Origin of the sequence: Pseudomonas sp. P9_31 (assembly GCF_034008235.1) — a bacterium.
Classification (GTDB): Bacteria; Pseudomonadota; Gammaproteobacteria; order Pseudomonadales; family Pseudomonadaceae; genus Aquipseudomonas.
Map to the genome: position 1 here is coordinate 5,148,027 of NZ_CP125375.1, position 230,686 is coordinate 5,378,712.

The following is a 230,686-nucleotide window of genomic DNA, read 5'->3' on the forward strand; positions in this document are numbered from 1 at the left end:
TGGCTGAACAGGCCGGCGGCTTGTTCAAGGTTGTCCAATACGATCTGGGTCATGCGGTCATGCAAGGCGCCTGCGATCAGCTGCGCTTCGGCATCGCTGAACTGGCCGGCGACGTAGAACGCGATACCGCGCTCCAGGCGCTGGATCTTGGTCAGGCCGCAGTTGCGAGCGATGTCGCTGGCTTTACTGGACCACGGCGAGATGGTGCCGAAACGCGGCAACACCAGGAACAGACGACCGGTTGGCTCTTGTACTGGAACGCTTGGGCCGTACTTCAGAAGGCGCGCGAGCACCTGCTGTTCGTCGCCGGTCAGGACGCCGGTAACTTCGGCGAAGTGAGCGAATTCAGCATACAAGCCGCTGACAGCTGGAACCTTCTGGCTCAGTTGCTCAAGGAGTTTGCTGTGGCGAAAGGCAGAAAGGGCAGGAGCGCCGCGCAGGATCAACATCTTCGGGACAGCCTCGGGAAGGGGTGTGCTTTGAGGCCGTGCATTCTAGCCTAAACCGCCCGCGACATCACCCGAAACGGTACACGCGGCTGTACCCGAACGTCGGGCCGGGTATTCGGGCCTTGAGCAGGGGCGCGCCGAGGGTTATTTTTTCAGCCACAAAATGCTGTCCGGGCCCATTCCTGCGGGCTCCAAGCGGGTTTTAGACTCTCTAGCAGACAAGCCCTTCGCTGTCGAGATATGGCGCTCGTGGTCCTTTGCGTATACTGCGCAAATGTTTTCCCCAACGGCTTTGCGTCCGCGGTACGCCAAATGGCTGATCGCAACCGGACTCTTCCTGATGCTCAGTGGCTGTGTTGATAAACCCAACACGCTGGAGCGCGTAAAGGAGGATGGCGTGCTGCGGGTGGTTACCCGTAACAGTCCCGCCACCTACTTTCAGGATCGCAACGGTGAAACCGGCTTCGAATACGAGCTGGTGAAGCGCTTCGCCGACGATCTGGGGGTCGAACTCAAGATCGAAACCGCCGACAACCTCGACGACCTGTTCAATCAGGTGGGCAAGCCGAATGGCCCGGTGCTGGCGGCTGCCGGCCTGGTCAGCAGCGAGGAACGCAAAAAACAGGTGCGGTTTTCCCACTCCTATCTCGAGGTCACTCCGCAGATCATCTATCGCAACGGCCAATCGCGGCCGACAGACGAGAAGGATCTGGTGGGCAAGAAGATCATGGTGCTCAAGGGCAGCACCCACGCCGAGCAATTGGCGGAGCTGAAAAAGAAACTTCCCGGTATCGAATACGAAGAGTCCGACGCGGTTGAAGTCGTCGACCTGTTGCGGATGGTGGACGAAGGTCAGATCGATCTGACCCTGGTCGATTCAAATGAAGTCGCGATGAACCAGGTCTACTTCCCCAACATACAAGTGGCCTTCGACCTCGGTGATGCCAGCAACCAGAGCTGGGCGGTGGCCGCTGGCGACGACAACAGCTTGCTCAACGAGATCAATGCCTACCTCGACAAGGTGAAGAAAAACGGCACCTTGCAACGTCTCAAAGACCGCTATTACGGGCACGTCGACGTACTGGGCTACATGGGCGCCACCACCTTCGCCCAACACTTGCAGCAACGCTTGCCTAAATACGAACAGCATTTCAAGGCGTACGCCAAGAAAGAGAAAGTCGACTGGCGCCTGCTGGCGGCGATCGGTTATCAGGAGTCGCTGTGGCAAGCGGCCGTCACGTCGAAGACCGGCGTGCGCGGCCTGATGATGCTGACCCAGAACACGGCGCAGGCCATGGGCGTCTCCAACCGACTGGACCCTAAACAAAGCATCATGGGTGGCGCCAAGTACCTCGCCTACATGAAGGATCAGTTGGATGAGTCGATCCAGGAGCCAGATCGCACATGGTTTGCACTGGCGGCCTACAACGTCGGCAGCGGTCATCTGGATGACGCGCGCAAACTGGCGGCCAAGGAAGGACTGAACCCGGACAAGTGGCTGGACGTGAAGAAGATCCTGCCGCGTCTGTCCGAGAAAAAGTGGTTCAGCAAAACCCGTTATGGCTACGCCCGTGGCGGCGAGCCGGTGCATTTCGTGGCGAACATCCGTCGCTACTACGACATCCTGACGTGGGTCACGCAGCCGCAGCTTGAAGGCAATCAGGTCGCTGAAGGCAACCTGCACGTGCCGGGGGTCGACAAGACCAAGCCAAGCCAGGAAACCCCGCCGCTTTAAGTCTTTGCTGCCTTCAAAGACGCCATCGCGGGCAAGCCACGCTTCCACAGGTCCGCGTCGAATATTCAACTGTCGTTCAACTCGGACCTGTGGGAGCGTGGCTTGCCCGCGAAGGCAGCGCCGCCGATCTAGCCTTTCAACGCAGCCGCCAGAATCAGCGCCTTCATTTCCGATACAGCCGACTTGAACCCGACGAACAACGCATGGGCCACCAACGCATGGCCGATGTTCAGTTCGTTGATGCCTTTGATCGCCGCAACCGCTTCGACGTTGTGATAGTGCAGACCGTGGCCCGCGTTGACGATGAGGCCCTGGGCCAGACCGAATGCCACGCCATCCGCCACGCGCTTGAGTTCTTCGGCGACGTCGGTTGGCGTCTCGGCGTCCGCATAACGCCCGGTGTGCAATTCAATGGCCGGCGCCCCGACACGGCGGGATGCTTCGATCTGCCGCTCGTCAGCGTCGATGAACAGCGACACTTCACAGCCGATCTTCGCCAGGCGATCCACCGCCGCCTTGATCCGCGCCTCCTGCCCCGCCACATCCAGACCGCCTTCAGTGGTCAGCTCCTGACGGGTTTCCGGGACCAGGCAAATGTGTGCCGGGCGGATGCGCTCGGCGAACGCCATCATTTCTTCGGTGACGCCCATTTCGAAGTTCATGCGGGTTTGCAGCACGTCCTTGAGCAGCAGCACATCGCGCTCCTGGATGTGCCGACGGTCTTCGCGCAGGTGCACGGTGATACCGTCAGCGCCCGCCTCTTCCGCGTCCAGCGCTGCCTTGACCGGATCCGGGTAGCGAGTACCCCGGGCCTGACGCAGGGTGGCAACGTGGTCGATGTTCACGCCAAGAAGAATGCGATTGCTGGTGGTCACGGAAGCGCTCCTGAGTTTAAAGATTCGGTGCACAGCATACGGGGAGACTACGGCTTTCGAAACAACTCGCGACTGACTAGAGGACGACCACCCAGATGAACGGCCAATGCCTGACGCATCAAACGCTTGGCGGCGGACAGCGCACCGGGCGCGGACCAGTCGGCGTCAGCCATGGCCAACAGTTCGGCGCCATTGAACAGGCCCGGCTGCAACAGATAGACCCGCTCCAGGCCTGCATCCACTTGCAACCGATAGAGGCCGTCCGGTGCGATGGGGTCGCCGTGGATGTCGGCGTTCAGGGCAAAGCCATAACCGAGGTCGTCGAGCAAACGCCATTCGAAGGAGCGCAGCAACGGCTCCAGCGGACGGCCTTCGGCCAGAGCGAGCAAGGTTGCGGCGTAGTGATCGAAGACGGCGGGATGCGGGTCTTCGGCGGGCAGCAGGCGAATCAGCAATTCGTTGAGATAGAGCCCGCTGAACAGCGCCTCGCCGTTGAGCCAGGTGGAAACACCGGCGCTTTCCATGCGGCCGACATTTTTCAGTTCACCCCGCCCCCGAAACTCGACTTCCAGCGGCACGAACGGCCGCGCCAACGTCCCGGCCTTGCCCCGCGCACTGCGCAGCACCGCCCGCAGCCGACCTTGCGGCGTAAGGAAATCCACCAACGCACTGCTTTCGCGGTAGGCGCGGGAGTGGAGCACGTAGGCGGGTTGGCCGATGGGGGCTTGAGACATGGAAGTCAGGGTACTCAATGGTAGCGCGCAGTCTTACAAACAACCCAAAACAATGTGGGAGCGAGCCTGCTCGCGAAAGCGGTGTGACAGTCAACATCAATGCTGAATGTTACATCCTCTCGCGAGCAGGCTCGCTCCCACAGGGGTTCTTCAGTGTATCTGGAACCGGGTGTTACAGGTCGCCGTAACCCAGCGAACGCAGGGCGCGCTCGTCATCGGACCAGCCGCCTTTCACTTTGACCCAGAGGTTAAGCATGATCTTGGAGTCGAACAGCAGCTCCATGTCCTTGCGCGCCTCGGTGCCGATGCGCTTGATGCGCTCGCCCTTGTCACCAATGATGATTTTCTTCTGGCCGTCACGCTCGACAAGGATCAAGGCATGAATGTGCAGGGTTTTGCCTTGCTGCTTGAACTCTTCGATTTCCACGGTGATCTGGTATGGCAGCTCGGCGCCCAACTGGCGCATGATTTTCTCGCGCACCAGTTCTGCGGCGAGGAAGCGGCTGCTGCGGTCGGTGATCTGGTCTTCCGGGAAGAAGTGATCGTTTTCCGGCAGGTGCTCGGCGATCACTCGCTCCAGCGTGTCGAGGTTGTGCCCGTGCTGGGCCGAGATCGGCATGATTTGCGCGTTCGGCAACTGTTCCTGCAACCAGGTCAGGTGCGGCATCAGCTCGGATTTGTCTTCGATGCGGTCGGTCTTGTTCAGCGCCACGATCAGCGGGCCGGTCACATACTGGACGCGCTCGAGGACCATCTGGTCTTCGTCGGTCCACTTGGTGCGGTCAACCACGAAGATCACTACATCGACGTCTTTCAACGCCGCCGAAGCGGTCTTGTTCATGTAACGGTTCAGGGCCTTTTCGCCGCCCTTGTGCATGCCCGGTGTGTCGACGTAAATCGCTTGAACGGCGCCTTCGGTCTTGATGCCGAGCATGTTGTGACGGGTGGTCTGAGGCTTGCGCGAAGTGATCGCCAGCTTCTGACCCAGAATGTGGTTCAGCAGCGTGGACTTGCCCACGTTGGGACGGCCGACGATGGCAACATAGCCACAGCGAGTTGCGGTTGAATCAGTCATTGCCATTCTCCACACCCAGGGCAATCAGTGCTGCGGCGGCCGCTACCTGTTCGGCAATACGACGACTCACACCCTGACCTCGGCTTTTTTCATTCAGTAAGATGATTTCACATTCGACGAAGAACGTCCGGCAATGTGGTTCACCCTGGATATCCACCACTTCGTAACGCGGCAGCTCACAACCACGGGACTGCAGGAATTCCTGCAGGCGGGTTTTCGGATCTTTGTTGGTGTCGACCAGCGTCAGGCCTTCGAACTCTCCGGCCAGCCAGGCCAGCACGCGCTCGCGCGCCACGTCCATGCCGGCGTCCAGGTAGATCGCACCGATCAGCGCCTCGAGGGCATCAGCCAGAATCGACTCACGACGGAAACCACCGCTTTTCAATTCGCCGGAGCCCAGGCGCAGGTATTCGCCCAGGTCGAAACCACGGGCCAGTACGGCCAGGGTCTCACCTTTCACCAGGCGTGCGCGCAAACGCGACAACTGGCCTTCGCGGGCCAGCGGGAAGCGATCGAACAGCGCCTCGCCAGCGACGAAATTGAGGATGGCATCACCGAGGAATTCCAGGCGTTCGTTGTTGCGCCCGGCAAAGCTGCGGTGAGTCAGGGCCAGGACCATCAGTTCCTGATCCTTGAAGGTGTAGCCGAGCTGACGCTCTAGACGGCTTAAGGAGACGCTCACGGTTTACCCACGCTGAGTTCGTGGTTGGATTCCACCGCCTGGGCTTTGATGCGGCGCAGGCTTGGGACAATTAACGCTGTGTTCAAAAATAACGTCCTGAATATCGTTGTTTTCATGCTTCTGCCGCCGATTGTGCCGACTCCAGAAATGCATTCGGCGCTGTGTTCAACAGCGCCGTGTGTGATTACTTGATCAGGCCAACCCGCGAGAAATTCGGCAGATGACTGAGTTTGGGTTCCGGCCAGCTCATCCAGACTGCGAAGGCCTTGCCGACGATATTCTTGTCGGGAACCATGCCCAGCAGATCCTTGGGAATGCTCGGATCATCCCAGTAGCGACTGTCGTTCGAGTTATCGCGGTTGTCGCCCATCATGAAGTAGTGCCCGGCAGGCACGGTCCACGAATGATCCGGCGTTGCGCGATAGCGGCTCATTTCCTTGCGGATCAAGTGCTCGGCGACGCCGAGTTTTTCCTTGTAGAGCTCGGCGCTGCCCAACGTACCCGGCTCGGAGCCGACCAGTTGTTCGGCGATCGACTCACCGTTGACGAACAGGCGCTTGTCAGCGGTGTAGCGAATCTGGTCGCCCGGCAGGCCCACCACACGCTTGATGTAGTTGACGTTCGGGTCGCTCGGGTAGCGGAACACCATCACATCACCGCGCTGCGGATCACCGACTTCGATGACTTTCTTGTCGATCACCGGCAGGCGGATCCCGTAAGAAAACTTGTTCACCAGAATGAAGTCGCCGACGTCCAGGGTCGGTTTCATCGAGCCTGAAGGAATCTGGAACGGTTCCACCAGGAACGAACGCAGCACCAGCACGATGAACAACACCGGGAAGAACGACTTGCCGTATTCAACCAGCAGCGGCTCTTTGTTCAGTTTCTCGACCACCACCATGTCAGCCTGGCTGACGCTACCCTGATAAGAGTTGATGGCAGCCCGGCGCCGTGGCGCCAGGAACAGCAGATCGAGCAACGCCAACAGGCCGCAGACGAACACGGCGATGACCAGCAACAGCGGGAAATTTAGTGACATAGGACCTAACTATCCAACCTGAGCACTGCAAGGAAGGCTTCTTGTGGAATTTCCACGTTACCGACCTGCTTCATGCGTTTTTTACCGGCCTTTTGCTTTTCCAACAGCTTGCGCTTACGGCTAACGTCACCACCGTAGCATTTGGCCAATACGTTCTTTCTGAGTGCCTTGACGGTTGTCCGCGCCACAATCTGCCCGCCAATGGCGGCCTGGATTGCCACGTCGAACATCTGCCGCGGAATCAGCTCTTTCATTTTCTCGGTCAGCTGGCGACCTTTGTAATGCGCATTGTCACGGTGCACGATCAACGCCAGGGCGTCGACCTTATCGCCGTTGATCAGCACATCCAGTTTCACCAGATTAGCCGATTGGTAACGATCGAAATGGTAATCCAGCGAAGCATAGCCACGGCTGGTGGATTTCAGGCGGTCGAAGAAGTCGAGGACCACTTCGTTCATCGGCAGATCGTAGGTCACCTGGACCTGGGTGCCGAGGAACAGCATGTCATGCTGAATGCCACGTTTCTCGATGCACAGGGTAATGACGTTGCCCAAATGCTCTTGCGGCACAAGAATATTGGCCCGCACGATCGGTTCGCGCATGTCTTCGATCGAAGAAATATCCGGCAGCTTCGACGGGTTGTCGACGTAGATCGTTTCGCCAGTCTTGAGCAGCAGCTCGAAGATTACCGTCGGCGCCGTGGTGATCAGGTCCAGGTCGTACTCGCGCTCCAGGCGCTCCTGGATGATCTCCATATGCAGCATGCCGAGGAACCCGCAACGGAAGCCGAAGCCCAGGGCGTCGGAGCTTTCCGGGGTGTATTGCAAGGACGAGTCGTTCAGCGTGAGCTTTTGCAGGGCTTCACGGAAATCTTCGAAGTCGTCGGAGCTGACCGGGAACAGACCGGCGTAGACCTGCGGCTGGATGCGTTTGAAGCCTGGCAGCACGTCGACGTCCGGCGTGGAGCTCAAGGTCAGGGTGTCACCCACCGGCGCACCGTGAATGTCTTTGATACCGGCAATGATGAAGCCTACTTCGCCGGCCTTCAGGTCCACGGTGGCAGTGTGTTTCGGGTTGAAGACACCGACGCTGTCCACCAGGTGGATCTTGCCGGTGGACTTGACCAGAATCTTGTCGCCCTTCTTCACACGACCGTGGCGCACGCGGACCAGGGAAACAACACCCAGATAGTTGTCGAACCAGGAGTCGATGATCAACGCTTGCAGCGGGTCTTCGATGTTGCCCGTCGGCGCGGGAATGGTGTGAACCAGGCGCTCGAGCACTTCATCGACGCCCAGACCGGTCTTGGCACTGCACGTGACCGCGTCGGTGGCATCGATGCCGATGATTTTTTCGATTTCTTCTTTGACACGGTCCGGATCGGCCTGTGGCAGGTCGATCTTGTTCAGGACCGGCATGACTTCCAGGCCCTGCTCGATCGCCGTGTAGCAGTTGGCAACCGATTGAGCCTCGACGCCCTGACCGGCATCGACCACCAGCAACGCACCTTCACAGGCCGCCAGCGACCGGCTGACTTCATAGGTGAAGTCGACGTGGCCGGGGGTGTCAATGAAGTTCAGCTGGTAGTTGATGCCATCGCGGGCTTTGTAATACAGGGTGACGCTGTGGGCCTTGATGGTGATCCCGCGTTCACGTTCCAGGTCCATGGAGTCCAGCACCTGGGCTTCCATCTCGCGCTCGGCAAGGCCGCCACACATCTGGATGAAGCGATCGGCCAGCGTCGACTTGCCATGGTCAATGTGGGCGATGATGGAGAAATTGCGGATATGACTCAAATCACTCACGGATCAACACTCAAAAAGGCTGCAGGCATAGCCCGCCGAAAAATAGCCGGGAATTGTACCTGATCCACGGCGCAAGCGTCACGTTCGCAGGTCAGACGGCGCCTACAAAAACGCCCCGGTCTTGCGACAGGGGCGTTTTGAGTGACAAGCAAGACCGGGAAAACCCGCGATCAACCGGCCCGGCGCAACAACCAGACCCCGGCCAGGGCGCAGACACCGGCAGGCACCAGCACCGCAAACAGCGGCGAGAAACCGAATACCAGGCTCGAAGGCCCGAGCAAATCCTGGACAATGCGGAAGGTGAAGCCAACCAGCACGCCGGTGAAGACCCGCTGACCAAGGGTTACCGAACGCAGCGGACCGAAGATGAAGGAAATCGCCATCAACACCAATGCAGCGGTCACCAGCGGCTGCAACACCTTGACCCAAAACGCCAGCCAGTAACGACCGTTGCTTAGCCCCTGGTCAGCCAGGTAGTGGATATAACTCCACAGACCGCTGATCGACAACGACTCGGGCGCCATTACCACGGTACTCAGCAGCTGCGGGCTCAGGGCTACTTCCCAGCGCTCTACCGGGGCAGTCACCACTTCGGTGCTCTTGTCATGGAACAACGTGGTCGTGACATCCGTCAGTTGCCAGTGATCCGTGTCGAATTCCGCGCGTTTGGCGAAGCTCGAAGACAACATGTGGCGTTGATCGTCGAAGCGATAACGGGTCACGCCATACAGCAAACCATTAGGTTGCACAGAGTTGACGTGAATGAACTCGTCACCCTGGCGATGCCACAGACCGTGCTTGGCGCTTTGCGCATCGCCACTGCCCTGGGCCAGCGAGCGGTTGGCCTGAGCGGTGACTTCCGTGGCCGGCGCGACGTATTCGCCAATCACCAGCCCCACCGCCATCAAAAGCAGCATCGGCTTCATGACAGCCCAGACGATCCGCCCGAGCGACACGCCCGCGGCGCGCATGATGGTCAGCTCGCTGTGGCTGGCCAGGCTGCCGAGGCCGATCAGGCAACCGATCAGCGCCGCCATCGGCAACATGTCGTACAGACGGCGTGGAGCGGTCAACAGCACATAGCTCAGGACATCCATCAGCGTGTAGGTATCGCTGACCTCACTCATTTCATCGATGAAGGCAAACAGCGTGGCCAGACCGAGGATGATCCCCAGCACTGCCAGGATCGCGACGAACACGCTGCTACCGATGTAGCGATCGAGCTTATCCACGGGCCACCTCCAGCGCACTGCGGCGACTCGCCATTTTCAAGCGCAGCGGCTCCCAGTACAGCAAGCCCAGGCCGATGGCCAGGAAGATCGCATGCACCCACCACAAGCCCAATGCTGAAGGGATCTTGCCCTTCTCGAGGGCACCGCGAGCGGCAATCAGGATGGTCAGGTAAGCCATATAAAGAAGAATCGCCGGCAGCAGCTTGAGGAAACGGCCCTGACGCGGATTGACGCGCGACAGCGGCACCGCCATCAGGGTCACGATGAAGACCAGCAACGGCAGGGACAGACGCCATTGCAGTTCGGTACGCGAGCGGAGGTCATCACTGCCCAGCAAGGAGCTGGTGGGCATCGCATCGCGGTCGGTCACTTCGTCACTGACTTCCGGCTTGGGCAGCAATACACCGTACTCGTCGTATTTGATGGCGCGGTAGTCGGCCTGCCCCGGATTACCGTCGTAGCGGTAGCCGTTGTCGAGAATCAGATACCGATTGCCGTCGGGGCGAATTTCCTGACGGCCCTTCTCGGCCACCAGCACGGAAATCCCGCGATCCTTTTTGTCGGAACTTACATTTTTTTGCGAAATGAACACGCCGCCCAGATTGATGCGGTCATCCGACAGTTGTTCGGTGTAGGTCACTCGAGTGCCGTCGCGCAAGGCCTGGAAGCGGCCTGGTTCGAGGGTATCGAACTCAGTCATCGCGTCCTGCTTGTTCAGCAGCAGCTGGAACTGGTTGGCACCTTGTGGCGCCAGGCTCAGGCTCAGCCACGCCACCACCAGCGCAACCAGGGTGGCCGGAAAAAGGGTCATGGCGAACAGACGCTGCTGACTCATGCCAGTGGCAGACAACACGGTCATTTCACTTTCAAGATAAAGACGACCGTAGGCCAGCAAAATCCCGAGAAACAACCCCAAAGGCAGGATCAACTGCAGGAAACCCGGCAGACGGAAACCCATGATCAGGAACAACGACCCAGGATCCAGAAGGCCTGAGGCCGCCTGGGCGAGGTATTTGATAAAGCGTCCGCTCATGATGATGACCAGCAGCACGGCGCTGACGGCGCTCAAGGTCAACAGGACTTCGCGGGATAGATAACGGAAGACAATCAAACCAGACACTCCAGGGTTGTCAGGCTAAGCGGCCAAACAAACAAACATATCAGCCGGCCCGCAGGGCAGAGCCGCCGAAAAAGATGGCGCATTATCCTGTGATTGGGTGCGCCTGTCACTGCGCATGCTCAAGCAGGCGCCTGAACCACTGAAGTTCGCGCAACCGAGGGTTGTCAGGCGCAGGCAGCGAGGTTCAAACTGCGGCCTTTGTCGCGGGCAATGCACCGGCTTCTTTCTACTTATAAGCAAGCCTCTGCGCGTCGCGCACTTTGACCATTAATTCAGGGACCCGGACATGGAACTGGTTGTAAAAAGCGTTAGCCCGGAAACGTTGAAGACCGCCACACTGGTGGTCTCCGTCCGCGAAGACCGCAAGCTCGGCAGCGTTGCCAAACAACTCGACGAACTGAGCGGCGGCGCCATCAGTGCGGTGCTCAAGCGCGGCGACCTGGCCGGCAAAGTCGGCCAAAGCCTGTTGCTGCACAGCCTGCCCAACCTCAAGGCCGAACGCGTGCTGCTGGTGGGCGTGGGCAAGGATGAAGAACTGGGCGATCGCCCGTTCCGCAAAATCATCGCCGGCATCCTCAATACCCTGAAAGGCCTGGGTGGCAGCGATGCAGTGCTGGCTCTGGACGAAGTGGTGGTCAAGGGTCGTGACAGCTATGGCAAGACCCGCCTGCTGGCCGAAACCCTGGTGGACGGCGAGTACACCTTCGACCAGTTCAAGAGCCAGAAAGCCGACCCGCGCTCCCTGAAGAAGGTCACTCTAGTGACCATCAAGGCTGCACAGGCTGAAGTCGAACGCGCGGTGGCCCACGCCACCGCGATCGCCAACGGCATGGCCTTCACCCGTAATCTGGGCAACCTGCCGCCCAACATCTGCCACCCGACGTTCCTTGGCGAGCAAGCCAAGGGCCTGGGCAAAGAATTCAAGAGCCTGAAAGTCGAAGTCCTCGATGAGAAAAAGATCAAGGACCTGGGCATGGGCTCGTTCTACGCCGTCGGCCAGGGCAGCGCCCAGCCACCGCGCCTGATCGTCATGCAATACAACGGCGGCAAGAAATCCGAGAAGCCGTACGCGCTGGTCGGCAAAGGCATCACCTTCGACACCGGCGGCATCAGCCTCAAGCCGGGCGCCGGCATGGATGAAATGAAGTACGACATGGGCGGCGCCGCCAGCGTGTTCGGTACCCTGCGTGCCGTGCTTGAGCTGAAACTGCCGATCAACCTGGTGTGCATCCTGGCCTGTGCCGAGAACATGCCGAGCGGCAATGCTTCGCGCCCTGGCGATATCGTTACCACCATGAACGGCCAGACCGTGGAAATCCTCAACACCGACGCCGAAGGCCGCCTGGTGCTGTGCGATGCACTGACCTACTCCGAACGCTTCAAGCCACAAGCCGTGATCGACATCGCCACCCTGACCGGCGCCTGTGTCGTTGCACTGGGCGCCCACACGTCGGGCTTGCTGGGCAACAACGATGAGCTGATCGGCCAACTGCTGAGCGCCGGCCAATCCGCCGACGACCGCGCCTGGCAACTGCCGCTGTTCGATGAATATCAAGAACAGCTGGACAGCCCGTTCGCCGACATCGCCAACATTGGCGGCCCGAAAGCCGGCGCCATCACCGCCGCCTGCTTCCTGTCGCGCTTCACCAAGAACCTGAACTGGGCGCACCTGGACATCGCCGGCACAGCCTGGACCAGCGGCGGCAAGGACAAGGGCGCCACTGGCCGTCCGGTTCCCCTGCTGACCCAATACCTGCTGGACCGCGCCAAAGCCTGAAACCGATGACCTTGAGCAGCGTCACTTTCCGGTGACGCCACTCAGGGCTCAGGAACCGCAATGACCAAAGTCGACTTCTATATCCTGCCCAGCGCCGATCCTTCGGCGCGGCTGGATTTCGCCTGCAAGCTCACCGAAAAAGCCTGGCGCATGGGCCACCGCATTTACCTGCATTGCAGCGATGCCACCCAGCGTGACGATCTCGATGCGCGTTTGTGGGCGTTCAAGGGCGAAAGCTTCGTGCCCCACGGCCCCGCCGAAAGCGAGCCGGAAGGTTTGATTGTCCTGGGTCTTGGCGATGACTGCGGTCAACATCAGGATCTGCTGGTCAATCTCGACCTGAAAGTCCCGGTATTTGCCAAACAATTCGCCCGCGTGGCGGAAGTGGTGGTGGAAGATCCGGCGATTCGTGCGGCTGCGCGGGAGAGTTTCCGTTTCTACCGCGAACAGGGCTATCCTCTGCAAGATCACCGTTTACAGCGACTCTGAGCATTCCGATGGACACTCCAAAACCGCCGCAACAGTCCGCGCATCTGCTGGATGACCTCGAGTCGATCCGCCAATTGCTCGGCGATGACAACCTGCAACCGCCCTTGCTGACCGACACGGTCATTGAAGGTGATCAGGAACAGATTCCCATGCTGTTCGACACCCTCGGCAATACGCCGCAGGTCGAACCGCCGCCCCCTGCCCCTGCTGCCCAACCGGCTCCCGCCGCCAGCAAAGGCCCCGACGCGCTGCTGCACCTGGACAGCGAACTACGCGCCGCCGCGCAATTGATCATGCAAGACGTGATCGACGACTTCGCGCCGCACATTGAAACCGAAATCAAACGCCGGCTGGATGCGCGGCTGGAACGGTTGCTCAGCCAGTACGAATAAACTTGAGTCGAGCGGGCTTCTGTGGCGAGGGAGCTTGCTCCCGCTCGGCTGCGAAGCAGTCGCAAAGCCTGAGCATGGGGTGTACCTGACACACCCGACTTGCAGATATTGGGGCCGCTTCGCGCCCCAGCGGGAGCAAGCTCCCTCGCCACAGGTCCATTCCACACATTAATCTGCGCCCGGTCCACACCTGCTCGCCCTACGCCCCATGCCCCGCTATACTTCCCGGCTTTTCCTGAATAAATGCCAATAGGGTCCCGCCGCGCATGGATAAGACCTACCAGCCGCACGCCATTGAAACTTCCTGGTACAACACCTGGGAGTCCGAGAACTACTTCGCCCCACAAGGCGAGGGCGAGTCCTACACCATCATGATCCCGCCGCCGAACGTCACCGGCAGCCTGCACATGGGTCACGGCTTCAACAACGCGATCATGGACGCCCTGATCCGTTTCCGCCGCATGCAGGGTCGCAACACCCTGTGGCAGCCGGGCACCGACCACGCCGGTATCGCCACGCAAATGCTGGTGGAGCGCCAACTCGAAGCCCAGGGCCAGAATCGCCACGATCTGGGCCGCGAGAAATTCCTCGAGAAAGTCTGGGAATGGAAGGATCAGTCCGGCGGCAACATCAGCCGTCAGATCCGCCGCCTCGGTTCGTCCGTGGACTGGAGCCGTGAGCGCTTCACCATGGACGACGGTCTCTCGGAAGCGGTTAAAGAAGCGTTCGTGCGCCTGCACGAAGACGGCCTGATCTACCGCGGCAAGCGTCTGGTCAACTGGGACACCAAGCTGCACACGGCGATTTCCGACCTCGAAGTGGAAAACCATGACGAGAAAGGTTTCCTGTGGAACCTGAAGTACCCGCTGGCCGACGGCGCCAAAACCGCTGAAGGCAAGGATTACCTGATCGTCGCGACCACTCGCCCGGAAACCATGCTCGGCGACTCCGCCGTGGCGGTTAACCCGAACGATGAGCGCTACCAAGCCTTGATCGGCAAATTCGTCGAACTGCCGCTGGTTGGCCGTCGCATCCCGATCATCGCCGACGATTACTGCGACCCTGAATTCGGCACCGGCTGCGTGAAAATCACCCCGGCCCACGATTTCAACGACTACGAAGTCGGCAAACGCCACAACCTGCCACTGCTGAACATCTTCGACAAAAACGCCGACGTGCTGCCGGCAGCCCAGGTGTTCAACCTCGATGGCAGCGTCAACGAGCAGATCGACGGCACGCTGCCCGCCGAATTCGTCGGCCTCAACCGCTTCCAGGCCCGCAAGGAAATCGTGGCCGCGTTCGAAGCCGCCGGCCTTCTGGTCAGCGTCGACGATCACGCCCTGAAAGTACCGAAAGGCGACCGCTCCGGCACCATCATCGAGCCGTGGCTGACCGATCAGTGGTACGTCTCCACCAAGCCATTGGCCGAACCGGCCATCGCTGCGGTGGAAGACGGCCGCATCCAGTTCGTGCCCAAGCAGTACGAAAACATGTACTTCTCGTGGATGCGCGACATCCAGGATTGGTGCATCAGCCGTCAGTTGTGGTGGGGCCACCGGATTCCGGCCTGGTACGACGAGTCGGGCAAGGTCTATGTCGGTCGCGACGAAGCCGAAGTACGTGCCAAGCACAACTTGGGCGCCGACGTTGCGCTGCAACAGGACAACGACGTTCTGGATACCTGGTTCAGTTCGGGCCTGTGGACCTTCTCCACGCTCGGCTGGCCGGAGCAGACCGAATTCCTGAAGAAATTCCACTCCACCGACGTGCTGGTCACCGGTTTCGACATCATTTTCTTCTGGGTTGCCCGGATGATCATGCTCACCATGCACTTGGTGAAGAACGAAGACGGCACGCCGCAGGTTCCGTTCAAGACTGTTTATGTGCACGGTCTGGTACGTGATGGCCAGGGCCAGAAGATGTCCAAGTCCAAGGGCAACGTCCTGGACCCGCTGGACATCATCGACGGCATCGAGCTGGAAGCGCTGGTGCAGAAACGCACCTCTGGCATGATGCAGCCGAAACTGGCGAAGAAGATCGAGAAGCAGACCCGCGACGAGTTCGCCGAGGGCATCGCCAGCTACGGCACCGACGCCCTGCGCTTCACCTTCTGCTCGCTGGCATCGACCGGTCGCGACATCAAGTTCGACATGGGCCGCGTCGAAGGCTATCGCAACTTCTGCAACAAGATCTGGAACGCCGCGCGCTACGTGCTGGACAAAGGTGAAGACTGCAGCCAGAACGGCGAAGCCTACGAGCTGTCTCTGGCGGATCGCTGGATCATCTCGCAGTTGCAACGTACTGAAGCCGAAGTGACCCGTCAGCTCGATCAGTTCCGTTTCGACCTGGCCGCACAAGCCTTGTACGAGTTCATCTGGAACCAGTATTGCGACTGGTACCTGGAACTGTCCAAGCCTGTGCTGTGGGATGAGAACGCGCCGGTCGAACGTCAGCGCGGCACCCGTCGCACCCTGGTTCGCGTGCTGGAAGTCGCGCTGCGTCTGGCGCATCCATTCATGCCGTTCATTACCGAAGAGATCTGGCAGCGCGTCGCGCCGCTGGCCGGTATCGAAGGCAAGACGATCATGCTGCAAGCGTGGCCAGTGGCCGTTGAGGCACGCATCGATCAGGCCGCCGAAGACGACATCGAATGGCTCAAGGGCCTGATGCTCGGCACGCGCAACATCCGTGGCGAAATGAACATCGGCCCGGGCAAGCCGCTGAACCTGTTCCTGAAAAACGTCAGCGCCGAGGATCAGCGCCGCCTCACCGAGAACGAAGCCCTGCTGAAGAAGCTGGCGCGCCTCGAATCGATCACTGTGTTGGCTGCTGGCGAAGAAGCACCGCTGTCCGCCACCGCACTGGTCGGCGAGATGGAAGTGTTGGTGCCGATGGCCGGCCTGATCGACAAGGACGCCGAACTGGCCCGTCTGGACAAGGAAATCCTGCGTCTGCAGGGCGAAGTACAGCGCGTGGGCGGCAAGCTGTCCAACGCCGGTTTCGTTGATAAGGCCCCGGCCGAAGTCATCGAGAAGGAACGCGCCAAACTGGCCGAAGCTGAACAGGCTTTGGGCAAACTGGCGGAGCAGCATGCGCGGATTGCCAGCCTGTAACGGCACGTCGCAATGAAACAGGGAGGCCCATGTGGCCTCCCTTTTTCATGTCCGCCCCTTTCCCCCAAACACCGCTCCCACACTTGATCGGCGTTGCCCGCACTTTTGTCATCAATACCGAGCCGATGTGGGACAATACCCGCCACTTTTAGCCATACCCGAATCGATCACGCCCATGAACGCCCCCCGCACACCCAAACCTGCGCGTAAAAAGCCTGAATCCGCGACCCCGGCCAAAGCCATGGAGCCCCGCGAGAAGGCTAGCCTGCATCCGCGCAATCGCCACCAGGGTCGTTACGACTTCCCGGCGCTGATCAAGAGCACGCCGGAACTGGCGAAGTTCGTGATCATCAACCCGTACGGCAAGGAAAGCATCGACTTCGCCAGCCCGGATGCGGTTCGGGTGTTCAACCGGGCGCTGCTCAAGTCGTTCTACGGCATCGCCCATTGGGACATCCCGGCCGATTACCTATGCCCGCCGGTTCCGGGACGGGCCGACTACGTTCACTTCCTGGCCGACTTGCTGGCCAGCGTCAACGACGGCGAAATCCCTCGCGGCGCGCCGGTCAAGGTGCTCGATATCGGCATGGGCGCCAACTGCGTCTATCCGCTGATCGGCTACAGCGACTATCGCTGGCACTTCCTCGGCTCGGAAATCGACCCGACGGCGGTGGCCTCCGCCAAAGCCATCGTGCAGTCCAACGGATTGAACAAAGCCATCCAGCTACGCCAGCAAAGCAACCCCAAGCACATTCTGCTGGGCCTGCTCGAGCCCGGCGAACGCTTTGACCTGACCATGTGCAACCCGCCGTTCCACGCCTCGATGGACGAGGCAACCAAGGGCAGCGAGCGTAAATGGCGCGCGCTGGGTCGCGCCGACCCAAAACGCAAACTGCCGGTACTGAACTTTGGCGGTCAATCGGCCGAACTGTGGTGTGAAGGTGGCGAAGCACGGTTTGTAACGCAACTGATCGCCGAGAGCGCGCACTTTCAACACAAAGTGCTTTGGTTCAGCACCCTGGTCTCAAAAGCCTCAAACCTGCCGGCGATCCAGACGGCGCTGAAAAAGGCCGGCGTACTGGAAAGCCAGGTCGTGGAAATGTCCCAAGGGCAGAAGCAAAGCCGCTTCGTCGCCTGGACCTTCCAGACTAAATCCGAGCAACAGGTTTGGCGCGAACGTTGGGCGCGTAAAAGCTGATTAACTGCTGACAAGCCAAATGTCTGAGCGCCGCTCCCACAAGGATCAGTGGTGTTTGAAGAATTTATGGCACAAAAAAACCGTGCCCGGATTGCTCCGGAGCACGGTTTTTTTAACAAATCTTACTTGTTAACAGCGTCGGTCAGGCCTTTGGCCACAACCAGCTTGATAACATTCTTGGCCGGGATTTCGATGGCTGCGCCAGTCGAAGGGTTACGGCCAGTGCGGGCAGGACGCGAGGTCACTTTCAGCTTGCCGATACCTGGCAGAGTGATTTCGCCGCCGTTTTCCAGCTGATCGGCAACGATTTGGCCCAGTTGGTCCAGAGCGTTACGCGCGGTGGTTTTTGGCGCGTCGATAGCTTCAGCGATGTCGGCGATCAGTTGGTCTTTAGTAAGAGCCATGTAGTGTTCCTTCCCTATCAAATTCATATGGATTGCAGAGTGCAGTGTCAGCCATCGAGCCCGATCTTCTGGATCTGGCACCCTCGGGCATAACCACGAAGAGTCGGGGTTATAGATACCGAAATCAGGGTTTGGTTCGACCTGACAAATGCTGAATGCACGCTTAACGCAGTGACTTCGCGTAAGACCGGGCAAAACTAGCACAGAGACGGGGAAATATCCGCTTCTTGCTAGCCATTTGGTCAGCTTTATTGCTCTAAAACAGGAAAAAACTGCATAAGGACCGCCGCGCGCCCCGGATTTGCCCTTCACCCTCCCCGCAGGAGCTGCCGAAGGCTGCGATCTTTTGATCTTGTTTTTAAAATCAAAGTCAAAGGATCGCAGCCTTCGGCAGCTCCTACGGGGACACGCTACGGCGTGGTTACAGCGCCAAAACCAGAGATTGCGGTACACTGGGCGCTTTTTCGGGGGAGCACGCCCTCCTCTCTTCAACCAGCCGAGAAGCCCATGCCGATCCGTCATTGCATCGTCCACCTGATCGACAAAAAACCCGACGGCACACCCGCAGTTCTTCACGCACGCGACTCTGAACTGGCTGAATCCGCGGCCATCGAGAACATGCTCGCCGACCTGAACGAAAGCTATAACGCCAAACAGGGCAAAGCCTGGGGACTGTTCCATCCAGAGTCCGGCGCGTTTCCGTTCAGCGGCTGGCTGAAAGAGTACCTCGATGGCGGTAAGGATTTCACGGCCTTCAGCCGTGTTGCGGTAGAACATCTGCAAAAGCTGATGGAAGAATCCAACCTCTCGGTCGGTGGTCATGTGCTGTTCGCGCATTACCAGCAAGGCATGACCGATTACCTGGCCATCGCCCTGCTGCACCACAGCGAAGGCGTGGCCGTGACCGATCAACTGGACGTGACCCCGTCCCGGCACCTGGATCTGGGCCAACTGCACCTGGCAGCGCGGATCAACGTCTCCGAGTGGCAGAATAACAAGCAGTCCAAGCAATACATCTCGTTCATCAAAGGCAAGAACGGCAAGAAGGTTTCGGAGTACTTCCGCGACTTCATCGGCTGCCAGGAAGGCGTCGACGGCCCCGGCGAAACCCGCACCCTGCTCAAGGCCTTCAGTGACTTCGTCGAAAGCGAAGACCTGCCGGAAGAGTCTGCCCGCGAAAAGACCAAGACCCTGGTGGATTACGCCAGCAGTCAGGCCAAACTCGGCGAACCGATGGGCCTGGAAGAACTCTCGGAGCTGATCGACGAAGAACGCCCGAAGGCGTTCTACGATCACATCCGCAACAAGGATTACGGCCTGTCTCCCGAGATTCCGGCGGATAAGCGCACCCTGAACCAGTTCCGCCGCTTCACCGGCCGCGCCGAGGGCTTGTCCATCAGCTTCGAAGCGCACCTGCTCGGCTCGAAGATCGAATATGACGAAGAAGCCGGCACGCTGATCATCAAGGGCCTGCCGACCCAATTGACCGACCAGCTCAAGCGACGCAACTGATGCTCGGCGGCGTGTTGAAGAAATGCCTGCTGATCCTGCTGGTGGTCGTTGTTTACCAGAACTGGGGAAAGATCGAGCGGGTGCTTCACCCCTCCCAAGTGGTGTCCGAGCAGACCCAGGCCAAGGCCAACGTCGTGCTCTATGCCACCGATTGGTGCGGCTACTGCAAGCTGACCCGGCGCTTTCTCGACCAGAAGGGCATTCCGTACAAGGAATTCGATATCGAGAAGGATGCCGTGGCGCGCAAAGCTTATGAGGCGCTGGGGGGACGCGGGATTCCGTTGATCGATGTGAATGGAACGTTGATCCGCGGGTATGACCCGGACCAGGTTCTCGCTGCGTTGAAATAACCATCAGCTTCACACAATCCTTGTGGCGAGGGAGCTTGCTCCCGCTTGAGTGCGCAGCGCTCACAAGATAGTTGGGCCTGCTACGCAGCCCAGCGGGAGCAAGCTCCCTCGCCACAGGTCGAAACAAACCCAATCATCCACGATGTCAGGTTACTGCGCGTCGATGCGAAACCCGAACCGCGGAAAGTGCACATGCACGACGCCGGCCCGTTCGTCTTCACGACGCAGAATCAATTCTTCGCTGCCCGCAAACAGCAATTCACCCGCCACCGGATCAACCCCGTAATCGGTCGCTGCAATCACCACCTGCTGGCCGACCTCGAATCCGTTCGGCTCATCAAACTGCTCATCTGGTAACGCGGCCGGCGTGGCATTGCGGGCAATCTCTAGCGCTTGCTCGGCCGTCATCTCGCTGAACGCGCCATGACCAAAGCCCATCACACGGCCAAACCATGCCGAAACGGCCGGATAAGCCTCCACCAACGGTGACGTCACGTGCGTCGCCTTGAGGAACCACAGCGAGTGAGCCAAGGCGAAGTCGGCAATCGATGGCTCACCGAACAGGAAGTCCCCTTGTTCGCGCTGAAGCTGTTGCTCCAGACGCGCCATGATCGTTGGCCATTGATGCCGAGCCTGTTCGGCAGACGGCCGTATGGCGCTGCCACCGCTGAACAAGCCGGCGCGATCGGCCAGGAATGCCTTGATCGCTTCCGGCGATAATTTGCCGAAGCGCACCGCCACCGACTCTGGCTGGAATACCAGGCTGACCGCATGCTGGAACACCACCGAATCGGCCCACGCGGCGAAGGTCGCCGTGACCATTTCCTGGCCTTCCGGGAAAAACGCCGGTGAAGCCTTTTCCTGCTCCAGACGACGAGCGATCAACGCGGTGTCGCAATAGACATCAGCACCGATCTGCAAGACCGGCGTCTTGCGGTAGCCGCCGGTCAGGGCCGTCAGATCGGGTTTGGGCATCACCGGCGAGATCATCACAGAACGCCAGGACAGCCCCTTGAAGCCCAGCAGCAAGCGGGCTTTTTCAGCGAAAGGGGACGTCGGGTAATGATGCAGAATCAACTCGGACATGCTCGGCTCCGCCGCTCGGATAAGGAACCCGCAGCTTAGCGCGCAATCGGCAAGCAGCCTACCCATCTGCCTGATGGGCGCTTATCAGTCAGATTGATAAGCCCGCAGCCGCGCTCGCCACCAGACATTCCTTGGCGCTTTTCTTGAGTTTTTTGATCAAGCGTTCCTGGCGCAGTGCTTCGCTTTTATCGCGGCAGGCTTCGGTGTAGACCAATGCCACGGCCGGACTGGACAGGAAGAAGCGCGCGCCTTTGCCACTTTGGTGGGTGGCGAAACGGCGGACGGGATCGTCGCTGATCCCGCAATAGAGCGAACCGTTGGCCGCGCGAACGAGGTAGACGAACCAGGGTTTGCTGACGGGCACCGATGGTTCGGCGGCAATGACGGAAGATTCGCTCGAGGTGCTCACGTGACGATCAAGGCTTGAAAGGAAACAAGCCGCGATCTTATCAGCGACTGGCCTGGAATGCCTTCAACCCCTTCAAGGCCTGGGCCCGAACGGCGTTTCTCACCGCCGGGGTCCAGCCCAACAACAGCCCTTTGAAACCCAGCGCCTGACGGGACCAGCGCCACAGATCAAAACTGTCGTGGTGCTCACAGATTTTGCCGTCGCGAAACACGAAACGCGCCTGAATGTCGTTGACCACTATATTGCCGGTCTGGCTGAACAGGTACGTCGCCACCCAATGGGCACCGCCGGTGCGCTCATCGCTGCGCACGTTATCGAAGGTCAGGGAGAAATCCTTGGCCCGGGTGGTGAGCATGCGCCACATGTCGCCGGCATCGCGCCCGCGCAGTTCGCCGAACGCCGGATCACTGAACACCACGTCGTCGGTGTAGCAGGCGCTCATGGCTTCGGCATCCAGTCGCTGGAAAGCTTGGTAGAAGCGGGTGATCAAGGCGTTGTGGGCATCACTCATGGACAGGCTCCCTCTGGATGTGCAAATAGATGCGCAAAATGGCTACGAAAGATTGCCTGCACGATAGTCAACAAATGCGCGGAACACTATCGGCATTCGTGGCCCGAATACCGACAGTGCGCCAGTGTCAGACTTTCTCGCTTTGAACCTGAACGTATAGCGAACGCCCGGCACCGAGTCCGGCGATGATCGCGCCGAGGCCGATCACGCCGAAAATCCAGCCCAAGGCGCTCCAGCCGCCGGTCCAGTCATGCACCACACCGACCGCGAACGGGCCCATGGACGCCAGGGTGTATCCGAAGCCCTGGGCCATGCTCGACAGGTTGGCCGCGACATGAGCATCGCGCGAGCGCAGCACGATCAGGGTCAAGGCCAGGCTGAACGTAGCGCCCTGCCCCAACCCCAGCAGGATCGCCCAACCCCACAGGCCATCGATCGGTGCATAGAGGCAACCGAACAATCCGCCGAGCGTCATTGCCATCACGATCACGATCGCCAGTCGCTGATCCTTGCCACGGGTCGCCAGCCATGGCGCTGCCAGCGAGCTGATCAACTGGACAATCACCGAGCCCGAGAGCACCAGACCGGCCTGCGTCGGTGTCAGCCCCCGCCCGATCAGGATCGACGGTAGCCAACCGAACACGATGTAGGCCAAAGACGATTGCAGGCCCATGTACAAGGTCACTTGCCAGGCCAGCGGATCACGCAACAGGCCTCGGACTCGATAGGCAACGTGATGCGCGCCGTGTTTCTGACCGACTTGCGGCAGCCAGAAAATCGCCGCGACCAGCGCTGGAACCACCCAGAAGCCAAGACCCAGGGCCCAGCTTTTGTCGAAATGTTCGCTCAACGGCACGGTTGCGCCAGCCGCCATGGCCGCGCCCAGGCACAGCGCCATGGTGTAGACGCCGGTCATGGTCCCGGCCTGTTTCGGGAAGTCGCGTTTGACGATACCGGGCAACAATACGCCGATCACCCCGATGCTGGCGCCGGCCAGCACGCTACCGGCGAACAGGCCGACCTCGCCGAACGAACTGCGCAAAATGATCCCGCCGGCCAGCATCAGAAGAATCCCCAACACCACCCGTTCGGCACCAAAACGGCGCGCCAGCACCGGCGCCAACGGCGCGAACAGACCGAGGCAAAGCACTGGCAAGGTTGTCAGCAAACCGGCCTGGGCCGCCGATAACTCCAGCGTCTTCGAGACCTCGCTGAGCATCGGCGCCATGCTCGACAGCGCCGGTCGCAGGTTCAGCGCCACCAGAATCAGGCCCAGCAGCAACAGCCACGACCGCCGCAGGAACCGGTGACTTTGCTGAACCTCTTCGTCATCGGCCTCGGCGTCGATCAACAGCTCTTCGAGCTCCGCCGTACGCTTGAGCTCAGTGATGCGGTTGTGGCTGGCCTGCTGACTGGACATCGGGTTCTCGGTTTCAAGGTTCATTGATCAACTGCCTCGTCAGGGCTTTGGCCCGCTCCGGGTCGCGTTGTTCCACAGCATTGAGCAGTTCGATATGCAGGTCGAACACCGCTTGGCGGCGGGGAGTGACGTTCAGGGTCTGACGCAACTGCGCGCCCACGATGCTGGAGAAGTAGCGATACAGCTCGCTGAGGGTCGGGTTATGCGCCGCGTCCACCAGACGGCGGTGGAACACCAGATCGCAAGCAATGTAGGTGTCCAGATCGCCATGGTAGTGACTGCCGCTGACGCCTAGCGCTTCGCGCAATGCCACCAGGTCTTCATCGGTGCGACGTAACGCCGCGAGGCCGATGGCTTCGACTTCCAGAATGTGCCGGGTTTCCCGAGCCTGTTCCTGAGAGCAACGGGACAGCGCCTTCAGGGTGTCCAGCGGATCGACCACCGCTCGCAGATAACTGCCGTCGCCCTGACGAATCTCGATCAACCCGGAAAACGCCAACACACGCATGGCTTCACGCACGGTGTTGCGGCTGATGCCCAGCTCAGTCGCCAGTTCCGGCTCGGTGGGCAAACGCTGGCCGACCGTCCAGACACCTTGATTGATGCGCAGGCGTAGCTGGTCCAGGGCCTGATCGACCAAGGATCGTTTAATTAATGGAGAAATGTCTGACATGGAATTCGCCCTTTCATCCAATCATAGGATGAATTTTCTGACATGTTAGTCAGCTTCGTCCGAAAGGACAACCGCCTAGGGTTAGAAGGCAGGAAACGAAGCGGGATTTTCGATTGTTGAAATTACCCTTTAAGGGTAATTTTCATCTCAGAGTTGAAGTGTTTTATGGAAAAGAACACACCTCACTACGACTTGGCGGTGGTCAAGGCGGAGGTTGCCAGGATGGGGGTCCACGCTTTTACTAACAAAGCGTTGGAGACAGGCCGGAGCATGGGACTCACTTACCAGAGCATGCAAAAGGTCATTTATGCATTGGAGAGAAGGATGCTCTACAAATCCATGACCACTTATTTGGATCACCGAACCTGGCAGGACGTCTACCACACGCAACTTAATGATCAGGAGATTTACATTAAAGTGACCTATTGCCCTGGCGGTGGCGCCCCAGTGATCTCCTTTAAGGAGAAAAACCAATGAACATACGGCAATGCATGAGCTGTGGCGCCCACGACGGCATGCATCACTTCGTCGATCGCAGTCTCACCGTCAATTACAAACAAATGTCGCGACTGGTGCCTGATCTTGCTGGGTGGGAGTGCAAGGTGTGCGGTGAAATCATCTTCGATGACACCACAGACAGCGCCCAGCGATATGTCGATACAGGCGACAAGCTGCTGGAAGACTGCTTTCAAATCATGGGGTCCGAGATAAAACGTATCCGCCGCAAATTGCACCTCACACAGAAAGAAGCGGTGAAGCTACTCTCCGGTGGTGGGCACAATGCTTTTTCCCGCTATGAGCGCGGCGAGTTAGCCCCGCCTCAGCCGCTGTTTACGCTGATGCGCTTGCTTGACCGTCACCCACACCTGATGGCCGAGGTGCACGCGCTCAGCGAGGGCGCCGATTTAAAGCAGCTGTTGGCGACACGTTATCCAGAACAAGAAACCGTCCTGACGCAATAACCCAGACAAAAATAAACCCGGAACATAGTCCGGGTTTATTTCACTGCCTGGCGCCAATCAATGCAGAATCTGGCTCAAGAACAGCTTCGTACGCTCGTTCTGCGGGTTGTCGAAGAAGTCGTTCGGCGCGGCCTGTTCGACGATCTCACCCTTGTCCATGAAGATCACGCGGTTGGCCACGGTACGGGCGAAGCCCATTTCGTGGGTCACGCAGAGCATGGTCATGCCGTCTTCGGCCAGGCCGATCATGGTGTCCAGAACCTCTTTCACCATCTCCGGGTCGAGCGCCGAAGTCGGTTCGTCGAACAGCATGATTTTCGGTTTCATGCACAGGGCACGAGCAATGGCCACACGCTGTTGCTGACCACCCGACAGTTGCCCCGGGTATTTGTTCGCCTGCTCCGGAATGCGTACGCGTTCCAGGTAATGCATGGCGATTTCTTCGGCCTTGCGCTTGGGCATCTTGCGTACCCACATCGGCGCCAGGGTGCAGTTCTGCAGGATGGTCAGGTGCGGGAACAGGTTGAAGTGCTGGAACACCATGCCGACTTCACGGCGGATCGCTTCGATCTGCTTGAGGTCGTTGGTCAGCTCCACGCCATCGACCACGATGCGGCCCTGCTGGTGCTCTTCCAGACGGTTGAGGCAACGGATGGTGGTAGATTTGCCGGAACCCGACGGGCCGCACAAAACGATACGCTCGCCTTGCTTGACGTTCAGGTTGATGTCTTTCAACACGTGGAACTGGCCGTACCACTTGTTCACGCCCTGCATCTGAATAATGCCTTCGGGGCTCACTGTCTTTTTGATTGCTTCGCTCATCAGAGAACTTCCTAAATTAGGTACTGCTTTAGCGCTTGTGGCCAGTGTCCAGCTTGCGTTCCAAATGCATGGAATAGCGGGACATACCAAAACAGAAAATCCAGAACACCAGGGCCGCGAACACATAGCCTTCAGTGGCCATGCCCAGCCATTTCGGGTCGGCGGCGGCTTGCTTGACGCTGTTGAGCAGGTCGAACAGGCCGATGATGATCACCAGGCTCGTGTCCTTGAACAGCGCAATGAAGGTGTTGACGATGCCAGGGATCACCAGCTTCAGGGCTTGCGGCAGAATCACCAGGCCCATGCTGCGCCAGTAACCGAGGCCCATCGCCGCCGCCGCTTCGTACTGACCTTTGGGGATCGCTTGCAGACCGCCACGCACCACTTCAGCGATGTAGGCCGACTGGAACAGGATCACGCCGATCAGCGCCCGCAGCAGTTTGTCGAAGTTCATGCCTTCAGGCAGGAACAACGGCAACATCACCGAAGACATGAACAGCACCGTGATCAACGGCACGCCGCGCCAGAATTCGATGAAGGTCACGCAGACCACACGAATCGCCGGCATGTTCGAACGACGGCCCAAGGCCAGAACGATACCCAGCGGCAGTGCGCCGACGATACCGACGGTAGCAATTACCAGGGTCAGCATCAGGCCGCCCCACTGGCTGCTCGCCACGGTGCTCAGACCGAATAAGCCACCGTGCAGCAGAAAGTAGGCAATGATCGGATAGAGCACCAGAAAGCTCAGGCCGTAAACTGCCTTGCGTGGAACCCGTGCGATGAACAACGGTGCTACGCCAAGCACCGCCAGCCACACGGTCAGGTCCACGCGCCAGCGCAAGTCCGTCGGGTAGTAGCCATACATGAACTGACCGAAGCGCTGCTGGATGAACACCCAGCAGGCGCCCTCCTTGGTGCAATCGGCGCGGGTGGTACCGACCCAGTTGGCGTCGAGAATCGCCCAGCTCAAGATAGGGGGAACGATCAGGTAAATCAGATAGAACGCGAACAGCGTCAGCAGGGTGTTGATCCAGCTGGAGAACATGTGCGCCCGCATCCACGCCACGATACCGATGCTGCTGCTCGGTGGTGGCATGTCGGGTTTGAAAGTATGAGTGGTCATGCGCTCTTCCTTACCGCTCGATCAGCGCAATGCGCTTGTTGTACCAGTTCATCAGCAGGGAAATGCTGATACTGATCGCCAGGTACACGCTCATGGTGATGGCAATGACTTCGATCGCCTGCCCGGTCTGGTTCAGCACCGTACCGGCAAACAACGACACCATCTCCGGATAACCGATACCGGCCGCCAGCGAGGAGTTCTTCGCCAGGTTCAGGTATTGGCTGGTCAACGGCGGAATGATCACCCGCAGAGCTTGCGGGATGATCACCTTGCGCAGGGTCGGACCATTGCGCAAACCCAACGAGTGCGCCGCTTCGGTCTGGCCATGACTGACCGACTTGATGCCCGAACGCACGATCTCGGCGATGAACGCCGCGGTGTACACCGTCAGGGCCAGAGTCAATGCCAGCAGTTCCGGGATCAGCACCCAGCCACCCACGAAGTTGAAGCCTTGCAGCTTCGGCATTTCCCAGTGCACTGGCGCACCAAAGATCAATGCGCACAGCGCAGGGATCACCAGAAACAGCGCCAGCCCTGCCCAGAACTTGTGAAACGGTACGCCGGTCGCTTCGAAACGTTTGGTGGCCCAGCGGCTCATCAGCACGATCGCGACGATGGCCACGACGATGCTGACCACAAACGGCCAGAAACCGTCCGCCATCAATGCCGCCGGCATGTTAAGGCCACGGCTGCTGACGAAGAAGGTATCGCCGAAGTTATGGCTGTTGCGCGGTCCCGGCATGGTCAGGAACACCGCGAAGTACCAGAACAGGATTTGCAGCAGTGGCGGAATGTTACGGAAGACTTCCACGTAAACCGTCGCCAGCTTGCTGATGATCCAGTTCTTCGACAGCCGTGACACACCGACGATGAACCCGAGAATCGTCGCCAGGATCACGCCGATGAAGGTCACCAACAACGTGTTGAGCAAGCCGATGACAAACACCCGGGCATAGCTGTCCGATTCGGTGTAGTCGATCAGGTGTTGAGCGATGCCGAACCCGGCACTGCGCTCCAGAAAGCTGAAGCCGGAGGTAATGCCCCGGTGCTGAAGGTTGGTCTGGGTGTTATCGAACAGATACCAGCCCATCGAGACCACGGCGATAACCGTGATGATCTGAAACAGCCACGCACGCACTCGCGGATCGCTGAGACTGAGCCTCTGCTTTGGTGCGCCGATTGAATTTTGCATGAAGTGCCCCGGAAATAATGGAACAGAACATCACCCGGTGGTTGGCCCACCGGGTGATAGAACCATCAGCGCACTGGTGGTGCGTATTGAATGCCGCCGTTGGTCCACAGGGCGTTCAAGCCACGGTCGATTTCCAGCGCAGTACTCTTGCCGAGGTTTCTATCGAAGACTTCTCCGTAGTTACCGACTTGCTTGACGATTTTAACCACCCAGTCTTTCGGCAGTTTCAGATCCTTGCCGTATTCACCATCAGCGCCCAGCAGACGGGCGACGTCCGGGTTCTTGGTCGATTTGGCTTCAGCCTCGACGTTTTTCGAAGTGATACCGGCTTCTTCAGCGTTGAGCATGGCGTAGCCAGTCCAGCGCACGATGGCCAGCCACTCGTCGTCGCCGTTACGCACGACCGGGCCCAGAGGCTCTTTGGAAATGGTTTCCGGCAGAACGACATAATCTTTAGGCGAGGCCAGTTTGCTGCGCTGTGCATACAGCTGGGACTTGTCGGAAGTCAGCACGTCGCAACGACCGGATTCCAGCGACTTGGCGCTTTCATCGGAGGTGTCGAAGGTGATCGGGGTGTACTTCAGGCCATTGGCGCGGAAGTAGTCGGACACGTTCAGCTCGGTGGTGGTACCGGCTTGAATACAGATGGTCGCGCCATCCAGTTCCTTGGCACTTTTCACGCCCAGCTTGCTGTTGGCCAGGAAGCCTACGCCATCGTAATAGGTGATGAAGCCAGGAAACTTGAGGCCCATGCCCGCGTCACGGGAACTGGTCATGGTGGAGTTGCGCGACAGCATATCGATTTCGCCGGATTGCAGAGCGGTGAAACGCTCCTTGGCATTCAACTGGCTGAATTTGACCTTGGTCGCGTCACCGAATACTGCAGCAGCCACAGCGCGGCAGAAGTCAGCATCGATACCAACGATTTTGCCGGTAGAGTCCGGAACCGAGAAACCCGGCAGACCGTCGCTCACGCCACACTGAACGAAACCTTTCTTCTGCACTGCATCCAGGGTTGCACCCGCCTGAGCGAACCCACTGACACCGAGCACTGCGGCTGCAGTCACGATGGCCAGGGTGGATTTCAACATCTTCATTCAAACCTCCAGTTTTGCTCTTGTTGTGTCGGAGCTTGAGCCCTGTCGCACCCTTTTGAGGCGTTGTTGACCCGTGTTGGCTTTTTTTAGGGTCAACCGACGTAAGGACCGTCGCTATGAGTCTAGTAGGAGAAAATCCACATCATGGACAACTCACTTCTCACCAATCGGCCGAACGGGCTGTGGCCCTTTCACGTTCGCGAAGCCCGTAGCGGCCACTGGCGAACATCCATCACCGGATTCTTTGCTATCCCACGACCGGCAGTACACTGATAGTGTTACCGCCAAGCATGAGATTGGTGCACAGGTCTTCTCATAGCAAAGCCCGTACCAGACCTGTCGCTAAATCAATTCAGCGACAGGTCAACAGCAAAACTTTCAATCTTGCGACATATTCTTAACTGATCAACCCGTCACGCACTCAGATCTCGCACTTAAATGAGAGCGCACGCACACATATGGAGCACCCATGACCGAGCCCTTGATTCTTCAACCCGTGAACCCCGCAGACGCCTGCGTAATCTGGCTGCACGGGCTGGGCGCCGACCGCTACGATTTTTTGCCGGTAGCTGAAGCGCTACAGGAAAATCTGCTCACCACCCGCTTCGTCCTGCCCCAGGCACCGACTCGTGCGGTCACCATCAACGGTGGCTATGAGATGCCAAGCTGGTACGACATATTGGCCATGAGCCCGGCACGCGCGATCAGCCGCGAGCAGTTGGAGACGTCCGCGCAACGGGTCATTGACTTGATCGAAGAGCAGAAGAGCAGCGGAATAGACGCCTCGCGGATCTTTCTCGCCGGCTTTTCCCAAGGCGGCGCCGTGGTGTTGCATACGGCCTTTTTGAAATGGCAGGGACCATTGGGTGGCGTACTTGCCCTCTCGACTTATGCACCGACCTTCAGCGATGAACTCGAGCTTTGCGCCAGTCAGCAGCGCATTCCGGTGCTGTCATTGCACGGCCAGTACGATGAAGTGGTTTTGAACTCGATGGGACGGACCGCCTACGAGTATTTAAAGCAACGTGGTGTCACCGTGACATGGCAGGAATACCCAATGGGCCACGAAGTGTTACCCGAAGAAATTCGTGACATCGATGTCTGGCTCGCCGAACGCTTGCGTTAACGCTTTATGTGAAAAGCACACCCTTTGATCATCCCACTACGCCGCGCCCGATTCTTGCATTACACTGGCCGGCGTACATTCCTTAACCAATTGATGAGATGACCGTGCTCAAAGCACTCAAGAAAATGTTCGGTAAAAGCGAGGCTGAGCAGCTCGCGCCAGGCTCCAGCGCTCCTTCTCATACGCCCAGCCACCGCACCGACGGTAATCAGCCTGGCAGGACCGCAACCGTAGCGGCACCGAAGCACGAGCCGGTGACCACACCAACCGCCCCCTCTGCCCCGGCCATTTCCTCTGAACAGCCGCGCAGCGAAGCCCCGAAACCGGCAAAACCGCGTCGCGAACCGAAGCCAAAGGCACCGGTTATCCCGTGGAAACTCGAAGACTTCGTCGTCGAGCCCCAGGAAGGCAAAACCCGCTTCCACGATTTCAAGCTCGCCCCCGAACTGATGCACGCCATTCAGGACCTGGGCTTTCCGTATTGCACGCCGATCCAGGCACAGGTGCTTGGCTTCACCCTCGCGGGCAAAGACGCCATCGGTCGCGCCCAGACCGGCACTGGCAAAACCGCCGCCTTCCTGATTTCGATCATCACCCAGCTGCTGCAAACCCCGCCGCCCAAAGAGCGCTACATGGGTGAACCGCGGGCACTGATCATCGCCCCGACCCGGGAGCTGGTGGTGCAGATCGCCAAGGACGCAGCCGACCTGACCAAATACACCGGCCTCAACGTCATGACGTTTGTCGGCGGCATGGACTTCGACAAGCAACTCAAGCACCTCGAAGCCCGTCACTGCGACATCCTCGTGGCCACTCCGGGCCGCTTGCTCGACTTCAACCAGCGCGGCGACGTGCATCTGGACATGGTCGAAGTCATGGTGCTGGACGAAGCCGACCGGATGCTCGACATGGGTTTCATCCCGCAAGTGCGCCAGATCATTCGCCAGACCCCACCGAAGAACGAGCGTCAGACGCTGCTGTTCTCCGCGACCTTCACCGACGACGTGATGAACCTGGCCAAGCAATGGACCACCGACCCGTCGATCGTCGAGATCGAAGCGCAGAACGTGGCCAGCGAAAACGTCGAGCAACACATCTACGCGGTGGCCGGCGCCGACAAATACAAACTGCTCTATAACCTGGTCAACGATAACGGCTGGGAACGGGTGATGGTCTTTGCCAACCGCAAGGACGAAGTGCGGCGCATCGAAGAACGCCTGGTGCGCGATGGCGTCAATGCGGCGCAACTGTCTGGCGATGTGCCGCAGCACAAGCGCATCAAGACCCTGGAAGGTTTCCGCGAAGGCAAGATCCGCGTGCTGGTGGCCACCGATGTGGCCGGTCGCGGCATTCACATCGACGGCATCAGCCATGTGATCAACTTCACCCTGCCGGAAGTCCCGGACGACTACGTGCACCGCATCGGCCGTACCGGCCGTGCCGGCGCCGATGGTGTGTCCATCAGCTTTGCCGGTGAAGACGACTCCTACCAGCTACCGTCCATCGAGGCGTTGCTGGGTCGCAAGATCAGTTGTGAAACGCCACCGACGCATCTGTTGCGGGCGGTTGAGCGCAAGCGCCCGTAACCCGGGCCGCAGGACAAAAGGCGCAGCCGGAAACGGACTGCGCTTTTTTTTCGTCCGGTTTTTTCAACAGGAGCTTGCCCGAGACAACTAAAAGTCCATAATGGACAAATTAGTTTACATTCAGCGCCCGGAGCCGACCATGTCCAGCACGCCTTACGTGATCACCCAACCTCAGGCCCGCGAACTGCTGGCGCAAGTCGACGTGCCGCGGATCCTGCGCAAGCTGTTCCGTGACCTGGCCGCCGGGCAAGCCGTGCAACCGGCGCAGCAGCTAGTGGAATTCCCGAAAGGTGCCGGGGACTTCATCAACTACCTAGGGGTGCTGGCCGAAGACGGGGTGTATGGCGTCAAGACGTCGCCTTACATCGTGCGTGAACAAGGCCCATTGGTGACCGCCTGGACGCTGTTGATGTCGATGCAGACCGGCCAGCCGCTGCTGCTCTGCGATGCCGGTGAACTGACCACGGCACGCACCGCAGCGACAACGGCGGTGGCGGTCGATGCCCTCGCGCCGCTGAAGGCCCGGCGCCTGGCGATCATCGGCAGCGGCAAAGTGGCCCAGGCGCACCTGCACTACGTCAAGGACCTGCGGGACTGGCAAAGCATCAGCCTCTATTCACCGAGCCTGAGCGGCAAAAACGCCGAAACCCTGGCACAGCTCAAAAACCTCGATCCACGCTTGACCATCGCCGACAGTCGCGAAGCCGCGATTCAAGACGCCGACGTGATCATGCTCTGCACCTCGTCGGCAGGCCCGGTGATCGACCCGTCCATCTTGAGCAAACCGGCGCTGATCACCTCCATCAGCACCAACGCCCCGCGCGCCCATGAAGTGCCGCCGCAGAGCCTCAATGATATGCAGGTGTTCTGCGACTATCGTCAGACCACCCCGGGCTCGGCTGGCGAGATGTTGATCGCCGGCGAGCAGCATGGCTGGGACAAGCGCTTGATTATCGGCGACCTGCCCGACTTGCTCAGCGAAAAAGTACAGCGCCCCGAATATGATCGCTCGGTGTTCTTCCGCTCCATCGGCCTGGGTCTGGAAGACATTGCACTGGCCAATGCCCTTTACCGATTACAGCGCTAGCACCTCGATCCTGTGGGAGCGGGCTTGCCCGCGATGCAGACGCCGCGATCTGTCTGCTAAACCGCGGTGATGCCATCGCGGGCAAGCCCGGCTCCCACAGGGTCCCTCTATATCAATGGCATCGCGCCCCTTCAGGAGACGTTCATGAGCCAGGCAGACTTCATCATCATCGGCGGCGGGATTGCCGGCGCTTCCACCGGTTTCTGGCTGTCGCAGCACGGGCGGGTGATTGTGCTCGAACGCGAATCCCATCCGGCTTATCACTCCACCGGACGCTCGGCTGCGCTGTACACCGCCGCCTACGGCACCCCACAGGTTCGGGCATTGACCCAGGCCAGCCGGGATTTCTTCGATGCCCCGCCAGCCGGTTTCTGCGAGCACCCGCTGCTGACCCCGCGCGGCGAGATGACCGTCGACTTCACGGGCGATCCGGCCGAGCTGAACAATCAATACCTGAGCGCCAAAGCCACGGTGCCGGAAATGCAATTGCTCAGCGCCGACGAAGCCTGTGCGCGCCTGCCGATCCTGCGTCGGGAAAAAGTCCACGGCGCGATCTACGATCCGACCGCCAGTGACATCGATACCGATGCCCTGCATCAGGGCTATCTGCGCGGTATCCGGCGCAATAAAGGCGAGGTTCATGCCGACAGCGAAGTGCTGAGCCTGACCCGGGATGCCGAAGGGCTGTGGCAGGTTCAAACCAAGGGTCAGACCTTCAGCGCCCCGATCATCATCAACGCCGCCGGCGCCTGGGCCGACAAAGTTGGCGAACTGGCCGGCGCCCGACCTCTGGGCCTGCAACCCAAACGCCGGGCAGCCTTTATCTTCGCCGGCCCCGAGGGCCTGGATATTCATGACTGGCCAATGCTGGTCAGCCTTGACGAATCCTTCTATATGAAGCCCGACGCCGGCATGTTCCTCGGCTCACCGGCCAACGCCGACCCGGTAGAACCTCATGACGTGCAGCCGGAAGAGCTGGACATCGCCATGGGCATCTACCAGATCGAAGAAGCCACCACCCTGACTATCCGCCGCCCGACCCGTACCTGGGCCGGCCTGCGCAGTTTCGTGCACGACGGGGATTTGCTGTCCGGCTTCGATCAGCAGGTGCCGGGACTGTTCTGGGTCGCGGCGCAAGGCGGCTATGGCATCCAGACGTCTCCAGCCATGGGCCAGGCCAGTGCTGCACTGGTACGCGGTGAAGCCTTGCCCGAGCAGTTGACCCGTTTCGGTCTGGACGCCGAGATGCTCTCCCCCGCCCGCCTGGGTTGATCCTGATCCTGCCCCTCAGGTGACGTGCCCACACGATTGCGGCAAACTTCCAGCGCCCCTTTTTTACGGGGCGCTGACGCTGCCTGGAGCTCCACTGTATGAATGCACCTGAAAAAGACTCGGCCCTGGACAACGTCTCCATGGACAACTTCCGCGCGATTGCCGATGCAATCGCCACGCTGTTCTTCCCTCACGCCGAGGTGGTGCTGCATGACCTGCGCACGCAAAAGGTCGATTACATTGCCAACAACCTGTCCAAACGGGAAATCGGCGACGACTCGTCGCTGGAAGACATGCTCAGCGAAGATGTCACTGAACGAAACATCGGGCCGTACGAAAAGCTCAACTGGGACGGCCAGAAGATTCGCAGCCTCAGCAGCGTGCTGCGCGACAGCGAAGGTCATCCGCTGGCGGTGCTGTGCATCAACCTGAATATCTCGTTGTTCGAAAACGCGAAAGCGGCGCTGGATTTGTTCCTGTCGCCGACCAAGCTGATTCCGCAACCGGACTCACTGTTTCGCGATGACTGGCAAGAGCGTATCAACACCTTCCTGCACGCCTGGCTGCGCGAGCGTCAGTTGAGCCTGAATGTGCTGACCCGCGACCACAAACGTGAACTGGTGCTGGCCCTGCACGCCGAAGGCGCCTTCAAAGGCAAAAGCGCCTCCAACTATGTGGCCAATGTGCTGAACATGGGCCGGGCGACGGTGTACAAGCATTTGAAGGAATTGAAGGGCTGAGCGCTGGGATGCGTGTTGTCTGCCAGGGCCCCCTCGCGAGCAGGCCCGCTCCCACAATGGACCTGCATGCGCAAGACTAATGTGGGAGCGAGCCTGCTCGCGATGGCGATCGATCAATCGCCGTAGATGTCGGACTTGAAGTACTTCTCTGAAATCTTCTGGTACTCGCCACTGGCGCGAATGCCGTCGATGGCCGCGTTCAGTTCACTGACCAATTCGGTGTTGCCCTTGCGCACCGCAATCCCGGCGCCCTCGCCCACGTATTTCGGATCCTTGAGCTCCGGCCCGACAAACGCGTAGCCTTTGCCTCGCGGCATCAACAGGAAGTCATTCAGTGGAATGGTGTCGGCAAAAATGGCATCGAGGCGACCGGCCGCCAGATCCATGTAGATCTCTTCGTTGTTGCCGTAGCGCTTGACGTTGATGCCCTTCGGTTCGAAAACCTCGGTGGCATAACGGTCGGTGGTGGTTGCGCGCTGCACGCCGATCGTCTTGCCCTTGAGGCTGGCGTACTGGTCATCCACGATCGCGCCTTCCTTCATCACCAAACGCGATGATGTGAAGTAGTACTTGTGGGTGAAGTCCACCGACTTCTTGCGGTCTTCGTTGATCGTCATGGACGACAGCGCCATGTCGATTTTCTTCACTTTCAGGGAAGGAATCAGACCGTCGAATTCGCCTTCGACCCACACACACTTGACCTTCATCTGCGCGCACAAGGCATTGCCGATGTCGTAGTCGAAACCGACAATTTCGCCTTTATCGGTTTTGGACGCGAACGGCGGATAAGCCGCTTCAATACCGATGCGCAGGCTCTTCTCGGCGGCGAACAGGCTACTGCACGCCAACAGGCTCAGGGCCAGACCGGTAATGAGGGGGAATTTCTTCATGTTCGTTCTCTCGCGGGTTGTTGTTGGTTTGGCAAGACAGAAGAAAGAGCTGAAACGGGGAAACGCCTTTTTGTACTTATAATTCCATACTGGACTTTTATGTATTTCCCGTCAATCAAACGAACAGGGTTGGGCCTGGCCGATGGTCGGGTGGTGAGTCAGGGAGTTATCGGCTGAAGCGGAAGACCTCTTCGCGGGCAAGCCCGCGAAGACGGCCTAAAGAACAACAAAGCAACAACAGACTGCTTACTTGTTCCAGCGATCCGCCGCCGCATGATCGCTGTCGCGCCCTTCAACCCAGCGCGGGCCATCGCGGGTGTTTTCCTTCTTCCAGAACGGTGCGCGGGTTTTCAGGTAGTCCATGACAAAGGCGCAGGCATCGAACGCCGCCTTGCGGTGGGCGCTGGCGGCACCGACAAAGACGATCGGCTCGCCCGGCTCCAGAGCGCCAATACGGTGCAGCACTTCCAGCTTCAACAGCGGCCAGCGCTCCTCGGCCTCCGTGGCAATCTTGCCCAGGGCTTTTTCGGTCATGCCCGGGTAGTGCTCCAGAAACATCCCGGCGACGTCGAGGCCGTCATTGAAGTCGCGCACGTAGCCGACAAAACTCACCACCGCACCGACGCCCACATTGGCCGCGTGCATGGCGTTGACTTCCGCGCCGGGGTCGAACGCGGTGGACTGCACGCGAATCGCCATGGCTCAGCCTCCGGTCACGGTCGGGAAAAACGCCACTTCATCGCCATCGCTCACCGGTTCGTCGAGCTGGCAGAGCTCTTCGTTGCGGGCGCACATCAGGTTCTGCTCGCTCAGCACCTCGGCGCCGTCACGTTGGGCCAGCAGCACGCGCACATCATCGAGCGTGGCGAAATCACCTTCAACCGTCACCGAATCCACGCCGAGCGCCTCACGGTAACGGGCGAAAAACTTCACGGTAACGTTCATGGCTGATCCGCCTGGAAATGGCCGCTCTTGCCACCGAGTTTTTCCAGCAGCCGCACGCTCTCGATGGTCATGCCACGATCCACGGCCTTGCACATGTCATAGATAGTCAGCGCCGCCACGCTGGCGGCAGTCAGCGCTTCCATCTCGACGCCGGTCTGCCCGGACAACTTGCAGCGCGCCACGATGCGCACGGTGTCGTCGCCTTCGGCACTGAGTTCGACCTTGACGCCAGTGAGCATCAACGGGTGGCACAGGGGAATCAGATCGCTGGTTTTCTTCGCCGCCTGGATGCCGGCGATCCGCGCCACGGCGAACACGTCACCCTTGGGATGGCCGCCGCTGACGATCATCTGCAGGGTTTCGGGCAGCATGCGCACCAGCGCTTGGGCCGTCGCTTCACGGAACGTCACGGCTTTTTCGGTGACGTCGACCATATTGGCGCGACCTTGGGAATCGAGATGAGTCAGCACAGGGTTACTCCTGATCAGGAGCATCGATTGTAAACCTGCGGGTCAATTTTCCGCACGCTTGATTATCGGCTTACCACAATCCCCTGTGGGAGCGGGCTTGCTCGCGAAAGCGGTGGGTCAGGCACATTGATGTCGGAGGTGCCGCCGTCTTCGCGAGCAAGCCCGCTCCACATTTGACTGTGTGGCGGGCATAAAAAACCGGGCGACCTGTGAGGGCCGCCCGGTTTTGCTGAGGGTTACAGATGCGATTCGGCGTATTCGGCCAGAATCGAACGTGGCACCCCTTGCAGGGTGATGTGTACACCGTTGGGGAAGTCTTTGAAGCGTTCGGTCAGGTACGTCAGCCCGGAGCTGGTCGCGGACAGGTAAGGGGTGTCGATCTGCGCCAGGTTGCCCAGGCACACCACTTTGGAACCGGCGCCGGCACGGGTGATGATGGTTTTCATCTGGTGCGGCGTGAGGTTCTGGCATTCATCGATCAGGATCAGGCTCTGCTGGAAGCTGCGGCCTCGAATGTAGTTGAGGGATTTGAACTGCAACGGCACTTTGCTGAGGATGTAGTCGACGCTGCCATGGGTGTTTTCGTCATCCATGTGCAAGGCTTCGAGGTTGTCGGTGATGGCGCCAAGCCAAGGCTCCATTTTTTCCGCTTCGGTGCCGGGCAGGAAGCCGATTTCCTGGTCCAGGCCCTGCACGCTGCGGGTGGCGATGATGCGCCGGTAGCGTTTGCTGACCATGGTCTGTTCGATGGCCGCCGCCAGGGCCAGGATGGTTTTACCGGAACCGGCCGCGCCGGACAGGTTGACCAGATGAATATCCGGATCGAGCAAGGCGTACAGCGCCAGGCTTTGATAGATGTCACGCGGTTTCAGGCCCCAGGCTTCCTGGTGCAACAGAGGTTCCTGATGCAGGTCGAGAATCAGCAACTTGTCGACCTGGATTTCCTTGATCCAGCCGACAAAGCCCTGTTCGTCGATGATGAACTCATTGACGTGTACGGCGGGCAGGTTGTCGATCAGCTGTACCTGATGCCAGGTGCGGCCATGATCCTGCCGGGTTTCGACTTTGCTCACCCGGTCCCAGAAGGAGCCGGTCATGTTGTGGTAGCCATTGGGCAGCAGGGATACGTCGTCGACCAGTTGGTCGGTGCTGTAGTCCTCGGCCGCAATCCCGCAGGCCCGCGCCTTGAGGCGCATGTTGATGTCTTTGGTGACCAGCACCACGGGCAGTTTCGGATCGCGCGCGTGCAGGTCGATCAACTGGTTGATGATGATGTTGTCGTTCAGGTGCTCGGGCAGAATGATGTTCGGCTCGGCACGCTTGCTCATCAGAATTGACAGCAAGCCCTTCGGCCCGCTCTTGCCGCGCTGAATCGGCACGCCCTGTTCAACGTCCTCCGGTGAAGCATCACCCAGGGTCTTATCGATCAGCCGGATGGCCTGACGGCATTCGGCGGCCACGCTGTGATGCCCGCTCTTGAGCTTGTCCAGCTCTTCAAGCACGGTCATCGGGATGGCGACGTGGTGTTCTTCGAAATTAAGCAGGGCGTTTGGATCGTGAATCAATACGTTGGTATCGAGTACATAAAGGATTGGCTGGTTGGAAGAAGGGCTACGTCCGTGGTCATCCATACTCGGTCACCTTATGTGGGAGCCAGTCGACGCAATACCGTTACAGTGCTGCGCCTCGAAGTGGCCACCGAATTCACCTGCGGGGACTCAAGTGAACTGCACACAAGCTGGGTCTTGGAAGACGCCACCTGTGTTGCAGGTTTCGGCGGTCTGTCTTCGTAATACTCCAAAACCTGTGACAGAAAAAAGCACTTTGACGCTTTTTTGAAGTTTATTTTGCAGAATGACCAATAGCACTTGGCGGACTGCCACCACCCCGCTAAAGTCGGAAGTCCGCCTGCATCGAAATCTCTCTCAAAAACGCCCCCGGCTCAATGTTTACGGGCTTTCTCCGTTTCAGCGAAACGCGTCCTGACAATGCTCCCAACCGATCCCGCTTGGCGCCGTTTGTGTAATGAGCCAGGGCATCGCCGTTTTCAGCGCATCCTGCTTCACATTGAAGTTGATCACCCCGTGCCGCCACAGCAGCATCAGGGTCAACACCCGTTGTGCACTCTGGTTGCCCTTGAGCTTGCCGGCGCCGTCCTGGGCGTCGATGTCCCACAACGCCACTTGCAAACCCTGAGACGTGAAGAAGCCTTCAGCATCGGACCGACGCTGGCCATCGGGTGGACGAAACAGCGGTACGTAATTCTCCGGCAGCTTGCCCTTGACCAGCTCGACGCTGCGCCGAACCGAGTCCTGCCAGTCTTGCCAGTGGCTGTGAGAGCGGAACTCCCAACCCTGTACACCCACGCATTGCTGCGAATAAGTGCCTTGCAGGCTGGTCACCGAACGCTCGGCCAGACGGGCCTGAATGTCCTTGCCGAGGACGAAGAACGTAGCGCTCATGTTCGATTTGCGCAGGTACTCGGTGACCCAGGCCGTGTTATCGGGCGTGGCATTGGCGGCGCTGTCGAAGGTCAGCAGGAACAGGCGGTCATTCATGGCATCGCCATTGCGTTCATAGTCGCCAAAACGATCGACTTCGCTGCTGGTCTGCGGGAACAGCGCGGCCTTGCGCAACTGCTCGTCCAGGTACTGCGCATGGAACAACCGGCTCGGCTCGGCCCACTTGATGTAATAGCTGTCGTCGCTGACCTGAAACTTGGCCGCTTGCTCACGCAAGGTGTCCATGTCCTCGACCAGAAAACAGAAGGAGGCATCCTGATCGCAACTGCGCTGGGCGAAGTTGTAGTTGGTCAGCAAACGCTGCCACAGGTGCTGACGCAGCTGGTTGACCGACGCCAGATTGAGGGTGCGCAGGCCCAGACGTTGAGCCAGGCTCGCTTCGTCCAGCGATTCACTGGCCAGCAGGACGCGGGCGAACATGAGGATTTCGGCCCGCGAGGCGACGTCGAACAGCGTCGGGCTGCTGAGCTGCTCAGGCCAGGTGCTGCGATCCAGTGTCGCCACATCGCCCGGCGCCGCCATGGCACCAAAACTCAATAGCCACGCGGCGAATAGAAAAACGATACGCAATGGGATGCCTCCATAACAAAACCCGCGCGGCACTATATCCGATCCAACACCCTTCCCCGAAGTAACGACGATCCCCCAGGGTTTTACCGGTAGCCACCGATCATCACCTATGACCTTGATAGCTGGAGTCAACACAGACAACCCCCTAGAATCGCCCCCACGATTAAAGGAGACGACTTCATGCTGATGGTGATTTCCCCCGCCAAGACCCTCGACTACGAAACACCGCCGGCGACCCCGCGTTTCACTCAGCCACAATACCTCGACCATTCCCAGGAGCTGATCCTGCAACTGCGCGACCTGACGCCGGCGCAGATCAGCGAGCTGATGCATGTCTCCGACAAAATTGGCGGCCTCAATGCCGCGCGCTTCGGCAGCTGGACCCCGGCCTTCACCCCAGCCAACGCCAAGCAAGCCTTGCTGGCGTTCAAGGGCGACGTTTATACCGGCCTGAACGCACAAACCTTCAGCGATGCTGACTTCGACTACGCCCAGCAACACTTGCGCATGCTCTCCGGCCTGTACGGCCTGCTGCGCCCTCTGGACCTGATGCAGCCCTATCGGCTGGAGATGGGCACCAAACTGGCCAATGCCCGGGGCAAGGACCTGTATGCCTTCTGGGGCACGCGAATCAGCGAATGGTTGAACGAAGCGTTAGCCGATCAGGGCGACGATGTGCTGCTGAACCTGGCCTCCAATGAGTACTTCTCGGCGGTCAAACGCAGTGCCTTGAACGCGCGCATCATCAATACCGAATTCAAGGACCTGAAGAACGGCCAATACAAGATCATCAGTTTCTACGCGAAAAAAGCCCGCGGCATGATGAGTCGCTTCGTCATCGAAGAACGCATCAATGACCCGGCCGCCCTCAAGCAGTTCGACGTTCAGGGTTATCGCTACAGCAGCGAGCAGTCTAAACCGGACAATCTGGTGTTCCTGCGCGATCACGCGCCGGAGTAATGGAAACCTGCACCAGGTCGGCGCACGACATTGGTTACTTCGTCGTGCGCCGCTCCGTCGATACTCGAATAACTCCCGCCTTTTCGCCGTTTTATTGGCGCCAAAAATCAAGCACTCAAATTTCTAACTTTAGTTTCACTCGACATTGATCATTTTTTTCAGTAGTGGCACTGAAAATTTTTATCTGTAGTGGCAAAAAAGTACCCAAGACAACAATCACCCTATATATAAAGGGCGAAACGGCAAGTGCTATCAATATGAGAGCAGTGCCATCTTTTTCCATATTTCAAGAAATTTCAGAATTCGCGATGGGCGGACTGGAACTATGTCTAAATGCGCCGCTCATACCACCGGTAACGATTCTCTCGGCGCTTGTACGAGATAACTTACGCAGAGAAGAGATTTACATAGCGAAGTTGTCACACAAACTTCCGCTTACTAATCCCTAATTTGGGCAACACATGAAGGACAGGAGATAATGTATCAATACTATCCCCTACAAGGCCACGGCCACGCCCCTATAAACGTGCTCACCCGAGCACCCAACCGCTTGATTTACGGGCTTCTGGCCTGGCATTGAGCGCGCAAGGCCTTTGCACGAACGTCCTCTGATCAGAGGGTCGGCTGCATAACAGGGCACATCATAATAACAAGGCCTGGTTGCGCACATCTTGAGTGCACTTATTTAGACACTCGGAACTTAGTATGCCTGCACACAGCACTGTAGCGCCTGTAAGGCGCACTTGCGAGTGCACTATGACCGCTGAACACCATTAACTCCGGCCATGTAATGGCTTGTTGAACACAGTCTTGATTAACTGAGAGGTAATTGCGATGCGCATCAGCATATTTGGTTTGGGTTACGTCGGCGCAGTCTGTGCCGGTTGCCTGTCTGCACGGGGCCATGACGTCGTTGGCGTCGATGTCGCCAAAGACAAAATCGATATGATCAACGCTGGTAAATCGCCGATCGTTGAACCGGGTCTGGGCGAACTTCTGCAGCAGGGTATCGAGACGGGCAAATTGCGCGGCACGACCAACTTCGCCGAAGCGATTCGCGACACCGACCTGTCGATGATCTGCGTCGGTACGCCGAGCAAGAAGAACGGCGACCTGGAACTGAACTACATCGAAGCCGTGTGCCGCGAGATCGGTTTTGTCCTGCGTGATAAAACCACCCGCCACACCATTGTGGTTCGCAGCACCGTGTTGCCGGGCACCGTGGCAAACGTGGTAATCCCGATCCTCGAAGATTGCTCCGGCAAGAAGGCAGGCGTCGACTTCGGCGTTGCAGTGAACCCTGAGTTCCTGCGTGAAAGCACCGCGATCGCCGACTACGACCAGCCGCCAATGACCGTCATCGGCGAGTTCGACAAGGCTTCGGGCGACGTTCTGCAATCGCTGTACGAAGAACTCGACGCTCCGATCATCCGCAAGGACATCGCTGTCGCCGAGATGATCAAGTACACCTGCAACGTGTGGCACGCCACCAAAGTGACCTTCGCCAACGAGATCGGCAACATCGCCAAGGCCGTCGGTGTCGATGGTCGTGAAGTGATGGAAGTGGTCTGTCAGGACAAGACGCTGAACCTGTCCCAGTACTACATGCGCCCGGGCTTCGCATTCGGCGGCTCTTGCCTGCCAAAAGACGTGCGCGCCCTGACCTATCGCGCCGGTTCCCTGGACGTGGAAGCACCGCTGCTGAACTCGCTGATGCGCAGCAACGAATCCCAGGTGCAGAACGCGTTCGACATCGTCTCCAGCCACGACAAACGCAAAGTCGCCCTGCTGGGTCTGAGCTTCAAGGCCGGCACCGACGACCTGCGCGAAAGCCCACTGGTTGATCTGGCCGAAATGCTGATCGGCAAAGGCTACGACCTGAGCATCTACGACAGCAATGTCGAGTACGCCCGTGTCCACGGTGCGAACAAGGATTACATCGAGTCGAAGATCCCTCACGTCTCGTCCTTGCTCAACTCGGACTTCGACGACGTGATCAACAACTCCGACGTGATCATCCTCGGCAACCGTGACGAGAAATTCCGCGCCCTGGCGCAGCAAGCTCCACACGGCAAGCAAGTGATCGACCTGGTCGGCTTCATGTCCAAAGCCACCAGCGTGAGTGGCCGGACTGAAGGCATCTGCTGGTAACACGCCTGTAGGAGCTGTCGAGTGAAACGAGGCTGCGATCTTTCCTAGGGCACTTGAGTCCTGAGTGAACCCAAAGACAAAGATCAAAAGATCGCAGCCTGCGGCAGCTCCTACCGGGATTTCTGGCGTCATCCAGAGCGGGTGTCGCCAGTTTTCACAGGCCTGCCTTAACCCCATCGGGCCACCCCACAGGCTCGCCCGAGATCGAGACGGATGCAGATTATGCACAGGCTAAAGCACGGCCTACTTCAAGCCGCCGGTTGGCTGTTTTACCTAAGTTTACTGATGGGCATCGCCCTGGCGTTGCCTCCGTCCACGTTCGACTCCGAGTCGAAGGACTTCATCTTCCTGATCGGTATCGTCGGTATCTGGCGCTACTCGATGGGTGCCACGCACTTTCTGCGCGGCATGCTGTTTCTATACGTGGTCTACCCGCACCTGCGGCGCAAAGTGCGCAAGCTGGGTAAAGCGGCAGACCCGTCCCATGTATTTCTGATGGTCACCAGCTTCCGTATCGACGCGCTGACCACCGCGCAGGTCTACAGCTCGGTGATCCGCGAGGCCATCGACTGCGGCCTGCCGACCACCGTGGTGTGTTCCATCGTCGAAATGTCCGATGAGCTGCTGGTCAAGAGCCTCTGGAAGCGCATGAACCCACCCGCGAGCGTCAAGCTCGACTTCGTGCGCATTCCCGGCACCGGCAAGCGCGATGGCCTGGCCTACGGTTTCCGCGCCATCTCCCGCCACCTGCCGGACGACCGCGCCGTGGTTGCAGTGATCGATGGCGACACCGTGCTGGCCGAAGGCGTCGTGCTCAAGACCGTGCCGTGGTTCCAGCTGTTCGGCAATGTCGGCGGCCTGACCACCAACGAGTTCTGCGAAGTGCGCGGCGGCTACATCATGAGCGAATGGCACAAACTGCGATTCGCCCAGCGCCACATCAACATGTGCTCCATGGCCCTGTCCAAGCGCGTGCTGACCATGACCGGCCGGATGTCGGTGTTCCGCGCCTCCGTGGTGACCGACCCGGACTTCATCGCCGACGTGGAAAGTGACTCGCTGCAACACTGGCGCCTGGGCCGCTTCAAGTTCCTGACCGGTGACGACAAGTCGAGCTGGTTCAGCCTGATGCGCCTGGGCTACGACACGTTCTACGTGCCCGACGCCGCGATCCATACCGTGGAACACCCACCGGAAAAGAGCTTCATCAAGGCCAGTCGCAAACTGATGTTCCGCTGGTACGGCAACAACCTGCGGCAGAACTCCCGCGCCCTTGGCCTGGGGATGAAACGCCTCGGTCTGTTCACCTCGGTGGTGCTGTTCGACCAGCGCGTGTCGATGTGGACGTCCTTGCTGGGCCTGACCGTGGCGCTCATCGCCACCTTCAAGTACGGCACCGCGTTCATCCTGGTTTACCTGCTGTGGATCGGCATCACCCGTCTGATCCTGACCGTGCTGCTGTCCTGTTCCGGTCACCGGATCGGCCCGGCTTACCCGGCGATTCTCTATTACAACCAGATCGTCGGCGCGCTGGTGAAGATCTACGTGTTCTTCCGCCTCGACCAACAATCCTGGACCCGCCAGGACACCAAATTGACCCGTGATCTCGCCAGCTTTCAACGTTGGTTCAACACCTGGTCGTCTCGGACCATGACCTTCTCCGCCGGCAGCATTTTTGTCGCCGTGCTGCTGATGATGGTCTGACCGAACTCGCCTGAATTAACTAGGAAATCGCCCATATGAATACCGCCGTCAACAGCAACGTAGTGCACGAATCCGAAGCCCAGCGCCAACACGCCCGTGTGAAAATTCCGGCCAAGCTGCGTTTCTTCGGTCCTGATCGGACTCCGGTTGAAGCCCGGGTCATCGACCTTTCCGCTGGCGGCCTGGCGTTCAACGCCGGTCAGCTGCCGCTGAAGGTCGGCGATGTGCACAAGGCCCGCCTGCAATTCGTCATCGATAACCTCGGCCTGGCCATGGACGTGGAATTGCAAATCCGCTCCGTCGATCGCCAGACCGGTCGCACCGGTTGCCAGTTCCAGAACCTGGAACCCCGGGACATTTCCACCCTGCGCCACCTGATCACCTCGCACCTGGCCGGCGACATCGTCAGCGTCGGTGAAATGCTCGCGACCCTGCAGCGCGACAACTTCACCAAGGCGCGCAAGGTCAAGGACGGCGGCCACGGCATGACCCCGCTCGGCCGTCTGAAAGCGGTGACCTTCAGCGCCGGTATCTTCGTAGTCGGCCTGGTGGCGTTCGGTTTCATTTTCAAATCGGTGTACGGCATGTACTTCGTCAGCCACGCGCAGGCCGGCCTGGTCAGCGTGCAAGGCATGAACATCACCATGCCGCGCGACGGCACCGTGCAGAGCCTGATCAAGGCTGACGGCGTGGCCGCCAAAGGCGCACCGCTGGCGACCTTCAGCACCAGCATGCTCGACGTACTCAAGGGCCATCTGGACGAAGATCAACTGCAACCGTCCAAGGTCGAAGAACTGTTCGGCAAGCAAATGACCGGCACCCTGACGTCGCCGTGCGATTGCACCGTGGCTCAGCAACTGGTGGCTAACGGTCAATACGCCAGCAAAGGCGATGTGATCTTCCAGCTGGTGCCGCGCAACACCGAAGCCAACGTTGAGGCACGCTTCTCCTATCGCCAGTTCGGCGACGTGCGCCCAGGTACTTCGGTCAGCTTCCAGATCGCCGGTGAAGACCAGACCCGTACCGGCAAGATCGTCAGCAGCACCAGCCTGAAAAGCGCCGACCTGTCGTCCGACATCCGCGTGCAGATCAAACCTGACGAGCCACTGGACAGCGCCTTCGCCGGTCGCCCGGTGGAAGTGAACAGCACCCGTGGCCCGAACCTGAACTGGCTAATCAACAAAGCCATGGCCGCCGGTCTTTAAGTCGAGGACATGCCTGTGATGACTCCACATTTCCTCAGAACACCGCACACCCTGTGGGAGCGAGCCTGCTCGCGATGGGATCAGCGCGGTCTGTCTGATACACCGAGTTGCCTGCATCGCGAGCAGGCTCGCTCCCACACCGGGTATGCGTTGTGTGCATTGGCGCTAGCGGTGGGCCTTAGCGGTTGCGCCGGCCTGCCTGACCAGCGTCTGGCCAATGAAGCCCTCAAGCGCGGCGACACCGCGCTGGCGGCGCAGAATTACCAGCAACTGGCAGACCTGGGCTACAGCGAAGCCCAGGTTGGCCTGGCCGATCTGCAGGTCGACAGCCGCGACCCGGCACAAATCAAAAAGGCCGAGGCGACTTACCGCGCCGCAGCCAGTGTCTCGCCGCGGGCTCAGGCTCGCCTGGGTCGCCTGCTGGTGGCCAAACCCGGCGCCACCGAAGCCGAACACCACGAAGCCGAAGCACTGTTGAAGAAAGCCGCGACCAATGGTGAAGGCAATACCCTGATCCCGCTGGCAATGCTGTACCTGCAATACCCGCACAGTTTCCCGAACGTGAACGCACAGCAGCAGATCAGCCAATGGCGCACCGAAGGCAAGCCCGAAGCGGGTCTGGCCCAGGTGCTGCTCTATCGCACCCAGGGCACTTACGACCAGCACCTGGATGACGTGGAAAAAATCTGCAAGGCGGCGTTGAACACCACCGACATCTGCTACGTCGAACTGGCCACGGTCTATCAGAAAAAAGCCCAGCCAGAACAAACGGCCGAGCTGATCAAGCAGATGCAAGCCGCTCACAGCCGTGGCGCCGTCTCTGCGCAACGGGTGGACAGCGTGGCCCGCGTACTGGGCGATGCAAGTCTGGGCAAGACCGACGAAAAAACCGCTCAGTCGCTGCTCGAAGGCATCGCCCCTGGCTACCCGGCGTCCTGGGTCAGCCTGGCGCAACTGCTCTACGACTTCCCTGAACTGGGCGACGTCGACACCATGATGAAGTACCTCGACAACGGCCGCGCCGCCGACCAGCCGCGCGCCGAACTGTTGCTCGGCAAGCTCTACTACGAAGGCAAAATGGTGCCGGCCGACGCCAAGGTCGCCGAAGAGCACTTCCAGAAAGCCGTCGGCAAGGAAGTCGCCGCCGATTACTACCTCGGCCAGATTTACCGCCGTGGCTACCTGGGCAAGGTCTATCCGCAGAAAGCCCTGGATCACCTGCTGACCGCTGCGCGCAACGGCCAGAACAGCGCCGATTTCGCCATCGCCCAACTGTTCTCCCAAGGCAAGGGCACCCGGCCCGACCCGGTCAACGCTTACGTCTTCAGCCAATTGGCCAAGGCTCAAGACACTCCGCAAGCCACTGAGCTTGCGCAAACAATCGAAGCGCAACTGCCGCCTGACCGGCTGGCCGAGGCCCAACGCCTGCTCAAACAAGAGCAAGCCATTCGTAGCACCGTGAGTCCGGACACGCTGGAACTGCACGCCCTGCAAGAAGAAGACGGCGAGGAATCCCTATGAAGCTCAATCCATTCGTGCAGGCCGGTATTGGCCTGACATTCGCCCTGCTGTGGTCGTGCCCGACCCTGGCGGCCCTGACCGAAGACAAGAATTTCGGCCTCGAAGTCAAAGTTACCGGCCAGTCCGAAGACGACCGTGACCTGGGTACTGCCAGTGGCGGTGACGTAAACGGCGTCGGCCTCGACCTGCGTCCGTGGGTATACGGCGAGAGCGGTGCGTGGAGCGCCTACGCCATGGGCCAGGCCGTGACATCCACCGATATCATCGAAACGGACACCCTGCAACAGTCCGACAGCGACGGTACCCAGACCACCGACAACGGTGATCGCAAAACCAAGAAGAACTACCTGGCAATGCGCGAGTTCTGGGTCGGCTACAGCGGCCTCACGCCCTACCCTGGCGAGATCCTCAAGCTCGGTCGCCAACGCCTGCGCAACGACGACGGCCAATGGCGCGACACCAACATCGAAGCCCTGAACTGGACCTTCGACACCACCCTGTTGCGCGCCAACGTCGGCGTCGCCGAACGCTTCAGCGAATACCGCACCGACCTGAAAGAACTGGCGCCCAAGGACAAGGATCGCCTGCACGTTTTCGGCGACGTCGCCGCCCAATGGTCGCCGGGTAACTGGGTCGGCATTCGCGGTCATCACACCCACGATGACGGCAAGCTCGACTATCCGGAGCCGGGCGTTGCCGGCGATTCTCTGGACAAGAAACAAAACGGCGACATCAGCTGGCTCGGCCTTACCGCCGACAGCGATGCCTACAACTGGCGCAACACCAACACCGTCAACTACTGGGGCAGCATCACCGGCATGAGCGGCGACCGTGACACGGTCAACCCGTTGAACGCCGACGGCACCCGCCCGGCAGAAGCCAAGCGTGGCGAAGACCTGAACGGCTGGGCCACCGACGTGGGCGTGCGTCTGCGCCTCGATCCGCAGTGGCAAGTCGGCGCAGCCTATGCCCGCGCCAGTGCCGAGTACGAACAGACCGGCCTGGAAAGCAACCGTTCGAACTACACCGGTACGCGCTCGCGGGTTCACCGTTTCGGCGAAGCCTTCCGTGGCGAAATGAACAACATGCAGACCGCTACCCTGTTCGGCTCGTGGATGCTCAACGACGAATACGACGCCAGCCTGATCTACCACAAGTTCTGGCGCGTGGACGGCAACAAGCCGGTGGGCAGCAACGGCATCAACGCCGTCGAAAACAACACCGACGACGTGACCGGCGCGATCCTCTCCAGCACCTCCCTGCCGCTGGAAGATGGCAACAAGGACCTCGGCCAGGAAATGGACGTGGTCGTCACCAAGTACTTCAAGCAGGGCCTGCTGCCCGCCTCCTTGAGCCAATCAATCGATGAGCCTTCGGCCCTGGTGCGTGTGCGTGGCGGTGTGTTCAAGCCCGGCGACGCGTATGGCAAAGGCGTCGACTCGTACATGCACCGTGCGTTTGTCGACGTGATCTGGCGCTTCTGATGCAAACCGCGAAGGGAGTGCCCGACATGAACAGTGCCAAGAAAGGCTCGATCAGCCTGCTGGCCGGCGCGCTGCTGCTGGCCAGCACGGCGGCCTTCGCCACCGTTGAACCGGCCAAGTCTGTGCACCAGCCTGAACAGCAGAGCAAATCGACGACCATAGCCAAAGGGCTGCAACAGGCCAAGACCTACACCGTCAGCAGCGCGCCCACCGCGCCGCTGGACCTGGCCAAGCCGAAACTGCCGGACACTTCTGGCTACACCGCACAAGCTATTGCCGCGAAAATCGTGCGCACCAAGCCCGGCAAAATCAGTGTGCGCCGGATGATGCAGGAAGACGCCTTGAAGGACTTCATCGGCGGTGACAACAAGATGGCCGAGTGGGTGGTGCGCCAGCATGGCATCCCGCAGGCGATCTTCGTCGACGATGGCTACATGAACCTCAAGGACCTGGCGAAGAAGCTGCCCAAGCAGTACTTCAGCGAAACTTCGCCGGGCGTGTTCCTGGCGAAGTTGCCGATCGTAGTCGGTAAACACGGCATTCTGGAAATCGACAAACAGACCCAGGAACTGCGCCTGTCCCAGGAGGCCGGTTCGTTCCTGGTCAACGACGGTCAGTTGTTTGTGCGTGATACCAGAATCACTGGCTGGAGCGAGAAGGCAAACGGCCCGGCGGCCTTCAAGTCGCCCAAGGAATTCCGTCCATTCCTGCTGTCCTGGGGTGGCACCGAGACCTACATCGCCAACAGCAAGATCGCCAGTTTCGGTTACGCCAACAGTAAGTCCTACGGCGTGAGTATTTCCCAATACACGCCGAACATGGCCAAGGTGCTCAAGCGCCCTGAACCGACCGGCTGGATTGTCGGCTCCGAGTTCTCGGACATGTGGTACGGCTTCTACTGCTATGAAACCCGCGACTTCGTGGTCAAGGGCAACACCTACAAAGACAACATCGTCTACGGCATCGACCCCCATGACCGTTCCCACGGTCTGATCATCGCCGACAACACGGTGTTCGGGACCAAGAAGAAGCACGGGATCATTATTTCCCGTGAGGTCAACGACAGCTTCATCTTCAACAACCGCAGCTACGACAACAAGCTGTCGGGCCTGGTGATCGACCGTAACAGTGTGAACAACCTGATCGCCTACAACGAGATCTACAAGAACCACACCGACGGCATCACCCTCTACGAGAGTGCCGACAATCTGCTGTGGGGCAACAAGGTGATCAGCAACCGGCGCCACGGCATCCGTATTCGTAACAGCGTGAACATCCGCCTGTACGAAAACGTCTCGATGGCCAACGGCCTGACCGGTGTCTACGGGCACATCAAAGACCTGACCGACACCGACCGGGACATCAAGCTCGACCCGTTCGACGCCGAGGTGTCGCTGATCGTGGTCGGCGGTGAACTGGCCGCCAATGGCAGCGGACCGCTGTCGATCGACTCGCCGCTGAGCGTGGAGTTGTATCGCGTGTCGATGCTCGCGCCGACCAAATCCAGCGGCATCAGCTTCTCCGGGATTCTCGGCGAGCGCCAGGATGAAATTCTCGACCTGCTGGTGCGCCAGCAGAAAGCCGTGCTGATCGACCCTGTCGAACGCCAGACCGAAATGCGGGACTGAGGATAATTTTATGCACCCACACTTGATCAAATTACTCAGCCTGTCGGCCCTGACCGCGGGCATTCTCGCGGCCAGCACTGGCGTGCGTGCCGAAGACGCCAAAGCACCGAGCTTCAACGCCGAGCCGTGCTGCAGCCTGTGCCCGGCAGCCCACGACCCGAAGAATTACACCACCCGCTATCAGCAAAACTTCACCACGCTGGTGCAGGCGCAAGGCGACTGGCTATTCCGTACGCAAGAAGACTTGCGCACCGAGTTCGACACCACGCCCGCCGGCTACAAACGCATGAAACAACTGCACGATGCGTTCAAGAGCAAAGGCGTGGAGCTGGTCATCGTTTACCAGCCGACCCGTGGTCTGGTGAACCGCAACAAGCTGAACCCGGAAGAAAAAGCCAAATACGATTTTGACAAGGCACTGACCAACTACAAGAGCATGCTCGGGCGTTTCGCGCAGATGGGCTACGTGGTCCCGGACCTGTCGCCGCTGACCAACGAATCGCTGCCCGACACCCTGCCAGCCCACGATTTCTACTTCCGCGGCGACCAGCACTGGACGCCTTATGGCGCCCAGCGCACGGCTAAAATCGTCGCCGAGAAGGTCAAGCAATTGCCGGCCTTCGCCGACGTTCCCAAGCGTGAATTCGAGACCCATAAGTCGGGTCGCATGGGCAAGACCGGAACGTTACACAACATGGCGGGTCAACTCTGTGGCACCAGCTACGCGATCCAGTACATGGATCAGTTCACCACCGAGCCCAAGGGCGAAGCGGCGGATGGCGATCTGTTCAGTGATTCCGGCAATCCGGAAATCACCCTGGTCGGCACCAGTCACAGCGGCAAGAACTACAACTTCGCCGGTTTCCTCGAAGAGGCCATCGGCGCCGACATCCTCAACGTAGCGTTCCCCGGCGGCGGCCTGGAAGGTTCGATGCTGCAGTACCTGGGCAGCGAAGAGTTCCAGACCAAACCACCGAAGATTCTCATCTGGGAATTCTCGCCGCTTTATCGCCTCGACCAGGAAACCATCTACCGCCAGATGATGGCACTGCTGGACAACGGTTGCGAAGGCAAAGACGCACAGATGAGCGCCAGCGCCACGCTGAAGCCGGGCAAAAACGAATTGATGGTCAACAGCAAGAACCTGGACCTGCGCAACAGCAGCCACCAGGTCGATATCCGCTTCGCCGACACCTCGGTGAAAACCTTGCAAGCCACCCTCTGGTACATGAATGGGCGCCACGAGGACATCAAGATCGACAAACCGGAAACCTCCGACACCGACGGGCGTTTCGCCTTCGAGTTGCGCACGGACGAAGACTGGGCCTCGCAGAATCTGCTGGCCGTCGAAGTCCAGGGGCCTGAAAAAGCAGGTACCGCGCCGCAGAAAGTCGAAGCGAAAATCTGCAAACGCAACGTGTTCTCCGGCGCCGAGCAGCGTACCGCTCAAGCCGGGCAATGAGGCTACCTCTTATGAACTGCATGCAAACCCGAACGCTGAAAAAGTTACTCGCGCCCTCCCTGCTGGCTCTGGCGATGTTCGCCGGCGCCACCCAGGCCGCCGCACCACTGCGCCCGCCCCAGGGTTACTTCGCGCCCATTGAAAAAGTCAAAGCCGGCGACAAGAGCGAAGGCTGCGACGCGATGCCGACGCCCTACACTGGCGCCCTGCAATTTCGCAGCAAATACGAAGGCTCCGACAAGGCCCGTTCGACCCTGAACGAGGCATCGGAAAAAGCCTTCCGCGAGACCACCGCCGACATCACCAAGATCGAGCGCGGCACCAGCAAGCGGGTGATGCAGTTCATGCGTGACGGTCGCCCGGAACAGCTGGAGTGCACGCTCAACTGGCTGACGGCCTGGGCCAAGGCCGATGCGTTGATGTCCAAGGACTTCAACCACACCGGCAAGTCCATGCGCAAATGGGCCTTGGGCAGCATGGCTTCGTCCTACGTCCGCCTGAAATTCTCTGACTCGCATCCACTGGCCACCCACCAGGAAGAAGCGCAGGTGATTGAAGCCTGGTTCAGCAAAATGGCCGATCAGGTGGTCAGCGATTGGGACAACCTCCCGCTCGAACAAACCAACAACCACTCGTACTGGGCCGCCTGGTCGGTGATGGCCACGTCGGTCGCCACCAACCGCCGCGACCTGTTCGATTGGGCCGTCAAGGAATACAAGGTCGGCGCCAATCAGGTCGACGCCCAAGGCTTCCTGCCCAACGAACTCAAGCGTCAGCAACGCGCCCTCGCCTATCACAACTATGCCCTGCCGCCGCTGGCGATGATCGCCAGTTTCGCTCAGGTCAACGGTGTGGATTTGCGCCAGGAAAACAACGGGGCCTTGAAACGCCTGGGCGATCGTGTGCTCGCGGGGGTGAAAGACCCGGATGAATTCGAGAAGAAGAACGGCAAGGATCAGGACATGACCGACCTCAAGGTCGACTCGAAATTTGCCTGGCTCGAACCGTTCTGCTCGCTCTACACCTGCCCGCCGGATGTGCTGGAACTCAAGCACAAGATGCAACCGTTCAAGACCTTCCGCCTCGGCGGGGATTTGACCAAGGTCTACGACCCGGCCAATGACAAGGGCAAAGGTTCTTAAGACACACACAAAACCACTGTGGGAGCGAGCCTGCTCGCGATGACTGATTGCCAGTCGACATCGATGTTGAATGTCAGATCGCAATCGCGAGCAGGCTCGCTCCCACAAGGTCAGTGTCAGGCATGAGTTGAGTATCACGCCCTCTGATTTTTGATGGGGGGTTTGGGGGGGCTGTTGGCCCTTGACTGTTGGTTAAACATGGAGAGATCGGGATGGTATTTTCATCCAACGTGTTCCTGTTTCTGTTCTTGCCGATCTTTCTCGGCTTGTACTACTTGAGCGGGCAACGCTATCGCAACCTGCTGCTGCTGATCGCCAGCTACGTGTTCTACGCCTGGTGGCGTGTGGACTTCCTTGCGCTGTTCGCAGCCGTCACGCTGTGGAACTACTGGATCGGCCTGAAAGTCGGCGCCGCAGGCGTTCGGACCAAACCGGCCCAGCGCTGGCTGCTGCTCGGCGTTGCCGTGGATCTGTGCATCCTCGGCTACTTCAAGTACGCCAACTTCGGCGTGGACAGCATCAACGCGATGATGACCTCGGTCGGTCTGTCGCCGTTCATCCTGACCCACGTACTGTTGCCGATCGGGATCTCGTTCTACATCTTCGAGTCCATCAGCTACATCATCGACGTCTACCGTGGCGATACCCCGGCCACCCGCAACCTGATCGACTTTGCCGCCTTCGTGGCGATCTTCCCGCACTTGATCGCGGGCCCCGTGTTGCGTTTCCGCGACCTGGCCGACCAGTTCAACAACCGCACCCACACCCTCGACAAGTTCTCCGAAGGTGCCACGCGGTTCATGCAGGGCTTCATCAAGAAGGTCTTCATCGCCGACACCCTGGCGGTGGTGGCCGACCATTGCTTCGCCTTGCAGAACCCGACCACGGGCGACGCCTGGCTCGGCGCCCTGGCCTATACCGCGCAGCTGTACTTCGACTTCTCCGGCTACAGCGACATGGCGATTGGTCTGGGCTTGATGATGGGTTTCCGCTTCATGGAAAACTTCAAACAGCCCTACATCAGCCAGTCGATCACCGAGTTCTGGCGTCGCTGGCACATCAGCCTCTCCACTTGGCTGCGTGACTACCTCTACATCACCCTCGGCGGTAACCGTAAAGGCACGCTGATGACCTATCGCAACCTGTTCCTGACCATGCTGCTTGGCGGTCTGTGGCACGGCGCGAACATCACCTACATCGTCTGGGGCGCCTGGCACGGCATGTGGCTGGCGATCGAAAAAGCCCTCGGCCTGAATACCTCACCGCGCAGCATCAACCCGATCCGTTGGGCCCTGACCTTCCTGCTTGTCGTCATGGGCTGGGTGATCTTCCGCTCGGAAAACCTGCACGTCGCCGGTCGCATGTACGGCGCGATGTTCAGCTTCGGCGAATGGTCGCTGTCGGAACTCAACCAGGCCAGCCTCACCGGTCTGCAAGTCGCCACTCTGGTGGTGGCCTACATCACCCTGGCGTTCTTCGGCATCCGTGATTTCTACACCAACCGGCCACCGGTCAAAACCAGGCCTGCCGTCAACGTCGAGGCCGATGGCCCTGCCGCGACTACGCCTGGAATGATCAAAGCCGTACCGGGTGACAACCCGGCCAGCATCCACGAACCGGGTTACACCGTCGGCGTTGAAGCGACTGTGCAACCGGCCTACTGGGTCGCGGACTGGCCGCGTTATGTGATGCGCACGCTGGTGCTGCTGCTGTTCATCGCCTCGATTCTCAAACTCTCGGCGCAAAGCTTCTCGCCGTTCCTTTACTTCCAGTTCTGAGGGATCTGACCATGACCCGCTCATTACGCATCTTCTACATCGCCCTGTTCCTGGTGACCTTGCTGGTCCTGGGCGTGTGGTCGGTACGCAGCTTCTTCGGCTTCAGTACCAACGCCGATGCCACCGTGCTCAACGGGCGCTGGACCAAAGCCGTCGAGACGCACTACGACGACGAGTTCCCGATCAAGCGCCTGGGCACCAACCTTTGGGCCGCGCTGGACTTCAAACTGTTCAACGAAGGTCGTCCGGGCGTGGTGCTCGGTCGCGATCAGTGGCTCTACAGCGATGAAGAGTTTCACCCGATCGTCAACGAAGAGTTGAACCTGCAAGGCAACTACGCGCTGGTCGAAGGCGTGCGCCAGGAACTGAAAGAGAAAGGCGTGCAACTGGTGATGGCCATTGTCCCGGCCAAGACGCGTCTGTACCCGGAACACCTGGGTGAAGTGAAGCCGGCGAGTATCCACGCCAATTTGTACCAGGACTTCCACGCTCGTGTGGCAGCCGACAAGATCCTCGCCCCTGACCTGCTCGGCCCGCTGCAAAAGGCCAAGCAAGACGGTCAGCAAGTGTTCCTGCGTACCGACACCCACTGGACCCCGGAAGGCGCGCAAATCGCTGCCCAGACCCTGGCCAAAACCATTGCCGACAAAGCTCCGCTCAGCGGCGAACCGCAAAACTTCATCACCGAGCCTGCGGAGAAGGTGACGCACAAGGGTGACCTGAGGTTGTTCCTGCCGCTGGACCCGCTGTTCGAAAACCTGATGCCGGCGCCAGAACCTTTGCAAAAGCGCAACACCGTGGCGGCCCAGGACCAGCCCGCCGGTGATGACGCCCTGTTCGCCAACACTGAAGTGCCGGTGGCCCTGATCGGCACCAGCTACAGCGCCAACCCGAACTGGAACTTCGTCGGCGCGCTGAAAGAAGCGTTGCACAGCGACGTGGTCAGCTACGCCGAAGACGGCCACGGTCCGATTCTGCCGATGCTCAGCTACCTGAAAAGCGATGCCTTCAAGAACAGCCCGCCACAAGTGCTGATCTGGGAGTTTCCTGAACGATATCTGCCTGTGAACAACGAAATCGGTGACGCCGACCCGCAGTGGGTCGCAGAGCTTAAACAAGCCGGCGCACGCCAACAAAACGTAGCTGCAAACACTAAATCCGAGACGCCCGACCGGGCGCAAAACTGAAAGAGAGAGGTACTACCATGACTTTCACTACTACTCCTCGCCGTCTCGCCAAGACCTTCGCCCTCGTCGCCGGCATGAGCGTGCTGTCGATGCAGGCGTTCGCCGGTGGCGACGCCGCCCTCTACGGCCCGACCGCACCAAAAGGCTCGAGCTTCGTGCGGGTCTACAATGCCGGCAATGCTGAAGTCAGCGCCACCGTCGGTACCACCAACCTGAACGAAGTCGCGCCGCTGTCCAGCACCGACTTCAGCTTCATGCCGGGCGGCGATTACAGCGCCAAGGTCGGCAGCCAGACCCTGCCGGTGAAACTGGCCGGTGACCACTATTACACTCTGGTCAACAACGCCAGCGGCGCGCCGCAACTGATCGAAGAGCCGCCGTTCAAGAACAAGCAGAAATCCCTGGTACGCGTGCAGAACCTGAGCGACAAGGCCCTGACCCTGAAAACCGCCGACGGCAAGACCGAAGTGATCCCGACCGTGGCGGCCAAGAGCCGTGGCGAGCGTGAAATCAACCCGGTGAAAGTCAGCCTGGCACTGTACGACGGCGCCACCAAAGTCGGCGACGTGAAACCGGTTGCCCTGGAGCGTGGTGAAGCCGCGGTGCTGTACGTCACCGGCAACGGCAGCGGCCTGTCGCCAGTCTGGGTCAAACGCCCGGTGTCGACGCGCTAATAAATTTTCCTGACTGACGCATCCCCCCTGTGGGAGCGAGCCTGCTCGCGATTGCGGTCTGACATTCAGCATTGATGTCGACTGATACGCCGCCTTCGCGAGCAGGCTCGCTCCCACATTGAACCGAGGTGTCAGTCGGGACACGGAACAAGAACAAGAGTGAAACGACAGAACGTTCGTGGCTCTAACCAATCGATTTTAAAGGAGTAACAACATGATTCCGGTGATCTTGTCAGGTGGTAGCGGCTCACGTCTTTGGCCGCTTTCGCGCAAGCAATTCCCCAAGCAATTCCTCGCCCTGACCGGCGAACAAACGCTGTTCCAGCAAACCCTGGAACGCCTGGTGTTCGAAGGCATGGACACCCCGATCGTGGTCTGCAACAAGGACCATCGCTTCATCGTCAACGAGCAGCTGGGCGCCCGCAACCTGGACGTGCAGCGCGTGCTGATGGAACCCTTCGGCCGTAACACCGCACCAGCCGTGGCCCTGACCGCGATGATGCTGGTCAATGAAGGTCGCGACGAGCTGATGCTGGTGCTGCCGGCCGACCACGTGCTGGAAGACCAGAAAGCCCTGCAACGCGCCCTGGCCCTGGCCACCGTGGCGGCCGAGCGTGGCGAGATGGTGCTGTTCGGCGTGCCGGCGACCAAACCGGAAACCGGTTACGGCTACATCAAATCCACCAACGATGCCCTGCTGCCGGAAGGTGTCAGCCGTGTCTCGCACTTCGTCGAAAAACCCGACGTGAAACGCGCCACCGAATTCGTCCAGTCCGGTGGTTACTTCTGGAACAGCGGCATGTTCCTGTTCCGCGCCAGCCGTTTCCTCGAAGAGCTGAAAAAACACGATCCGGACATCTACGACACCTGCGTACTGACACTGGAACGTAGCGCGCAGGATGCCGACACCGTCGACATCGACCCCGCCACCTTCGCTTGCTGCCCGGACAATTCCATCGACTACTCGGTGATGGAAAAAACCCAGCGCGCCTGCGTGGTGCCGCTGACCGCAGGCTGGAGCGATGTCGGTTGCTGGTCGTCGCTGTGGGAAGTCAATGAAAAAGACGCCAACGGTAACGTCACCAAAGGCGACGTGGTCATCCAGGACAGCAAGAACTGCATGATCCACGGCAACGGCAAACTGGTGTCGGTGATCGGCCTGGAAAACATCGTGGTCGTCGAAACCAAGGACGCCATGATGATTGTCCACAAGGACAAGGTCCAAGGCGTGAAGCAGATGGTCAACACCCTCAACGAGCAGGGCCGCAGCGAAACCCAGACCCACTGCGAAGTCTATCGTCCGTGGGGCTCCTACGACTCGGTGGACATGGGCGGCCGCTTCCAGGTCAAGCGTATCTCGGTCAAGCCGGGCGCGTGCCTGTCGCTGCAGATGCACCACCACCGCGCCGAACACTGGATCGTGGTCAGCGGTACCGCCGAAGTGACCTGCGACGAAAACGTGTTCCTGCTGACTGAAAACCAGTCGACCTACATCCCGATCGCCTCGGTCCACCGTCTGCGCAACCCGGGCAAGATTCCACTCGAGATCATCGAAGTGCAATCGGGCAGCTACCTGGGTGAAGACGATATCGAGCGGTTCGAAGATATCTACGGTCGTTCCACCCCGATCGAACGCGGCGTATCGGTGAAAACCATCGCGCAGTGATTGACCGGTCAAACAAAAAGCCCCCGTCCAACCCGCTGCGTTCCCTATCCGCAGGGGGTTGGGCGGGGGCTTTTTACATCAGGGTCACCATGATTAAAAAGGTATCCATTGATTGCTCTTCGCGGGCCTGTAAGCGACGATGTGAGCGCTCGGAATCGGAGTAATGAAGGTCATTTCCACAGTCATGGGGGGAATCATTGCAACGAACTCGGACTGATCCAGTGTGTCGCCACTCATCAACACTCTGGTACCCAACCTTCCTTTGGGAATGAATTTGAAAGGTGACCCGAGCCCCAGCGTTTGATCATTGATGGCTCGCTCTTTCAAACCCGGAATTTCCATCCGGTACAGGAAAGCTCTTGTGTCACCGTACCCTCCTGAGTCTTCATCCATGCCGGTGGACACGTAACCCGCAACGGGGCTTCTAACGTGCTCCTGGGCCAGGGTGTTGATCCCTTTGGTCACGGCGGCCTGCCTGAACTCCTCTTTGATTTTTGACCCTCTGTTATCCCTGGGGAAAAAACCACCCGCGGTACGGATCTGGTCGGGGTCACGATTGTCCCCCCTCATGGCCACAACCCCCCCTCGTGGGCCAATCGACAATGAATGCGAGCCGACAACCATTGAATCGGTCGCGTATGAAGGGAGCGCCCCCGTAGACGGAGACGCCGTGGGCAACGCAATTGGCGCCGGTGGTCGTTGGGGAGCTTCCTTTTTCGCTGGCGCAGCTACATTCATCTGAACCGGGCTGGATCGCGTGGGCACGGGTGGGCGGGGAGACGCAGACGGAAGTGCTCCCGGCCTCAGCGGGATCGGGGGACGTGCAGGTGCCGGAGCCCCGGATGCATAGGCTCCATCAGAAAGTCCTGTCATGCTTGAAACCAAACTGCCCTTTGCCTTGTCGGGATTAAGCCCGTTTTCATCAACCAGGCCTACCGGGTTGTTTCGAACCATCCGATACAGGTTCAAACCATCAACCGTTCCTGCCGGATCCGGCTTCAACCACCGCTGCAACCACGGGATGTAATAGCGATATCCATAGTAATAAAGCCCCGTTGCATCCCGCTCCTTGCCCGAGTAACGAACGGTTTTGTAACTGACCTCGATCACATCATCCCCGGCCAGGCAGGCCGTCTCGCCGAACGGGTAAAAGGTTTCCCGGCTGATGATCCGTGCATCAGCGGCCAACTCCAGGCTGATCGAACCCAAATGATCGGTGAAGCCATATCGATACTGGTCGTTTGTTCCCGAAGGCGGAGTGCTCTCCCAGTGCAACACCCGCACGCTGTTGAGTCCGGCCTGGGCGGTGATCACCTGCAGCACCTCGCCGGTGCCGTTATCGGTGCGCCACTCCAGCCCCGGCAAGTAACGCACGTCAGCGACCACAGTCCGGGCGTTGGTCTGCAACGAGCGGATTTTACGTATGCGCTGGCCGCCGCCATCGTAGAGATACGACTCCCTGTCATTGCGCCCGGAAGCACGTTCCACCGGGCTGACCGATTGCAGCTGGTTGCGCAGATCCCACGTCAGAAAGCGCCTCTGGTCCAGCTCCAGCAAATTGCCCTTGGCGTCGAACGCGGCGGCGATTTCGTCTTCAGTCGGTGGCACGCCGTTGCGATATGGCAGGCAGCGGTTGCTGTAGCGGGCGGCTTTCAAATCGCGCCCGTGGTCTTGCGCGCCGACGTGGGTCAGTTTCAACAGATTGCCGCCTGCGTCATAGCGGTAGGTCTGGCGGTAGTTGCCGAGAGCCGCCGGGTCGGTGCGGCCGACCGACTCGGGCCCTTGATTGGGACCGCCCGCCTCCCAGCCAGAGGCCTCGATCAGCTGGTACAGGCTGTCGTAGCTGAAGCGATTGATCGGGTCGATACGCTGGTTGGCGAAGTAGCGGACGGGCAACGCCTGATCCTCGATGCTCAACACATTGCCCATCGGGTCATAGTCGTAGATCAGATGCTGCAACATTCGGGTGCCGGCATCCTGTACCCGACGTTCCATCAACAGACCATCTTCGGGACGGTAAACGAGGGTCGTTTGCACTGCGTTGCCCGTTGTTTCGTGCTCGACCTGCCCCTGCGCGCTGTACTGGATATCGCTGACCAGCATTTGCCAGGTGGTCAGTCCATGGAGTCGCAGACGAGTTTCACGCAACAGACCATCAAGGGTCAGACTGAAGACCTGACGATTGCCCTTGGCATCGGTCCGCTCCAACCCATCACCCAGTGGGCCGAACCGCCATGCGGATGTCGCGCCCAAACCGGGTTCGAGCAGCCGTTGGCGATCATTGATCAGTTCCGGCCAGTCGGGGGTGACCGGATCGAGAGTGAAGTGCCGAGTGTTTTCGACACATTGGCCGCTGATCGCAAACGCGTCGAACAGCACACTGCCCGCCGGGTCATCGTGGCGAATCAGTTGGCCATATTGGTTATGGTCCTGATTACCCTGGCCAGGACAACCATACTCAAAACGTTCGACACAGCGACGCGGCTGCGCAGCGCCCTGCTCGAACACTGCCACTGGCCTCAGTAAATCGTCATATTCAACCTCGCGACAGGTTTCGCGGCTGTCCCGGCCCAACAACACTTCGTCGGCCAAGCCATACAGGTTGATCTGCGTTCCGGCGTCGACGCTGTCCGTGCGTAGCGCGTTCCCGGACAGCGAGTACACCGTGGTCAGATTGGCCGGTGCCTGGGAATCGCCCACCTGCAGCGCCCACAATCGCGGATCCCACTGTTTCACCGCCCGCCCTGCGCCATCGTGAACAGTGCGGCTGATGCGGGCCTCGGTGGGCAGGTTGTCGACGGCCCGCCAATAATCAACCGAACGAATTGATAAACCGCGCGGATCGACGACCGTCAGCGTGGGTGTCTTGTGGTGCATTCCCATTGTTACCGCCCATCGAATAACTGCCCTGTTGGCCAATGTCTTCTAACGCTTCGAGCGCAGGGCTGGCTACTGTCAGAAATTACAGTGCAGGCCAGCGGTGCAATCCCTTGCTCGCCGAATGTCCATTCCCGCGCCCCTTCGGTAGGATGGTGGTCATGAGTTAAAGGAGCGTTCAAACATGTTCATCGGCGTCCTGCTGGTCATCACCTGGCTGATCCTGCTGCTGCGCTACCCGGCCAAGGCCGTGCCGGTTTCCATGGCCGCCGCTGTCGGATTGGGCCTGGTGGCGACGTGGGTGTTCTGGATGGACAACCGCGAGGTCAAGCAACTGGCACGTCTTGAGCTGCGCATCACCTACGCGCCCGAACACTGCCCGGCGGATCGGCCGTTGCAGCTGAAAATGAACAACGGCAACGACGTGCCGCTGACCGAGTTACGCTGGCGCATCGCGGCGTATGCGCCGGGCGATACGGTGAACCTGGCCGACAATCAATACGCCGCACCGCGTTATCGCGGCCCCGGCGAATTGCAGGCCGGCGGCACTTGGGAAGACTGCTTGCCGATGCCGCCCCTGCGCCCTGGTTACCGTCCGCAAACCCTGGAGTTTCGCGCCGAGCGTTTGCAGGGTAGTTTCTCCGACTGATTCCCCCTCTACTCTTGCACAAGGACCGCGCCATGCCCGTTGCGTTGATTACCGGTTGTTCCAGCGGCATTGGCCGCGCCCTCGCCGATGCCTTCAAACGTGCCGGTTACGAAGTCTGGGCCAGCGCCCGCAAGGCAGAAGACGTGGCGGCCCTGACCGCCGCCGGCTTCACGGCCGTACAACTGGACGTCAACGACGGCCCGGCACTTGAACAGCTGAGCGAGCGGATCAATCAGCAACACGGCGGCCTCGATGTGCTGATCAACAATGCCGGCTATGGCGCCATGGGGCCACTGCTCGACGGTGGTGTGCCGGCGATGCAACGCCAGTTCGAAACCAACGTGTTCGCGATTGTTGGCGTGACCCGCGCGCTGTTCCCGGTGTTGCGTCGGGCCAAAGGGATCGTGGTAAACATCGGCAGCGTTTCCGGGGTGTTGGTCACACCGTTTGCCGGCGCGTATTGCGCCTCGAAAGCCGCTGTCCATGCCTTGAGCGATGCATTGCGCATGGAACTGGCGCCGTTCGGCGTGCGGGTCATGGAAGTCCAGCCGGGAGCCATTGCGTCCAGCTTCGCGAAGAATGCCGGCCACGAAGCCGAGCAACTGATCACCGAACAATCTCCATGGTGGCCGCTGCGTGAAGGCATTCGTGCACGGGCCAAGGCGTCTCAGGACAAGCCGACGCCGGCCAGTGAATTTGCCACCGGTTTGCTCAAGGCTGTGCAGCAGAGCAAACCGCCGCGTCTGGTGCGTTTGGGTAACGGCAGCCGGGCGTTGCCGTTGATGGCGGGGTTATTGCCCAAGGGGTTGCTGGAGTCGGGGTTGATGAAGCGGTTTGGGTTGAAGGGGCAACTCTAAGACTGAGTCGACATCATCGCGGGCAAGTCGAATCGTCGCACCGCCACTCCCACAAGGCTCTACTGGGTAGCATAGATAGCATTCACACCAAAGATTACTGTGGGAGCGGGCTTGCCCGCGAAGACGTCAGGACAGACGCTGCAAAATTTCAGGAAACAACATGACCGACTACACCGAATACTTTGACGAAGTGATCCAGGCCCACGTAGCCATCGAGCAGTGGTTGGCCGAAGAACAAGACGTGTCTGCGCTTGAGCAGTTGCTGACGCGCTTTTCACCGCAGTTTTCCATGGTCTCGCCGTTGGGCCGGGTGCTGGATTTCGAGGCGTTGAACGCGTTGTTTATGATGGCGGGCGGGAAGAAGCTCGGATTCAGGATTGAGCTCAGCGAGTTGCGAGGTGTCACGCTGTATGACAGTGGCGCAGTAGTGAGTTACCGCGAGCAGCAGACCGATGCGACGGGGCTGCATTCTGATCGGCGATCCTCGGTGGTGTTTGAGAAACAGGCCGATGGCAAGGTGGTTTGGCAGCATTTGCATGAGACGTTTTGCAAGGAGTGAACCTGAATTGCGCCCATCGCGAGCAGGCTCGCTCCCACAGGGGATTTGCGTCGTTCACCGAATCAGCGTCCGAACTCGATCAATGTGGGAGCGAGCCTGCTCGCGATGGGCGCAACTCGGTCTAACGGTTAGTTAACAACCACGGTGCAAGTAATCCCCGCCGCCAACAGCACCCCCTCCGGCACTTCATCAATGTGAATCCTTACCGGCACTCGTTGCGCCAGACGCACCCAGTTAAAGGTCGGATTTACATCGGCGATCAGCTCGCGGCTTTCCGGGTTGTCGCGGTCGTAGATGCCACGGGAGATGCTTTCCACATGGCCCTTGAGCACTTCGCCGCTCATCAATTGCATGTCGGCTTTATCGCCCACGCGTACATGCGGCAGTTTGGTTTCTTCGAAGAAGCCATAAACCCAGAACGAGTTCATGTCGACCACGGCCATTTTCGCTTCGCCGATGCGTGCGTAGTCACCGCGATGGACGTTGAGGTTGGTCACGTAGCCGTCCACCGCTGCGCGTACTTCGGTGCGTTTGAGGTTCAGTTCGGCGGCGTCCAGTTGTGCCTGGGCATGTTGGTAATCAGCCAGGGCCGAGTCGGCGATGTTGCTGGCGTCATCACGGTTTTCCCTGGAGATCACCAGGTTGTCGAGGTCGGCGCGGCGACGAGCGTTGACCTTGCGCATCTCCCACGTCGCCTTGCGCGACGCTACCAGGCTCTGTGCCTGTTTCACCGCGATGCGGTAGTGCTCAGGGTCGATGCGCATCAGCAAGTCGCCCTTTTTCACCAACTGGTTGTCGCGCACCGGCACCTCCACCACCTCTCCGGTCACGTCGGCGGCGACGTTGATGATGTCGGCGCGCACCCGGCCGTCGCGGGTCCAGGGGGTGTTCATGTAATGCTCCCACAGGGTCCGGCCGGTCCACAGGGCGAGGGCCAGCACCAGCAGGGTCGCGAGCAGGCTGAAAAGCTTTTTCATCAGGGCCTTCTTCAGAAATAGAGAGTCAGTGATAGAGAGTCAACGGTAAACAGTCAGCGCCAGGGCGCCGAACAGACAGGTAAACAGGCTCAGGCGCAACAGCGCCGGGTGCCAGAAGAAACGGTACAGATCGAACCCGGACAAAAACCGGTCAAGGGCCCAGGCCAACGCCGCCGCAATGAAAAACATCAGGGTCATGCTCGGCATGTACACGCCGTGGAAGGCGATTTCACGAGGCATGTTCAAGTCCTTGGGGCTTGGCAGTGGTGTATGAGGCCAGAGGCGATTGCGGGTCGAGCAACGAGGTACGGATGAAATGCAGGTAGCTCTTCACCCGGCGCAAGGCAGAGGTATCGAAGTGTGGCGCGAAGGGTTCGTCGGTGGCCTGCACGCGGCCGATCGCGTGGTCGACCGCGACCAGCGCCCGCTCCAGATTGCTCTGGCCCGGTTGCAGAAACAGTCGCACCAGCGAACGCCCCATCACCCGGATGGACTGGCGCCACGGTTGGGATTCGGCATACGCCGGGTGCACCGGCAGAATCGCTTGTTCCTTACGCAGTTCGATAATCGCGTGGCCGACTTCCAGCACCACGAACATCCAGCGCAGCAAGTCCCGTTGCACCTGCGGCTGTCCCGCTGCCAGACCGTAAGCCTGATGCAAAAGGTCGCGGGTGCGACTTTCGAAACTCGACGCCAAACCCTTGAGTCTGCCGCTGATGGCATACACCACTTGCCCGCGCAAATCCTGCTCCAGGCGCCGCCACAACCAGCGGCTGTTGGGCGGCAGAATGATCGCGCCGGCCGCCGCGCACACCAGCATGCCCATGATCATGGCGATGTAGTCGTTGATGAAGGCGTAAGGGTTGTAGACCGTGAGGTTGTCCGGCACGGAACCTGTGCTGAAGAAGATCAGCAACCCCAGGCCAACCCCGGCGTATTGCGGCCGTGAAGTGAGGAACGACCCGAGCACGATCACTGGCGCGAGCATCACGCAGAGCAACGGAAAACCGTCGATCCAGGGGAAGATGAAAAACATCTCGACGAAACCGATCAGCGCCCCGAGCAACGTCCCGCAGGCCATCTGAAACGCCATGCGCTTGGGGTTCGGTGTCGCCGCCGAAAGGCCGACGGTGGCGGCGGCAATCAGGGTCATCGTCGCCCCGCTCGGCCATGCGGTGGCCACCCAATAACTGCCGAGCACCACCAGGATGAACGCTGCGCGAATGCCCGATGCCGCCGAGGCCAGCCAGTTGGTTTGCGGGGTGAAGGGCTCATCCCAACGTTCACGTTCGTGGCTGTGATCGGCCAGGGACGCGTGAGTCTGTGCATAACTGTGCAGGTCGTCGACGAAGCGATAGAGCAGTTCGTAGGCCGTGTGAAAATCCAGCTGATCGGCGTCGCTCGGATCACTCTCCTGAAAGGACGTCCGCAGGCTGCGCACGCGCGCCGGCAAGTGTTGCTTATAGGTCGCCAACGCGGTGGCCAGGCGTGCGGCGTCGGGGCTGGTCAAGGCGCGACCGCTGAAACCATCGAGCACTTCGGCCAAGTCCTGCAACCCCGGTTTGATCGCCGCGACCACGTGATCGGTGCCGCTGCCGCGCAGGCGTTCAAGCAACTGATGCAGGGCATTGAAGCGCGTGGTGACGCCCATGAATTCGCTGTTCAAGCGACTGAGCCGCCCGTTGCGCCGACGCATGTGCGGGTCTTCGAACACGGTGACGCTGCGCAGCCCTTCAAGGCCCACCGCCTCGGCAATGAACCGCACATTGCTCGCTTCAAACGCCTCGCGCTGACTGCGACCGCGCAAGCCATCGGTGACAAACAAGGCGAACACACCGAAGCGCTGATACAAGGCGTTGCGCATCGCGGCGCTGGCGGTTTGCGGCAGGATCGCGGCGCTGACCAGCGTCGAGCAGAGAATCCCCAGGGAGATTTCCAATACGCGCCAGACCGCCGCCATGAATGCGCCGTCCGGATGCGCCAGGGCAGGCAGTCCAACCATCGCCGCCGTATAACCGGCGAGCACAAATCCGTAGGCGCGGAAGTTGCGATAACGCGCCGCGCCAGCCGTGCAGAGGCCGACCCAGATCGCCAGCGAGCCGAGGAACAGTTCGGTGTTCTGCGCAAATAAGGCAATCAGCGCGACCATCACCGCCGACCCGGCCAACGTGCCGAGGAAGCGATAGAAACTCTTGGCGAACACCTGGCCGCTTTGCGGTTGCATGACGATGAACACGGTAATCATCGCGGTGCGCGGTTGCGGCAATTCCAGGCGCATGGCCAGCCACAGCGTGAGGAATGCGGCGAACAGCACTTTGAAAATGTAGACCCAGGTCACGCCGTCGCTACGCGCCCAGTCGAAGAAACCCCGGCGCCATTCAAGGGAATACAGCCAGCGCAAAGGTGCGGGCAAGGGAGTCATGAAATTCTGCTCATTGAGATTCGGTTAAGACGCAGAACCTGTGGGAGCGAGCCTGCTCGCGATGGCGATGTCACATTCAACATTGATGTCGACTGACACACCGCTATCGCGAGCAGGCTCGCTCCCACAGGTTTTGTGTTCAACGCAAAAGAACCGGGGTTTTCGGGGGCTGGGTTTTCTCGGCATTCGGTACGTCGTTGCCAGCGCCGAGGCCTCCGCCCAAAGCAGTCACCAACTCCGCATGAGCACTCAAGCGTGCGGCCTGAACCTGCTGCTGCACCTGTTGCTGCTTGAACAGCAACGTCTGCGCATTGAGCACGTTGAGGTAATCGGTGAGCCCACGCTGATACGCAATCATCGCGATGTCGTAGGTCTTCTGCGCCGTGGCCACCGACTCGGCGGCGAAGGCCTGTTGCTTGTCCATCGACTCGCGGCGGATCAACTGATCGGAGATGTTCTTCAACGCGTTGACCAGCGTCTGGTTGTACCTGGCCACGGCGATGTCGTAACCGGCCGAGGCCTCGCCCAGCTCTGAACGCAAGCGGCCGCCGTCGAAGATCGGCAATGAAATCGCAGGTCCCGCACTGTAGTTGAGCTTCTTGCCCGTGAGGAACTCCAGCGCCCCGCCGCCGGTGGCCATGTAGCCGAGGCTGCCGACCAGATCGACGTTGGGGTAGAAACCGGCGTGAGCGACATCTATGCCTCGCGCCTGGGCCGCCACTTGCCAGCGACTGGCAACCACGTCCGGGCGTTGACCGAGCAATTGCGCCGGCAGCGACGACGGCAACTTCAGCGCCGCGCCCAACAACAGCGTCGGCCGTTGCAACTGCGCGCCCTCCCCCGGGCCCTTACCGGCCAAGGCCGCGAGCTGGTTACGGCTGAGGGCGATTTCTTCGTCCAGCGCATCGAGTTGGCGATGGGTTTCCGGTAGCGGCGTTTCGGCCTGACTGACTTCGAAATGCGTGCCGATGCCACCGTCCAGACGTTTTTGCGCCAGATCGAGGATTTGCTGTTGCTGCTTCAAGGTCGCGGCGACGATGTCCCGTTGCGCGTAATGCAACGAGAGTTCGATATAGGCGCGCACGATGTTGTTCTGCAGTTCGAGCCGGGCCTGCCGCGCCTCGGCGGCGCTCATGTGGGCCATGTCCACCGCTTGCTCGGTGGCGTTGCTTTCGCGGCCCCACAGGTCGAGGGCATAGCTGAAGCCCAGTGCGGCGTTGTTGTCCCAGGTGGTGGTGTTGGCCAACTCGCCGGGGCCGTAGAACTGATCGGTGGGCCAGTTGTGGCGCTTGAGGGTGGATTGGCCATCGATCTGCAACGACTCGGCGGACTCGGCAACGCCAGCCATGGACCGGGCCTGACGCACTCGCGCGGCTGCCATGGCCATGCTCGGGCTGCCTTGCAGGGCGAGGTCGATCCAGCGGTTCAGTTGCGGGTCGCCGTAGGCTTGCCACCAGTGGGCGGTGGGCCAGTGAGCGTCCTGGGCGGCGTTCTGGATGGCTTCGTCGGTGGCCAATGAATTAGCCTCCAGTGCCTTGCCCTGTGGGGCAATGCCGCCGGTTCCGATGCAGCCGCTGATTGCCAGGGTTAAAGCCAAAACACTGAGCGTCTTGAGCGCTCTGTTGATGCGACGCGGCACTGCTGCGATTTCCTGAGATGAGGGAGATCCCCTGTAGGTGGGCGCAATTCTAGGGGTGGGCTCTGTTGGCGATAAGCCGGGAATCCTGTGAATCTTTGTTACCGTTAACGCGATAATCCCTTGGTCGCGTCTTTAGTCGCCTGTAAAAAAGCTGAAACTTCGTGTCACAATTTGCCATTCGCCAAGAGAGCACCCCATGGACACTTTGCAAAACATGCGCGCCTTCAGTTACGTGGCCGAGGCCGGCAGCTTCACCGCCGCCGCCGTGCAACTCGACACCACCACGGCCAACGTCTCGCGCGCGGTCTCCAACCTGGAGGCCCACCTGCAAACCCGTCTGCTCAACCGCACCACCCGCCGTATCGCTTTGACCGAAGCCGGCAAGCGCTACTTATTGCGCTGCGAGCAGATCCTGGCCTACGTCGAAGAAGCCGAAGCCGAAGCCAGCGACGCCCACGCGCGCCCGGCCGGGCAACTCAAGGTGCACACCATGACCGGCATCGGTCAGCACTTCGTGATCGACGCCATCGCCCGCTACCGCAAAACCCACCCGGACGTGACCTTCGACCTGACCATGGCCAACCGCGTGCCGGATTTGCTCGACGAGGGCTACGACGTGTCCATCGTGCTCGCCAGCGAACTGCCGGACTCGGGCTTCGTCTCCCAGCGCCTGGGTATCACCTACAGCATCGTTTGCGCATCGCCGGCCTATGTAAAAGCCAACGGCTGTGCGCAAAAGCCCAGCGATTTGCTCAACCACGCCTGCCTGCGCCTGGTGAGCCCGGTGATCCCGCTGGAGAAGTGGGCCTTCGACGGCCCCGAAGGCCAGGAAATGGTCACCATCAACAGCTCACCGTTTTTGGTGAACTCGGCTGATGCGATGAAGACGGCGATCACCAGTGGCATGGGGGTTGGGGTGTTGCCGGTGTACGCGGCGATCGAAGGGCTGCGCAACGGCACGCTGGTGCGGGTGATGCCGAAGTACCGCTCGCAGGAATTGAACCTGTACGCGATTTATCCGTCGCGGCAGTATCTGGATGCGAAGATCAAGACGTGGGTGGAGTACTTGCGCGGGTCGTTGCCGGAGATATTGGCGGCGCATCAGGCGGAATTGGCGGCGTATGAGTTGAGTGGGAGTTTGGGTGGGGCGCGGTTAGCGAATTGAGCTACAGACGGTCCTACAAATCGCCAATGTTCGGGGATGCTTCCCACGTGTTTTGACGGTTGGTGTGTGGGACGGGAGATGGGTAGGCTTTGGGGGTCGCTGACGCATCAGCGATCAGGTCTGGAAAACCTGGATCAATCTTTACCTCAGCACATGGCATACTGCGGCGCTTTTTTCTGCTCGCAATGTTATGGCGGCTGTGCGCGGGAGACCTTCGGGTCTGCCGGGTTGTGGTTGGGATTGACCGGTTTTTCCAGTCCGCGCACGGCTGCCACCTTTTGTCTGGAAAACAAAAAGTGGCAGCTCCATCAATCCCAGCATGGAGTAATGCACTTATGTTCAAGCCGACGCCAAATCCCCCTCACATACCCAGCCACTTGTTCCAGGTTGCCCCCGACGCCACCACCGAAACCTTATTGGTCTACGCCTGTGAATCCCTCGCCTCGGCCAGCGTCATGGCCAGTGACTTCGCCGGATTTCTCGAAGGCACTCATCGCAACACCATGCTGGGTATCCAGCAGGTCATCATGCTGGGCGAACTGGCGGTGAATCGAGTCCTGGACAACATCGACCCACAAGACTGAGCCGTACCTGTAGGAGCTGCCGAAGGCTGCTCCTACGCACAACAGCGAAAAAGAATGTTAGCGTGCTTGGCATTCTCCAAGCCCGACGAGCCGCCTCCAATGAAAAAAACCGTCCTCGCCTTCAGCCGCATCACCCCACCGATGATCGAACGTCTGCAACAAGACTTCGACGTGATCGTGCCGAACCCGAAAAACGGCGACATCAACGCCCAGTTCAACGAAGCCCTGCCCCACGCCCACGGCCTGATCGGCGTCGGTCGCAAACTCGGTCGTGCGCAACTGGAAGACGCCAGCAAACTGGAAGTGGTCTCCAGCGTCTCTGTCGGCTACGACAACTACGACCTCGCCTACTTCAACGAACGCGGGATCATGCTCACCAACACACCCGACGTACTCACCGAAAGCACTGCCGACCTGGCCTTCGCCTTGCTCATGAGCAGTGCCCGCCGTGTCGCCGAACTGGACGCCTGGACCAAGGCCGGCCAATGGCAGGCCACCGTCGGCGCACCGTTGTTCGGCAGCGATGTGCATGGCAAAACCTTAGGGATCGTCGGCATGGGCAACATCGGCGCGGCCATTGCCCGTCGCGGTCGGTTGGGCTTCAACATGCCAATCCTCTACAGCGGTAACAGCCGCAAGACCGAACTGGAACAGGAGCTCGGTGCGCAGTTCCGCAGCCTCGATCAACTGCTGGCCGAAGCCGATTTCGTTTGCCTGGTGGTGCCGCTCAGCGAAAAGACCAGGCACTTGATCAGCCACCGCGAATTGGCGCTGATGAAACCGAGCGCCATTCTGGTGAACATCGCACGCGGCCCGGTCGTGGACGAACCGGCGCTGATCGAAGCACTGCAAAACAACCGGATTCGCGGCGCCGGCCTGGACGTCTATGAGAAAGAACCGCTGGCCGAGTCGCCATTGTTCCAACTGAAAAACGCGGTGACATTGCCGCACATCGGCTCCGCGACTCACGAAACCCGCGAGGCCATGGCCAACCGCGCACTGACCAACTTGCGCAGCGCCTTGCTGGGTGAGCGGCCGCAGGATCTGGTGAACCCGCAAGTGTGGAAAGGCTGATCAAAACGGGCAGGCGTTTTAAACGTCTGCCCGACTGAAGATCGAGCGCCGAGGCAGCCCGCGCACGATCATTATTCAGCTCAAGCCAACTTGCCGTTCCCCTGCACCATCGGGGCCTTGGGTTTACGAAACACCAACACGTTACCCAACATCACCAACACCAACCCCACCAGTGCCGGCGCGGTCCATTGATAACCCTCGGCAAACGCCGACACATTCAGCGCCACCACCGGGAACAACACGGTGCAATACGCAGCCCGCTCCGGCCCCATGCGTCCGACCAGCGTCAGGTAGGCGGTGAAGCCGATCACCGAGCCCGGGATCACCAGATACAGCAACGAGCCGATGTAGCGGGCACTCCATTCCATGTCGAACGGGACACCTTTGACCAGGCACCACACCGACAACATCGCCGCGCCGTAAGCCATGCCCCAGGCGTTGGTGGTCAGGGGTTTGAGGCCTGCTTTCTGTTGCAGACTCGACAGCATGTTGCCCGCCGAGAAGCACAAGGTTCCGAGTAACGCCAAACCCAATCCGAGCAAGGTTTCCGGGCTCGCGGTATGGCCGGCCAGCTCTGGCCAGAACAGCAGGCCAAGTCCGAGCAAGCCCAACGCGCCGCCCATCAGCACGTTACGGGCAATTTTCTGACCGAAGAACACCCGCGCATTAAAGGCGTTCCACAGCGTGGCGGTGGAAAACACCACGGCGACCAGACCGCTGGGGATCCACTGGCTGGCCGTGAGGAAGCACATGAAATTGATGCAGAACAGGCACAGCCCCTGCGCCAGGCAAATCAGATGCCCGCGACGGTTCATCACTTGCAGGCGCCGGCTGAGCAACAGCATCACGAACAGCACCAGCGCGGCGAGGCCAAAGCGGTAGACGATCGATACTGGAATGGCCACAACGCCCAGTTGCCATTTCAAGGCGATCCAGGTGGTGCCCCAGATCAGCACGGTCAGCAGGTATAACGAGAGATTCATGACCAGACTCCTGAATAGGCCTTCAGTGTCCAACGTGACCCCCTTTTGCACTTGCATAAACTTGCGCTTTTGTCGGCCGCCGGGCTGGCAGGCCAACGTCTACGGAGTAGGATGCAAGGCGTTGGAGAGAACCGATCATGGCCGCACTGGAAACGCTGCAAGTCTTTCAAACCCTCAACCGCTCGCCCAATGCTCGCCTGGAGCACAGCGCCGAGCTCGGTGACGGTATGGCTGCAGCCTTGTGGAACAACCACCACGACGCCCAGGACTACGAAGCGCCGAGCCATCACACCTTGTCGTGCTACATCGCCGGCGGCACCGGCACCTTTCGCCGCGATCAGCCCGGCAACAAGGGCGGCCCGGACAAGCTGTGCATTCTGCCGGCCGACCATCAGTCCGGCTGGGTGATCAACGGCGACATTCGCCTGGCCCACCTGTATTTCAGCGCCGAACAATATGCCCTTGGTTGCGTCACGCTACTGGATCGCGAACCCCGGGAATTACAGTTGCACGAGCGCACGTTCCTCGAAGACCCGCAGCAGGCCCGGCGCTTTCGGCAGTTGATCGCCCTCAACTGGGACGAACCGGGCGAACGCCTGCTCACCAGCAGCCTGGCCCACGAGATGCTCAGCCATACGTTGCTCAGCCAGGTCGGCGTGCGTCAGGGCTTGCGCCTCAAGGGCGGATTGGCCGCGCACCAGCGGCGGCAGTTGGTGGAGTTCATCGACAGTCAGTTGGCCGAAGCGATCAGCCTCGGACAGTTGGCGGCGTTGTGTGCGCTGTCGGAATATCATTTTGCGCGGATGTTTCGTGTGAGCTTCGGGCTGCCGCCGCATCAGTATGTGTTGGCGCGGCGACTGAGTCGGGCGCGGGAGTTATTGCGCGGGACGTCGCGGCCATTGGGGGAGATTGCATTGGCCTGCGGGTTTGCCAGTGCGAGTCATTTCACCAACCGGTTTCGGCAGGCTTTGGGTGGAGCGCCGGGAGAATATCGGCAGGCGTTTTTGCGGTAGCGCGGCAGTCCTGAGGTTTTTCGGTGCCTGTACAGCCGCCTTCGCGAGCAAGCCCGCTCCCACAGGTTCCGTACCTGTTGACTGGCATTGGAACACGCCCAGGCATCACTAAATCCAGAAACAAGAACGGGCCTGCAATGCAGGCCCGTTTTTTTAGTGGGAAGGTAAAAGCAGCCTCAGGCCTCAGCCGTTGAGCGCAGCCTGTTCGTTCTCGAGAAATTCTTCTTCCAGCAGGACGTCAGCATGAGCGCCCCTCTCGAACGGCACGACAGCGGCACGTGGTTTGCCGCGTAATTTGCCAAACATATGCTCCAGCGCATGTTCAAGTTTTTCGGCCGCCCCGTCGATCGCCAGTTCCAGGGAGTCGGCTTTATGGGTAACGGAAATCGGCTGGTGGCCTTTTGGCCGCGCTTCCAGCTGGCAGCGTATGTCATGGGGGCCCGGCTTGTCGCCGTTCTCGTCCCGCAGATGGACCTCGACGCGGGTCAGGTCCTCTTCATAACGTTCGAGCGTGCTCTCAATGGTAGTACGTACCCACTCCTCCAGTCGTTTACTGCTTTGAATATGGTTATCGCTATTGACTTGGATTTGCATAGTTCATCCCTTATTTCAGCTAGCTCGCGAGAGGCCGGTCAGTTAGCCCTTGGGCGTCATCACCGTGACCTCTTGGTTACACAATCGGTGTGTACGCTGGATAATTCAACCCCTAAAAAAAGATAAATATTCATACGTAAAAAAAGCCGGACAACGGGCAAAAGCGCTGTTAATGTCGGGAGTTCGGTCGCCCCTGCTTGATGTCTTAGCTGCTCACATCTGCCGCTCCGCCAGCGGATGCAGACTACGAAATATCCCCGCCTCCTCCACCAGCCAGTCATGCACCGCGCGTACGCCCGGATGGCTCAGCGCGCCCGGTGCATAGAGCAGCACGTAACGCTTGTGATTCGGCACCGCCAAGCCAAACGGCACGATCAACGTCCCGCGTTCCAGTTCGTCATTGAGCAGCGTGCGCCGCGCAATCGCCACGCCCATCCCGGCAATTGCCGCTTCGATGGTCAGGTGATTGCGATTGAAGGTATGCCCGCGCCGCACGTCCGCGCCCTCGAAGCCGATGGCGTTGAGGTAAAACTCCCATTCCGCGTACTCGTAGCTGCCACGCCAGGCCGTGATGTCGTGCAGTAGCGGAAAATGCATCAGGTCTGCCGGGCCGTGCAGCGGCGGGCGCCCGCGCAACAGGCTCGGGGCACACACCGGAAAGATTTGTTCGTCCAACAAGGCTGTGGATAACAATCCGGGATAACTGCCGTCGTTCAGATCGATCGCCAGATCGAAGTCGCCTTCGTGCAACGAGACGCTGCTGTCCTCAGCCACCAAACGCAGTTGGATATCCGGAAAACGCTGCTGCAAACGTGGCAGGCGCGGAGTCAGCCATTTGCTCAGGAACGACGGGATCGAGCGCACCCGCAGAATCCCGCTGATCATTCCCGCATCCAATCGTCGCAATTCTGCGTCGATGCTGCCGTAGGCCTCGTTGACAGTGATGGCCAGTCGCTGGCCTTCAGCGCTCAATTCCACGCCACGGGCGCGCCGATGAAACAGGCGAAAACCCAGCCGCTCTTCCAGCTGCCGAATTTGCTGACTGACCGCCCCCGGCGTGATGTGCAGTTCTTCGGCGCAGCGGGTGAAGGACAAGTGCCGCGCGGCACAGGAAAACACGTGCAGCCAGACGTAAGTCTGGGCATGCAATTGACGACTCATCGTTTAGTCCTGCTAAAGGCTTTCTTAGGAAGTTTCGTTGGTCACGTAGGACCGAGGTAGGCAGTATCGCCGACATTGCGCTTGTCCTACAAAAATGGCAGCGATTTCTCTTCCATTGCTTGTATAGGCTTTAGCATGGCTATCAGTGTTTTCGATCTCTTCAAAGTCGGCATCGGTCCGTCCAGTTCCCACACCGTCGGCCCGATGCGCGCCGCCGCGACCTTCGCCCAAGCCCTGATCGATCAAGCTTTGCTGGACGACGTACGGCGGGTAGAAATCCGACTCTATGGTTCGCTTTCGGCCACCGGCGTCGGCCATGCCACCGACCGTGCCTGTGTCATGGGCCTGATGGGCGAATGGCCGGACAGCATCGATCCCACGTCCATCGACAGCCGAATCCAAACCTTGCGTGAGACCGGCGAACTGAGTCTGGCAGGTCAATCGATCATCCCCTTCAACTGGAAGAGCGATCTCCTGCTGCTCGACGAGAGCCTGCCCTACCACCCCAACGCCATGTCCCTGACAGCCTTCGGTGAAACCGGTGAGCTGTTCGAGCAGACGTATTACTCGGTGGGCGGCGGTTTCATCATCGAAGCGGCCGAAGCCGAGTCAGGCATGGCACCGGCCAGCGACGTGGTGCTGCCGTACGATTTCTCCAGTGCCGCCGAATTGCTCATGCTCTGCAAGCAGCACGGCCTGCGGGTTTCCGAGCTGATGATGGCCAATGAACGGGTCTGGCGCAGCGACGCCGAGATCCGCCAGGGGCTGCTGCACATCTGGTCGGTGATGCGCGAGTGCGTCGAGCAAGGGTTGCGTCACGAAGGCATCCTGCCGGGCGGGCTGAATGTTCCGCGCCGCGCCGCGAAATTGCACCGCAGCCTGTTGGAAATCGGCAAACCGAATGTCATCAGCTCCACCCTGTCGGCCATGGAGTGGGTCAACCTGTTCGCCCTTGCCGTGAACGAAGAAAACGCGGCGGGCGGGCGCATGGTCACCGCGCCTACAAACGGGGCGGCGGGGATCATTCCCGCCGTGCTGCACTACTACATGAAATTCAACCCGGACGCATCGGACGATGATGTCGTCGCGTTCTTTTTGGGCGCCGCCGCTGTAGGCATTCTCTGTAAGAAAAACGCTTCGATCTCCGGCGCCGAAGTCGGCTGCCAGGGTGAGGTCGGCTCGGCATGCGCCATGGCCGCCGCCGGTCTGGCGGATGTGCTCGGCGCCACCCCGGAGCAACTGGAAAACGCCGCCGAAATCGGCCTGGAACACAACCTCGGCCTGACCTGCGACCCAGTCGGCGGCCTGGTGCAGGTGCCGTGCATCGAGCGCAACGCGATTGCCGCCGTCAAGGCGATCAACGCCACGCAAATGGCCCTGCGCGGTGATGGCAAACACTTCATTTCCCTGGACCGGGTGATCCGCACCATGCGCGATACCGGCGCCGACATGCACGACAAATACAAAGAAACTTCACGGGGCGGCCTGGCGGTGAGCTGGGTGGAATGCTGAGGCGCATTTTCTGACCGTTTCGCGTGAGCCCGAGCAAAAACAATAACGAGGCGATACCGATGACCGAAATACATATACCTGCCGCCGATAATCCTGCTGTAGACCTGACACGTAATAGCGAAATAACCCACAAAGGCTGGAGCAAGCACGACACCACATGGATGCTCGGCCTCTATGGCACGGCGATTGGCGCCGGCACGCTGTTCCTGCCGATCAACGCCGGCGTGGGTGGTTTCTGGCCACTGCTGATTCTGGCTGTGCTGGCATTTCCGATGACATTCTTTGCCCACCGCGGCCTGACGCGTTTCGTGTTATCCGGTCGTTCCGGGGACATCACCGAAGTGGTGGAAGAACACTTCGGCATCGGCGCCGGCAAGCTGATCACGCTGCTGTATTTCTTCGCGATCTTCCCGATTCTGCTGGTGTACAGCGTGGCGCTGACCAACACCCTGAGCAGCCTGATGGAGCACCAGTTGCACATGACGCCGCCGCCTCGGGCGATTCTATCGCTGGGGCTGATTCTCGGCCTGATGGCCATCGTCCGTTGCGGTCAGGGCGTCATCGTCAAATGCATGAGCGTGCTGGTTTACCCGTTCGTCGCAGCGTTGTTGCTGCTCGGTATCAGCCTGATTCCAAACTGGAACGGCGCGTTCTTCGCCACCGCCAGTGAAGGCATGCCCATGCCGTTGTTCTTCCAGACGCTGTGGCTGGCGATCCCGGTAATGGTGTTCTCGTTCAACCATTCGCCGATCATCTCCGCCTTCGCCGTCGATCAGAAACAGCGTTACGGCGAGCAAGCCGAACGCAAAAGCAGCGGAATTCTGGCGATCGCGCACGCCATGATGGTCGTCACGGTGATGTTCTTCTGCTTCAGCTGCGTGCTGGCGTTGTCCCCGGCGGATCTGGCCGCTGCGAAGGCACAGAACATTTCGATCCTGTCGTACCTGGCCAACCATTTCCAGACACCCATCATCGCTTACGCCGCGCCGCTGATTGCGCTGGTGGCAATCACCAAATCCTTCCTCGGCCATTACATCGGCGCCAGCGAAGGCTTTCAGGGCCTGATCGTGAAAAGCCTGCGTGGCCGTGGTCGAGTCATGTCCGCCCGTTGGCTGAACCGCATCACTGCGCTGTTCATGATCCTCAGCTGCTGGGCCGTGGCGACTTTCAATCCGAGCATCCTGGGCATGATCGAAACCCTCGGCGGGCCGATCATCGCGTGCCTGTTGTTCCTGATGCCGATGTACGCCATCCGCCGCGTGCCGGCCTTGCGCCAGTACTCGGGCCAGGCCTCGAACGTGTTCGTGGTGTTGATCGGTTTGATTGCACTGTCTGCGATCATCTACTCATTCATGCCCTGAAACGGGCAGGCAAAAAGAAGGCGGGCCAGAGTGCCCGCCTTCTTTTTGCCGTGTTCACTACCCCATCGTTTTCCCGGCATGCCCCTTGCTTTGCCTCCTACGTTGCACGGATGGAAGTACATGAACATGGAAGGCCGGTGGTCTGGTGTCGCGAACTAATCCCGATCACAGCCGTCAACAACTGCACGTTCAATCAGGCGGTGACGCATTATGGACAACCCTTTTCAGATCATTACCGATGCCTTTGCACCGGAGTATCAAATCAACCTGAGCATTCAGGGTCTGGACGGCAGCATCATGCTGACCCTCTCCAAAAGTGGCCGCGTGGCGGCCAAACGGATGATCAGCGCCGAACAGCGTAACGATCCCAAGCGCCTCAAACGCCTGGTGCAAAGCATTCAATTCGGCATCGCCATCGAACAAGGCCACAGCGCCGTGGCCATCCTCGAAGCCATGACCGACGGCGACAATCGCAACCCGCCGCCGCCCTTGGTCAAATCCCGGCCCTGGCCCGCCATGAGGCTTTAAAGCTCGCCCTTCTCCACTTCAGGATGTTCACCGGAACCCGCACCGATCTTGCGCTGCGGGTGTTCGATCTTCACCGAAGGGAACTGCGACGAGGCGTAACGCACCACCAGAATCGAAAACGCCAGCAGCAGAATCCCGCCGCACAGGTAGATGATCCCCAGGTCCGGCGGATTGTGGTGCGAGACGTTGGAGATCAGCAGCCGCGTCAGCGCGGTGATCGCCACATAGATCAGGAAACGCACCGGCATGTGGTTGGTCTTGAAGTAAATCCCGACCATCGCCCCCAGTTCCAGGTAGATGAACAGCAGCAAGATGTCATCGATCTTGATGTTCCCCTTCTCCAGCATCCCGAGGAATTCCATGACCGCAGCCCAAGCGGTCACCGCACCGATGGCGAACAGCGCCAGGTAGTGGAAGGTCTCGACGAACAGGTTGCCCAGGGACTCGGCCAGTTGGTGCACGTTCTGCCGCAGGTTCTCGGCCCAGTTGATTTTCACGATGATTTTTCCTTAGCTCGGTTCGAGCGGATGATGCGGGTTGGACGTGACGGTTGTTCTGCATGCAGAAAAAAGGCCAGAGGCTGTGGGGTGAGATGGCGATGGGCTGCTACTGGACACTTCTGTGGTGTCTGGACGGACCCCATCGCGAGCAGGCTCGCTCCCACAATGGTTTTGTGAACGCCGCAGATCTCTTGTGGGAGCGAGCCTGCTCGCGATGGCTGCGCCACGGTTCACCTGACAAACGCCGATTACGGTCTACATTAAAAAGCCACTACCCAAAGCGCAGGGATTCGCTTATCCTTTTCGCTGTATATAGATACAGTAGTCGCAAAGACAACTAAATGTGAAGGCATGTGAGGTGGTGAATGGCCGTCGAAGTGGTATACCGCAGCAGCCGAGATCTGGAGCGCTTGTTCATGGATAAAGCCGAAGCTGACCGTCATGACAAAATGCTCGAACTGGCCGAATTGCTGGCTGAAGTGTTGCAAAAAGCCGTTCCGTCCCTGACCGAACAGCAAGTGGAAGAAGCCGGGATCTACATGGCGAAGAACCGTGATGTGTTCGCCAAGGCATTCAAGAGCCAGCCGGACGCGCTGTCCGAACTGCTGAATGTGCCGGCTGAAGTCGTTGAAAAGGCTGCACCCGTTGAAGTCGCTGCACCTGTTGAAGTGCCGCCCGCTGAGCCGACCAAGCCAGCCAAAGCCGCCAAGACGCCAAAGTAAGCAATGCCCGAATTGAATAGGCCCTGAGTCCAATGGCCCAGGGCCTTTTTCATGCCCGCAAAACGTCAGGCCTCGGGTTGTTCCAGCGCCGTCACCAGAGCCTTGAAGAACCGCGCAGCCTCGCCGCCAGTCACTACACGGTGATCGAAGGTCAGGGACAGCGGCAGGATCGGATGCACCACCACCGCGCCCTCGACCGCCACCGGTTCATCGCGGATCGCCCCGGCGGCGAGGATCGCCACTTGCGGCGGCACCACCACCGGGTTGGCATAGCGGCCGAACAAGGTGCCGAAATTCGACAGGGTCAGCGTCGCGCCCATCATCTCCTTGGGCGGGATCGAGCGCGCCTGCACATCGGCCCGCAGGCGCATCACGCCTTCTTTCAAGTCTGCCGACGTGCGATTGCCGACATCGCGCAACACCGGCACGAACAAACCGTCCGGCGTATCCACAGCGATGCCCAGATCGAGCCGTTGGTGTTGTTTGAGCGACAGGGTTTTGCCATCGAAGGCGCTGTTGAGTACCGGCTCCACCGCACAGGCCGCCGCCATGGCCTTGGCCAGACGAATCAGTGGTTCTCGCGCCAGCCCCCAGCGATGCAGATCGGCATCGCCGAAAATCGTCACCGGCACCACTTCGGCATGGGACCTGGCCATGTTCAGCGCCATGCTGCGTCGCACACCGCGCAGCTTCTCACCGCCGAAGCGCTCACGTTCCGTCTGGGCCGCATTTTCCACATCGCTGCGGGTGATCTGGCCGTCCTGGCCGGAGCCGACCAATGCGCTCAGTTCAACGCCAAGCTGCCGAGCCAGTTGACGCACTGCCGGCGTGGCACGGCTGGCCAGGTGTTCGCGGGTCGAAGGCGCGGCGCCGATAAAAAATGCATCCTCCTGATTCGTACCGCCGCCCTCAAGGCGTCCCACCACGGTGCCCGCATCCGCTTCACCTTCGTAACCGAGCAGCGGCTCTCCGACGTGCAGAATGTCGCCCTCGCCACCGAAGGTTTTCGCCACCACGCCGTCGTAGGGCGCGGGAATGTCCACCAGCGCCTTGGCGGTTTCCACCGACACCAGCAATTGGTCAGCCTTGACGGTATCGCCGACCTTGACGTGCCAGCGGACAATTTCCGCCTCCTGCAAGCCTTCGCCCAGATCCGGCAGTTTGAAATATTTCATCACAACCTCCTCGGCCTCTGGCGTCTCTTCAGGGGTGATGCAGCACGGTGTTGCAGGCGTGCAGAATGTCTTCGACGCTGGGCATGTACAGCGATTCCAGCCGATACAGCGGCGGTGGAATATCTGGCGCGGTGACTCGCAGGATCGGTGCCTGCAACTCCAGCAACACCCGTTCGTAGAGACTGGCGGCGATTTCCGCGCCGACCCCGCAGGAGCGCGGCGCCTCATGCACAATCACGCAGCGACCGGTCTTGCGCACCGAGGCCTCCATTGTGTCGAGGTCCAGCGGCTTGATACTGGCGACATCGATCACTTCCGCCGAAACGCCCTGTTCAGCCAACACCGTCGCGGCCTGCAGAGTTTCCATCACACTGGCGCCCCAACTGATCAAGGTAAGGTCGCTGCCTTCGCGCAGGGTGAAACAGCTGTCCAGCGGCAGGCGCTTGCCATCATCCAACAGCGGTTGCGGGTTCATTCGATAGAGTCGGGTCGGTTCGAGAAAGATCACCGGATCCGGGTCATCGATGGCCGCAAGCAACAAGCCATAGGCCCGGGCCGGCGAGGACGGGATCACCACCCGCAGCCCCGGAATGTGCGCGAACAGTGCTTCGGTGCTTTCACTGTGGTGCTCCGGCGCGCGAATCCCGGCGCCCATCGGCGAACGCAGCACCATCGGGCAGGTGATCCGCCCGCGCGTACGATTGCGCATGCGGCTGGCGTGGGACACCAGGTGTTCCATGGTGGCGTAGATGAACCCCATGAACTGGATTTCCACCACTGGTTTCAGGCCTTGGGCCGCCATGCCCACCGCCAGCCCGCCGAGCATGGTTTCGGCCAGCGGCGAGTCGATCACCCGCTTGAAACCAAAGCTGTCGCGCAGGCCCAGCGTGGCGCGAAATACCCCACCGTTCACCCCGACGTCTTCACCCAGGACGATGACGTTCTCGTCTTCACGCATGGCCCGATGCAACGCCAGATTCACTGCTTCCAGCAGCGTCACCTTACCGTTACTCATGGACCGAACCTCCCGTCCGGCGCGCCACTCGTTCGAGGAACTCTTCGCGCTGTTCGGCCAGTGCCTGCGGCCACTGCGCGTAAACATGATCGATCACCGATTCCGGCGCCTGCAAACCCGCCGCGTCAAAGTTATCCACAGCACTTTGCACCAGCGCCTGGCATTCGCCGATCAGCGCCTGTTCGCGGCCTTCGTCCCATACACCTTGCCCGGCCATGAACCGTTGCAGGCGTTTGATCGGTTCTTCGAGCCAGGCCTGCTTGACCTCGTCCGCCGAGCGGTAGCGCGTGGCATCATCGGCCGTGGTGTGATCGCCGAGGCGATAGCTCAGGCATTCGAGCAACATCGGGCCTTTACCATGACGCGCCCGTTCGAGGGCCGCTTGCACGCGGTCATAAACGGCGAGTATGTCGTTGCCGTCGACCTGCTCGCCGTGGAAGCCCGCGCCAATGGCTTTCTGCGCCAAAGTGGGGGCACCGCACTGAATTCGCCGCGGTACCGAAATCGCCCATTGGTTGTTGTTGACTATAAACACCACCGGCAACTGCCAGGCGCCTGCGACATTGAGGGCTTCCAGGAAGTCACCTTTGCTGGTGCCGCCATCGCCGCAGGTGGTGACAGCGACCCGATGCTCACCACGGATTTTAAACGCGCTGGCCACGCCGCAGGCATGCAGAGCCTGAGTAGCGATCGGTACGCAGATCGGGAAATCCTGAGCCACCGCCGGGTCGACAAAGTCGCTGCCACGCTCGTCGCCGCCCCAATACAGCAGGATTTCTTCCATACGCACGCCACGCATCAACTGCACGGCGGTGTCACGGTAATACGGGATCAGCACATCTTCGGCGTGCATCAGGCTGCCGACCGCCACGCCAATGGCTTCCTGGCCCAGGGTCGGCGCATAGGTGCCGATGCGTCCGGTGCGTTGCAGGGCGACAGCTTTCTGATCGAAAAGGCGGGTCAGGACCATCTGCCGATACAGGCGCGTCAGCAGATTGAAATCGTCGGCCCAGGTGGGAAGATCGCCAAGCAACTGGCCATCAGGGGATAAAAAACGGGTGTAAGGCAGCTCAACCTTGTGAAGCATCACAGGGCTCCTGGCACGCGGGGTCGGCGTGCAATGATCAGGCCCGACGCTTGTGGCGCAGGGCTTGGGGAGCAAGTGGGCCGGATAGGCGCTCACTCCCTTGTCGATTCAAACTTTTCACCCGTACAGCATCACCGGTACAGCACTTTCTCCGCCAACTCATCCGCCACCCGGGCCGGGGAACGTTTTTCTGCCTGGGCATGGGCGAAGACTTCGGTCAGTCGTGAACTGATTTTCGACAGGTGCGCGGTGATGGTTGTCAGCTCTTCCCCGCGGTGCTTGAGCGACACGTAGATCAGCCCGCCGGCATTGATCACGTAATCCGGCGCATACAAAATGCCCCGGCGTTCCAGCTGATCGGCGATTTCCAGATGGATCAACTGGTTGTTGGCCGAACCTGCGACCGCCGCGCAGCGCAATTGCGACACACTATTGCTGTTAAGCACACCACCCAGGCCGCAGGGCGCGAGTATGTCGCACGGTGTGCTGAGCAGCGCATCGTTGGCAATTGGATGAGCGCCCAACTGCTCCATGGCCAGTTGCACCTTGCCATGATCGATGTCGCTGACCAACAACTCGGCCCCAGCCGCGTGCAACTGTTCGGCCAAGGCATAACCGACATTGCCCAGGCCTTGAATGGCGATGCGCAGTCCTTCGAGATTGTCGCTGCCCAAGCGGGCCATCGCGGTGCTGCGGATGCCGGCGAACACGCCCATGGCCGCGTGGGGTGCAGGGTCGCCCGCGGCGGTGGTACTGGTGACGAATTGCGTCTGCTGGGCGATGCAATCCATGTCCGCCACTGAGGTGCCGGCGTCGATGGCGGTGATGTAGCGACCGTCGAGCTCGTTAATGCAGCGCCCGAACGCTTCGAATAGCGCGGCGCGACTCTCCACATGGGCCGGGCGAATAATCACCGCAACGCCACCGCCCTGGGCCAGGCCGGCCAAGGCCGCCTTGTAACTCATGCCTTGGGCGAGGCGCGCAGCATCCTCGATCGCGGATTCATCGCTGGGGTAGGCAAGGTAACGACAACCGCCCAAGGCAGGCCCCAGACGGCTGTTATGGATGGCAATCACCGCCTTCAATCCGGTGACCGGATCGACGCTCAGGTGCAGCGATTCAAGGCGAGTGCTTTGCATGAGAGCGAACATCGTAGGGCTCCCGAATCACTTCTTGTAGTCGCCAGTATAGGCTTGCGCACAAAAATTGCAGAAGCGCGCCGGAATAAGCGGCACCGCTTTCGAAGTTTTCGGACATAACCTGTTACCGCCTGTGTGCGGTACTGGACGAAAGCGTGGGACGGGGCTAAAACGAGGGCATTCCCCGGAGATTTTGATGACCCCGCGCCAACGCTTTTTCGACTGTCTGCAACGATCACCGCCCGCGCTGTTCGAGGCGGCGCTGTGGATTGCCGCCGAACACGATAATGAGCTCAATCCCGAGGCGGTACTGGCAGACTTCAAGGACCTGCAACAGCGAGTCAGCTACGGGTTGCCGATGCTGCCGGTAAATGAGTTGGCGCAACCGTTGTTGCGGCGGATGAATGACCTGGGGTTTGCCCAGGACGACTTCACGCCCTTGCGCCCGCAAGTGGCGTTACTCCATAAAGTGCTGGAACGCCGAAGAGGCCAGCCACTGGCACTGGGCCTGATCGCGCTGGAACTGGCCAGAAGGCTGGAGATTCCTATGGTCGGGGTCAACTTCCCCGGGCATTTCCTGCTGCGGGTGCAAGGCGCCGACCACCTGCTCGACCCGTGCGGTGGGCGCCGGCTGTACCCCAACGATTGTCGTGAACTGCTGCAACGCCAGTACGGCCCGAACATGAAGCTCAGCGCCGAGCATTTGCAGACCGCAGAACCTACGCAGATGCTGCAACGGCTGTCACGCAACCTGCGCCAGTTGCACCTCACGAACGATGACTACATCGACGCCCTGGTCGACGCCGAGCGCGTGCTGGAACTGGGCAACGCCAGTGCCTCCGACTACCTGGCCCGGGCCAGCCTCTATCAACGGCTGGACTGCCCGAATGCCGAGCGCTTTGACCTGGAACACGCGCTGCTGCTCTGCGACGACCCGATCCAGCGGATTCGCCTGACCGAACGGCTGGGGCATTTGCCACCCAATTCGGTGGTGCACTGATCCCTTGTGGGAGCGGGCTTGCTCGCGAAGGCGGTCTGTCTGCCACCATCAATGTCGGATGTTATGGCCTCTTCGCGAGCAAGCCCACATTGGGTCGGTGTGAAGCTTCAAGGGATGTCTGGCTGGTTCGCCGGATGCGCCTCGATGAACGCTGGATGCTGCGCCGCCAACGCCGCCACTCGACGAATTCGCGGGTAGGCTTGCAGTGAAATATTGAAGCGCTCGGCCGCATACAACTGCGGGATCAAATAGACGTCCGCCAGCCCCGGTTGATCGCCAAAGCAATAACCGCTGTCGCCGATCAATTGCTCCACCGTCGCCAAGCCCTGACTGATCCAGTGACCGATCCACTCAACCACCTGCGGCTCGTCGTGCCCCAACTGCCGCAGCTTATTGAGCACGCTGACGTTGTGCAGCGGGTGAACATCGCAACCGATCACCGCCGCCACGCCACGCTCATGGGCGCGGGCGGCGAGGTCTTTCGAGAGCAACGGCACCTGTGGATAACGTTCCTCCAGATACTCGATGATCGCCGGTGACTGGATCAGCAATTCGCCTTCGTCGGTGCGCAAGGCTGGCACCCGGCCTTGCGGGTTGATGCCCAGATACGCCGGTTGCCGATGTTCGCCACCTTGCGGCGCGATCAGGTTGATCGGTAGCGCCTGGTAATCCAACCCCTTCAGCGCCAGTGCAATGCGCACCCGGAAAGACGAGGTCGAACGGTAGTAGGTATAGAGTTCCATGACCCGATCCTCTTAGCGTGCCGGCAACACTTTGCCACGGCATTCGCCGAAACCGATGGAAGCAAAACCCTCGCGGCTGCAACGCGCCCGCAGGATGATTTCGTCGCCGTCCTCGAGGAATTTACGCACCTCGCCCGAGGCCAGTTCGATCGGCTTTTTACCGCCCTCGGTGATTTCCAGCAGGCTGCCGAACTGACCGTTTTCAGGGCCGGACAACGTGCCCGAGCCAAACAGATCACCGGCCTGCAACTGACAGCCGTTGACGCTGTGGTGCGCTACCATCTGCGCGACAGTCCAGTACATGTGTTGGGTATTGCTCAGGGTCAGACGATGGGCCGGCAAATTCTGCTCGCGCAGCCCTTCGGTGAGCAGCAGCACTTCCAATTCGATGTCGAAGGCACCGGCGGCCTGATCGCGTTTGTCGAACAGGTACGGCAACGGCTGTGGATCGCCTTCAGGGCGCGCAGGCTGTGCACGACGGAACGGCTCCAGCGCTTCGGCCGTCACCACCCACGGCGAAATGCTGGTGATGAAACTCTTGGACAGGAACGGCCCCAGTGGCTGGTATTCCCAAGCTTGGATATCCCGCGCCGACCAGTCGTTGAGCAGGCAGAAACCGGCGATGTGATCGGCGGCGTCACCGATGGTGATCGAGTCGCCCATGGCGTTGCCCTGACCGATCCAGATACCCAGTTCCAGTTCGTAGTCCAGACGTGCGCACGGGCCAAACGTCGGCTCGGTCTGGCCGGCCGGCAAGGTCTGACCTTTCGGACGCCGCACGTCGGTGCCGGACGGGCGGATGGTCGAGGCGCGGCCGTGGTAACCGATCGGCACGTACTTGTAGTTCGGCAGCAACGGGTTATCCGGGCGGAACAGTTTGCCGACATTCTGCGCGTGCTCGATGCCGACGTAGAAGTCGGTGTAGTCATTGATCTTTGCCGGCAGGTGCATCTGGCAATCCGCCGCCAGCGGCAGCAGTTTTGCGCCTTGGGCTTCGATCTTGCCGTGCAGGGTGCTGCCTTCCTTGAACAACTCGATCAAGCGTTCACGCAAGGCGACACGTGCCTCGCGCCCCAACTCGAAAAACGCATTCAACTGACCGCCACGGGTGGCTTCGACTGCTGTCCGCGCGGCACCGTCGTCGAACAGCCCGGCATCGAGTGCCGCTCCCAGATCAAAGATATGGTCGCCGATGGCCACGCCACTGCGCGGCGCGGCGCCCTTCACGCTGAACACGCCCAACGGCAGGTTTTGCAGCGGAAAATCCGCGTGGCCGTTGGCGGAGGCAACCCAGCTACGAGTGATGGAAGTCTGAGTCATGGGTTATCTCCGGGTCGGGTCGAAAGTGGCGGGCAGCGTGGCCCAGCAAGCGTCGTAATCGTTTTGCAGTTGCGGGCAATCCAGGGCGAATCGGCTCGGACGCAGCACCTGGCTGGTTTCGAACATGAAAGCCATGGTGTTGTCGATTTTAGCCGGCGCCAGTTCAGCGTTGATCGCCTTGGTGCAGGTCTCGCCGTCGGGGCCGTGAGCGCTCATGCAGCTGTGCAACGAGGCGCCGCCGGGCACGAAACCCTCGGCCTTGGCATCGTAGGCGCCCTGGATCAAGCCCATGTATTCATTCATCAGGTTGCGGTGGAACCACGGCGGACGGAACGTCTTCTCGGCCACCATCCAGCGTGGCGGGAAGATCACGAAGTCGAGGTTAGCCAAACCGTGCACGCTGGTCGGCGAGGTCAGGACGGTGAAAATCGATGGGTCCGGGTGATCGAAACTGACGGTGCCGATGGTGTTGAAACGGCGCAGGTCATATTTGTACGGCACGTTGTTGCCGTGCCAGGCGACCACGTTCAGCGGCGAATGATCGAGCTCGCAACCCCACAACTGGCCGAGGAATTTCTGCACCAGGGTGGTCGGTTGCTTGAGATTTTCGTAATGGGCCACCGGGATCAGGAAGTCCCGCGCATTGGCAAGACCGTTGCTGCCGATGGGGCCCAGATCCGGCAGGCGCAATGGCGCACCGTGGTTCTCGGCGATGTAACCGCGCGCTTGCGGGTCGAGCAGTTCGACGCGGAATTTCAGCCCGCGAGGCAGGACGGCGATTTCCAGTGGTTCCAGTTCCAGCACGCCCAGCTCGGTGGCGATGCGCAGGCGGCCCAGTTCCGGCACCAGCAGCAGTTCGCCGTCGGCGTTGAAGAACACCCGCTCCATGGAACGGTTGGCGCGGTAGTTATAAATGCTGATCCCGGCCGGTTTGTCCGCGCCTGAATTGGCGGCCATGCTCACCAGCCCGTCGATGAAATCGGTGGGCTCGGTCGGAATGTCCAAGGGGTTCCAGCGCAGGCGATTGGGGGTCACTTCACCCAACGGGCCGCCGGCCAGTTGCCGATCCAGTTTGACGAATGCCGGGTGATTGGCCGACGGCTGGATGCGGTACATCCAGGTCCGCCGCGCTTCACTGCGGGGCATGGTAAAGGCCGTGCCGGAGAACAGTTCGGTGTACAGGCCATACGGCGCTTTTTGTGGGGAGTTCTGGCCAACGGGCAGTGCGCCGGGCAACGCTTCGCTGCTGAATTCGTTGCCAAAGCCTGACTGATAAGCCAGCGCTGGCGCCGTTGAATCGAGGTTCATGGAGCCTCCTGAACGGGAAGTTATTTTTATCGTAATTCAATTACGCATAACGTAATTTGATTGGTATTGACCGTCAAGCTATAAAGACGCCCATTCGTCCCGGGATCACACCGCCTCCATGACCAGCGAAAGCAACGGTAAACAGAAAGTCCGCTCGGCCGAGGTCGGCACCGACATCCTCAAGGCGCTCGCCGAGCTGTCGCCCTCCACCTCGTTGTCGCGCCTGGCCGAACACGTGCAGATGCCGGCAAGCAAGGTTCACCGCTATTTACAGGCGCTGATCGCCAGCGGTTTTGCCGAGCAGAACCCCGCCACCAACCATTACGGTCTGGGCCGTGAAGCGTTGCGCGTAGGCCTTGCTGCGCTGAACAGTATGGACGTGCTGAAAGTCGCCGCCCTGCCCCTGGCCGAGTTGCGCGATGAACTGAACGAAACCTGTTTTCTGGCGGTGTGGGGCAATCAGGGTGCAACGGTGGTGCACATCGAACCGGCGGTGCGCGCGGTGACGGTGGTGACGCAATTGGGCTCGGTGTTACCGCTGCTCAGCTCCTCCACCGGTCTGGTATTTGGTGCGTTTCTGCCCAAACGCGAAACCATCGATTTACGCGAGCAGGAACTGCAAATCGGCACCGCTCATGCCTTGGCCGACGATCAGGCCTACGCGATGTTGTGCGAACAAATCCGCGAACGCGGCCTGCATCATGTGCATGGCTTATTGATGCCGGGAGTGGATGCATTATCGGCCCCGGTGTTTAACGCAGTCGGTCAAGTGGCGGCAGTGATGACCATTGTCGGCCCGACCTCATTGTTCCACGCCGACGAGAACGGCCCGGCGGCGCAACAATTGCTGGCGGCAACCCGAGCCGTGAGCTGGCGGATGGGTTATCAGAGCGAAGACGCCTGTCGTTAATGCGATTGACGTCGATACCACGTCTTACACGTTACTCCCACAATCCCAACAGCTTGGCTTTGGCTACCGCCTGGGTTCTGCGCTCGACGCCCAACTTTCCATGGATGCGTCGGGCATGGGTTTTCACTGTATGCAATGAAATGAACAATGTATCGGCAATCTGCTGATTGGAATTACCCAGGGCAATCAACTTCAGCACTTCCAGCTCACGCTGGCTGAGTGGATTGGACTGTTGCGGGGTTACATCACTTCCAGCGGGCGATCCCGACGCAGTCAATGCCTCGAGCAATGGTGCCTGACGCAGACGTAACTCGTGCAACACCTGATGCCCCTGAAAACGCGCGACCATGCGCAAGCCTTCGCGCAGTGCCTCAATGGCCTGCAGGGTGTCGCCACTCAGCCATAACACCTCCGCCATGACCAACTGCAGTTCGGTATCGAGCGCATGCATCCCGCGTTCCCGGGCATGCGCCAACAGAGACTGAAGGGAGGCCAGCGCCAGGGCATTGGCCGGTCCGCTCTGAACCTCGGCCAATATCAACAAGTACTCGATCCGCGGAATCAACTCCAGTGTCGCCGGTGGTGCTTGCCGCGCCCCAGGTCCACGATAGTGTTTGAGCACTCGGCCCAATGCCTCATGCGCCAATTCCGGGCGGCCTTGTTGCAACCAGAAATGGCTACTGACTTGCAGCAGAACGCTACGGTAGACGGTGTCGGGAATGTGCCGCTGTTGCATCAAACGCTCAGCGTCGCGCAACCGGACAAACGCCTGGGCGTAATCGCCCTTGTTTGCAGCCAGTTGCGCCTGACCGAGAAACCCATACAGCACCCGCTTGTCGTGGTTGCGCAAGCAATCGTCCAGGCCTGCCTGAAAGAACTCGGCAGCGCGCTCGTCTGCGCCCAGGCACAGGGCCAGCCGCCCACGACGCAACGCAATTCGTCCCAGCAAGGGTGCAGGTAGATCCGATCGCTGACGAAGCAACTCATCGATATTGCAGAGCAGACTTTCAGCACGCGTCGCCGCGCCCCGTTGTTCCAGCAATTGCGCATGATCGAGTTCCATCAGGCCCTCAAACACCAGCGAACCTTGCGCCCGCGCCAGGCACAACGCCTCGCGGTTATGGGCTTGCGCTACGTCGAGTTCGCCCCTTAGCAGGGCCTGTTGCGTCAGACCGGACAAACACATCAGCCGCGCCGTCCAGCATTCGGGATCGAGTGCGCTCAACGCGTCAAGAAAGTGCGCGCGCGAAGTCTCCATGCCCCCCTGCAAATGCAGTAACCAACCCTGCAGGGACTGCCAGCGTGCAATCAATTGACACTGAAGCACTGCCGAGGGTTGGGGCGTGAAATGCGCCAAACGAGCGATGCAGGCGCTCGCCTGTTCGAAACGTCCGGCGAACAACAGCGCGGCCGTAATCAATCCGACCAACTGCGGACTGCCCAGCGTCAGCTCCTCGCCTTGCTGCTCATGCAAACGCAACAGCAGCACCACCGTCTGCTCCTCGAACAACTGCTCGAAGCTGAAGTGCTGCAACAGGCTGACTGCCACTTCGTACTCCTCGGCGAGCAAGGCCTGTTCGAAGGCCAACTTCCAGTCCTGTTCGGCACAGAACCACTGGCAGGCACGCCGATGCCAGGAGCGTCCCGCCGGCCATTGCTCATCGCGCAACAACTGGGTGAAGGGGGTGAAAATCTGTAGCCAGTCGGTGGAATCGCGCCAGGGTTCGATAAAACAGCCCAGTGCCTGCAAGGTCCTCAGGTACTGCGCGCCCTCCCCGGCCCCAAACAGGTGGTCGCACAGCCGGGCATTGAAGCGCGGCAAATGGGCCAGCACGCGCCAGGCCTCGCTCAACTCAGGCGTCAGTGAGCTGAATAATTCGTGCTCCAGATAATCGAGCAAGGTCTTCGTCCGTCCCTGGGGGTTGTCCTGACGCGACCAATCGCATTTTTGCAGCAGCGCTATCCGCACGCCGGCACACCAGCCACCGGTGCGCTGCAAAATATTTCCGGCCACCTTGTCGGCCTGTACCGAAGGCAGGTGAAACAAAAACTGTGCAATCTCTCCCTGCGTGAGCGCCAGCGTCGCGCCTTCGCACTCATATAACTCGTCATCGAGCAGCAACCTTGGCCAGTTGCAGGGCGGCCGGCGGCGGGCCCCCAGCCACCAGGTCAGCATCGGACTGCTGATCGCCAGCATGCGATCCAGTAGCTGATCCAGTTCCGGGTTCGGGAGACGGCAGTAGTCATCGAGAAACAGCCAGGTCGGTGTCTGCAACCGCGCCAGACAACCAAGCAACTCGGCTTCGTCCGTCGAAGCCAACCCCAACGTCCCTGCCAGGCGATGACGAAAATCCGCCGCGCTCGACGCCACGCCAGACAACGGCAACCAATGCACCCGGCATTGGGTTGGCGCCTGCAACAGGCATTCGGCGAGCAGCGCAGTCTTGCCACTGCCGGCGGGCGCGCAGAGCAATTTCACCCGTGCCGTGGAGGCCAGTAACGGCTCGATCAAGCGAGCCCGTGACAGGTGATGGGAGGAAAGTCTGGGCAAGAATCCGGGGCGATCCAGACATGCAGTCATGGCGGTCATCGGGTGAGCCTTTTTATAGTTGTGAGATCACCCTAGCCCTCTCCAGCCAGCTTGTTGACGAGTATTCAGCGCGCTGATTGGCAGCTATAAAAAAGGCGACCGTATGGTCGCCTTTCGCTCAGCCAATGTATCAAAACCCTTACCGAACACCCTCGGCGCGCAGGGCCGACGGGGTGTAGTCGGCAGACTTGGCGTCGAAGCCGAATTCGAAACTGTGCTTCTCTTCGTTCTTCATTCCCAGGGCAATGTATCGGCCAGCAATGATGTCGTAGAGCGCCTCGAGGGTGTAGGCCGGAGTCTGGTGATCGTAGTAGTACTGGGCGTGACCTTCGGCCACTCGCCACAGTTGGCCACGACCGTCGTAGTGATCCACCAGCGCCACTTGCCAGCTGTCTTCGTCGAGGTACATGTGGCGTTTGGCGTAGATATGCCGCTCGCTCGGCTTGACCGTGCCGACCACTTCCCAGACCCGGTGCAACTCGTAGCGGGTCAGGTCCTGGTTGATGTGTCCGGCCTTTACCACGTCATCGTACTTGAGGCTCGGCGAGTCGAGTTTGTAGCTGTTGTAGGGGATGTACATTTCCTTTTTGCCGATCAGTTTCCAGTCGTAGCGATCCGGCGCGCCGGAAAACATGTCGAAGTTGTCCGACGTGCGCAAGCCGTCAGCGGCGGTGCCCGGCCCGTCGTAAGCCACTTGCGGCGCACGACGCACACGGCGTTGACCGGCATTGTAGATCCACGCCAGACGCGGCTCTTTCACCTGGTCGAGGGTTTCGTGCACCAGCAGTACGTTACCCGCCAGCCGCGCCGGAGCGGTCACCGACTGTTTGAAGAAGGTCAGTACGTTGGCGGCTTTGTCCGGGTCCAGTTCCTTCATCAGTTGCGGTACGGCGATCTCTTCCTCGAAGCGGATCGGCGTGTAGCTGCCGTTGGTTTGCGGGGTCACCTGGGTGATGATGCGTCGCAGGTTGCCGCCGTGGTAGCGCGTGATGTGGTTCCACAGCACCTCGACGCCATTCTTCGGAATCGGGAACGCGTAGTAGCGGTTGCCGGTGAAATTGGCCAGGCCGTTACCGTCGTTGATGCTGGTCACGTTCAGCGCACTGCGCTTGGCCGACTCGTAGATTTCCGGCGGTACGGCCACGGTACGGTGGGTCGGATAGACCGGGATCCTGTAGGTTTCCGGGTAGCGTTTGAACATCGCCACCTGACCGTCCGAGAGCTTGTCCTTGTACTTGTCGACGGTCGCGGCGGTGATGGTGAACAGCGGTTTTTCACTGGCGAACGGGTCGGCCAGAAAGCCTTTGCTGTCGACAGCGCCGGCGTTTTTCGGGATGCCGCCGGTCCATGCCGGGATCGAGCCATCGGCGTTGCCGGCCTTCTCGGCGCCCAGCGGCGTGAGTGTGGTGCCGAGCTTTTCGGCTTCTTGCGGCGAGACCGCCGCCATCACGTTGGCCGCCAGCAGGCTCAGGGCCAGGGCGCCGCATTGCAGAATCATCTTGCGCATTTAAATCATCCTTCTCAGCCAGATCAGAAGTTCACGCCGAAGCTCAAGGCCACGAAGTCGCGGTCAGTCAGGGTGTTGTAGTCCCCGCCGAAAAAGTCGGTGTAACTCAAGCTCGCGGTATAAGTGTTGCGGTAGTCGGCATCGACACCGACGCTGATGGCCTTGGCGCCTTCGTTGAACAGGCCGTTGGGGCCGTAGCCGCTGACGTCATGGGACCAGGACAAGTTGGGTTTGAGGTTGATCCCGCCGATCACGTTGGCGTAATCGAGGATCGCCCGGGCACGGTAGCCCCAGGAGGTCGAGGTGACGAAGCCGTCGGTATCGCCGCCAAAACCGTACTGGCCGTAGACCGAGTCACGGCCGTAACGCAGCTTGGTCTTCGACTCCAGACCACCGACCCGCACCACCGCCGCTTCACCGACCAGGGTCAGGCGTTCGGCGCCCAGCACTTGATCGAAGAAGTGCGTCAGGGTGCTTTGCACCTGAGTCACTTCCTTGCGGCGGTAACCGGTGTTGTTGGCACCTGCCGTGGTGGCGATAGGCGATGCGGCGCCGCCGGCGATCGGGTTAAGCAATGCCAGGGTCAGGTCGTTGGTGTTGACCTGCACCGGAGCGTTGGGCCGGTAGCTGATTTCGCCAGTCCACGCCGTACCGGTAGGCAGGGTGGTGGAGAAACTCGCACCGTACAGGCGAATGTCTTCCGGGTATTCGAGGTAGTACTGGCCGCGTCCGAGCATCACGCTTTGGGCCAGACCCGAACCGCTGCCCGGGGCCAGACGGTTGGCGGTGCTGACCATGCCCGGCAGGCTGGCCAGTGTCGACAGCCCGGCGGTGGTGGTGCCGACGGTCGGTGTGCGACTGTGGTAGTTCATGAAGTAGAGGCCATATTCGGTGTCGTCACCGAGCCAGCGCAAGGCCGTGCCCCATTGCCCCGAATCCCGCGCATCGCGGTCGCCGCCACGGGGAACGACCACGCCCTCGCGGGTCACCTGGATCGGTTGACCGAAGGCCGATGCCAAGGGCGCCAACGGGGCAATCGCCGGACTGCCGACGGTGTAGTTGTTGTTGCAACCATCCGCCACCACGTCGTTACCGAAGAAGGTGCCGCAGTTGTCGACGACGGTCTGGTCCCACTCCAGTTGGTAGAAACCTTCCACCGTGAGTTGATCGGTCAAGCCCTGGGAAGCGAACAGCATGTTGACCGGAATCAGACCTTCCTTGATCTCCGCGCCAGGACGCCGGAACGCGGAAACGTCGATCGGGTTGATGCTGTTGATCGAGTTGCCGATGAAAGTACTTTCACCCCAACTGACCACCTGCTTGCCAGCGCGCACGGTGCCCGGCAGATCGGCAATCGAATAGTTGTGATAGATAAACGCATCAAGGATCTGCGCGCCCGAAGACTTCGCGCCTTCCTTGCGACCGCTGTCGCTGATCTGCTTGAACTCGCGGTCTTCGTCCTTCAACTCGAAGTCGTACCAGTACTTGCCACGGACGAACACACCCGTGTCGCCGTACTTCAATTCGAGGTCGTGGATGCCCTTGAAGATCTTGGAGAAGGTTTCGCCTTTCTTGAAGTTCAGGCGTCCGTCATCACCGGTCGAAGACTGGCCGGTGCCGCCGTTGACGGTGCCCACCAGAGACTTGTCGGCATCGCGCATGCCCCAGCTCGCGCCGACGGACAACGAAGAATCGAACTGCCCCTCGATTTCGCCGATGTTGAATGAAACAGCCTGCGCCTGGGCACAGCAACCCAAGGCCACCGCAGCGGCCAGCGCCTGCGGTTTGAAGATGGCGCGCATTGTTGTTTTTGTCATGCGTCTTCCCCGGTGAGTGACAGAAGGCCCCACCCTACTGCCGCTGGCTGGGAGCGATAAGCGCACCAAGGAGGTATTCGTGGTGTACCTCTAAAGGATGAATGCCCGCATGGGATGGCGGTTTGCGCGGGGTATGGATGAGCTGGATGGGGGGTTATCAATACAGCGCATGGGACTGGGTGAAGCCGGGGGGTGTAGCTGCTGCCGAAGGCGGCTACAGGGGTCAACCTGAGACTGTTGCTCAGCCTGCAACAGTGCATGTCTGGAATCGCTATTTTTCCTTTGTACTCAAGGCCTTATTCTTGCCGGGCTTTCACGGCAAACGGCCGAAAGCACGAAGCGATGGAAATGATAGACACGCCCCATCGGCAACAGAATACAGATGATTTGAAGTGTATTTTTCGACTCATCGCCCCGTGTTCACTGACGTTGATCTATTGCTCCTTGATCCACGTCTTGCTTTGGCCGCTGCGTTTGCAGCGGCCTTTTTTATGGGCGAAAGATTTTAGGAGAGAGTCATCAAGGGGCAGATGGCAGGATGTCGCGCAATCAGATGGAATACTTCTGCAAGTTCTCCATCATTTCCTTCAACGCCTCAATATTGTCCTTCGGATGCGCCGCGCCTTCGAAATCACAAATCTGCTGCCAATGCGCCGCGACATCTTCCGGCGAAAACCCCACCCGTGGATCAAACCCGGCGCCCAGGCTGCGCTCCCAGCGCACCTTGCCCATCCAGCCGCCACCCACTTCGAACAACCCGGACGTTTCCTGACAATGCTCACTCGCCAGGTACACCACCAGCGGGCTGACCAGTTCCGGTTTGAGTTGTTCGAACATGTGCGGCGGGATCAGGCCTTCGGTCATGCGGGTGCCGCCCGTGGGGGCGATGGCGTTGACCAGGATGTTGTTCTTGCGGCCTTCGATAGCCAGTGTGCGGGTCAGGCCGTAGAGGCCGAGTTTGGCCATGCCGTAGTTGGACTGACCGAAGTTGCCGTAAATGCCCGAGGTCGACGCAGTGAAGATCACGCGGCCATAGTTTTGCTCGCGCATGTGTGGCCAGGCAGCGCGGGTGACTTTGTAGGCGCCTTCGACGTGAACGCGGTAAACAAGGTCCCAGTCGCTGTCGTCCATTTTGTGAAAGGTCTTGTCGCGCAGGATACCGGCGTTGTTCACCACGACATCGATACGACCGAACGTATCGAGGGCGTGCTGGACGATTTTGTCACCGTCGGTGACAGAGTCATGGTTAGCCTCGGCGGTGCCGCCCGCTTCGCGAATTTCCGCCACCACTCGATCGGCCGCCGACGCATTGGCGCCTTCACCTTGAGCCGAACCGCCGAGATCATTGACCAGCACTTTGGCGCCCTGTTTTGCGAACAGCAGCGCGTGCGCCCGCCCCAGACCGCCGCCCGCACCAGTGACGATCACCACTTTATCTTCGAAGCGCACAGACTCATTCATGGGGAATTCCAGCAAGCCAGGGAACAATGGAGCCGAGTGTCAGGCACGGAGCTGCCGGTCACAATAAATACGGGTAGAGCTGAATGGTGCGCAATAAGACAGCGGGATAGTCAGGAACACGCCACTTTGAGCGGCGGGGACACCAGCCGATCGCGAAACTCCAGATAGTGCTCGAGCACCTGCGCCGGCGCTTCGATCTGTGGGTAGTGGCCAATCTCGTGCAGCAGGACGGTGTCCGGAGCGGGAATCAGTTGCCGATAGCGCGCCACCATGTGCGCGCCGGAAACCGGATCGACCTCGCCATCGATGACGCGCAGCGGCACTTCGCCGCGCTGCATGGCACCAACCCAGCGCTCACGCTGGACACGCCGCTGCGGGATATAGCTGATCAACTTGTGCATGATCCGTTGCCCGTGATTGCTGTCGACCAGGCTCCAGAAATCATCCAGTTCACTTTCCGTGGGCCGGGTCTGCGGACCGAAGATTTGCTGGAAACTCTTTACCAGAGCATCACGGTTAAAGGCTCGCCCGATCATCCAGCCCAAGGGGCTGAGCAGGAGTTTCTGTATCAACACCGCGCGATGGGTTTCGGGAAACAGTCCGCCATTGAGGAACACGCAACTGGCGACGTGAATACGCGCTTCGTAGTGCCGGGCCAACAGTTCCTGGGCCACGCTGTCGCCATAATCGTGTGCCAATACATGAACGGGTTGCTCGACGCTCAGATGCGCCAGTAAGGCCTGTTGCAGATCGGCCTGTTCCAGCAGGCTGTAGTCATGATTCAGCGGTTTGGCCGAATCGCCGAAACCAAGCATGTCGCAGGCAATCACTCGATAGCGCTGCGCCAGCGGCTGCCACAGGTAATGCCAGTCCCAACTGGCGGTCGGGAAGCCATGGATCAGCAACAGCGGCTCGCCCTGCCCCGCTGTCCAATAGCGGATGGTCTGACCGCGAAATACGAAGGTCTGGCCGCGTTTGCGCCAGACACACAACGGGATCTCGGCGAGTGCCATTTAGAGTTTATAACCCGGGTCTTGTTTATCGAGTTTGCGCAGCAGCGCCGGCCAGGCCAGCGCGCCACCCATCCCTTGAGCACTTTTGGTGACGCCGGCGATCATCGCCTTGGCACCCGCCAGAATCTGCGGTTCGATGGCGATCAGTTCTGCGCCACCGTTCTGCGCCAGCACCTGAATCTCGCAGGCGCGCTGGAAGGTGAACATCATCAGGAACGTATCGGCGATAGTGCCGCCACAGGTCAGCAGACCGTGGTTGTGCAGCATCAGGAAATTGTTTTCTCCAAGGTCGGCTTGCATCCGCGCCTTCTCTTCATGGTTCAGTGCAACGCCTTCGTAGGCGTGATAAGCCAGGCTGGAGAGGACGAACAATGACTGCTGGCTGATCGGCAAGATGCCCTGCCTCTGCGCTGATACCGCCACCCCTGCCGCCGTATGAGTGTGCAGCACACACACGACGTCATGACGGACTTCATGCACGGCGCTGTGGATGGTGTAACCCGCCGGGTTGATCTCGTAAGGGCTGTCCATCAACTTGTGGCCGGCCTGATCGACCTTCACCAGGCTCGAGGCGGTGATTTCGTGGAACATCAGCCCGAACGGGTTGATCAGGAAATCCTCAGTGCCCGGCACCTTGGCCGAAATGTGCGTGAAGATCAGATCGTCCCAGCCGTGCAGGGCGACCAGACGATAACAGGCAGCCAGGTCGACGCGGGTCTGCCACTCGGCAGCACTGACCTGGCCTTTTACACTGTGTGGCGATTGGGCGGGGGCTACGCTCACGGCAAGACCTCTGATTTTTATTTTTCTGGGTTCTTATCGTTTTACCGACGTTACAGCAGTCTAGTCAGCCCCCGGACTTCGTGTAGTTGCATTGGCAGCCAGCTTGATGGCCGAACGAGTCAGTGCGCGGGTGAGTCTGGATCCATGTCAAGGCACCCGCCCAATAAAGGCGCGTAGGCCTTAATGCCCGTAAGTTAAGTTAAGCCGCGCAAACTTGTGGGAGCGAGCCTGCTCGCGATGACGGCGGCACCTTCAGCATCAATGTTGCCTGACCCGCCGCTATCGCGAGCAGGCTCGCTCCCACAAGTCAGCCCCGCAGAGCGCTGACGAGGTTCGCCAGCCAAGGTTCGGCGTCGGTTTCCGGGGTCACGGTTTCGCTGGCGTCCAGGCGCAGCATCGGCAGGATTTCGCGCACGCCCAATTCGCCGAACAACTCGCGCATTTGCTCGCCGCCGCCGCAGAACGTATCGCCATAACTCGAGTCGCCCAAACCGATCACCGCACCCGGCAAACCGCGCCAGCCGGCGGGCAATTGATCGCGGATCATTGAATACAGTGGTTGCAGGTTGTCCGGCAACTCGCCCATGCCAGTGGTCGAGGTCACCGCCAGAAATGCTTCGGGGCCAAACGCCAGAACATCAGCGAGTGTCGCGCGCGGGTTGTGCCAGGTTTCAAAACCGGCGACGTTCAAAATGCTTGCAGCGTGGCGGGCAACTTCTTCAGCCGTGCCGTACACCGAGCCGGAAAGGATGGCGACTTTCATCAATCTGATCCTGAAGCTGAGTAAAAGACCGGGAATATTAACAGCACGGCCCTCATTGATCTTTTAGAATGCAGCGTATCAATCCATACGCAAAGGACTCTGCGATGATCAATGCCTCACTACTGCAAATGGTGATCGAAGCCTCCAACGACGGCATCGTGATTGCTGAAAAGGAAGGCGAGCAGGACAACATCCTGATTTACGTCAACCCGGCATTCGAACGCCTGACGGGTTATACCAGCGAAGAAATCCTCTACCAGGATTGCCGTTTTTTGCAGGCAGGAGACCGGGATCAGTCCGCCCTCGCCTTGATTCGCCAAGCGTTGGATAATGACGGTTCCTGCCGGGAAATCCTCAGGAATTACCGCAAGGACGGCACACCGTTCTGGAACGAACTGTCGCTTTCCACGGTAAAAAACCCGCACGACGGACAGACCTATTTCGTCGGGGTGCAGAAAGACGTCACCGGGCAGGTCAAGACGCAGCGGCGAGTCGCGCAACTGGAGGCGCAATTGGCCGAGGTACAGGCTGAACTTTGCGCACTCAAACGACGAACGGCTCAAACCAATCTGCGAATTAACGGTCATTTACTACAATCACCGATGACTTTGTAACTATTCCTTTCGAGCAAATCATGCAGCGCGACGCACTCCTGACCCAGGATGAGCTGGATTTTATCCAGAACATGCAGCACAACCCGCAACTCAATGTGCGGGATGCGACTTCGAGCCTGCTCGTCAACGGCGGTTCGCAGATTCGTGACTTGCTCACACGCCTGGCCGCTCATGAGCAAGTCACCATCCAGGCCAATTTCGAAAATCAGCAAATGACCTTCCCGCTGCACCTGGTGGAAGATGAATTCCATGCGATGCATCTGCGCCTCGGTGTCCCCAGCATCTATGAAGACGGGCCGATGATTCGGCCATGGCGCCTGGCGCTCGAAGAGCCAGTGGCGCTGGAGAATGCCAAAGGACAACCCGGCACGATGTGGGTGCACGAAATATCGTTCAAAGGGGTTTTGCTTGAAGTCCGCAACAAGACCAAGGCGCCCAAGCACTTCGCGTTGTGGTTCAGCCCGTCAGGCTATGAGCGGATTGCGTTGCGCGGCACCTTCGAGCGTGAAACCGAGCAGGGTTTCTACGCTTACGGGTTGAGCCAGAGCGACAAGGATGAAACCGAACGTCTGCGTCAGTACATCCTTCAGCAGCATCGCCTGACTCATCCCGCACTGCATCTCTGAATCTCAGTTATCCAGATTCCCCGCCAGGAACTGTTTCAGACGCTGGCGCATCAACACTCCCTCGTTTCCCAGGCAACCGATCGACGATCCGGCCAGGCTCTCCTGCGCCAGGTCCGATGCATCCCCGGCCAGCAACACCTGACAATCCAGGCTCATGGCCAGACGGTTCAAACGTCGAGGCAGTTCGGCGGCAGGTGCGTGATTGGAAACCAGCACCAGTGCCTTGGGCTTGATCTTCTCGCAGACCAGGATCAACTCGTCGAAGGGCTGACCGATCGCCAACAGCTGAATAGCCGAATCGACGCTGCTCAGATACAGCGCCGTGACCAGTACATCAAGTTCACGACATTGATCGGCCAGGGTGCAGACAAGCACTCGTCGCGGTTCCATGACACGTACCAGCAGCAGGCGTTGCAACACTCGAGCACGCAGAAAACCATCCAGAAAAAGCCACTCGCTGGCCTGACCGAACGCTTCATGGCGTTGTAGCAGTTGCTTCCAGATCGGAATCAGAATGTCCTGAAACAGCACCGTCAGCGGGTACCTGGAAAAAATCTGACCGTAGACTTGCTCCAGTCGAACTTCGTCAAAAACGCTCACCGCCGCCTTGACCTGCTGCTGCCATTGGTCGCAGTCAGCCTGAGCGAGTTCGTTGGGAGAGGTCTGCACCAGCACCTTGAGCGGTTCGGTCTTGGCCAGTATCTTGCCGACCTTGCTGACTGCGACACCGCGTTCGATCCAGCCAACGATGCTGCGAACCCGCTCGATATCGGTCAACGAATACAAACGATGCCCACTTTCGGTGCGCGTGGGCTGTATCAGACCGTACCGTCGCTCCCATGCTCTTAGTGTGACCGGGTTGACTCCCGTCAGGCGCGCAACCTCACGAATCGGAAACAGCTCTTCTCGAATCAGGGAGGTACTGGTGGGAAAGCTAGGCGCAAGGTTGCTCAGCACAGGCATCTTTGAATCTACATCCATGTATAAATTTGGATATATTATAACTCTCCTGCCCCGACAGCATTCAACACGTTGTTGAAAGAAGCAGGCACTGATGTCCATGGCATAATCAGGAATAATCCTTGCTTGTCCCGAGATGCAGCCCACCACCCCGGCGCTGTGTCTGGCGAAGCTCTTATCCGGAGCGACGCGTTAGTAATATGGAGATACACAATGTCTACTTCACCCGTCACGCTGATGGTTGCGCGCCGCGTCGCCGATGGGCGTTATCAGGACCTGATGGCCTGGTTGCGCGAAGGCGAACAACTGGCCACCGACTTCCCCGGTTATCTCGGCTCTGGCGTGCTCGCTCCGCCGCCCGACGATGACGAATTCCAGATTATCTTCCGCTTCGCCAACGAGCAGACCATGCACGCCTGGGAGCATTCCGCGTCGCGTACCGCCTGGTTGGGGCGCGGCAGCGATCTGTTTGCCCATCCCTTGGAGCATCGGGTCAGTGGCATCGATGGCTGGTTTGGTGCGGTCGGCCAACGCCCACCACGCTGGAAACAGGCCGTGGCAATCTGGCTGGCATTCTTCCCGGTGTCCCTGTTGTTCAACTTCGTCCTGGGGCCCCTATTGGCTGAAACGGGTTTGCTGACCCGAGTATTCGTCAGCACCCTGTGCCTGACGCCACTGATGGTTTACTTCTTCATTCCGCTATCGACCCGTCTATTGGCTAACTGGCTGCACAGTACACCGGCACATCCGTTGCCCGCCGAACCCTCAACCGAGCATCGCTGATCCCTCTGTGGCAGCGGGCTTGCTCGCGAAGACGGCGGCACAGTCAACATAGATGTCGCCTGACACACCGCTTTCGCGAGCAAGCCCGCTCCCACAATAGGTGTACGCCTCCCGTCGCTGGTATAGTTTTGCTCTAACCGCGACGCGAGCCGTTCATGACCTCTTCCGCAGCCCCAATCCTCATCACCGGTGCCGGCCAGCGTGTCGGCCTGTACTGTGCGCAGCGTTTGCTCGAAGACGGCCATCCGGTAATCTTCAGCTACCGCAGCGAACGCCCCGGCGTAAAGACTCTGCGCGACTTGGGAGCGATTGCGGTGTTCGCGGACTTTTCCAGCGAGGCCGGAATCTTCGCGTTCATCGGCGAACTTAAGAACCACACCGACAGCTTGCGGGCGATTGTCCATAACGCCTCCGAATGGCTGGCCGAAACCCCAGGTGCCGAAGTCGAAGCCTTCACCCGCATGTTCAGCGTGCACATGCTGGCACCCTACCTGATCAACCTGCACTGTGCCGACCTGCTACGGCGTTCAAGCCCCGCCGACATCATCCACATCAGCGATGACGTGACCCGCAAGGGCAGCCGCAAACACATCGGCTACTGCGCCAGCAAAGCCGGGCTCGACAGCCTGACCCTGTCCTTTGCCGCCAAGTTCGCGCCGGGCATCAAGGTCAACGGTATCGCGCCAGCCCTGCTACTGTTCAATCCCGACGACGACGCGGCGTACCGCGCCAGGGTCCTGGCCAAATCCGCACTGGGCATCGAACCGGGCAGCGAAGTGATCTACCAGAGCCTGCGCTATTTGCTCGACAACCCTTATGTCACCGGCACGACCCTGACCGTCAACGGCGGACGGCACGTCAAATAAGCCGCCCCCGCGAGGATGTCCCATGACGTTATCCCTGCCCCGGAACACGCTGTCCCAGAGCTATCGCGAGATCCTCGTCGGCCTCGGTGAAAACCCCGACCGCGAAGGCCTGCTCGATACGCCGGTGCGCGCCGCGAAAGCCATGCAGTACCTGTGTCATGGTTACGAACAGAGTGTCGAAGAGATCGTCAACGGCGCGCTGTTCGCCTCCGACAACGATGAAATGATCATTGTCGACAACATCGAGTTGTACTCACTGTGTGAACATCACATGTTGCCCTTCATCGGCAAGGCGCATGTGGCATATATTCCAACGGGCAAAGTGCTGGGCCTGTCGAAGATTGCGCGGCTTGTGGATATGTTCGCCCGCCGCCTGCAAATCCAGGAAAACCTCACCCGACAAATCGCCGACGCCGTGCAGCAAGTGACCGACGCCGCCGGTGTCGCGGTGGTCATCGAAGCCCAGCACATGTGCATGATGATGCGCGGCGTCGAGAAACAGAATTCGACCATGAACACCTCGGTGATGCTCGGTGCCTTCCGCGAGTCGAGCAACACCCGTCAGGAGTTCCTGCAATTGATTGGACGGAGCAAGTAGCAATGCCACAACTTCAACCAGGAATGGCACGCATCCGGGTCAAAAACCTGTGTTTGCGAACTTTCATCGGGATCAACGAGGACGAAATCCTCAACAAGCAGGATGTGCTGATCAACCTGACCATCCTGTATGCCGCCCAGGAGGCAGTGCGTGACAACGATATCGATCACGCGTTGAATTACCGCACCATCACCAAGGCGATCATCGCCCACGTGGAGGGCAATCGCTTTGCCTTGCTCGAGCGCCTGACCCAGGAGTTACTGGACCTGATCATGGCCAATGAGTCGGTGCTGTACGCCGAAGTCGAAGTCGACAAGCCCCACGCCCTGCGCTTCGCCGAGTCGGTGTCAATTACCCTGGCCGCAAGCCGCTGACAGCGTCTGGCGCATCGCTCGCCAGGCTTTTATCATCCGCGCCACGATTTGATTGCACAGAGCCCATCATGAACGATCAACAACGCCTGGAACTCGAAGCCGCCGCCTTTCGCCGACTGGTTGCCCACCTGGACAGCCGCAAGGACGTGCAGAACATCGACCTGATGAACCTCTCGGGTTTCTGCCGCAACTGCCTGTCCAAGTGGTACAAGGCCGCCGCCGACGAACGCCAGATCGACGTCAGCCTCGACGAAGCCCGCGAAGTGGTTTACGGCATGCCGTACGCCGAGTGGAAAGCCCAATACCAGAAAGAGGCCAGCGCCGACCAACAAGCGGCGTTCCTCAAAGGAAAACCCAATGAGTGATCTGAACACCCTGCGCGCCAGCCTCAAGAGCGGCGAACATGCTTTCGCCGACACCCTGGCGTTCATTGCCGCCGGTTACGACTATCAGCCTCAGTCGTTCAATAACGGCGGCGTGGAAAACGCGGCAGGGCAGAACGAAGGTTCGTGCAAGACCTTGGGCCTGGCATTGCTGGAAGGTCTGAGCAATGAAGAAGCACTGTTGGCGTTCGGCGAGCATTACCGTTCGGTGGTGGCCACACCTGAAGGCAGCGACCACGGCAATATCCGCGCGCTGATTGCCCATGGGTTGGCGGGTGTGAAATTCGCGCAGCAGCCGCTGACTCGCCGCTGATTAGCGAAGATCAAAATCAAAAGATCGCAGCCTGCGGCAGCTCCTACAGAAGCCTGCGATCTTTTGATCTTTGATTTTTCAATCCCAACACCACATCCCGACTTTTAAGATTGACCCGGCAACTTTATTTCGTTTGCCGGATACCACTGCTCGCGGCTTAGATAAAAAGAAGCATCCCTTCTTCTGAGTCCGGTATCCATGAGCAGCGAAAACATCAGTCGGTCGATCAACATCGTTCATCCCGTCACGCTCAGCCACGGCAAAAATGCCGAGGTCTGGGACACCGACGGCAAACGCTACATCGATTTTGTCGGTGGGATCGGCGTGCTGAACCTCGGCCATTGCCATCCGCGCATCGTCGAGGCCATTCGCGAACAGGCCACCCGCCTGACCCACTACGCGTTCAACGCCGCCCCGCATGTGCCCTACATCGAACTGATGGATCGCCTCACTGCGTTTATTCCGGTGGACTATCCGGTCAGCGGCATGCTCACCAACAGCGGTGCGGAAGCGGCGGAAAACGCCCTGAAGATCGTCCGTGGCGCCACCGGTCGCACCGCAGTCATCGCCTTCGATGGTGCCTTCCACGGTCGCACGCTCGCCACTCTGAACCTCAACGGCAAAGTCGCGCCCTACAAACAGAAAGTCGGTGTGCTGCCGGGGCCGGTGTTTCATCTGCCATTCCCCAGCAAAGACAACGGCGTGACCTGTGCCGAGGCCCTGAAAGCCATGGACCGTCTGTTCAGCGTCGAAATCGACGTTGATGACGTGGCCTGTTTTATCCTCGAACCGGTGCAGGGCGAAGCGGGCTTCCTGGCGATGGACGTGGAGTTTGCCCAGGCGCTGCGACGTTTCTGTGATGACAAAGGCATCCTGCTGATCGCCGATGAAATCCAGTCCGGCTTCGGCCGTACCGGCCAGCGGTTTGCGTTCTCGCGATTGGGCATTGAGCCGGACCTGATCCTGCTGGGTAAAAGCATTGCCGGCGGCGTGCCGTTGGGTGCGGTTGTCGGGCGCAAGTCGCTGCTCGATAACTTGCCCAAGGGCGGATTGGGCGGCACCTATTCGGGTAACCCCATCGCCTGCGCCGCCGCGTTGGCGACACTGGACGAAATGAGTGATGCACACCTGCACGCCTGGGGCACGCAACAGGAAGAAGCGATTGTCAGCCGTCATGAATCCTGGCGAGCCCGCGAACTGTCACCGTATCTGGGTCGCTTGACCGGCGTCGGTGCAATGCGCGGCATCGAGCTGATCAATGCCGACGGCACACCTGCCTCGGCACAACTGACGCAGCTACTGGCACTGGCGCGAGATTCGGGCTTGCTGCTGATGCCCAGCGGCAAGTCGCGCCACATCATTCGTCTGCTGGCGCCACTGACCACCGAGGCCGCCGTGCTGGAGGAGGGGCTGGATATCCTCGAGGCGTGCCTGAAGAAATTGGCCTGAGCGTTGAAGTCGACGCACATCCTGTGGGAGCGAGCTTGCCCGCGATAGCGATTTATCATTCAACATTAATGTCGCCTGACCCACCGCCATCGCGGGCAAGCCCGCTCCCACAGGTTTACTGCACTTTTCTGAAGGCACAAAAAAACCGGCCGAAGCCGGTTTTTTGCTTTCTACAGAATCAGAATCAAGCGTTCTGCAGATCATCGAGGTAGCGCTCGGCATCCAGTGCCGCCATGCAACCGGCACCGGCCGAGGTAATGGCCTGACGGTAAACGTGGTCAGCCACGTCACCGGCGGCAAAGATACCTTCGACACTGGTGGCGGTGGCGTTGCCATCACGGCCACCCTTCACAACCAGGTAGCCGTCTTTCAACGTCAGCTGACCTTCGAACAACGAAGTGTTCGGGGTGTGGCCGATGGCGATGAACACGCCGTCGACTTTCAGCTCGTCGAAGCTGCCGTCGTTGTTCTTCAGGCGAGCACCGGTCACGCCCATGTTGTCGCCCAGCACTTCGTCCAGGGTCGCGTTCAGCTTCAGGATGATCTTGCCTTCGGCAACCCTGGCATTGAGCTTGTCGATCAGGATCTTCTCGGCACGGAAGGTTTCGCGACGGTGGATCAAGGTTACGGTGCTGGCGATGTTGGCCAGATACAGGGCTTCTTCCACAGCAGTGTTACCACCACCCACCACAGCCACTGGCTTGTTGCGATAGAAGAAACCGTCGCAGGTCGCGCAGGCCGAAACGCCTTTGCCCATGAACGTTTCTTCCGACGGCAGGCCCAGGTAACGGGCACTGGCGCCAGTGGCGATGATCAGAGCGTCGCAGGTGTAAGTCGCGCTGTCGCCAATCAAGGTATATGGCTTGGCGGCGAAGTCCACGGCATTGATGTGATCGAACACGATCTCGGTTTCAAAGCGCTCGGCGTGCTCTTTCATGCGTTCCATCAGCGCCGGGCCGGTCAGGCCATGGACGTCGCCCGGCCAGTTGTCGACTTCGGTGGTGGTGGTCAGTTGACCGCCCGCCTGCATGCCGGTGATCAGCAGTGGCTTGAGGTTGGCACGGGCGGCATAGACCGCGGCGCTGTAACCGGCAGGGCCGGAACCGAGAATAATCACTCGCGAATGACGAACTTCAGACATGACCTGCTCCTGTTGACCGGCCCGAAACACTGGGCGCGGAACGCCGGATTGCCGGCGGGAATAAAAAAGGACCGTTGAAAGCACTTGGGGAAGGCTTGAGCTCGACAGTCCTGTAAAAAGAATGGGTGCAGCGTATCGAGGGGGCGAAGATTAAGGAAATACGGTTTAACAATCCAGCTCATAGGCGGTCTCTATTCCGTTGCAGTGAATTTATAGACGCCTTTGTTACAGTTAATGTCGATGCCGCTACCGCGCTTTCGCCCGTCAGGCAAAGCCGGTAAGGTCGGCGCGTTTTCCTCTTGCTCGGAGCACGTTATGCCCGCCCCTGTTCTGTCTGGCCCGCAATATTTGCGCGAGGGCCTCAAGCTGGTCCTGAGCCCAAGCCTGCGCTTGTTCGTGTTGTTACCGCTGGCGATCAACCTGGTGCTGTTCGTCGGATTGATCTATCTGGCCGGCCATCAGTTCAGCCTGTGGGTCGATACGCTGATGCCGTCCCTGCCCGACTGGCTGAGTTTTCTCAGTTACATCCTCTGGCCACTGTTCGTCGTGCTGGTGGTGCTGATGGTGTTCTTCACCTTCACCATGCTCGCCAACGTCATCGCCGCGCCGTTCAATGGCTTCCTCGCGGAGAAAGTCGAAGTGGTGGTGCGCGGCACCGACGACTTCCCGACCTTCAGCTGGGGCGAACTGATCGCCATGATCCCCCGCACCCTGGCCCGGGAAATGCGCAAACTCGGCTACTTCCTGCCAAGAGCCATCGGGCTGTTCATCCTGTCGTTCATCCCGGTGGTCAACATCATCGCCGCGCCGCTGTGGCTGCTGTTCGGGGTATGGATGATGGCGATCCAGTACATCGACTACCCGGCGGATAACCATAAGCTGGGCTGGAACGAAATGCTCGCCTGGCTGCGGCAGAAGCGCTGGCAGAGCATGAGTTTCGGCGGGAGTGTTTATCTGGTGCTGCTGATTCCGGTGGTCAATATTCTGATGATGCCGGCGGCCGTGGCGGGGGCGACGCTATTCTGGGTGCGTGAGCGTGGCGCGGAAAATCTGGTACGGAGCGCTGAGTCCATCAACTGAAGGTAACTGAGCTATTGTACGTACACGCATACACTGGACGCTTCCGTTGTCCTACAGCATCAGCAGTCATTGAGGAAAACTATATCCATGACCAACTTAGTCGAAAAATGCTATTCATGCGGAAAGCTTGGAAAATATTCGGTGATGCTAGCGATAACGGGGGACAGGGTTTACTTACCGAATCAAATAGTGCGTGAATGTGAGCCACCTCACCCTGGTTATGGCCCTGAGAGTTTTTGCCCCACTTGCATGCGGGCAATTGAAGACTCACTACGTGCAACCATTCTTTATCTCAGGTCCGAGAACAATCATTAAATATTAGCGATGCATAGTTATACCTCCGATACTTTTGTCACGATCTACAGACTCAGAGCATAAGGAGTATTGCCAATCAAGCGACGACCGATCTCATCTTAGTTTATAAACCACAGAAGACATTATAAACCGACCCTGCTAACAAGCAGGGTCAAGTCGTTGACAAACTCATATCGCCTCGGCAACGGCTTCTGCCACGACCGCTTCAATTGCATCTTTTGCCAAACTATCATAATATTTTTTAGTAAGTTCCGACTGAAGAAAATCGTCATTCAATAGCTTTAAAAATAACCCTTGAGACTTCTTCGTACGCAAACTGAACCGTTCGCCATCAGCTGTGAATTTGAATCGCCCACGTAATGCGGGGTGCGTACTCGCAAAACTGATAACTTCTGCATTGGGTATCAAATTTAGAACCGGCGACGCGCTTGCCGCCCTTACCAACTTTCTCGAAAACGAAATATCATCCAGCCGATCAGAAAACACCTGCACATTTTCAACCAAGTCGGCTTGCCTGATATTTTCAATGCCTTGGGCAGCTATATTCTTGATAGCATCATGAAACCCAAAAAAACGTTCCAGCGCCTTCAAGTCAAGAATATAATACTGACCACCTATCTTAAAAAATTCAAACTTCGCATTAATCTTCAACACATCTTCATCGAGCTTTTTGAATCTATTGCTACCCCGAGCACGCATCAAATTGAAGCCTGTATCTTTACGCAACAACGCAACAGGGTATTGATACTTATACAATGCCATCTGGTGCTCTGCATTACCCAGCAAAATCAATATCCCCTCAAGATTATTAAGCCTATCCTCAGTAAAAGAAAACTCGTCAAAGTCATCAGCCGCAATGATACTTCTCAGGTGTTGTAGCTCATCAGGGACGTCAGGCAGGTCATAGTGATAAACCGTTTCCCTGCGATCGTCGGCGCTCGAAAGCTCAATCAGGGAAAGATCATCATTCAAAAGAATTTTGTTCGTTATAGCTTCAACAAACATATTAGTTAATTCAGCCTGCGGAACCTCATCAACATCTGCCTTTTTTATCTGCATGCCATTGCCGGATTCTAAAAGAAAATAGATTTCAGCCCCACACCCATCGGCGATAACCGCCGATATCTGCGCTTTCAATTCATCTATAATCATTACGCTTTCCTTACGAAAAAGACTTTATCATCCAGGCCTAAGCGACTTATTTGGTCCCCCATAGCCAAGCGTTCTTTTGAAATAACTACTATGCCCTCTATCAACCCCACGCGCGTCTGCAAATTTACTTTATACACCCTAAAACCAAGGACCGCCAAAGTCGGATTAGCGTAAAACTTATCAGTTTTAATGTATATTACACCAATAATAAACAGCAACACACCCAGAGCAAGCAAGTACCTTACACTGGTCAAATTAAAACAAATTAAAGGAATGATGTAGGTTGTTAGAAACGTAAGATGCTCATAATTCACATCTTCGATTTTAACCACTCTTGCCGCAATGCTTTTACTTCCCGTGATACGATAATCAAAACGAAAATAATACACCGTACCGAAAAGTAAAAACACAAACGCAATTACAGAAATGATATTTCGCTTAAGCAAAGATGAAAAGCCGATAAACCTGCAGTCGCCGCCATAACAAAATGGAATATCAACGGTAACAATTATAATAAGAAGAAATAAAAACCATAACGAAAGTATATACAATTCAAACTTCTCACCACTCTCATTTATCCGCATTGAGTCATGATCCCATCGCTCGAGCTAGCTTATGACTAAGCAGCTCTCTCCACCGTATTCGATTGCGTTTAGATATCTATAGACCACCACGAGGCAACCCGCCATGAATACATGGCAGATTGCACTGGTTTTAAAATTAGGTGACTTAGTGATTGAGCGATGGCAAAGATATTAGCTGTCTGTATAAGCAGCTATTCACCTTCCGCTTTGATGAATTGAGTAGAAAGGCTTGGGGCTCGCTCACGAAGGTAAGTCGCAGCGTCGTCTGCAATGTCCTTCGCTTTCTCAGGCCGCTCAGCAAGATTCATTGCCCATGATCGCCCTGGATGTAACACGTCCCAGCGTGGACGCATCCCAGCATGGCGCCCCTTTCCAGGGTTGTGGTTGCCGAAGCCATCAATTAGCGAATTCCACACTGGGGTAAATCTCGCGATAATTAGTGATTCACCCAACGGAATCCAAATGTCGTCCACGACCAAAAAACGGCAATGGAAATCATCGATATTCAGGTTCTCAGCCGCACGAATGCTGTCAGCATGTTCCTTCAACCGTTTTTGAAGAACCTTTCCCGGTGATGAACCTAAATCGCCGCCCATTCGGGCACCGGCAGGAACAGCCTTGCCTACATAAATCGGCAGCATGAACTGCCCACTTTGATTCAATGACGCTAAACGCGCATATGCAGGAAAGTCACCGGTGTAGTAAATCGCGTACACCCCAGCCCCATCAAACGCAGGTAATACGCTGAGTGGGTGAACCTCCTTGGACAGCAACGCTTCGGCAACGCTGGCACCTAGATTTTTCTTGTCCAACGGATTGAATGGAATGACTTTGCCCGTCATGCGACGTTTACCACCTTCTTGACGGTTTTCTGAATGCGGATGATTTCAGCAATTGCCAATTTTTCCGCGACACTCGAAGCCACGTGCTGCCCCAGTAATACCGGAACCGCATTACCAAGCTGTCGCATCGTTTCGGACCAACTTCCATGGAAGCGGAAACCGTCAGGGAAGGTTTGAATGCGAGCGCTTTCACGAACAGTGAAATAACGCACATCGCCATTTGCCTTGACTAGCATGTTTTCGCCGCCCGGTACGCCATGGTCACCAGCTTTCAGAGTTTTGGCTGGTAAATCCAACGGGCTGCCCGTGTGACCGGGGTATGAGCGAGCACCGCCCTGAAACGTATGGTTAGGCACTTTCAGTGCTGCCTTGGTTTCAGGATCAGGAAGATCGGCAATAGCATCACGAACCGTTCGCCATGGCGCTTTATCCATGGGAAACAGATCGTTCTTCAGCTTACGGACACGTGACAAAAGTTTGGTAGGAACTTCTGGCATTTTGAGACCATGCCGAGCCCAGTATTCACCGGTAACCCACTGTGAGTGCAGCAAGGCATCGTAACTGTGAGTTTCTTCCGGGAAGGACCATTCAACTCCGAGGTCATCCCTAAAACCAACGATGAAGACCCGCTCCCGTTTCTGTGGCACGCCATAATCAGCAGCGTTCACAAGGGTTGGTACCACGTTGTAGGTATGACCTTTACCTTTGCGCTTACCCGAGGTTCGCTCGGCTTGCAGACGCATCAAATGATCATGCCAGCCCTCGTCCTTTCGACGTGGTAATTCTGGGAACTCAAGTTGGAGCAAAATGTACTGGTAATAATTTGCGAAAGCAGCCCGTGTCAGCCCCTTTACGTTTTCTACGATGAACGCTTTTGGCTTCAATGTGCGGATGATTTCAACAGTCGCGGGGAACATGTCACGACTGTCATCGTACGCCCCATGTTTACCGCCAATGGAGAATGGTTGGCACGGAGGACCACCAGCGAGCAACTCAATGCCTTCTGGAACACTGCTCCAGTCGAAACCACGTACATCACCTTCGTGTAGTTTCCAGTGCTGCACCAGGGGGTAGCCACGCTTCTGGTTTTCGCGAACGGTATCGCAAGCCCACTTATCCCACTCGACGACAGCCAGATGTGAAAATCCAGCTATTTCACACCCCATAGCAAGGCCGCCCGCACCCGCGAATAGCTCAACGGATTTCATTGCGTGTTCCCCCGACCAAGAAAGCCATTCAGCATTTTCTCTAGTGAATTCAAATCTTTAAGCTCGCATTCCCAAATCACAAGAACTTCCCATCCCAGTGACTTTAGCTGATGCAGCGTGCGTGTATCGCGGTCTCTGTTGCCTTCCAATTTTGGAATCCAGAAGTCCAACCGAGACTTAGGTAATCTTGCGAGTGGACAGCCATCATGTCGGTGCCAAAAGCATCCGTGAACAAAAATGACTTTTTTCTTGCCCTTGAAGATGATGTCCGGACTACCTGGAAGGCCACGGTCGTGAAGCCGATAGCGGTATCCCATCGAAAAAAGTAACCGACGCACCACCATTTCCGGCTTGGTGCCCTTTGACCTCACCTTCGCCATACGAAGGCTTCGGTCAGAAGGGGTCAGCGTGTCCACGAATCTTACCAGTCACAGGGGATTCATTCATTACCAAATGCTCCGAACGGGAAGCTATGCAGCACGCGATCAGGCGATGAAATGACACCAACCGCATGTACCTGCGGGGCTTCATACAACACGCTAGAACCTCGATGAAGCTCACGTCTCCCACAGCAATCTCACGAAAGGTATGAACCATCGTAGACACCTCATACCTGCGCCCAGCGCAAGAAGCTACCTTCGCTAACGGAGCTACTGTTGAGTCATCCAAGTAGGGATCGAGCCCGGCTCAATCAGCAAATAGCTCAGCGCGAGGAAACCTACGAGAAGAAAAAACCATGACCTTCCCGAAAAAAACATAGTGATTCTGGTCAGAAAGATCCAGAAACCTCTCAGGGGACCATAGCCACGCTGGTTCATCAGCGCCAAGTAGTGAAGCAGCGCAATACCGGTACAAACTAGTACAAAAAGAATCAGAGTCATGCCTGCCATCTGGCAGATCACTAGGGACCGCTCATAATCCGACAGGCTCTTCATGTAAAAGTCGGTGAATTTGAGCTGAGAAGCTAGTTGAGTGAACTTCGGGTCAAAGGAAGCTTTTGCTAGGTTCAGCAGAACACCACAACCGGCAAGAATGGCCATGGGAGCAGCGATGTACACGCTCCAACTGCTGGATGTGAATTGACCTTTAGCCAGCGACATCAGGGCTGCTGCAAGGCTGAAAGACAGCACAGACGACAACAGTACCCAAAGGTAATGATGGATAAGCTCGAAATGGATGGCGTATTGCCAGACCAGGAAGATCACTCCTAGTGCTAATGCGATCAAAATGACCACAGCTCCGCCGCTGTCGCTATTGCCCCCGCCATTTTGCTGTTTCACGACCACATTGGTGGTTATGAAATTCTGTGTCGTCTGAAGCACCGTGACAGGCTGATTTACAGTCGGAGGATTTGTAACCCCGGCAAACAAAGCTCCAAAGACCACGCCCATCAATGGCCCCCAAATCCACGCCTGCATCGTTGCATCTTTGATCAATTCCACAATTTCTTGCATTAGCACCTCACTGAGCTTCACGGTCGATAGATACTGTTTATAAAAACAGTGATAGCTCAATAGGATCACTTATTCAATTCAAGCGCAATACATTTTGACGTCATCTAAATGACACCCTAAATCCTCTTGTATTCCTGCTAGCCCCATGCATCAAAAGAAACTGCAAAGTCATTATGATTCCGGCGGCCGTGGCTGGGGCAACGCTGTTCTGGGTGCGTGAGCATGGCGCGGAAAATCTGGTGGCAGAGCGCCGCTGATCGCGTCACAAATGCATCACTCAACCGTCACAATGACGACATGGCCTCAGCCGACACTGAGGTCATGACGACAGCTCTGCATATCACTCTGATCACCGAAACCTTCCCACCGGAAATCAACGGCGTGGCCAATACCCTGGGTCGCTTGTTCGATGGTTTGCGCGCACGCGGGCATCAGGTCGAGTTGGTGCGGCCACGTCAGGATTGCGACCCGCTCATAGGCAACAATGATGAGTTGCTGCTGTGTCGGGGCTGGCCGCTGCCGGGTTATCCCGGCCTGCAATGGGGTCAGTCGTCGATGCACAAGCTGCTGCGGCGCTGGAAGCGCCATCGCCCGGATGTGTTGTACATCGCCACCGAAGGACCGCTGGGGTTGTCCGCGTTGCGCGCCGCACGGCGTTTGGGGATTTCGGTGGTCAGTGGCTTTCATACCAACTTCCAGCAGTACTCCAGACAGTACGGCCTGGGACTGCTGACGCGCTTGCTGACCCACTACCTGCGCTGGTTTCACAATCGCTCGACCCTGACCCTGGTGCCCAGCGCCAGCCAGCGACTGGAGCTGGAGCGTCGCAGTTTCGAGCGCCTGGAATTGCTCTCTCGAGGCGTCGACAGCCAGTTGTTTCATCCGGCCAAACGGCTGAAACCGCTGCGCGAGCAATGGGGGCTGGCCGAGGATGATATTGCCTTCATCCACGTAGGACGCCTGGCCCAGGAGAAGAATCTTGGCCTGCTCAAGCGCAGTTTCGACACGTTGAAAACTACTTATCCACAGCGGAACATGAAATTGATTGTGGTCGGTGACGGTCCGCTACGAGCGACGCTGGAAAAGGAATTGCCCGAGGCGATTTTTTGCGGCTCACAACGCGGCGAAGATCTGGCCACTCACTATGCGTCGGGGGATGTGTTTCTGTTTCCGAGCCTGACCGAAACCTTTGGCAATGTAGTGCTTGAGGCATTGGCCTCGGGGCTGGGGGTAGTGGCGTACGATCAGGCGGCAGCAGCCCAGCATATTCGCCATGGCTACAACGGCGTACTGGCCATGCCCGGGGATGAAGAGGCGTTCTGCGATGCGGCGCGTTGGCTGCTGGAGGAGCGCGAAACCTTGCGTTGCGTGCGCCTTAATGCGCGCCAGCATGCGAGTCGTCAGGGGTGGGCGGCGATTATCGAGCAGTTCGAGGGGCAGTTGCGCGGGGCTTGCGTTGGGGAGCAGGTGGTTCCTAATGCTCAGACATTACCCTGAATCTTTGCTGACCTTGAGGCCATCATCGCGGGCGAGCCCGCTCCCACAGGATTTGTGTGTGACGCAGAACACTGTGGGAGCGGGCTTGCCCGCGATGGGGCCCTTCCAGACGCTACTTAAACCAACGTCATCAACGCTTCACGGCTAAACGGCAGGATGTCTTCCTCACGTCCGTCCCGCACTTTCTGCGCCCAGTCCGGGTCCACCAGCAACGCACGGCCCACTGCCACCAGGTCGAACTCATCGTTGTTCAAACGCTCCAGCAGTTTTTCCAGGCTGGCCGGTTGTGCGATCTTGTCGGTGTTGACCATGAACTGCAGGAATTCGCCGTCCAGGCCAACGCTGCCCACGGTGATGGTCGGTTTGCCGGTGAGCTTGCGGGTCCAGCCCGCCAGGTTCAGTTCGGAACCGTCGAACTCCGGCTCCCAGAAACGCCGCGTCGAGCAGTGGAAAATATCCACGCCGGCGTCGGACAACGGCTTGAGGAACTCGCCCAACGCCTCTGGCGTCTGCACCAGGCGGGCGGTGTAGTCCTGCTGCTTCCACTGGGAGAAACGGAAGATGATCGGGAAACCCTCGCCGACCGCTGCACGCACCGCCTCAATCAGTTCGATGGCGAAGCGCGAGCGGTTAGCCAGGCTGCCACCGTATTCGTCGGTACGCTGGTTGCTGCCTTCCCAAAAGAACTGATCCACCAGATAACCGTGAGCACCGTGGATTTCCACGCCGTCCATGCCGATGCTCTGGGCGTCTTTGGCCGCTTGGGCGAACGCGGCGATCACGTCCTGGATGTCCTGGCGGGTCATGCCGTGAACCACCACCTGACCGTCCTTCAATTTATCCGACGGGCCGTAACCCGGCACGCTGGCATCCGGCTCGGTGCCGATGCGCCGCACCCTGCCCACATGCCACAGTTGCGGAACGATCTTGCCGCCTTCGGCATGCACCGCGTCGACGACTTTTTTCCAGCCAGCCAACGCGGCTTCACCGTAGAAATGCGGCACATTCGGGTAGCCGTTGGACGCCTTGTGACCGACGGTGGTGCCTTCGGTGATGATCAGGCCAACCCCGGCGGCGGCACGGCGACGGTAGTATTCGATCACTTTGGAGTTGGGCACACCGCCCGGCGAAAACGAGCGGGTCATCGGCGCCATGACGACACGGGTCGGCAGTTCGAGAGCGCCGAGTTGAAAAGGTTTGAACAGGGCTTTGACGGGCACGGGACGCTCCACGGGACATAGGCTTTATGACGGCGATAATATGGAGAGCAACCAGCCTTGAACAGCACTATTGATTTAAGTGATTAAGGATTAGAAACGAAAAGATCACAGCCTTCGGCAGCTCCTACAGAGGAATGTGAACACCTGTAGGAGCTGCCGAAGGCTGCGATCTTTTGATCTTGATCTTCGCTTTTAACTCAGAGCTTTTTCAATCGCCTGAATCACAGCCGGATCATCCGGCGCCGTACGAGGCGAGAACCGCGCCAATACACGACCGTCCTTGCCCAGCAGGAATTTTTCGAAGTTCCAGGTGATGTCGCCCGGGAATTCCGCCCCCTCGCCCGCCAGCAGACGGTACAGCTGATGACGCTCATGACCGTTGACCTCCAGCTTGCTGGACAACGGAAAGGTCACGCCATAGTTGAGGCTGCAAAACTCCTGGATCTCTTTCTCTGTGCCCGGTTCCTGCCCGGCAAACTGGTTGCACGGCAGGCCCAGCACACTGAAACCCTTGTCCTTGTATTGCTGGTAGAGGTTTTCCAGCGCCGCGTATTGTGGGGTCAAGCCACATTTGGAGGCGACGTTGACCACCAGCACGACGTGCCCTTTGAAGGGCGCCAGAGGTAACTCCTGGCCATCCAAAGTTTTCAATGTAAGGTCGTGAAAAGCACTCATGACGGACTCCAAATTTCCCGTGTTCTTCTCGAAACAGCCACTTGGTCATGTCGCCAAGGACAGCCGCGGACTAAAAAGGCGCCCTCGGGCGCCTCTCCAGTTCTCGAAAGCTTAGCGCAGAAAATCAGTGGTGATGGCCACCTTCGCCATGGACGTGACCATGAGCGATTTCTTCCTGGCTGGCGTCACGGATGGCGACGATCTTGACCTGGAAATTCAGGCGCTGACCAGCCAACGGGTGGTTGCCGTCGACGGTGACATCATCGCCGTCCAGATCGCGAATGGTGACGATCTGCATCTGGCCGTCCGGAGCGGAAGCGTGGAACTGCATGCCCACTTCCAGCTCGTCAACGCCTTCGAACATGCTGCGGCTCAGGGTGCTGACCAGTTCGGCAGCGTATTCGCCGTAGGCATCTTCAGGTTCTACGGCGACAGTCAGTTCTTCACCGACGGCTTTGCCTTCCAGTGCCTTTTCCAGGCCCGGGATGATGTTACCTGCGCCTTGCAGGTAGACCAGCGGCGCGCCGCCGGCGGAGCTGTCGATGACCTCACCAGCGTCGTTGGTCAGGGTATAGTCGATGGAGACAGCCTTATTGGCGGCGATCAGCATGGGGCGAGACCTTTTGCATAAGAATGATGAATGTCCAAGTTTAGCGAAGCAATCGTCCGAAAGCGAACACAACCCGGACAGACGGATTGCGGCGAAAGGCTCGACGGTCACAGGCTTTCATCAGGACGAGGACGGGCACTGGGTGGCCGAGCTTTCCTGCGGCCATACCCAACACCTGCGGCACCAGCCACCGTGGCAATCCCGGGCCTGGGTGCTGGACCCTTTGCTGCGCAATGAAAAAATAGGCCAGCCCTTTGATTGCGGTTGGTGCGCACAGGGCTCGGTTAGCGATAACCTTGGCGACTGAATATCGGTAGAGCGCCAGCCATAGGCGTTCACCATTGCAGAGAATCCGCATGCAAACTTTTTTTATCGCGCCCACCGATTTTGGTGTGGGTCTGACCTCCATCAGCCTCGGGCTGGTGCGTACCCTCGAGCGGGCCGGCCTCAAAGTCGGCTTTTTCAAACCGATTGCCCAGCCACACCCGGGTGACACGGGCCCTGAACGCTCCACCGAACTGGTGGCCCGCACTCACGGTTTGAAACCGCCACAGCCGTTGGGCCTGGCCCACGTCGAGCGGATGCTCGGCGACGGTCAGCTGGATGAGCTGCTCGAAGAAATCATCACCCTCTATCAGCAAGCCGCCATCGGCAAGGATGTGCTGATCGTCGAAGGCATGGTCCCGACCCGCAGCGCCAGCTACGCCGCGCGGGTCAACCTGCATTTGGCCAAGAGCCTCGACGCCGAAGTGATTCTGGTCTCGGCGCCGGAAAACGAAGTGCTGACCGAACTCTCTGGTCGGGTGGAATTGCAGGCGCAATTGTTCGGCGGGCCGAAAGACCCGAAAGTCCTTGGCGTGATCCTCAACAAGGTCAAAACCGACGAGAGCATGGAGGCCTTCGCCTCGCGCCTGAAAGAACATTCGCCATTGCTGCGCAGTGGCGACTTCCGCCTGCTCGGCTGCATCCCCTTCCAACCGGAACTGAACGCACCGCGCACCCGCGACGTGGCCGATCTGATGGGCGCTCAGGTGCTCAACGCCGGCGACTACGAAACCCGGCGCATGACCAAAATCATCATTTGCGCCCGCACCGTGCGCAACACCGTGGAGCTGCTCAAGCCCGGCGTGCTGGTGGTGACCCCTGGCGATCGCGACGACATCATCCTCGCGGTCAGCCTCGCGGCAATGAACGGCGTACCCCTGGCCGGCCTGTTGCTGACCAGCGACACCCTGCCAGACCCGCGCATCATGGACCTGTGCCGTGGCGCCTTGCAGGCCGGTTTGCCGGTGTTGTCGGTCAGCACCGGTTCCTACGAAACCGCCAACCAGTTGAACGGTTTGAACAAGGAAATCCCGATCGACGACCGCGAACGTGCGGAGATCATCACCGATTTCGTCGCCAGCCACCTCGACGCCAACTGGCTGCACCAGCGCTGCGGCACGCCACGGGAAATGCGCCTGTCGCCAGCGGTGTTCCGCTATCAACTGATCCAGCGCGCCCAGTCCGCCAACAAGCGCATCGTGTTGCCTGAAGGCAGCGAGCCGTTGACCGTACAAGCTGCAGCGATCTGTCAGGCGCGGGGCATTGCCCGTTGTGTGTTGCTGGCCAAACCGGAAGACGTCGAAGCCGTGGCCCGCGCCCAAGGCATCGAGTTGCCGCCGGGGCTGGAAATCCTCGACCCGGACCTGATCCGCGAGCGTTACGTAGAGCCAATGGTCGCCCTGCGCAAAAGCAAAAGCCTCAATGCACCCATGGCCGAGCAGCAACTGGAAGACACCGTGGTGATCGGCACCATGATGCTGGCGCTGGATGAAGTCGACGGGCTGGTGTCCGGGGTCATTCACTCCACCGCCAACACCATCCGCCCGGCCCTGCAACTGATCAAGACCGCGCCGGGCTGCACCCTGGTGTCGTCGGTGTTCTTCATGCTGTTTCCGGAAGAAGTGCTGGTCTACGGCGACTGCGTGATGAACCCGCACCCGAGTGCCAGCGAACTGGCCGAGATCGCCCTGCAAAGCGCCGATTCGGCGGCAGCGTTCGGCATCACGCCACGGGTGGCGATGATCAGCTACTCCAGTGGTGAATCGGCCAGCGGCGAAGAAGTCGAAAAGGTTCGCGAGGCCACCTTGCTCGCCCACGAACAGCAACACTCGTTGTTGATCGACGGCCCGTTGCAGTACGACGCCGCCGCCAACGAAACCGTGGCACGGCAACTGGCGCCGAACAGTCAGGTGGCCGGTCGTGCCACGGTGTTCGTGTTCCCTGACCTGAACACCGGCAACACCACCCACAAAGCCGTGCAGCGCAGCGCCGACTGCGTCAGCCTCGGGCCGATGCTGCAAGGCCTGCGCAAACCGGTGAACGACCTGCCGCGTGGCGCGCAAGTCGACGACATCGTCTACACCATCGCGTTGACCGCGATTCAAGCGGCCAACCGACCTATGGATGTTTAAATGCTGGATTTCCTACCTGCACCCGTGCGCGGTGTGATCGCCTCGCTGCTGTTGGCGCTGAATACGATTGCCTGCTGCACCCCGCTGTTCGTGGTGGCGATCTTCAAACTGCTGCTGCCCTTCCCCGCCGCCCAGCGTCTCACCAACTGGCTGATGGGCCATATCCACGAAACCTGGATCAGCAACAACAAAGCCTGGATGGACTTGCTCGGGCACACGCGCTGGCAACTCAGCGGGCTGGAAGGTCTGGACTATCAGCACTCGTACCTGATCACTAGCAACCACCAGAGCTGGGTCGACATCATGGTGTTGCAGTACGTGCTCAACCGTCGCATCCGCCCGCTGAAGTTCTTTCTCAAACAGGAACTGATCTGGGTGCCGGTGATTGGCCTGGCGTGGTGGGCGCTCGGTTTTCCGTTCATGAAGCGTTACTCCAAGGCCTATCTGGAAAAGCACCCGGAGAAGAAAGGCAAAGACCTGGAAACCACCCGCAAGACCTGCGACAAGTTCCGCAATAACCCGGTGGGGATTTTCAACTTCGTCGAAGGCACGCGCTTCACCGAGGGCAAACACGTACAGCAGAGCTCACCGTTCCGCTACCTGCTCAAGCCGAAAGCGGGTGGTATCGCTTTCGTGCTGGATGCCATGGGCGACCAGCTGGAAGCCATCGTCAACGTGACCATCCACTACCCGGCGGGGCGTCCGGGTTACTGGGATTTGCTCTGCGGTAATGTGAAAGACGTGGTGGTGCACTTTCAGGAGCTGAAGATTCCACCGCAGTTCGTCGGCAAAAACTACGACCAGGATGGGGTGTATCGGCTCGAGTTTCAGGGTTGGATCAATCAGCTGTGGAATGACAAGGATGCGCTGCTCGGGCAGATGCACCGGGAGTACACCGCCAAGTAACAAGGTGTCAGTGCCGGCCCCATCGCGAGCAGGCTCGCTCCCACAGTTGATCTTCAGTGAACACAAAATTTGTATTTCATAGAGAACCAATGTGGGAGCGAGCCTGCTCGCGATGGCGTCCTCCCAGACACAAAAAAACCCGCAGACGATCACTCATCTGCGGGTTTTTTATTGGCAGCTAACGCTTAGATCGCGCCACGCTTGCGCAGCAGATCCAGCACTTGCTTGACGCTTTCTTCCAGCGACAGCGACTGGGTGTCGATCACCAGATCGGCATCCAGCGGCACGTCGTACGGGAAGGATTCGCCCGGGATGTTATCGCCACCCGCCGCGTACAGACCTTGCGGATCACGCTCGGCACAGACCGTCGGCGAGGCCTGGACGTAAACCGTCAGCAGACGCTCCTTGCCGATCAGGTCCCTGGCCTGCTCACGACCTTCGGCACTCGGGGCAACAAATGCCGCCAGTGTCAGCAGGCCGGCTTCGTTGAACTGACGCGCAACGTGCGCCGCACGACGCCAGTTTTCGGTCCGCCCGGCGCGATCATTTGGCAGACCTTTGTTCAGGTCGTGACGCAGGTTCTGGCCATCGAGCACAAACACCGCACGGCCCAGGTCGAACAGCTTGCGTTCAACCGCATACGCCAGGGTGCTTTTGCCAGCGCCGGACAGGCCGCTGAACAACACAGTGGCCGGTTGCTGACCGAAGCGCTGGGCGCGTTCTTCGGTGGCCACGTGCGCCAGTTTGCCGTGGTGGGTGCTGGTGCCATGGCTCAACGGCTGGGCGATGATCATGCCGGCCGCGACCGTGCCGTTGGTCAATCGATCGATGACGATGAACGAACCGGTGGTGCGGTTGCTGTCGTAACCGTCCAGCGCGATAGCCGCGTCGAGGCTGATCTTGACCCGACCGATTTCGTTCAGTTGCAGCGAGCTGGCTGGCCCTTCGGCCAAGGTGTTCACGTCCACGCGATTAACGATGCTGGTGATCGAACCCGGCACGTAAGTCGTGGCACGCTTGATGTCGTATTTCTTGCCCGGCAGCATCGGCTCTTCGGCCATCCACACCAGCATGGCGTCGAAGGCGTCAGTCACTTGCGGCTTGTTGTCGGCGTGCACCAGCAAGTCGCCGCGGGAGATGTCGATCTCGTCTTCCATGGTCAGCGTCACCGCTTGACCAGGGCCTGCATGCTCCAGCTCACCTTCGAAGGTGACAATGGATTTCACGCGGCTGCTTTTGCCCGACGGCAGCACAACGACTTCGTCGCCCTTGTGCACGATGCCGCTGGCCAGGGTGCCGGCGAAACCACGGAAGTTCAGGTTCGGACGGTTGACGTACTGCACCGGGAACCGCAGGTCGGTGTAGTTGCGGTCGCTGGCGATTTCGACGGTTTCGAGGATTTCCATCAGCGACTGGCCGGTGTACCACGGCGAGCGCTCGGACTTGTTCACCACGTTGTCGCCCTTGAGCGCGGACATCGGCACGAACGCCATGGTGCTCGGCTTGAACGCGATGCCTTCGGCGAACTTCAGGTAATCGGCCTTGATCGACTCGAACACGCTTTCGTCGAAGCCGTTGAGGTCCATCTTGTTGATGGCGACCACGATGTGCTTGATGCCCAGCAACGAGGCGATAAAGCTGTGGCGACGGGTCTGGGTCTGCACGCCGTAACGGGCGTCGACCAGGATGATCGCCAGGTCACAGGTGGACGCACCGGTGGCCATGTTGCGGGTGTACTGCTCATGGCCGGGGGTATCGGCGATGATGAATTTGCGCTTGGCGGTAGAGAAATAGCGGTAGGCGACATCGATGGTGATGCCCTGCTCACGCTCGGCCTGCAAGCCGTCGACCAGCAACGCCAGGTCGATGTCTTCGCCGGTGGTGCCGACTTTTTTCGAGTCGCGGGTAATGGCTTCCAGGTGATCTTCGTAGATCATTTTGGAGTCGTGCAGCAGGCGCCCGATCAGGGTGCTCTTGCCGTCGTCGACGTTGCCACAAGTCAGAAAGCGCAGCATTTCCTTGCGTTCGTGCTGGCCCAGGTAGGCGAGGATGTCCTCGCTGATCAAATCAGATGCGTGCGACATGACAACCCCTTAGAAATAACCCTGACGTTTCTTTTCTTCCATGGAACCGGCGCCATCGTGATCGATGACTCGGCCCTGGCGTTCGGAAGTTCGCGTCAGGAGCATTTCCTGAATGATGTCGGTCAGGCTGGTGGCCTCGGACTCGACAGCACCGGTCAACGGGTAGTCGCCCAGTGTACGGAAACGGACCTTTTTCTTGACGATGCGCGCCTTGTCTTCGTCGCTCAGATGATTGAGCAGGCGCTCGTCGTCGATCATGATCCAGGTGCCGTTCATCTCGATGACATCACGCTCGGCAGCGAAATACAGCGGCACGATCGGGATGCCTTCGAGGTAGATGTACTGCCAGATGTCCAGCTCGGTCCAGTTCGACAACGGGAATACGCGGATCGATTCGCCCTTGTTGACCTTGCCGTTGTAGACGTTCCACAGCTCCGGGCGCTGGTTTTTCGGGTCCCAGCGGTGTTTGCTGTCACGGAAGGAATACACGCGCTCTTTGGCCCGGGACTTCTCTTCGTCGCGACGGGCGCCACCGAATGCGGCATCGAAGCCATACTTGTCGAGGGCCTGTTTGAGGCCTTCGGTCTTCATGATGTCGGTGTGCTTGGCACTGCCGTGGGTGAGCGGGTTGATACCCTGCGCAACACCCTCGGGGTTGACGTGTACCAGCAGGTCCAGGCCGAGCTCTTCGACCATGCGGTCGCGGAACGCGTACATTTCCTTGAACTTCCACTGGGTGTCGACGTGCATCACCGGAAACGGAAGTTTGCCCGGGAAGAATGCCTTGCGCGCAAGATGCAGCATTACGGCAGAGTCTTTACCGACGGAGTACAGCATCACCGGGTTATCGAACTCGGCGGCGACCTCGCGGATGATGTGGATGCTTTCGGCCTCCAGCTGTTTCAGATGCGTCAGTTTGTCGACCATGGCTACTCACGAAAACGATCTTATGGACGGCCTTCGGGCCGTGTTCGAGCGGGGAATCCTAGCACAGCGCCCCCTTCTAATCAGGACGGCGGCTAGATCGAAAGAGTATATGAATATACCTGCCCGTTCGGGTGTATGAGCACCTGTGGGAGCGAGCCTGCTCGCGATAGCGGTGTGTCAGTGACATGAATGTCGAATGTGACGCAGCCATCGCGAGCAGGCTCGCTCCCACAGTTGAATTGCGGTGTTAAGTGAAAATCTGTACAGCATCAAATAGGGTTCGGGCAATCGATGAAGATGTGCTCGAGGGCGAAACGTCGCGCCAGGTAATCGCCCAACGCCTGCACACCGTAACGCTCGGTGGCATGGTGGCCGGCGGCGATGAAGCTGATGTCGTTTTCCCGGGCGCTGTGGAACGTCTGCTCGGAGGCTTCGCCGCTGAGGTACAGATCGACGCCAGCCAACACCGCCTGATCAATGTAACCCTGGCCGCCACCGGTGCACCAGCCGACCCGACGAATCATCTCGCTGCCTTCGATCAGCAACGGCTCGCGCCCCATGACTTCCTGCACGCGGCGGGCGAAATCGCGGGGGGTCATCGGTTCGCTCAACGAGCCGACAAGCCCGACGACTTTCAGATTATCCGGATCCAGCGGGCCTTCGACGGTGATGTCCAGCTGCCGGGCAAGCTGCACGTTGTTCCCGACTTCCGGGTGCAGGTCCAGCGGCAAGTGATAAGACAGCAGACTGATGTCGTGCTTGAGCAGGGTTTTCAACCGGCGCTGCTTCATGCCGGTGATGCACGGGTTCTCGCCTTTCCAGAAATAGCCGTGATGCACCAGCACCAGATCGGCCTGGGCCTCGACCGCGGCGTCCAGCAGCGCCTGGCTGGCGGTGACACCGCTGACGATGCGCATCACTTGCGGCCGGCCTTCAACCTGCAAGCCGTTGGGGCAGTAATCGGCGATCTTCGCACTTGCCAGGTAACGGTCGGCTTCTTCGACCAGGGTGCTCAGGGCGACGGCCATAAAAGACTCCTAAATATCCCGTTCAGAGGCACGCGCGGCCTCGTATAATGCGCCACATTATGGGCGGTCTCATACCGCCTGCAACCTCTCAGGACGTGCTTAATGCTCAAGGCGCTGCGTTTTTCCGGCTGGCCGCTGTTGGCCGGCGTGCTTGTCGCTCTACTGATTATTCAGCGTTACCCGCAGTGGGTCGGGCTACCGAGCCTCGACGTCAATCTGCAACAAGCCCCGCAAACCATCGGTCTGCAACAGGGCCCGGTGTCCTACGCCGACGCAGTGACCACGGCTGCGCCGTCGGTGGTCAACCTGTACACCACCAAAGTGGTCAACAAACCCAGCCATCCGCTGTTCGAAGATCCGCAGTTCCGCCGCTTCTTCGGCGACAACTCGCCCAAGCAGAAGCGCATGGAGTCGAGCCTCGGTTCGGGCGTGATCATGAGCCCGGAAGGTTACCTGCTGACCAACAACCACGTGACCAGCGGTGCCGACCAGATCGTGGTGGCACTCAAGGATGGCCGCGAAACCCTGGCCAGGGTCATCGGCAGCGACCCGGAAACCGACCTCGCGGTGTTGAAGATCGACCTGAAAAACCTGCCGTCGATCACCGTCGGTCGCTCCGACAACCTGCGCATCGGCGATGTGGCCCTGGCCATCGGCAACCCGTTCGGCGTCGGCCAGACCGTGACCATGGGCATCATCAGTGCCACCGGGCGCAATCAGTTGGGCCTGAACAACTACGAAGACTTCATCCAGACTGACGCCGCGATCAACCCCGGCAACTCCGGCGGGGCGCTGGTGGACGCCAATGGCAACCTGACCGGGATCAACACGGCGATCTTCTCCAAGTCCGGCGGTTCTCAGGGCATCGGCTTCGCGATCCCGGTCAAACTGGCGATGGAAGTGATGAAGTCGATCATCGAACACGGCCAGGTGATTCGTGGCTGGCTCGGCATCGAAGTGCAACCGTTGAGTCAGGAGCTGGCGGAGTCGTTTGGCCTGTCGGGACGCCCGGGGATTGTGGTCGCGGGGATTTTTCGTGATGGCCCGGCGCAGAAGGCTGGCCTGCAACTGGGCGACGTGATCCTCAGCATTGATGGCGAACCGGCTGGCGATGGTCGCAAGTCAATGAACCAGGTGGCGCGAATCAAGCCGACCGACAAGGTCACGATTCAAGTCATGCGCAACGGCAAAGAGCTCAAGCTGACGGCAGAAATCGGTCTGCGCCCGCCTCCCGCGCCAGTCAAGGAAAAAGAAGAAGAGTAAGCCGCAGGAGCTGCCGAAGGCTGCGATCTTTGACGCCCCAGGCTGCTCCACAACTCCAAAGCCGTTAACGGCAGACATTCTCATTAGGCATGTTATATTGTTTCAGTATTATTATTGGAACAACATAACATGTCGTCTCGAACAATGGCTTCCCTGGCCGGTTTGGTCCTCGGTCTGCTGGGGGATCCGGTCTTCGCCGAAGAACCCCAAACCGTTGAACTGGACGCCATCAGCGTCACCTCCGACTACGAGTCCTCCACCGGCCCGGTCAAGGGCTATCGTGCAACACGCTCTTCCAGCGCGACCAAAACCGACACCGCCCTTCGCGACATCCCGCAATCGATCAGCGTGATTCCCGTCAGCGTGCTCAAGGACCTGGGCAGCACCCATGTCGAGCGCGCGCTGGATTTTGCCGGCGGTGTGTCGAAGCAGAACAACTTCGGCGGCCTGACGCTCTACGAATACAGCGTACGCGGCTTCACCACCTCGGAGTTCTACAAGGACGGCTTCAGCGCCAACCGCGGCTATCCAAGTACGCCGGACGTGGCCAACATCGAACGCATCGAAGTGCTCAAAGGCCCGGCCGCCAGCCTCTATGGGCGCGGCGATCCGGGCGGTACGGTGAACATCGTCACCAAGAAACCCCAGCCCGAGGCATTCACCACGCTGCAAACCAGTGCTGGCAGTTGGGATCGTTATCGCACCGCCGTGGACGTCAACACACCGCTGGATGATGCCGGCAACGTTCTGTCCCGGGTGAACCTGGCTGTCGAGGACAACCACAGCTTTCGCGATCACGTCGACAGCCAGCGCGTGTTCGTTGCACCTTCGTTCAGCTGGCAGCTGAACCCGGACACCAGCCTGTTGGTCGAGAGCGAGTTCGTCCGCCACAGCTCAACATTCGATCGTGGCATCGTCGCGCCAGACAATAAGTGGAGCGGCGTCTCCCGCTCGACCTTCCTCGGCGAACCCAACGACGGCAACATCGACAACCACAACAACCTGCTGCAAGCCGCGCTCGAACATCAGCTCAACGACAGCTGGAAGCTGCGCCTGGCCAGCCATTACAAGGAAGGCAAGCTCTGGGGCTTCGCTTCCGAAAATCGTCCATTGAACGCCGACGGCCATACCCTCAACCGCCGCTACCGCGAGCGCGATACCAACTGGCATGACAGCATTACGCAACTCGAACTGCGCGGCCTGTTCGACATCGGCAGCTGGCAACACGAACTGCTGATCGGCAGCGAGTACGAGAATTTCCGCAAGAACGAACGGGTCACGACCATTGCCGGCGGCCCCTACGCCATCGATATCTATCAGCCGATCTACGGCCAGCCAAAACCCAATGGCGTGCGCTCGGGGAGCGACTTCTTCGAGCACGTCGAAAGTCAGGCGCTGAATCTTCAAGACCAGATCGTTTTCACCGACAAACTGCGCGGCATGCTCGGTGTGCGCTTTGAACATTTCGAACAAAGCATCGACGATCACAGCCGCAATGCGACCAGCCGCCAGCGTCACGATGCCCTGACCCAACGGGCCGGGCTGCTCTACCAACTGACGCCCGAAGTGGGGCTGTTCGCCAACGCTTCCACCTCGTTCAAACCGAACAATGGCCTGGATGCCGCCGGCAAATCCTTCGATCCGGAAGAAGGCGTCGGCTATGAAGTCGGGATCAAGAACGAGCTGTTCGACGATCGCTTGAGCAGCACCCTCGCCGTCTTCCATATCGACAAGGAAAACGTCCTGGCCCTCGACCCGGGCACCGACTCCAGCCGTGCCATGGGCAAGGCCCGCAGCCAGGGCGTCGACCTGCAAGTCGCCGGGCAAGTGACCGACGCCGTGCGAGTGATCGGTGCCTTCGCTTACATCGACGCCGAAGTCACCCAAGGTGACAAAGTCATTCCCACCGGCAGCCGGATTCTCGGCGTGGCTAAGCGCAGCGGCAGCTTGCTGGGGGTTTATGAATTTCAGGATGGTCATTTGCGCGGCTCGGACCTCGGCGCCGCGTTCACCTATGTCGGCGATCGCTCGGGGGAAGCCGGCAGCGAATTCGAATTGCCGGCCTACCACACCGTCGATCTGCTGGCCCATTACAAGGCCAGCGAAAACGTCACCGTGGGCCTGAACCTGAACAACCTTTTCGACGAGAAATACTTCGAGCGCTCCTACAGCAACTACTGGGTCAACCCCGGCGAGCCGCGCAATTTCACCGTCAGCCTGACACTCAACCTGTAAAAGGACGTCTCCATGCAACACCTCAAATCTTTGGCGCTGCCCGGCCTGCTGCTCGGCCTATTGTTTACCGGTCAGGTTTCGGCCCACGGCCTGTGGACCGAACAACGTCGCGGCAACATCGAAGTCATCTACGGCCACGGCGCCGAGGACAACGCCTTCAAGGCGCAAAAAATCAGCGGTGCCTGGGCCTATGACGTCAACGGCAAAATGATCCCGGTGAGCGTGCAGCGCCTGGCCGACCACGCCCGCCTGCAACCGTTGAAACCACCGGCAGTGATGGCCGTGGCGCTGAACAACGGCATGTGGTCGCAGACCGCCGACAAAAAGTGGATCAACGAAGGACGCAGCAAGGTGTCGGGGGCCATTGAGTCGACCCATACCTTCAAATACAGCCTGGCGATTTACCAGCCGGGGGCGAAACTGCCGAAACTCGATCAGATGAAATTGCTGATTCTGCCGGAGGTCGATCCGCTGACCGTTGGGCCGGGTAAGTCGTTGCCGGTTCGAGTGCTATTGGACGGTAAGCCGGCGGCGGGTGTAAAGCTGGTGGGCGACTATCGCAGCGCGCCCAATACCTTGAGCACAGAGACCGACGCAGAGGGTCGGGCGCAAGTATTGGTGCGTAATGAGGGGTTGAATGTGATTGCGGCGCAGATAGAAGTGCAGCTCAAGGACAATCCGGATGTGGCGACGCGCGGGCTCTTCAGCTCGTTGACGTTCCTGGGCGAACCGCATCACGAGTAACCCACAAAACCTTGTGGGAGCGAGCCTGCTCGCGATAGCGGTTTTGCATTCAACATCAATGCTGAATGTTATGGCCTCATCGCGAGCAGGCTCGCTCCAACAGGATCGGGGAAGCCTTACAGGTCGCCGAGGCCGTCGATCAGTGCCTGGTTCTGCTCCGGTGCGCCAATGGAGATCCGCAGGAACTGGGCAATCCGCTCCTGCTTGAAGTGCCGAACGATCACGCCCTGTTCACGCAACTTCGCCGCCAGCCCTGCCGCATCGTGCTTCGGGTGACGGGCGAAAATGAAGTTCGCCGCCGACGGCAACACCTCAAACCCCTTCGCTTCCAACTGCGCGACCACCTGCTCGCGACTCTCGATGACCAACCGGCAGGTCTTGTCGAAATACTCGCGATCTTCGAACGCCGCCGCAGCCCCGACAATCGCCAGGCGATCCAGCGGGTAGGAGTTGAAGCTGTTCTTGATCCGCTCCAGCGCCTCGATCAGGTCCGGGTGCCCCACCGCCAGGCCAACCCGCAGGCCCGCCAGCGAACGGGACTTGGACAGGGTCTGAGTCACCAACAGGTTCGGATAACGGTCCACCAGCGTGATCGCCGTTTCGCCACCGAAATCGATGTAAGCCTCATCCACCACGACCACTGAATCCGGGCTGGCCTTGAGGATTTGCTCGACAGCGTCCAGCGCCAGCAGGCAACCGGTCGGTGCGTTCGGGTTAGGGAAAATGATCCCGCCATTCGGCTTGGCGTAGTCCGCCGGGTTGATCTGGAACTGCTCGTCCAGCGGCACCGCGTCGAACGCAATGCCGTACAGCCCGCAGTAAACCGGATAGAAGCTGTAACTGATGTCCGGGAACAGCAGTGGTTTATCGTGTTGCAGCAAACCGTGAAAGATGTGCGCCAGGACTTCATCGGAACCGTTGCCGAGGAACACCTGATTGCTTTGCACGCCGTAGTATTTGGCAACGGCTTGTTTGAGCACGTCGCTGTTCGGGTCCGGGTACAGACGCAGGTTGTCGTTCAGCTCGGTTTGCATCGCCGCCAAGGCTTTAGGCGATGGGCCGTACGGGTTTTCGTTGGTGTTGAGTTTCACCAGTTTCGCCAGTTTCGGCTGCTCGCCCGGCACGTAAGGCACCAGATTCTTGACGAACGGGCTCCAGAATTTACTCATGTTCAGTTCCCCTGCCCTTGAAGAAAGTCTTCGTCAACGATGCGGTATTCGGCGCTACGCGCGTGAGCGGTCAACGACTCGCCACGGGCCAGCACGGAAGCAGTCTTGCCCAGTTCGGAGGCACCCTGCTCGGAGCAGAAGATGATCGACGAACGCTTCTGGAAGTCATACACACCCAGCGGCGAAGAGAAGCGCGCGGTGCCGGACGTCGGCAACACATGGTTCGGGCCTGCACAGTAGTCTCCCAGGGCTTCGGAGGTGTGACGGCCCATGAAGATCGCCCCGGCGTGGCGGATCTGCGGCAGCCAGGCCTGCGGGTCGGCGACCGACAACTCCAGGTGCTCCGGCGCGATGCGGTTGGCCACTTCGATGGCTTGTTCCATGTCACGAACCTTGATCAGCGCGCCACGGCCATTGATCGAAGTTTCGATGATCTCGGCGCGTTCCATGGTTGGCAGCAGTTTGGCGATGCTCGCCGCGACCTTGTCGAGGAACTCGGCGTCCGGGCTTACCAGAATCGCCTGGGCATCTTCGTCGTGCTCGGCCTGGGAGAACAGGTCCATGGCAATCCAGTCCGGGTCGGTCTGGCCGTCGCACACCACCAGAATCTCCGATGGACCGGCGATCATGTCGATACCGACCTGGCCGAACACATGGCGCTTGGCAGTGGCGACATAGATGTTGCCCGGGCCGACCACTTTGTCGACTTTCGGCACGCTTTCGGTGCCATAAGCCAGCGCCGCAACCGCTTGGGCGCCACCAATGGTGAACACCCGGTCGACGCCGGCGATACAGGCCGCGGCCAGCACCAGTTCGTTGACTTCACCGCGCGGGGTTGGCACGACCATGACCACTTCGGTCACACCGGCCACCTTGGCCGGAATCGCGTTCATCAGCACCGACGACGGGTAGGACGCCTTGCCGCCCGGTACGTACAGACCGGCGCGGTCCAGCGGTGTGACCTTCTGGCCCAGCACCGTGCCATCGGCTTCGGTGTAGCTCCAGGAATCCTGCTTCTGTTTTTCGTGGTAGCTGCGCACACGGGCCGCTGCCTTTTCCAACGCTTCACGCTGAGGCGCGGTGATGCGGGTCAATGCCAGTTCCAGGCGTTCACGAGGCAGGATCAAATCCGCCATGGATGCCACTTGCAGGCCATCGAACTTCTGGGTGAACTCGACCACCGCCGCGTCGCCACGCTCGCGTACAGCCTTGATGATGTCCAGCACCCGCTGATTGACCGAGTCGTCAGACACACTTTCCCAGCTCAGCAGATGATCCAGATGATGTGCGAAATCCGGATCAGCAGCATTGAGTCGGCGAATTGCAGTCGGTGCGGTCATAGCGAGAGCCTCATAGGATTGGCAAAAACTCAGGCGCCCTAACTTAGCAGTCGTTTCCGCTTGGGCACCTGAGAATTCTGGCTATGAGGCGGATAGACGGGCGCGACTCAAGGTCGCGCAGGTGAATCAGCCGCGGTGTCGAGACTCCACTGCCTTGCGCAGGGTGTCGATCAACGCCTGGATACGGGCGTGTTGCATTTTCATCGAAGCTTTGTTGACGATCAGCCGGGAGCTGATGTCGGCAATGAAATCCTGGGGTTCCAGGCCATTGGCACGCAGGGTGTTACCGGTGTCGACCACGTCGATGATCTTGTCCGCCAGACCGATTAGCGGCGCCAGCTCCATCGAGCCGTAGAGCTTGATGATGTCGACCTGACGGCCCTGCTCGGCGTAGTAACGCTTGGCGACGTTGACGAATTTGGTCGCCACCCGCAGACGGCCCTTGGGCTCGACATCGCCGACACGGCCGGCGGTCATCAGCTTGCAGAGGGCAATTCGCAGATCCAGAGGCTCGTACAGACCCTGGCCACCATATTCCATCAGCACATCTTTACCGGCGACGCCGAGGTCCGCGGCACCATGCTCGACATAAGTCGGCACATCGGTGGCGCGCACGATCAGCAAGCGCACATCGGCCTGGGTCGTGGGGATGATCAGCTTGCGGCTCTTGTCCGGATTCTCGGTCGGCACAATGCCCGCTTCAGCCAGAAGCGGCAGGGTGTCGTCAAGGATGCGGCCCTTGGACAGTGCGATAGTCAACATGGGAAACGTCAGTCCTTATCAAGGTACTCATGCCCGGTCGCAAACGGCGCCGGACACACATCGAGCCGGAAACCGGCTCGACTTCAACAAATCAACGGGCAGCGTCCTTGCGCCCATGCAGCAGAAACTAGCCCGGTACGCGGCGGATCTTGGCGCCGAGCATCTGCAGTTTCTCTTCGATGCACTCGTAACCACGGTCGATGTGGTAGATGCGGTCGATCAAGGTATCACCTTCGGCGATCAGCGCCGAAATCACCAGGCTGGCCGAAGCACGCAGGTCGGTGGCCATGACTGGCGCGCCCTTGAGCTTTTCGATGCCGGTAACGATAGCGGTGTTGCCTTCGACCTGGATGTGAGCACCCATACGGTGCAGTTCGTAAACGTGCATGAAGCGGTTTTCGAAGATCGTCTCGATCACCGCACCGGTGCCTTCGGCAATGGCGTTGAGAGAGATGAACTGTGCTTGCATGTCGGTCGGGAACGCCGGGTATGGAGCGGTCCGCACGTTAACGGCTTTCGGCCGCTTGCCGTGCATGTTCAGCTCGATCCAGTCTTCACCGCAGGTGATTTCAGCACCCGACTCGCGGAGTTTCTCCAGAACAGCTTCGAGGATGGTCGGATCGGTGTCCTTGACCTTCACACGCCCGCCGGTGACCGCTGCCGCCACCAGGTAGGTGCCGGTTTCGATACGGTCAGGCATCACTTTGTAAGTGGTGGTGTGCAGACGCTCGACGCCATCGATGGTGATGGTGTCGGTGCCGGCACCGGAAACCTTCGCGCCCATGGCGTTCAGGAAGTTCGCCAGGTCGACGACTTCAGGCTCGCGAGCAGCGTTTGCCAGCACGCTGCGGCCCTTGGCCAGAGCGGCGGCCATCATGATGTTCTCGGTACCGGTCACGCTGACGGTGTCGAAGAAGAAGTGCGCACCGCGCAGGCCGCCTTCAGGGGCCTTGGCCTTGATGTAGCCGCCTTCGACGTCGATGACCGCGCCCATGGCTTCAAGGCCACGGATGTGCAGGTCGACTGGACGCGAACCGATGGCGCAACCGCCAGGCAGTGCGACTTCGGCTTCACCGAAACGGGCAACCATCGGGCCCAGCACCAGGATCGAGGCACGCATGGTTTTCACCAGTTCGTACGGCGCGATCAGGGTCTTGATGGTGCGCGGGTCGATTTCGACGCTGAGTTTCTCGTCGATCACCGGCTCAATGCCCATGCGACCGAACAGCTCGATCATGGTGGTGATGTCGTGCAGGTGCGGCAAGTTGGCCACGGTCACCGGGCCATCGCACAGCAAGGTGGCAGCCAGGATCGGCAGGGCAGAGTTCTTTGCCCCGGAGATGCGGATCTCGCCATCAAGACGAGCGCCACCGGTAATAATCAATTTATCCATAAGAATCTCGACGCCCTTGGGCTCAGGTGCGCTCGGCCCAGGCCGCGCTGCTGAAAAATTTCATAGTGACCGCATGGATGCTGCCATCGGTGATCCATGGGTTCAAATGGGCATAGATCTGCTGCTGACGCTTGACCGGGCTTAACGCCGCCAGTTCATCGCTAATCACGTTCAGCTGGAAATTGCAGCCTTCGCCCTCAACTTCTACCAGCGTTCCGGGCAGCTTTCCTTCAAGGAAGCTCTTCACTTCTACGGCCTGCATGCTCAACCTCAATCGGCGCCCTGTGCGCGCGGGTCGGACATCATACAAAAAAGCCCCGCGCCTGCGAACCCCGCGAAGCAGGACTCTGACGGGGGGCTTCTTTATAGGATGCGGTTAGGGATGCGCCAACAGCTCGGTCAATTCGCTGACCTGAGCGATTTCGCGCATATCGTCGGGCATCGAACGAATGCTCAGAGCCTTGCCGGCCGCCTGAGCATCGCGCATGAAACACAGCAGCAGCGATAAGCCGACGCTGCTGGATTTCTCCACCGCGGAGCAATCGACCACCAGCGCAGCCGCGTTGCTGGACTTGATCAGCGCCTGACCCTGCTTGCGCAGGTTCGGACCCGTGCGGTAATCCAGCACGCCGCTGAGCAGCAGCTCGCCGGCTTCGCTCATGCGAATGGCCGACTCACTCATTGGGCTTGTTTCTCGGTGGATTTTTCGGTGGCTTCCTTGGCTTTGGCGACTTCCCCGGCCCAACCGTTGATGGTCTTGTCCAGGTCGTTGCCATTGCGCTGCATCGCGTCAGCGAACTGATCGCGGAACAGCTTGCCGATGTTGATGCCATTGATGATCACGTTGCGCAGCTTCCACTCGCCATTGATCTTTTCGAGTGTGTAAGACACAGGATAGATCGCGCCGCTGCTGCCTTTGACCGACATGCCAACGCTGGTACGGTCTCCCGACTCATCCTTGGCAGGCTCGACGACGATACCCTGGTTGTCGTATTCCAGCAGGGCATTGCCATAGAACTGAAACAGGCCTTTCTTGAAGTTTTCTTCAAACGTGTGCATTTGCTCAGGAGTGGCTTTGCGCGAATACTTGACCGTCATGATGCTCTTGGAAATGCCCTCGGCATCGACTACAGGGCCAACGATGGTGTTCAGCGCCGTATAAAAGTCTTGCGGATCCTGCTTGTACTTGGATTTGTTGGCGGAAAGATCCGCCAGCAGCCGGGTGGTGGTGTCCTGTACCAGATCGTGCGCGGAAGGCGCCGCCACGGCGTTAGCCATCAACGGCAAGGCCGCGAGTATTACCAACAGGCCACGTCGCAAGATAGAGATCATTCAAAAGCTCCTCATTTGGCGTCTTTGCTAACGGTATTGAGCAGAAATTTACCGATCAGGTCCTCGAGCACCAGCGACGACTGCGTGTCGTGGATGGTTCCACCATCCTTGAGCAGGGTTGCTTCCCCGCCCACGCTGATACCGATGTATTTCTCACCCAGCAGACCAGCGGTCAGGATAGATGCAGTGGAGTCAGTCGGCAGATTATCTACGCGCTTTTCCAGTTGCATGGTCACCCGACCGGTGAAGCTGTCGCGGTCCAGATCGATAGCCGTGACCTTGCCGATGGTCACACCGGCCATGGTCACTTTAGCTCTGACCGTCAAACCGGCGATATTGTCGAAATACGCATAAAGTTTATAAGTATCGGTGGTTGCGCTCGGGGACAGACCACTGACCCGCAACGCAAGCAACAGCAAAGCCAGGATGCCAGCCAGCAAGAAAAGGCCGACACCGATTTCCAGGGTGCGGTTTTGCATCAGAAATCTCCAAACATCAAGGCGGTCAGAATAAAGTCCAGGCCGAGTACCGCCAAAGAGGCGTACACCACGGTCTTGGTAGTGGCACGACTGATCCCCTCGGAAGTGGGCTCGCAGTCATAGCCTTGGAATACGGCGATCCAGGTCACGACGAAGGCAAAAACGATGCTTTTGATAATACCGTTGAGCACATCGTCGACAAACGTCACGCTGTTTTGCATGTTCGACCAGTAAGAGCCTTCATAGACCCCCAGCCAGTCGACGGCCACCCACGAACCGCCCCAGATACCCACCACGCTGAAAATCATTGCCAGCACTGGCAGGGAAATGAAGCCGGCCCACAGGCGCGGGGCAATGATGTACTTGAGCGGGTCGACCCCGATCATTTCCAGGCTGGACAACTGCTCGGTGGACTTCATGTTGCCGATTTCGGCGGTCAGCGCCGAACCCGCACGCCCGGCGAACAACAACGCAGTGACCACCGGCCCCAGTTCCCGCAGCAGCGTCAGCGCAACCATCTGCCCGACCGCCTGCTCCGAACCGTAGCTGGACAGAATGTTGAAGCCCTGCAGTGCCAGCACCATGCCGATGAACACCCCGGAGACCACAATGATCACCAGGGACATCACGCCCACCGAATGCAGTTGCTTGACCAGCAGGCCAAAACCGCCACCGATGCCGCCACGACCGAGCAAGGCATGAAACAGGAACAGCGCCGAACGCCCGAACACCGCCAGCACTTCGATGCCGGCATAACCGAACCGACGTACTCTTTCTATCAGTGAAATCTTGCGCATCAGCGCGTCCCCAGAAGATCTGCGCGGTAATCCGTCGCTGGAAAGTGGTATGCGACCGGGCCGTCGGGTTCGCCTGTCATGAATTGACGAATACGTGGCTCGTCGGAGCTCATCAATTCCTTGGGCGTGCCCTGCCCCAACACTTGTCCGTCGCCCACCACAATGAGGTAATCGGCGATGCTCGCGGTCTCGGCCAGATCGTGGGAGACCACGATGCTGGTGATGCCCAGCGCATCGTTGAGCAGGCGGATCAGGCGCACCAGCACGCCCATGGCGATCGGGTCCTGACCGACAAAGGGCTCGTCATACATGAGAATTTGCGGATCGAGGGCAATCGCCCGGGCCAGCGCGACGCGACGCTTCATACCACCGGATAATTCGTCGGGCATCAGGTCGATGGCACCACGCAAGCCCACGGCCTGCAATTTGAGCAGGACAATGTCGCGAATCATTTCTTCCGGCAGCGCGGTATGAACGCGCAACGGAAAGGCGACGTTCTCGAACACATCGAGATCGGTAAACAGTGCGCCACTCTGAAACAGCACGCCCATGTGCTTGCGCGCATCGAACAAATCGCTGCGCGACAACGTTGGCAGGTTCTGGCCGTTGACCCAGACTTCGCCGCTGGTGGGACGCAATTGTGCGCCCATCAGCCGCAACAGCGTGGTCTTGCCACACCCGGAAGGCCCCATGATGCCGGTGACCTTGCCGCGCGGGATGCGGATATCGACGTTATTGAAAATGCTGCGCGAACCGCGCTTGAAGGTCAGTCCCTTCAGCTCGACCGCGTAGGCGTTATCGGCACTCATCTAAACTCCTTGCGATGCAGCCTCTCACTCGGACGCCTGGCTTTCTGGCGAAAGCACATACCTCCCCGGGCAGGCCGAACTGGCGGCGAACTATATCACTGCAAAGGCCAAGCGCCCAAGGCCCAAGCCGGGCACGTTCAGCAACATGACGGCCTGAAATCATCTATTTAGAGGGATTCGGTAACAAGGAATGACAAACCGCGACGAACTTGCGTGAGGGTTTCGATCATTACCGCTATAATCGCCGCCTTTTCATCAGGCTATATGATTTCCGACATGAACCAATCCAGCGACCTGATTCAATCAGCACAACGTACCATCCGCCTCGAACTGGAAGCCGTACAAGGCTTGCTACCCCATATCGACGCAGATTTCGTACGCGCTTGCGAGATGATTCTGGCCAGCAAAGGCCGTGTGGTCGTGGTCGGCATGGGCAAATCGGGGCACATTGGCAACAAGATTGCCGCCACCCTGGCCAGTACCGGCACCACAGCCTTTTTCGTGCACCCGGCCGAGGCCAGCCACGGCGACATGGGCATGATTACCCGTGACGACATCATTCTGGCGCTGTCGAACTCCGGGTCTACCAACGAAATCGTCACCTTGCTGCCGCTGATCAAGCGCCTGGGCATTCAAATGATCAGCCTGACCGGTAACCCCGAGTCGCCGCTGGCCAAGGCAGCGGAAGTCAACCTCAATGTAAGCGTCGAACACGAAGCCTGCCCGTTGAATCTGGCACCCACCTCATCGACCACCGCTGCGCTGGTCATGGGTGACGCCCTCGCCGTTGCCTTGCTTGAAGCTCGCGGTTTTACCGCTGAAGATTTCGCTTTTTCCCACCCGGGTGGCGCCCTTGGCCGCCGCTTGTTACTGAAAGTGGAAAACGTCATGCATGCCGGCGCCGAGTTACCGCAAGTGGTGTGCGGTACGCTGCTCAAGGATGCCTTGATGGAAATGACCCGCAAGGGGCTGGGCATGACCGTCGTACTGAACACCGATGGAAAGCTCGCCGGGATCTTCACTGATGGCGATCTGCGCCGCACTCTGGACCGCACCATTGATATCCACAGTACGACCATTGACGAAGTGATGACTGCCCACGGCAAGACCGCCCGCGCCGAGATGCTCGCCGCCGAGGCGTTGAAAATCATGGAAGACCACAAGATCAACGCGCTGGTAGTGGTCGACAGCGAAGACCGCCCGGTCGGCGCCTTGAACATGCACGACTTGCTGCGTGCGGGAGTAATGTAATGAGCACGGACCTGCTGCAACGCGGCAAACAGATCAAACTGGCGGTATTCGACGTCGACGGCGTGCTGACCGACGGGCGCCTGTACTTCCTCGAAGACGGTAGCGAATTCAAGACCTTCAACACCCTCGACGGCCAGGGCATCAAGATGTTGATGGCCGCCGGCGTGCAGACCGCTATCATCAGCGGTCGCAAGACGCCGGTGGTCGAGCGGCGAGCGAAGAACCTCGGCATTCCACATCTGTTCCAGGGCCGGGAAGACAAACTGGTGGTGCTCGACGGGCTTCTTGCCCAGCTCAACCTAAGCTATGAACAAGTGGCCTACCTCGGCGACGACCTGCCAGACCTGCCGGTGATTCGCCGTGTTGGCCTGGGCATGGCGGTGGCCAACGCTGCCAGCTTCGTGCGCGAACATGCCCATGGCATCACCCAGGCCCGTGGTGGCGAAGGCGCCGCTCGTGAATTCTGCGAATTGATCCTGCGCGCCCAAGGCCATCTCGATGCGGCCAACGCCGCATACCTGTGAGCCCATCATGCTGAGCAAAAAGATTCGCAACATTCTGATATTCGGTTGCATCGCAGCGCTGTTCGCTGCGGTCGGCTACTGGAACATCAGCCCGGAACGCTTCCTCGACAAGCCGGTGGCGCCTGTCGATGAAGCGGCGATCGACTATTACGCGATCCACGCCCACAGCGTGCAGTACTTGCCGGACGGCAAATTGCAGTACGAAATGACGTCCGACAAGGTCGAACACCTGAAAGCGACCGAAGTGACGTTGCTGACCAATCCTGACCTGAACATGTTTCGCGGCACCGAGTTCCCCTGGCACGTCCAGAGCGAGCGCGGCGAAGTCAACCCGGACGGCACTCAGGTCGAGCTGATTGACTCGGTACGTATCACGCGCTTCGACGAAAAAAACCGCAAAACCCTGATTACCAGCACCCGTATGACCGTGTTCCCGCAGCAGCAATATGCGCAGACCGATCAACCCGTTAGAATCGACGGCGCCGGCGGTGTATCGACAGGCAACGGAATGAAAGCGTACTTGAAAGAGAGCAGGATACACCTGCTATCGAACGTAAGAGGACAGTATGAGGCTCGTTAAAACTCTCCCTATTTTGCTCAGTCTGGGCGCAGCACTGGGAAGCGTGAGCGCCTGGGCTCTGCCGAACGATCAAGAGCAGCCTATCCGCATTCAGGCCGACGACGCCCAACTGGACGACAAGAATGGCGTTGCCACCTATAAAGGTGACGTGATCATCACCCAGGGCTCGATGAAGGTCACCGGCAACACCGTGACCATCACCCGCACCCCGACCGGCGACATCGACGTGGTGACTTCGGTGGGCAACCTCGCCTACTTCGAGCAACTCCAGACCCAGGGCGACACCAAGCCTGTTCAGGGTTGGGGTGTGACTATCCAGTACCACGCTTCGCAGAACCGCGTCGTGCTGATCGATCGCGCGAAAGTCATCGATAAGGACAACAACACCACTCAGGGCGAGAAAATCGTCTACGACACGGTCAAGAAGCTTGCGAGCGCCGGCCGCGCCACCGGCAACAAGGTCACCGAGCAGCGTCCGCGCATCGATATGGTGATCCAGCCGAAGAAGAAAACCGACGAGCAGAAGGCCCAGTAATGGCAACTCTGAAAGCTCAGCATCTGGCCAAGAGCTACAAGAGCCGCCAGGTCGTGCGTGACGTCAGCCTGTCCATCGACAGTGGTCAGATTGTCGGCCTGCTTGGCCCCAACGGCGCCGGCAAGACGACTTGCTTCTACATGATCGTCGGCCTGGTACAGGCCGACCAGGGCCGCGTACTGATCGACGACCTGGACGTCAGCCACCAGCCTATGCATGGCCGTGCGAAGGCCGGTATCGGCTATCTTCCGCAAGAAGCGTCGATCTTCCGCAAGCTTTCGGTGGCCGACAACATCATGGCCATCCTCGAAACCCGCAAGGAACTCGACAAGGCCGGTCGCCGCAAAGAGCTGGAAAGCCTGCTGCAGGAATTCCACATCCACCACATCCGCGACAACCTCGGCATGAGCCTGTCCGGTGGTGAACGCCGCCGTGTGGAAATCGCCCGGGCATTGGCCACCAACCCGAAATTCATCCTCCTCGACGAACCCTTCGCCGGCGTGGACCCGATTTCGGTCGGCGACATCAAGCAGATCATCCATCACCTCAAGGCCAAAGGCATTGGCGTACTGATCACGGACCACAACGTCCGTGAAACCCTGGATATCTGCGAAACCGCCTACATCGTCAACGATGGTCAGCTGATCGCTGAAGGTGACTCCGCCACCATCCTGGCCAACCAACTGGTCAAGGAAGTGTATCTGGGCCACGAGTTCCGCCTGTAAGCACTGAGGTGTCTGGCTGATTGTCCGAGCGCTTGTCTCGATAAAAATCAATAGGTTTTTATTGTTACAGCGCTCTAGGCAAACGCTGCAGTTTCGGGCATATAATTTGCTTAAGTTTGGCGCTTCGGCGCCCTGTAGTGGATGGCGCATGTGCGCCGGCGAATAAGGTGTTAAGCCCCTGCCATGAAACCATCGCTAGTCTTGAGAATGGGCCAGCAGCTGACGATGACACCGCAGCTGCAACAGGCCATCCGCCTGCTCCAATTGTCGACCCTGGACCTGCAACAGGAAATCCAGGAGGCCCTGGAGTCCAATCCGATGCTCGAACGCCAGGAAGAAGGCGACGACTTCGATAACGCCGATCCCTTGGCCGACAAAGCCGAACAGCAACCCAACGCTGACATTCAGGAACCCTCCTATCAGGAAACCGCCCCGACGGTGGATAACCTCGAGGAAGGCGACTGGAACGAGCGCATTCCCAACGAACTGCCCGTCGACACGGCCTGGGAAGACGTCTACCAGACCAGCGCCAGCAGCCTGCCGAGCAACGATGACGACGAGTGGGATTTCACCACCCGCACATCGGCCGGTGAAAGCCTGCAAAGCCATTTGCTCTGGCAACTGAACCTGGCACCGATGTCCGACACCGATCGCCTCATCGCCGTAACCCTGATCGACTGCATCAACAATCAGGGCTACCTGGACGAAACCCTCGAGGAAATCCTCGAAGCCTTCGATCCGGAACTGGATATCGAACTGGACGAAATCGAAGCCGTCCTGCACCGCATCCAGCAATTCGAACCCGCCGGCATCGGCGCCCGCAACCTCGGCGAATGCCTGCTGCTGCAACTGCGCCAACTGCCCGCCAAGACCCCTTGGCTGGCCGAGGCCAAGCGCCTGGTCACCGATTACATCGACCTGCTCGGCAGCCGCGACTACAGCCAGCTGATGCGCCGCATGAAGCTTAAGGAAGATGAACTGCGCCAGGTGATCGAACTGGTCCAGAGCCTCAACCCGCGCCCGGGCTCGCAAATCGAGTCCACCGAAGCCGAATACGTCGTTCCCGACGTGATCGTGCGCAAGGACAACGAGCGCTGGCTGGTGGAGCTGAACCAGGAATCGGTACCACGCCTGCGGGTCAACGCCCAATACGCCGGTTTCGTGCGCCGCGCCGACACCAGCGCCGACAACACCTTCATGCGTAATCAGTTGCAGGAAGCTCGCTGGTTCATCAAGAGCCTGCAAAGCCGCAACGAAACCCTGATGAAAGTAGCCACCCAGATCGTCGAGCATCAACGCGGCTTTCTGGAGTACGGCGATGAAGCCATGAAGCCGTTGGTGCTGCATGACATCGCCGAAGCGGTGGGCATGCACGAATCGACGATTTCACGGGTGACCACGCAAAAATTCATGCATACCCCACGGGGCATCTATGAACTGAAATACTTTTTCTCCAGCCACGTCAGTACCTCCGAAGGCGGTGAATGCTCGTCCACAGCGATCCGCGCGATCATCAAAAAACTGGTTGCCGCGGAAAATCAGAAAAAGCCGTTGAGTGACAGCAAGATCGCTGGTTTACTGGAGGCACAAGGCATTCAGGTAGCCCGTCGCACCGTCGCCAAGTACCGCGAATCCCTGGGGATCGCGCCTTCCAGCGAACGGAAGCGGTTGATGTAGCCGCCGGGCTCGCCACAGCGTTCCAGTGGCAGGTATTTCTGCCTGCCGCTTTATGCACTGGCAACGAAGGAGAAGCTGTATGCAAGTCAACATCAGTGGACACCAACTGGAAGTGACCGAACCTCTGCGCACCTACATCGGCGAAAAACTCGACCGATTAGAGAGGCATTTCGACAAGATCACCAACGTGCAAATCACGCTGAACGTCGAAAAGCTGCTGCAAAAGATCGAAGCCACGCTGCATATCCCCGGCGGAGAAGTGGTCGCCAATGCCGAGCATACGGACATGTATGCCGCCATCGACCTGTTGACCGACAAGCTGGATCGCCAACTCAAAAAGCATAAGGAAAAGACCCAGAGCCTCCTCCAGGGCGCAACCGGTCGTTAACACCCCCAATCCATGATCCGACTTGAAAACATCCTGACCCCCGGCCGTTCCCAGGTGAACGTGCCGGGCGGCAGTAAAAAGAAAGCCCTCGAGCAAATTGCCAACCTGATCGCCCGGGAAGTGCCGGATCTGGAGATGCAAGATGTCTTCGAGGCTCTTGTTGCCCGTGAAAAACTCGGTTCCACCGGTTTTGGCAACGGCATCGCCATCCCCCACTGCCGCCTCAAGGGCTGCGAATCGCCCATCAGTGCCTTGATGCACCTGGATGCACCCATCGATTTCGACGCCATCGACGGCGCCCCGGTTGACCTGCTGTTCGTGCTGCTGGTCCCGGAAGCCGCCACCGATGCACACCTGGAATTGCTGCGCCAGATCGCCAGCATGCTTGACCGCAAGGAAGTGCGCGAAAAACTGCGCAGCGCCCCGAGCAACGAAGCCTTGTATCAGGTTGTCCTGGACGAGCAAAACGGTCACTAATCATGCGCTTGATCATTGTCAGCGGCCGCTCCGGCTCAGGTAAAAGCACCGCCCTCGATGTTCTCGAGGACAACGGCTATTACTGCATCGACAACCTGCCGGCCGGCCTGCTACCGGAACTGGCCGAGCGTGCGCTGATTCACACCGAACTGGCACAACCGCTGGTGGCCGTGTCCATCGATGCGCGTAACTTGCCAAGCCACCTGTCACGGTTTCCCGAACTGTTGGAAGAGGTCCGCAGCCGGCATATCCAGTGCGATGTGCTGTATCTGGACGCCGACGAAGAAACCCTGCTCAAACGCTTCTCGGAAACACGCCGTCGTCACCCGCTCAGCAGCGCCAATCGCTCGCTGGCGGAGGCGATAGAGGACGAAACCAATCTGCTGGGGCCTATCGCCGATCTGGCCGACCTCAAGGTCAACACCACCAATCTGAACCTGTATCAGCTGCGCGATACCATCAAGCTGCGCTTGCTGAATCAGCCGGAGCCCGGCACTGCATTCCTGGTGGAGTCTTTCGGGTTCAAGCGTGGCATGCCGGTGGACGCCGATCTGGTGTTCGACGTGCGCTGCCTGCCCAACCCTTACTGGAAGCCGGAGCTGCGCGCGCAGTCCGGGCTCGATCAACCGGTGGCCGAGTACCTGGCGGCACAGCCGGACGTCGAAGAGATGTTCCAGGACATTTCCTCGTACCTGCTCAAGTGGCTGCCCCGCTTTGCCGCCAGCAACCGCGCCTATGTCACCATTGCCATTGGTTGCACCGGCGGGCATCACCGCTCTGTCTACCTGACCGAACGTCTGGGTCAGGTCCTGCAACAATCCCTGAAGAACGTCCAGGTTCGCCACCGCGACCTCAGCTAAAGGATTCACATCGCGATGCCTGCTCTGGAAATTGAAATCATCAACAAGCTGGGACTGCATGCCCGCGCGTCTGCAAAATTCGTTGGGGTGGCCGGTCAGTTCCCGTGCCAGATCAGGGCCGGCCGCACTCCGGAGTCGATGGTCGACGGCAAAAGCATCATGGCCATGATGATGCTGGCCGCTGGCAAGGGCACTAAAATCCACCTGAGTACCGAAGGCGAACAGGAACAGGAAGCGCTGGATGCATTGGTGGCGCTGATCAACAACTTCTTTGACGAAGGCGAATGAACATCAAAAGATCGCAGCCTTCGGCAGCTCCTACATGGGATTGCGGACACCTGTAGGCGCTGCCGAAGGCTGCGATCTTTTTTCTCAAGCGAGCGCTGTATCCATCACCATCATCAAGCAAAACCCGATCAGCAGCCCGAGGCTGGCCAGTTTGTCGTGACCATGGCGTCGCGACTCGGGAATGACTTCGTGAGTCACCACCAACAGCATCGCCCCGGCTGCCAGCGCCAAGCCCAAAGGCAACAGCAGTTCAGCCAGGCTCACCAGCCAGGCGCACAGCAGTGCAAAGACCGGCTCGACCACCCCTGACGCGGCACCGATCAGGAATGCCTTGATCCGCGACATCCCTGCTCCGGCCAACACCAACGCGATCACCAGCCCTTCGGGTACATCCTGCAAGGCGATGCCCATGGCCAGGCTATCGGCGTCAGGCATGCCACCACCGGCCGAGACGCCGACTGCCATGCCTTCGGGAATGTTGTGGGCGATGATGGCAAATACAAACAACCAGACTCGCGGTGGAATCAACGGCCGCTCCAGCGTCCCCACATGCATTTCAGGCGTGGCGCCAGACACCTTGCGATCCACCAGAAACAGCCCGAATGCGCCCAACATAATGCCGAAGCTGATCAGACCACTGGCCGCCCAAGGCGTCAGCCCGAGGTTTTCGGCCGCCGCAATGCCTGGCACGATCAGCGAAAACGCCGTCGCCGCGAGCATCACTCCGGCCCCGAAACCCAGTAGCGTGTCGCTGACAGCCTGAGGCATCCGCCGAATCACCAGCACCGGCACCGCACCCAAGGCTGTGCCCAAGGCGCAAATGGCCCCGCCTTGCAGGGCGCGCAACAGTTTCGGTTCGAGGTCCAGCCACATCAGCCCCTGGGCCACCAATAACGTCATGCCTGCCAGCAGCAACAGCGATCCCAGTGCGTAACGAAACATCCGCCCGCTTCCGATCGCCAGTGTTTCAGTGCCCATAGTCAGCCTTGAATTGTTTTAAGCCAGTGCAGCCTGATAGCGCGCAGCGACTTCGGGCCAATTGATCACGTTGTAGAACGCATTGATGTATTCCGGACGGCGGTTCTGATAGCGCAGGTAATAAGCGTGCTCCCAGACATCCAGGCCGAGAATTGGCGTATTGCCGTTCATCAGCGGGCTGTCCTGGTTGCCGCTGCTTTCAACGACCAACGTCTTTTGCGGCGTCACGCTCAACCAGGCCCAACCGCTACCGAAACGGGTCAACGCAGCTTTGGTGAAGGCTTCCTTGAAGCTGCCGAGACCACCCAGTTGCTCGTCGATCGCCTTGGCCAGCGCACCTTCAGGCTGGCCGCCGCCGTTGGGCGCCATGACTTCCCAAAACAGTGAATGGTTGGCATGCCCACCGCCCTGATTGATCACCGCCGCACGGAGTTTTTCCGGCAATTGCTGGACAGCCGCCACCAGTTTTTCCACGGGCCATTCGGCGAATTCGGTGCCTTCGACTGCAGCGTTGAGGTTATTGATGTAGGTCTGGTGGTGTTTGGTGTAGTGAATTTCCATCGTCTGCGCATCGATGTGCGGTTCCAGGGCGTCGTAGGCGTACGGCAAGGCAGGCAAGGTAAAAGCCATTTCAATGAATTCCATGTTGTAGGGGTGCAGGCTGATGCGCGGGCGACGTCTTGGTGTGCAGCAATCGCTGAGTGCGCGGATACTCGCCGTGCTCGCTGATGAAATTCAGCAGTTCGACATAGGTTTTGCTGCTCTGGCGCAGCGCGGCTTCACGCAAGGCCGGTGACAGCCGTGGGTCCTGCATGGTCTGCAACAGCCGTTGATGGATTGCGCACAGGTACTCGACGCTCTCCTCGGGCTGGTTCAGACGCAAGTGCAGGTCTGCCAGGTTGTGGTGAGAAATCACGCAGGCCGCCACCGCTTCGTCGGCATCCGCCCAGCGCTCGAACAACACCTGGGCCAAGGCCAATGCCTGTAAGTAAGCCTCGCGGGCATCGACCAGTTCGCCCAGCATGAAACAGCGATTTGCTCTTTCGATCATGCGTTTCCAGTGCTCCATGGTGAGCCTCCAAAGCGCTAGCAGTGATTACACGCCACCTGCGGTGAGCTTTTCCGGATCAAGCAAAACCTCAAGCTGGCTGCGTGTCAGGTCGGTGTGTTCCAAGGCGACATCGATCACCGGCCGCCCCTGCTGATAAGCCTTCTTGGCAATTTCAGCAGCTTTTTGGTAACCAATGATCGGGTTGAGTGCGGTGACCAGAATCGGGTTGCGCGACAGCGTTTCCTTGAGCCGGGCCTCGTTGACCTTGAAGCTGGCAATGGCCTTGTCGCCCAGCAGACGACTGGCGTTGGCCAGCAATTCGATACTGCTCAGCAGGTTCTGGGCGATGATCGGCAGCATGACGTTCAATTCGAAATTGCCCGACTGACCGGCGACAGTGATGACCGTGTCGTTGCCAATCACCTGAGCGGCGACCATCGCGGTGGCCTCCGGGATTACCGGGTTGACCTTACCGGGCATGATCGATGAGCCCGGCTGCAAAGCTTCGAGTTCGATTTCACCGAGGCCGGCCAACGGGCCGGAATTCATCCAGCGCAGGTCGTTGGCGATTTTCATCAGGGAAACCGCCGTGGCCTTGAGCTGCCCGGAAACGCTGACCGCCGTGTCCTGCGAGCCAATCAGCGCAAACAGGTCCTTGCCCGGTGTGAACTGCACCTGAGTCAGTTGACTGAGCTGCTGACTGAAACGCGCCGCAAACTCTGGATGGGCATTGATCCCGGTGCCCACTGCAGTGCCGCCCTGGGCCAGGGATTGCAGGCTCGGCAGCAGATCCTGCAAGTGACCGACATTGGCCTTGAGCTGTTGCGCCCAACCGTTGAGCACCTGGCTCATGCGCACCGGCATGGCGTCCATCAAATGGGTACGCCCGGTTTTGACGAACGGATGAACCTGCCCGGCCTTGCGCTCGATCACCTGCACCAGATGCACCAGCGCCGGCAGCAATTGCTCATGCAAGGTCAATGCGGCGCTGACGTGAATGGTGGTCGGGATGATGTCGTTGCTGCTCTGGCCGCAATTGACGTGATCATTGGGATTCACCGGCTCGCCCAACAAACGACTGGCCAGGGTGGCGATCACTTCGTTGGCGTTCATGTTGGAACTGGTGCCGGAACCGGTCTGGAAGATATCGACCGGGAAGTGCTGCATGAAGTCACCTTCGAGCAGGCCTTGAGCGGCGTCGACGATGGCTTTGCCCTGGGATTCGCTGATCTGCTTGAGCTCGACGTTGGCTCGGGCAGCGGCGGCCTTGGCCAGGATCAGCGCCCGGATGAATTGCACGGGCATCGGCTTGCCACTGATCGGGAAGTTATCCACCGCGCGTTGGGTTTGCGCGCCATACAAAGCATCAATCGGGACCTGTAGCTCGCCCATGCTGTCACGTTCGATACGAGTGTTATTCATCAGGAAATCCTTGCACCAGTTCTATGAGAGGGATGGAGGGTTGCAACTCGCAGGTCGCCAGTTGCCAGGCATAGCTCCGCCAGCGCTTGAGGCGGCATTTGCAGAGTGATTGCCGTTCGAGATCACGCAGCGGTCGCCAGGCCTGGTCGAGACACAGGCTGCGCCAGTGCCAGGGCAGCGCGACGTCGGCAGCCGTGTCGAGCAATAAACGCAAGGAGGTTTCGGCGATGGTCCAGGGTGAGGTCGCCGTGCAACAAGCCAGGTATCGGCCCTCGGCCAGATAATGCTCGATCAGGCGCGGCTCGTCGGGGTCCATGGCACAGCGGATCTGGCGACTCATCCAGCGCCAGCTTTCGAGGTAAGGCTGCTCGTGCAAGGCAGAACTCATAATCCGGGCTCATTCGGCAATGAGATTTATTATTAGATGATAATGAGAACCAAAACAAGCACAGCAAAGCATTGAGCATTTTGTGGGAGCGGGCTTGCCCGCGATGACGCTAGAAGATTCAACATCGATGTCGACTGAAATGACGCTATCGCGGGCAAGCCCGCTCCCACAGGATCTGGGTTGCGACCAATAAAAAAGGCGCGCCATCCGATAGATGACGCGCCTTTTTGTGCAGCGGTCGGAGTTTAGCTACCCGCCACCGTCATTCGCTCGATCAACACCGAACCGGTGCGAATGTTGCTACGCAGCTCTAGGTCATTACCGACCGCCACGATCTGCTTGAACATGTCGCGCATGTTGCCAGCGATGGTCACTTCCTGGACCGCGAACTGGATTTCGCCGTTCTCGACCCAGAAACCCGCCGCACCACGGGAATAATCGCCAGTGACCATGTTCAGGCCCTGCCCCATCAGTTCGGTAACCAGCAGGCCGCGGCCCATGCGGCGCAGCAAGGCGGCCTGATCTTCGTCGCCATGGGTGACGAACAGGTTGTGCACGCCGCCGGCGTTGGCGGTGCTCGGCATGCCAAGCTTGCGGCCGGAGTAGGTACCTAATATGTAAGACACCAGCTCGCCCTTCTCCACGAACGGCTTGGCGTATGTCGCCAGGCCGTCACCGTCGAAGGCCGAGCTGCCCAGGGCGCGCATCAAGTGCGGACGTTCATCGATGGTCAGCCATTCCGGGAACAGCTTCTGCCCCAGGGTGCCTTCGAGGAACGACGATTTTCGATACAGGCTGCCGCCGGAAATCGCCGAGAGGAAACTGCCGAACAAGCCACCGGCCAGTTCCGCGGAAAACAGCACCGGCACTTCGCAGGTCGGCACCGGGCGGGCGCCCAGACGGCTCGCCGCCCGCTGCGCGGCACGTTGGCCGATGCTCTCCGGAGAAGCCAGCAAGTTGCCCTGACGGTTCACGTCATACCAGTAATCGCGCTGCATCTGGCCTTCGGCTTCGGCAATCATTACGCAACTGAGGCTGTGACGGGTCGACGCATAACCACCGATAAAACCGTGGCTGTTGCCGTAAACCCGGCAGCCCTGGTGAGTGCTGAGGGTGGTACCGTCGGCGTTCTTGATCCGGCTGTCGGTGGCAAACGCTGCTGCTTCACAAGCCAGGGCCTGCTCAATGGCTTGCTCCGGGGTGATGCCCCATTGGTGGAACAAATCGAAATCCTGCAGATCCTTGGCCATCAGCGCGGCATCCGCCAGGCCTGAGGCTTCGTCTTCGGAGGTGTGCTTGGCAATGGCCAGCGCGGCGGCAACGGTTTCGCGAATCGCCTCCGAACCACTGGCCGAGGTGCTGGCCGAACCCTTGCGCTGCCCTACATACAAGGTGATGCCAAAGCCCTGGTCGCGGTTGAACTCAACGGTTTCGACTTCCCGCTGACGCACCGTGGTCGACAAGCCCTGCTCCAGCGACACTGCCACTTCACAGGCACTGGCGCCCTGGCGTCTGGCTTCAGCGATGATCTGCTCGACTTGTTCTTGCAGTGCCGGCAACGCTTGTGGGCCGACGCTTTCAACTGCACTCATGCTGTTCTCCACTCAAATTCTGCTTTCGGTAACGGTCATCGAGCGACCGGGCCGGACAAGCGGCCCCCGACTGGTTATCATGGCGGCGTTTCTTTGCGGACGGCCACCATGGTTGATTCTTACGACGACTCCCTCGATACGGGAGAAAAAAGCAAATCCCAGGTCAAACGCGAGCTGCATGCTCTGGTTGACCTCGGCGAGCGCCTTACAACACTCAAGCCTGACCTGCTGGCAAAACTGCCCTTGACCGACGCTTTGCGCCGGGCTCTGGCCGATGCGCCCAAGCACACCGCGAACATCGCGCGTAAACGGCACCTTCAGTTCATCGGCAAGCTGATGCGCGATCAGGACACTGACGCCATTCTCACCCTGCTCGATCAACTCGATGCCTCCACCCGGCAGTACAACGAACGTTTCCACGGCCTGGAACGCTGGCGCGATCGCTTGATCGCGGGCGACGACGCCGTCCTGGAGAAATTCGTCGTCGATTACCCGGAGGCCGATCGTCAACAATTGCGCTCCCTGATCCGTCAGGCCCAGCACGAACTGGCGACCAACAAGCCACCGGCTTCGAGCCGTAAAATCTTCAAGTACATCCGTGAGCTGGACGAGACTCAACGCGGTTTGCGTTAAGTCCCGAATCGGGTGAGCCACCTAGCGGCTCACCCGAAGCTCCATTTCTTACGCGCCCGTGCCACCCACGGTAATCGCATCGATTTTCAGCGTTGGCTGGCCGACACCCACCGGCACCGACTGCCCATCCTTGCCACACGTCCCCACACCGCTGTCCAGCGCCAGATCGTTACCGACCATCGACACCCGACTCATGGCTTCCGGCCCGTTGCCGATCAACGTCGCGCCTTTGACCGGGGCGGTAATCTTGCCGTCTTCGATCAGGTACGCCTCGCTGGTGGAGAACACGAACTTGCCGCTGGTGATGTCCACCTGACCGCCGCCGAGGTTGGCGCAGTAGATGCCTTTTTTCACCGAGGCGATGATTTCCGCCGGGTCGCTTTCGCCACCGAGCATGTAGGTGTTGGTCATGCGCGGCATCGGCAGGTGCGCGTAAGACTCGCGACGACCGTTGCCGGTGCGGGCCACGCCCATCAGGCGCGCGTTGAGCTTGTCCTGCATATAACCTTTGAGCACACCGTTTTCGATTAGCGTGGTGCACTCGGTCGGGGTGCCTTCGTCGTCGACGCTCAGCGAACCACGGCGCCCGGCGAGGGTGCCGTCATCGACGATAGTGCAGAGCTTCGATGCAACCATCTCGCCCATGCGCCCGCTGTAGGCCGAACTGCCCTTGCGGTTGAAATCGCCTTCCAGACCATGGCCGACCGCTTCGTGCAGCAGCACACCGGACCACCCCGAACCCAACACCACCGGCAACGTACCGGCCGGGGCCGGAATGGCTTCCAGGTTTACCAGCGCCTGACGCAACGCTTCACGGGCATAGCCCATGGCGCGGTCGTCGCTGAGGAAATAGCGGTAGTCGGTACGACCGCCGCCGCCATGACCGCCGCGTTCACGGCGACCGTTCTGCTCGACGATCACACTGACGTTGAAACGCACCAGCGGCCGCACATCCGCCGCCAGGCCGCCATCAGTGGAGGCTATCAAAATCCGCTCCCAAACCCCGGCCATGCTCACGGTGACTTGCTGGATACGCGGGTCGAGGGCGCGGGTCGCCACGTCGATACGCTTGAGCAGCTCGACTTTCTCGGCACGGGTCATCACTTCCAGCGGGTTGTCTGGCCCATACAACTGGGTAACATCCTGGGTGGTGAACGCCTGCACGGTGCCGTTCTGCCCGGCCCGGGAGATCGAACGGGCCGCACCGGCTGCCGCCCCCAACGCTTCGAGGGTGATCGCATTGCTGTAGGCGAAACCGGTTTTTTCACCCGATTGCGCACGCACACCAACACCCTGGTCGAGGTTGAAGCTGCCTTCCTTGACGATCCCGTCTTCCAGTGCCCAGGACTCGGAAATCTGCCCCTGAAAATACAGGTCGGCGGCATCGATGCCCGGGCCGGCCAGATCACCGAGCACACCTTGCAGGCTCTCGATCGTTACGCCGCCGGGCGCCAGGAGGTGTTCACTGACTGAGGACAACAACTCGCTCATATGCTTTACGCCTTAAATTCGTCGTTCTGATGCAGGTCGCTGGGCGCCCTGCGAGAAAAAGCGCCGGTGAGTGGACACCGGCATCCGCGCCCTGATGGACGCCTGTTCGCTGCTGTCGCGTTCGGCCAGCAGCACGGCCTCACCCTGATCCTGTTGTGCCAGCACACGCCCCCAGGGGTCAACGATGGCGGCATGACCAAACGTTTCTCGTGGCCCTGGATGCGTCCCACCCTGGGCGGCCGCGAGCACGTAACACTGAGTCTCGATGGCCCGAGCGCGAATCAGCACATCCCAATGCGCCGCACCCGTCACCGCGGTAAAAGCCGACGGCGCGGTAATCAATTCCGCGCCGGCTGCACGCAGTTCGCTGTACAGCTCCGGAAATCGCAAGTCGTAACAGACGGTCAGGCCGACTCGACCGACCGGCGTATCAGCAACCACCACACCACTGCCATAAGCATAGTCATCGGATTCGCGATAACGCCCGCGATTGTCCGCCACGTCCACGTCGAACAGGTGCAGCTTGTCGTACCGCGCCACGGTCTCGCCCTGGTCATCGACCAGCAACGAACACGCATGCGATTTGGCCATCGGTTGATCCACCGGCGGCAACGGTAACGTACCGGCCACTATCCATAACTTGAGGTCGCGGGCGGTCTGTTTCAACCACGGCAGGATCGGGCCTTCGCCCAAGGCTTCGGCGCGGCCGATGTCGGCAATGTCGCGACGGCCCATGGCGGCGAAGTTTTCCGGCAGCACAGCAAGTCGCGCACCACCGGTCGCCGCCTGCTCCAGCAGACGACGGGCCTGGGCCAGATTGGCCAGCACGTCGCTCTGGCTGACCATTTGAATCACCGCTACAGACATGGCCATTTCCTTATCTGGAATCAACACATACCTGTAGGAGCTGCCTGCGGCAGCTCCTACAGGGGGCTTACGGCCATGCTACTCCATAGGCCTGGAAAGTGGCTTTTCAAAAAGGCTTGTCGAAGGTGATTTTCGGTTCTTTCCATGGGCCTTTGACGGTGTATTTGACGCTGGCGAAACGCGCCACGCGGTCACCGATCAGCTTATCGATCAGGAACAGCGCCCCGCCGACAGCCGGTGCTCCGACGATCAGCGCGGCAATTGGCAGATTGTTGGTCACCGGCAAGGTCACCAGTAACCTGGCATCGACCTGATCCGCCACCAGGTCCAGTGTGCCGTTGAGTTCCAGGTTGCTCGACGGGCCGGTCAGCAAGATCGGCTCACGGGTCACGTACACCCCGTTGGTCGCGACCAGCAGGCCTTTGACCCGGTCATAGCTCAAGCCTTTGCCAAACAGGTCGGAAAAGTCCAGGCGCAAGCGGCGACCGATGGAGTTGAAGTTGAGCAGGCCGAATACCCGTAGAGCCTGGGCGCTGCCCTCGACTTCAACGAACTGACCTTTATTGAGCGATGCATCAAGAGTGCCGGAGAAGCGTTTGGTAGCCAGCCACGCCGGTGAGCCGGGCCAGCGACCGTCGACATCCATGTGAAACTCTTCACTGGTGACGCTCGGCGCAAAACCCCAGCCCTTGAGCACGTCGGCGAGGTTCTTGCCACTGACCCGGCCCTTGTACCAACTGCTGGAATTACCCGGCGTGCCTTCCCAACCACCGCTGCCTTGCAAGAGGATGCCCTTGAGGCCCAGATCCAGGGTATTGAGGGCAATGCCTTTGGCGGTCGGGCGGACTTTCAACTGCCAGCCGCCCACCAGATCCTGCCCCTGGAACAGTTGATTGATGGTGATATCCAGCGCCGGGATCTTCGTCGGGTCTACGGTGGCCAGCGGATCCGGCGAGTTCTCGTCGGCCAGCGCCGTCGGGTCGGGTGCCGGTAAACGTACGTATTGCAGATTGACCGCAATCGGTGCCGCTTTCGCATCGGGGATGCCGACGGTGCCCTTGGCCTGCTGACTGTCGAGTTGCAAGGCCCATGCGGTTGGCTTGCGCGTCAACTGCACCGACGCCTGATCGAGGGTGGTGCCGAAACCGCTGAGCTTGCCAACCTTGATATCCGCGCCACTGAGCAACTGCTTGGCACTGCCGCCCGGATTCTGCCCGGCATACCTGGTCACCAGATCCTGCCAGGGTGCGACATCCAGCTCGGACAGTACACCGCGCACTCGCAAGCCTTTGGCGCCGGGCAACACGGCATTGCTGCCACCGAGAAACAGCTCGCCGCGACCGTCGACGAAATTGCCGGTCGGGGCCGCAAACGTGAAGTTCGCCAGTTCACCGTAGTTGACCCAGTAACGCCGCTCCGGTCCTTGCAGGGTCATGCGGAACACGGTGTCGCGCCCGACATCGGCCGCCATGCCGAACGGCGCCGGCAAATCCACCGCCACGCCTTTGAGACTGGAGCTGACCATCAATTGGCTGTCGGCGCCATCAAGGTTCAGTTGCAACTGATAAGGGATCAAGCCCGTCACCGGCAACGGCTGAGTGACGTTCAACCATTCAGTGAGCTTCTTGACCTCGACTTCCCCCGATGCGGCGACCCGAGTATTGAGCTTGCCCGCACCGCCATCGGCGAAAATCTGTGCGGTCACTGGCTTGTCGAACGCGCGCGCCGTGATCTTTTGCCCGCTCAAACCCTTGATACTGTCGAAACGGAAATCGCCCTTGAGTTGCGTCAGTTCCAGGGGCGGCTCGCTGAGCTTCAAGCGGGCCTTGTCGGTCTTGAAGTCGACGAGAATTTTCGGCCGCTCGCCTTTGACCAGCGGGATATCGAGTTTGAGCTTGCCTTGCAGGTCGCCATCGCCTTCCCAACCGGCGAACGTGTCGGCGGTGCCGATCGGCGCTTCCTGCAGAATTTTCAGGCCATCACCCAACCCGCCAGCGAACCCGCCACCGAGGAACAAATGAGTGCTCTGCCCGACAGGCGCATGGGGAATATCGACGTAGATGTCGCTGACCTGTGTACCGAGCAATTGCCCCTTGCTGGCCAGAATCCTCACGCCGCTGTCTTCGACGAACACATCGCCGGTGACCTTGCTGACATGTGGCCACCCTGGCTGAAACGCCAGCTCGGCATCGTGAACCTTGAAAAACAGGCTGATGCTGCGAGCCGTTTCTGCGGCGCCATGGTTCAGCGAACCCTGGTACTGGAAGAAACCTTCATCCACCGCGCCTTTGAGAATCGCCGTACGCAGCCATTCGTCCAGCGCCGGGCTCAACATTTGCGGCAGGTATTTGGCGGTGTAACGGCCGTCGCCGTCGACCAGACCGACCCGCAGGTCCATGTAGTCTTCCTGGGTGTGATCGAAATGCAGGCGAATCAGGAAGTCGCCGGCAATCTTGCCCTCTTCGCCCAGCACCTTCAGGTACGGCGCGATCAGGGTGAAACCTTCTTTGTCGAGTTTCCAGGTCAGCCGGGCGTTGGCCTGAATGTACTGCCACGGTTTGGCGAAAATCGGGTCCAGGTGCAGGGAAAAATCCTTGCTGTCCATCCGCAACTCACCCTGCCCGAGGTCGCCGCTGATGCTGCCGCTGACATTTCGCGCCGCCGGTGCACCGTGATAAGCGTCGAAGCCGACCCGTTCCAGATTGGCGGCAAAGCTGAATTTGCTGTCATCGGTAGCCGCGGGGCGGAGGTCGATCAGTACATTGCGCAATACCCCGGTGACCTTGAGCCGCTCGACCGCCGTAGCGACACCTTCCGGAAGTGGCCCCAAGGCATTCAGCAACGGAGTGAGCGGTGTGAGGTCGATGCGGTCGGCTTGCAGATGCAAGAACTCTGGCGCCTTGTCGGTCGCCGCCATTTGTTGAAATTGCAGCTTCGATTCCCAGCGGGTTTCTCCCAGGTTCATGGCCAGAGAATCCAGGGTCACCAGGACGCCTGTGGAGCTGCGCTGGAAATACCCGTTAAGCGCCAGATTGTTGATCTGGATCGGCTTGCGCTCGGCGTAGGCACCCTTGAGTTGCGGCGCGTTCAAACGGATCGCGGCGCTTTGCAGGGCGCCCTCGCTCCAGTTCAGCCATAGCTCGCCACCGGCCTTGATCTCGGAGAAATTCCATTGTTGGGTCAGGCGCTCAGGCAACCATTTCGACCAATCGCTTTGCGGCAGGCTCAGGTAAGCCTCGGCCTCGCCGTCCTGCCACTGGCTGGCGTGGATACGGGTGCGCACACTCATCGCAACCGGCTGACCATCGGGCAGGTTCAGGCGCACATCGAGTCGCTGACGCGACACGCCGGTTCTCAGGTTCAGGCCGACGTAAGTCAGGGTCAGCGGTTGCTGTTCCAGAGGCTGCAAGGTCACCTGACTGTCGAGCACCGACAACTGCTGAACCGTTTGCATGCGATTGAGCAACTGCTCCGGATCGAGCGGCTGATCCTGCTGTACCGGCAAACCTTCCAGCGCCCAATGACCGTCCTCGCCTTCCTTGAGGCTGATCTTCAGGCCGCTAAGCTCCAGATGTGCGATGCGCACTTCGCGCGCCAGCAGGCTGGCCCAGAGATCGGGCACCGCGCGCACCTGATCCAGACGCAGGGCATTGGAACCCTCGCCGACCATCACATCATGGGCCAGCAAAACCGGGGCGAGGCCGCTCCAGTTGCCTTCCAGCGCACCAATACGCAGCCGCATGCCCAAGACATCGCTGGCTTTGGCTTCAACGTCGGCACGGTATTCGGCTACCAGCGGCGTCAACTCCCGGCCAAGGCTGACGAACAACGCCATCAGCACCAAAACCAACGCACACAGGCCCAGCCCCCAGCGGGTCAGTGCGGCAAAAATAAGTGTCAGACGGTCCATGTCAGTTGGCTCCCATGGCAAAAATACTGCAAAAAGCTGAGGCCAGCCGTTCTAGTGGGGTTGAAACACAACGATTCAGAGCAGCACCACGTCGTATTGTTCCTGGGAATACATGGTTTCTACCTGAAACCGAATGGTGCGCCCGATAAACCCTTCGAGCTCGGCGACGTTGCCCGACTCTTCATCGAGCAAACGGTCGACCACTTTCTGGTTCGCCAGCACGCGATAGCCTTCGGCCTGATAGGCCCGGGCCTCACGCAGGATTTCGCGGAAGATCTCGTAGCACACGGTTTCCGGAGTCTTGAGCTTGCCGCGTCCCTGACAGCTGCTGCACGGTTCGCACAGCACTTGCTCAAGACTTTCGCGGGTGCGCTTGCGGGTCATCTGCACCAGGCCCAGTTCGGTGATGCCGATGATGTTGGTCTTGGCGTGATCGCGTTCCAACTGCTTCTCGAGGGTGCGCAGCACCTGACGCTGATGCTCTTCATCTTCCATGTCGATGAAGTCGATGATGATGATCCCGCCCAGGTTGCGCAGACGCAGCTGACGGGCAATGGCGGTGGCGGCTTCGAGGTTGGTCTTGAAGATGGTTTCTTCGAGGTTGCGATGACCGACGAAGGCTCCGGTGTTGACGTCGATGGTGCTCATGGCTTCCGCCGGATCGACCACCAGATAACCGCCGGACTTGAGCGGTACCTTGCGCTCCAGAGCCTTTTGGATTTCGTCTTCGACGCCGTACAGGTCGAAAATCGGCCGCTCACCAGGGTAATGCTCCAGACGATCGGCGATTTCCGGCATCAGTTCGGCGACGAACTGCGTGGTTTTCTGGAAGGTTTCCCGGGAGTCGATCCGGATCTTCTCGATCTTCGGGCTCACCAGGTCGCGCAAGGTACGCAACGCCAGGCCGAGGTCTTCGTAAATCACACTCGGCGCGCTGATGGTTTTGATCTGGACGTTGATCTGATCCCAGAGCCTGCGCAGGTAGCGGATGTCCATGAGGATTTCATCGGCCCCGGCCCCTTCGGCAGCGGTGCGCAGAATAAAGCCGCCGGCTTCCTTGATGCCTTCTTTGGCCACGCAGTCGGTGACCACTTGCTTGAGGCGCTCACGCTCGGCTTCGTCTTCGATCTTCAACGAAATGCCGACGTGGGCGGTGCGCGGCATGTACACCAGATAGCGCGACGGAATCGACAATTGCGTCGTCAGGCGTGCACCTTTGGAGCCGATCGGGTCCTTGGTGACTTGCACCACCAGGCTCTGACCTTCGTGAACCAGCGCGCTGATGCTCTCCACCGCCGGACCTTCGCGCAGGGAAATTTCCGAGGCATGAATGAATGCGGCGCGATCCAGACCGATATCGACGAAGGCGGCCTGCATGCCCGGCAATACCCGCACGACCTTCCCTTTATAGATGTTGCCGACGATCCCGCGCTTTTGCGTGCGCTCGACATGGACCTCTTGCAGCACACCGTTTTCGACCACCGCCACGCGCGATTCCATCGGCGTGATGTTGATCAGGATCTCTTCACTCATGGCAGGGTCTCGTTCAGGCATGTTCACGATAATGGCCGCATCTTGTCAGTACGACGCTCAGCGCGCGTTAAGGGTTTGCCAACAGGGTATGCCGAAATGGCCGAGCAGTTCTGCGGTTTCGCACAGCGGCAATCCGACCACCGCCGAGTAGCTGCCATTGAGCCCGGCGACGAACACCGCGCCCAGCCCTTGAATCCCATAGCCGCCAGCCTTGTCCCGAGGTTCGCCGCTGGCCCAGTAGGCCGCCGCTTCATCGCGGTCGATAGTGCGAAACCGTACCAGACTGCGCACCACCAAAGACTCGCAGCGCTCGCCGTCCTGCACCGCAATCGCCGTCAACACTTCATGTTCACGGCCGGACAACAGCATAAGCATGGCGCACGCCTGGGCTTCATCCACCGGTTTGCCGAGAATTTTCCCGTCCAGCACCACAGCGGTGTCGGCGCCCAGCACGCAGAAATTCGCGTCGGACACGACCGTCCCGCGCCCGGCTTCGGCCTTGCCGCGCGCCAGACGCTCGACATAGGCCGATGGAGATTCTTGAGGTAAAGGGGTTTCATCGATGTCCGCGCTGATGGCGGAGAACGGCACGCCGATCTGCATGAGCAGTTCACGCCGACGTGGCGAGCCTGAGGCGAGGTATAACGATTTCATCAAGACATCTCCCTGTCTAGTGCCCTGTCTCACAAATACTGTTCCTTTTTGGCGGCGTCTGCTGTTGCCATACTGCGTTGCCGCTCCTCGCCATAGCGAGCCATGACTCGTCGCGGCGCCTTGTCTTGCAACAACAGCCACTCGCCAAAAAAGGAACGTATTTGCGAGACAGAGCACCGGTGCGGGCACATGCCTGACCGAATCAAGTGATTTTGTAGCGTCGACGCAAACCCCGCAAACCGAAGCTGATCCATGGCCAGAGCAATGCACTGACCAGCGCCGGCAACACCAGCGCCAGGGTCGGCTGACGATTGCCGGTCAGAGCACTCAGCCACAACTGAACCAGTTGGGCGAGGCCGAAGATCACCAGGATCACCAGGCTTTGTTGCCACATCGGGAACATGCGCAGGCGCTGTTGCAGCGACAGCACCAGAAACGTAATGAGCGTGAGGATCAACGCATTCTGGCCCAGCAACGTGCCATACAGCACGTCTTCGGCCAACCCCAGGCACCAGGCGGTCACCATGCCGACTTTCTGCGGCAAGGCCAATGCCCAGAAGGCCAACAGCAAGGCCAGCCACAGAGGACGCAGGATTTCCATGAATTGCGGCAGCGGCGAAACGCTGAGCAGCATGCCGATGGCGAACGTCAGCCAGACCATCCAGCCGTTACGAGATGCAGTTGTACCGCCCATTATTCTCTTCCCCCAGTGGTGGCCGGCGCGGAGACAGGCGGTTTGGCAGCAGGCTTCACGGCAGCGGGATGGGCCGCCGGTGGTTTAGTAGCCACTGGCGCCACCGCGGGCGGTTTGGCGGCCGCAGGGTGAGCAGCGCCAGGCTTGACCAGGGTCGCCGCGGCAGGTGCAACAGGTGCAGCTGCCGGCACAGCCGGAGCAGCAGCCGGGATCACCGACGCGGCCGGTTTCGGCACGGTCGCTGGAATGATCGGCCCACCGCCGTGTTGGTCCAGAGACTCCTGAGCCTGGGCCGCTTCGTTGGCGCGTTCCTCGGCTGTGCGGCCGTCACTGAATACCAGCAACAGATAACGGCTGCGGTTCAGCGCGGCGGTCGGCACCGCACGGACGATGGCAAATGGTTGGCCGGAGTCGTGGATCACTTCCTTGACCGTCGCCACCGGGTAACCCGCCGGGAAACGCTGACCAAGGCCGGAGCTGACCAGCAGATCGCCTTCTTTGATATCGGCGGTATCGGCCACATGACGCAGCTCAAGGCGTTCCGGGTTGCCGGTGCCGCTGGCAATCGCACGCAGGCCATTACGGTTCACCTGCACCGGAATGCTGTGGGTGGTATCGGTCAGCAACAGCACGCGGGAGGTGTACGGCATCAACTCAACCACCTGACCCATCAGGCCGCGAGCGTCGAGCACTGGCTGACCGAGGATCACACCGTCGCGCTCACCTTTATTGATGATGATGCGATGGGTAAAGGGGTTGGGGTCCATGCCGATCAACTCGGCCACTTCGACCTTCTCGTTGACCAGTGCAGAAGAATTGAGCAGCTCGCGCAGCCGAACGTTCTGCTCGGTAAGGGCAGCAAGCTTTTGCATGCGCCCCTGCAACAGCAGGTTTTCGGTTTTGAGTTTTTCGTTTTCGGCGACCAGTTCGGTCCGGCTGCCGAATTGGCTGGCCACACCTTGCCATAGCCGCTGCGGCAGGTCGGTGATCCAGTAAGACTGCATCAGCACCAGCGACATTTGGCTACGCACTGGCTTGAGCAGTGTGAAGCGGGCATCGACCACCATCAGCGCGACCGATAGCACGACCAGCACCAACAAGCGCACGCCCAGTGAGGGGCCTTTGGTGAAAAGCGGTTTAATAAGCCGCTCCTCCCAGGCAAATGTTCTCTTTATTCATACGGCATCAAACCGGCCTGGATGCAGACTGACAGAAGATAAACGCCAACAGGCAGCACTGCAAAGTGCTGCCTGCGGGCCCACAGCATAGATGCAACCCAACGATTTATTCGCTGGAAAGCAGGTCCATGGTGTGTTTATCCATCATTTCCAATGCACGGCCACCGCCGCGAGCAACGCAGGTCAGCGGGTCTTCGGCGACGATCACCGGCAGACCGGTTTCCTGGGCCAGCAACTTGTCGAGGTCGCGCAGCAAGGCGCCACCACCGGTCAGTACCAGACCACGTTCGGCGATATCCGATGCCAGCTCCGGAGGCGATTGCTCCAGCGCGCTTTTCACAGCCTGAACGATGGTGGCCAGGGACTCTTGCAGAGCTTCCAGCACTTCGTTGGAGTTCAGGGTGAATGCACGTGGAACGCCTTCGGCCAGGTTACGGCCACGAACGTCGACTTCGCGAACTTCGCCGCCCGGGTATGCCGTACCGATTTCCTGCTTGATGCGCTCGGCGGTGGACTCGCCGATCAGGCTGCCGTAGTTGCGACGCACGTAGGTGATGATCGCTTCGTCGAAGCGGTCGCCGCCAACCCGTACGGATTCGGCATAGACCACACCATTGAGGGAGATCAGCGCGATTTCAGTGGTACCGCCACCGATATCGACCACCATCGAACCACGGGCTTCTTCAACCGGCAGGCCGGCACCGATCGCGGCAGCCATCGGCTCTTCGATCAGGAACACTTCGCGTGCACCGGCACCAAGGGCCGATTCACGGATGGCACGACGCTCAACTTGGGTGGATTTGCATGGAACGCAGATCAGCACACGAGGGCTAGGCTGCAAAAAGCTGTTTTCGTGAACCTTGTTGATAAAGTACTGCAGCATCTTTTCGCAGACGCTGAAGTCGGCGATCACGCCGTCCTTCATCGGACGAATGGCAGCAATATTGCCCGGCGTACGACCGAGCATGCGCTTGGCCTCGGTGCCGACAGCCACGACACTTTTCTGGTTACCGTGTGTCCGAATAGCCACAACGGAGGGCTCATTCAGGACGATACCGCGCTCGCGCACGTAAATAAGGGTGTTGGCAGTGCCCAGGTCAATGGAGAGATCGCTGGAAAACATGCCACGCAGTTTCTTGAACATGGGAAAGGGACCCTAGGCAACGCGTGGGTAAAAAAGTGCGGCAAACTCTAACAACGACAGGGATTTTGGGCAAGGCGCCAATATGTTAAATTGGCCGCTTTTCTGTGCACCAAGCCCCACAATCGCGGCCTTGAGACCGTAGAAATGCGGTAGTGTTCCGACAATCTAACACACGGACGCCGTCCGTTCTGTTTTCCACTGGAGATTCCCATGGCGCTTGAACGCTCCGACGTGGAAAAAATCGCTCATCTGGCCTGCCTTGGCCTCAATGATGCCGATCTTCCACACATCACTTCGGCCCTGAACAGCATTCTCGGGCTGGTCGACGAAATGCAAGCGGTCAATACCGACGGTATCGAGCCGCTGGCCCACCCACTGGAAGCCAGCCAGCGCCTGCGTGCAGACGTCGTGACCGAAACCAATCATCGTGAGGCCTATCAGTCCATCGCACCAGCGGTCGAAAACGGCCTGTACCTGGTTCCGAAAGTCATCGACTAAAGGGAAAGAGCCTGCAATGCATCAATTGACTCTGGCCGAGATCGCCCGCGGACTCGCCGATAAAAAGTTTTCTTCCGAAGAGCTGACCAAAGTCCTGCTGGCGCGCATCGCCCAGCTCGACCCGCAGCTCAACAGTTTCATCAGCCTCACCGAAGACCTGGCGCTGCAGCAGGCGAAAGCCGCTGACGCTCGTCGGGCCAATGGTGAGAGCGGCGCCCTGCTCGGCGCGCCGATCGCCCACAAAGACCTGTTCTGCACCCAGGGCATCCGCACCAGCTGCGGCTCGAAGATGCTCGACAACTTCAAAGCACCGTACGACGCCACCGTGGTCGCCAAACTGGCCGCTGCCGGGGCCGTGACCCTGGGCAAGACCAACATGGACGAATTCGCCATGGGGTCGGCCAACGAGTCGAGTTACTACGGCGCAGTGAAAAACCCGTGGAACCTGGAACACGTTCCGGGCGGTTCGTCTGGTGGTTCGGCTGCTGCAGTTGCCGCTCGTCTGTTACCGGCCGCGACCGCCACCGATACCGGCGGCTCGATCCGCCAACCGGCAGCGTTCACCAACCTCACCGGTCTGAAACCGACGTACGGTCGCGTTTCGCGTTGGGGCATGATCGCTTACGCGTCCAGCCTCGATCAGGGCGGCCCATTGGCCCGCACCGCCGAAGACTGCGCGATCCTGCTGCAAGGCATGGCCGGTTTCGACCCGCAGGACTCCACCAGCATCGACGAGCCCGTGCCAGATTACTGCGCCGGCCTCAACGGTTCGCTGCAAGGCCTGCGCATCGGCGTGCCGAAGGAATACTTCAGCGCCGGTCTCGACCCACGCATCGCCGACCTGGTCATGGCCAGCGTTGAAGAGCTGAAAAAGCTCGGCGCCGTGGTCAAGGAAATCAGCCTGCCGAACATGCAGCACGCAATCCCTGCGTACTACGTGATCGCTCCGGCGGAAGCGTCTTCCAACCTGTCGCGTTTCGACGGCGTGCGTTTCGGCTATCGCTGCGAAGCCCCGAAAAACCTGGAAGACCTGTACAAGCGTTCCCGTGGCGAAGGTTTCGGCCCGGAAGTGCAGCGCCGGATCATGGTCGGTGCCTACGCGCTGTCGGCCGGTTACTACGACGCCTATTACCTGAAGGCACAGAAGATCCGTCGCCTGGTGAAGAACGACTTCATGGCAGCCTTTAATGAGGTCGACGTCATCCTCGGCCCAACCACGCCGAACCCGGCCTGGAAACTCGGCGCCAAGAACAGCGACCCGGTTGCTGCGTACCTGGAAGACGTCTACACCATCACCGCCAACCTCGCCGGTCTGCCGGGCTTGTCCATGCCTGCAGGTTTTGTCGATGGCCTGCCGGTCGGCGTGCAGTTGCTCGCCCCGTATTTCCAGGAAGGCCGCTTGCTCAACGTTGCGCACCAGTATCAGTTAAACACTGACTGGCACACTCGCACCCCAACCGGCTTCTGAGGAGAAACACATGCAATGGGAAGTCGTGATCGGGCTGGAGATTCATACCCAGCTCACCACCCGGTCGAAAATCTTTTCCGGTAGTTCCACCACCTTCGGTTCCGAGCCGAACACCCAGGCCAGCCTGGTTGACCTCGGCATGCCCGGCGTACTGCCGGTGCTGAACCAGGAAGCGGTGCGCATGGCGGTGATGTTCGGTCTGGCCATCGATGCCGAGATCGGTCAGCACAACGTGTTCGCCCGCAAAAACTACTTCTACCCGGACCTGCCCAAGGGCTACCAGATCAGCCAGATGGAATTGCCGATCGTCGGCAAGGGCCACCTGGACATCGCCCTGGAAGACGGCACCGTCAAACGCGTCGGTATTACCCGCGCGCACCTGGAAGAAGACGCCGGTAAAAGCCTGCACGAAGAGTTCAACGGTGCCACCGGCATCGACCTGAACCGTGCCGGCACGCCGTTGCTGGAAATCGTTTCCGAGCCGGACATGCGCAGTGCCAAGGAAGCCGTGGCTTACGTCAAGGCGATCCATGCGCTGGTGCGTTACTTGGGCATCTGCGACGGCAACATGGCCGAAGGCTCGCTGCGTTGCGACTGCAACGTGTCGATCCGTCCAAAGGGCCAGGTTGAATTCGGTACACGCTGCGAGATCAAGAACGTCAACTCGTTCCGCTTCATCGAGAAGGCGATCAACACCGAAGTGCAACGTCAGATCGAGCTGATCGAAGAAGGCGGCAAGGTGATCCAGCAGACCCGTCTGTACGATCCGAACAAGGACGAAACCCGTCCGATGCGCAGCAAAGAGGAAGCCAACGACTACCGTTACTTCCCCGATCCGGACCTGCTGCCGGTGGTTATCGAGGACTCGTTCCTCGACGACGTGCGCGCCACCCTGCCGGAACTGCCGCCGCAGAAACGCGAGCGTTTCCAGGAACAGTTCGGTCTGTCGGTCTACGACGCCAGCGTCCTGGCCACCAGCCGCGAACAAGCCGATTACTTCGAGAAAGTCGCGAGCATCGGCGGCGACGCCAAACTGGCGGCCAACTGGGTCATGGTTGAACTGGGCAGCCTGTTGAACAAGCAAGGCCTGGACATCGACCAGTCGCCGGTGTCGGCCGAGCAACTGGGCGGCATGCTGCTGCGCATCAAGGACAACACCATCTCCGGCAAAATCGCCAAGGTGGTCTTTGAAGCCATGGCCAACGGCGAAGGCAGCGCGGACGAGATCATCGACAAGCGCGGCCTCAAGCAAGTGACCGACACCGGCGCAATCTCGGCGGTGCTGGACGAAATGCTCGCGGCCAACGCCGAACAGGTCGAACAATACCGCGCGGCAGACGAAGCCAAACGCGGCAAGATGTTCGGCTTCTTCGTCGGCCAGGCCATGAAAGCCTCCAAAGGCAAGGCTAACCCGCAACAGGTCAACGAACTGCTCAAAAGCAAGCTCGAAGGCTGATGAGAATGGAGCCAGATCTCAAGCCTGGCTCCATTCCCTGTGGGAGCGAGCCTGCTCGCGATGACGGCGGCACATCCACCATTGATGTGACTGACATTCCGCCATCGCGAGCAGGCTCGCTCCCACATTTATTTTGGGAGCCTTTTAAATGAAGCGTCTACTCAGCGCTTGCGCCCTGCTCTCTTTGTTGGCCGGTTGCGCCAGCACGGACACCATCGATCCACACGGCTACGACAAAACCGGCGTAGCGTCCTACTACGGCGCCAAACACCAAGGTAAACGCACCGCCAGTGGCGAGCGTTTTGACAAGAATTCCCTGACCGCCGCCCACCGTCAGTTACCGTTCGGTACGCGGGTGAAAGTCACCAATCTGAATAACGACAAATCCTGCGTGGTGCGTATCAACGATCGCGGGCCGCACACTCGTGGGCGTCTGATCGATGTTTCACACGAGGCCGCGGAACAACTGGGTATGCTCAGAAGTGGCACCGCGCAGGTTCGCGTGCAAGCCCTCGACGACTGATAGACGGAGCGCTGACTATTTTCGGACTTGCCGATTTACCCCTGATCAGCGTGATTGAATTGCTCAGCGGTCTGTTTTTACTGATCGCCGGCGCAGAACTGATGGTACGCGCCGCCGTTCGCCTGGCCGCGCGACTGCATGTGCGGCCGCTGATCATCGGCCTGACCATCGTGGCCCTCGGCAGCAGCGCGCCGCAGATGGCGGTCAGCCTGCAAGCCACCCTGGCGCAAAACGCCGACATCGCCGTCGGCAGCGTGATCGGCAGCAGCATCTTCAACATCCTCGTCACCCTCGGGCTCTCGGCACTGATTATTCCGCTGCGGGTTTCGCGGCAATTGGTGCGCCTGGATATTCCACTGATGATCGGCGCCAGCCTGCTGGTGTTCGTGCTGGCGTGGAATGAAGAACTGACTCGGGTCGACGGCGTGATGCTGCTGACAGCGCTGGCTCTGTATCTGGGCTTGCTACTGCGCCAGTCGCGACACTCGGCCCGTCCGCTATCGGGGGCTCATGAAGCGCCGCAGGCACCGTGGTTCAGCAGCCTGCTGATGATCGTCGCCGGGCTGGCGATGCTGATATTCGCCGGGCACTTGCTGCTCGGCGCCGCCGTTGCGGTCGCCACCGACCTGGGGTTGTCGGAGCGGATCATCGGCCTGACCATCGTCGCCGTCAGCACCTCCCTGCCGGAGCTCGCCACGTCTTTGATCGCCGCATTGCGCGGTCAGCGGGACATTGCGGTGGGCAATGTGATCGGCAGCAACCTGTTCAACCTCTTGGGGGTGCTCGGGCTTACCACATTGGTCGCGCCGTCGCCGCTGTCGGTCTCGCCGAATGCCCTGGATTTCGACCTGCCGGTGATGCTTGGTGTCGCGGTGTTGTGCCTGCCGGTGTTTTATTCCGGCTACCGGGTGACTCGCGCCGAAGGCCTGCTGTTTTTGGGCTTGTACCTGGCCTATGGGCTGCATGTGGTGTCGTTCACTACCGGCATGCCGCTGGCCGGCAAGCTTGAACACCTGATGCTGTTTTTCGTCCTGCCGGCGCTGATGGCGTTTTTGCTGTTCACCTCGCTGCGCGCCTGGCGTCGCCAACACCACAAGAGGGAATTGCCATGAGCACTGATAAAAAGGCTGGGGTTGAAGTCCGCCGCCAAGTGATGGGCGACGCGTTCGTCGACCGCGCCTTGGGCAATGCCACCGAGTTCACCCAACCGTTGCAGGATTTCGTCAACGAACACGCTTGGGGCGGTGTGTGGAATCGCGAAGGTCTGCCGCTGAAAACCCGCAGCCTGATCACCCTCGCTGCGCTGACCGCGTTGAAGTGCCCGCAAGAATTGAAGGGCCATGTGCGCGGAGCGCTGAACAACGGCTGCACCGTGGAAGAGATCCGTGAGGCACTGCTGCATTGCGCGGTGTATGCCGGCGTGCCGGCGGCGATCGATGCGTTTCGGGCGGCGCAGGAAGTGATTGATACCTACCAGAAGCCGGAGTGAGTCCCCGGATTTTCGCCGTCAGTGACAACGCCATCGCGGGCAAGCCCGCTCCCACAGGGATCTGCCTTGTTGCATGAATTGCATAAGCACTGAAGACCTTTGTGGGAGCGGGCTTGCCCGCGATGAGGCCCTGGAGAACACTGCAGCTCCCGAGGTTAAATCCACCCACCCCACTGCAACAAAAAGATCCCGACGTTGGTGGTGACCGCCGCCATCAGCGTGGTAATCACGATGATGGCCGCCGCCAGCTCATGATTGCCATTGGCCTGTCGGGCCATGACGAAACTGGCCGCGGCGGTCGGGCTGCCGAAGTACAGAAACAGAATCCCCAACTCCGCCCCGCGAAAGCCCCAGAGCCAGGCGCCCAGTGTCGTCAGCACCGGCAGGCCGATCATCTTCACCAGGCTTGAACTCAGCGCAATCGTGCCGCTTTTACGCATTGCCGCTAGCGACAACGTGCCGCCGATGCAGATCAGCGCCAAGGGCAAGGTGGTTTGTGCCAGGTATTGGCCGGACGTTTCCAGCCACCCCGGCAGGCTGATCTTGAACCAGGCAAACGGTGCCGCCGAAAACACGCTGATGATCAAGGGGTTCATCATCACGCTCTTGCAGATGCTCCACGGATCGGACTTGATCACCGGGCTGTAGACCGCCAGCACGATGGTCGAGAGCGTGTTGTAGAACAGGATCACCAGCGCCGCGAGAATCGCCCCGAGGGAAATCCCGTAGTCGCCGTACATACTCGCCGCCAGGGCCAGACCGATAACGCCGTTGTTGCCGCGAAACGCGCCTTGGGTGTAGATGCCTCGGTCTTCGCGCGGGCATTTCCAGATCGCCCAACCCCAGGCAATCGCAAAGCCCATCAGGGTCGCGATCGAGAAGTACATCAGCAGCGCCGGTTGCAACGCGGCGTGCAGGTCGGCATGCAAGATGCCCAGAAACAGCAACGCCGGCATGGTGACGTTGAACACCAGGGCCGACGCGGTATGAATGAAGTTGTCGTTGATCCAGTCGATGCGCTTGAGCAGCGCCCCCAGAAACAGCATGGCAAACACCGGCGCGGTGATATTCAGGGTTTCGAGGAAAATAGCCAGCATGCCGGGGGAACCTTGGGTGAGCGTCGTTAGGGGGCTAATGATAAGCCACCGAGGACATCGGCGTCAGGTAGACCGCCATCGCGAGCAGGCTCGCTCCCACATTTGTCCAGTGTCGAACACAAAATCTGTGTAAGAAGAAGATCCACTGTGGGAGCGAGCCTGCTCGCGATGAACGATAACGCGGTATCAGGTTATCGGCGCCGGGTTGAACAACGTGATGTCGTTATGCAGTTTATGCCGCTGCGCCCACGTCTGTTTCTTGCCGCTGGCCACGTCCAGGTAGTAGTGGAACAACTCCCAGCCGAGGTCTTCGATCGACGCCCGCCCGGTGGCGATCCGCCCGGCATCGATGTCGATCAGGTCCGGCCAGCGCTGCGCCAGTTCGGTCCGGGTCGACACCTTCACCACCGGCGCCATGGCCAAACCGTAAGGCGTACCCCGCCCGGTGGTGAACACATGCAGGTTCATCCCTGCCGCCAATTGCAACGTCCCGCAGACAAAATCACTGGCCGGGGTCGCGCAGAAAATCAGCCCTTTGCGCTTGAATCGTTCCCCAGGGCCGAGCACTCCGTTGATCGCGCTGCTACCGGATTTGACGATCGAGCCCAACGACTTCTCGACAATGTTCGACAACCCGCCCTTCTTGTTTCCCGGCGTGGTATTGGCGCTGCGATCCGCTTCGCCCTTGGCCAGGTAACGGTCGTACCAGTCCATTTCCCGCACCAGTTCCTGAGCGACTTCCTCAGTTTCGGCGCGGGACGTCAGCAGGTAAATCGCATCACGCACTTCAGTGACTTCGGAAAACATCACCGTCGCACCGGCCCGCAGTAACAGGTCCGAGGCATAGCCCAGTGCCGGGTTCGCGGTGATCCCGGAGAACGCATCGCTGCCGCCGCACTGCATACCGAGGATCAGCTCGGACGCCGGGACGGTTTCCCGACGACGCAGATCGAGCTTCTTCAAACGAGTCTCGGCCAGCGCCATGATCTGCTCGATCATCTCGGTGAAACCGTGGCTGGAATCCTGCAAGCGATACAACCACGGCTCGCTCAAATCCACCGAACTGTCGTTCTCGTGCATCACCTGCCCGGCCTGCAATTTCTCGCAGCCCAGGCTGATCACCAGCGCTTCGCCACCCAGGTTCGGGTTGCGCGCCAGATTGCGCACGGTGCGGATCGGGATGTACGCGTCGGTGGCGGTGATCGCCACGCCGCAACCGTAACTGTGGGTCAGCGCCACCACGTCGTCGACGTTCGGGTACTTGGGCAACAACTCGTCCTTGATGCGCTTCACCGCGTGATCCAGCACCCCGGTGACGCACTGCACGGTGGTGGTGATGCCCAGAATGTTGCGCGTGCCGACGGTGCCGTCGGCGTTGCGATAACCCTCGAAGGTGAAGCCTTCCAGCGGTGCCTGCGTGGCCGGCACTTCGGTGGACAGCGGCAAGCTGTCCAGCGGTGGTGCGGTGGGCATGCGCAGTTGATCTTCCTTGACCCAGCTACCGCGCGGGATCGGCTGCAACGCATAGCCGATGGTCTGGCCGTACCGAATCACCTGGCCGCCCTCGGGAATGTCCTCGAGAGTGACCTTGTGGCTCTGCGGCACGAAATCCACGGTGACCAGGCCATCGGGGAATTCGGTGCCGGCCGGCACGCCCTGATCATTGACCACAATCACTACGTTGTCCCGCTCGTGCAGGCGGATGTAGCGCGGCGAGTCGGAATGTTCAATCAACTGCATGACGCCGCTCCTCAGGAATGCGCTTCAGATAACTTGTTGTTCGTTTCAGGACCGCTGACCGGCGGCTCTTTGAGCACAACGCGTTTGATCGGGCCAACGATCACCAGATAGCTGAATACTGCTACCAGCGCGTTGCAACCGACGAACACCAGCGCCCACTTGAACGAGCCGGTGGAGCTGATGATGTAACCGATGACAATCGGCGTGGTGATCGACGCGATGTTGCCGAAGGTGTTGAACAGGCCACCGCTCAGACCAGCAATCTGTTTCGGCGAGGTGTCGGACACCACCGCCCAGCCCAACGCACCCACGCCTTTGCCGAAGAACGCCAGGGCCATGAAGCCGACGACCATCCATTCAACGTCCACATAGTTGCAAGCCACGATGCTACTGGAAACCAGCAAGCCAGCGATGATCGGCGCCTTGCGGGCGAACGTCAGCGAGTGACCTTTGCGCAGCAGGTAATCGGAAATCACCCCGCCGAGCACACCACCGATAAATCCGCAGATCGCCGGCAGCGAGGCAATGAAACCGGCCTTGAGAATGGTCATGCCGCGCTCCTGCACCAGGTACACCGGGAACCAAGTCAGGAAGAAGTAGGTGATGCCGTTGATGCAGTACTGGCCCAGATACACGCCAAGCATCATGCGGTTGGTCAGCAGCTGGCGGATGTAATCCCACTTCGGACCGTCGCCTTTTTTGCCTTTGCCTTTGTCCGAGTCCATATCGACCATGCCGCCGTTGTCGGCGATGTGTTTGAACTCGGCGTCGTTGATCATCGGGTGTTGGCGCGGGCTGTGGATAACCTTCAGCCAGATCCCCGAGAAGATGATGCCGATCACCCCCATGACGATGAACACGTGCTGCCAACCGAAGCTGTAGACGATCCAGCCCATCAGCGGTGCAAACAACACGGTGGCAAAGTACTGCGCCGAGTTGAAGATCGCCGACGCTGTACCGCGTTCAGCGGTCGGAAACCAGGCCGCCACGACGCGTGCGTTGCCAGGGAAGGATGGCGCTTCGGCCAGGCCCACCAAAAAGCGCAGCATGAACAGCGCAACCACCGCCGTGGACATGCCGAACTCACCAACATAGCCCTGCAGCACGGTGAACAGCGACCAGGTGAAGATGCTCAGCGCATAGACTTTTTTCGAACCGAAACGGTCCAGCAGCCAGCCACCGGGAATTTGCCCGGCCACGTAGGCCCAACCGAATGCGGAGAAGATATAACCGAGGGTGACCGCGTCGATGCCGAGGTCTTTTTGCAGGCTGGAGCCGGCAATTGCGATGGTGGCCCGGTCGGCGTAGTTGATCGTGGTCACCAGAAACAGCATGAGCAGGATCAAATAGCGGACGTGAGTCGGCTTGGTCGATTGCATTGTAGATGTACTCCCACTGATTATTTTTATGCGCGGGTGAAGCTGTTGTGTTGCGGTATCGATGCCGATACCGCGGTGTTTCCTGTCAGGAGCCGATGTAGCTGGTCTTCACGACCGTGTAAAACTCTTGCGCATAGCGACCTTGCTCACGTGATCCATAGGATGAACCTTTACGCCCACCAAACGGAACGTGGTAATCCACGCCGGCGGTCGGCAGGTTGACCATCACCATCCCGGCCTGGGAGTGGCGTTTGAAGTGGTTGGCGTACTTCAGCGACGTGGTAGCGATGCCCGCCGACAGACCGAACTCGGTGTCGTTGGCCATGACCAGCGCCGCCTCGTAGTCGGCCACGCGAACGATGTTGGCCACCGGGCCGAAGATCTCTTCGCGGCTGATGCGCATCGCGGCTTCGCTATCAGCAAACAGGGTTGGCGCGAGGTAGTAACCTTCTGTGTCGCATGTCACCAAACCACCGCCACTGACCAGACGCGCGCCTTCGGACTGGCCGATGTCGATGTACTTCATGTCTTGTTCAAGCTGAGCCTGCGAGACGACGGGACCGATATCGGTACCGGTTTTCAGCGCGTGGCCGACCTTGATCGACTTCATGCGCTCGGCCATGGCCTCGACGAATTTGTCGTGGATGCCACCAGTGACGATGAAGCGGCTCGATGCCGTGCAGCGCTGACCGGTGGAGTAGAACGCGCTCTGTACCGACAGCTCGACCGCTTGCTTGAGGTCGGCGTCATCGAGAATGATCTGCGGGTTCTTGCCGCCCATTTCCAGCTGGACCTTGGCCTGGCGCGACACGCAGCTGACAGCGATCTGACGACCCACGCCCACGGAACCGGTAAAGCTGACGCCATCAACTTTCGGGCTCTGCACTAGCGCATCACCAACCACGCGGCCGCTGCCCATCACCAGGTTGAACACGCCGGCCGGGAAGCCTGCGCGGGAGATGATTTCCGCCAGCGCCCAGGCACAGCCCGGAACCAGATCAGCAGGTTTCAGGACGACGCAGTTGCCATAAGCCAGAGCCGGAGCGATCTTCCACGCCGGGATCGCGATCGGGAAGTTCCACGGGGTGATCAGGCCGACCACACCCAACGCTTCACGGGTCACTTCAACGTTGACGCCCGGACGCACCGACGGCAAATAGTCGCCGGACAGGCGCAGGCATTCACCGGCGAAGAACTTGAAGATGTTGCCGGCGCGAGTCACTTCGCCGATGGCTTCGGGCAGGGTCTTGCCCTCTTCCCGGGCCAGCAAGGTGCCGAGCTCTTCGCGGCGGGCGAGGATTTCAGTGCCGACTTTATCCAAGGAATCGTGACGTGCCTGAATGCCGGAAGTGGACCAGGCCGGGAACGCGGCGCGAGCGGCGTCGATGGCGGCGTGGACCTGAGCCAGATCAGCCTTGGCGTAATCGCCGATGGTATCGGTCAGCTCGGACGGGTTGATGTTGGCGCAGTAATCACTGCCCGCCACCCATTCACCGTTGATGTAGTTATCGAAACGCTTTGCATCTGCCACTTTGAAATCTCCTCACGCAAAAGGCCGCTGATTGCTCAGCGGCCTTACTTAATCGGATGTGTTATTGCGCACCTTGCTTGTCGATCAGCGCGGCGAGCATTTCGTACTCTTCGCCCGTCAGATCGGTCAGCGGCGCACGCACAGGGCCTGCGTCGAAGCCGGCGATTTTTGCCCCGGCCTTGACGATGCTCACCGCATAACCGGCCTTGCGGTTACGGATATCCAGGTACGGCAGGAAGAAGTCGTCGATGATCTTGCCGACGGTGGCGTGATCGTCGCGGGCGATGGCGTGGTAGAAATCCATCGCGGTTTTCGGGATGAAGTTGAATACCGCCGAGGAGTAGACCGGCACGCCCAACGCCTTGTAGGCCGCGGCGTAGACTTCAGCGGTCGGCAAGCCGCCCAGGTAGCTGAAGCGATCGCCGAGGCGGCGACGGATCGACACCATCAACTCGATATCGCCCAGGCCATCCTTGTAACCGATCAGGTTCGGGCAGCGCTCGGCCAGACGTTCCAGCAGCGGCGCGGTCAGGCGACAGACGTTGCGGTTGTAAACCACCACGCCGATGTTCACCGATTTGCACACGGCTTCAACGTGGGCCGCAACGCCGTCCTGGCTGGCTTCGGTCAGGTAGTGCGGCAGCAGCAGCAGGCCTTTGGCGCCCAGACGCTCGGCTTCCTGAGCGTATTCGATGGCCTGGCGAGTCGCGCCGCCTACACCGGCAAGAATCGGCACGCTGGCGGCGCAGGTATCGACTGCAGTCTTGATGATTTCCGAATATTCACTGGCCGCCAGAGAGAAGAACTCACCGGTGCCGCCCGCGGCGAACAATGCCGAGGCGCCGTAGGGGGCCAGCCATTCGAGACGTTTGATGTAGCCCGCGCGATGAAAATCGCCCTGAGCATTGAAGTCGGTGACCGGGAACGACAGCAGGCCGGAAGAGAGGATGGACTTCAGTTCTTGTGGATTCATTATTCGAACACCCTGGGTAGCACGTTGTGTGAAGAAATCGTTCAGCCTTCGCCGAAGTTGTAGGTCATCGTACAACTTAAAATACAACCGTCAACTGCATTTCATCGCCGCCCTCAGAATTTGAGTCAGAAATGTCAGGTCTACACGCTCAACCGAAGGAATACACCCGACAGATCATTGCCGATCTGGATGATCTTTTTACTGAGCACGGCATCGCCGTTTCCGGCGATGGCGCCACGCTTAAACGCTGGCGAGTTGGCCGTGAGGGTGGATCGTTCGATCCTGACACAAGGCTCAGCCGTCACAACCGGAAACGGTTGGTCATGATCATTTTCGGCACACCTGGCAAGAGCCTCCTACAGTGATAAAACCGCCGTGAAGGAATCATGGCCCCCTCGCATGGAGAGCGAACCCATCATGACTTTTGCCCCACCCATTCTTCCCCAGCTTCTGAAACACGAACCTGAAAAAGCAACCGTCAAACTGTCGCACCTGGGCGATGACTTGATAGTCCGCGTCCCGGATCCGAACGATATTCCGCCGAATTGGGAGGTCTATCCGATCCTCGGCGCAGATACGGAAGAGCCCGACTGGAAGGGCCTCGAAGAGCCTACCGGCGCCTGGGATGACGCCAGCGACGACATGGCAAAGCTGACAGGAATTGAATTGCGAATCCCGAAAGTGGAGCTGGAAAAGTACAAGAACACAGAAGTCGAATTGCGTTACAAATTCGCGGATGAATCCAGCCTGGAGCCGTGTTCGGAGCCCCTGAGACTGTATATCGAAACCTGATCTCTCTTCGCGCCTGATCGTTTAGCGGTCAGGCGCGTTTTTGTGCCAGGCGTCTTCCTGGCACGCGCAATTTAACGCTGGGCCTGCGCCTCTTCATGGGCCTGGCGCAGCCGTTCGCGGCTATTGGTCAGGTGCAAGCGCATCGCCGCCCGCGCCGCATCGGAGTCCTGCCGCGCGATCGCGTCATAAATCTCTTCATGTTCACGGCTCAGGCGACTCATGTAGTGCTGCTGGTCGTCATGGGCCAGGCGCGCGGAGTTGAGGCGTGTGCGCGGAATGATGCTAGTGCCCAGGTGGGTCATGATGTCGGTGAAGTAGCGGTTGCCGGTGGCCAGGGCGATTTGCAGGTGGAACTGGAAGTCTGACGCCACGGCATCGCTGGCATGCGAGACACTTTCATTCAACGCGTCCAGCGCCGCTCGCATCAACGCCAACTGTTCAGGGCTGCGACGTTGCGCGGCAAGGCCGGCGGATTCCACTTCCAGGCTGATGCGCAGTTCCAGAATCGCCAATACGTCGCGCAAGGTCACCACGGTGGCCGGGTCGATACGAAAACCGCTCGGGCTTGGGGTGTCGAGCACGAAGGTGCCGATACCGTGACGGGTTTCCACCTGGCCTGCGGCCTGCAAACGGGAAATCGCTTCGCGCACCACGGTGCGGCTGACGCCGTGGGCATCCATGATCGCCGACTCGGTGGGCAACTTGTCGCCACGCTTGAGCTGACCGTCGCGGATCTGCTCGGAGAGCACCGTCACCAGTTCCTGAGCGAGGCTGCGGCGCTTGCGAGGGAGGCGAGGTGCGTCGATCGGGTTTTCCATGGTGAACATCTGTCTCGAAAAAACGGCTGAACCCGCATCATAGCTCAACACGGTTGTACGATCACCGTCAGCATCCACTATCCCCTGTGGGAGCGGGCTTGCTCGCGAAGGCGGTGTGTCAGACACCTCAATGCTGGATGTCAGACCGCTTTCGCGAGCAAGCCCGCTCCCACAAGGGGATTGCGGTGTTCAGGCGGTCACGGTTTGGTCCACCAAATGGCCATTCTCGATACGCACATGCCGTGGATGGAAACGCTTCAGGCTGCTGCGATGCCCGACGCTGACAATGCTCAGCCCCGGCAATTCATCGATCAACGCCTGATACAGCGACGCTTCATCCTCTTCATCCATCGCCGAAGTCGCTTCATCCATGTACAGCCATTGCGGCGCATAAAGCAGCGCTCGGGCGAAGGCCAGGCGTTGCTGCTCACCCGGCGAGAGCATGCGCTGCCAGTGATTGGCTTCATCCAGACGCGAAACCAGGTGCGGCAAGCGGCAGGCTTCCAGTACGTGGACGTAGCGCTCGTGCGGGTAGGTGTCGCCGGGCTGTGGATAACTCAGCGCCTCGCGCAAGGTACCAATCGGCAGATACGGTTTTTGCGGCAGGAACAGATAACGCCCTGTCGGCAGGCGGATGCTGCCGTGGCCGGCCGGCCAAAGGTGCCCCATCGCCCGTAGCAACGTCGATTTGCCGCTGCCGGAACGACCGCTGAGCATGACGCGCTCGCCCTCCTCCACGGTCATGTCGGCGTTGGTCAGCAGATGACGGCCGTCAGCCAGGTCGAGGCCAAGGTTATGCACCCGTAGCGCCGAACCCTGATTCTGCACATCGATGGCCGGTGCGCGTTCTTCGTTGTCGGTCATGGCCTGACGGAAACTCAGCAGACGATCACAAGTGGCACGCCACTCGGCGAGATCCTGGTACGCACTGATGAACCAGCTGAAGTTCTCCTGCACGTTACCGAACGCCGAGTTGATTTGCATCAGCTCACCGAGTTCGATCTTGCCGGCAAAGTAACGCGGCGCCGCGACCATGAACGGGAAGATGATCGCGATCTGGGCATAACCGGAGGTGAAGAAGGTCAGGCGCTTGGACACTTTCATGATGTCCCAGAAGTTGTGCCAGACCAGGCCGAAGCGGCTGCTCAGACGACGGTTCTCATTGGGCTCGCCGTTGTACAGCGCAATGCTTTCGGCGTTCTCGCGGACCCGCACCATGGAGAAACGCAGGTCGGCTTCGAAACGTTGCTGGTTGTTGTTGAGGCCAATCAGGCGACGACCGATCAAATGCGTGAGCCAACTGCCGACGGCGGCGTAAACCAGTGCACACCAGAACATGTAGCCGGGAATCGTGAAGCCAAGCACTTCGATACTGCCCGACACGCCCCACAAAATGATCGAGAACGACACCAGGCTGACGATGTTACGGATCAAACCCAAGCCCAGGCCCAAGGTATTGGTGGTGAACTTGTTGAGGTCTTCGGAAATCCGCTGGTCCGGGTTATCGGTGTAACCGCCCTGCTCCAGCTGGTAGTAGTTCTTGTTGCCGAGCCAACGGGCGAAGTGCTTCTCGGTGAGCCAGGCCCGCCAGCGAATCGTCAGCATCTGGGTCAGGTAGAGCCTGTACACCGCGCCGAGGATCGCCACGGCCGCGATGCCGCAAAAGTACAGGATCAATTGCCAGAACGCTGCTTCGTCTTTCTTCTGCAGGGCGTTATAGAAATCCTTGTACCAACTGTTGATCCACACCGAAATCGCCACGCTGAACAATGACAGCGCGATCACGGCGATCAACAACGTCCAGGCCTTGCCCTTCTCTTCGCTGCGCCAGTAAGGCGTGGTCATCGCCCAGACTTTGCGAAAAAACTGCCCGCGCACAGCATCGTTGACCGCGGAATATTCAGCGTTCTGATTCATGAATAAGGCTCGATAAAGAAAAGAACACACACGAGCCGATCATAAATGAACGGCTCGGCTTGTAGCGAAGTGTGACAACAATTGTTCAGCGCCGGTTCAGCGACGGACCGGACGCTTTTGCAGTTTGCGCTGCAGCGTACGGCGGTGCATGCCCAAGGCACGGGCGGTGGCGGAGATGTTGCCTTCGTGCTCGGTCAATACGCGCTGGATGTGCTCCCACTGGAGGCGATCCACGGACATCGGGTTTTCCGGCACCAGGGTGTCGAGGTCGGCGTGCTCGGAGAGCAACGCAGCCAACACGTCATCGGCGTCCGCCGGTTTGCACAGGTAATTGCAGGCGCCACGCTTGATTGCCTCGACGGCGGTGGCAATGCTCGAGTAACCGGTGAGGATCACCACGCGCATGTCCGGGTCGAGTTCGAGCAGCTTGGGCAGCAACACCAGGCCCGAGTCGCCGTCCATTTTCAGGTCCAGGGCGGCGTAATCCGGGATGTCGGCCTGGGCGATGGTCAGGCCCTCTTCGGCAGAACCTGCCGTGCTGACGCGAAAACCGCGGCGGGCCATGGCGCGGGCCATCACGCGGGTGAAGGTTGCATCGTCGTCTACCAGCAGCAAATGCGGCAGTTCTTCGCCTTCGACTTGGATCTCGTCACTCATGTTCATCTCCTCGGGCGACACGGGGCAGGCGCAGCTCGGTGAGCGTGCCACCTTCCTCATGACTGTAGAGTTTCACTGAGCCGCCGGCGCGTGTCACGCTGGCCTTGCTCAAAAACAGGCCCAGGCCGAAACCTTTGCCCTTGGTAGTAAAAAACGGTTTGCCGATCTGCTCGGCAATGGCCAATGGCACACCGGCGCCATGGTCGCGAATGCTGATGGTCAGGTCCTCGGCATTCCAGTCCAGGGTCACTTGCAAGCCTTCGGGGCAGGCATCGGCGGCGTTGTTCAGCAAATTCAGCAGGGCCTGGGTCAGGTCCGGCGGTGGCGCCATGCGCGGCACGGTCCCTTGGCCCAGGCGCTGGAAGCGATAACTGGCTTCCGGGCGCATCAGGTGCCAGCGGTTCAGGGCTTCGTCGAGCCAGTCGGTGACGTCCTGCATCTCCACCGCCAAACGACGATTGGCTTCCGCCGCCCGTACCAGCTGCTGCAAGGTTTCTTTGCAGAGTTTGACCTGATCCTGCAACACGCTCAAATCGTCCTGCAGCAACGGGTCGGGATGATCCTGGCGCATTTCCTTGAGCAATACACTCATGGTCGCCAGCGGCGTGCCTAGTTCATGGGCGGCGCCGGCAGCCTGGGTCGCGACAGCCAGCAATTGTTGATCGCGCAGGCCTTCTTCGCGACGAATGGCACGCAGTTCCTCCTGACGGCGCAACTCTTCGGCCATGCGCGCGGCGAAGAACGTGATGACCGCCGCCGCCAGGGCGAAGCTCAGCCACATGCCGTAGATCTGCAGGTTCTCCCGGGCGATCGGGAACGTTTCCAGCGGGTAGAACCGCGCCAGCAGCAACGTATACAGCGCCAGGGCAATACCGGACAGAATCACCGAAAAACGCCATGGCAAGGTCACGGCGGCGATGGTCAGCGGCACCAGGTAATAAGAGACGAACGGATTGGTCGAACCGCCGGAGAAGTACAGCAAGGCACTGTGGATAAACAGATCGCAGGCCAGTTGCACGGCGTACTCGAGCTCGGTCACCGGCCACGACGTGCGCAGGCGAATCGCGGTCAGGGCGCAGAGCACCATGGAAAAACCGAGGGTGATCGCCAATTGCATCCACGGCAACGGCAGCAGGTGGAACCAGTAGGCCAGGCCCACGGAACCGGCCTGCGCGGCCAGCACCAACGTGCGGATGAACGTGAGCCGCCAGAGGTTCTGGCGAGTGGCGGAAGTGATTTGAACGGGGGCGAGCATGAGCTCTCCTGATGAGCGCTCCAGGCGGATCGCACGGAGTATAACCAAGCCACGAGCCTGAGAGGCGAAAGTGCGGCAAACGACCACAGCCAAAGACCATTGATCTGTGGAAATGCATCTGTGGCGAGGGAGCTTGCTCCCGCTCGGCTGCGCAGCAGTCGTAAACCTGTATGCAAGGTGAACCAGGCTCACTCGGTCGACTGACTTGGGCCTGCTTCGCAGTCCAGCGGGAGCAAGCTCCCTCGCCACAGAAGCCCCACTCACCACCGAAGTTCTTGTTGGTTGTCGATCTGTATAGAAGTTGTAACTGGGCGAACCGGACCATTGAAGCTAGAGTCTGATGGTTTCACGCAGGTTCGGACCTTAACCCCTGCGCACTGTCCAAGGAGCTTTTCATGCACACATTGCGCCGCAGCGCCGCCCTTCTTGCCTTAAGCGTTGGCACCGTCGCCAGCCTCCCGGCCCTGGCCGTCGACGAACTGCATTACAACCAGATCTCCCTGCGCGCCGAAGTCAGCCAGGAAGTGGCCCGCGACCTGATGATCGTGACCCTCTACACCGAAGAGCAAAACGCCGACCCGGCCAAACTCGCCGCCGACGTCAGCACCACCATGAACAAAGCATTGGCCCAGGCCAAACAGGTCAAGGACATCACCCTGCGTCAGGGCAACCGCAACAGCTACCCGATCTACGACACCAAAGGCCAGAAAATCACCGGCTGGCGTGAACGCGCCGAACTGCGCCTGGAAAGCTCGGACTTCGCCGCCCTCTCCAAACTCACCGGCGAACTGCTCACCGACCTGAAAATGGGCGGCATGGACTTCGCCATCGCCACCTCAACCCGCAAGGCCAGCGAAGACGCCCTGCTCAAAGAAGCCGTGACCGCCTTCAAGGCCCGCGCTCAACTGGCCACCGACGCACTGGGCGGCAAGGGCTACAAAATCGTCAACCTGAACCTCAACAGCAACGGTTATCCACAGCCGTACATGCGCGGGCCGATGATGATGAAAGCTGCCGCCGGCATGGATTCCGCGCCGGTGACGCCGGAGGTTGAAGCAGGGACCAGCCAGGTCAACATGACGGCGGATGGGGCGATTGAAGTGTTGATGCCTTGATGCGGTGGTGGATCAGTCAGTTTTACAGTGACTGATCCGCCGCCTTCGCGGGCAAGCCCGCTCCCACAGTTGATTTGTGTCGTACTCCGAATCTGTGAACGACGATGAACCACTGTGGGAGCGGGCTTGCTCGCGAAGAACGATAACGCGGTCTATGCCGGATCGACGTTATCCAACGCCCGGTTCACCGCCAACCCCGCCAGCATGATGATCTGTTGAATCGCCAACGCCGTATTGCGCTGCGGGCCGATCAGGTTTGTTGCGAAATCGCTGGCCAGGACACTGGCCGAGGCCAATGACTCGCAAGCTTGAGCCAGGAGACTTTCGGTGTCGCTGTCCGGGAAAACCAGGAACATCGTACTGGGGCGACGAGGTTTTGCGGAGTAAGGCTTGGGCGAATCGAGGTAGTAGTCGAGCGCACGTTTTATGGCTTCGCGGTCTTTGTGTAGCTCTTCGGTACGCAAAGCTTCGGCGTTGGGTGTGGAGGTGTTGAAGGGTAGGTCGGGGATTAACTTATCCATACAAACTTCCTTTTGATATTGGAGCCATCAATTTCCGATCTCACTCGGCGAAGAGGTGGCAGCTATGTGCGGTGTGAGATTACCGGCAAAAGGAACCCGGCCCGGGAAAGGTCTGCGCACTGAGACATCGATTAATCATTCAAAAGCGGAACGCGGAGCATCCCTGGCGGCGTTCCCACGCGGGAGCGTGGGAACGCTCATTGAGCATCAGCTCTGGATAGATTTATGGGAAGCTCTGATGGCATCAATCGCCTCTTGAGTGAGCGTCATAACAGTCGTTGTGCTTACTTCAATCCGACTGATGATGTCTGCTCTCGGACCTTGCTTCCAATCAGTACTTGAGTAAAAAAGATCTTGAGAGGCTTGCCGATGATTCTCGCTCTCGTAGGAGCGAATTAAGTGATAACTGTCATCGTCATGCAAAGAGCCGCCATAAGAAACAACATCCATACCCGCCTTTAAGTGAAGCGGAACGCTTACTTCCCGCATTATTCGATGGAAATCCAATCCTGATCCCGGTTTCAAGGTGTACATCAGGATTTCAACAATTCGAGTCATTCCAAATCTTCCATGTGGGATTTCAGTTCCTGCCTAAGGATATGTGCTGGCTGATCCGCCGCCTTCGCGGGCAAGCCTCGTCCCTACAGTAGGACGGTGTATATCTGGGGGAGATTGAGACTGTCAGGCCGCCAAGATCAAGGTCAAAAGATCGCAGCCTTCGGCAGCTCCTAACCGTCCGCCATCAACGTAAAAACCGGCCAACTATGCCCGGATAGAGGGGTTCCCCTCAAAAAACGATATTTCCACCAATCTCACCAACAACGCTACCCTCAGGAAAACACCACCGCCCAAATTCCGGGGACTCCATGGAAAGAACCACCGTCAAACCACTCCTGCTCGCACTCGCCCTCGCCACAACCGCACCACTGGCCCAAGCCGCCACCACCCTGGTCTACTGCTCCGAAGCCAGCCCCGCCGGCTTCGACCCCAGCCAATACACCAGCGGCACCGACTTCGACGCCTCGGCCGAAACCGTCTTCAACCGCCTCACCCAGTTCAAACGCGGTGGCACCGAAGTCGAACCCGGCCTGGCCACAAGCTGGGATGTCTCGAAGGACGGCCTCGCCTACACCTTCCACCTGCGCGACGGCGTGAAGTTCCACACCACCGACTACTTCACCCCCACCCGCGACTTCAACGCCGACGACGTGCTGTTCACCTTCCAGCGCTTGCTCGACCCGGAAAACGCATTCCGCAAAGCCTATCCCGCCGAATCGCCGTACTTCACCGACATGGACCTGAACAAAACGATCAAGAGTGTCGACAAAATCGACGATCACACCGTGCGTTTCAGCCTGAACAACATCGACGCCGCGTTCATCCAAAACCTGGCCATGAGTTTCGCCTCGGTCCAGTCCGCCGAGTACGGCGCGCAGTTGTTAAAAGAAGGCAAAGCGGCGGACATCAACCAGAAACCGGTCGGCACCGGCCCGTTCGTGTTCAAGCGTTATCAAAAGGACTCGCAAATCCGCTATGCCGCCAACAAGGCCTACTGGAAACCCGAGGATGTGAAGCTCGACAATCTGATTTTCTCGATCACCCCGGACGCCGCCGTGCGCTTGCAGAAGCTCAAGGCCGGCGAGTGTCAGGTCAGTGGCTACCCGCGCCCGGCGGACATAGAAGTGATGGAGAAAGACCCGAACCTGACCGTACTCAAGCAAGCCGGTTTCAACCTCGGTTTCCTCGCCTACAACGTGACCCACCCGCCGCTGGACCAACTCAAGGTGCGTCAGGCGCTGGACATGGCCATCGACAAGCCCGCCATTATCAAAGCTGTCTACCAGAGTGCCGGGCAACTGGCACAGAACGCCTTGCCACCGGCGCAATGGTCCTATGACCCGACCATCAAAGACGCACCCCACGATCCGACCAAAGCCCGCGCGCTACTAAAAGAAGCAGGAGTTGCACCCGGCACCACCATCGATTTGTGGGCCATGACTGTGCAGCGCGCGTCCAACCCCAACGCGCGGATGTCGGCACAGATGATCCAGCAGGATTGGGAGAAAGTCGGGATCAAGGCCAACATCGTCAGCTATGAGTGGGGCGAGTACATCAAACGCGCCAAGAATGGCGAACACGACGCAATGATCTACGGCTGGACCGGCGACAACGGTGACCCGGACAACTGGCTCGGCGTGCTCTACAGCTGCGCTGCGGTGAAAGGTAGCAACTACGCCAAATGGTGTGACCCGGCCTACGACAAACTGGTGCAGCAAGCCAAGGTGTCCACGGACAAACAGCAGCGAGTCAAACTGTACCAACAGGCACAGCAAATCCTTAAGCAACAAGTACCTATCACACCGATTGCCAACTCGACGGTGTTCCAGCCACTGCGCAAGGAAGTCACCGACTTCAAGATCAGCCCGTTCGGCCTCACCCCCTTCTATGGCGTGGGTATAAATAAGTAACACCAGGCTCCAACCGGGTGCGTCACACGCCCCGGACGCCCCTTATCAGTGCGCGTTTTGCACCGTAAAAAACCTGCGCAAACGGTCAAATATGTCGCTATTTATACATATGCGACATTAAGGTACGTTCGTGCCACTCTTTAAGGCTTGTGGCCATTCAGGATCTTGCAATGGGTACGGCCCCTGCATAAGTATCCGCAGGGTCGACTCACGAGGTCGTCCTCTAATTCCAAAAATGACAACAAATCATGAGGCCACCATGCTTAAACACGCGGTCATTCCGTTTTTAGTCGGCGCAAGTCTGTTAGCCAGCGCACCTTTCGCCTTCGCTGCGACTAACCTGGTGTTTTGCTCCGAAGGGAGCCCGGCCGGTTTCGACCCTGGTCAGTACACCACCGGAACCGACTTCGACGCCTCTGCAGAAACCATGTTCAACCGCCTGACCCAGTTCGAGCGCGGCGGCACCGCCGTGATTCCTGGTCTGGCGACCAAGTGGGACATTTCCGATGACGGCCTGACTTACACCTTCCACCTGCGTGAAGGCGTCAAGTTCCACACCACCCCGTATTTCAAGCCGACGCGTGAGTTCAACGCCGACGACGTGCTGTTCACCTTCAATCGCATGATTAACAAGGATGACCCGTTCCGTAAGGCGTACCCGACCGAGTTCCCATACTTCACCGACATGGGGATGGACACCAACATCACCAAGATCGATAAAGTCGACGACCACACCGTCAAGTTCACCCTCAAGGATGTAGACGCCGCGTTCATCCAGAACATGGCCATGAGCTTCGCCTCGATCCAGTCCGCCGAGTACGCTACCCAGCTGCTCAAGGAAGGCAAGGCCGCCGACATCAACCAGAAGCCAATCGGCACTGGCCCGTTCGTGTTCAAGAGCTACCAGAAAGACTCCAACATCCGCTACACCGGGAACAAGGACTACTGGAAGCCTGACGACGTGAAGATCGACAACCTGATCTTCGCCATCACCACCGACCCGTCGGTACGCATCCAGAAGCTGAAGAAGAACGAGTGCCAGATCACCCTGTTCCCGCGTCCAGCCGACCTGAAAGCGCTGAAAGAAGACAAGGATCTGAAGCTGCCTGACCAGGCCGGTTTCAACCTGGGCTACATCGCCTACAACGTGATGGACAAGGTCAAGGGCAGCAACGAGCCGAACCCGCTGGCCGACCTGCGTGTTCGTCAGGCGCTGGATATGGCGGTCAACAAGCCGCAGATCATCGACTCGGTTTATCAGGGCGCGGGACAACTGGCCGTCAACGCCATGCCGCCGACCCAATGGTCCTACGACACCACCATCAAGGATGCCAAGTACGATCCTGAGAAAGCCAAGGCGCTGCTCAAGGAAGCCGGCGTCAAGGAAGGCACCGAGATCGTTCTGTGGGCGATGCCGGTACAGCGTCCGTACAACCCGAACGCCAAGCTGATGGCTGAAATGCTGCAGTCCGACTGGAAGAAGATCGGCCTGAACGTCAAGATCACCAGCTACGAATGGGGCGAGTACATCAAACGCTCCAAAGGCGGCGAGAACCAGGCGATGATCATCGGCTGGAGCGGCGACAATGGTGACCCGGACAACTGGCTCAATGTGCTGTTCGGCTGCGACTCGCTGAGTGGCAACAACTTCTCCAAATGGTGCGACAAGAAATTCGACGGCCTCGTCAAGGAAGCCAAACGCACCACCGATCAGGCCAAGCGCACCGAACTGTACAAACAGGCGCAACACGTCCTCAAAGATGCTGTTCCAATGACACCTATCGCTCACTCGACGGTGTTCCAACCCATGCGCGCCAACGTGCAGGACTTCAAGATCAGCCCATTCGGCTTGAACTCCTTCTACGGCGTCAGCGTCAGCAAATAAGAAAAAGCAGCGGCGACGTTTTCAGCGTCGCCGCTGCTTTTTTCTGCCGAGAAGCTAGGAATTTGCCTACATCCAAATCCGCTGTCTGACGCAGCCAGGGGTTAGGACGCGTTGCCTTTTCCTACGAGTCTTTAGGACTCAGCGCATTTACTGCCAGACCCACGGCACCTACCGTCGGGTTCTGACCAGAAACTGCGTGGGCTATCGGTTTGCTGCCCGTATTGGTTTGAGCTCAATGCAGCCACAACGTCCTCGGACGGGATCCCGGCGCATTGAATAACACTACAAAAAGAGGGAGCGTTATGCGCCATACCTTGGTTTTATCCGCATTGCTGGGCACCGGCCTGCTGGCCGCCACTTCCATCAGCCAGGCCGCCAACAACAGCCTGGTGTTCTGCTCTGAAGGCAGCCCCGCCGGTTTCGATACCGCGCAGTACACCACTGCGACCGATAACGACGCCGCTGAGCCGCTGTACAACCGATTGGCAGAGTTTGAAAAAGGCGCCACCAACGTCGTACCAGGCCTGGCAACGAGCTGGGATATTTCCGAGGACGGTCTCAAGTACACCTTTCACCTGCGCGAAGGGGTGAAATTTCACACGACCAAATACTTCACGCCGACCCGCGATTTCAACGCCGACGACGTGCTGTTCACGTTCAATCGCATGCTCGATCCGCAGCAACCCTTCCGTAAGGCTTATCCGACCGAGTTCCCGTATTTCAACGGGATGAGCCTGAACAAGAACATCGCCAAGGTCGAGAAGACCGGGCCGCTGACCGTGGTGATGACGCTCAACAGCGTCGACGCCGCGTTCATCCAGAACATCGCCATGAGCTTCGCCGCCATCCTGTCTGCCGAGTACGCCGACAAACTGCTCGCCGAAGGCAAGCCGAGCGACATCAACCAGAAGCCGATCGGCACCGGGCCGTTCGTGTTCAAGAGCTACCAGAAAGACGCCAACATCCGTTACAGCGGCAACAAGCAGTACTGGGACCCGAGCCGGGTCAAGCTCGACAACCTGATTTTCGCCATCAACACCGACGCCTCGGTGCGCGTGCAGAAACTCAAGGCCAACGAATGCCAGATTACCCTGCACCCGCGCCCCGCCGACGTGACCGCGCTGAAGAACGACCCGACCCTCAAGCTCATCGAGAAGCCCGGCTTCAACCTCGGCTACATCGCCTATAACGTGCGCCACAAACCGTTCGACCAGCTCGAAGTGCGCCAGGCACTGGACATGGCGGTGAACAAACAAGGCATTCTCAACGCTGTCTACCAAGGTGCCGGTCAACTGGCGGTCAACGCCATGCCGCCGACCCAATGGTCCTACGACGAAACGATTAAAGACGCCGCCTACAACCCGGAAAAAGCCAAGGAACTGCTCAAGGCTGCCGGCGTCAAGGAAGGCACCGAAATCACCCTCTGGGCCATGCCGGTTCAGCGTCCGTACAACCCCAATGCCAAGCTGATGGCCGAAATGCTCCAGGCGGATTGGGCGAAGATCGGCCTCAAGGTCAAGATCGTCAGCTACGAATGGGGCGAGTACATCAAGCGCACCAAGAACGGCGAGCACGACATCAGCCTGATCGGCTGGACCGGTGACAACGGCGACCCGGACAACTGGCTCGGCACGCTCTACAGCTGCGACGCCATTGGCGGCAACAACTACTCCATGTGGTGTGATCCGGCCTACGACAAGCTGATCAAGCAAGCCAAGGTCGTCACCGATCGCGACCAGCGCACCGTGCTCTACAAACAGGCGCAACAGTACCTCAAGCAGCAGGTGCCGATCACGCCAGTCGCCCATTCAACGGTTAACCAGCCGTTGAGCGCCAAAATCGAAGGATTCAAGGTGAGCCCTTTCGGTCGCAACGTGTTCTCGGGTGTCAGTATCGACCAATAACCCATTAGCCAGAAACGCTGGGGGCGGATTCCGCCCTCACGCAAGCGTATTGCCGTAATTCGTCAATACGGCTTGTAGCAAACGTTTGCGATGCCTTGAATGTGTTCTAAACCAAATAGCCGGATCACCCAAAAAGACCGGCATTAAAAAAGAAAGAAAGGAGCTTCACCCATGAAACTGAGCAGCACCGCGTTATTGGCCTTGGCCATCAGCAGCGTGACCGCCACGGCGTACGCAGAATCCCAGAGCCAGGCGTTCACCCCGGTTACCGTGAAAGAGAAAAGCGCCCAAAGCGAAGCCACTGGTTTTGTCGAAGGCCAGTCGATCACCGGCAGCACGCGTAACTGGTACGCCAACGAGCATTTCAAGCGGGGTGCGACACTCAACTACCGTCAGAATGGTGAAACGCGCCAGACTGACCGTCGCATCAACTGGCTGCAAGGCACAATCATCAAGTACAACTCGGGGTTCACTGAAGGCACCGTCGGCTTCAGCACCGAAGTAGCGGCCTACAACGCCATTGCCCTGGATCGTGATCGCAAGGATCTGGCGTCCAACAACGGCGGTGCGCCGACCACGCGTCCTGGCGCGGGTAACAACCGTACGCTGACCAAAGAAGGCGGCGACGCCGTCGGCCAGTGGAGCAAACTGGGCCTGGCCAACGTCAAGGCCCGTATCTCCAACACCACGCTGACTGCCGGTCGCCAGAACTTCAGCAGCCCGCAGGTAGACGTTATCGGTAACCGTGCCCTGCCTTCGAGCTTCGAAGGTGTGACCCTGCACAGCGAAGAGCTGGAGAACCTGTCCTTCGACCTCGGCACCTTCGACCGCAACTCACCGCGTACCGAACAAAGCCAGCGCAAGTTCCGCTCCGAATACGGCGACACCAATGCCGAAGCCGATCACGTCCACACTGCCGGTATCACCTACCAGCCGTTCGCCAGCCTGACCACCAGCCTTTGGGGCACCCAGGCTGAAGACTTGTGGAATCAGTACTACTTCGGCGCCACCCATGTACTGGGCGACAGCCAGGTCCTGAGCCTGACCACCGGCCTGAACTACTACAAAACCGTGGATGAAGGTAAAGCCAAGCTCGGCCAGATCGACAACGACACCTACTCCCTATCGTTCGGCCTGACCCACCAGGCCCACAGCCTGACCTTCTCGTACCAGGAAGTGAACGGTAACGAGTACTTCGACTACCTGCACGAAACCAACGGCATCTACCTGGCCAACTCCCTGCTGTCGGACTTCAACGGCCCGAACGAGAAGTCCTTCCAGATCGCCTACGGCCTGAACATGGCCGAATACGGCGTGCCAGGCCTGAAGTTCAACATCTACCAGGCTCGCGGCTGGGGTATCGACGGTACTCACTACAACAGCACCGGCTACACCGATGTGAAGGCGATGGACGGCGAGCACCACTATGAATACGGCATCGGTGCTTCGTACGCCGTGCAGAGCGGCCCACTCAAGGCCACCGCTATCCGTGCGACGTACACCGCGCACCGTGCCAGCGAAAACCAGGCGGACGGCAGCCTCAACGAGTTCCGTCTCGTGACCACCATCCCGTTCAACATTTTGTAAAACCCATGCCTGCGGCTGACTCATGACGAGTCGGCCGCCTGGCTTTTCCGTTCAACCGATTGCAGAGGGCTCTAGATGAAAATGCTTCCCCTACGAGCAGCCATCGCTGCCGCGTTGCTGAGTGTCGCCGTTGGCGTCTCGGCCAAACCCTTGGTGGTCTGTACCGAAAACAGCCCGGAAGGCTTCGACATGGTCCAGTACACGACTGCAGTCACAGGCGATGCAGTGTCCGAAACCATCTTCAACCGTCTGGTGGGTTTCAAGCCCGGTACCACCGAAGTGATTCCGTCATTGGCCGATTCGTGGGAGATCAGCGATAACGGTCTGACCTACACGTTCCACCTGCGCAAGGGCGTCAAGTTTCACACCACCGACTACTTCAAGCCGACCCGCGACTTGATTGCCGACGACGTGGTCTGGAGCTTCCAGCGTCAGCTGGACCCGAATCATCCGTGGCACAAGCAGTCGAGCGTGGGCTTCCCGTACTTTGAAAGTATGGGCTTCAAAGAACTGCTCAAGAGCGTCGAGAAGGTCGACGACAACACGGTCAAGTTCACTCTGACTCGCCGTGAAGCGCCGTTCCTGGCCGACATCGCCATGGCGTTCTCTTCGATCTACTCCGCCGAGTACGCCGACCAGTTGCTCAAGGCCGACAAGATGGGCGACCTGAACAACAAGCCGGTCGGCACCGGCCCGTTCGTCTTCCAGCGTTACGCCAAGGATGCTCAGGTTCGCTTCAAGGCCAACCCGGACTACTTCCTGGGCAAGCCACCGGCTGACGCGTTGGTCCTGGCGATCGCCACCGATAACAACGTGCGCCTGCAAAAGCTCAAGGCCAACGAGTGCCAGATCGCGCTGTACCCGAAACCGGATGACATCTCGAGCATCAAGAAAGACGACAAGCTGAAGGTCGATGAACTGAACGCGATGACCGTCTCCTATATCGCCATGAACACCACTCGCAAGTACATGAGTGATGTGCGGGTGCGCAAAGCGATCGACATCGCCTTCGACAAAGAAGCGGCGGTCAACGCCCTGTTCGGCAAAGGCAATGCCACCGTGGCGGTCAACCCGTACCCGGATACCTTGCTGGGCTACAACCACACATTGACCAACCCGCCCCGCGACCTGGACAAGGCTCGCGCCCTGATTAAGGAAGCCGGTGTGCCGGAAGGCACGGTGTTTACCCTGTTCACCCGCAACGGTGGGGGTGCAACCAACCCGAACCCGATGCTCGCCGCGCAGATGATGCAGGCTGACCTGGCGAAGATCGGGATCAAGGTCGATATTCGTGTCATGGAATGGGGCGAAATGCTCAAGCGCGCGAAAAACGGCGAGCACGATATGGTGGCCGCTGGATGGGCTGGCGATAACGGTGACCCGGATAACTTCCTGACGCCTATGCTCAGTTGTGAGGCCGCCAAAAACGGCGAAAACTATGCACGCTGGTGCAATGAAAAGTTCCAGGCGCTGATCGACGAAGCGAGGGCTAAAGTGAACCCGGACGAACGCGCGGCGCTCTACGAACAGGCCCAGGCCATTTTCAACCAGGACCAGCCATGGATCAGCATGGCGCACACCCGCATGTTCACTGCAATGCGCACCAATGTAGAGGGCTATCAAATTAGCCCCCTCACCACTAATAACTTCGCCACCACCCAGGTGAAGTAGATAAAAAACGCCCGGCATCGCTGACCCCAGCGCCGCCGGGCACGCCTAACCGGCTGATGAGGTACAACACACGATGTTTAGTTTTATTGCCCGCCGATTGGGATTACTGATCCCCACGTTCTTCGGCATCACCTTGCTGACTTTCGCGTTGATCCGCATGATTCCTGGCGACCCCGTAGAAGTGATGATGGGAGAACGTCGGGTCGACCCCGAAATGCATGCTCAGGCAATGGAACGCCTAGGTCTGAACAAACCGCTGTATGCCCAATACCTGGATTACATTGGCAAACTGGCCCACGGCGATCTCGGCGAATCCCTGCGTACCCGTGAAAGCGTGTGGAGTGAATTCAAGGTGTTGTTCCCGGCCACCTTCGAGCTGTCGATGGCGGCCCTGTTATTTGCCGGAGTCCTCGGACTGCTGGCCGGTGTAATCGCCGCGTTGAAGCGAGGATCCCTGTTCGACCATGGGGTCATGGGCATCTCTCTCACGGGATACTCGATGCCGATCTTCTGGTGGGGCCTGATCCTGATTATGTTCTTCTCGGTCAGCCTGGGTTGGACGCCGGTCTCCGGGCAGAACGACTTGTTGATCGACGTGGAGCGCAAAACCCATTTCATGCTGATCGACACCTGGCTCAGCGATGAACCGGGCGCGCTACTCGACTACCTGCATCACTTGATCCTGCCGGCCATCGTGCTGGGCACCATTCCGCTAGCGGTGATTGCCCGGATGACCCGTTCCTCCATGCTTGAAGTGCTGCGTGAGGACTACATCCGCACCGCTCGGGCCAAAGGCCTGTCGCCGGCACGCGTCGTGTTTGTCCATGGCCTGCGCAACGCGTTGATTCCGGTGCTGACCGTGGTCGGCCTGCAAGTCGGCACACTGCTGGCTGGCGCTGTTCTGACCGAAACGATCTTCTCCTGGCCCGGCATCGGCAAATGGCTGATCGAAGCCATCGGCGCCCGGGACTATCCCGTCGTGCAAAACGGCATCTTGTTGATTGCCTGCATCGTGATCCTGGTTAACTTCGTGGTGGATATCCTCTACGGCTTTGCCAACCCACGCATTCGTCACCAGCGCTGAGGTAAATACCCATGAGCATTCCAACTTCCTCAGCAGTCACGTCTACCTCCGCCGTGGATCAAAGCCTGCTGTATCCATCACCGTACAAAGAGTTCTGGCATGCATTTTCGAAGAATAAAGGCGCCGTTGCCGGCCTGATGTTCTTCACCCTGATTGTGTTCTGCGCGATTTTTGCCCCTTGGGTTGCGCCGCACAATCCAAGCGAGCAATACCGTGATTTTCTGCTGACGCCTCCGGTGTGGCTCGATGGCGGGCAATGGCGCTTTTTCCTCGGCACCGATGAACTGGGCCGCGACCTGCTGTCGCGTTTGATTCACGGCTCGCGCCTGTCGCTGTTGATCGGCCTGTCCTCGGTGGTCATGTCGCTGATTCCCGGCATCATGATGGGATTACTGGCCGGGTTCTTCCCACGCGTGCTCGGCCCGACCATCATGCGTCTGATGGACATCATGCTGGCGCTGCCGTCCCTGCTGCTGGCCGTGGCGATTGTCGCCATCCTCGGCCCTGGCCTGATCAACACCGTGATCGCCATCGCCGTGGTGTCCCTGCCGTCCTATGTTCGTCTGACCCGTGCCGCGGTGATGGGCGAGCTGAACCGCGACTACGTGACCGCCGCGCGCCTGGCCGGTGCCGGTCTGCCACGCCTGATGTTCATCACCGTGCTGCCCAACTGCATGGCACCGCTGATCGTGCAGGCAACCCTGAGCTTTTCCTCGGCGATTCTCGATGCCGCGGCACTGGGCTTTCTCGGCCTTGGCGTACAACCGCCAACCCCTGAGTGGGGCACCATGCTGGCTTCGGCCCGCGACTACATCGAACGCGCCTGGTGGGTGGTGAGCTTGCCTGGTTTGACCATTTTGCTCAGCGTGCTGGCAATCAACTTGATGGGCGACGGCCTGCGCGATGCGCTGGACCCGAAACTCAAGAACGCCGCCTGAGGAGATTCAAATGTCACTGTTAGAAATCAAGAATCTCAACGTTCGCTTCGGCGACGCCAACGCCGTTCCGGTGGTCGACGGTCTCGACATAACCGTGGACAAGGGCGAAGTGCTGGCCATTGTTGGCGAATCGGGTTCCGGCAAGTCCGTGACCATGATGGCGCTGATGGGCCTGATTGAGCACCCGGGGATCGTCACTGCCGATGCCCTGAATTTCGACGGCAAGAACATGCTCAAGCTCAGCAACCGTCAGCGTCGGCAAATCGTCGGTAAAGACCTGGCCATGGTGTTCCAGGACCCGATGACCGCACTGAACCCGAGCTACACCGTCGGTTTCCAGATCGAAGAAGTGCTGCGTCTGCACCTGAAGATGTCCGGCAAGCAAGCCCGCAAGCGCGCCATCGAACTGCTGGAAAAAGTGGAAATCCCGGGCGCCGCCAGTCGTATGGATGCCTACCCGCATCAGCTCTCCGGCGGTATGAGCCAGCGCGTGGCGATTGCCATGGCGATTGCCGGCGAACCGAAACTGCTGATCGCCGACGAACCGACCACGGCACTGGACGTCACGATTCAGGCGCAGATCATGGACCTGCTGCTGGCCCTGCAAAAAGAGCAGAACATGGGCCTGGTGCTGATCACTCACGACCTCGCGGTCGTGGCCGAAACCGCTCAGCGCGTGTGCGTGATGTACGCCGGCCAGGCGGTTGAAGTCGGTCAGGTGCCACAGCTGTTCGATATTCCGGCGCATCCGTACAGCGAAGCACTGCTGGCGGCGATTCCGGAACACAGCATGGGTGCCGCGCGCCTGTCGACATTACCGGGCATCGTTCCCGGTCGTTACGACCGCCCGCAAGGCTGCCTGCTGTCGCCGCGCTGCCCGTATGTGCAAGACAACTGCCGCGTGCAACGTCCGGCCCTTGACCAGAAAAGTAACAGCCTCGCCCGCTGCTTCTACCCGTTGAACCAGGAGGTGGCGTAATGGCCGTCGTACTTACCGCCCGCGACCTGACCCGTCACTACGAAGTGTCCCGTGGCCTGTTCAAGGGCCATGCGATCGTGCGCGCCCTCAACGGTGTGTCGTTCGAACTGGAAGCCGGCAAGACCCTCGCCGTTGTGGGCGAATCGGGCTGCGGTAAATCCACCCTGGCCCGCGCCCTGACGCTGATCGAAGAACCGTCCTCCGGCTCCTTGAAAATCGCCGGGCAGGAAGTCGCCGGCGCTAACAAGGCCCAGCGCAAGCAACTGCGCAAAGACGTGCAGATGGTGTTCCAGAGCCCGTACGCGTCGTTGAACCCACGGCAGAAGATCGGTGATCAGCTTGCAGAGCCATTATTGATCAACACCAACCTCAGCGCCTCGGAACGTCGCGACAGAGTCCAGGCGATGATGAAGCAGGTGGGCTTGCGTCCCGAGCACTACCAGCGCTATCCGCACATGTTCTCTGGCGGTCAGCGCCAGCGGATCGCCCTGGCCCGCGCAATGATGCTGCAACCGAAAGTGCTGGTGGCGGACGAACCGACCTCGGCGCTGGACGTGTCGATTCAGGCACAGGTGCTCAACCTGTTCATGGATTTGCAGCAAGAGTTCAACACCGCCTACGTGTTCATCTCCCACAACCTCGCCGTGGTGCGCCACGTCGCCGATCACGTGATGGTGATGTACCTCGGCCGGCCGGTGGAAATGGGCCCGAAAGAGGACATCTACACCCGTCCTCTGCACCCGTACACCCAGGCGCTGCTGTCGGCCACTCCGACCATCCACCCGGATCCGGACAAACCGAAAATCAAGATCGTTGGCGAACTGCCCAACCCGCTGAACCCGCCGTCCGGCTGCGCCTTCCACAAGCGCTGCCCGTATGCGACCGAGCGCTGTGCCATCGAAGAGCCGGCCCTGCGCCTGCTCGACACCCGCCAGGTGGCTTGCCACTACGCCGAGCAATTCCTCGACGGCGCGGCATAACAATGTGGGAGCGAGCCTGCTCGCGATAGCGGTGTATCAGTCGGCATTAATGTCGACGGGTATGACGCCATCGCGAGCAGGCTCGCTCCCACAGGTATTGAGCGGCACGAAATATCTAAAGCGTTGACCAACCCCTTCTGCTTCGATTGCGCATCAGTCCGGCAGGAGGGGTTTTCTTTTGTCCGTCATCTACGATTGCTTGTCGTCCTCTTCCTCATCGGAGTCTGGGTCGTCAGTCGAATCGTCATCGTCTGATTCGGTCGCAGCGATCATCAGCTCGCTGTGCACGCCTTGCCCGTTCAAGGCCTGTTTTTCATGGTTCTCACATTCTGCCCACGCCACCGCCGACGTGCCGAGGGACAGCATCACCAAAACCTTAAGCAGCAACACAATGCGTTGAAAAATACTCATAGCCGACTCCATCCTTTCTTGGGTGGCGCGTGGATGCCTGAAAGGTACTGAGTGAAATTTAGTTCCGATTGACCGGGTTCTCCAGACAGGAGGCTACCGGGTAGCAGAAAATGCCGCTGGCGAAGAGATTGGTTTGGAATAAGGGTTATATCCAACCCCACTAACGATGATGCCCCCTGTGGGAGCGAGCCTGCTCGCGATGGCGGACAGCCAGTCGACACATCTCTGAATGCCAGACCGCTATCGCGAGCAGGCTCGCTCCCACAGGGGAACAGTGGTCAATAAAAAAGCCCCGAAGCTTTACGCATCGGGGCTTTGGGGGGGTACAGCTCAGCGCTTAGTGATGCTCACGCGTCGCACGGAATTTCACGTCCGGCCAGCGCTCTTCCATCAGCGCCAGGTTGACCCGGGTCGGGGCCAGGTAAGTCAGGTGACCGCCGCCGTCCAGTGCCAGGTTTTCCACAGCCTTGTTGGAGAATTCCTCAAGCTTCTTCTTGTCGCTGCACTCGATCCAGCGCGCGGAATACACGGTGATCGGCTCGTAGGAGCACTCGACCTTGTATTCCTCTTTCAAGCGGCTGGCGACCACATCGAACTGCAGCACGCCGACCGCGCCGAGGATGATGTCGTTGCTGCGCTCGGGGAAGAACACCTGGGTGGCGCCCTCTTCCGCCAACTGCTGCAAGCCTTGGCGCAGTTGCTTGGATTTCAACGGATCCTTCAGCCGCACGCGACGGAACAGTTCCGGGGCGAAGTGCGGGATGCCGGTGAAGCCCAGGGCTTCACCTTCGGTGAAGGTGTCACCGATCTGGATGGTGCCGTGGTTGTGCAAACCGATGATGTCGCCAGCGAAGGCCTCTTCCAGTTGCTCACGCTCGGAGGAGAAGAAGGTCAGCGCGTCGCCGATCCGTACGTCCTTACCAGTGCGTACGTGGCGCATCTTCATGCCTTTTTCGTACTTGCCGGAGCAAATGCGCATGAAGGCGATGCGGTCGCGGTGTTTGGGGTCCATGTTCGCCTGGATCTTGAACACGAAACCTGAGAACTTCTCTTCCACCGGTTCCACGGTGCGCTCGTTGGCGACTCGGGCCAGCGGTTTCGGTGCCCAATCGACCACGGCGTCGAGCACGTGATCGACACCGAAGTTGCCCAGTGCGGTACCGAAGAACACCGGGGTCAGTTGGCCGTCGAGGAATTCCTGTTGATTGAATTCGTGGCAGGCGCCCTGCACCAGTTCCAGCTGTTCGACGAAGCGATCGTACTCGTCGCCCAAGTGCGCGCGGGCTTCGTCGGAGTCGAGCTTCTCGATGATTTTCACATCGGTGCGCTCGTGGCCGTGGCCGGCGGTGTAGACAATGATGTAGTCGTCGGCGAGGTGATAAACGCCCTTGAAGTCGCGGTAGCAACCGATCGGCCAGGTGATCGGCGCCGCCTTGATTTTCAGGACCGCTTCGATTTCGTCGAGCAGTTCGATCGGGTCGCGGATATCACGGTCGAGTTTGTTGATGAAGCTGACGATCGGCGTGTCACGCAGACGGCAGACGTCCATCAGCGCGATGGTGCGTGGTTCAACACCTTTACCGCCGTCGAGCACCATCAAGGCCGAGTCCACCGCCGTCAGGGTGCGATAGGTATCTTCGGAGAAGTCTTCGTGGCCCGGGGTGTCGAGCAGGTTGACCATGTGGTCGCGATACGGGAACTGCATGACCGACGTGGTAATGGAAATACCCCGTTGTTTTTCCATTTCCATCCAGTCGGAGGTGGCATGGCGGTCGGACTTGCGAGACTTCACCGTGCCGGCTACCGCAATCGCCTTGCCCATCAGCAAGAGCTTCTCGGTGATGGTGGTTTTACCGGCATCGGGGTGGGAAATAATGGCGAAAGTGCGGCGTTTCGCGACTTCGGCGGCCTGTTTGGTCATGGGAAATCGCCTGGCGGTGATTCAAAAAAGGGCGGCGAGTATAGCTTAAAAAGTGACCTACGGACCACCATCCACAGGGCTGACGGAGGTTGCGATCCAACGTTGGAGCTGCCGAAGGCTGCGATCTTTTGATCTTCGCTTCTAAAAGCAACATCAAAAGATCGCAGCCTTCGGCAGCTCCTACGCGGTGGCTAAATGCTGCTGATTATGGAACCTTTTAAAAGGTGGAGGCGTCCACTCCCCTGTTACGACCCATCGTCAGGGGCTGAAAAATCAGCAAGTCAGCCTGACGAGGCTGCGCTTATGGCTCGATTTCATGCGGTTTCATCACCGTGTAGAGCTGCTTCTCGCGAACGTTGTTTTCCCGGCAGCCAGGCATGGCATTGCCACTCGGGACTGCGTCCGCCGACAGAAAAAAGGAGTCCGCCTGTGGCTATTCGCTATGGCAAAGGGCTGACAGGAGGTGCGGTTGTCGTCGCCCTTCTGGCCCTGCTGATCCACTGGATTGGCATCAACACGATCGAACAGTACCGCGACGATTTGTTGTTTTACCTGCAAGCTCATCTGATTCTCGTCCTCGTTTCCATGCTGGCCGCCCTTGTAGTGGGCATACCCGCCGGCATCTTCCTCAGCCGCCCGACCATGGTTGGACGCGCCGAACGCTTCATGCAGATCTTCAACATCGGCAACACCGTGCCGCCTCTCGCCGTACTGGCCATCGCCCTGGGTATCCTCGGCATTGGCAGCGGTCCCGCAATCTTCGCCCTGTTCCTCGCCTCACTGTTGCCGATCGTGCGCAACACCTACGAAGGGCTGAGAAACGTCCAGGGTTCGCTCAAGGAAGCGGCCGTCGGTATCGGTATGACACCGACTCAGGTGCTATGGCGGGTCGAACTGCCGAACGCCGTGCCGATCATCATCGGTGGCGTGCGAGTGGCGCTGGCGATCAACGTCGGTACCGCACCGCTGGCGTTCCTGATCGGCGCCAACAGCCTGGGCAGCCTGATTTTCCCCGGTATCGCCCTGAACAATCAGCCGCAACTGCTGCTCGGCGCGGCCTGCACCGCCCTGCTGGCCTTGCTGCTCGACGGACTGGTGACACTCGCCAGCCGCCTCTGGCTCGAACGCGGCCTGCGCCCGTCTTAAGCCCCGGCAAAGGAATTTTCATGAAGACATCAAGCTTTTTACTAGGCTGCGTTCTGCTGTTCGCAGGATTTGCCCAAGCCGCTGAAAAACCCGTGATCCGCATTGGCGCCCGGGTGTTCACCGAACAAACCCTGCTGGCGGAAATCACCTCCCAATACCTGCGCGCCAAAGGTTACGACACTCAAGTGACGGGCGGTCTGGGCAGCAACCTCGCCCGCAGCGCCCACGAAAGCGGTCAGCTGGATTTGATGTGGGAATACACCGGCGTGTCGCTGGTGGCTTACAACCACGTCACTGAAAAACTCGACAGCGCTCAGTCCTACGCCAAGGTGAAAGCACTCGACGAAAAAAAAGGCCTGATCTGGCTGACCCCGTCGAAGTTCAGCAACACCTACGCCCTGGCGCTGCCGGAAAAAACCGCGAAGGCTTACCCGCAGATCAACACGATCAGCGAGCTGAACACGGTGTTGCAGGCTGAGCAGAAGCAAAATCATCTGGTAGCGCTGGATACCGAATTCGCCAACCGCTCCGACGGTCTGGCCGGCATGGTTGACCTCTACGGCATGAACCTGACCCGCAACAACATCCGCCAGATGGACGCCGGGCTGGTCTACACCGCCCTGCGTAACGGCCAGGTGTTTGCCGGTCTGGTTTACACCACCGACGGTCGCCTGAACGCCTTCAAGCTCAAATTGCTCGAAGACGACAAGCATTACTTCCCGGACTACACCGCCGCGCCGGTGGTGCGCCAGGCCTACCTCGATGCCCACCCGAAACTCACCGAAGAGCTCAAGCCACTGGCCCAGCTGTTCGACGACGCCACCATGCGCCAGCTCAATGCACGGGTCGATGTCGATCACGAAAGCCCTTCATCGGTTGCCGCAGATTTCCTGCGCCAGCATCCGTTGAACTAAAGAGGAAAAGTCATGGAATTTCTCAACGCCTTTTCCCATCTCGACGGGCCGCAGGTTTTGCACCTGACCTGGCAGCACATCACCCTGGTCGGCATCGCGGTAACACTGGCGATTCTGGTCGGCGTGCCGCTGGGCATCCTGATGACGCGCTTCCCGACGCTGGCCGGTCCCTTGCAAGCCAGCGCCACGGTGCTGCTGACCGTGCCGTCGATTGCGCTGTTCGGCCTGTTGCTGCCGTTCTACTCGACATTCGGCCAGGGCCTCGGCCCGATGCCGGCGATCACCGCCGTGTTTCTGTATTCGCTGCTGCCGATCATGCGTAACACCTACCTGGCCCTGACCGGCGTCGAACCGGGCATTCGCGAAGCGGCGCGTGGCATCGGCATGACCTTCGGCCAGCGCCTGCGCATGGTCGAGCTGCCCATCGCGGTGCCGGTGATCCTCGCCGGTGTACGCACCGCCGTGGTGATGAACATCGGTGTGATGACCATCGCCGCCACCATCGGCGCCGGTGGCCTCGGTGTACTCATTCTCGCTTCCATCAGCCGCAGCGACATGTCGATGCTGATCGTCGGCGCCGTGCTGGTCAGTCTTCTGGCCATCTTCGCTGACCTGCTTTTGCAATGGCTGCAACGTTCGCTGACTCCAAAAGGACTGCTCAAATGATCGAACTTCAAAACCTCAGCAAGACCTTCCAAAGCAACGGCAAAGATGTGAAAGCCGTGGACTCGGTGAGCCTGACCGTCAATGAAGGCGAGATCTGTGTGTTCCTCGGGCCATCGGGCTGCGGCAAGAGCACCACGCTGAAGATGATCAACCGGTTGATCAAACCGACTTCGGGCAAGATCCTGATCAACGCTGAAGACACCACTGACCTCGACGAAGTGACCCTGCGTCGCAACATCGGTTACGTGATCCAGCAGATCGGTCTGTTCCCGAATATGACCATCGAGGAAAACATCACCATCGTTCCGCGCCTGCTCGGCTGGGACAAACAGAAATGCCACGACCGCGCCCGCGAGTTGATGAGCATGATCAAGCTTGAGCCCAAGCAGTACCTGACTCGCTATCCCCGTGAGTTGTCCGGTGGCCAGCAGCAACGGATCGGCGTGATTCGAGCGCTGGCGGCGGATGCGCCGCTGTTGCTGATGGACGAACCGTTCGGCGCGGTCGACCCGATCAACCGCGAGATGATCCAGAACGAGTTTTTCGAAATGCAACGGGCGCTGAACAAGACCGTGATCATGGTCAGCCACGACATCGACGAAGCGATCAAGCTCGGCGACAAGATCGCGATTTTCCGCGCCGGCAAACTGTTGCAGATCGACCACCCGGACACCTTGCTCGCGCATCCGGCGGACAACTTTGTCAGCAACTTCGTCGGCCAGGACAGCACGCTCAAGCGTCTGCTGCTGGTGAAGGCAGAAGATGCGGCGGACAACGCGCCATCGGTAAGCCCGGAAACCCCGGTGGCCGAAGCACTTGAATTGATGGACGAACTGGACCGTCGCTACGTGGTGGTCACCTGCGCCGAGAACAAGGCCTTGGGCTACGTGCGTCGGCGCGACCTGCATCGCCAGGCCGGCACCTGCGCGCAATACCGGCGCGAGTTCAACGCCACCGCGGCCTACGACGAACACCTGCGCATCCTGTTGTCACGCATGTACGAGTTCAACCGCTCGTGGCTGCCGGTGATGGACGCCGAGCGGGTGTTTCTGGGGGAAGTGACTCAGGAATCGATTGCCGAGTATTTAAGCTCTGGCAAGTCCCGTGGGGGCAAGACCAGCATTGTTTCGCCAGCGGAAGCCGCGTTGGCCTGACCGACGCCATCGCGAGCAGGCTCGCTCCCACGTTGGATCTGTGGTGTGCATGCAAAAGTTGCGTCAACACAAATCCCCTGTGGGAGCGAGCCTGCTCGCGATGGGGGGCACCACAATTTCCCACCTGAAATACCTCAAACCTCCCTCCAGCGGGAACATCACACTGTCATGCAGGTCGGTTACATCAGTAGCTGTCGGGGACCGCACGACGGAAGCGTGCAAAAACGCGACATTTTTTGTTGATCTCAAGCCCCTCACGCCCTAAAGTTCGCGCCGAACGTCCATGCTGGAAACGATCCATCCGGCTCAAGTACTGACGACGAGACAGCAAGGCCAAGGGAAAGCACCGCCTCCCATGGCCTTTTTGCTTTCGGCGACATGCCTTGGGAAGTAGGCGAACCAAAGTGGGGATACGGAGGACGTTCATTTGCACCCATTGTTAATTTCAGTTTGCCAGTAGGAGTTCCCAGCATGTCGATCAACGTCGAAGACTATTTCGCGCGCGATACCTTCAACAAAATGAAGGCCTTCGCCGACAAACAAGAAACCCCGTTCGTGGTGATCGACACCGCGATGATCGCCCAGGCCTATGACGACCTGCGCGCCGGTTTCGAATTCGCCAAGGTCTACTACGCGGTAAAGGCCAACCCGGCCGTGGAAATCATCGACCTGCTCAAAGAGAAAGGCTCGAACTTCGACATCGCCTCGATCTACGAGTTGGACAAAGTGCTGAGCCGCGGCGTCGGCCCGGATCAGATCAGCTACGGCAACACCATCAAGAAATCCAAAGACATTCGTTACTTCTACGACAAAGGCGTTCGCCTGTACGCCACCGACTCCGAAGCCGACCTGCGCAACATCGCCAAGGCAGCTCCGGGCTCGAAAGTCTACGTACGTATCCTGACTGAAGGCTCGACCACCGCCGACTGGCCACTGTCGCGCAAATTCGGCTGCCAGACCGACATGGCCATGGACCTGCTGATCCTCGCTCGCGACCTGGGTCTGGTGCCATACGGCATCTCGTTCCACGTCGGTTCGCAGCAACGCGACATCAGCGTCTGGGACGCGGCGATCGCCAAGGTCAAAGTGATCTTCGAACGCCTGAAAGAAGAAGACGGCATTCAACTGAAGCTGATCAACATGGGCGGCGGCTTCCCGGCCAACTACATCACCCGCACCAACAGCCTGGAAACCTACGCTGAAGAAATCATCCGTTTCCTCAAGGAAGACTTCGGCGACGACCTGCCGGAAATCATCCTGGAGCCAGGCCGCTCGCTGATCGCCAACGCCGGCATTCTGGTCAGTGAAGTGGTGCTGGTGGCGCGTAAATCCCGTACCGCCGTCGAGCGATGGGTGTACACGGATGTGGGCAAGTTCTCCGGCCTGATCGAAACCATGGACGAAGCCATCAAGTTCCCGATCTGGACCGAGAAGAAAGGCGAGATGGAAGAAGTGGTCATCGCCGGCCCAACCTGCGACAGCGCCGACATCATGTACGAAAACTACAAGTACGGTTTGCCGTTGAACCTGGCTATCGGTGATCGCTTGTACTGGTTGTCGACCGGTGCTTATACCACCAGTTACAGCGCTGTTGAGTTCAATGGCTTCCCGCCGCTGAAGTCGTTCTACGTGTAAACGTAACGCGCCCACAAAAAAGCCCGTGATAAATCACGGGCTTTTTTGTGGGCGATAGTTTTTAAAAAACATTAACTAACAACAACTAAAAACCGGTTACAGACAAAACATACACTTATTCTGAAAGCACCATTACCTTAGCCACTCGGAGCACATATTAAATGGAATTAGACAAATGCAAACCAATAGCAACCCACCGACACCCATCATTACTAAAGACGACATCCAAAAAATCAAGCGCTATGTAACTACCGCCAAGGCCCTGCCCATTACCCTGAACGAAGTTGAGCAACAATTAAACACCCAAAAGACCGGCATTATCGGACTGGAACCGTTTGATGTGCTCAGCCTATATCACAAGATCATCAACAACGCCAATTCGTGGACAGATATAGAGTCTTCCATGAAGCGCGTAAGTGGCAGTCTTGCGACGTTCTCGGAAGATCTGGAAAGTTTTGGCCAGGACATTATCGACGCCATTGTGACCATGCCAGGTTATCAGAACTACATAGGCACGCTCGACAATATGAGCGAGGAAGAGATCAGCCTTCTTCCCCCGCTCGAAATTGGTCGAACGGAAAAAAACCGCTTTGGTTCAATCCAGGAATCTCTGAAATTTATCGCCAGTTCGATTGATGAAAAAAAGTTGAGCAGCCTGGATGTCCTGACCCGTCTGAAGTTTTTCAAGGACGAGATGAGTAACGAAGTCCAGCCCGGCATCGGCTCCAAATTGAAACTGGCCAATAGTGAAGACATCAACAGGCAAATCACGGCGCTGAACAAGGTAATCGACGAAGCCCAGAAGCGCATCGACGAAAAGATGCGGGAAACCTCGCCCAATTTCTTTGATTACATTTTCTCCGGCTACAGCCCGGTAGGTTTCCTGCACTCCGGCAACCTTGAACTATTGCAGAAAACCCACGTGGCGCCGCTGCTCAGGCAGCGTGAACAGCTGACGCAGCAAATCAAACAGAAAAGCATTCTCGCCGGCACCCTGGTGGAACTTCACGGCGACCTGGACAGTTTACTGACCTACGTTCAGGGTGCAATCACCAGCACCGCACAACTTGAAACCTTATGGATCTCGATCTCTGAATACATTAATGCCTCCAGAAACAAAGTTGCAGGCATTAACGACTTTCTAACCCTGAGAAGTTTTGTTTCCAGTCTCAAGATCATTCTCAAAAACTGGAAAACCATTCAGAACAATGCGAACACGATGATTGTCGCGTTCGACTAACCACGCCTTATAAAAACCGAAAAAAGGATTCCCCCATGACTAATTTTGCTTATGCTGTTCCTGACTTCGCCCAGCTTCGTGAAAGCCGCGCGGCCATTCGTTATCAGTCGATCGTCGGTTCCGCCAACCTGTACATCAAAGCTTTGAGTGACGAATTGATCAGCCTCAACGCCGCTATCAGCAGCACCGATCAACTGGTCGCCAACGCCATTACGTCAGCTATAACCGCGCTGGAAACCGATGATCTTCGCGAAAACCTGGAAGCGCTGGCGGTATTGAACGCTCGTGAGCCAGACCACAATACTAAAAAAGCAATTGCGCTCTATTCGAAAATTGCCAACCAACTGATGGAAATGTGCACCGACCAACTGTCACAACTGCACATTAAATTACACACCGGACTGTTCAATGTTCAGAGCGTGTCCATCAGTGACAATCGGTTCAGGCTTGCCGAACTGACTGATTCCCGGATCGGCCTGGCCAAAGAACTGAGCGTCGAACAGGCGGCGCTGAACGAAGTGGTCAGTGACGAACGCATCTTGAATGAAGCGATCAAGCTGTTCGAAAAGATGACGTTTATTGATCGTATCAAGCCCCTTTTTGAACAACTGGCTGGACTGGCCGGCAAGCCTCAAACACCGGAGACCGCCGCGATGGAAGCTGGATTGGCAGTCGCCTTCAAGTTTCTGGATGAGGCCAATGAGTTGGTCAAGTACAGGGATTTGCTGAGGGCACGGCAGATTGTCCAGACTCGCATTGGCCAGCGACAGGAACGAGTGTCATCGCTGGAACAACAACTGCGCACCAACGAAAACCACACTCGACAGCTCAATGACACGCAGAAGGTCATTCCTCACCAACACACCTACGTCAGTGAAACCACCAAACTGGTCGATACACTGTCGATGTTCCTTAAGTCGATCATGCCTGGCACTGACGATGACATGTTGAAAACCGGTGAGCGCCTGATCGAACGCAGTCAGAGTTTGCTCGCGTACATGAATATTCTGCAGGGTCGCTGGTTACGCGGTTGATCTCATCCGTTGCCGCCCATCTGACGGTGGGCAGCAACGGAAGATGTCGGCTAACGCCCGGAAAGCTTAGCCATATGCGTGCGATAAGCCTGGCCCATCGCACGCATCTGCGGATGACAAGCGCCGAGCAGCGACTCACTGCTGACCCGCAGAAAATTCAGATTGCCGCCGACCAGCGCCCTCTCCAGCCACACGAGCGCTTCATCGACATGGCCTTCATCAGCCAGCACCGTGGCATAACTGAACTGCCCCCGGAAATCCCCACCCTCGGCCGAACGCCGATACCAGTCGCGAGCCCCTGCCAGATCCGCCGGGCACACCTGCCCTCCTTCCAGATAACGCCCCAGCAGATTCATCGATTTGGCGTGGCCTGCCTCCGCGGCGCGTTGATACAACGCCAGTGCCTGAAGATGATCCTCAGCCACACCGCGCCCGGTCGCCAGCAGATTGGCGAAGTTGTACATCGCCCAATCCAGTCCGGCCTCTGCCGCGACTCGATAATGCCGTGCAGCCACCGAAGCATTGACCGGGCAACCCCAACCCTGTTCATGGCAACGCCCAAGCATATTGCGCGCCATCAGATGACCTTGGCCCGCGGCGATCTCGAACCAGCGCAGAGCCAACGGTTGATCCTGAGCGATGCCCTGACCGTCGAGCAGAATCTGCCCGAGCAACGCCTGCGCTTCGAGCACGCCTTCGCCGGCGGCCAGCAGAATCGCCTGGGCCGCGCGGGCCGGGCTTTCTGCGAGCATGGCCGTAAACCGCTCGCCGTCGAGGACTTCCTCGCGGCGCAAACGAAAGTCCGCCACTTACACCTCGACCCAGCGGCGCAACAGGTTGTGGTAGGTGCCAGTGAGACGAATCAGTGAAGGATGCTCGGGCATGTCCTGGGTCAGCTGCTGAATCGCCCCGTCCATCTCGAATAGCAAGGCGCGCTGGCTGTCTTCACGCACCAGGCTCTGGGTCCAGAAAAACGAGGCGTAGCGGGTTCCGCGCGTAACTGCGTTGACCTTGTGCAGGCTGGTGCCGGGGTACAGGACCATGTCGCCGGCCGGTAACTTCACGCGCTGGGTGCCGAAGGTGTCCTGGATTTCCAGTTCGCCGCCGTCGTAGTCCTCCGGTTCACTGAAGAACAGCGTCGCCGACAGGTCGGTGCGCACCCGCTCGATGCTGCCCAAGGGCTGACGCACGGCGTTGTCGATGTGGAAGTCGAAACTGCCACCGGCCGTGTAACAGTTCAGTAACGGAGGGAAGACCTTGTGCGGTAACGCCGCTGACATGAACTGCGGATTTTTCCACAACCGTTCGAGCATCGCAGCACCGATCTCCTGGGCCAGCGGGTGACCTTCAGGCAGTTGCAGATTGTGCTTGGCCTTGGCCGACTGGTAACCGGCGGTAATCTTGCCATCAGCCCAATCCGCTTGCGCCAGGGCCTCGCAAATGCGCTGCACTTCTTCTTTCGAGAACACGCCGGGAATGTGCAGCAACATGAAAAGACACCTGAAGGCAAAGGAATGCCAATGGTATTGATTCTTATTGCCCGTGTAAAACCCGAGAGACGAATGAAGCCGTAAAAACCGTAAAGGTGAATTGTAAAGAATGTAAATTCGTCTCGAATAGCAACGTTTCGCAATTGATACAGATACGTATTTACCCTATATTCCGCGGCCTCAAATCCTTGGGGAGGGGAATTCACATGTCACGCCAACAACTACAATTACCGGTCGGTTCACCACGTTTGCTCGCGTCTGCAATAGGCGTGGCGATCACCGCCGGCTCTGCGGGCCACATGGTTTTCGCGGCCGAGAAGACCGATGAAAAGGCACCCGGCAATACAATTTCCCTGGACGCGACCAGCGTTGTAGGCGAGCAGGATGACACCTCCTACAAGACCGATACCTCGGCCTCCAAGAAGTACACCGCGCCACTGCGCGAGACGCCGAAAAGCGTCACCGTGATCCCGCAACAAGTGATTCGCGACACCGGCGCCACCAGCCTGGTCGACGCCCTGCGCACCACCCCGGGCATCACCTTCGGTGCCGGCGAGGGCGGCAACCCGGCCGGCGATCGTCCGATCATTCGCGGCTTCAACGCCGAAAGCGACACGTTCGTCGACGGCATGCGCGACCCGGCGTCCCAGAGCCGCGAGATCTTCAACGTTGAATCGGTCGAGGTCAGTAAAGGCCCGGGGTCGGCCTTCACCGGCGCCGGTTCCACCGGTGGCAGCCTGAACCTGGTGAGCAAGACCGCCAAGCTGGGCAACGCCTATAACGGCGGCTTCACCTGGGGCTCGGACCAGACCAAGCGCACCACCCTCGATCTGAACCAGCAGATGACCGACACCTCGGCCGTGCGCCTGAACCTGATGAAACACGAAGCCAACGTCGCCGGCCGTGATGCCGTGGACGTCAGCCGTTGGGGAGTAGCGCCGTCCTTCGCCTTCGGCCTTGGCACCGATACCCGTCTGACCGTCGGCTACTACCACGTCGAAACCGACGACATGCCCGACTACGGCATCCCGCTGACCTTGAGCCCCAACCGCAGCAAGTACAACGTCGACAAACCGGCCAACGTTAACCGCGACAACTTCTACGGCCTCACCGGTCGCGACTATCGCCAGACCAGCAACGACAGCGGCACGATCAAGATCGAACACGATCTGAACGATAGCCTGACCGTGTCGAACAGCTTCCGCATGTCCCGTTCGACCCTGGACTACATCGTCACCAACCCTGACGACAGCAAGGGCAACGTGGCCAATGGCAGCGCTTACCGTGGCGCGAAGACCCGTAACTCGACGTCCAGCGGCTGGATCAACCAGACCGACTTGAGCGCCAAGTTCAACACCGGAGCTATCGAGCACAGCCTGGTGACTGGCCTGGAGTTCTCCTATCAGGACACCCACAACCGCCCGTACCTCCTGACCTCCACCGCCAGCGGCACCCGCTGCAACCGCGCCCTGTTCAACTCCGGCGACTGCACCAGCCTGTACAACCCGACGCCTGGGGATAACTGGAATGGCACGATCACCGACAGCAACGCCTTCACCGACACCGACACCAAGACCGCCGCGGCGTACGTGTTCGACACTCTGAAGTTCAACGAGCAATGGTCCCTGAACCTGGGCCTGCGTTATGACAACTATCAGGTTGAATCCAGCGGCTTCGCCAACGCCAGCAGCACGGCCCCAGCGGGCAGTTTCTCCCGTGAGAACACCAGCGACCTGGTGAACTACCAGATCGGCGTGGTCTACAACCCGTTGCCTAACGGCAGTATCTACGCGGCGTACTCGACCTCCAGTAACCCGGCCGGCGAAACCAGCGGCAACGGTGGCCTGGAACTGGCGGCGAACAACAGCAATCTGGACCCGGAAAAAAACCGCAACTACGAGATCGGCACCAAGTGGGACTTCTTCAATGACAACCTGTCGCTGACCGCCGCGCTGTTCCGCACCGAGAAAACCAATGCGCGTATCAACGATCCAAGCGGCGGCACCACTCAAGTGCTGGACGGCGAACAGCAGGTCAATGGCCTGGAGCTGGGCTACACCGGCAAGCTGACCCATAACTGGAGAGTCTTCGGCGGCTACACCTACATGGACAGCGAAGTGGTCAAGACCACCCTCGCCGCCGATGAAGGCAACCACATGCCAAGCACCCCACGGAACAACTTCACGTTCTGGTCGACCTACGACCTGGTACCGGACAAGTTGACCGTCGGTGCCGGTGCGACCTTCGTCGATTCCCAGTTCGGCAACGTCGCCAACTCGGTGGAGATCCCGTCCTACTGGCGTTACGACGCAATGGCCAGCTACCGCCTGACCAAGAACGTCGACCTGCAACTCAACGTCCAGAACCTGACCGACAAGCGTTACTTCGACCAGATACTCCAGAACCACTACGCCCACGTGGCGGCGGGCCGTACCGCCCTGCTGAGCGCCAACTTCCACTTCTGATCCTGTGGGAGCGAGCCTGCTCGCGAATACGGTGTCTGTCGCACTTTATCTGTCGTGGCTGACATAGCCTTCGCGAGCAGGCTCGCTCCCACACTAGAGTGGTGGGCAAGACGCCCTGGCCCCGTTCATCGAAGTGAACGGGGCTTTTGTGTGTAAAAAAGAATGTTTCTCGACAACTCACGGCATAATGCGCGCCGTGATGATGACTTTTGAACGAACAAGGCGAGCGACGTGTTGAAGAAATCCCTGTTCCAGTTGCACTGGTTTTTCGGCATCAGTGCCGGACTGGTCCTGGCCCTGATGGGCATCACCGGGGCGACGGTATCGTTTCAGGATGAGATCCTGCGGGCACTGAACCCCTCTGTGCTGCATGTCGAAAAGCAGATCGCCGGCGTGCTGCCGCCTGCCGAACTGGTGGAGAAAATCGAAGGCGCATCGGGCAAGACCGTCTCGATGCTCTGGGTCGAGACCGACAGCGGCAACGCCGCGCGGGTGATCTTCACGGCGCCACCTGGCGAACGTCGCGGGCCGATGCGCTATTTCGACCCGTACACCGCCGAGTTCATGGGCGACGTCACGGGCCAGGATTTCTTTGGCCTGATGCTGCAACTGCACCGGGTCCTGGCCATGGGCGATATCGGCCGACAGATCACCGGCGCCTGTACGCTGATTCTGGTGTTCTTCTGCCTGTCCGGCCTGTACCTGCGCTGGCCGCGCCAGTGGAAAAGCTGGCGCGCCTGGCTGACCCTCGACTGGAAGAAAAAGGGTCGCAGCTTCAACTGGGACCTGCACTCGGTGGCCGGTACCTGGTGCCTGGTGTTCTACCTTTTGGCGGCGCTGACCGGGTTGTCCTGGTCGTACGAGTGGTACAACAAGGGCCTGACCAGGCTGCTTTCCGATTCGCCGCAAAACGAGCGGGTACGCAGTGGTCGCGGCCCTGCGCCAAGCGGCCCGGCCCCCACCGCCGATTACGCCGCCATGTGGAGCAGCATCTACAGCGCCGCTGGCCCTGGTCTTTCGTCTTACAACGTTCGTATGCCGCCCGTGGCCGGGCAACCGGCAACCGTGTTCTACCTGCTGAAGCATTCACCCCACGACCGCGCGCTGAACCAGATCATCCTCGATCCGGCGACCGGCACCGTCAGCCGTCATGATCGCTACAGCGACAAGAGCCTCAAGGCGCAGCTGCTGACCAGTATCTATGCGCTGCACGTCGGCAGTTATTTCGGGCTGGTCGGGCGGATCATCCTGACCGTCACCGCGCTGAGCATGCCGCTGTTTTTCGTCACGGGCTGGTTGCTGTACCTGGACCGTCGACGCAAGAAACGCCAGATCAAGGACGCCCGCAAAGGCCTCGCGCAATCAGGCAGCGACACGCCAGCATGGCTGGTCGGCTTCGCCAGCCAGAGTGGATTCGCGGAACAATTGGCCTGGCAGACCGCCGGGCAATTGCAGGCCGCCGGGTTACCGGTGAAGGTTCAACCGTTGGCGAATGTCAGCGAACAGGACCTGCGAAATTCCAGCAACGCGCTGTTCGTGGTCAGCACCTTCGGTGACGGTGAAGCCCCGGACAGCGCCCGAGGATTCGAACGCAAAGTGCTGGGTCGCGCGCTGAGCCTGGACAGCTTGAACTATGCCGTGCTCGGCCTCGGCGACCGTCAGTATCAACACTTCTGCGGCTTCGCCCGCCGCTTGCACACCTGGCTGGGCGAGCACGGCGGCAAGACCTTGTTCGCCCCGGTAGAAGTCGACGGCGGCGACCCCTACGCCCTGCGTCACTGGCAACAGCAACTCGGCCTGTTGACTGGCCAGGCGCCGGTGGACACCTGGCAAGCGCCCAGCTACAGCAACTGGACCCTGACCCGCCGCGAATTGATGAACCCGGACAGCAGCGGTTCGCCTGTGTACTTGCTGGGCCTCAGCGCGCCTACCACCAGCAGTTGGCTGGCCGGTGATCTGGTAGAAGTGCTGCCGCGCAATTGTCCGTGGGCGATCGAGCACTTCCTCGACGGCCTGGGAATTGACGGTCGGGCCACGGTTGAACTCGATGGCCTGTCGCAATCGCTGGAACAAGCCTTGGCCAGCCGCCAACTGCCCGAAAACCGCGCTCATCTGGTCGGCCTGCACGCACAAGCGCTGGTGGGCGCCCTGGTGCCATTGGCCATGCGCGAATACTCCATCGCCTCGATTGCCGCCGATGGCGTGCTGGAATTGATCGTGCGTCAGGAATTGCACCCCGATGGCAGCCTGGGTATCGGCTCCGGCTGGTTGACCGAACACGTCCCTGTGGGTAGCAGCATCAGTTTGCGGGTGCGGCGCAACAGCGGCTTCCATCTACCGAACGAACCGGTGCCGATGATCCTTTTGGGCAACGGCACCGGCCTGGCCGGATTGCGCAGTTTGCTCAAGGCTCGGATTGCCGACGGGCAGCAGCGCCACTGGCTGCTGTTCGGCGAGCGCAACCGCGAGAACGACTACTTGTGCCGTGCGGAACTGGAAGAGTGGTTGATCAACGGTGATCTGGCGCGTCTGGACCTGGCGTTTTCCCGCGATCAGGCACACAAGATCTACGTGCAGGATCGCCTGCGCGAGTCTGCCAGCGAGTTGAAAAAATGGCTGGCCGATGGCGCCGTGATTTACATCTGCGGCAGCTTGCAGGGGATGGCTTCAGGGGTGGATCACGTGCTCAACGAATTGCTGGGCATTGAAGAAGTCGACCGTTTGATCGAACAGGGCCGCTACCGTCGCGACGTGTACTGACACCTTTGATCCCCTGTGGGAGCGGGCTTGCCCGCGATGAGGCCATCACATCTAACATTGATGTTGCTGACAGCCCGCAATCGCGGGCAAGCCCGCTCCCACATTTGATTGATGTCCACTCAAACGATAGTTGCCAGCCTCACACCGGCTGCAACTTGCGCTCAAACACTCCCACCCCATCCAGATCCCGCAACACAACGGTCAGCTCCCCCGTCTGCCCATCGATATTCACCTCGCCAAAAAACTGAAACCCGGCAAACGGCGAGGTGTTCTGCGCCGCTGGTGCCTTCTCGAACACCACTTCAGGGCCGAAGGTTTTATCCAGCGCATTAGGCCCGAAGCTCCCCGCGTTCAGCGGCCCCGCGACAAACTCCCAGAACGGTTCGAAGTCCTGAAACGCCGCGCGGTCCGGGTGGTAATGATGCGCCGCGCAGTAATGCACATCCGCCGTCAGCCAGACGAAATTGCGCACCTGCTGCACCCGTAGAAAACCGAGCAATTCAGCGATCTCCACTTCACGGCCCTGAGCCGGGCCCGGATCACCGTTGGCCACCGCTTCCCAACGCGCCACGCCGGGGCTGACTTCACCGTCCGGCACGCCGAGGCCAATGGGCATGTCGGCGGCGATGACTTTCCATTGGGCCTGGGAGCCTTTCAATTCACGTTTGAGCCAATCCAATTGCTCTCGACCGAGGAACGGCTTGGCGGCACCGAGGTTATCGTCATTGGCACCGCGATAACTGCGCATGTCGAGCACGAACACGTCGAGCAGCGGCCCATAGCTGAGCTTGCGATAAATCCGTCCGCCACCGTCGGCGCTCTGCAAACGCATCGGCGCATATTCGAGCCAGGCCTGCCGCGCGCGACCCATCAGGCTGTGAATATCTTTGCTCTTGTAACGCTCATCCAGTTGCTTGCCCGGCGACCAGTTGTTCACCACTTCGTGGTCGTCCCACTGCCAGATCTGCGGCACTTCGGCGTTGAAGCGGCGGATGTTTTCGTCCATCAGGTTGTAGCGGTAATTGCCGCGATACTCGTCGAGGGTTTCGGCGACTTTGCTCTTGGCTTCGCTGGTGAGGTTGCGCCACACACGGCCGCTTTCGGTGGTCAGTTGCGCCGGCACCGGGCCGTCGGCGTAGATGGTGTCGCCGCTGTGGATAAAAAAGTCCGGCAGGCGCAAACGCATGGCTTCGTAGATGCGCATGCCGCCGATGTCCGGGTTGATGCCGAAGCCCTGGCCAACCGTGTCGCCGCTCCAGACGAACCGAATATCCCGCCGCGCGTTTGGCACACTGCGCAGATGACCGAACCAGGGTTCACTGGCGACACCGCTCTGGGCGTCTTCGAACGTCACGCGGTAGAAAATCGCCTGATCGGCGGGCAGGCCGGTGAGTTCGACCCGTGCGGTGAAGTCGGTGCGGGCATCGGCCAATGGCGAGACGAATCGACGAGGGTTGCTGAACAGGCTACGCGTGTCCCATTCCACCACCATCCGCGCCGCACGGTCGCTACGGCTCCAGATCATCGCCCGGTCGCCCAGCAAGTCGCCGGACTGCACGCCATCGGTGAGTTGCGGCCGATCCTTGACCGAAGCGATCACCGCCGGGGCCAGGCCAGGCATCAACAGCCCAGCGCCAACGGCTTGCACGACACGACGACGGCCGAGGTCGAATTCGCTCATGGTGTTCTCCCTGAAAAAGGAAAACTTAAGCATGGCTGTATGACTGCGGCATGACACAAAAATCTGCCAACACAGCAGATTCCTGTGGGAGCGGGCTTGCTCGCTCCCACAAGGGATAGGGGTCAGGCGCTGACTGGCTCTCCTGCCAACTCCACCGTCTCAGGCCGCTTGAGCAGCGCATACGCCACCGCCGTCAGCAGACTCCCGGCCACAATCGCCAGCAGATACAACAGCGCATGGTTGATCGCATTCGGAATCAGCATCACGAACAAGCCGCCGTGTGGCGCCATGAGCTTGCAGCCGAAGTACATCGACAACGCGCCGGTCAACGCGCCACCGGCGATGCTCGCCGGAATCACCCGCAGCGGGTCTTTGGCCGCGAACGGAATCGCCCCTTCGGAGATAAAGCACAGCCCCAGCACCAGCGCCGCTTTACCCGCCTCGCGTTCGGTCTGGGCGAACTTGCGTCGGGCAATGAACGTGGCGATGCCCAGGCCAATCGGCGGCACCATGCCGGCAGCCATGGTCGCGGCCATCGGTGCATAACTTTGTGACGCCAGCAGCCCTACCGAAAATGCGTAAGCCGCTTTGTTGATCGGCCCACCGAGGTCGACGCACATCATGCCGCCCAGCAGCACACCCAGCAGAATCGCGTTGGTGGTGCCCATGCTGTCGAGGAAGTGCGTGAGCCCCGCGAGCATCCCGGCCACCGGTTTGCCGACCACGTAGATCATCACCAGACCGGTGAACAGGCTCGCCAGCAACGGGATGATCAGGATCGGTTTCAGCGCCTCGAGGCTCTGCGGCAAGCGCGCATAGCGATTGATCGCCTGGGCCGCATAGCCGGCGATGAAACCGGCAATGATCCCGCCGATGAAACCGGCCCCCAGAGTGCTCGCCAGCAAACCACCGATCATCCCCGGCGCCAGGCCTGGGCGGTCAGCGATCGAGTAGGCGATGTACCCCGCCAACAGCGGCACCATCAGCTTGAACGCAGTCTCGCCGCCGATCTGCATCAGCGCGGCCGCGAGCGTACCTGGCTCCTTGAACGCGGTAATGCCGAACACGAAGGACAAGGCGATCATCAGACCGCCCGCCACCACCATCGGCAACATGAACGAGACACCGGTCAGCAGGTGTTTGTAGATACCGGTCTTTTCTTGCTTGGCCGGGCCTTTGGCGCCGGTCGACGCGCTTTCCTGCTTGCCTTCGGCCAGGGCTTTGTTCAACGTCGCTTCGGCTTGTTTCAGCGCAATGCCGGTGCCGCATCGGTAGATTTTCTTGCCGGCGAAACGCTCGGTGGCGACTTCGATGTCTGCCGCCAGCAGCACCACGTCGGCATCGGCAATCGCCGCCGCGCTGAGTGGATTACGCGCGCCGACCGAGCCTTGGGTTTCCACTTGCAGGTCGTAGCCCAGACGCTTGGCCGCTTGCTGCAAGGCTTCGGCGGCCATGAAGGTGTGGGCGACGCCGGTCGGGCACGCGGTGACGGCCACCAGGCGCGGCGCACTTTTAACGACCGCAGCCGGCTCGGCGGTGGCTTCGGACGCGACGTAAACCTCGGCCTCCTCCACCCCGCGACGCAGCACCGCTTCAACATCTTGCAGGGCTTGGGCCGGGGTGCTCTGGAATACGCGTTTACCGACGAATCGCGACATATCCACAGGCGCGCTGGTCACCAGCAAGACCCACTCGGCGGCCTCGATGGTCGCGGCCGACAGTTGGCGTTCCGGATGAGCTACATCAACGACTTCGACACTGGTGCTCCAGCCCTGACGCTGGGCGGCTGCATCGAGCAGACGAGCACACAGCACACTGGTGACCATGCCGTTCGGGCAGGCCGTAACAATGGCTAACTTCATTGCAAACCCTCTTATTGTTCTGTCAGGGGGCGCAGGCGCACACCCTGTTCGAGGTGCGCCAGCTGCGCGGCGTCGCCGATACCAAAACCGATCTGGGTAACGGCCATGGCGGCAATCGCGGTGGCGGTGCGCAAGGTTTGTTCCGGCGTATCGGCACTGAGCAAACCGTGCAGCATGCCCGCCAGCAACGAATCCCCGGCACCGACAGTGCTGACCACGCTGACCTTGGGCGGCGTGGCGTGCATGGCCGAGCCGACACTGAACCAGTTCACCCCGTCCGCACCGTCGGAAATCACCACGTGCTCGATGCCATGAGCATGCAAACGGCTCGCCGCCTCGGCTTGGGCGCCCACGGAAACCACCTCGCACCCCAGCGCTTGCGCCAGTTCTTCGGTGTTGGGTTTGATCAGCCATGGACCGGCCGCCAAACCTGCGCGCAAGGCTTCACCGCTGGTGTCGAGCGCCACCTTCAAGCCGCGTTTTTTCAAGCGATGGATCAGTTCCCGCAACCACTGAGGATTCACGCCACGGGGCAAACTGCCGGCCACCACGACCGCGTCATGCCCGGGAGCAATCTGGTCGAGACGATCGAGCAAGGCCTGCTGCGCCGCTTCACTGACCCTCGGCCCCGGACCGTTGATGTCGGTGATGCGCCCATCGCTTTCCGCCAGTTTGATATTGCTGCGGGTCTCGCCGGGGACACGGATAAACGCGTCGGTGAAACCGCGTTTGGCAAACAGGGTTTCGAACGCCTGAAGATTGTCTTCCCCGAGAAAACCACTGACGGTCACTTGATGCCCGAGGTCGGCCAACACCTGCGCCACGTTTACCCCTTTGCCAGCGGCGTGGGTGTGCATTTCGTCGCTGCGGTTGACCTGACCGGGTGCAAGTACCGGCAACTGAACGGTGAGGTCCAGTGCCGGGTTGAGGGTCAGGGTTAAGATCTTGGCCATTACAGGGCCTCCACTAATGCGCGGACTTCGTTCGCGCTGCCCACGGCCAGGGCCTGTTGGGCAAGGGTTTGAGTCTGGGTCAGGCTGAGTTCACGAATACGCGCCTTGACCTCGGCAATGCTGCGGCCCGACACGCTCAACTCATCCACACCCAGGCCCACCAGCACCGGCACCGCCAGCGGATCGGCCGCCAGTTCACCGCACACGCCGACCCACTTGCCATGAGCATGAGCCGCACGCACGGTGATGTCGATCAGTTGCAGCACTGCCGGGTGCAAGCCGTCAGCCTGGGCCGACAAGGTCGGATGACCACGGTCGATGGCCAGGGTGTATTGCGTCAGGTCGTTGGTGCCGACGCTGAAGAAGTCCACTTCCTTGGCCAGCACCGGCGCCAGCAAGGCGGCCGACGGCACTTCGATCATGATCCCCAGTTGCAAATCGGCCACCGGAATTTCCAGGCGCAGACGTTCGGTCATGTCCCGAGCCTGACGCCACTCATCGACGCTGCCGACCATCGGGAACATGATCCGCAAGGGACGGTTATCCGCCGCACGCAGCAAGGCGCGCAACTGCGCTTCCATGACCTGCGGACGTTGCAGGGTCAGGCGAATGCCACGCACGCCGAGGAACGGGTTTTCTTCTTTCGCGATCGGCCAGTACGGCAGCGGTTTGTCGCCACCGACGTCGAGGGTGCGCACCACCAGCGGTCGGCCGGCCAGGCCATCGAGTACACGACGGTATTCGACTTCCTGGGTGGCCTCGTCCGGCGCCTGCGAGTGGGCCATGAAAATCAGTTCGGTGCGCAGCAGGCCAATGCCTTCGGCGCCTTGCTCCACCGCGCTGGTGACGCCGGCGCTTTCACCGATGTTGGCGAACACTTCCACCGGGTGGCCATCGGTGGTCAGCGCCGGTTGATGGCGTTGTTCGGCGGCGGCCTTCAAGCGCAGTTCGCGGGTGTCGCGCTCTTCGGTGGCACGCTGCAAGGTCGCGGCATCGGCGTCCACGTGCAGGCGACCGCGTTGGCCATCGATCAACAGCGGCGTGCCCGGTTTCAACAGCAACACGGCGGCACCGGCGCCCACCAGCGCTGGAATACCCAGAGCCCGGGCGACGATAGCGCTGTGGGCCGTGGCACCACCGCGAGCGGTGAGAATGCCGGCCACGCGCGTCGGATCAAGACGTGCAACGTCCGACGGGCCGACTTCGTCCATCACCAGAATGTACGGCTGCGCAGGCTCGGCCGGTGTTTCGACGCCACTCAATTGCGCCAACACCCGACGACCAATGTCGCGCAAATCGGCGGCACGTTCGGCGAGCAATGCGTCCTGTAGCGATTCCTGTTGTTTGGCGGCGGCTTCGATCACCGTCATCCACGCCGCTTCGGCGCTTTCACCTTGCTTGAGGCGGGTGTCGACTTCGTCGGTCAGTTCCGGGTCGTCGAGCATTTCCTGATGGGTGATGAAAATCTCGCGAATCGCTTTGGCCTTGCTGCGTTCGATCAGGCCTTCGATGTCGCGACGCACATCCACCAACGCTTGCTTGAGACGTTCGCGCTCGATGGCGGCAGACTCACCGCGCAGCGGGTAATCGATAACTTGCAGCACTTGAATATGCGCCGGGCCGATGGCGATCCCCGGCGCGGCGGCAATCGCCTGAATCAAACTGCCGGAGGCCGGTGCAAGCAGCACTTCGGCAACATCAGCGATCACTTCGCGCTGTTGGCTCACTACCGGCAGCGGCTCGACTTCTTCACCGAGGCCTTCTTCGATGGCCGCCAGCAAGGCGGGCAAGGCGTCGGCAGCGATAGTTGGTTCGGCAATGAATTCCAGCACCTGACCGCGACGGGCACCAAGGCTGAGCAGCTTGCTCAAACTTTTCACCGACACCGCGCTGTCGTGACCGTCGACGATGCGTACGCGGATTTCGCCTTCAAAACTTTTCGCCAGTTGCGCGAGGATCTTCGCCGGGCGCGCATGCAAGCCGTGGGCGTTGGCCAAGGCAATGCGTGCGCTCGGCCAATCCGCCGGCACTTCACCACCCAACACTTCCAGCACCGCGCGGCTGCTGGTGGCGCGGCCCAATTCATGACCACGACCCTCGATCAACAACGCGCAAAGGCGTTCGAGCAGCGCCTGATGGGCTTCACCGAGGCTGGCCAGGCAGAACAGACCGCTCAGCGGCTGACCGAGGTAGCGAATAGGTTTGTCCGGGGTAACGAAGGCCAGACCTGGACGCTTCACCGTTTGCTCGCTGTGCAGCCACCACAGGCCATCACCCAGGGGCAGCGCCTCGACCTGCTGCAGGACGCCGGCAAAACCGTTGCTCACGCAATCGGCCTGACGCAGCAAACGGGCACCGCGCCAGACCAGCTCTTCGAAGTCATCGGCGGACACACTGAGGCCGATCATCTGTGCGTCCAGTGCCAGCTCTTGCGGCGCGCCTTGCAGCAGCTTCAGCAAGGCTTCGGCGGAACTGGCGCGGCGCAGGGCCTGGCCCAGGTCGGTTTCACCGAGGGCACGGGTCAGCAGTTGCAGCAAGCGCAAGTGTTCATCGGATTTGGCAGCAATACCGATGGCCAGATAAACGATCTGGCCATCGCCCCAGTCCACGCCATCAGGAAACTGCATCAGCCGCACGCCGGTGGCGAACACCTGATCGCGGGTTTGCGGGGTGCCGTGGGGGATGGCAATACCTTGACCAAGAAAGGTCGAGCCCTGGGCTTCCCGGGCCTGCAAGCCGGCGAGGTAACCGTCGGCCACCAAGCCATCGGTCACGAGTCTGTCAGCGAGTAATTGCAAGGCGCTGGCTTTATCCACAGCCGACTGGCCCATGGATATCTGCTCTATGGTGAGCTCGAGCATGCTTTCTCCTTTTTGGCGCCGTGTGACGCCAGGTATTGTTTTGATTGATTCAGCTTAGGCGTTTGGAAACACCTTTTCAGGGGCAATTTTGGCGGTTTCGCGGCAGAACCGACCAAAGCGACCTATAACGTAGAAAATACGCCTGCTGAAACGTTTAATCTAGAATGTTAGGCACGTTACTCGATAATGTCTCATCCTTGAAGTCCAATTGTCGGATGTGCTGCGACAATGGTCGTCTGCCTGAATCAGGTAGGATCGGCGAAAATGTCGGGCAAACTCGAATAAAAAAGGAAAACCCGGGTTGAAACTCAGTGATATTGCACAGCTGGCCGGCGTCTCCGTGACCACCGCCAGTTATGTCATCAACGGCAAGGCCGAACAGCAACGCATCAGCAGCGCCACCGTCGAGCGCGTGCGGGCGGTGGTCGAACTACATGGCTTCACACCCAATCCTCAGGCCGCCGGGCTGCGCAGTCGGCACACCCGCACCCTGGGGTTCATTCTGCCGGACCTGGAAAACCCCAGTTACGCACGAATCGCCAAACTGCTGGAGCAAGGCGCCCGGGCTCGCGGTTATCAGCTGCTGATCGCCAGTTCCGACGATGCGCCAGACAGTGAACGGCAACTGCTGCAACTGTTCCGTGCCCGCCGCTGCGATGCGTTGATCGTCGCCAGTTGCCTGCCGACCGGCGACGACAGCTATCGCCTGTTGCAGGCCAAAGGCATTCCGATCATCGCCATCGACCGGGTGATGGAACCCGAGCACTTCTGCTCGGTGATCAGCGATGATCGCGAAGCCAGTCTGCACCTGACCCGCAGCCTGCTGGACCCGCTGCCAAAACAGATCGCGCTGATCGGCGCACGCCCCGAATTGAGTATCAGCCAGGAGCGGGCGGCGGGTTTCAAGGAAGCGCTGAACGGCTTTAAAGGCGAAGCGATGATCGAACACGGTGAGTCGTTCAGCCGTGAGTGCGGCAAACAATTGATGGAAGAGTTGCTCCAGCGTCTGGGCCATTTGCCGGATGCGCTGGTGACCACCTCCTATGTGCTGCTTCAGGGCGTGTTCGATGCCTTGCACGACTTCCCGCTCAAATCCCGCCCGCTGCGCCTGGGCACCTTCGGTGATACGCAGTTGCTGGACTTCCTGCCGCTGCCGGTCAACGCCATGTCCCAGCAGCACCAGCTGATCGCCGACAAAGCCCTGGAGCTGGCATTGGCCGCCATCGAACAGGCCGATTACCAGCCCGGCGTGCAGGCCATCGCACGGACCTTCAAGCAGCGTATTCATCAGGATTGAACCGTGGAACTGATCGACACCCACACTCATCTGGATTTTCCGGATTTCGACCCGGATCGTCGGGCGCTGCTGGCCGAAAGCCGCGCCCTCGGCGTGCGGCGGATGGTGGTGCTGGGGGTTTATCAGGCCAATTGGCAGCGGGTCTGGGAGCTGGTGCAAAGCGATCCCGATTTGCATGGGGCGTTCGGTTTGCATCCGGTGTATCTGGATGACCATCGCCCTGAGGATTTGACCGAACTCGGTGACTGGCTGACTCGATTGGCGGGCCATCGCCAGCTATGCGCGGTGGGCGAGATCGGTCTGGATTACTTCATCGAAACCCTGGATCGTGAACGTCAGCAAACACTGTTCGATGCCCAACTGCAACTGGCGGCGGACTTCAATCTGCCGACCTTGATTCACGTGCGGCGCAGCCACGCGGCGGTGATTGCCACGCTCAAACGTTTTCGCTTGAAACGGGCGGGCATCATTCATGCCTTCGCCGGCAGCCAGGAAGAGGCTCGCGAATACATCAAGCTCGGTTTCAAACTCGGCCTCGGCGGCGCCGCGACCTGGCCGCAAGCCTTGCGCATGCACCGGGTGATCGCCGGCTTGCCCCTTGAAGCGGTGGTACTGGAAACCGACTCACCGGACATGGCCCCCGCCATGTTCCCCGGCCAACGCAACAGCCCGGCCCATTTGCCGGCGATCTGCGAGGCACTGGCCGCCATCATGGCAATCAGCCCCGAACAACTGGCTACCGTCAGCACCGCCAATGCGTGTGAGTTGTTCAACTGGTAGTTAGTCACCCCACACATCCCCTGTGGGAGCGAGCCTGCTCGCGATGGCTGTTTAACAATCGACATTGATGTCGCCTGACACACCGCTATCGCGAGCAGGCTCGCTCCCACATTTGTTCCGGGGTGCCTTTCAAACCCGGAACGCGCTGATCAATTGCTTGAGCTCCACCACCTGTGCCGACAATGCTCGGCTGGCATTTTCAGTCTGGTGCGCGCCGTCGGCGGTACGCTCGCCGGCGCGGTTGATCTCGACGATGTTCTGGTCGATGTCGTGAGCCACCGCGGTCTGCTGTTCTACCGCGGCGGCGATCTGCTGGTTCTGGTCGACGATCATGCCGACTGCGCCGAGGATGTTTTCCAGCGCCTGTTGGACCTTTTCGGACTGCCCGACCGTGCCGTTGGCCATTTGATGGCTGGTGCCCATCGCCTTGACGGCTGCACCGACACCGCTATGTAGCTTGGCAATCATCTGCTCAATTTCTTCGGTCGATTGCTGGGTGCGCTTGGCCAGGGTCCGAACCTCGTCCGCCACCACCGCAAAACCACGGCCCTGCTCGCCCGCGCGCGCGGCTTCGATAGCGGCATTAAGAGCCAGCAGGTTGGTCTGTTCGGCAATACTTTTGATCACTTCCAGCACACGGCTGATGGATTGGCTGTCGCTGGCCAGTTGGTTGATCACCCGTACCGATTGATCGATCTCACTGGCCAGTGCAGCGATGCTGCCCTGCTGGGACTCCACCAGCCCACGACCGCTGATGGTCTCGTCATTGACACTGTGGGCACTGCTGACGGCCGCAGAGGCACTGCGCGCCACCTCCAGGGAAGTGGCCGACATCTGGTTCATCGCCGTGGCGACCTGTTCGATCTGTGTGCGCTGCCCCGCCACCGCCTGGTTGCTCTGGGCGGACACGCTTTCGACCTGCCCAGCCTGACGCTCGACCTCGCTGACGGTCTGGCCCACTCGCTCGATCAGGTCATGGATTTTCTTCACGGTGCCGGTGAACACCTCACCCAACTCGCCCAGTTCATCGCGGCTGTTGGCGCTGAAAGTCACGGTCATGTCACCGGCCGCCACCTTGTCCATCAGCGCGCCAAGACGCTTGAGGGTGGTGCGGGTCGAGGCGTAGAAACCGCCATAGAGGTAAAAAATCAACACAAACACCAGCGCCAGCGCCACTGCCTGCAAAACCATGTGGGTGCGGTGCTGCTCCAGCCTCTGCTGCAACTGAATATCGAGAAACTTCAGGGTGGCTTCATTGAGGTGGTAGGTCTGGTCCATCAGGCCTGTGACCTGATCGTAAAAAGCCTGCCACGGCGCATCGAGGGTATCGGCCATCACCACCTGTTCTTCGAACAATTCACTGGCCTTTTTCAGGGAGGCCTTGCTGCTGTCGGCCTGAGCAGCCAGGGTTTCACGCGCGGCTTTACTGGAGCCCAGTGCGTCCTGCAATTTCAGACCGTATTCGGCCTGAAGTTTTTCGATCTGCGCCAGCAACTCTTCGAAACGGGTGCTCGACGCCGAATTGAGAAAGCCCTGCCCCAGCGAGTAAGCGCCCATCGCCCGGCCTTCGCCGAGCGTCTGGGTGACGGCCGGCGTGACGTTGGTAATGAGTTCGCTCAGCTGCCGCATGTCGCTCTGGCTGTCACGGCTCAGGCCTGCCTGACTGGCGATGATCTGGCTGAAAATCTGCGCGTTGCCGAGCAACTTGCCGATCAGCGCACTTTTGCTTTGCAGGGAGTTTTCCGCTTGCTGGGCCTTGAACGCGACGATCATTTCATCGCGCTTGCCATCGAAAAACGTGATTTGTTCCGGGTCAGTGGTCATCGCCGCCAGCCCTTGCAAACGGGTCAGAACGCTTTGCTCCAGGGCACTGATCGTCGATTCGACATGACCGGCCTTGCCGGACTGGCCGAGGGTGACGTTGATCTGCACCAGGTTGTTCAGGGTTTCCAGATCCCGGCGCAGGCTCAGGCCGCTGCCCAGCAGGTCGAGGCTCTGCAACTCGACCTGGGTGCCCTGGAATTCGCGGTAGGAATCGCGTACCAGATAGAAATTGGTCACCAGCATTGGCACAAGGAACAGCACGCTGATCAGACTGAACTTCATGCCGAAGCTCAGGCGGTTCATCAGCGCGACGGCGGGATAGAGCAAGCTCTTCACTGTGAAGTCTCCCTTTGATTTTTTATTCTTATTGGCAGGCGCGCAGAGAAAGCAGATAGCCACTATTGACGCTATCTCTGTATAGCTTAATTCGGAGGAAGGTTTTGTAACTTAAGGTTAACGACAGGTCGCCGTTGTTGGAGCGGATGAGCCCCTGTGGCGAGGGAGCTTGCTCCCGCTCGGCTGCGAAGCAGTCGTAATTCCAGACAACTTAGTCTGCCTGGATGGGCGCCGGGGGCCGCTTCGCGACCCAACGGGGGCAAGCCCCCTCACCACAGGTGTTGTGGATTACGACAACACCGTCCACAACGCAAACCCGGCATACCAAAGCACCGCCGCGCGCAGCAGCAGTTCCCAGATCCGGTCCAGGCTGTTGATGCCGTCCGGGCCGACCACCGGCGCCGGAATTTCACCGGCCACCAACCCGACCTTCTCGATCAGTTGGGCGGCGCTGATGTTCCAGTTCAGCAGTTCATGCAGCATCACCCGGCTGACCGCGACAAAGTTGCCAACCAGCGCAAAACTCGCCGCCAGCAGTCGCACCGGCACCCAATCGAACGCATGACGCAGCTGCGCGGCACGCTCGACCACGGCCGGGTTCTGACCATGCTCTTCGGCTAGCGCCAGCAGTCGATAGCTCAGGGCCGCAACCGGGCCCAGCAGGAAGTACCAGAAGATCACCGCGAAAAAGCTCTGATAGGCCTCCCACAGCAGATACCCTTGCACCCGTTCCAGCAGCTGCTCGCCGTTGTCAGCGCAGATATCCAGGTCACGTTTGGCGACATGGGCGGCGGCCTGCAGGTCTTCCCGGCGCCAGGCATCGCGAAACGGCCCAAGCCCGGCCAGCAGATCACCACGGCCCAGGCTGTAAATCACCACCAGCAGATGCACCGGCAACGCCAGCAAACCGTAGGCCACCGGCTCCAGCACCACCAACAGCAACCCCAGCAGCGCCACCGGCAACAACACCAGCACCGCCAGTATCAGCCACGGTCGGTTGCTCATGCGTGGGCTGGCTTCAAGCTTGTTCAGCTCGCGAACCCAACCGCCATCACGTTGAACCCGATGGCGCAGGGCCGAGAACTTCTCGATCCACACCGCCAGAAGCAGCACCAGAAAACTCATTGTGATCCCTCTTTTGCCAGAGCCGCGCGATAGCGTGCCCAGTCGAACGCCGGTCCCGGGTCTGTCTTGCGCCCGGGTGCAATGTCGCTATGCCCGCAGATGCGTTGCGCGGTGATGCCCGTGAAGGCGCCTTGCAGCTGTCGGGTCAGGGTCGTCAACGCCTGATATTGCGCATCGGTGAACGGTAGATCATCCGTGCCTTCAAGCTCGACGCCCACGGAAAAATCGTTACAGGTGTCCCGTCCTTCAAAACACGAGACGCCAGCGTGCCAGGCGCGCTCGAGACAAGAGACAAACTGAGTGACAGCACCGTCACGCTCAATCAGAAAGTGCGCAGACACCCGCAGGTCAGCGATCCCCGCAAAGTAGGGATGTTCCGTGACATCCAGACGATTCTGGAAAAATTCCTGCACCTTGCCGGTCAGAAACTGCGCTGGCGGCAGACTGATGTTGTGGATCACCAACAGGGAAATTTCGCCCTCGGGGCGCGCATTGAAGTTGGGCGAGGGGCATATGCGCACACCCTGACACCAACCGCTCGCGGGGTCCAACTGCATACAGGTTCCTTCAACGACGACTGTGTTGGCGCCCAGTATGCCGCGATAGACCCTCGGCGCGCGATCACTTGCCGCGATTGAGACGCCGCAGGTTGCCCAGCACCGACTCCAGCGCCCGATCGAACAGCAAGGTGTCGTCCAGCGTTCGCACCGCGCCACGCCGGAACTCCAGGGCCAGACCGGTACGGCTGTGCTCCAGCACTTTCATCCCGGTACGGTTGACGAAGATGTATTTGTCGGTGGCTTCAATGATCGCCGCCAGCTTGCAGCGCAGGGTGTTTTCCTCGTCTTCCTGAAACTCGACCCAGCAGCCCAGGTGCAGCTGATCGACCTGAAGCAGAGCAACATCGTCCTCCGGCAAACGCATCGATGCCGTTTCGACCGGGCCTTCGTCAGCGGTGCGAAGCACGATTTCCTGCTGCACTTCGACCATCATCGGTGCGTCAACAGCCGTGCTTTTCTGGCCCGGGCGTTCGAACAACTGAAGGTGCAAAACTTCCAGCTCGCTGAAAAACTCACCGGTGGCGAACGGGTCGAATGCCGAGCTGTTCAAGCCATCGCGCAACGACTTGAGCAACCCCGGCACCAGTGCCAACAGGCGCAGGCTCGCATCGGGTTCGTCATGGCGTTGCACGCTCCAGATCAATTGCGCCATGGCCTGCACATCGGCATGCCATTCGGTGGACTGATCAGAGTGCTTGAGGCAGGTCAGCAACAGCACTTTGCTCCAGGCCTCCTGGACAAACGCCACCACGCTGTGCGGGAGCACCTTGCCCAGCAACGCCTGGTTCAGTGCCTGCTCGACGCGCTGACGCGCCAGTTCGGTCCTGGCGCGGCCTTCTTCGGCATCGCGGGTGCGCTGCTCCAGTAATTCGCTGCGACGGCGCTCGTCACTGGTGAAGGCGAGAAAATCCGCCAGCAATTCGGAAAAGATCGCCGGGTCATCGACAAAGTCGTTCAGCAAACGCTGCACCACTTGCTCGATGCGCAGATACAGGCTGTCGCGCTCATAGTCATCGCACTCGCCCCAGCCCATGGCCGCAGCGGCGATTTCGTTGAGTAAGCGCCGGGCCGGATGGCTGCTGCGGCTGAAGAAGCTCTTGTCGAGCACCGCGACTTTCAGCATCGGGATCTGCAAACGGCCGATCAGCGCCTTGAGGGAGTCCGGCAGGTTGCGGTCATCGAGGATGCATTCGAAGAGCATGGCGATCAGGTTGATCACGTCTTCGTCGGCCACCCCGACTACACGCGACCTGCCGCTCTTGACGCTGACCCGGGTCAGCAGTAGTTCGAGCTGGTTACGCAGATCGAAGTCGTCCTGAGCCGCCAGCGCCGGCACGTATTGCTGCAAGTGCGAGAGCAGGCGCAACAGATCGCGGGTGGAAATGGGCTGGGTCTGGGCACTGACTTCCAGGGTCGGCGCAACGCTGCCGCGCACATGGAACAGCAACTCCTGCAGGGCGGCGAAAACTTCCTGCACCCCATCGTCAATCTGAGAATTACCGGAGCGCCCCCCAGCCTCAGCGGGGTCGGCGTGAACACTGGCCGCCGCCCGATCGGTGGCACGCCGCGCCGGGGCGGGCTTGAGGTCCGGCAGCACGCCGGTGGCGATCAGCAGTTGATTGGCTTCGGCGTAGAGCTGATCGGCATTGCTGAGCACATAGCGCTCGAACAGCTTGAGAATGATCAGCTTGACCTTGATCTCCATCCCCAGATTGCGCCCGGCCTGCAAGAAATACTCACAGAGCAGCGTCGGCCCCAAGGGGTTGTGCTGTTCGACCAGCGTCTTGCCCAGCAGCGTGCTGAGACGGGCCGTGAGTTGGTCGAGGGCGAAACCGTCGCGGTTCAGCACTATGCCGACCATGACCTCCACCGCCACATTACGCTCCATGTCGTCACGGGATAGCGGCACCGAGGTATCGAAAGCCAAGGCCTGAGGCAAGGCAGCCTGAGCGATGTCGTGCTGCGTGAGGCTGACGAAAGCCTCGAAAAATTGCTCGAGAAAACCGCGCTCGATGCTTTTGCGCTTGAGGCGCAAATCGCGCATGGCTTCGAAGAAGATGTTTTGCTCAACGTCGTTTTGGGCGCGATCGGCCATTTCGAACAGGGTGTCGTCGGCGTTATCGAACAGCTCCTGCAAACCCTGCTTGAGCTGTTGGGCTGCCTTGTCGCGCACCTGAAGCAGAATCACGGGCAGGCGGGCGAGCGGCGAGTGAGTCGCCTGATCGGTAGTCGCCTTGTGCAAAGGCACTACATTCCCGTCGTTGTGCATCCAAGCCTCCTGAAACGGTGATTCTTCGGTTCGGTTCGGTAAGAAAGATCGAGTTCACAGGCCACACAGCCGGCGCTCAGCGTGGAACAACACTCACCCGCTACCATTCAATAATCGGGAACCCAAAGACACGTCAAAGCTATGACGTCAAATGAAAGGCGGATTATCGACAAAAGACCTTCCTTGTGCCAGTAGACTCTGCGCCCCCCCCCAAAGAAATAGACACTTATGAAAGACCCTGGCTCAGGATTGCTCGCGCGAATCGACCAAATACAGGTTTACGAACGACGGGATGGCCGCTGATGCCTTGGGTTGCCTTGCGCCATGGCCCTATAATCGGGCCACTTTGTTTGTGGAGCCCGTTATGCCGAATCTACGTCTCGCCGATTTGACCGCCGAAATCGAAGCCAACGTGCGCCGTGCGCTGCTCGAGGACATCGGCAGCGGCGACATCACCGCGCAACTGATCCCGGCCGAACGCCTGGCCAAAGCCACCATAATCACCCGCGACGCCGCCGTCATCAGCGGCACCGCGTGGGTCGATGCCGTGTTTCGGCAGCTGGATCCGCGGGTCGCCGTGCACTGGCAGGTGAGCGATGGCGAACGGGTAAAGCCCAATCAGGTGTTGTTCCACCTCGAAGGCCCGGCACGCTCGCTGCTCACGGGCGAGCGCAGCGCACTGAATTTCCTGCAACTGCTTTCCGGCGTGGCCACTCGCGCGCAATACCTGGCCGATTTCGTCGCCCAAACCCAAGTGAAGCTGCTCGATACCCGTAAAACCCTGCCGGGGCTGCGTCTGGCCCAGAAATACGCCGTGACGTGCGGCGGTTGCCATAACCACCGCATCGGCCTGTATGACGCCTTCCTGATCAAGGAAAACCATATCGCCGCCTGCGGTGGCATCCCTGAGGCTATCGCTGCCGCGCACAAGATCGCCCCGGGCAAACCAGTAGAGATCGAAGTAGAGAACCTGGCGGAGCTCAAAGAAGCCCTGGCGGCGGGTGCCAACATCATCATGCTCGATGAGCTGAGCCTGGACGACATGCGCGAAGCCGTGCGCCTGAACGCCGGCAAGGCAAAACTGGAAGCCAGCGGCGGCATCAACGAAAACACGCTGCTGCCAATCGCCGAAACCGGGGTGGATTACATTTCGATTGGTGCGATGACCAAGGATGTGAAGGCGGTAGACCTGTCGATGCGTCTGAGCCTCTGATCGAGAAAACGCCCGTTTCAAATGTGTGGGCGGGCTTGCTCGCGAAAGCGGTGAGTCAGGCGACATTTACGTCGACTGATACGCCCTCTTCGCGAGCAAGCTCGCTCCCATAGATCAGACCACCAGATTATTCATCTCGCAGTACTCTTCCCACTCGACGCCCAACACCTCGGCCGCTTCCTTGTGCAGCGCCAGGCGCGCGGCCTCGTACTCTTCCGGGGTTGAGGTGTACTTGAGCGTCAGTTCCCACGGCTGCAAGCCCTGGGATTCAGCCTCATCCTCGAATGCCCACTGGATCTGGTCTTTCTGATCGTCGGCGGGCAAGTCCTTGATCTCTTCCATCAATTCATGCGCGTCCAGTGCGTACTTCTTGAGGGCTTCTTCGTGTCTGGCTTCTTGGGTCAATTCTTTAACGGTCATGGCGTTCTCGCTGATCTGGGGAATGGAAGATGGATCTGGATCATCAAGGATCTCTCTGACGCAAAGAAACCGTTTGAAGCCCGGTTTGTCTGGCCTTCAGAACCATTCGGGATCATCTGAAAACTGCTGGGCGATGCTCATGCAGGCAACGAATATAGGACGTTTTGCCGATGATTTACACGGGTCTTTACATCTATCCCACAAAAAGCTGCGTGCGAGAGGGTCTGAAGACCTCGGGAACATAAATCCAAATCCCAAGTCATAGCGATGTGCCATGTCGGCACTTCACAAGGACCCCAGTGATGCGCAGTTTTTCGAAGCTTTCGTCTACCCGGCTTGCCACCGCTACCCTGCTGCTCGGCAGTCTGACATTGGCCAGCGCTGCTCAAGCGGCTGTCGAAGTCACCTCTGACCCTTCGCTGTACTCCGACAAAATCTGCGCCCTCCACAATTCATTCGGCAAGGACACACTCGTCAGAACCAGCGTCAGTATCGATGATCTGGAAAACCTGCAAAAAACCGTGAAGGCCAATGCCAGCGAACTGGAAAGCCAGAAGCGCACCATCAGCGAGCAGGCCCGTCAGATCGAAGAACTCAAACGCAACAGCGGTTCCAGCTCCAACTCCAGCAGCAAGGAGATTGACGATCTCAAGCGCACGGTCAATGAACAGGAACGCGACCTGAATAGCCTCAGCAAGCAAGTGGAAGAGCTAAAGCGCAACAGCGGTTCCAGCTCAAGCTCGAACAACAGCGAAATTTCCAGCCTCAAACGGGAGATC

General features: G+C 59.5%; 208 protein-coding genes and 4 pseudogenes (2 of these 212 only partly in view). 101 read left to right on the forward strand and 111 right to left on the reverse strand.

Annotated features, from left to right (window positions below; translation table 11 throughout):
• A protein-coding gene (purL, locus tag QMK51_RS23335) for a phosphoribosylformylglycinamidine synthase (RefSeq protein WP_320392143.1) crosses the window boundary here: on the reverse strand, nt 1–449 show its 5' portion. 3,448 nt of this gene lie to the left of the window's left edge; only the first 449 of its 3,897 coding nucleotides appear in the window; it begins with the start codon at nt 447–449; its stop codon lies beyond the left edge, outside the window.
• A 274-nt stretch (nt 450–723) separates the two neighbouring features.
• Between purL and mltF the strand changes: the two genes are divergently transcribed.
• The gene (gene mltF / locus QMK51_RS23340; RefSeq protein WP_258697429.1) at nt 724–2,184 is read left to right on the forward strand and encodes a membrane-bound lytic murein transglycosylase MltF; all 1,461 of its coding nucleotides are present in this window, start codon (nt 724–726) and stop codon (nt 2,182–2,184) included.
• Nucleotides 2,185–2,312: 128 nt separating this feature from the next.
• On the opposite strand, the gene pdxJ is transcribed toward mltF, so the two are convergent.
• From pdxJ to lptF, 8 genes are all read right to left on the reverse strand, one after another.
• On the reverse strand, nt 2,313–3,059 hold the full coding sequence (gene pdxJ, locus QMK51_RS23345; RefSeq protein ID WP_008151581.1) for a pyridoxine 5'-phosphate synthase: 747 nt from the start codon (nt 3,057–3,059) through the stop codon (nt 2,313–2,315).
• 47 nt (nt 3,060–3,106) lie between these two features.
• Nucleotides 3,107–3,793, reverse strand: a complete 687-nt coding sequence (gene recO / locus QMK51_RS23350) for a DNA repair protein RecO (protein ID WP_320392145.1) — start codon at nt 3,791–3,793, stop codon at nt 3,107–3,109.
• Nucleotides 3,794–3,965: 172 nt separating this feature from the next.
• The gene (era, locus tag QMK51_RS23355) at nt 3,966–4,868 is read right to left on the reverse strand and encodes a GTPase Era (protein WP_150746885.1); all 903 of its coding nucleotides are present in this window, start codon (nt 4,866–4,868) and stop codon (nt 3,966–3,968) included.
• Nucleotides 4,861–5,550, reverse strand: coding sequence for a ribonuclease III (gene rnc, locus QMK51_RS23360; protein WP_030129801.1), 690 nt, complete (start codon nt 5,548–5,550; stop codon nt 4,861–4,863). Before rnc ends, era begins: the two co-directional genes overlap by 8 nt.
• 184 nt (nt 5,551–5,734) lie before the next feature.
• Nucleotides 5,735–6,589, reverse strand: coding sequence for a signal peptidase I (gene lepB / locus QMK51_RS23365; protein WP_109628119.1), 855 nt, complete (start codon nt 6,587–6,589; stop codon nt 5,735–5,737).
• Between the two features lie 5 nt (nt 6,590–6,594).
• Nucleotides 6,595–8,394, reverse strand: coding sequence for a translation elongation factor 4 (gene lepA / locus QMK51_RS23370; protein WP_258697431.1), 1,800 nt, complete (start codon nt 8,392–8,394; stop codon nt 6,595–6,597).
• A 170-nt stretch (nt 8,395–8,564) separates the two neighbouring features.
• Nucleotides 8,565–9,626 carry an LPS export ABC transporter permease LptG gene (gene lptG, locus QMK51_RS23375; RefSeq protein WP_320392148.1) on the reverse strand — a complete coding sequence of 354 codons (1,062 nt, stop codon included), beginning with the start codon at nt 9,624–9,626 and terminating at the stop codon, nt 8,565–8,567.
• Entirely contained in the window at nt 9,619–10,737 is a 1,119-nt protein-coding gene (gene lptF, locus QMK51_RS23380; RefSeq protein WP_320392149.1) for an LPS export ABC transporter permease LptF, read from the reverse strand. The genes lptG and lptF overlap by 8 nt, the downstream gene beginning before the upstream one ends.
• 295 nt (nt 10,738–11,032) lie before the next feature.
• Between lptF and QMK51_RS23385 the strand changes: the two genes are divergently transcribed.
• The 5 genes from QMK51_RS23385 (at nt 11,033) to rlmF (ending at nt 17,715) form a co-directional block, all read left to right on the forward strand.
• A complete protein-coding gene (locus tag QMK51_RS23385) occupies nt 11,033–12,523 on the forward strand; it encodes a leucyl aminopeptidase (RefSeq protein WP_320392150.1) in 1,491 nt (496 codons plus the stop codon).
• A gap of 60 nt (nt 12,524–12,583) precedes the next feature.
• Nucleotides 12,584–13,012, forward strand: coding sequence for a DNA polymerase III subunit chi (locus QMK51_RS23390; protein ID WP_320392151.1), 429 nt, complete (start codon nt 12,584–12,586; stop codon nt 13,010–13,012).
• A gap of 8 nt (nt 13,013–13,020) precedes the next feature.
• Nucleotides 13,021–13,404 carry a DNA polymerase III subunit chi gene (locus tag QMK51_RS23395; RefSeq protein ID WP_320392152.1) on the forward strand — a complete coding sequence of 128 codons (384 nt, stop codon included), beginning with the start codon at nt 13,021–13,023 and terminating at the stop codon, nt 13,402–13,404.
• Between the two features lie 266 nt (nt 13,405–13,670).
• Nucleotides 13,671–16,517 carry a valine--tRNA ligase gene (locus QMK51_RS23400; RefSeq protein WP_320392153.1) on the forward strand — a complete coding sequence of 949 codons (2,847 nt, stop codon included), beginning with the start codon at nt 13,671–13,673 and terminating at the stop codon, nt 16,515–16,517.
• Between the two features lie 175 nt (nt 16,518–16,692).
• A complete protein-coding gene (gene rlmF / locus QMK51_RS23405; RefSeq protein WP_320392154.1) occupies nt 16,693–17,715 on the forward strand; it encodes a 23S rRNA (adenine(1618)-N(6))-methyltransferase RlmF in 1,023 nt (340 codons plus the stop codon).
• A 122-nt stretch (nt 17,716–17,837) separates the two neighbouring features.
• Here rlmF and QMK51_RS23410 read toward each other — a convergent pair whose 3' ends face one another.
• Nucleotides 17,838–18,119, reverse strand: coding sequence for an HU family DNA-binding protein (locus QMK51_RS23410; RefSeq protein ID WP_258697439.1), 282 nt, complete (start codon nt 18,117–18,119; stop codon nt 17,838–17,840).
• Nucleotides 18,120–18,626: 507 nt separating this feature from the next.
• Between QMK51_RS23410 and yejK the strand changes: the two genes are divergently transcribed.
• Complete coding sequence (yejK, locus tag QMK51_RS23415) at nt 18,627–19,631, forward strand: nucleoid-associated protein YejK (protein WP_258697440.1); 1,005 nt, start codon at nt 18,627–18,629, stop codon at nt 19,629–19,631.
• Nucleotides 19,631–19,981 carry a glutaredoxin family protein gene (locus QMK51_RS23420; protein ID WP_253418991.1) on the forward strand — a complete coding sequence of 117 codons (351 nt, stop codon included), beginning with the start codon at nt 19,631–19,633 and terminating at the stop codon, nt 19,979–19,981. Before yejK ends, QMK51_RS23420 begins: the two co-directional genes overlap by 1 nt.
• Nucleotides 19,982–20,131: 150 nt before the next feature.
• Here the strand turns inward: QMK51_RS23420 and QMK51_RS23425 are convergent, their stop codons facing one another.
• The 5 genes from QMK51_RS23425 to QMK51_RS23445 all read right to left on the reverse strand — a co-directional run bounded on the left by QMK51_RS23425 (nt 20,132) and on the right by QMK51_RS23445 (nt 24,080).
• A complete protein-coding gene (locus QMK51_RS23425) occupies nt 20,132–21,067 on the reverse strand; it encodes a glutathione S-transferase family protein (protein WP_258697442.1) in 936 nt (311 codons plus the stop codon).
• 88 nt (nt 21,068–21,155) lie between these two features.
• Nucleotides 21,156–21,476, reverse strand: coding sequence for a GIY-YIG nuclease family protein (locus tag QMK51_RS23430; protein WP_019647746.1), 321 nt, complete (start codon nt 21,474–21,476; stop codon nt 21,156–21,158).
• A gap of 40 nt (nt 21,477–21,516) precedes the next feature.
• Entirely contained in the window at nt 21,517–21,987 is a 471-nt protein-coding gene (locus tag QMK51_RS23435) for a nuclear transport factor 2 family protein (protein WP_320392155.1), read from the reverse strand.
• Nucleotides 21,988–22,114: 127 nt separating this feature from the next.
• Nucleotides 22,115–23,431 (reverse strand): CynX/NimT family MFS transporter, encoded by a 1,317-nt coding sequence (locus tag QMK51_RS23440; protein WP_320392156.1) that lies wholly within the window; start codon nt 23,429–23,431, stop codon nt 22,115–22,117.
• Entirely contained in the window at nt 23,421–24,080 is a 660-nt protein-coding gene (locus QMK51_RS23445; protein WP_320392157.1) for a FadR/GntR family transcriptional regulator, read from the reverse strand. The genes QMK51_RS23440 and QMK51_RS23445 overlap by 11 nt, the downstream gene beginning before the upstream one ends.
• 165 nt (nt 24,081–24,245) lie before the next feature.
• On the opposite strand from QMK51_RS23445, the gene QMK51_RS23450 reads away from it, so the two are divergent.
• Nucleotides 24,246–24,557: a type II toxin-antitoxin system MqsR family toxin gene (locus QMK51_RS23450; RefSeq protein WP_258697447.1), complete on the forward strand. Its 312-nt coding sequence runs from the start codon at nt 24,246–24,248 to the stop codon at nt 24,555–24,557.
• Nucleotides 24,554–25,042: a type II toxin-antitoxin system MqsA family antitoxin gene (locus tag QMK51_RS23455; RefSeq protein ID WP_258697448.1), complete on the forward strand. Its 489-nt coding sequence runs from the start codon at nt 24,554–24,556 to the stop codon at nt 25,040–25,042. The genes QMK51_RS23450 and QMK51_RS23455 overlap by 4 nt, the downstream gene beginning before the upstream one ends.
• Nucleotides 25,043–25,099: 57 nt before the next feature.
• Here QMK51_RS23455 and QMK51_RS23460 read toward each other — a convergent pair whose 3' ends face one another.
• From QMK51_RS23460 to QMK51_RS23475, 4 genes are all read right to left on the reverse strand, one after another.
• Entirely contained in the window at nt 25,100–25,864 is a 765-nt protein-coding gene (locus tag QMK51_RS23460; RefSeq protein WP_258697449.1) for an amino acid ABC transporter ATP-binding protein, read from the reverse strand.
• Nucleotides 25,865–25,892: 28 nt separating this feature from the next.
• Nucleotides 25,893–26,990 carry an amino acid ABC transporter permease gene (locus QMK51_RS23465; protein ID WP_320392158.1) on the reverse strand — a complete coding sequence of 366 codons (1,098 nt, stop codon included), beginning with the start codon at nt 26,988–26,990 and terminating at the stop codon, nt 25,893–25,895.
• A 10-nt stretch (nt 26,991–27,000) separates the two neighbouring features.
• Nucleotides 27,001–28,182, reverse strand: a complete 1,182-nt coding sequence (locus QMK51_RS23470) for an amino acid ABC transporter permease (protein WP_320392159.1) — start codon at nt 28,180–28,182, stop codon at nt 27,001–27,003.
• Between the two features lie 65 nt (nt 28,183–28,247).
• Nucleotides 28,248–29,279, reverse strand: coding sequence for an amino acid ABC transporter substrate-binding protein (locus QMK51_RS23475; RefSeq protein ID WP_320392160.1), 1,032 nt, complete (start codon nt 29,277–29,279; stop codon nt 28,248–28,250).
• 469 nt (nt 29,280–29,748) lie between these two features.
• On the opposite strand from QMK51_RS23475, the gene QMK51_RS23480 reads away from it, so the two are divergent.
• The 5 genes from QMK51_RS23480 to QMK51_RS23500 all read left to right on the forward strand — a co-directional run bounded on the left by QMK51_RS23480 (nt 29,749) and on the right by QMK51_RS23500 (nt 35,090).
• A complete protein-coding gene (locus QMK51_RS23480) occupies nt 29,749–30,405 on the forward strand; it encodes an alpha/beta hydrolase (protein ID WP_320392161.1) in 657 nt (218 codons plus the stop codon).
• Nucleotides 30,406–30,503: 98 nt separating this feature from the next.
• The gene (gene rhlB / locus QMK51_RS23485) at nt 30,504–31,991 is read left to right on the forward strand and encodes an ATP-dependent RNA helicase RhlB (RefSeq protein ID WP_258697453.1); all 1,488 of its coding nucleotides are present in this window, start codon (nt 30,504–30,506) and stop codon (nt 31,989–31,991) included.
• A 139-nt stretch (nt 31,992–32,130) separates the two neighbouring features.
• The gene (locus QMK51_RS23490) at nt 32,131–33,078 is read left to right on the forward strand and encodes an ornithine cyclodeaminase family protein (RefSeq protein WP_320394557.1); all 948 of its coding nucleotides are present in this window, start codon (nt 32,131–32,133) and stop codon (nt 33,076–33,078) included.
• A gap of 144 nt (nt 33,079–33,222) precedes the next feature.
• Nucleotides 33,223–34,350, forward strand: coding sequence for an NAD(P)/FAD-dependent oxidoreductase (locus QMK51_RS23495; RefSeq protein ID WP_258697455.1), 1,128 nt, complete (start codon nt 33,223–33,225; stop codon nt 34,348–34,350).
• 98 nt (nt 34,351–34,448) lie between these two features.
• Nucleotides 34,449–35,090 carry a transcriptional regulator gene (locus tag QMK51_RS23500; RefSeq protein WP_320392162.1) on the forward strand — a complete coding sequence of 214 codons (642 nt, stop codon included), beginning with the start codon at nt 34,449–34,451 and terminating at the stop codon, nt 35,088–35,090.
• Between the two features lie 113 nt (nt 35,091–35,203).
• On the opposite strand, the gene QMK51_RS23505 is transcribed toward QMK51_RS23500, so the two are convergent.
• From QMK51_RS23505 to QMK51_RS23530, 6 genes are all read right to left on the reverse strand, one after another.
• On the reverse strand, nt 35,204–35,980 hold the full coding sequence (locus QMK51_RS23505; RefSeq protein ID WP_258697457.1) for an ABC transporter substrate-binding protein: 777 nt from the start codon (nt 35,978–35,980) through the stop codon (nt 35,204–35,206).
• A gap of 246 nt (nt 35,981–36,226) precedes the next feature.
• The gene (gene moaE, locus QMK51_RS23510) at nt 36,227–36,679 is read right to left on the reverse strand and encodes a molybdopterin synthase catalytic subunit MoaE (RefSeq protein ID WP_320392163.1); all 453 of its coding nucleotides are present in this window, start codon (nt 36,677–36,679) and stop codon (nt 36,227–36,229) included.
• Nucleotides 36,680–36,682: 3 nt separating this feature from the next.
• Nucleotides 36,683–36,925 (reverse strand): MoaD/ThiS family protein, encoded by a 243-nt coding sequence (locus QMK51_RS23515; protein ID WP_320392164.1) that lies wholly within the window; start codon nt 36,923–36,925, stop codon nt 36,683–36,685.
• The gene (moaC, locus tag QMK51_RS23520) at nt 36,922–37,395 is read right to left on the reverse strand and encodes a cyclic pyranopterin monophosphate synthase MoaC (RefSeq protein WP_059406245.1); all 474 of its coding nucleotides are present in this window, start codon (nt 37,393–37,395) and stop codon (nt 36,922–36,924) included. Before moaC ends, QMK51_RS23515 begins: the two co-directional genes overlap by 4 nt.
• Before the next feature lie 236 nt (nt 37,396–37,631).
• Complete coding sequence (locus QMK51_RS23525) at nt 37,632–39,026, reverse strand: PhoH family protein (RefSeq protein WP_258697460.1); 1,395 nt, start codon at nt 39,024–39,026, stop codon at nt 37,632–37,634.
• Nucleotides 39,027–39,362: 336 nt separating this feature from the next.
• On the reverse strand, nt 39,363–40,487 hold the full coding sequence (locus QMK51_RS23530; RefSeq protein ID WP_320392165.1) for a polysaccharide deacetylase family protein: 1,125 nt from the start codon (nt 40,485–40,487) through the stop codon (nt 39,363–39,365).
• Between the two features lie 180 nt (nt 40,488–40,667).
• Between QMK51_RS23530 and yaaA the strand changes: the two genes are divergently transcribed.
• The 13 genes from yaaA to QMK51_RS23595 all read left to right on the forward strand — a co-directional run bounded on the left by yaaA (nt 40,668) and on the right by QMK51_RS23595 (nt 59,049).
• Nucleotides 40,668–41,447: a peroxide stress protein YaaA gene (yaaA, locus tag QMK51_RS23535; protein WP_258697462.1), complete on the forward strand. Its 780-nt coding sequence runs from the start codon at nt 40,668–40,670 to the stop codon at nt 41,445–41,447.
• 834 nt (nt 41,448–42,281) lie between these two features.
• Nucleotides 42,282–43,598, forward strand: a complete 1,317-nt coding sequence (locus tag QMK51_RS23540; RefSeq protein WP_320392166.1) for a nucleotide sugar dehydrogenase — start codon at nt 42,282–42,284, stop codon at nt 43,596–43,598.
• 222 nt (nt 43,599–43,820) lie between these two features.
• Nucleotides 43,821–45,302, forward strand: a complete 1,482-nt coding sequence (gene alg8 / locus QMK51_RS23545) for a mannuronan synthase (protein WP_413817503.1) — start codon at nt 43,821–43,823, stop codon at nt 45,300–45,302.
• Nucleotides 45,303–45,337: 35 nt separating this feature from the next.
• The gene (locus QMK51_RS23550) at nt 45,338–46,507 is read left to right on the forward strand and encodes an alginate biosynthesis protein Alg44 (RefSeq protein ID WP_320392167.1); all 1,170 of its coding nucleotides are present in this window, start codon (nt 45,338–45,340) and stop codon (nt 46,505–46,507) included.
• Between the two features lie 9 nt (nt 46,508–46,516).
• Nucleotides 46,517–48,028 (forward strand): alginate biosynthesis TPR repeat lipoprotein AlgK, encoded by a 1,512-nt coding sequence (gene algK / locus QMK51_RS23555; RefSeq protein WP_413817504.1) that lies wholly within the window; start codon nt 46,517–46,519, stop codon nt 48,026–48,028.
• Nucleotides 48,025–49,512, forward strand: coding sequence for an alginate export family protein (locus QMK51_RS23560; protein WP_320392169.1), 1,488 nt, complete (start codon nt 48,025–48,027; stop codon nt 49,510–49,512). Before algK ends, QMK51_RS23560 begins: the two co-directional genes overlap by 4 nt.
• Nucleotides 49,513–49,538: 26 nt before the next feature.
• Entirely contained in the window at nt 49,539–51,140 is a 1,602-nt protein-coding gene (gene algG, locus QMK51_RS23565; protein WP_320392170.1) for a mannuronan 5-epimerase AlgG, read from the forward strand.
• A 10-nt stretch (nt 51,141–51,150) separates the two neighbouring features.
• Nucleotides 51,151–52,602: an alginate O-acetyltransferase gene (locus QMK51_RS23570; protein ID WP_320392171.1), complete on the forward strand. Its 1,452-nt coding sequence runs from the start codon at nt 51,151–51,153 to the stop codon at nt 52,600–52,602.
• Between the two features lie 11 nt (nt 52,603–52,613).
• Nucleotides 52,614–53,744, forward strand: coding sequence for a mannuronate-specific alginate lyase (locus tag QMK51_RS23575; protein WP_320392172.1), 1,131 nt, complete (start codon nt 52,614–52,616; stop codon nt 53,742–53,744).
• Nucleotides 53,745–53,956: 212 nt separating this feature from the next.
• A complete protein-coding gene (locus QMK51_RS23580; RefSeq protein ID WP_320392173.1) occupies nt 53,957–55,522 on the forward strand; it encodes an MBOAT family protein in 1,566 nt (521 codons plus the stop codon).
• An 11-nt stretch (nt 55,523–55,533) separates the two neighbouring features.
• Complete coding sequence (locus tag QMK51_RS23585; protein WP_320392174.1) at nt 55,534–56,709, forward strand: alginate O-acetyltransferase; 1,176 nt, start codon at nt 55,534–55,536, stop codon at nt 56,707–56,709.
• Between the two features lie 17 nt (nt 56,710–56,726).
• Complete coding sequence (locus tag QMK51_RS23590) at nt 56,727–57,383, forward strand: alginate O-acetyltransferase AlgF (protein ID WP_320392175.1); 657 nt, start codon at nt 56,727–56,729, stop codon at nt 57,381–57,383.
• Nucleotides 57,384–57,597: 214 nt separating this feature from the next.
• Entirely contained in the window at nt 57,598–59,049 is a 1,452-nt protein-coding gene (locus QMK51_RS23595) for a mannose-1-phosphate guanylyltransferase/mannose-6-phosphate isomerase (protein ID WP_258697473.1), read from the forward strand.
• 93 nt (nt 59,050–59,142) lie between these two features.
• On the opposite strand, the gene QMK51_RS23600 is transcribed toward QMK51_RS23595, so the two are convergent.
• Nucleotides 59,143–61,932: an RHS repeat-associated core domain-containing protein gene (locus QMK51_RS23600; protein ID WP_320392176.1), complete on the reverse strand. Its 2,790-nt coding sequence runs from the start codon at nt 61,930–61,932 to the stop codon at nt 59,143–59,145.
• A 178-nt stretch (nt 61,933–62,110) separates the two neighbouring features.
• Between QMK51_RS23600 and QMK51_RS23605 the strand changes: the two genes are divergently transcribed.
• The 3 genes from QMK51_RS23605 to QMK51_RS23615 all read left to right on the forward strand — a co-directional run bounded on the left by QMK51_RS23605 (nt 62,111) and on the right by QMK51_RS23615 (nt 63,991).
• Nucleotides 62,111–62,575, forward strand: a complete 465-nt coding sequence (locus tag QMK51_RS23605) for a multidrug transporter (RefSeq protein ID WP_258697475.1) — start codon at nt 62,111–62,113, stop codon at nt 62,573–62,575.
• A gap of 32 nt (nt 62,576–62,607) precedes the next feature.
• The gene (locus QMK51_RS23610) at nt 62,608–63,432 is read left to right on the forward strand and encodes an SDR family oxidoreductase (RefSeq protein ID WP_320392177.1); all 825 of its coding nucleotides are present in this window, start codon (nt 62,608–62,610) and stop codon (nt 63,430–63,432) included.
• A gap of 160 nt (nt 63,433–63,592) precedes the next feature.
• Entirely contained in the window at nt 63,593–63,991 is a 399-nt protein-coding gene (locus QMK51_RS23615) for a DUF4440 domain-containing protein (protein ID WP_320392178.1), read from the forward strand.
• A 128-nt stretch (nt 63,992–64,119) separates the two neighbouring features.
• On the opposite strand, the gene QMK51_RS23620 is transcribed toward QMK51_RS23615, so the two are convergent.
• The 4 genes from QMK51_RS23620 to QMK51_RS23635 form a co-directional block, all read right to left on the reverse strand.
• Nucleotides 64,120–64,968 (reverse strand): HlyD family secretion protein, encoded by an 849-nt coding sequence (locus tag QMK51_RS23620; RefSeq protein ID WP_320392179.1) that lies wholly within the window; start codon nt 64,966–64,968, stop codon nt 64,120–64,122.
• A 39-nt stretch (nt 64,969–65,007) separates the two neighbouring features.
• On the reverse strand, nt 65,008–65,208 hold the full coding sequence (locus QMK51_RS23625; RefSeq protein ID WP_320392180.1) for a DUF1656 domain-containing protein: 201 nt from the start codon (nt 65,206–65,208) through the stop codon (nt 65,008–65,010).
• Entirely contained in the window at nt 65,198–67,390 is a 2,193-nt protein-coding gene (locus QMK51_RS23630) for an FUSC family protein (protein WP_320392181.1), read from the reverse strand. Before QMK51_RS23630 ends, QMK51_RS23625 begins: the two co-directional genes overlap by 11 nt.
• Nucleotides 67,391–67,529: 139 nt before the next feature.
• Nucleotides 67,530–69,029 (reverse strand): efflux transporter outer membrane subunit, encoded by a 1,500-nt coding sequence (locus QMK51_RS23635; RefSeq protein WP_320392182.1) that lies wholly within the window; start codon nt 69,027–69,029, stop codon nt 67,530–67,532.
• Nucleotides 69,030–69,225: 196 nt separating this feature from the next.
• On the opposite strand from QMK51_RS23635, the gene QMK51_RS23640 reads away from it, so the two are divergent.
• The 3 genes from QMK51_RS23640 to QMK51_RS23650 all read left to right on the forward strand — a co-directional run bounded on the left by QMK51_RS23640 (nt 69,226) and on the right by QMK51_RS23650 (nt 71,852).
• On the forward strand, nt 69,226–70,194 hold the full coding sequence (locus QMK51_RS23640; protein ID WP_320392183.1) for a LysR family transcriptional regulator: 969 nt from the start codon (nt 69,226–69,228) through the stop codon (nt 70,192–70,194).
• A gap of 335 nt (nt 70,195–70,529) precedes the next feature.
• Entirely contained in the window at nt 70,530–70,778 is a 249-nt protein-coding gene (locus tag QMK51_RS23645) for a DUF6124 family protein (protein WP_052966667.1), read from the forward strand.
• Between the two features lie 99 nt (nt 70,779–70,877).
• Entirely contained in the window at nt 70,878–71,852 is a 975-nt protein-coding gene (locus QMK51_RS23650) for a D-glycerate dehydrogenase (RefSeq protein ID WP_320392184.1), read from the forward strand.
• Nucleotides 71,853–71,932: 80 nt separating this feature from the next.
• Here the strand turns inward: QMK51_RS23650 and QMK51_RS23655 are convergent, their stop codons facing one another.
• Nucleotides 71,933–72,835 (reverse strand): DMT family transporter, encoded by a 903-nt coding sequence (locus tag QMK51_RS23655; RefSeq protein WP_320392185.1) that lies wholly within the window; start codon nt 72,833–72,835, stop codon nt 71,933–71,935.
• A 137-nt stretch (nt 72,836–72,972) separates the two neighbouring features.
• Between QMK51_RS23655 and QMK51_RS23660 the strand changes: the two genes are divergently transcribed.
• Nucleotides 72,973–73,848, forward strand: coding sequence for an AraC family transcriptional regulator (locus QMK51_RS23660; protein ID WP_320392186.1), 876 nt, complete (start codon nt 72,973–72,975; stop codon nt 73,846–73,848).
• Nucleotides 73,849–74,031: 183 nt separating this feature from the next.
• On the opposite strand, the gene QMK51_RS23665 is transcribed toward QMK51_RS23660, so the two are convergent.
• Both QMK51_RS23665 and QMK51_RS23670 read right to left on the reverse strand, forming a co-directional pair.
• Nucleotides 74,032–74,442: an HPF/RaiA family ribosome-associated protein gene (locus QMK51_RS23665; protein ID WP_258697488.1), complete on the reverse strand. Its 411-nt coding sequence runs from the start codon at nt 74,440–74,442 to the stop codon at nt 74,032–74,034.
• A 213-nt stretch (nt 74,443–74,655) separates the two neighbouring features.
• Entirely contained in the window at nt 74,656–75,603 is a 948-nt protein-coding gene (locus QMK51_RS23670; protein ID WP_320392187.1) for a LysR substrate-binding domain-containing protein, read from the reverse strand.
• A gap of 135 nt (nt 75,604–75,738) precedes the next feature.
• Between QMK51_RS23670 and QMK51_RS23675 the strand changes: the two genes are divergently transcribed.
• The 3 genes from QMK51_RS23675 (at nt 75,739) to QMK51_RS23685 (ending at nt 79,004) form a co-directional block, all read left to right on the forward strand.
• The gene (locus QMK51_RS23675; RefSeq protein WP_320392188.1) at nt 75,739–77,115 is read left to right on the forward strand and encodes an L-serine ammonia-lyase; all 1,377 of its coding nucleotides are present in this window, start codon (nt 75,739–75,741) and stop codon (nt 77,113–77,115) included.
• Nucleotides 77,116–77,174: 59 nt separating this feature from the next.
• Nucleotides 77,175–78,476, forward strand: a complete 1,302-nt coding sequence (locus tag QMK51_RS23680; protein WP_320392189.1) for a serine/threonine transporter — start codon at nt 77,175–77,177, stop codon at nt 78,474–78,476.
• A 210-nt stretch (nt 78,477–78,686) separates the two neighbouring features.
• Nucleotides 78,687–79,004, forward strand: a complete 318-nt coding sequence (locus tag QMK51_RS23685; protein WP_320392190.1) for a DUF3509 domain-containing protein — start codon at nt 78,687–78,689, stop codon at nt 79,002–79,004.
• Here the strand turns inward: QMK51_RS23685 and QMK51_RS23690 are convergent.
• The gene (locus tag QMK51_RS23690; RefSeq protein ID WP_258697493.1) at nt 79,001–79,501 is read right to left on the reverse strand and encodes a phosphate-starvation-inducible protein PsiE; all 501 of its coding nucleotides are present in this window, start codon (nt 79,499–79,501) and stop codon (nt 79,001–79,003) included. The two genes, QMK51_RS23685 and QMK51_RS23690, sit on opposite strands and share 4 nt — an antisense overlap.
• A gap of 368 nt (nt 79,502–79,869) precedes the next feature.
• Here QMK51_RS23690 and QMK51_RS23695 point away from each other — a divergent pair.
• Nucleotides 79,870–80,109: pseudogene (locus QMK51_RS23695) on the forward strand (YebG family protein); the annotation flags it as partial.
• Nucleotides 80,110–80,291: 182 nt separating this feature from the next.
• Here the strand turns inward: QMK51_RS23695 and QMK51_RS23700 are convergent.
• The 4 genes from QMK51_RS23700 to QMK51_RS23715 form a co-directional block, all read right to left on the reverse strand.
• Nucleotides 80,292–81,401, reverse strand: a complete 1,110-nt coding sequence (locus QMK51_RS23700) for a dihydrolipoamide acetyltransferase family protein (RefSeq protein ID WP_320392191.1) — start codon at nt 81,399–81,401, stop codon at nt 80,292–80,294.
• 28 nt (nt 81,402–81,429) lie between these two features.
• A complete protein-coding gene (locus tag QMK51_RS23705; protein ID WP_258697495.1) occupies nt 81,430–82,416 on the reverse strand; it encodes an alpha-ketoacid dehydrogenase subunit beta in 987 nt (328 codons plus the stop codon).
• Nucleotides 82,409–83,503, reverse strand: a complete 1,095-nt coding sequence (pdhA, locus tag QMK51_RS23710) for a pyruvate dehydrogenase (acetyl-transferring) E1 component subunit alpha (protein WP_320392192.1) — start codon at nt 83,501–83,503, stop codon at nt 82,409–82,411. The genes QMK51_RS23705 and pdhA overlap by 8 nt, the downstream gene beginning before the upstream one ends.
• 131 nt (nt 83,504–83,634) lie before the next feature.
• Nucleotides 83,635–84,654, reverse strand: a complete 1,020-nt coding sequence (locus QMK51_RS23715) for a Leu/Phe/Val dehydrogenase (protein ID WP_258697497.1) — start codon at nt 84,652–84,654, stop codon at nt 83,635–83,637.
• A gap of 184 nt (nt 84,655–84,838) precedes the next feature.
• On the opposite strand from QMK51_RS23715, the gene QMK51_RS23720 reads away from it, so the two are divergent.
• On the forward strand, nt 84,839–85,642 hold the full coding sequence (locus tag QMK51_RS23720) for a SirB1 family protein (RefSeq protein ID WP_258697498.1): 804 nt from the start codon (nt 84,839–84,841) through the stop codon (nt 85,640–85,642).
• Between the two features lie 107 nt (nt 85,643–85,749).
• Here the strand turns inward: QMK51_RS23720 and maiA are convergent, their stop codons facing one another.
• Genes maiA through hmgA form a run of 3 tightly spaced genes read right to left on the reverse strand, consistent with a single transcriptional unit; the run spans nt 85,750 to nt 89,013 of the window.
• Nucleotides 85,750–86,385 (reverse strand): maleylacetoacetate isomerase, encoded by a 636-nt coding sequence (gene maiA / locus QMK51_RS23725; protein ID WP_320392193.1) that lies wholly within the window; start codon nt 86,383–86,385, stop codon nt 85,750–85,752.
• Between the two features lie 12 nt (nt 86,386–86,397).
• Nucleotides 86,398–87,705, reverse strand: a complete 1,308-nt coding sequence (fahA, locus tag QMK51_RS23730) for a fumarylacetoacetase (protein WP_320392194.1) — start codon at nt 87,703–87,705, stop codon at nt 86,398–86,400.
• Between the two features lie 3 nt (nt 87,706–87,708).
• Nucleotides 87,709–89,013: a homogentisate 1,2-dioxygenase gene (hmgA, locus tag QMK51_RS23735; RefSeq protein ID WP_320392195.1), complete on the reverse strand. Its 1,305-nt coding sequence runs from the start codon at nt 89,011–89,013 to the stop codon at nt 87,709–87,711.
• A 118-nt stretch (nt 89,014–89,131) separates the two neighbouring features.
• Between hmgA and QMK51_RS23740 the strand changes: the two genes are divergently transcribed.
• Complete coding sequence (locus QMK51_RS23740) at nt 89,132–89,923, forward strand: IclR family transcriptional regulator (protein WP_258697502.1); 792 nt, start codon at nt 89,132–89,134, stop codon at nt 89,921–89,923.
• A gap of 31 nt (nt 89,924–89,954) precedes the next feature.
• Here the strand turns inward: QMK51_RS23740 and QMK51_RS23745 are convergent, their stop codons facing one another.
• From QMK51_RS23745 to QMK51_RS23775, 7 genes are all read right to left on the reverse strand, one after another.
• Nucleotides 89,955–92,513: a LuxR C-terminal-related transcriptional regulator gene (locus QMK51_RS23745; protein WP_258697503.1), complete on the reverse strand. Its 2,559-nt coding sequence runs from the start codon at nt 92,511–92,513 to the stop codon at nt 89,955–89,957.
• Nucleotides 92,514–92,652: 139 nt separating this feature from the next.
• Nucleotides 92,653–94,020 (reverse strand): DUF1329 domain-containing protein, encoded by a 1,368-nt coding sequence (locus QMK51_RS23750; protein WP_320392196.1) that lies wholly within the window; start codon nt 94,018–94,020, stop codon nt 92,653–92,655.
• Nucleotides 94,021–94,043: 23 nt separating this feature from the next.
• The gene (locus tag QMK51_RS23755) at nt 94,044–95,837 is read right to left on the reverse strand and encodes a DUF1302 domain-containing protein (protein ID WP_320392197.1); all 1,794 of its coding nucleotides are present in this window, start codon (nt 95,835–95,837) and stop codon (nt 94,044–94,046) included.
• Nucleotides 95,838–96,386: 549 nt separating this feature from the next.
• On the reverse strand, nt 96,387–97,298 hold the full coding sequence (locus QMK51_RS23760; RefSeq protein WP_320392198.1) for an SDR family oxidoreductase: 912 nt from the start codon (nt 97,296–97,298) through the stop codon (nt 96,387–96,389).
• A 110-nt stretch (nt 97,299–97,408) separates the two neighbouring features.
• The gene (locus tag QMK51_RS23765) at nt 97,409–98,311 is read right to left on the reverse strand and encodes an alpha/beta hydrolase (protein ID WP_320392199.1); all 903 of its coding nucleotides are present in this window, start codon (nt 98,309–98,311) and stop codon (nt 97,409–97,411) included.
• Nucleotides 98,312–99,094, reverse strand: coding sequence for a class II aldolase/adducin family protein (locus QMK51_RS23770; RefSeq protein WP_320392200.1), 783 nt, complete (start codon nt 99,092–99,094; stop codon nt 98,312–98,314). It lies immediately after the preceding gene.
• Nucleotides 99,095–99,401: 307 nt separating this feature from the next.
• On the reverse strand, nt 99,402–99,857 hold the full coding sequence (locus tag QMK51_RS23775) for a flavodoxin (protein WP_320392201.1): 456 nt from the start codon (nt 99,855–99,857) through the stop codon (nt 99,402–99,404).
• 104 nt (nt 99,858–99,961) lie between these two features.
• Here QMK51_RS23775 and QMK51_RS23780 point away from each other — a divergent pair.
• Together QMK51_RS23780 and QMK51_RS23785 are read left to right on the forward strand one after the other, a co-directional pair.
• Nucleotides 99,962–100,437: pseudogene (locus QMK51_RS23780) on the forward strand (PAS domain-containing protein).
• A 54-nt stretch (nt 100,438–100,491) separates the two neighbouring features.
• A complete protein-coding gene (locus QMK51_RS23785; RefSeq protein WP_320392202.1) occupies nt 100,492–101,097 on the forward strand; it encodes a hypothetical protein in 606 nt (201 codons plus the stop codon).
• Nucleotides 101,098–101,100: 3 nt separating this feature from the next.
• Here QMK51_RS23785 and QMK51_RS23790 read toward each other — a convergent pair whose 3' ends face one another.
• Nucleotides 101,101–102,078, reverse strand: coding sequence for a MerR family transcriptional regulator (locus QMK51_RS23790; protein ID WP_320392203.1), 978 nt, complete (start codon nt 102,076–102,078; stop codon nt 101,101–101,103).
• Nucleotides 102,079–102,270: 192 nt separating this feature from the next.
• Between QMK51_RS23790 and QMK51_RS23795 the strand changes: the two genes are divergently transcribed.
• From QMK51_RS23795 to QMK51_RS23825, 7 genes are all read left to right on the forward strand, one after another.
• Entirely contained in the window at nt 102,271–102,840 is a 570-nt protein-coding gene (locus QMK51_RS23795) for an antibiotic biosynthesis monooxygenase (RefSeq protein ID WP_320392204.1), read from the forward strand.
• Between the two features lie 155 nt (nt 102,841–102,995).
• The gene (folM, locus tag QMK51_RS23800; protein ID WP_320392205.1) at nt 102,996–103,706 is read left to right on the forward strand and encodes a dihydromonapterin reductase; all 711 of its coding nucleotides are present in this window, start codon (nt 102,996–102,998) and stop codon (nt 103,704–103,706) included.
• Nucleotides 103,707–103,728: 22 nt separating this feature from the next.
• Entirely contained in the window at nt 103,729–104,304 is a 576-nt protein-coding gene (folE, locus tag QMK51_RS23805; RefSeq protein ID WP_258697513.1) for a GTP cyclohydrolase I FolE, read from the forward strand.
• A 2-nt stretch (nt 104,305–104,306) separates the two neighbouring features.
• Nucleotides 104,307–104,678: a dihydroneopterin triphosphate 2'-epimerase gene (gene folX, locus QMK51_RS23810; protein WP_258697514.1), complete on the forward strand. Its 372-nt coding sequence runs from the start codon at nt 104,307–104,309 to the stop codon at nt 104,676–104,678.
• Nucleotides 104,679–104,746: 68 nt separating this feature from the next.
• Nucleotides 104,747–105,043, forward strand: coding sequence for a DUF1244 domain-containing protein (locus QMK51_RS23815; RefSeq protein WP_320392206.1), 297 nt, complete (start codon nt 104,747–104,749; stop codon nt 105,041–105,043).
• On the forward strand, nt 105,036–105,374 hold the full coding sequence (locus tag QMK51_RS23820) for a HopJ type III effector protein (RefSeq protein WP_258697515.1): 339 nt from the start codon (nt 105,036–105,038) through the stop codon (nt 105,372–105,374). Before QMK51_RS23815 ends, QMK51_RS23820 begins: the two co-directional genes overlap by 8 nt.
• A 198-nt stretch (nt 105,375–105,572) precedes the next feature.
• Nucleotides 105,573–106,823: an aspartate aminotransferase family protein gene (locus tag QMK51_RS23825; RefSeq protein WP_320392207.1), complete on the forward strand. Its 1,251-nt coding sequence runs from the start codon at nt 105,573–105,575 to the stop codon at nt 106,821–106,823.
• Between the two features lie 184 nt (nt 106,824–107,007).
• Here QMK51_RS23825 and trxB read toward each other — a convergent pair whose 3' ends face one another.
• Nucleotides 107,008–107,964, reverse strand: a complete 957-nt coding sequence (trxB, locus tag QMK51_RS23830) for a thioredoxin-disulfide reductase (RefSeq protein ID WP_320392208.1) — start codon at nt 107,962–107,964, stop codon at nt 107,008–107,010.
• A 315-nt stretch (nt 107,965–108,279) separates the two neighbouring features.
• Between trxB and cysZ the strand changes: the two genes are divergently transcribed.
• The gene (cysZ, locus tag QMK51_RS23835; RefSeq protein WP_320392209.1) at nt 108,280–109,044 is read left to right on the forward strand and encodes a sulfate transporter CysZ; all 765 of its coding nucleotides are present in this window, start codon (nt 108,280–108,282) and stop codon (nt 109,042–109,044) included.
• 483 nt (nt 109,045–109,527) lie between these two features.
• On the opposite strand, the gene kwaB is transcribed toward cysZ, so the two are convergent.
• The 6 genes from kwaB to QMK51_RS23865 form a co-directional block, all read right to left on the reverse strand.
• Nucleotides 109,528–110,511, reverse strand: a complete 984-nt coding sequence (kwaB, locus tag QMK51_RS23840) for an anti-phage protein KwaB (protein ID WP_320392210.1) — start codon at nt 110,509–110,511, stop codon at nt 109,528–109,530.
• Nucleotides 110,511–111,062, reverse strand: coding sequence for an anti-phage protein KwaA (gene kwaA, locus QMK51_RS23845; RefSeq protein ID WP_320392211.1), 552 nt, complete (start codon nt 111,060–111,062; stop codon nt 110,511–110,513). The genes kwaB and kwaA overlap by 1 nt, the downstream gene beginning before the upstream one ends.
• A gap of 224 nt (nt 111,063–111,286) precedes the next feature.
• Nucleotides 111,287–111,937: an Eco29kI family restriction endonuclease gene (locus tag QMK51_RS23850; protein ID WP_320392212.1), complete on the reverse strand. Its 651-nt coding sequence runs from the start codon at nt 111,935–111,937 to the stop codon at nt 111,287–111,289.
• Nucleotides 111,934–113,145 carry a DNA cytosine methyltransferase gene (locus QMK51_RS23855; RefSeq protein WP_320392213.1) on the reverse strand — a complete coding sequence of 404 codons (1,212 nt, stop codon included), beginning with the start codon at nt 113,143–113,145 and terminating at the stop codon, nt 111,934–111,936. The genes QMK51_RS23850 and QMK51_RS23855 overlap by 4 nt, the downstream gene beginning before the upstream one ends.
• Nucleotides 113,142–113,561, reverse strand: a complete 420-nt coding sequence (locus tag QMK51_RS23860) for a very short patch repair endonuclease (RefSeq protein ID WP_320392214.1) — start codon at nt 113,559–113,561, stop codon at nt 113,142–113,144. The genes QMK51_RS23855 and QMK51_RS23860 overlap by 4 nt, the downstream gene beginning before the upstream one ends.
• Before the next feature lie 234 nt (nt 113,562–113,795).
• The gene (locus tag QMK51_RS23865) at nt 113,796–114,599 is read right to left on the reverse strand and encodes a hypothetical protein (RefSeq protein WP_320392215.1); all 804 of its coding nucleotides are present in this window, start codon (nt 114,597–114,599) and stop codon (nt 113,796–113,798) included.
• A 173-nt stretch (nt 114,600–114,772) separates the two neighbouring features.
• On the opposite strand from QMK51_RS23865, the pseudogene QMK51_RS23870 reads away from it, so the two are divergent.
• A pseudogene (locus tag QMK51_RS23870) lies at nt 114,773–114,856 on the forward strand (sulfate transporter CysZ); the annotation flags it as partial.
• 40 nt (nt 114,857–114,896) lie between these two features.
• Nucleotides 114,897–116,096 carry a glycosyltransferase family 1 protein gene (locus QMK51_RS23875; protein ID WP_320394559.1) on the forward strand — a complete coding sequence of 400 codons (1,200 nt, stop codon included), beginning with the start codon at nt 114,897–114,899 and terminating at the stop codon, nt 116,094–116,096.
• A gap of 116 nt (nt 116,097–116,212) precedes the next feature.
• Here the strand turns inward: QMK51_RS23875 and QMK51_RS23880 are convergent, their stop codons facing one another.
• The 3 genes from QMK51_RS23880 to QMK51_RS23890 all read right to left on the reverse strand — a co-directional run bounded on the left by QMK51_RS23880 (nt 116,213) and on the right by QMK51_RS23890 (nt 118,601).
• Nucleotides 116,213–117,316: an NADH:flavin oxidoreductase gene (locus tag QMK51_RS23880; protein WP_320392216.1), complete on the reverse strand. Its 1,104-nt coding sequence runs from the start codon at nt 117,314–117,316 to the stop codon at nt 116,213–116,215.
• A gap of 192 nt (nt 117,317–117,508) precedes the next feature.
• Entirely contained in the window at nt 117,509–117,991 is a 483-nt protein-coding gene (locus tag QMK51_RS23885) for a glutathione peroxidase (protein ID WP_258697521.1), read from the reverse strand.
• A 124-nt stretch (nt 117,992–118,115) separates the two neighbouring features.
• A complete protein-coding gene (locus QMK51_RS23890) occupies nt 118,116–118,601 on the reverse strand; it encodes an FKBP-type peptidyl-prolyl cis-trans isomerase (protein WP_095193885.1) in 486 nt (161 codons plus the stop codon).
• Between QMK51_RS23890 and QMK51_RS23895 the strand changes: the two genes are divergently transcribed.
• The 3 genes from QMK51_RS23895 to QMK51_RS23905 are packed head-to-tail and all read left to right on the forward strand — an operon-like array spanning nt 118,570 to nt 121,963.
• The gene (locus QMK51_RS23895) at nt 118,570–118,908 is read left to right on the forward strand and encodes a DUF3565 domain-containing protein (RefSeq protein WP_320392217.1); all 339 of its coding nucleotides are present in this window, start codon (nt 118,570–118,572) and stop codon (nt 118,906–118,908) included. The two genes, QMK51_RS23890 and QMK51_RS23895, sit on opposite strands and share 32 nt — an antisense overlap.
• 49 nt (nt 118,909–118,957) lie before the next feature.
• Entirely contained in the window at nt 118,958–121,057 is a 2,100-nt protein-coding gene (pta, locus tag QMK51_RS23900; RefSeq protein ID WP_320392218.1) for a phosphate acetyltransferase, read from the forward strand.
• Entirely contained in the window at nt 121,058–121,963 is a 906-nt protein-coding gene (locus QMK51_RS23905; RefSeq protein WP_320392219.1) for an acyltransferase, read from the forward strand.
• 185 nt (nt 121,964–122,148) lie between these two features.
• Here QMK51_RS23905 and cysN read toward each other — a convergent pair whose 3' ends face one another.
• The 3 genes from cysN to QMK51_RS23920 all read right to left on the reverse strand — a co-directional run bounded on the left by cysN (nt 122,149) and on the right by QMK51_RS23920 (nt 126,002).
• On the reverse strand, nt 122,149–124,047 hold the full coding sequence (gene cysN / locus QMK51_RS23910; RefSeq protein WP_320392220.1) for a sulfate adenylyltransferase subunit CysN: 1,899 nt from the start codon (nt 124,045–124,047) through the stop codon (nt 122,149–122,151).
• A 9-nt stretch (nt 124,048–124,056) separates the two neighbouring features.
• Nucleotides 124,057–124,974, reverse strand: coding sequence for a sulfate adenylyltransferase subunit CysD (cysD, locus tag QMK51_RS23915; RefSeq protein WP_007941268.1), 918 nt, complete (start codon nt 124,972–124,974; stop codon nt 124,057–124,059).
• Nucleotides 124,975–125,243: 269 nt separating this feature from the next.
• Nucleotides 125,244–126,002 carry a Nif3-like dinuclear metal center hexameric protein gene (locus tag QMK51_RS23920; protein WP_007901591.1) on the reverse strand — a complete coding sequence of 253 codons (759 nt, stop codon included), beginning with the start codon at nt 126,000–126,002 and terminating at the stop codon, nt 125,244–125,246.
• 102 nt (nt 126,003–126,104) lie between these two features.
• On the opposite strand from QMK51_RS23920, the gene algW reads away from it, so the two are divergent.
• The 3 genes from algW (at nt 126,105) to QMK51_RS23935 (ending at nt 130,244) form a co-directional block, all read left to right on the forward strand.
• Entirely contained in the window at nt 126,105–127,265 is a 1,161-nt protein-coding gene (algW, locus tag QMK51_RS23925; RefSeq protein WP_258697526.1) for a Do family serine endopeptidase AlgW, read from the forward strand.
• A gap of 129 nt (nt 127,266–127,394) precedes the next feature.
• Nucleotides 127,395–129,500 (forward strand): TonB-dependent receptor, encoded by a 2,106-nt coding sequence (locus QMK51_RS23930; RefSeq protein WP_320392221.1) that lies wholly within the window; start codon nt 127,395–127,397, stop codon nt 129,498–129,500.
• Nucleotides 129,501–129,512: 12 nt separating this feature from the next.
• Nucleotides 129,513–130,244, forward strand: coding sequence for a DUF4198 domain-containing protein (locus tag QMK51_RS23935; RefSeq protein WP_320392222.1), 732 nt, complete (start codon nt 129,513–129,515; stop codon nt 130,242–130,244).
• Nucleotides 130,245–130,360: 116 nt separating this feature from the next.
• Here QMK51_RS23935 and hisC read toward each other — a convergent pair whose 3' ends face one another.
• The 10 genes from hisC to QMK51_RS23985 all read right to left on the reverse strand — a co-directional run bounded on the left by hisC (nt 130,361) and on the right by QMK51_RS23985 (nt 138,325).
• Nucleotides 130,361–131,413, reverse strand: coding sequence for a histidinol-phosphate transaminase (gene hisC, locus QMK51_RS23940; protein ID WP_258697529.1), 1,053 nt, complete (start codon nt 131,411–131,413; stop codon nt 130,361–130,363).
• 2 nt (nt 131,414–131,415) lie between these two features.
• Complete coding sequence (gene hisD, locus QMK51_RS23945; protein ID WP_258697530.1) at nt 131,416–132,753, reverse strand: histidinol dehydrogenase; 1,338 nt, start codon at nt 132,751–132,753, stop codon at nt 131,416–131,418.
• A 126-nt stretch (nt 132,754–132,879) separates the two neighbouring features.
• Nucleotides 132,880–133,515 carry an ATP phosphoribosyltransferase gene (hisG, locus tag QMK51_RS23950; protein WP_007901570.1) on the reverse strand — a complete coding sequence of 212 codons (636 nt, stop codon included), beginning with the start codon at nt 133,513–133,515 and terminating at the stop codon, nt 132,880–132,882.
• A gap of 127 nt (nt 133,516–133,642) precedes the next feature.
• Nucleotides 133,643–134,908 (reverse strand): UDP-N-acetylglucosamine 1-carboxyvinyltransferase, encoded by a 1,266-nt coding sequence (gene murA / locus QMK51_RS23955; RefSeq protein WP_008070575.1) that lies wholly within the window; start codon nt 134,906–134,908, stop codon nt 133,643–133,645.
• A 22-nt stretch (nt 134,909–134,930) separates the two neighbouring features.
• Nucleotides 134,931–135,170: a BolA family protein gene (locus tag QMK51_RS23960; protein ID WP_007912386.1), complete on the reverse strand. Its 240-nt coding sequence runs from the start codon at nt 135,168–135,170 to the stop codon at nt 134,931–134,933.
• Between the two features lie 114 nt (nt 135,171–135,284).
• Nucleotides 135,285–135,590 (reverse strand): lipid asymmetry maintenance protein MlaB, encoded by a 306-nt coding sequence (locus tag QMK51_RS23965; protein ID WP_320392223.1) that lies wholly within the window; start codon nt 135,588–135,590, stop codon nt 135,285–135,287.
• On the reverse strand, nt 135,587–136,240 hold the full coding sequence (locus tag QMK51_RS23970) for a phospholipid-binding protein MlaC (RefSeq protein WP_320392224.1): 654 nt from the start codon (nt 136,238–136,240) through the stop codon (nt 135,587–135,589). Before QMK51_RS23970 ends, QMK51_RS23965 begins: the two co-directional genes overlap by 4 nt.
• Nucleotides 136,241–136,251: 11 nt before the next feature.
• Nucleotides 136,252–136,719, reverse strand: coding sequence for an outer membrane lipid asymmetry maintenance protein MlaD (mlaD, locus tag QMK51_RS23975; RefSeq protein WP_258697533.1), 468 nt, complete (start codon nt 136,717–136,719; stop codon nt 136,252–136,254).
• The gene (mlaE, locus tag QMK51_RS23980) at nt 136,719–137,516 is read right to left on the reverse strand and encodes a lipid asymmetry maintenance ABC transporter permease subunit MlaE (protein WP_258697534.1); all 798 of its coding nucleotides are present in this window, start codon (nt 137,514–137,516) and stop codon (nt 136,719–136,721) included. The genes mlaD and mlaE overlap by 1 nt, the downstream gene beginning before the upstream one ends.
• The gene (locus QMK51_RS23985; protein WP_320392225.1) at nt 137,516–138,325 is read right to left on the reverse strand and encodes an ATP-binding cassette domain-containing protein; all 810 of its coding nucleotides are present in this window, start codon (nt 138,323–138,325) and stop codon (nt 137,516–137,518) included. Before QMK51_RS23985 ends, mlaE begins: the two co-directional genes overlap by 1 nt.
• A gap of 276 nt (nt 138,326–138,601) precedes the next feature.
• Here QMK51_RS23985 and QMK51_RS23990 point away from each other — a divergent pair, with 276 nt between their 5' ends.
• From QMK51_RS23990 to QMK51_RS24035, 10 genes are all read left to right on the forward strand, one after another.
• A complete protein-coding gene (locus QMK51_RS23990; RefSeq protein WP_258697536.1) occupies nt 138,602–139,576 on the forward strand; it encodes a KpsF/GutQ family sugar-phosphate isomerase in 975 nt (324 codons plus the stop codon).
• Entirely contained in the window at nt 139,576–140,100 is a 525-nt protein-coding gene (locus QMK51_RS23995) for a KdsC family phosphatase (RefSeq protein WP_258697537.1), read from the forward strand. Before QMK51_RS23990 ends, QMK51_RS23995 begins: the two co-directional genes overlap by 1 nt.
• Before the next feature lie 7 nt (nt 140,101–140,107).
• A complete protein-coding gene (lptC, locus tag QMK51_RS24000) occupies nt 140,108–140,680 on the forward strand; it encodes an LPS export ABC transporter periplasmic protein LptC (protein ID WP_258697538.1) in 573 nt (190 codons plus the stop codon).
• Complete coding sequence (gene lptA, locus QMK51_RS24005) at nt 140,667–141,215, forward strand: lipopolysaccharide transport periplasmic protein LptA (protein WP_258697539.1); 549 nt, start codon at nt 140,667–140,669, stop codon at nt 141,213–141,215. The genes lptC and lptA overlap by 14 nt, the downstream gene beginning before the upstream one ends.
• Nucleotides 141,215–141,940, forward strand: coding sequence for an LPS export ABC transporter ATP-binding protein (gene lptB, locus QMK51_RS24010; protein WP_320392226.1), 726 nt, complete (start codon nt 141,215–141,217; stop codon nt 141,938–141,940). The genes lptA and lptB overlap by 1 nt, the downstream gene beginning before the upstream one ends.
• 183 nt (nt 141,941–142,123) lie before the next feature.
• Complete coding sequence (locus QMK51_RS24015) at nt 142,124–143,617, forward strand: RNA polymerase factor sigma-54 (protein ID WP_253418740.1); 1,494 nt, start codon at nt 142,124–142,126, stop codon at nt 143,615–143,617.
• Between the two features lie 79 nt (nt 143,618–143,696).
• Nucleotides 143,697–144,005 carry a ribosome hibernation-promoting factor, HPF/YfiA family gene (gene hpf, locus QMK51_RS24020; protein WP_258697542.1) on the forward strand — a complete coding sequence of 103 codons (309 nt, stop codon included), beginning with the start codon at nt 143,697–143,699 and terminating at the stop codon, nt 144,003–144,005.
• A 12-nt stretch (nt 144,006–144,017) separates the two neighbouring features.
• Entirely contained in the window at nt 144,018–144,482 is a 465-nt protein-coding gene (gene ptsN, locus QMK51_RS24025; RefSeq protein WP_320392227.1) for a PTS IIA-like nitrogen regulatory protein PtsN, read from the forward strand.
• Between the two features lie 2 nt (nt 144,483–144,484).
• Nucleotides 144,485–145,342 carry an RNase adapter RapZ gene (rapZ, locus tag QMK51_RS24030; RefSeq protein WP_258697544.1) on the forward strand — a complete coding sequence of 286 codons (858 nt, stop codon included), beginning with the start codon at nt 144,485–144,487 and terminating at the stop codon, nt 145,340–145,342.
• Between the two features lie 15 nt (nt 145,343–145,357).
• Complete coding sequence (locus QMK51_RS24035; protein ID WP_116580965.1) at nt 145,358–145,630, forward strand: HPr family phosphocarrier protein; 273 nt, start codon at nt 145,358–145,360, stop codon at nt 145,628–145,630.
• An 84-nt stretch (nt 145,631–145,714) separates the two neighbouring features.
• Here the strand turns inward: QMK51_RS24035 and QMK51_RS24040 are convergent, their stop codons facing one another.
• From QMK51_RS24040 to pmbA, 6 genes are all read right to left on the reverse strand, one after another.
• Entirely contained in the window at nt 145,715–146,608 is an 894-nt protein-coding gene (locus tag QMK51_RS24040; RefSeq protein ID WP_320392228.1) for a ZIP family metal transporter, read from the reverse strand.
• An 18-nt stretch (nt 146,609–146,626) separates the two neighbouring features.
• A complete protein-coding gene (locus QMK51_RS24045) occupies nt 146,627–147,238 on the reverse strand; it encodes a superoxide dismutase (RefSeq protein ID WP_258697547.1) in 612 nt (203 codons plus the stop codon).
• Nucleotide 147,239: 1 nt separating this feature from the next.
• Nucleotides 147,240–147,677: a hypothetical protein gene (locus QMK51_RS24050; RefSeq protein ID WP_320392229.1), complete on the reverse strand. Its 438-nt coding sequence runs from the start codon at nt 147,675–147,677 to the stop codon at nt 147,240–147,242.
• Between the two features lie 27 nt (nt 147,678–147,704).
• A complete protein-coding gene (locus QMK51_RS24055) occupies nt 147,705–149,081 on the reverse strand; it encodes a class II fumarate hydratase (RefSeq protein WP_320392230.1) in 1,377 nt (458 codons plus the stop codon).
• Nucleotides 149,074–149,469 (reverse strand): FagA protein, encoded by a 396-nt coding sequence (locus tag QMK51_RS24060; RefSeq protein ID WP_258697550.1) that lies wholly within the window; start codon nt 149,467–149,469, stop codon nt 149,074–149,076. The genes QMK51_RS24055 and QMK51_RS24060 overlap by 8 nt, the downstream gene beginning before the upstream one ends.
• A 245-nt stretch (nt 149,470–149,714) precedes the next feature.
• On the reverse strand, nt 149,715–151,061 hold the full coding sequence (gene pmbA, locus QMK51_RS24065; protein ID WP_258697551.1) for a metalloprotease PmbA: 1,347 nt from the start codon (nt 151,059–151,061) through the stop codon (nt 149,715–149,717).
• Nucleotides 151,062–151,169: 108 nt separating this feature from the next.
• Here pmbA and yjgA point away from each other — a divergent pair, with 108 nt between their 5' ends.
• A complete protein-coding gene (yjgA, locus tag QMK51_RS24070; protein ID WP_258697552.1) occupies nt 151,170–151,694 on the forward strand; it encodes a ribosome biogenesis factor YjgA in 525 nt (174 codons plus the stop codon).
• A 48-nt stretch (nt 151,695–151,742) separates the two neighbouring features.
• On the opposite strand, the gene tldD is transcribed toward yjgA, so the two are convergent.
• The 8 genes from tldD to mreB all read right to left on the reverse strand — a co-directional run bounded on the left by tldD (nt 151,743) and on the right by mreB (nt 163,165).
• The gene (tldD, locus tag QMK51_RS24075; RefSeq protein WP_258697553.1) at nt 151,743–153,185 is read right to left on the reverse strand and encodes a metalloprotease TldD; all 1,443 of its coding nucleotides are present in this window, start codon (nt 153,183–153,185) and stop codon (nt 151,743–151,745) included.
• Nucleotides 153,186–153,197: 12 nt separating this feature from the next.
• Nucleotides 153,198–154,052 (reverse strand): carbon-nitrogen hydrolase family protein, encoded by an 855-nt coding sequence (locus QMK51_RS24080; protein ID WP_320392231.1) that lies wholly within the window; start codon nt 154,050–154,052, stop codon nt 153,198–153,200.
• 106 nt (nt 154,053–154,158) lie between these two features.
• Nucleotides 154,159–157,962 carry a YhdP family protein gene (locus tag QMK51_RS24085; RefSeq protein WP_320392232.1) on the reverse strand — a complete coding sequence of 1,268 codons (3,804 nt, stop codon included), beginning with the start codon at nt 157,960–157,962 and terminating at the stop codon, nt 154,159–154,161.
• 75 nt (nt 157,963–158,037) lie between these two features.
• Nucleotides 158,038–159,495 (reverse strand): ribonuclease G, encoded by a 1,458-nt coding sequence (gene rng / locus QMK51_RS24090; RefSeq protein WP_258697556.1) that lies wholly within the window; start codon nt 159,493–159,495, stop codon nt 158,038–158,040.
• 57 nt (nt 159,496–159,552) lie between these two features.
• Nucleotides 159,553–160,149 (reverse strand): Maf family protein, encoded by a 597-nt coding sequence (locus QMK51_RS24095; RefSeq protein WP_320392233.1) that lies wholly within the window; start codon nt 160,147–160,149, stop codon nt 159,553–159,555.
• 202 nt (nt 160,150–160,351) lie between these two features.
• The gene (gene mreD / locus QMK51_RS24100; RefSeq protein ID WP_258697558.1) at nt 160,352–160,843 is read right to left on the reverse strand and encodes a rod shape-determining protein MreD; all 492 of its coding nucleotides are present in this window, start codon (nt 160,841–160,843) and stop codon (nt 160,352–160,354) included.
• The gene (gene mreC / locus QMK51_RS24105; protein WP_320394560.1) at nt 160,843–161,985 is read right to left on the reverse strand and encodes a rod shape-determining protein MreC; all 1,143 of its coding nucleotides are present in this window, start codon (nt 161,983–161,985) and stop codon (nt 160,843–160,845) included. The genes mreD and mreC overlap by 1 nt, the downstream gene beginning before the upstream one ends.
• A 142-nt stretch (nt 161,986–162,127) precedes the next feature.
• Complete coding sequence (gene mreB / locus QMK51_RS24110) at nt 162,128–163,165, reverse strand: rod shape-determining protein MreB (RefSeq protein WP_002555108.1); 1,038 nt, start codon at nt 163,163–163,165, stop codon at nt 162,128–162,130.
• A 210-nt stretch (nt 163,166–163,375) separates the two neighbouring features.
• Between mreB and gatC the strand changes: the two genes are divergently transcribed.
• The 6 genes from gatC to QMK51_RS24140 all read left to right on the forward strand — a co-directional run bounded on the left by gatC (nt 163,376) and on the right by QMK51_RS24140 (nt 168,599).
• Nucleotides 163,376–163,663 (forward strand): Asp-tRNA(Asn)/Glu-tRNA(Gln) amidotransferase subunit GatC, encoded by a 288-nt coding sequence (gatC, locus tag QMK51_RS24115; RefSeq protein ID WP_007901429.1) that lies wholly within the window; start codon nt 163,376–163,378, stop codon nt 163,661–163,663.
• Nucleotides 163,664–163,679: 16 nt separating this feature from the next.
• Nucleotides 163,680–165,131, forward strand: a complete 1,452-nt coding sequence (gene gatA / locus QMK51_RS24120; RefSeq protein ID WP_320392234.1) for an Asp-tRNA(Asn)/Glu-tRNA(Gln) amidotransferase subunit GatA — start codon at nt 163,680–163,682, stop codon at nt 165,129–165,131.
• Between the two features lie 10 nt (nt 165,132–165,141).
• Nucleotides 165,142–166,587: an Asp-tRNA(Asn)/Glu-tRNA(Gln) amidotransferase subunit GatB gene (gatB, locus tag QMK51_RS24125; protein WP_320392235.1), complete on the forward strand. Its 1,446-nt coding sequence runs from the start codon at nt 165,142–165,144 to the stop codon at nt 166,585–166,587.
• Between the two features lie 148 nt (nt 166,588–166,735).
• Nucleotides 166,736–167,110 (forward strand): septal ring lytic transglycosylase RlpA family protein, encoded by a 375-nt coding sequence (locus QMK51_RS24130; RefSeq protein ID WP_258697559.1) that lies wholly within the window; start codon nt 166,736–166,738, stop codon nt 167,108–167,110.
• A gap of 50 nt (nt 167,111–167,160) precedes the next feature.
• Entirely contained in the window at nt 167,161–168,222 is a 1,062-nt protein-coding gene (locus QMK51_RS24135; protein WP_258697560.1) for a calcium/sodium antiporter, read from the forward strand.
• Complete coding sequence (locus QMK51_RS24140; protein WP_048396581.1) at nt 168,219–168,599, forward strand: carboxymuconolactone decarboxylase family protein; 381 nt, start codon at nt 168,219–168,221, stop codon at nt 168,597–168,599. Before QMK51_RS24135 ends, QMK51_RS24140 begins: the two co-directional genes overlap by 4 nt.
• A gap of 155 nt (nt 168,600–168,754) precedes the next feature.
• On the opposite strand, the gene QMK51_RS24145 is transcribed toward QMK51_RS24140, so the two are convergent.
• The 5 genes from QMK51_RS24145 to kdgD all read right to left on the reverse strand — a co-directional run bounded on the left by QMK51_RS24145 (nt 168,755) and on the right by kdgD (nt 175,319).
• Nucleotides 168,755–169,696 (reverse strand): AEC family transporter, encoded by a 942-nt coding sequence (locus tag QMK51_RS24145; RefSeq protein ID WP_320392236.1) that lies wholly within the window; start codon nt 169,694–169,696, stop codon nt 168,755–168,757.
• Nucleotides 169,697–169,882: 186 nt separating this feature from the next.
• On the reverse strand, nt 169,883–171,436 hold the full coding sequence (garD, locus tag QMK51_RS24150) for a galactarate dehydratase (protein ID WP_320392237.1): 1,554 nt from the start codon (nt 171,434–171,436) through the stop codon (nt 169,883–169,885).
• An 11-nt stretch (nt 171,437–171,447) separates the two neighbouring features.
• Entirely contained in the window at nt 171,448–172,815 is a 1,368-nt protein-coding gene (locus QMK51_RS24155; RefSeq protein WP_320392238.1) for an MFS transporter, read from the reverse strand.
• Between the two features lie 85 nt (nt 172,816–172,900).
• The gene (locus tag QMK51_RS24160; RefSeq protein ID WP_320392239.1) at nt 172,901–174,346 is read right to left on the reverse strand and encodes an aldehyde dehydrogenase family protein; all 1,446 of its coding nucleotides are present in this window, start codon (nt 174,344–174,346) and stop codon (nt 172,901–172,903) included.
• Between the two features lie 61 nt (nt 174,347–174,407).
• Nucleotides 174,408–175,319 (reverse strand): 5-dehydro-4-deoxyglucarate dehydratase, encoded by a 912-nt coding sequence (kdgD, locus tag QMK51_RS24165; RefSeq protein WP_320392240.1) that lies wholly within the window; start codon nt 175,317–175,319, stop codon nt 174,408–174,410.
• Between the two features lie 131 nt (nt 175,320–175,450).
• Between kdgD and QMK51_RS24170 the strand changes: the two genes are divergently transcribed.
• Both QMK51_RS24170 and QMK51_RS24175 read left to right on the forward strand, forming a co-directional pair.
• Nucleotides 175,451–175,684: a hypothetical protein gene (locus QMK51_RS24170; protein ID WP_320394592.1), complete on the forward strand. Its 234-nt coding sequence runs from the start codon at nt 175,451–175,453 to the stop codon at nt 175,682–175,684.
• A gap of 52 nt (nt 175,685–175,736) precedes the next feature.
• Entirely contained in the window at nt 175,737–176,111 is a 375-nt protein-coding gene (locus QMK51_RS24175) for a hypothetical protein (protein WP_258697565.1), read from the forward strand.
• A gap of 71 nt (nt 176,112–176,182) precedes the next feature.
• Here the strand turns inward: QMK51_RS24175 and QMK51_RS24180 are convergent, their stop codons facing one another.
• The 4 genes from QMK51_RS24180 to QMK51_RS24195 form a co-directional block, all read right to left on the reverse strand.
• Nucleotides 176,183–176,929, reverse strand: coding sequence for a FadR/GntR family transcriptional regulator (locus QMK51_RS24180; RefSeq protein WP_258697566.1), 747 nt, complete (start codon nt 176,927–176,929; stop codon nt 176,183–176,185).
• 189 nt (nt 176,930–177,118) lie between these two features.
• Nucleotides 177,119–178,846 carry an ABC transporter ATP-binding protein/permease gene (locus QMK51_RS24185; protein ID WP_320392241.1) on the reverse strand — a complete coding sequence of 576 codons (1,728 nt, stop codon included), beginning with the start codon at nt 178,844–178,846 and terminating at the stop codon, nt 177,119–177,121.
• Nucleotides 178,847–178,942: 96 nt separating this feature from the next.
• Entirely contained in the window at nt 178,943–179,503 is a 561-nt protein-coding gene (locus tag QMK51_RS24190) for a response regulator transcription factor (RefSeq protein WP_017336511.1), read from the reverse strand.
• Entirely contained in the window at nt 179,496–180,758 is a 1,263-nt protein-coding gene (locus QMK51_RS24195) for an ATP-binding protein (protein WP_258697568.1), read from the reverse strand. The genes QMK51_RS24190 and QMK51_RS24195 overlap by 8 nt, the downstream gene beginning before the upstream one ends.
• A gap of 395 nt (nt 180,759–181,153) precedes the next feature.
• Between QMK51_RS24195 and QMK51_RS24200 the strand changes: the two genes are divergently transcribed.
• Nucleotides 181,154–181,873, forward strand: a complete 720-nt coding sequence (locus QMK51_RS24200; RefSeq protein ID WP_320392242.1) for an SIMPL domain-containing protein — start codon at nt 181,154–181,156, stop codon at nt 181,871–181,873.
• 152 nt (nt 181,874–182,025) lie between these two features.
• Here the strand turns inward: QMK51_RS24200 and QMK51_RS24205 are convergent, their stop codons facing one another.
• Together QMK51_RS24205 and QMK51_RS24210 are read right to left on the reverse strand one after the other, a co-directional pair.
• A complete protein-coding gene (locus tag QMK51_RS24205; RefSeq protein WP_320392243.1) occupies nt 182,026–182,394 on the reverse strand; it encodes a DUF6124 family protein in 369 nt (122 codons plus the stop codon).
• Between the two features lie 207 nt (nt 182,395–182,601).
• The gene (locus QMK51_RS24210) at nt 182,602–182,952 is read right to left on the reverse strand and encodes an NIPSNAP family protein (RefSeq protein ID WP_105340048.1); all 351 of its coding nucleotides are present in this window, start codon (nt 182,950–182,952) and stop codon (nt 182,602–182,604) included.
• A gap of 308 nt (nt 182,953–183,260) precedes the next feature.
• Between QMK51_RS24210 and QMK51_RS24215 the strand changes: the two genes are divergently transcribed.
• The 9 genes from QMK51_RS24215 to QMK51_RS24255 all read left to right on the forward strand — a co-directional run bounded on the left by QMK51_RS24215 (nt 183,261) and on the right by QMK51_RS24255 (nt 195,890).
• Nucleotides 183,261–184,862, forward strand: coding sequence for an ABC transporter substrate-binding protein (locus QMK51_RS24215; RefSeq protein WP_320392244.1), 1,602 nt, complete (start codon nt 183,261–183,263; stop codon nt 184,860–184,862).
• A gap of 259 nt (nt 184,863–185,121) precedes the next feature.
• Nucleotides 185,122–186,747, forward strand: coding sequence for an ABC transporter substrate-binding protein (locus QMK51_RS24220; protein ID WP_320392245.1), 1,626 nt, complete (start codon nt 185,122–185,124; stop codon nt 186,745–186,747).
• A gap of 302 nt (nt 186,748–187,049) precedes the next feature.
• On the forward strand, nt 187,050–188,651 hold the full coding sequence (locus QMK51_RS24225) for an ABC transporter substrate-binding protein (protein ID WP_320392246.1): 1,602 nt from the start codon (nt 187,050–187,052) through the stop codon (nt 188,649–188,651).
• A gap of 171 nt (nt 188,652–188,822) precedes the next feature.
• A complete protein-coding gene (locus QMK51_RS24230; protein WP_258697575.1) occupies nt 188,823–190,238 on the forward strand; it encodes an OprD family porin in 1,416 nt (471 codons plus the stop codon).
• A gap of 75 nt (nt 190,239–190,313) precedes the next feature.
• Complete coding sequence (locus tag QMK51_RS24235) at nt 190,314–191,909, forward strand: ABC transporter substrate-binding protein (RefSeq protein WP_320392247.1); 1,596 nt, start codon at nt 190,314–190,316, stop codon at nt 191,907–191,909.
• Between the two features lie 73 nt (nt 191,910–191,982).
• Nucleotides 191,983–192,993 carry an ABC transporter permease subunit gene (locus tag QMK51_RS24240; protein ID WP_258697577.1) on the forward strand — a complete coding sequence of 337 codons (1,011 nt, stop codon included), beginning with the start codon at nt 191,983–191,985 and terminating at the stop codon, nt 192,991–192,993.
• An 11-nt stretch (nt 192,994–193,004) separates the two neighbouring features.
• On the forward strand, nt 193,005–193,931 hold the full coding sequence (locus tag QMK51_RS24245; RefSeq protein WP_320392248.1) for an ABC transporter permease subunit: 927 nt from the start codon (nt 193,005–193,007) through the stop codon (nt 193,929–193,931).
• A 10-nt stretch (nt 193,932–193,941) separates the two neighbouring features.
• Nucleotides 193,942–194,910: an ABC transporter ATP-binding protein gene (locus QMK51_RS24250; RefSeq protein ID WP_258697579.1), complete on the forward strand. Its 969-nt coding sequence runs from the start codon at nt 193,942–193,944 to the stop codon at nt 194,908–194,910.
• Nucleotides 194,910–195,890, forward strand: a complete 981-nt coding sequence (locus QMK51_RS24255; RefSeq protein ID WP_320392249.1) for a peptide ABC transporter ATP-binding protein — start codon at nt 194,910–194,912, stop codon at nt 195,888–195,890. Before QMK51_RS24250 ends, QMK51_RS24255 begins: the two co-directional genes overlap by 1 nt.
• Nucleotides 195,891–196,079: 189 nt before the next feature.
• Here the strand turns inward: QMK51_RS24255 and QMK51_RS24260 are convergent, their stop codons facing one another.
• Together QMK51_RS24260 and QMK51_RS24265 are read right to left on the reverse strand one after the other, a co-directional pair.
• Nucleotides 196,080–196,301 carry a hypothetical protein gene (locus tag QMK51_RS24260; protein ID WP_320392250.1) on the reverse strand — a complete coding sequence of 74 codons (222 nt, stop codon included), beginning with the start codon at nt 196,299–196,301 and terminating at the stop codon, nt 196,080–196,082.
• Between the two features lie 337 nt (nt 196,302–196,638).
• Nucleotides 196,639–198,222 carry a peptide chain release factor 3 gene (locus tag QMK51_RS24265; RefSeq protein ID WP_320392251.1) on the reverse strand — a complete coding sequence of 528 codons (1,584 nt, stop codon included), beginning with the start codon at nt 198,220–198,222 and terminating at the stop codon, nt 196,639–196,641.
• Between the two features lie 429 nt (nt 198,223–198,651).
• Between QMK51_RS24265 and QMK51_RS24270 the strand changes: the two genes are divergently transcribed.
• The 7 genes from QMK51_RS24270 (at nt 198,652) to QMK51_RS24300 (ending at nt 206,011) form a co-directional block, all read left to right on the forward strand.
• Entirely contained in the window at nt 198,652–199,368 is a 717-nt protein-coding gene (locus QMK51_RS24270; RefSeq protein WP_320392252.1) for an ABC transporter permease, read from the forward strand.
• Nucleotides 199,369–199,388: 20 nt separating this feature from the next.
• Nucleotides 199,389–200,282, forward strand: a complete 894-nt coding sequence (locus QMK51_RS24275) for a glycine betaine ABC transporter substrate-binding protein (protein WP_320392253.1) — start codon at nt 199,389–199,391, stop codon at nt 200,280–200,282.
• 12 nt (nt 200,283–200,294) lie between these two features.
• Nucleotides 200,295–200,948, forward strand: coding sequence for an ABC transporter permease (locus QMK51_RS24280; RefSeq protein ID WP_320392254.1), 654 nt, complete (start codon nt 200,295–200,297; stop codon nt 200,946–200,948).
• Nucleotides 200,945–202,102, forward strand: a complete 1,158-nt coding sequence (locus tag QMK51_RS24285; protein ID WP_320392255.1) for an ABC transporter ATP-binding protein — start codon at nt 200,945–200,947, stop codon at nt 202,100–202,102. Before QMK51_RS24280 ends, QMK51_RS24285 begins: the two co-directional genes overlap by 4 nt.
• 471 nt (nt 202,103–202,573) lie before the next feature.
• Nucleotides 202,574–203,737 (forward strand): type III PLP-dependent enzyme, encoded by a 1,164-nt coding sequence (locus QMK51_RS24290; RefSeq protein ID WP_258697587.1) that lies wholly within the window; start codon nt 202,574–202,576, stop codon nt 203,735–203,737.
• A 175-nt stretch (nt 203,738–203,912) separates the two neighbouring features.
• Nucleotides 203,913–204,977, forward strand: a complete 1,065-nt coding sequence (locus tag QMK51_RS24295; protein WP_320392256.1) for an alpha-xenorhabdolysin family binary toxin subunit A — start codon at nt 203,913–203,915, stop codon at nt 204,975–204,977.
• A gap of 35 nt (nt 204,978–205,012) precedes the next feature.
• Nucleotides 205,013–206,011, forward strand: coding sequence for an alpha-xenorhabdolysin family binary toxin subunit B (locus tag QMK51_RS24300; RefSeq protein WP_320392257.1), 999 nt, complete (start codon nt 205,013–205,015; stop codon nt 206,009–206,011).
• Between the two features lie 50 nt (nt 206,012–206,061).
• Here QMK51_RS24300 and QMK51_RS24305 read toward each other — a convergent pair whose 3' ends face one another.
• Together QMK51_RS24305 and QMK51_RS24310 are read right to left on the reverse strand one after the other, a co-directional pair.
• Nucleotides 206,062–206,820 carry a tetratricopeptide repeat protein gene (locus tag QMK51_RS24305; protein WP_320392258.1) on the reverse strand — a complete coding sequence of 253 codons (759 nt, stop codon included), beginning with the start codon at nt 206,818–206,820 and terminating at the stop codon, nt 206,062–206,064.
• Nucleotides 206,821–207,501 carry a Fe2+-dependent dioxygenase gene (locus QMK51_RS24310; RefSeq protein ID WP_320392259.1) on the reverse strand — a complete coding sequence of 227 codons (681 nt, stop codon included), beginning with the start codon at nt 207,499–207,501 and terminating at the stop codon, nt 206,821–206,823.
• Between the two features lie 206 nt (nt 207,502–207,707).
• Between QMK51_RS24310 and QMK51_RS24315 the strand changes: the two genes are divergently transcribed.
• Together QMK51_RS24315 and QMK51_RS24320 are read left to right on the forward strand one after the other, a co-directional pair.
• Nucleotides 207,708–209,966 carry a TonB-dependent receptor gene (locus tag QMK51_RS24315; protein WP_258697592.1) on the forward strand — a complete coding sequence of 753 codons (2,259 nt, stop codon included), beginning with the start codon at nt 207,708–207,710 and terminating at the stop codon, nt 209,964–209,966.
• A gap of 231 nt (nt 209,967–210,197) precedes the next feature.
• Nucleotides 210,198–212,726 (forward strand): sulfite reductase flavoprotein subunit alpha, encoded by a 2,529-nt coding sequence (locus QMK51_RS24320; RefSeq protein WP_320392260.1) that lies wholly within the window; start codon nt 210,198–210,200, stop codon nt 212,724–212,726.
• Nucleotides 212,727–212,865: 139 nt separating this feature from the next.
• Here the strand turns inward: QMK51_RS24320 and QMK51_RS24325 are convergent, their stop codons facing one another.
• From QMK51_RS24325 to ptsP, 4 genes are all read right to left on the reverse strand, one after another.
• Nucleotides 212,866–214,407, reverse strand: coding sequence for an alkaline phosphatase D family protein (locus QMK51_RS24325; protein WP_320392261.1), 1,542 nt, complete (start codon nt 214,405–214,407; stop codon nt 212,866–212,868).
• Between the two features lie 122 nt (nt 214,408–214,529).
• Nucleotides 214,530–216,269, reverse strand: a complete 1,740-nt coding sequence (locus QMK51_RS24330; protein ID WP_320392262.1) for a PTS fructose-like transporter subunit IIB — start codon at nt 216,267–216,269, stop codon at nt 214,530–214,532.
• A gap of 11 nt (nt 216,270–216,280) precedes the next feature.
• Nucleotides 216,281–217,222 carry a 1-phosphofructokinase gene (gene pfkB / locus QMK51_RS24335; RefSeq protein WP_258697596.1) on the reverse strand — a complete coding sequence of 314 codons (942 nt, stop codon included), beginning with the start codon at nt 217,220–217,222 and terminating at the stop codon, nt 216,281–216,283.
• Nucleotides 217,222–220,083 (reverse strand): phosphoenolpyruvate--protein phosphotransferase, encoded by a 2,862-nt coding sequence (gene ptsP / locus QMK51_RS24340; protein ID WP_320392263.1) that lies wholly within the window; start codon nt 220,081–220,083, stop codon nt 217,222–217,224. The genes pfkB and ptsP overlap by 1 nt, the downstream gene beginning before the upstream one ends.
• Nucleotides 220,084–220,384: 301 nt before the next feature.
• Between ptsP and cra the strand changes: the two genes are divergently transcribed.
• Both cra and QMK51_RS24350 read left to right on the forward strand, forming a co-directional pair.
• Nucleotides 220,385–221,380: a catabolite repressor/activator gene (cra, locus tag QMK51_RS24345; protein WP_258697598.1), complete on the forward strand. Its 996-nt coding sequence runs from the start codon at nt 220,385–220,387 to the stop codon at nt 221,378–221,380.
• Nucleotides 221,381–221,383: 3 nt separating this feature from the next.
• Entirely contained in the window at nt 221,384–222,160 is a 777-nt protein-coding gene (locus QMK51_RS24350; RefSeq protein WP_320392264.1) for a TatD family hydrolase, read from the forward strand.
• A 129-nt stretch (nt 222,161–222,289) separates the two neighbouring features.
• Here QMK51_RS24350 and QMK51_RS29035 read toward each other — a convergent pair whose 3' ends face one another.
• The 5 genes and pseudogenes from QMK51_RS29035 to QMK51_RS24370 all read right to left on the reverse strand — a co-directional run bounded on the left by QMK51_RS29035 (nt 222,290) and on the right by QMK51_RS24370 (nt 228,274).
• Nucleotides 222,290–223,003, reverse strand: a complete 714-nt coding sequence (locus QMK51_RS29035; protein ID WP_408980639.1) for a methyl-accepting chemotaxis protein — start codon at nt 223,001–223,003, stop codon at nt 222,290–222,292.
• A 144-nt stretch (nt 223,004–223,147) separates the two neighbouring features.
• Nucleotides 223,148–224,287 (reverse strand): annotated as a pseudogene (locus QMK51_RS29040) (HAMP domain-containing protein); the annotation flags it as partial.
• A 321-nt stretch (nt 224,288–224,608) separates the two neighbouring features.
• Nucleotides 224,609–225,445 (reverse strand): regulatory signaling modulator protein AmpE, encoded by an 837-nt coding sequence (gene ampE, locus QMK51_RS24360; RefSeq protein ID WP_258697601.1) that lies wholly within the window; start codon nt 225,443–225,445, stop codon nt 224,609–224,611.
• On the reverse strand, nt 225,442–226,002 hold the full coding sequence (gene ampD, locus QMK51_RS24365) for a 1,6-anhydro-N-acetylmuramyl-L-alanine amidase AmpD (protein ID WP_258697602.1): 561 nt from the start codon (nt 226,000–226,002) through the stop codon (nt 225,442–225,444). The genes ampE and ampD overlap by 4 nt, the downstream gene beginning before the upstream one ends.
• A gap of 64 nt (nt 226,003–226,066) precedes the next feature.
• Nucleotides 226,067–228,274: a DUF1631 domain-containing protein gene (locus QMK51_RS24370; protein WP_320392266.1), complete on the reverse strand. Its 2,208-nt coding sequence runs from the start codon at nt 228,272–228,274 to the stop codon at nt 226,067–226,069.
• Nucleotides 228,275–228,638: 364 nt separating this feature from the next.
• On the opposite strand from QMK51_RS24370, the gene nadC reads away from it, so the two are divergent.
• Nucleotides 228,639–229,487, forward strand: coding sequence for a carboxylating nicotinate-nucleotide diphosphorylase (nadC, locus tag QMK51_RS24375; RefSeq protein ID WP_320392267.1), 849 nt, complete (start codon nt 228,639–228,641; stop codon nt 229,485–229,487).
• Nucleotides 229,488–229,601: 114 nt separating this feature from the next.
• Here nadC and QMK51_RS24380 read toward each other — a convergent pair whose 3' ends face one another.
• Nucleotides 229,602–229,907: a DUF6388 family protein gene (locus QMK51_RS24380; protein ID WP_320392268.1), complete on the reverse strand. Its 306-nt coding sequence runs from the start codon at nt 229,905–229,907 to the stop codon at nt 229,602–229,604.
• A 302-nt stretch (nt 229,908–230,209) separates the two neighbouring features.
• Between QMK51_RS24380 and QMK51_RS24385 the strand changes: the two genes are divergently transcribed.
• Nucleotides 230,210–230,686, forward strand: the 5' portion of a protein-coding gene (locus tag QMK51_RS24385) for a hypothetical protein (RefSeq protein ID WP_320392269.1). 69 nt of this gene lie beyond the right edge of the window; only the first 477 of its 546 coding nucleotides appear in the window; the start codon lies at nt 230,210–230,212; its stop codon lies beyond the right edge, outside the window.

What these genes read in the sequence shown, in the direction of transcription:
- mltF (WP_258697429.1), top strand. Translation starts at nt 724, where the DNA reads ATGTTTTCCCCAACGGCTTTGCGTCCGCGGTACGCCAAATGGCTGATC.
- recO (WP_320392145.1), bottom strand. Translation starts at nt 3,793, where the DNA reads ATGTCTCAAGCCCCCATCGGCCAACCCGCCTACGTGCTCCACTCCCGC.
- era (WP_150746885.1), bottom strand. Translation starts at nt 4,868, where the DNA reads ATGACTGATTCAACCGCAACTCGCTGTGGCTATGTTGCCATCGTCGGC.
- lepB (WP_109628119.1), bottom strand. Translation starts at nt 6,589, where the DNA reads ATGTCACTAAATTTCCCGCTGTTGCTGGTCATCGCCGTGTTCGTCTGC.
- QMK51_RS23385 (WP_320392150.1), top strand. Translation starts at nt 11,033, where the DNA reads ATGGAACTGGTTGTAAAAAGCGTTAGCCCGGAAACGTTGAAGACCGCC.
- QMK51_RS23390 (WP_320392151.1), top strand. Translation starts at nt 12,584, where the DNA reads ATGACCAAAGTCGACTTCTATATCCTGCCCAGCGCCGATCCTTCGGCG.
- QMK51_RS23395 (WP_320392152.1), top strand. Translation starts at nt 13,021, where the DNA reads ATGGACACTCCAAAACCGCCGCAACAGTCCGCGCATCTGCTGGATGAC.
- QMK51_RS23400 (WP_320392153.1), top strand. Translation starts at nt 13,671, where the DNA reads ATGGATAAGACCTACCAGCCGCACGCCATTGAAACTTCCTGGTACAAC.
- rlmF (WP_320392154.1), top strand. Translation starts at nt 16,693, where the DNA reads ATGAACGCCCCCCGCACACCCAAACCTGCGCGTAAAAAGCCTGAATCC.
- QMK51_RS23410 (WP_258697439.1), bottom strand. Translation starts at nt 18,119, where the DNA reads ATGGCTCTTACTAAAGACCAACTGATCGCCGACATCGCTGAAGCTATC.
- yejK (WP_258697440.1), top strand. Translation starts at nt 18,627, where the DNA reads ATGCCGATCCGTCATTGCATCGTCCACCTGATCGACAAAAAACCCGAC.
- QMK51_RS23420 (WP_253418991.1), top strand. Translation starts at nt 19,631, where the DNA reads ATGCTCGGCGGCGTGTTGAAGAAATGCCTGCTGATCCTGCTGGTGGTC.
- QMK51_RS23425 (WP_258697442.1), bottom strand. Translation starts at nt 21,067, where the DNA reads ATGTCCGAGTTGATTCTGCATCATTACCCGACGTCCCCTTTCGCTGAA.
- QMK51_RS23435 (WP_320392155.1), bottom strand. Translation starts at nt 21,987, where the DNA reads ATGAGTGATGCCCACAACGCCTTGATCACCCGCTTCTACCAAGCTTTC.
- QMK51_RS23440 (WP_320392156.1), bottom strand. Translation starts at nt 23,431, where the DNA reads ATGAACCTTGAAACCGAGAACCCGATGTCCAGTCAGCAGGCCAGCCAC.
- QMK51_RS23445 (WP_320392157.1), bottom strand. Translation starts at nt 24,080, where the DNA reads ATGTCAGACATTTCTCCATTAATTAAACGATCCTTGGTCGATCAGGCC.
- QMK51_RS23450 (WP_258697447.1), top strand. Translation starts at nt 24,246, where the DNA reads ATGGAAAAGAACACACCTCACTACGACTTGGCGGTGGTCAAGGCGGAG.
- QMK51_RS23455 (WP_258697448.1), top strand. Translation starts at nt 24,554, where the DNA reads ATGAACATACGGCAATGCATGAGCTGTGGCGCCCACGACGGCATGCAT.
- QMK51_RS23460 (WP_258697449.1), bottom strand. Translation starts at nt 25,864, where the DNA reads ATGAGCGAAGCAATCAAAAAGACAGTGAGCCCCGAAGGCATTATTCAG.
- QMK51_RS23465 (WP_320392158.1), bottom strand. Translation starts at nt 26,990, where the DNA reads ATGACCACTCATACTTTCAAACCCGACATGCCACCACCGAGCAGCAGC.
- QMK51_RS23470 (WP_320392159.1), bottom strand. Translation starts at nt 28,182, where the DNA reads ATGCAAAATTCAATCGGCGCACCAAAGCAGAGGCTCAGTCTCAGCGAT.
- QMK51_RS23475 (WP_320392160.1), bottom strand. Translation starts at nt 29,279, where the DNA reads ATGAAGATGTTGAAATCCACCCTGGCCATCGTGACTGCAGCCGCAGTG.
- QMK51_RS23480 (WP_320392161.1), top strand. Translation starts at nt 29,749, where the DNA reads ATGACCGAGCCCTTGATTCTTCAACCCGTGAACCCCGCAGACGCCTGC.
- rhlB (WP_258697453.1), top strand. Translation starts at nt 30,504, where the DNA reads ATGACCGTGCTCAAAGCACTCAAGAAAATGTTCGGTAAAAGCGAGGCT.
- QMK51_RS23490 (WP_320394557.1), top strand. Translation starts at nt 32,131, where the DNA reads ATGTCCAGCACGCCTTACGTGATCACCCAACCTCAGGCCCGCGAACTG.
- QMK51_RS23495 (WP_258697455.1), top strand. Translation starts at nt 33,223, where the DNA reads ATGAGCCAGGCAGACTTCATCATCATCGGCGGCGGGATTGCCGGCGCT.
- QMK51_RS23500 (WP_320392162.1), top strand. Translation starts at nt 34,449, where the DNA reads ATGAATGCACCTGAAAAAGACTCGGCCCTGGACAACGTCTCCATGGAC.
- QMK51_RS23505 (WP_258697457.1), bottom strand. Translation starts at nt 35,980, where the DNA reads ATGAAGAAATTCCCCCTCATTACCGGTCTGGCCCTGAGCCTGTTGGCG.
- moaE (WP_320392163.1), bottom strand. Translation starts at nt 36,679, where the DNA reads ATGGCGATTCGCGTGCAGTCCACCGCGTTCGACCCCGGCGCGGAAGTC.
- QMK51_RS23515 (WP_320392164.1), bottom strand. Translation starts at nt 36,925, where the DNA reads ATGAACGTTACCGTGAAGTTTTTCGCCCGTTACCGTGAGGCGCTCGGC.
- QMK51_RS23525 (WP_258697460.1), bottom strand. Translation starts at nt 39,026, where the DNA reads ATGGATGACCACGGACGTAGCCCTTCTTCCAACCAGCCAATCCTTTAT.
- yaaA (WP_258697462.1), top strand. Translation starts at nt 40,668, where the DNA reads ATGCTGATGGTGATTTCCCCCGCCAAGACCCTCGACTACGAAACACCG.
- QMK51_RS23540 (WP_320392166.1), top strand. Translation starts at nt 42,282, where the DNA reads ATGCGCATCAGCATATTTGGTTTGGGTTACGTCGGCGCAGTCTGTGCC.
- alg8 (WP_413817503.1), top strand. Translation starts at nt 43,821, where the DNA reads ATGCACAGGCTAAAGCACGGCCTACTTCAAGCCGCCGGTTGGCTGTTT.
- QMK51_RS23550 (WP_320392167.1), top strand. Translation starts at nt 45,338, where the DNA reads ATGAATACCGCCGTCAACAGCAACGTAGTGCACGAATCCGAAGCCCAG.
- algK (WP_413817504.1), top strand. Translation starts at nt 46,517, where the DNA reads ATGCCTGTGATGACTCCACATTTCCTCAGAACACCGCACACCCTGTGG.
- QMK51_RS23560 (WP_320392169.1), top strand. Translation starts at nt 48,025, where the DNA reads ATGAAGCTCAATCCATTCGTGCAGGCCGGTATTGGCCTGACATTCGCC.
- algG (WP_320392170.1), top strand. Translation starts at nt 49,539, where the DNA reads ATGAACAGTGCCAAGAAAGGCTCGATCAGCCTGCTGGCCGGCGCGCTG.
- QMK51_RS23570 (WP_320392171.1), top strand. Translation starts at nt 51,151, where the DNA reads ATGCACCCACACTTGATCAAATTACTCAGCCTGTCGGCCCTGACCGCG.
- QMK51_RS23575 (WP_320392172.1), top strand. Translation starts at nt 52,614, where the DNA reads ATGAACTGCATGCAAACCCGAACGCTGAAAAAGTTACTCGCGCCCTCC.
- QMK51_RS23580 (WP_320392173.1), top strand. Translation starts at nt 53,957, where the DNA reads ATGGTATTTTCATCCAACGTGTTCCTGTTTCTGTTCTTGCCGATCTTT.
- QMK51_RS23585 (WP_320392174.1), top strand. Translation starts at nt 55,534, where the DNA reads ATGACCCGCTCATTACGCATCTTCTACATCGCCCTGTTCCTGGTGACC.
- QMK51_RS23590 (WP_320392175.1), top strand. Translation starts at nt 56,727, where the DNA reads ATGACTTTCACTACTACTCCTCGCCGTCTCGCCAAGACCTTCGCCCTC.
- QMK51_RS23595 (WP_258697473.1), top strand. Translation starts at nt 57,598, where the DNA reads ATGATTCCGGTGATCTTGTCAGGTGGTAGCGGCTCACGTCTTTGGCCG.
- QMK51_RS23600 (WP_320392176.1), bottom strand. Translation starts at nt 61,932, where the DNA reads ATGGGAATGCACCACAAGACACCCACGCTGACGGTCGTCGATCCGCGC.
- QMK51_RS23605 (WP_258697475.1), top strand. Translation starts at nt 62,111, where the DNA reads ATGTTCATCGGCGTCCTGCTGGTCATCACCTGGCTGATCCTGCTGCTG.
- QMK51_RS23610 (WP_320392177.1), top strand. Translation starts at nt 62,608, where the DNA reads ATGCCCGTTGCGTTGATTACCGGTTGTTCCAGCGGCATTGGCCGCGCC.
- QMK51_RS23615 (WP_320392178.1), top strand. Translation starts at nt 63,593, where the DNA reads ATGACCGACTACACCGAATACTTTGACGAAGTGATCCAGGCCCACGTA.
- QMK51_RS23620 (WP_320392179.1), bottom strand. Translation starts at nt 64,968, where the DNA reads ATGAAAAAGCTTTTCAGCCTGCTCGCGACCCTGCTGGTGCTGGCCCTC.
- QMK51_RS23625 (WP_320392180.1), bottom strand. Translation starts at nt 65,208, where the DNA reads ATGCCTCGTGAAATCGCCTTCCACGGCGTGTACATGCCGAGCATGACC.
- QMK51_RS23630 (WP_320392181.1), bottom strand. Translation starts at nt 67,390, where the DNA reads ATGACTCCCTTGCCCGCACCTTTGCGCTGGCTGTATTCCCTTGAATGG.
- QMK51_RS23640 (WP_320392183.1), top strand. Translation starts at nt 69,226, where the DNA reads ATGGACACTTTGCAAAACATGCGCGCCTTCAGTTACGTGGCCGAGGCC.
- QMK51_RS23645 (WP_052966667.1), top strand. Translation starts at nt 70,530, where the DNA reads ATGTTCAAGCCGACGCCAAATCCCCCTCACATACCCAGCCACTTGTTC.
- QMK51_RS23650 (WP_320392184.1), top strand. Translation starts at nt 70,878, where the DNA reads ATGAAAAAAACCGTCCTCGCCTTCAGCCGCATCACCCCACCGATGATC.
- QMK51_RS23655 (WP_320392185.1), bottom strand. Translation starts at nt 72,835, where the DNA reads ATGAATCTCTCGTTATACCTGCTGACCGTGCTGATCTGGGGCACCACC.
- QMK51_RS23660 (WP_320392186.1), top strand. Translation starts at nt 72,973, where the DNA reads ATGGCCGCACTGGAAACGCTGCAAGTCTTTCAAACCCTCAACCGCTCG.
- QMK51_RS23665 (WP_258697488.1), bottom strand. Translation starts at nt 74,442, where the DNA reads ATGCAAATCCAAGTCAATAGCGATAACCATATTCAAAGCAGTAAACGA.
- QMK51_RS23670 (WP_320392187.1), bottom strand. Translation starts at nt 75,603, where the DNA reads ATGAGTCGTCAATTGCATGCCCAGACTTACGTCTGGCTGCACGTGTTT.
- QMK51_RS23675 (WP_320392188.1), top strand. Translation starts at nt 75,739, where the DNA reads ATGGCTATCAGTGTTTTCGATCTCTTCAAAGTCGGCATCGGTCCGTCC.
- QMK51_RS23680 (WP_320392189.1), top strand. Translation starts at nt 77,175, where the DNA reads ATGACCGAAATACATATACCTGCCGCCGATAATCCTGCTGTAGACCTG.
- QMK51_RS23685 (WP_320392190.1), top strand. Translation starts at nt 78,687, where the DNA reads ATGGACAACCCTTTTCAGATCATTACCGATGCCTTTGCACCGGAGTAT.
- QMK51_RS23700 (WP_320392191.1), bottom strand. Translation starts at nt 81,401, where the DNA reads ATGAAATATTTCAAACTGCCGGATCTGGGCGAAGGCTTGCAGGAGGCG.
- QMK51_RS23705 (WP_258697495.1), bottom strand. Translation starts at nt 82,416, where the DNA reads ATGAGTAACGGTAAGGTGACGCTGCTGGAAGCAGTGAATCTGGCGTTG.
- pdhA (WP_320392192.1), bottom strand. Translation starts at nt 83,503, where the DNA reads ATGCTTCACAAGGTTGAGCTGCCTTACACCCGTTTTTTATCCCCTGAT.
- QMK51_RS23715 (WP_258697497.1), bottom strand. Translation starts at nt 84,654, where the DNA reads ATGTTCGCTCTCATGCAAAGCACTCGCCTTGAATCGCTGCACCTGAGC.
- QMK51_RS23720 (WP_258697498.1), top strand. Translation starts at nt 84,839, where the DNA reads ATGACCCCGCGCCAACGCTTTTTCGACTGTCTGCAACGATCACCGCCC.
- maiA (WP_320392193.1), bottom strand. Translation starts at nt 86,385, where the DNA reads ATGGAACTCTATACCTACTACCGTTCGACCTCGTCTTTCCGGGTGCGC.
- fahA (WP_320392194.1), bottom strand. Translation starts at nt 87,705, where the DNA reads ATGACTCAGACTTCCATCACTCGTAGCTGGGTTGCCTCCGCCAACGGC.
- hmgA (WP_320392195.1), bottom strand. Translation starts at nt 89,013, where the DNA reads ATGAACCTCGATTCAACGGCGCCAGCGCTGGCTTATCAGTCAGGCTTT.
- QMK51_RS23740 (WP_258697502.1), top strand. Translation starts at nt 89,132, where the DNA reads ATGACCAGCGAAAGCAACGGTAAACAGAAAGTCCGCTCGGCCGAGGTC.
- QMK51_RS23745 (WP_258697503.1), bottom strand. Translation starts at nt 92,513, where the DNA reads ATGACCGCCATGACTGCATGTCTGGATCGCCCCGGATTCTTGCCCAGA.
- QMK51_RS23750 (WP_320392196.1), bottom strand. Translation starts at nt 94,020, where the DNA reads ATGCGCAAGATGATTCTGCAATGCGGCGCCCTGGCCCTGAGCCTGCTG.
- QMK51_RS23755 (WP_320392197.1), bottom strand. Translation starts at nt 95,837, where the DNA reads ATGACAAAAACAACAATGCGCGCCATCTTCAAACCGCAGGCGCTGGCC.
- QMK51_RS23760 (WP_320392198.1), bottom strand. Translation starts at nt 97,298, where the DNA reads ATGAATGAGTCTGTGCGCTTCGAAGATAAAGTGGTGATCGTCACTGGT.
- QMK51_RS23765 (WP_320392199.1), bottom strand. Translation starts at nt 98,311, where the DNA reads ATGGCACTCGCCGAGATCCCGTTGTGTGTCTGGCGCAAACGCGGCCAG.
- QMK51_RS23775 (WP_320392201.1), bottom strand. Translation starts at nt 99,857, where the DNA reads ATGAAAGTCGCCATCCTTTCCGGCTCGGTGTACGGCACGGCTGAAGAA.
- QMK51_RS23785 (WP_320392202.1), top strand. Translation starts at nt 100,492, where the DNA reads ATGCAGCGCGACGCACTCCTGACCCAGGATGAGCTGGATTTTATCCAG.
- QMK51_RS23790 (WP_320392203.1), bottom strand. Translation starts at nt 102,078, where the DNA reads ATGGATGTAGATTCAAAGATGCCTGTGCTGAGCAACCTTGCGCCTAGC.
- QMK51_RS23795 (WP_320392204.1), top strand. Translation starts at nt 102,271, where the DNA reads ATGTCTACTTCACCCGTCACGCTGATGGTTGCGCGCCGCGTCGCCGAT.
- folM (WP_320392205.1), top strand. Translation starts at nt 102,996, where the DNA reads ATGACCTCTTCCGCAGCCCCAATCCTCATCACCGGTGCCGGCCAGCGT.
- folE (WP_258697513.1), top strand. Translation starts at nt 103,729, where the DNA reads ATGACGTTATCCCTGCCCCGGAACACGCTGTCCCAGAGCTATCGCGAG.
- folX (WP_258697514.1), top strand. Translation starts at nt 104,307, where the DNA reads ATGCCACAACTTCAACCAGGAATGGCACGCATCCGGGTCAAAAACCTG.
- QMK51_RS23815 (WP_320392206.1), top strand. Translation starts at nt 104,747, where the DNA reads ATGAACGATCAACAACGCCTGGAACTCGAAGCCGCCGCCTTTCGCCGA.
- QMK51_RS23820 (WP_258697515.1), top strand. Translation starts at nt 105,036, where the DNA reads ATGAGTGATCTGAACACCCTGCGCGCCAGCCTCAAGAGCGGCGAACAT.
- QMK51_RS23825 (WP_320392207.1), top strand. Translation starts at nt 105,573, where the DNA reads ATGAGCAGCGAAAACATCAGTCGGTCGATCAACATCGTTCATCCCGTC.
- trxB (WP_320392208.1), bottom strand. Translation starts at nt 107,964, where the DNA reads ATGTCTGAAGTTCGTCATTCGCGAGTGATTATTCTCGGTTCCGGCCCT.
- cysZ (WP_320392209.1), top strand. Translation starts at nt 108,280, where the DNA reads ATGCCCGCCCCTGTTCTGTCTGGCCCGCAATATTTGCGCGAGGGCCTC.
- kwaB (WP_320392210.1), bottom strand. Translation starts at nt 110,511, where the DNA reads ATGATTATAGATGAATTGAAAGCGCAGATATCGGCGGTTATCGCCGAT.
- QMK51_RS23850 (WP_320392212.1), bottom strand. Translation starts at nt 111,937, where the DNA reads ATGACGGGCAAAGTCATTCCATTCAATCCGTTGGACAAGAAAAATCTA.
- QMK51_RS23855 (WP_320392213.1), bottom strand. Translation starts at nt 113,145, where the DNA reads ATGAAATCCGTTGAGCTATTCGCGGGTGCGGGCGGCCTTGCTATGGGG.
- QMK51_RS23865 (WP_320392215.1), bottom strand. Translation starts at nt 114,599, where the DNA reads ATGCAAGAAATTGTGGAATTGATCAAAGATGCAACGATGCAGGCGTGG.
- QMK51_RS23875 (WP_320394559.1), top strand. Translation starts at nt 114,897, where the DNA reads ATGGCCTCAGCCGACACTGAGGTCATGACGACAGCTCTGCATATCACT.
- QMK51_RS23885 (WP_258697521.1), bottom strand. Translation starts at nt 117,991, where the DNA reads ATGAGTGCTTTTCACGACCTTACATTGAAAACTTTGGATGGCCAGGAG.
- QMK51_RS23895 (WP_320392217.1), top strand. Translation starts at nt 118,570, where the DNA reads ATGGAGACAGCCTTATTGGCGGCGATCAGCATGGGGCGAGACCTTTTG.
- QMK51_RS23890 (WP_095193885.1), bottom strand. Translation starts at nt 118,601, where the DNA reads ATGCTGATCGCCGCCAATAAGGCTGTCTCCATCGACTATACCCTGACC.
- pta (WP_320392218.1), top strand. Translation starts at nt 118,958, where the DNA reads ATGCAAACTTTTTTTATCGCGCCCACCGATTTTGGTGTGGGTCTGACC.
- QMK51_RS23905 (WP_320392219.1), top strand. Translation starts at nt 121,058, where the DNA reads ATGCTGGATTTCCTACCTGCACCCGTGCGCGGTGTGATCGCCTCGCTG.
- cysN (WP_320392220.1), bottom strand. Translation starts at nt 124,047, where the DNA reads ATGTCGCACGCATCTGATTTGATCAGCGAGGACATCCTCGCCTACCTG.
- cysD (WP_007941268.1), bottom strand. Translation starts at nt 124,974, where the DNA reads ATGGTCGACAAACTGACGCATCTGAAACAGCTGGAGGCCGAAAGCATC.
- QMK51_RS23920 (WP_007901591.1), bottom strand. Translation starts at nt 126,002, where the DNA reads ATGGCCGTCGCCCTGAGCACCCTGGTCGAAGAAGCCGACCGTTACCTG.
- algW (WP_258697526.1), top strand. Translation starts at nt 126,105, where the DNA reads ATGCTCAAGGCGCTGCGTTTTTCCGGCTGGCCGCTGTTGGCCGGCGTG.
- QMK51_RS23930 (WP_320392221.1), top strand. Translation starts at nt 127,395, where the DNA reads ATGTCGTCTCGAACAATGGCTTCCCTGGCCGGTTTGGTCCTCGGTCTG.
- QMK51_RS23935 (WP_320392222.1), top strand. Translation starts at nt 129,513, where the DNA reads ATGCAACACCTCAAATCTTTGGCGCTGCCCGGCCTGCTGCTCGGCCTA.
- hisC (WP_258697529.1), bottom strand. Translation starts at nt 131,413, where the DNA reads ATGAGTAAATTCTGGAGCCCGTTCGTCAAGAATCTGGTGCCTTACGTG.
- hisD (WP_258697530.1), bottom strand. Translation starts at nt 132,753, where the DNA reads ATGACCGCACCGACTGCAATTCGCCGACTCAATGCTGCTGATCCGGAT.
- hisG (WP_007901570.1), bottom strand. Translation starts at nt 133,515, where the DNA reads ATGTTGACTATCGCACTGTCCAAGGGCCGCATCCTTGACGACACCCTG.
- murA (WP_008070575.1), bottom strand. Translation starts at nt 134,908, where the DNA reads ATGGATAAATTGATTATTACCGGTGGCGCTCGTCTTGATGGCGAGATC.
- QMK51_RS23960 (WP_007912386.1), bottom strand. Translation starts at nt 135,170, where the DNA reads ATGCAGGCCGTAGAAGTGAAGAGCTTCCTTGAAGGAAAGCTGCCCGGA.
- QMK51_RS23965 (WP_320392223.1), bottom strand. Translation starts at nt 135,590, where the DNA reads ATGAGTGAGTCGGCCATTCGCATGAGCGAAGCCGGCGAGCTGCTGCTC.
- QMK51_RS23970 (WP_320392224.1), bottom strand. Translation starts at nt 136,240, where the DNA reads ATGATCTCTATCTTGCGACGTGGCCTGTTGGTAATACTCGCGGCCTTG.
- mlaD (WP_258697533.1), bottom strand. Translation starts at nt 136,719, where the DNA reads ATGCAAAACCGCACCCTGGAAATCGGTGTCGGCCTTTTCTTGCTGGCT.
- mlaE (WP_258697534.1), bottom strand. Translation starts at nt 137,516, where the DNA reads ATGCGCAAGATTTCACTGATAGAAAGAGTACGTCGGTTCGGTTATGCC.
- QMK51_RS23985 (WP_320392225.1), bottom strand. Translation starts at nt 138,325, where the DNA reads ATGAGTGCCGATAACGCCTACGCGGTCGAGCTGAAGGGACTGACCTTC.
- QMK51_RS23990 (WP_258697536.1), top strand. Translation starts at nt 138,602, where the DNA reads ATGAACCAATCCAGCGACCTGATTCAATCAGCACAACGTACCATCCGC.
- QMK51_RS23995 (WP_258697537.1), top strand. Translation starts at nt 139,576, where the DNA reads ATGAGCACGGACCTGCTGCAACGCGGCAAACAGATCAAACTGGCGGTA.
- lptC (WP_258697538.1), top strand. Translation starts at nt 140,108, where the DNA reads ATGCTGAGCAAAAAGATTCGCAACATTCTGATATTCGGTTGCATCGCA.
- lptA (WP_258697539.1), top strand. Translation starts at nt 140,667, where the DNA reads ATGAGGCTCGTTAAAACTCTCCCTATTTTGCTCAGTCTGGGCGCAGCA.
- lptB (WP_320392226.1), top strand. Translation starts at nt 141,215, where the DNA reads ATGGCAACTCTGAAAGCTCAGCATCTGGCCAAGAGCTACAAGAGCCGC.
- QMK51_RS24015 (WP_253418740.1), top strand. Translation starts at nt 142,124, where the DNA reads ATGAAACCATCGCTAGTCTTGAGAATGGGCCAGCAGCTGACGATGACA.
- hpf (WP_258697542.1), top strand. Translation starts at nt 143,697, where the DNA reads ATGCAAGTCAACATCAGTGGACACCAACTGGAAGTGACCGAACCTCTG.
- ptsN (WP_320392227.1), top strand. Translation starts at nt 144,018, where the DNA reads ATGATCCGACTTGAAAACATCCTGACCCCCGGCCGTTCCCAGGTGAAC.
- rapZ (WP_258697544.1), top strand. Translation starts at nt 144,485, where the DNA reads ATGCGCTTGATCATTGTCAGCGGCCGCTCCGGCTCAGGTAAAAGCACC.
- QMK51_RS24035 (WP_116580965.1), top strand. Translation starts at nt 145,358, where the DNA reads ATGCCTGCTCTGGAAATTGAAATCATCAACAAGCTGGGACTGCATGCC.
- QMK51_RS24040 (WP_320392228.1), bottom strand. Translation starts at nt 146,608, where the DNA reads ATGGGCACTGAAACACTGGCGATCGGAAGCGGGCGGATGTTTCGTTAC.
- QMK51_RS24045 (WP_258697547.1), bottom strand. Translation starts at nt 147,238, where the DNA reads ATGGCTTTTACCTTGCCTGCCTTGCCGTACGCCTACGACGCCCTGGAA.
- QMK51_RS24050 (WP_320392229.1), bottom strand. Translation starts at nt 147,677, where the DNA reads ATGGAGCACTGGAAACGCATGATCGAAAGAGCAAATCGCTGTTTCATG.
- QMK51_RS24055 (WP_320392230.1), bottom strand. Translation starts at nt 149,081, where the DNA reads ATGAATAACACTCGTATCGAACGTGACAGCATGGGCGAGCTACAGGTC.
- QMK51_RS24060 (WP_258697550.1), bottom strand. Translation starts at nt 149,469, where the DNA reads ATGAGTTCTGCCTTGCACGAGCAGCCTTACCTCGAAAGCTGGCGCTGG.
- pmbA (WP_258697551.1), bottom strand. Translation starts at nt 151,061, where the DNA reads ATGAGTGCAGTTGAAAGCGTCGGCCCACAAGCGTTGCCGGCACTGCAA.
- yjgA (WP_258697552.1), top strand. Translation starts at nt 151,170, where the DNA reads ATGGTTGATTCTTACGACGACTCCCTCGATACGGGAGAAAAAAGCAAA.
- tldD (WP_258697553.1), bottom strand. Translation starts at nt 153,185, where the DNA reads ATGAGCGAGTTGTTGTCCTCAGTCAGTGAACACCTCCTGGCGCCCGGC.
- QMK51_RS24080 (WP_320392231.1), bottom strand. Translation starts at nt 154,052, where the DNA reads ATGTCTGTAGCGGTGATTCAAATGGTCAGCCAGAGCGACGTGCTGGCC.
- QMK51_RS24085 (WP_320392232.1), bottom strand. Translation starts at nt 157,962, where the DNA reads ATGGACCGTCTGACACTTATTTTTGCCGCACTGACCCGCTGGGGGCTG.
- rng (WP_258697556.1), bottom strand. Translation starts at nt 159,495, where the DNA reads ATGAGTGAAGAGATCCTGATCAACATCACGCCGATGGAATCGCGCGTG.
- QMK51_RS24095 (WP_320392233.1), bottom strand. Translation starts at nt 160,149, where the DNA reads ATGAAATCGTTATACCTCGCCTCAGGCTCGCCACGTCGGCGTGAACTG.
- mreD (WP_258697558.1), bottom strand. Translation starts at nt 160,843, where the DNA reads ATGGGCGGTACAACTGCATCTCGTAACGGCTGGATGGTCTGGCTGACG.
- mreB (WP_002555108.1), bottom strand. Translation starts at nt 163,165, where the DNA reads ATGTTCAAGAAACTGCGTGGCATGTTTTCCAGCGATCTCTCCATTGAC.
- gatC (WP_007901429.1), top strand. Translation starts at nt 163,376, where the DNA reads ATGGCGCTTGAACGCTCCGACGTGGAAAAAATCGCTCATCTGGCCTGC.
- gatA (WP_320392234.1), top strand. Translation starts at nt 163,680, where the DNA reads ATGCATCAATTGACTCTGGCCGAGATCGCCCGCGGACTCGCCGATAAA.
- gatB (WP_320392235.1), top strand. Translation starts at nt 165,142, where the DNA reads ATGCAATGGGAAGTCGTGATCGGGCTGGAGATTCATACCCAGCTCACC.
- QMK51_RS24130 (WP_258697559.1), top strand. Translation starts at nt 166,736, where the DNA reads ATGAAGCGTCTACTCAGCGCTTGCGCCCTGCTCTCTTTGTTGGCCGGT.
- QMK51_RS24140 (WP_048396581.1), top strand. Translation starts at nt 168,219, where the DNA reads ATGAGCACTGATAAAAAGGCTGGGGTTGAAGTCCGCCGCCAAGTGATG.
- QMK51_RS24145 (WP_320392236.1), bottom strand. Translation starts at nt 169,696, where the DNA reads ATGCTGGCTATTTTCCTCGAAACCCTGAATATCACCGCGCCGGTGTTT.
- garD (WP_320392237.1), bottom strand. Translation starts at nt 171,436, where the DNA reads ATGCAGTTGATTGAACATTCCGACTCGCCGCGCTACATCCGCCTGCAC.
- QMK51_RS24155 (WP_320392238.1), bottom strand. Translation starts at nt 172,815, where the DNA reads ATGCAATCGACCAAGCCGACTCACGTCCGCTATTTGATCCTGCTCATG.
- kdgD (WP_320392240.1), bottom strand. Translation starts at nt 175,319, where the DNA reads ATGAATCCACAAGAACTGAAGTCCATCCTCTCTTCCGGCCTGCTGTCG.
- QMK51_RS24170 (WP_320394592.1), top strand. Translation starts at nt 175,451, where the DNA reads ATGTCAGGTCTACACGCTCAACCGAAGGAATACACCCGACAGATCATT.
- QMK51_RS24175 (WP_258697565.1), top strand. Translation starts at nt 175,737, where the DNA reads ATGACTTTTGCCCCACCCATTCTTCCCCAGCTTCTGAAACACGAACCT.
- QMK51_RS24180 (WP_258697566.1), bottom strand. Translation starts at nt 176,929, where the DNA reads ATGGAAAACCCGATCGACGCACCTCGCCTCCCTCGCAAGCGCCGCAGC.
- QMK51_RS24185 (WP_320392241.1), bottom strand. Translation starts at nt 178,846, where the DNA reads ATGAATCAGAACGCTGAATATTCCGCGGTCAACGATGCTGTGCGCGGG.
- QMK51_RS24190 (WP_017336511.1), bottom strand. Translation starts at nt 179,503, where the DNA reads ATGAGTGACGAGATCCAAGTCGAAGGCGAAGAACTGCCGCATTTGCTG.
- QMK51_RS24195 (WP_258697568.1), bottom strand. Translation starts at nt 180,758, where the DNA reads ATGCTCGCCCCCGTTCAAATCACTTCCGCCACTCGCCAGAACCTCTGG.
- QMK51_RS24200 (WP_320392242.1), top strand. Translation starts at nt 181,154, where the DNA reads ATGCACACATTGCGCCGCAGCGCCGCCCTTCTTGCCTTAAGCGTTGGC.
- QMK51_RS24205 (WP_320392243.1), bottom strand. Translation starts at nt 182,394, where the DNA reads ATGGATAAGTTAATCCCCGACCTACCCTTCAACACCTCCACACCCAAC.
- QMK51_RS24210 (WP_105340048.1), bottom strand. Translation starts at nt 182,952, where the DNA reads ATGACTCGAATTGTTGAAATCCTGATGTACACCTTGAAACCGGGATCA.
- QMK51_RS24215 (WP_320392244.1), top strand. Translation starts at nt 183,261, where the DNA reads ATGGAAAGAACCACCGTCAAACCACTCCTGCTCGCACTCGCCCTCGCC.
- QMK51_RS24220 (WP_320392245.1), top strand. Translation starts at nt 185,122, where the DNA reads ATGCTTAAACACGCGGTCATTCCGTTTTTAGTCGGCGCAAGTCTGTTA.
- QMK51_RS24225 (WP_320392246.1), top strand. Translation starts at nt 187,050, where the DNA reads ATGCGCCATACCTTGGTTTTATCCGCATTGCTGGGCACCGGCCTGCTG.
- QMK51_RS24230 (WP_258697575.1), top strand. Translation starts at nt 188,823, where the DNA reads ATGAAACTGAGCAGCACCGCGTTATTGGCCTTGGCCATCAGCAGCGTG.
- QMK51_RS24235 (WP_320392247.1), top strand. Translation starts at nt 190,314, where the DNA reads ATGAAAATGCTTCCCCTACGAGCAGCCATCGCTGCCGCGTTGCTGAGT.
- QMK51_RS24240 (WP_258697577.1), top strand. Translation starts at nt 191,983, where the DNA reads ATGTTTAGTTTTATTGCCCGCCGATTGGGATTACTGATCCCCACGTTC.
- QMK51_RS24245 (WP_320392248.1), top strand. Translation starts at nt 193,005, where the DNA reads ATGAGCATTCCAACTTCCTCAGCAGTCACGTCTACCTCCGCCGTGGAT.
- QMK51_RS24250 (WP_258697579.1), top strand. Translation starts at nt 193,942, where the DNA reads ATGTCACTGTTAGAAATCAAGAATCTCAACGTTCGCTTCGGCGACGCC.
- QMK51_RS24255 (WP_320392249.1), top strand. Translation starts at nt 194,910, where the DNA reads ATGGCCGTCGTACTTACCGCCCGCGACCTGACCCGTCACTACGAAGTG.
- QMK51_RS24260 (WP_320392250.1), bottom strand. Translation starts at nt 196,301, where the DNA reads ATGAGTATTTTTCAACGCATTGTGTTGCTGCTTAAGGTTTTGGTGATG.
- QMK51_RS24265 (WP_320392251.1), bottom strand. Translation starts at nt 198,222, where the DNA reads ATGACCAAACAGGCCGCCGAAGTCGCGAAACGCCGCACTTTCGCCATT.
- QMK51_RS24275 (WP_320392253.1), top strand. Translation starts at nt 199,389, where the DNA reads ATGAAGACATCAAGCTTTTTACTAGGCTGCGTTCTGCTGTTCGCAGGA.
- QMK51_RS24280 (WP_320392254.1), top strand. Translation starts at nt 200,295, where the DNA reads ATGGAATTTCTCAACGCCTTTTCCCATCTCGACGGGCCGCAGGTTTTG.
- QMK51_RS24285 (WP_320392255.1), top strand. Translation starts at nt 200,945, where the DNA reads ATGATCGAACTTCAAAACCTCAGCAAGACCTTCCAAAGCAACGGCAAA.
- QMK51_RS24290 (WP_258697587.1), top strand. Translation starts at nt 202,574, where the DNA reads ATGTCGATCAACGTCGAAGACTATTTCGCGCGCGATACCTTCAACAAA.
- QMK51_RS24295 (WP_320392256.1), top strand. Translation starts at nt 203,913, where the DNA reads ATGCAAACCAATAGCAACCCACCGACACCCATCATTACTAAAGACGAC.
- QMK51_RS24300 (WP_320392257.1), top strand. Translation starts at nt 205,013, where the DNA reads ATGACTAATTTTGCTTATGCTGTTCCTGACTTCGCCCAGCTTCGTGAA.
- QMK51_RS24310 (WP_320392259.1), bottom strand. Translation starts at nt 207,501, where the DNA reads ATGTTGCTGCACATTCCCGGCGTGTTCTCGAAAGAAGAAGTGCAGCGC.
- QMK51_RS24315 (WP_258697592.1), top strand. Translation starts at nt 207,708, where the DNA reads ATGTCACGCCAACAACTACAATTACCGGTCGGTTCACCACGTTTGCTC.
- QMK51_RS24325 (WP_320392261.1), bottom strand. Translation starts at nt 214,407, where the DNA reads ATGAGCGAATTCGACCTCGGCCGTCGTCGTGTCGTGCAAGCCGTTGGC.
- QMK51_RS24330 (WP_320392262.1), bottom strand. Translation starts at nt 216,269, where the DNA reads ATGAAGTTAGCCATTGTTACGGCCTGCCCGAACGGCATGGTCACCAGT.
- pfkB (WP_258697596.1), bottom strand. Translation starts at nt 217,222, where the DNA reads ATGGCCAAGATCTTAACCCTGACCCTCAACCCGGCACTGGACCTCACC.
- ptsP (WP_320392263.1), bottom strand. Translation starts at nt 220,083, where the DNA reads ATGCTCGAGCTCACCATAGAGCAGATATCCATGGGCCAGTCGGCTGTG.
- QMK51_RS29035 (WP_408980639.1), bottom strand. Translation starts at nt 223,003, where the DNA reads ATGAACCAGATGTCGGCCACTTCCCTGGAGGTGGCGCGCAGTGCCTCT.
- ampE (WP_258697601.1), bottom strand. Translation starts at nt 225,445, where the DNA reads ATGAGTTTTCTGGTGCTGCTTCTGGCGGTGTGGATCGAGAAGTTCTCG.
- ampD (WP_258697602.1), bottom strand. Translation starts at nt 226,002, where the DNA reads ATGCAGTTGGACCCCGCGAGCGGTTGGTGTCAGGGTGTGCGCATATGC.
- QMK51_RS24370 (WP_320392266.1), bottom strand. Translation starts at nt 228,274, where the DNA reads ATGCACAACGACGGGAATGTAGTGCCTTTGCACAAGGCGACTACCGAT.
- nadC (WP_320392267.1), top strand. Translation starts at nt 228,639, where the DNA reads ATGCCGAATCTACGTCTCGCCGATTTGACCGCCGAAATCGAAGCCAAC.
- QMK51_RS24380 (WP_320392268.1), bottom strand. Translation starts at nt 229,907, where the DNA reads ATGACCGTTAAAGAATTGACCCAAGAAGCCAGACACGAAGAAGCCCTC.